The organism is Pantoea sp. MQR6 (genome assembly GCF_022761075.1).
Classification (GTDB): domain Bacteria; phylum Pseudomonadota; class Gammaproteobacteria; order Enterobacterales; family Enterobacteriaceae; genus Pantoea; species Pantoea phytostimulans.
Genome location: NZ_JAKYXB010000003.1, coordinates 169270 through 399955, shown reverse-complemented (window position 1 = coordinate 399955; position 230686 = coordinate 169270). Strand labels below are relative to the sequence as shown.

The following is a 230686-nucleotide window of genomic DNA, read 5'->3' as shown; positions in this document are numbered from 1 at the left end:
GTGAATCTGACATGGGGAAAGAGAATGCAACGGCTTATTGCCTTAATGGTATTTGGCTTAACTGGCTGCTCGGTCGGTCATTATGAGTACAGTAAGGAAGCAGCGAAACGCGTCGATATGACCATAACCGGCATTCCAACCGTGTTGGGCTTAGGCACACTCGGCACCACCATTCCGCTGACGGCAGATTACAGCCTGACCGCTGCGCATGTGGCTAAGTTTTCGCTTTACCGGGTGAAAGCCTGGCATCCCGAATGTGATCTGGCGGTGGTTTACCACAAAAACAGCGAAGCCAATCTTCCGCCCATTTTCCGTAACAGCCACATTGGCGATCGCGTCAATCTTTACGGCTACAGCTTTATCTCGGCGCTGCCGGTCAGCTCTAGCGGACAGAACCTGATTAATACCACCTTAGCTAACACCTGGAATAAAGCCGCTTGCGTTGTCGTGGCCGCGAATGCGGGCGTGGTGAAAGGCATGTCAGGCGGCGCGGTGTATAACGCCTCCGACGATACGCTCGCGGGGGTGATTGTCGGCTACAGCGACCGCATCAATGACAACCAGAGCGGCAAGGCGTTATACAAAAATGTGGCGCTGTATGTGCCCTATGCACGTTTTGAAACCTGGCTGAAACAGGCGGTAAAATCCTGATTATTGCTTGTCAGGCAAACCGTTATGATCGCCCATATTCTGTTCCGGCGGATTTAGCCAGTGATCTTCACGCGTGGCTTCATAGACGGGATTAAGGGGATAGCTGATCTGGTTGTCCGGTTTGTTTACTTCACCCACCACTAAAAAGTGGGCTTCAGCTTCGCTGTTGTTGATAAAGGTATGGCAGATGCCGGTGCCTGCCGGAAAGGCCACCGCGTCACCGGGCGTGAGTGGATAGAGTTCACCATTGATCCAGACATCCGGCGATCCCTGAATAACGTACACGAACTCTTCTTCGAGACGTTCGGCATGGGGATAGGACATTCTGCGGCCTGGCAGCAGCCGTTCATGATGGATACCAAGACGAGTCAGCCCCAACTGGCGCGCCAGCGGTGCGCCAATCGACATTAACTCTTCGCTATCGGGATAGTGCTCATTGTCTTCGCCTTCCAGCTCACGCCAGTGGCGAATAAAGTCGGGACGCTGCTTGCTCATGTTTATCGGCTCCAGAGTTGAAGTGTTCAGCCTGGCAGATGATGGGATGTTGCTCAAGATAGGGAGAGATTGTGCGGGTGGCAATTGCGATGCGGTTCTGTGCAGTCCAGCAATTCATAGCGACGTGCATCGCCCGCTGCCATAAAGGTATCGTGCACGCCCGGCGAAGTATCGGCCAGTCGCTGTTCATGCAGCGAAAGCTGATCCCAATGTTGTCGAATACGGCCTTCTAACGATGCCGGTTTTGCGCTCATTACAAATCCCTGAAAAACAAAAGTCTCATCCTGCACAGAGCGCGCCGGAATGTCATCAGGAATTTAGTTTGATGTGTCCCCCACCTCAATCCTCCGCCATAAAGGGGAAAGGATGCTGCCACAGGTGAGTAATGACACTGTATGGAGCAGCGTCTCCTGCCCCGGCAGATGGAGAACAGCGCTCAGAGCAGCAAAACGCACGCATAAAAAAGGCCGGGAAGCGTCCCGGCCTTCATCAACAGCGGTTCAGCAAAAATTACTTGCCGGTTGGGCGCAGCGCTGGGAACAGAATCACGTCGCGGATGGTGTGGCTGTTGGTAAACAGCATCACCATACGGTCGATACCAATGCCTAAACCGGCAGTTGGTGGTAAACCGTGTTCCAGCGCAGTAACGTAATCTTCGTCATAGAACATCGCTTCGTCGTCACCGGCATCTTTTGCATTAACCTGTTGCAGGAAACGTTCAGCCTGATCTTCCGCATCGTTCAACTCCGAGAAGCCGTTACCGATTTCACGACCACCGATGAAGAACTCAAAGCGGTCAGTGATTTCTGGGTTGTCGTCATTGCGACGCGCCAGTGGTGACACTTCAGCCGGATATTCGGTGATGAAAGTCGGCTGGATTAGATGCGCTTCTGCGGTCTCTTCAAAGATCTCAGTCACTACGCGGCCTAAGCCCCAGCTTTTCTCAACTTTAATGCCGATTGACTGCGCAATCGCGACCGCTTTGTCAAAATCTTCCAGGTCGGTCAAATCGGTTTCCGGGCGGTATTTTTTGATCGCTTCGCGCATGGTCAGCTTTTCAAACGGCTTACCAAAGTCGAACTCTTGTTCGCCGTAAGGCACTACAGTGGTGCCCAGCACATCTTGTGCCAGCGTGCGGAACAAACTTTCCGTCAGTTCGATCAAATCTTTATAATCCGCATACGCCATATAGAGTTCCATCATGGTGAACTCAGGGTTATGACGCGGCGAAATACCTTCGTTACGGAAGTTACGGTTGATCTCAAACACGCGATCAAAACCGCCAACCACCAAACGCTTCAGATAAAGCTCCGGCGCAATACGCAGATACATATCGATATCCAGCGCATTGTGATGGGTGATAAAAGGACGCGCAGAAGCACCGCCTGGGATCACCTGCATCATTGGGGTTTCCACTTCCATAAAGTCACGGCCAACCATGAACTGGCGAATACCTGCCATGATTTGCGAACGAATTTTGAACGTGTTACGTGATTCATCGTTAGCGATGAGATCAAGGTAGCGCTGGCGATAACGCGTTTCCTGATCGGCAAGGCCATGGAATTTGTCTGGCAGCGGACGCAGTGCTTTGGTCAGCAGGCGCAGTTCAGAACAGTGAATCGACAGCTCGCCGGTTTTGGTTTTGAACAGCTTGCCGCGGGCACCGAGGATATCGCCAAGGTCCCATTTTTTGAACTGCTCGTTGTAGATGCCTTCGGCCAAATCGTCACGCGATACATAGAGTTGGATACGGCCACCCACATCTTGCAGGGTAACGAACGAGGCTTTACCCATGATGCGGCGAGTCATCATACGACCCGCGACACTGATCTCGATGCCGAGATCCTCCAGCTCTTCGTTGCTCTTCTCATCGTAGCTGGCGTGCAGCAGATCAGAAGTGGTGTCACGACGGAAATCGTTAGGAAACGCCACGCCGGTTTCACGCAGCGCGCCAAGCTTCTCGCGACGTGCTTTCAGTTCATTATTTAACTCAAGTGCGACGTCAGCGCTCTGCGGTTGTTGTTCAGACATGTCGGTTCCTTATAACCCTGCTTTTAAACTTGCTTCAATGAATCGATCCAGATCGCCGTCCAGCACCGCTTGGGTGTTGCGGGTTTCAACGCCGGTACGCAAATCTTTGATACGTGAATCATCGAGAACGTAAGAACGGATCTGGCTACCCCAACCGATGTCGGATTTGTTGTCTTCCAACGCCTGCTTCTCGGCATTTTTCTTTTGCATCTCAAGCTCATACAGCTTCGCCTTCATCTGCTTCATCGCTTGATCTTTGTTTTTATGCTGAGAACGGTCGTTCTGACATTGCGTCACGGTATTGGTTGGAAGGTGGGTAATACGCACCGCGGATTCAGTACGGTTAACATGCTGACCACCCGCACCCGATGCGCGGTAAACGTCGATACGCAGATCGGCTGGGTTGATTTCGATATCAATATCGTCATCCACTTCCGGGTAAATAAAGGCCGAGCTGAATGAGGTATGACGACGACCACCCGAATCGAACGGACTTTTACGCACCAGGCGATGCACGCCCGTTTCAGTACGCAACCAGCCAAACGCATAATCACCTGAAACACGAATCGTGACCGATTTAATTCCGGCTACGTCACCTTCAGATTCTTCAATAATTTCAGTTTTGAAGCCTTTGGCTTCAGCCCAACGCAGATACATACGCGCCAGCATGCTGGCCCAGTCCTGCGCTTCGGTGCCACCAGAACCGGCTTGCAAATCGATATAGCAGTCAGCGCTGTCATATTCGCCAGAGAACATGCGGCGGAATTCTAATTCGCCCAGCTTGCCTTCCAGCACATCCAGTTCGGTAACGGCTTCGTTAAACGTTTCTTCGTCGTCCGCTTCTACCGCCAATTCCAGCAAGCCCTGTACATCTTCCAGGCCTTGAGTCATTTGGTCGAGGGTTTCAACGATAGCTTCCAGTGAGGAGCGCTCTTTTCCCAGCGCCTGTGCGCGATCTGGCGTGTTCCAGACATCTGGCTGCTCCAGCTCGGCGTTTACTTCTTCGAGGCGTTCTTTCTTAGCATCGTAGTCAAAGATACCCCCGAAGAACGTCGCTGCGCTCGGTGAGGTCTTGAATACGGTTTTTAACCGGGTTGATTTCAAACATGGCTTTAGCGTCTTTTTAACGTTCGATGGGTGAGAAATTAACGCATAAGTTTACCCGAAATCGACGCCAGTTTGTAGCGCTGAGACCGTCTGCGACGGGAAGGCATTTCGCCAACCTGAACAACAGGAAAAAATTCGCGCTTAATTATTGGAAACATCAGAGATGTTGCTTTACAGATAATTAAGGAAAAACCTGTTTCACAGACCGCGTTATGCTAAAAGCCACAAGAAAAGCCTGCATTTTTTACGGTTAAAAGGACACCCACCTAAAAAAAGTAGCTGAAAAATAAATAAAAAATGAATGTCGGGTTTTCAAATTACGTTTTATCGATGAAAAACCCATAACACCCAGCAAGATCCAATAAAACATCCACACGCGTCAAAAACGGTTTTCTTATCTTCTGTTTTCAATCGTCAATTCAACATGTAAGCAACGGATGCCGCCCTCAACACGGAACGACTTTTTAGCCAATACCACGTGGACGGATGAAACACTTCATTCGAAGTGATGAAGTGTGTATATCTCTGTTCTTTAGTACCCTGCCACTCGGAGCACGTCGAATTTCATCTGTCTTGTTTCTTTTTGGCGTGCGGGCGCGCTCTTTTTTAGCCCAGCGGCCACAGATGATCAATAATCAGCTGAACCGTCCGGTTGCCGCGATACTCATTGATATCGAGTTTGAACGCCAACTCGACATGACGCACGCTGCTGTCCGGCCACAAGGTGGTATCAACGTTAAACGCGATGCCATCAATCAGCGGCCCTCCATCCAGCGGCTCAACCATCACTTTCAAATGGCGCTCGCCAACCAAACGCTGTTGCAGTAGCTTGAATTTTCCGTCAAAGGCGGGTTCAGGGAAAGCTTGTCCCCAAGGCCCCGCTTCACGCAGCATTTCTGCGGTTTGCAGCGAAAAATCCGAAGGATGCAGCGCACCATCCGACCAGATAATGCCCTGCAAAGCTTCCCCCTTCAGCCACTCACCTACCAGCTCGGCAAAGCGCTGCTGAAACTCGTCGTAACGCGCCTCTTCCAGCGACAATCCTGCTGCCATGGCGTGGCCACCAAACTTCAACATCATGCCAGGATAAAGCGTGTCCAGCCGCTCCAGCGCATCACGCAGATGCAAACCGGCAATCGAGCGGCCCGAGCCTTTCAAGGTGCCGTCTCCGGCAGGGGCAAACGCAATGACCGGACGATGAAAGCGCTCTTTTAACCGCGAGGCCAAAATCCCCACCACGCCCTGATGCCATTCAGGATGATAAAAAGCCAACCCCAGCGGCAAATCGGTTTGTTCGCGCTCTAATTTCTGACACAGCGCCAACGCCTCGCTTTGCATCCCCTGCTCAATCTCTTTCCGCGTTTGATTAAGCGCATCGAGTTCGCTGGCCAGCATGCGTGCCTGGCTGAGATCGTCGGTGAGCAATAACGCCACGCCAACTGACATATCATCCAGCCTTCCTGCGGCATTCAGGCGCGGGCCGAGCGCGAAGCCCAAATCGCTGGCCACCAACTGGCGTGCCTCACGATTAGCAATTTCCAGCAGTGCGCGAATGCCAGGACGGCATTTCCCCGCGCGGATGCGGCTTAAACCTTGCCACACCAAAATACGGTTATTCACATCAAGCGGCACGACATCGGCCACCGTGCCGAGCGCGACTAAATCCAGCAAACCGGCCAGGTTTGGCTCCGCTCGCGCCTCGCCGAACCAGTTAAGTGACCGTAAATGCGCACGCAGCGCCATCATTAGATAAAATGCTACGCCAACGCCCGCCAGCGAACGCGACGGGAATGCACAATCATTCAGGTTGGGATTAACGATGGCATCAGCGTCCGGCAGCGTTTCACCAGGCAAGTGGTGGTCGGTAACCAGCACAGGAATGCCATGCTGATGGGCATATTCCACACCCGCATGTGACGAGATGCCGTTATCAACCGTCAGGATCATTTCAGCGCCACGCGTACGCGCCTGTTCGACCACTTCAGGGCTGAGTCCATAACCATCTTCAAAACGGTTTGGCACCAGATACTGCACGTTGCCGCCGCCCATGCTGCGTAATGCCAATACGGTTAGCGCGGTGCTGGTTGCGCCATCGGCGTCAAAGTCACCCACTACCATAATACGGCGACCATCCAGCAAAGCTTGATGCAGCAGCGCAACCGCTTTATCGATGCCGGTTAATGCCTGAAAGGGCAGCAAATTTTTTGCGCCGCGTTCCAGATCGACCGGATCGCACACGCCGCGCTGCAGATAAAGACGCTTTAAGAGCGGCGGAAGATCCGCCGGTAAATTGTCCGCGATCTGCACCTCGCGGCGACGCAATTCAACTTCTTTATTCAACACCGGTTAACCACCACGTTTTTGACTATCCAGTACTTGCTTCAGCTCTTTCGGGCCTTGATAACCAGGGATCATCATGCCGCTGTCGGTAAGAATCGCAGGGGTTCCCTGAATTCCGAACAGAATGCCCAGCTTGTAGTGCTGCTCGATATCGATATTACAGGAGTCGGGTGCAGACATTTTTGGTGAATCGCCCTTCATGGCTTCATCAAAGGCTTTATTGCGATCGGCGCTGCACCAAATCGCTTTCATGGCGGTTTCAACCTGCCCTTGCACACCTTCACGCGGGAACGCCAGATAACGTACGGTGATGCCCAGCGCGTTGTAATCCGCCATTTGCTCATGCAGCTTGCGGCAATATCCGCAGGTAATGTCGGTAAAAATCGTCACGACGTGCTGCTCTTTCGGCGCTTTATAAATGATCATTTGTGGAACCAGCGCTTCCACTTTTTTATCCAGCAGCTTGTTGGTTACGTTAACAGGCTGCGCTCCGCTCACGTCATACAGCGGACCCTGGACCATATGTTTGCCATCGTCGGTCACATACAACACGCCGCTTTCGGTGAGCACCGTTTTAAACCCTGCCACAGGCGCGGGTTGAATTTCAGCTTGCTGGATGCCTATCTTTTTTAACGATTGCTGTATGGCGGCGTCGTCAGCCTGAGCCAGACCGGAAAAGGTGCCAGCCAACAGGGCCAGCATGGCAAAATGCTTGTTCATCGTCTTCCTTATTTCCGCCGGTTATGCACGCGGATGATGTTGTTGGTGTAACAGACGCAGGCGCTCAGTCGCGACATGCGTATAAATTTGAGTGGTCGAGAGATCGCTGTGACCCAGCAACATTTGTACGACACGCAAATCGGCCCCGTGGTTCAGCAAATGGGTCGCAAATGCATGGCGCAGCACGTGTGGGGAGAGCTTTTCGCTGTCAATGCCCGCTAGCGTGGCATAGTGCTTGATGCGATGCCAGAAGGTTTGCCGCGTCATTTGCTGCGCACGATTGCTAGGAAACATCACATCCAGCGTCTGCCCATTCAGTAGCCACGGCCGACCGTGATCCAGATAGTGCTCGATCCAGTAAACCGCTTCTTCACCTAAAGGCACAAGTCGCTCTTTATTCCCTTTACCGATCACGCGTACCACGCCCTGACGCAGGCTGATATCGCTCATGGTCAAGCCAACCAGTTCGGTAACACGCAGGCCGGTGGCGTAAAGCAGCTCCAGCATCGCTTTGTCGCGTAGTTCCAGCGGCACATCAATGTTGGGTGCCTGTAACAGGCGTTCAATCTGCGCTTCACTGAGATCTTTTGGCAGCCGCTGCGGTAATTTGGGCGCAGAAAGCATGGCGCTGGGATCATCCGTACGCAGCTTCTCACGGTAGAGATATTGAAACATGCGCCGCATGCAGCTCAGCAGACGTGCTGAACTGGTGGCTTTGTAGCCGCCTTCAACGCGCTCAGAGAGAAACTGCTGGAGATCGAGTGCGCTGACGTTGAGCAGCGTGAGCTTATGATGCCCAAGCCAGCTGGTCAGCGTTTGCAAATCCTGACGGTAAGATGACAAGGTATTTTGCGCCAGATTACGCTCTATCCAGAGCGCATCAAGAAACTGTTCTGTCAGTTCGCTGTCTTGCACGTTATCCCCGCCATTCGATGTGAAATCGTGCTCATTATGCCTGATTCAAATCCACTTCTGATACAATTGCGCCAAAGTCAGCCTAAACAGAGCATTAACTGCATGAAGATCGGTCTTTTTTACGGTTCCAGTACCTGTTACACCGAAATCGTAGCGGAGAAAATGCGTGATTTTATTGGTGAAGAGTTGGTCACGCTGCACAACGTAAGGGACGACGATCCCAGCCTAATGGAGCAGTATGATCTGCTTATTCTGGGCATTCCGACCTGGGATTTCGGCGAGTTGCAGGAAGACTGGGAAGCGATTTGGCCGCAATTACCCGGGCTTAACCTGCAAAACAAAATTGTCGCGCTGTACGGCATGGGCGATCAGATTGGCTACAGCGAATGGTTTCTTGATGCGCTAGGCATGTTGCATGATCTATTGCAGCCAATGGGCGTGCGCTTCGTGGGTTACTGGCCGCTAGAGGGTTATGAATTTACCAGCCCGAAACCGCTTACGGCTGACGGTAAACAGTTCGTGGGTTTGGCGCTCGACGATGTGAATCAGTTTGAAGTGACCGACGAGCGAGTCGAACAGTGGTGCGAGCAGGTGTTAACCGAAACTGCCGAGCTATTTTAACGGAGCCGTTGCAGCCGGTTCGCTGAGACAGCAGGCGCGTAAGACGCGCCATTCAGCGGGCTGCATGTTGTCTTGCATCAGCCACATCCGCAGCTGTTTTCCCTGCTCACTCTTTCCCACCAGCAGCACCGCGTTGGGTAACCAGCGCAGCGGCTGTTGCAGCTGCCAGCGGATGCCTTGCCAGCACCAGCAATGCGCGCTTTCCCGTTGCAGCCAGCCCTCTCTTTGACGTAAGCGACGATCATTGCGCCACCCTTCCCAAAGCATTAATGCTAACAACGCCATCTTGAAGAGCACCCCGTTTTCAGCCGCAGGCATAAGCGCAACAAATATCATCGCGCCGCTTAACAGCACCCACTGTATATGGCGTGCGCGGCGCGAAGGGTGCAGCTTACATTGCCACTGGGCCACGTTCACGATTACGCTGCTGGATAAGATTTACCATCCGCTTCAGTTCAGGATCGCTGGGTTCACCGTGATTCATCATCCAGTTAAACAGATCGGGATCGTCACTTTTTAATAACGCGATAAAGACCTGCTTGTCGATGTCCGACAGCGAGTCAAATTCGTACTTGAAGAACGGCATAATAGCGATATCCAACTCCAGCATGCCACGACGGCAAGCCCAGTGAATGCGCGATTTTTCATGAATATCCATGCGTCAATTTCCACAGTTCAAACAATGACGGCTAGTGTAACCTGGATTCCGTTGGGCTGCAGGCGCTCCACACAGTGCTGTGCAGCAGGCCGCAATTTATGACTATGATTTTCAGGGTTATCACGCGATTTGTGCGGCGTTTTCGGTAAACAGGTTGCAATGCCTCCCGGCTCTTTTAACATTGAAGACATTACAGTGAAAAACACCGTTTCGGATGAACCTTTCAACTCAGGATATCCCCATGCCTACTTATACCTTACCGCCGCGCCAACCTGCCGCGTCGTCACGTCTGCCTTTAACGCTGATTTCGCTCGAGGCTTGGGCATTGGTTTCTGTTTATGGCGCTGACAGCACCAGTTATCTACAAGGTCAGCTAACGCTGGATGTCGCTGGACTGGACGCCGCGCATCACTCGTTGGCGGCGCACTGCGATGCCAAGGGCAAAATGTGGAGCAACCTGCGTCTGTTTCATCGCGGCGAAGGTTACGCTTATCTGGTTCGACGCGAGTTGCGCGACACCCAGTTGCCAGAGCTGAAAAAGTACGCGGTGTTCTCCAAAGTGACGCTAACCGCTGATGATGACGCCGTGCTGCTGGGCGTCGCGGGTTTTCAGGCGCGCGCCGCCTTAGCCAATCTGTTTGACACGCTGCCAGACAGTGAAACGCCGGTGGTACAGCAGGGCGAAACCACGCTGCTGTGGTTTGCGCATCCGGCGGAGCGTTTCTTAGTAGTGACTTCGCTGGAACAGGCCGAAGTGCTGAAACAGAAACTGGCAGATGATGCGCAGTTAAATGACAGCACCCAATGGCTGGCGCTGGATATTGAAGCCGGTATTCCGGTGATTGACGCCGTGACCAGCGCGCAATTAATTCCGCAGGCGACAAATCTGCAGGCGTTGGATGCCATCAGCTTTAAGAAAGGCTGTTACACCGGGCAGGAAATGGTGGCGCGCGCCAAATATCGCGGCGCTAACAAGCGTGCACTTTACTGGCTGGCAGGCCAGGCAAGCCATATCCCGGCGGCGAGTGATTCACTGGAACTGCAAATGGGCGAGCGCTGGCGCCGTACCGGCACCGTGCTTAGCGCTGTGCAGTTGGATGATGGCGAATGTTGGATGCAGGTGGTGATGAACAACGATCTTGAGCCAGACAGCGTGTTGCGGGTTGAAGGTGATGAAGGTGGCAAGCTGACTATTCAGCCGCTGCCTTATTCATTAGCCGAGGGTTAACGCTGCCTGGTTGCGAATCAAGCTGCATGTGGCAGCGTCTCCTTCCCCTATTTATGCGGGAAGGTCGGGATGGAAAACAGCCAGCACAACCCAATAAAGTCAGTCGTCGCTTGTCCCCCACCTCTGTCCTCCCCCACATGTGGGGGAGGAAGATGCTGCCAGATGCGAGTAGTGAAGCTGCATGTGGCAGCATCTCCTTCCCCCATTCATGGGGGAAGGCCGGGATGGGGGACAGCCAGCACAACCTAATAAAGTCAGGCGTCGTTTGTCCCCCACCTCTGTCCTCCCCCACATGTGGGGGAGGAAGATGTTGCCAGATGCGAGTAGTGAAGCTGTATGTTGCAGCGTCCCCTTCCCCCATTCATGGGGGAAGGCCGGGATGGGGGACAGCCAGCACAACCCAATAAAGACAGGCGTCGTTTGTCCCCCACCTCACTCCTCCCCCACATGTGGGGGAGGAAGACGCTGCCAGATGCGAGTAGTGAAGCTGTATGTTGCAGCGGCTCCTTCCTCCCTTTATAAGGGAGGAAGAGGCTGCCACATGCGAGTAGTGAAGCTGCATGTTGCAGCGTCTCCTTCCCCCATTCATGGGGGAAGGCCGGGATGGGGGATAACGCGCAGAGGACTACTGCGTCATATTCAAAATGGTGCGGATATTCTGCGCGGTAGTAGCAATAATATCGATCGCACCCGTACGCAAAGCACCAAGAATCGCCAAGGCTTTGGTGTTCTCTGAAGCAATTGCAATCACGCAGGGGATCTTGCGTAACTCATCAATGCTCAAGCCAATAACCCGGTCATTCATCACCGTGTCAACGTGCTGACCCTGCGAATTGAAAAAGTCGTAGCCCGCGATATCACCGGTCACGCCCTGGTTCAGGCTGGCATCAATGATTTCGTGCGGACTAAACCAGCCCAATTTGACCATATAACTGTTTTCATTCATGTCACCGATACCGACCAGCGCGATATCCGCTTTACGCGCGCGATCCAGCGTCTCTTTAATGGTGCCGTTCTGCATAAAAGCTTCTTTCAACGCACGGTTTTCCACATACGCCGGGGCATACAGCGTTTCGCTAATACCACCAAATTTTTTCGCCAATCGACGGCTGATATGGTCGGCATTGATCGCATCGCCGGGCCGATGTGTACCGCCAATGCCGCTGATAAAGTGGCAATTACGCGTTGGCACCTGGCCAGGATGATCGGCAATCGCCGCCACGTTGCGCCCTTGACCTACCGCAACCACTGAATTTTCTTTCAATGATTGCTCAAGATGGGTCGATACCAGCGCAGCCAGTTGGCGACGTTGCTCATCGCTGTCCTGTAAATCCAGCGCAATCAGCGCACGTTGTAACTGGGGAAAACGATCAAGAAGTTGTTGCTCGAGGCGGGTACTGAACACCGGATGGTAACGCACATTAATTTCAACAATGCCCTCTTCCCGGGCGCGTTTCAGCAATCTTCCGACTTTGATGCGTGAAATGCCAAACTTACGCGCTATCTCTTCCTGGGTAGTTTCGTCCTGATAATAGGCGACCGCGATTTCCGTCAGCAGTTCTGAATCCTGAGAAAGCGTGTGTTTTTCCATGCGTTATCTGTCTCGCAGTGAGTTACCTGACTAAGCACAGGCGTTTCAGGAGGGGATTTATATCACTGATGCGGCTCAAATCGCCAGGCATAGGCAATATGAGCCGCGACAACTTCACAGATTAACGACGAATAGCATCGATTTTCAGCATGCGGGCAATCACGATATCGAGTTCTTTCTGATCGAAGATCTGTTTCCAGTCTGGCTTAACGATTTTCTCGCGGCCATATTCCATGGCGATCATGCAGGCATCGGAGAACGGGTTGGTAGCGCGGAATGCAACAGCCAAGGCAATCTGAATATGGCCATACAGCATCGCTTTAGCTGCTTCTTCCGGCACGCCGCTGTGCTTAACGGTTTCATCCAGCGCTTCTTTCATGAAGGCACCCACCATGCAGGCCACGGTTTCAACCAGCGTAGGCTCAAGGTAAGCCAATTGGGTAACGGTAACCCAATGTACCTGCTCAACCGGGCCATACATCACGCTGATGACGTTGCTCAGTTCCGCTTTCTGCTCGTCGCTGCCTGCTTCATAAGAGGCCGCAACGTGCTGAATAGCCGCAATGCCACCAAAGGCGTCGGCGTGCTCCTCTTTGGTATAACGCTCCAGGAACACGGAGGGATGACAGGGATGCGCCACGGCGTAATCAATGTCATCGCGGTGTGCAATCAGGTTGGCATAGGCCGCTGCGGGATCAAGGGTTAACAGCACCGCATCTTTCTTCATCTGCGGTACAACGCCTTCCGACACTTTACCCAAGACAATATCCGGCACCGCCAGAATCACAACATCACTCAAGGGGACAACGGAAGCTGCATCGGAAAGCTCACGGCCCTGCGCGGTAACTTGCTCCTGCGCCTTGGGTGAGTTCTCGCAATAAAAGACCTGGTAATCACTTTTCTGGAAGTTGGCAGAAATGCGCATGCCCATTTTGCCGCCTGCGCCAATCACGGTGATGGTTTTTAATTGGTTCATTATTATGACTCCTGAGCTTGTTTACTACGTAAGAATTCCACGGTGCGAAGTGTCCACTCGGCTTCACGCTGACAGGTGATCGCTGCATCTTCCTGCCACGGTAGCCAGTGTTCGACGATTTGATTGATGCCTTTTTCTGCCGGGCGCACGCTGGCAATCATCCGGTCATAGTCGAGTAAGCCGTCCCCCATCAGACAACCGGCGTAGGTGAATCCCACCCAACCGTCACGACGGGAAAATGCAAAATCTTTGATGTGCAGATTACCGACGCGTGCAGCGGTGTTGGCGATAACCTGTTCCGGTAGCTCCAACCCAGCGACGCAGTTGGCGGGATCAAGGCAAACGCCAAGCCAAGGTGACGGAAATTGATTGATCACCGACATCATGTCGGCGGTCTTGACCTGCTCGTAAGTTTCCAAACACAGCATCACCTGCTGGCGCTCATAGTCCGGCAGAATGACGCCGATCAACTGCGCGGCCTCTTCCAATGACGGACGATGGCTGGCGGTATAGAACATGGAGCGAACAACGTGGGCATCCAGAATATTGGCCATATGCAGATAACGTTGCAGATGGGCCGTACCCAGACCGCGAGTGCCCAGTTCCAGTGTGATGCCCAGCGCATCGGCCTGCTGACGCAACGCCTGTAGCTGTGCATCGGGCCAACTCTCGATCGCCGGATAATCACAAATTTGAAAGACAGAAACATCAAGCGCGGCCGTTTGCTCCAGCATCTGCGCCAACGTTAACGGCTCCGGCACTTGCGATGACATGCGCCAGAAAAAAGCATACGTGCTGAGTCCGATACGGCTCATTAACGGATCTCCTTAAGCAGCGCGCTGGCTTCATCAACGATTTGCGCCAGCGCTTTGGGATCGTGGGCGAAACGCCCGAGAAACAGTCCATCGACATCACCCGCCAGGCGCTGAATCAGGCCGGGGCCGGCGCTGCCGCCGTAAATCACCTGCAAATCGATGCCATCGGGTGTTTGCAGGTCACGCAAACCGGCACACACCGCGCGAATGTAGCTGTCCGGCGCGGGTTGCGGAGCGCCAATCGCCCATTGCGGTTCGTAAGCGAAGAACACGCTGCCCTGCAAACCTTGCTGCCCGGCATTGGCCAGGGCCTCAGCAAGCTGCTGCTGGCACAGCGCAATCGCCTGCGCCGGTTCGCCTTCTTGCTCTTCACCGATGCACAACACCGGCGTTAAACCGTGGCGTAAAGACATCGCCACTTTGGCCGCGATCTGTGTTTTGTCTTCATGGAAATGACGACGGCGCTCAGCATGACCAATCTCAGCCAGCGAACAGCCCAACTCCTGCAACATGCTGGCGCTGACTTCACCGGTCCAGGCGCCATTTTCTGCCTGGCAGACATCCTGGCCGCCAAAGCGAACAGGCGTATCGGCAAAAATCTCGGCAACCGCCGGAATAGCCGGATAAGCCGGTAACACAAACAGCCCAACCTCACCTTGCTGGATGGCTGGATGACGACGCGCCAGCTCGGCGACGTCACGGCACCATGTCAGCGTTTGCTGATAGCTGAAGTACATTTTCAGGCTGACGCCCAGCCAGATGGCAGGTTGAGACATGCTTAAACTCCTTGATCTGCGGTCGCGTTATCGTTGAGCAGGTTTCCCACGGTGTTGACGATCATCGCTAGCGAAATGGCGCCAGCATCGGGTGTTCCTAAACTTTTTTCTGCCAGCGGACGGGCACGGCCCATCTTTGGCAATAACTGGGCGGTCGCTTGTGCGGCGTTATCCGCCACCTGCGCCGCTGTTAACCAGGCATCGGTTAATGAGGCGCCTTGCGCCACAGCGTCGTTCAGGCTGTCGGCAAACGGCACCAGCACATCGACCATGGTTTTGTCGCCCACTTTGGCTTTACCAAAGTGCATAATGCCTTCTTGCGCGTGACGTACCCCGCTGGCAACACGCTGCGCATCAGGCTGATGTTGATCGCCCAATGCCGTGCCCAGCGCGGTCAGCGCAACGCCCCATAATGCTCCCGAGGTGCCGCCCGCTTTATCTGCCCAGGCATCGGCCGCACGACACAGCAGCGTTCCCGCGCCTGCGCCACGCGCCGCCACTTCACGGGCTTTTTCTACCGCGCCTAATACGCCGCGCTCCATACCAATACCGTGATCGCCATCGCCAGCCACTGCATCAATATCACCCAATTTCTCGGCGTTGGCTTGCAGCATCTGCGCCACGGCTTCCAGCAGTTGCAGCACGCGCTGTGCGCTCTCCTGCGATTCTGCGCTCGCCTGCGGTAACGTTTCCTCTGTCTGCTCTACGCATTCCGCTGGACTTAGCGCTTCAGCAACGATCACGCTGCCTTTGCGATAGGCTGGAGCATTAGCGGGTGCGCACCAGAAGGTTTCCAGCTCCTGGTCAAGCCACATCAGAGTTAATGATGCGCCTGCCATATTGAAACTGGTAACGAACTCGCCGACATCAGGCTCAACGACGTGTAACTTCGCGGCATCCAGCAACTGCGCGACGCGACGGTAAACCACAAACAGCTCTTCGTATTTCACCGTACCTAGCCCATTGAGGATCACCGCGACCCGCTGACCTTCTACCGTATTGATGCCTTGCGGCAGCTCGCTCAGCAAGCGATCAACGAAAATCTCAGCCAGCTCGTCGGCGGTCGGCACGTCGGTTTCTTTGATGCCCGGCTCGCCGTGAATGCCAAGTCCTAACGCCATGCGCCCTTTTTCCACTTCAAACAGTGGATGAGACGCGCCAGGTAAGGTACAGCCTGAAAACGCGACGCCAAAAGAACGCGTGCGGTCATTGGCGTGGCGTGAAACGTTGAGCACGCGGGCTAAATCGTAGCCCGCTTCCGCGGCGGCGCAGGCCACTTTAAACACGGTGAGATCGCCCGCTACGCCACGACGTTTTTCAATTTCATCAACGCTGGCGCTGGAGATATCATCAGTTACCGCCAGCACTTCGCAGGGAATGCCTTCGCTGCGTAGACGCTCGCAAGCCTGACCAAAATGCAGCACATCGCCCGCATAGTTACCAAACATCAGCAGCACGCCGCCACCGTTATCTGCGGCGCGCGCTACGTTGTAGATTTGCTGCGCGGAAGGCGAGGCAAACAGATTGCCCATCGCCGCACCGTGCGCCAGACCTTGTCCGACTAATCCGGCGAAGGCGGGATAATGACCTGAACCACCACCGACAATCACCGCGACGCTGCCCGCCTGGCTGCGTGTACTGCGTACGACGCCGCCAGGTACCTGCCGCACTTTGTCTGCATTCGCGGCGACAAATCCTTCGATAAGTTCGGAAGCAAAGGCTGAAGGTTGGTTAAACAGGTAGGTCATTGTTCGTGCTCCTGGCTAAAGGGGTCGGCTGAATCTGGCGGCGGCGGTTCAACAACAGCATCAGCACGGCTGACAGCAGCATGAATCCACCCACCACAAACATCGGGATGGTGTAACTGTTGGTCGCATCGTGTAGCGCACCGGTGATGTAACCTGCCGAGAATCCCGCCACGTTGCCCAGCGTGTTGATCAAGGCAATCGCCGCGGCGGCAGAGGCGCCGGTCAGAAACTGCGTCGGCAAAGTCCAGAAGTTAGGTAAGGCAGCGAAAATCGAGCTGGCGGTAATCGCAATCACCAAAATGGTGGTGAACGGTGAATCCATATAAAGCGCCAGCGGCACGCTAATTGCGCCGGTTAACGCCGGGATAGCGATGTGCCAGGTTTTGCAACCACGACGCGAAGCATCTCGTGACCAGAAGAACATCACCACCGCAGCAACCAGATAAGGCACGCCAGTAATCATTCCTTTTTGCATCACGTTAAAAGTGGTGCCGAACTGCTGCTGGAAGCCGCCGATGATGGTTGGCAAGAAGAACGCCAGCGCATACAAACCGTAAATGAAGCCGAAGTAGATCAGGCACAGCATCCATACGCGACCGTTGCCCATCACCGTGCGCACACTCTGATGACTTTTCTGCTGTTTCGCGTTGTTTTCCGCTTCCAATTCTTTGGTCAGCCAGGTTTTCTCTTCACTGGTCAACCATTTCGCCTGACGCGGTGAATCCACTAGCCAGAACAGCGCCACGAAACCAATCAGAATGGCCGGGATGGAGACGCCCAGGAACATCACACGCCAGCCTTCCAGTCCAAACAAACCATGTTGCTCAATAAAGGCTGCCGCCAGCGGCGCACCGAACACCACGGTCAACGGTTGGGCGAGATAGAACAGCGACAGAATTTTGCTGCGATGGCGTGCTGGAACCCACATGCTCAGGTAAAGAATCGCACCCGGGAAGAAGCCCGCTTCAGCGATACCCAGCAGCAAACGCAGGCCGTACAACCCTTGCACACTGCTCACCCAGGTAAACAGCAGCGAGACGATACCCCAGCTGATCATAATGCGCGCCAGCCAGCGGCGTGCGCCAAAGCGATGTAGCGCCAAATTACTCGGCACTTCTAACAGGATGTAGCCAATAAAGAACACGCCTGAAGCCAAACCAAACTGCACCGCAGTCAGGCCGAGATCCTGGGTCATGCCGTTCGGGCCGGCGAAGGAGATTGCGGTACGGTCCAGGAAGTTAATAAAGAACATCAAGGCGACAAACGGAACCAGTCGCCAGGAGATTTTACGAATGGCGGATTGTTCAATCGCCGTCATGGTTGTCTGGGTCATGACGCACCTCCGATACGGGCGCGATAAGAGAAAGTTGGTGTTGGCAATACGCAGTACGCATTGTCGATGCAGGTGCATTGAGTAGGGTTTGGGTAACGCATGTTCGAGTCCTCGATGGGTCTTCTTGTACATTGGTAACACTGCGCGAACAAATGAACACTACACGTATAATTGCTCATCACTCAAGCGCACTTCCCAAAACTGTGAACCCGTTCAAATGATTTGAAATAGGTCAATTTTCAGATTCACGTCACCATTTCAGCCGCAGGGCAGGCGTAGCATGGCGTGGAGTAAAGGGGGTGATCAGAAAAATCGGCCAAAAACAAATGAACGCATATTGAACATATGAACAAGTTTGTGGCAGGCTAGTGATGAACATCTTTTAGCCTGCATCTGATGCAGGTTGAACCGCGTAACCTGCTGGAGAAAACGATGAAAACAATCGCTATTGGCGCTGATGATGCGGCCATTGAACTGAAGAATTTGATCAAACGTCATTTAGAAGAGAAGCAGTACGACGTGCTGGATTACAGCAACGATGCGCAAAACGATCGCCCAATGTACCCGGATGTCGCTTTTGCGTTGGCTAATGCCGTTAAAGAGGGCAAACACGATCGTGGGATCCTGCTGTGCGGAACCGGTATCGGCGTGGCTATCGTTGCGAACAAAGTGCCGGGCGTGCGTGCTGCGCAATGCCATGACACTTTCTCTGCTGAACGTGCACGTAAAAGTAACAATGCACAGATCATGACCATGGGTGCGCGCGTTATTGGTTCAGAGCTGGCGAAAAATATCGTCAACGCCTGGATGGCGTCAGAGTTTGAAGGTGGCGGTTCAACCGCTAAAGTCGAAAAAATCGAGTATTACGAACAGGCGTGCCAGAGCAAATAAGCACCCTTTTCTCACCCGGCGAAACCCGATATTTACCTGCGGTTTCGCCTGATTCAGGCGTCTTCAGCTCTCGCTCATTCCATTGCGACATCGCTTTCGCAGGGATAAGTGCGCGCGTCTTTCTGTGGCCGCCCTGTTCTCTCGTTACGGAGTAAAATGATGAACCAGCTAGAGGCGTTAAAACAGTACACCACCGTGGTCGCGGACAGCGGCGATATCGAGTCGATTCGGCATTATCATCCGCAGGATGCCACCACGAATCCGTCGTTGATCCTTAAAGCCGCCAGCCTTGAAGGCTATAAGCACCTAATTGACGACGCAATTGATTACGCCAAAACCCAAGGCGGCAGCAAGCAAACGCAAATTATCAATGCCAGCGATCGCGTAGCGGTGAATCTGGGACTGGAAATTTTGAAAAGCGTACCGGGCCGCGTCTCGACGGAAGTGGATGCTCGTCTCTCCTTTGATCGCGGCATGTGCGTGACCAAGGCTGAAAAGTTGGTGCGCATGTATGAAGATCAGGGTATTAGTCGCGCGCGAATTTTGATCAAACTGGCCGCAACCTGGGAAGGCATTCGCGCCGCCGAAGAGCTGGAACGCAACGGTATTCAGTGTAATTTAACGCTGCTGTTTTCCTTTGCTCAGGCACGCGCCTGCGCCGAAGCGGGCGTTTTTCTGATTTCGCCTTTTGTTGGCCGCATCTACGACTTCTATCAGAGCCGCGAGCCGCAAAGCGTTTATGACGCTGAAAACGATCCTGGCGTGGTATCCGTGCGTAACATTTATCAGTATTACAAATCCCATCGCTACAATACGGTTATCATGGGCGCCAGCTTCCGTAAAATCGAACAGATTCTGGCGCTGGCGGGCTGCGATCGCCTGACGCTGTCGCCTAATTTACTGCAAGAACTTGAAGCCAGTGATGCGCCACTTGAACGTAAACTTACGCCATCAACTGCGGTACTGAATCCACCTTCGCCGCTAACAGAGGCGGCTTTTCGCTGGGAACATAATCAGGATGCAATGGCGGTAGAAAAGCTGGCAGAAGGGATCCGTCAGTTCGCAGTGGATCAACAGAAGCTGGAAGATCTGCTGGCCGCGAAGCTTTGATCTGCATTTACGGGCTTTAGGTTTTAATCGATCTGTTTGATGCTCAGATAAGAGGCGGGAGTGGCTCCCGCCTTTCTTGTTGGCTAAAAAGTTACATTACGTAGAAGTAGATTGCGCAGAAATGACACACGCTGCCGCCCAACACAAAGCCGTGCCAGATGGCGTGGTTATAAGGAATGCGGCGCGACACGTAAAAAATCACGCCCAGCGAATAAATAATGCCACCTGCGGCCAGTAGCCAAATCCCGCCGGACGAGAGTTTCATCGCCAGTTGATAAATCACAACCAGCGACAGCCAACCCATACTCATGTAAGTCACTAGCGACAGCACCTTGAAGCGATGCGCGATGGTCAGTTTAAAAATAATGCCGGCCAGCGCCAGGCCCCAAATCACGACCATCAATCCATGCGCCAGCGGCGATTTCAAACCCACCAACAGGAATGGCGTGTAGGTTCCAGCGATCAGCAGGTAAATGGCGCAGTGATCGAGCTTTTTTAGCCAAGGCTTGGCACGTTTATGGGGAATTGCGTGATAAAGCGTTGAGGCGAGAAACAGCAAAATCATGCTGCCGCCATACAAGCTGTAGCTGGTGATTGCGGTGGCATCTGCGCCCATATCAATCGCCTGATTGAGCAGTAACACCAGCCCTACAATACCGAACAAGCAGCCCAAACCATGACTGATGCTGTTGGCAATTTCCTCTGCCAATGAATAACCCGGTAGCAATACGCGGTTTTCGGTCATAAAAAAGGGAGCCCTCAAAGGTATATACCCTCATTAATTCGCGTTGCAGGCAGTCGGCAAGGGAGCCAGTCCCGAGAACTTATTGGGGTAAGTGACCGGGCCGAGCAAGCGTAGCCAACGCATCTGCAGCTGGAAGTATGACAGGTAGAGTGATTGCAAATATCTGCGCACCAGAGTAACCGGGAACGATTTCAGTGTACACTTGTACGCTAAAATTAATCTGTGAACCGTTGTAACCATCCACACGCTGACTGAATCTGATAAACTGCCTGCCGGTTCACTGCACAATGAGCACTTTCTGATGTTCTCGCACCGCGATCTAGCCAGTCTCAATGACCTCGAAATGCAGGTTTACCAATTCATCATCAAACACCGTGAAAGCGTCAGCTATATGACGATTCGCGAGCTGGCGGAACAGGCCGAGGTGTCTACCACCACTGTTTTACGTTTTTGCCGCAAGATGCATTGTGACGGCTGGTCAGAATTTCGCATTCGCCTGCGTCTGGCAGATGAAAAAACTCAGCCACTGATGAACACCTCCGGCGTGAATGAGATGCTGAGCTTTTTCAAAAGTATTAATAACGCAGAGTTTGAGCAGTTAATTAGTCAGGCCGCGCAGATGATTAATCAGGCTGAGCATATATTTTTTATTGGCGTAGGAACCTCCGGGAGCTTAGCTAAATATGCTGCGCGTTTTTTCTCTAACGTCGGGAAATTCAGCCACGCCATCGACGATCCTTATTATCCGGTTAGCCCAAGTCTGAATGAAAATGCGGTGGCGATTATTTTGTCGGTATCAGGCGAAACGGAAGAGATCCTGCGACTGGCCAGCCAGTTCAGCCAGCATCAGTGCAAAACGCTCTCTATTACCAATAATGAAAGCTGTTCGCTGGCAAAAATCAGCGACTTTAATCTCTCTTATCACGTGCCTCTTATTCGCATGGCAGATAATTTTGATATCACCACTCAAGTGCCGGTTATCTATATTCTGGAAGCGATTGGTCGGCAGCTTAATAAATAAAACATCCTGTTTTTTAGCTGTAACAGATTACCATTCTAACACGTTGTTATATCGTGACTTTAAAGAGTGCTTTGCTACACTCAGGCCAATTTATTTTATCTCTGTCTGATATTGAGGGCTAAACATGAGTGAAGCATTACAGTTACCAAAAGGATTTCTTTGGGGCGGCGCGGTCGCGGCACATCAGGTTGAAGGCGGCTGGGATCAGGATGGCAAAGGCGTCAGTATTTGTGACGTACTGACCGGCGGCTCACACGGCGTGAATCGCGTGATCACCGACGGCGTGCAGCCCGGCAATTTTTACCCCAATCATCAGGCAGTCGATTTTTATTCTCACTACAAACAGGACATCGCGCTGTTTGCTGAAATGGGCTTCAAATGCTTCCGCACCTCCATTGCCTGGACCCGCATCTTCCCGAATGGCGATGAACAGCAACCCAACGAAGCGGGCCTGCAATTTTATGACGACCTTTTCGATGAACTGCTGAAATATGGCATCGAACCGGTGATTACCCTTTCCCACTTCGAAATGCCCTATCATTTGGTGAAAGAGTATGGCGGCTGGCACAACCGCAAAGTGGTCGACTTTTTTGTACGCTTCAGTGAAGTGGTATTAGAGCGATACAAAAATAAAGTGAAGTACTGGATGACTTTCAACGAGATCAATAACCAGCGTAACTGGCAATATCCCCTGTTTGGTTACTGCTGCTCAGGCGTGATCTTTACTGACCATGAGAAGCCGGAACAGGCGATGTATCAAGTGATGCACCACCAGTTTGTTGCCAGCGCGAAAGTAGTGAAGTTAGGCCATGACATCAACCCAGACTTCCAGATTGGCTGCATGATTGCGATGGTGCCGGTTTATCCTTTCTCCTGTCATCCTGATGATGTGGTAATGGCGCAGGAAGCAATGCATCAACGTTATGTCTTCAGCGATGTGCAGATGCGCGGTTATTATCCCGCCTATGCGCTGAAAGAGTGGGCACGCAAAGGCTACGAGATTCAAATGGAAGCCGACGATGCTGAAACTCTGCGTAACGGCTGTGCTGACTACGTTGGCTTCAGCTATTACATGAGCAACGCGGTGAAAACCGACGCCCGCGGCGTTGATGACCCGATTACCGGTTTTGAAGGCGTGGTGAAAAACCCACACGTTAAAGCGTCCGATTGGGGCTGGCAGATTGATCCAGTGGGTTTGCGTTACGCGTTAAACGAACTCTACGAGCGCTATCAGAAGCCGCTGTTTATCGTGGAAAATGGCTTTGGCGCCATTGATAAACCAAACGCGCAAGGCGTGATCGAAGATGACTACCGCATCGACTATTTGCGCGCGCACATCGAAGAGATGAAAAAAGCGGTGACGCACGACGGCGTTGATTTAATGGGCTATACGCCGTGGGGCTGCCTGGATTGCGTCTCTTTCACCACCGGCCAGTATGATAAGCGTTACGGCTTTATTCACGTGAATAAAAACGACGATGGCAGCGGTGATTTTTCACGCTCGAAGAAGAAAAGCTTTAACTGGTATCAACAAGTGATTACCAGCAACGGTGAAGTTCTTTAACGCAGAAAATTAGAACGATTGCTTAAAGCGAAAACGCCGCAGCTTATCTCTGCGGCGTTGTTGTCTTAGCGACCGCCTGCAGCATCAATAAAGCTTCCGGTGATGTAGGAAGCGGCATCGCTGGCTAACCAGACTATCGCTTCAGCAATCTCTTCCGCCTGACCGCCGCGCCCGATTGGAAGTGCACTGCCTAGCCGATCAACTCGGCCCGGTTCACCCCCATCAGCATGCATTTCAGTGTAAATCAGTCCTGGCCGAACCGCGTTTACCCGAATGCCCTGCTGCGCAACTTCCAGCGATAGCCCTTTTGTTAGCGTGTCCATTGCGCCTTTTGAGGCTGCGTAATCGACATATTCATTCGGCGCCCCCAACCGTGATGCCGCAGAAGAGACATTGACGATGGCTCCTCCTTTTCCGCCATGATGGGTTCCCATACGTTTTACCGCTTCACGACAGCAGAGAAAGGTGCCTGTGACATTGGTAGCAAACACCTGTTGAATACGTGCCGCATCGAGTTGTTCCACGCGACACTGCTTGAACAGAATACCGGCATTGTTAACCAACACGGTTAACGGCGCGTCTTGTTCATCCAGCCGTTCAAACATCGCCATCAACTGATCTTCATTGCCGATATCAGCTTGTACCGCAAAAGCGTCGCCGCCCTGCTGCTGAATTTCTTCCACCACACGTAACGCTTCCGCTTCACGCTGACGATAATTGACCGCCACCCGATAGCCTTTTGCTGCCAGCATTAACGCTGTCGCGCGACCAATACCTCGACTGGCACCTGTGACTAATGCAAGTTCCATTATTGCCTCCATAAAAAAGGACCGAAGATTCGGTCCTTAAATTAAAGGAAATCACGCCTTTTACCCTAAATAATTCATAGCCAGTACATCTGCTGCACTAAGAATGGCGAGTAAATCTTGTTCATTAACACAATATTTACCCTAAATAATTCGCGTTGCAGGAAGGCGGCAAGTGAATTCATCCCCGGGAGCTTACATAAGTAAGTGACCGGGGTGAGCTAACGCAGCCAACGCATCTGCAGCGTCATGTATGACGGGCTTACCCTAAATAATTCGCGTTGCAGGAAGGCGGCAAGTGAGTTCATCCCCGGGAGCTTACATAAGTAAGTGACCGGGGTGAGCTAACGCAGCTAACGCATCTGCAGCGTTATGTATGACGGGCTTACCCTAAATAATTCGCGTTGCAGGAAGGCGGCAAGTGAGTTCATCCCCGGGAGCTTACATAAGTAAGTGACCGGGGTGAGCTAACGCAGCCAACGCATCTGCAGCGCGAAGTATGACGGGTAGGACGGGTAAATTATTGGTACTCGCTCATCGGTACACAGGAACAGAACAAATTACGATCCCCAAACACATCATCCAGACGTTTTACCGTCGGCCAGTATTTGTTGTGATTACCTGCCGGGAATACCGCCAGTTCGCGGCTGTACGGATGCGCCCATTCGCCAACAATTTCCATCTGGGTGTGCGGCGCGTTGACCAACGGGTTATCTTCCGCAGGCCATTCGCCGTCGGCTACGCGATCAATTTCCATGCGAATTGACAGCATCGCGTCGATAAAGCGATCCAACTCCACTTTGCCTTCAGACTCGGTTGGCTCAACCATCAGCGTACCGGCAACCGGGAAGGACATAGTTGGAGCATGGAAGCCGTAGTCGATTAGACGCTTAGCGATGTCCAGCTCGCTGATGCCGGTTTGCTCTTTCAGCGGACGAATGTCGAGAATACATTCATGCGCCACGCGACCATCACGGCCGGTGTAGAGAATCGGATAAGCGGATTGCAAACGGCTGGCGATGTAGTTGGCATTCAGAATCGCGACAGAACTCGCCTGCTTCAGACCTTCAGCGCCCATCATGCGGATATACATCCAGCTGATTGGCAGAATTGAAGCGCTACCAAACGGGGCAGCGGATACTGCGCCCTGCTGTGTCAGTACGCCGTCAATTTGTACTACGCTGTGGCCCGGCACAAACGGTGCTAAATGCGCTTTCACGCCGATCGGTCCCATGCCTGGGCCGCCGCCGCCGTGTGGAATGCAGAAGGTTTTGTGCAGGTTCAGGTGCGAAACATCCGCGCCGATGTAACCTGGCGTGGTGATGCCGACCTGAGCGTTCATGTTTGCGCCATCAAGGTAAACCTGACCGCCGTACTGATGAACGATCTGGCACACTTCACGAATGGTTTCTTCATACACACCGTGCGTTGACGGATAAGTCACCATGATGCAGGAAAGTTTATCGCCAGCCTGCGCGGCTTTCTCGCGCAAATCGCCCAGATCAATGTTGCCCTGCTTATCACACGCCACCACCACCACGTCCATGCCTGCCATCTGCGCAGAAGCGGGGTTAGTACCGTGTGCTGAACTTGGGATTAGGCAAAGGTGGCGATCGCCTTCGTTGCGACTTTCGTGATAACGGCGAATTGCCAATAAACCCGCGTATTCGCCCTGGGCGCCAGAGTTCGGCTGCATGCACAGTGCGTCGTAACCGGTAAGTTGCACCAACCACTGCGACAGTTGACCAATCATCTGCAGATAACCGGTTGCCTGCTCAGCCGGGCAGAATGGATGAAGTTCAGCAAACTCAGGCCAGGTAATAGGGATCATTTCCGCTGCGGCGTTGAGTTTCATGGTGCAGGAACCTAGTGGAATCATCGCCTGGTTCAGCGCCAGATCCTTTTTCTCCAGGCTGTGCATGTAACGCATCATCTCAGTTTCGCTGTGATGACGGTTGAAGACCTGATGGGTCAGGATTTCACTTTGACGTTGCAGACCTGCCGGGATTGACTGGCTGTCTGCGGCGACTTCACCGTCGAGCTTATCGATATCTTGATTGTGCGTATCACCTAACAGAATGGCGAACAGCGCGCTGATGTCTTCACGACAGGTGGTTTCATCCAATGTGATGCCAACAGCATTATGAATGTCGCTGCGCAGGTTAACGCCAAAGCTGACAGCACGACTCAGCACCGCTGCTTTGTCCGCGACTTCAACGGTTAACGTGTCAAACCAGTGATGATGACGCAGCTTCAAGCCACCATTTTGCAGGCCCGCAGCCAGAATATTGGTGAAACGGTGAATACGCGAAGCGATGCGCTTCAAGCCGACCGGACCATGGAACACCGCATAAAGGCCCGCGATATTGGCCAGCAGCACCTGCGAAGTACAGATGTTGGAGTTAGCTTTCTCACGGCGAATATGTTGCTCGCGGGTTTGCATCGCCATACGCAGCGCAGTATTGCCTGCAGCATCACGAGAAACCCCGATAATGCGGCCTGGCATAGAACGCTTGTGCTCATCACGGCTGGCGAAGAAAGCGGCGTGTGGCCCGCCGTAGCCCATCGGAACACCGAAACGCTGCGCAGAACCGAAAACGATATCTGCACCCTGCTTGCCTGGCGCTTCTAACATCACCAGTGACATAAAGTCGGCGGCGACACTGACAATTACTTTGTGCGCTTTCAGCTCGGTAATCAGTTTGCTGTAGTCATGCGCTTCGCCAGTTGTGCCCACGTGTTGGAGCAATACACCAAACAGATCGTCGTGATCCAACGCTTTATCGGCGCGATCGATGATCAATTCGAAACCAAAGGTTTCTGCACGGGTACGTACGACATCCAGAGTTTGCGGATGAATATCATCGGCAATAAAGAATTTGTTCGCGGTTTTCAGCTTACTGATGCGCTTTGCCATCGCCATGGCTTCGGCAGCAGCGGTGGCTTCATCGAGTAATGATGCAGAGGCGATATCCATACCGGTCAGATCGATCGTTACCTGCTGAAAGTTCAGCAACGCTTCAAGGCGACCTTGTGAAACTTCAGGCTGATAAGGCGTGTATGCCGTGTACCAGCCTGGATTTTCCAGCATGTTACGCAAAATAACGGGCGGTGTGATGACCGCGCTGTATCCCATGCCGATCCAGGATTTGTAACGCAGATTCTGGCTGGCAATAGCTTTCAGCTCCGCCAGCGCCTGCTGCTCAGTAGCGGCTTCACCTACAGCTGGTGGCCCCGGGAGTTGGATATCCGCAGGAACGATGGAGCCGATTAACGCCTCCAGCGAACTGGCGCCGATAGCGTCAAGCATCACCGCTTGTTGCTCAGGTGAAGGACCGATATGGCGCTCAATGAATGCACCGTTATGTTCAAGCTGGCTGAGAGTCTGGGTCATTAGCAGTAAATCCTGAATCGGGCTGGGGAACTGAAAGTGCAAAAATAATGGCGGCCTCTGCATGAGGCCGCTCAACGATTACTCGTCGATGGACGCTTTATAAGCATCAGCATCCAGCATCGAGTCGAGCTCTGACTCATCGCTGGCTTTGATTTGGAACAGCCAACCACCTTCATAAGGATCGCTGTTAACCGTTTCAGGCGAATCGCCCAAGGCTTCGTTGACGGCAACAATTTCACCGCTGATTGGCGCGTAGATATCGGAAGCGGCTTTAACAGATTCCGCTACCGCGCACTCTTCACCTGCGCTAAACGTTGCGCCAACTTCTGGCAAATCAACGAAAACCATGTCGCCAAGTAACTCTTGTGCGTGCTCTGTAATGCCAACGGTATAAGAACCATCAGCGTTTTTACGCACCCACTCGTGGCTATCACGGTACTTCAACTCACTTGGCACATTGCTCATCGCCATTTCTCCTGAATAAAATTTATTGTGCGACCGGTTTACCGGCGCGGACAAAAATGGGTTTGGTTACCTTTACCGGCATTTCGCGGTTACGAATTTCTACCACTGCGCTGTCGCCTACGCCAGCCGGAACGCGGGCAAGGGCGACGCTGTAACCCAAAGTGGGAGAAAAGGAACCACTGGTAATAATGCCTTGTTGTGGCTGACCTTGTTCATCAGTAAAGCGAACGGTTAAGCCGTTACGCAGCACCCCTTTTTCAGTCATGACCAGACCCACCAGTTTTTCAGTGCCCTGCTTACGCTGCGACTCCAGCGCTTCGCGACCGATGAACTGACGATCGCTGGGTTCCCAACTCACCGTCCAACCCATGTTGGCCGCCAGCGGAGAGACACCTTCGTCCATTTCCTGACCGTAGAGATTCATCCCCGCTTCCAGACGCAGCGTATCGCGCGCGCCCAAACCAGCAGGTTTAACGCCAGCGGCGACTAAACGCTGCCAGAAATCTGCTGCTTCGCCTGCAGGCAGTGCAATTTCATAGCCCGCTTCGCCGGTATAACCGGTCGTCGCGATAAATAAGTCGCCCGCCTGCACACCGAAGAATGGCTTCATGCCTTCTACCGCTTGACGCTGCTCGGCGCTGAACAGCGTCTGCGCTTTTTGCTGCGCCTGTGGCCCCTGAACAGCAATCAGCGCTAAATCGTCACGCTCGGTCAGCGAAATTCCGTAGCCCTCCGCATGTTCAGCGATCCAGGCGAGATCTTTCTCACGCGTCGCGGAGTTCACCACTAAACGGAAAAACTCTTCGGTCATAAAGTAAACAATTAAATCGTCAATAACGCCACCCGATGCGTTCAGCATCCCGGTGTAAAGCGCTTTGCCAGGTTGGGTCAGTTTCGCGACATCATTGGCCAACAGATAGCGGAGGAATTCACGCGTGCGTGGGCCTTTAAGGTCGACAATAGTCATATGGGAGACATCAAACATGCCCGCATCATTACGCACGGCATGATGTTCATCCATCTGAGAGCCGTAATGCAGCGGCATCATCCAGCCATGAAAATCCACCATGCGGGCACCGCAGGTTTGATGCTGTTCAAACAAAGGGGTTTGCTGAGTCATAACCATCCTGTGCAAAAGCGAGTGAGGTTCAACGTGCGTCAAATTTAGCGCCGACGCAAACGTTCTCTTTGGGTTGACGTTACCACCGAATGTGGCGTTTAACCATAAGCAGAACGAGGTCGAAACGAGGCACCTAGCGTAGCGAACTTTTTATTGTGTCAGGATAAAAAACCACAATTTTGTGATTTATCACGCATTAAATGCAGTTGTGGAGTTTATATGCAGTAAATTTATGCGTAATGACTCGCAGGATGTTAAAAAATCACTTTGGCGAAAAAGCTTTTGGATAAATAAAAGTAATGCGAACAAGCGCGCAAAATTAGAATAAATCAAACGAGGCACAATCGCGGTGCGGGCCTGCCTTTTTATGGTGCAATGCCTTTTTAGGCATAAAAAAAGCCAGCAAAATGCTGGCTTCATAAACAATGGGATAAGGAATTAACGTAGCCAGTCCGGCATATCGTTCAGGCCCATCGCCTGCTTTAACATCATTGGTTTCACACCTGGTAACGTGTCTGCCAGTTTCAGGCCAACGTCACGTAGCAGCTTTTTCGCTGGGTTATTACCCGCGAACAGTTCACGAAAGCCCTGCATGCTCGCCAGCATCAGCGCCGCGCTGTGTTTGCGACTGCGCTCGTAACGGCGCAAATAGAGGTGCTGGCCGATATCTTTACCTTCCTGATGAAGGCGACGAATTTCGCCAATCAACTCTGCCGCATCCATAAAACCGAGATTTACCCCTTGGCCTGCCAACGGATGAATGGTGTGCGCGGCATCGCCGACTAACGCCAGACGGTGTGCTGCAAAGTTACGTGCATAGCGCGCCGTAAGCGGGAATGATTTGCGCTCACTTTCCAAATGACACAAGCCAAGACGCATATCGAATGCCACCGCCAGTTGCTGATTAAACAGCGCTTCAGGCATGGTTTCAAGACGGCTTGATTCTTGCGGTGACAGCGACCAGACAATGGAACAAAGATGCGGATCTTGCATAGGCAGAAACGCCAGAATGCCGTCGCTATGAAACACCTGCCGCGCGATGCCATCATGCGGCAAGTCGGTGCGAATATTGGCAACCAAAGCGTGATGATCATAATCCCAGAAGGTGACGGGGATATCGACTTTGTTGCGCAGCCACGAATTAGCACCGTCAGCGGCAATCAGCAAACGCGCGCTTACCATGCTGCCATCTTGCAGGGTGATAAAGGCTTCATTGTCACCAAAAGCGACCTGTTGCAGCTGTGAAGGTGCTATTAACGTGACATCACTGCAGACAGTGGCGCGTTGCCACAAGGCGCTGTGGATCGCCGGATTTTCAATAATATGGCCAAGATGTGACAACCCTTGGTGTTCATCGTCAAATGAGATGGAGCCAAAGCTATCCTTATCCCAGACTTCCATGCCGTGATAAGCGCTGGCGCGCAGCGACAAAATCGTCGGCCAGACATCCAGCTTTTGCAGCAAGCGTTCGCTCGCGGCGTTGATAGCCGACACGCGAATCGAAGGCAAGGCTTTGGCAGTAAATTGCGGTTCAGCCGCCTTCTCTAGCACGGCAACGCGCAGTCCACTGCCCTGCAAACCACAGGCAACGGCCAGACCTACCATGCCGCCACCGGCGATCACCACATCAAAAGTTTGCATCGCTGCCCCTTAAATTAACGCTTAACCCAGCCAAGCGTGCGCTCAGCCAGTTGATTTCGCAGCCACGGCAGATGATCCATCGCCAGTAAGCCCAGATTTCTGCCAACAATCAGCGGCGCGTGGCTATTGGCGAACAGGCGCACTAATCCATCCGTGATACCAATTGTGGTGTCGCGATCGTGCTGACGACGCTGCTGATAATGGTGTAATACCGCGTAACTGCCAGTATCCTGCTGGTGACGATGCGCCGCCGCCACAGTTTCCGCCAGTGACATCACATCACGCAGTCCAAGGTTAAAGCCCTGTCCTGCAATTGGATGCAGCGTTTGTGCTGCATTGCCCACCACCGCGACGCGATGCGTAACCTGCTGCGTCGCCTGCTGTAAGGCCAGCGGATAACATTCGCGCTGACCCGTTTGAATAAATTTACCTAAACGCCAACCGAATGCGCGCTGTAGCTGAAAAAGAAATTCGCTGTCGCTCCAGCTTTCAATCTGGCTGCGCGCAGCAAGCGGATGGCACCACACCAGTGATAGCCGATTGTTTGACATCGGTAATAACGCTAAAGGACCGTGTTCCGTAAAACGCTCGAAAGCGCGGCCCTGATGTGGAAGCTGCGTAGTGACGTTGGCAATCAACGCCAACTGATGATAATCCTCGGTTTGCCACTGAATGCCGCATGATGCAGCAAGCGCAGAACGTGAACCGTCTGCCGCCACTAATAAAGCGCTTTCCAGCTGTTCACCGTTATCCAGCGTCACCTGCACCTTATCTTGCGTGCGCGTCGCCTGCATAACGCGGGCCGGGCAACGCAAGGTCACACCAGGCGCCTTTTTCAACGCGGCAAATAAACGTTGCCCAACATCAAACAGTTCTACCACCTGCCCCAGCGCCGGAATAGCCTGCTCTTCTGCGGTCATGGAAACAAAGCCGAGATGGCCCCGATCCGAAACGTGAATGCGCGTAATCGGCGTTGCGCAGCTTTCAAGGCTGCGCCAGATATTGATATCCGCTAACTGCTGGCATGTTCCTGCGGCAAGCGCAATTGCACGTCCATCATAACCGGGATGGGCGCGACTGGCGGGTTCGATACTTTCAATCAACGTCACCGGCAGCGTGCCTTGCGTGAGATGTGAAATCGCCAGCGCCAGCGTTGCGCCGGTCATACCGCCACCCGCAATGATAATACTCATGCGCGCTGTGCCGCCGCCATCAGGGCTTCAATCGCTTCCGGGTCTTTCACTACGCTGTCGGTGAGATTTTCGTTACCGGTTTCAGTGATCACAATGTCATCTTCGATACGGATACCAATGCCGCGGTATTCGGCTGGCACGTCTGCGTCTGGCGCGATGTAGAGACCCGGTTCGATGGTTAACACCATGCCAGGTTCAAGGATACGATCGCGACTTGGGGTGCCGTAATGCCCCACGTCGTGGACATCCAATCCCATCCAATGACTCAAACCGTGCATGTAGAATTGACGATGTGCATCTTCAGCGATCAAGGCATCAACATCACCTTGCAGTACGCCCAACTCGACCAAGCCGGTGATCATGATACGCACCACTTCATCATTCACTTCGCGAATGCTGATCCCGGGACGGAACAGCGACAATGCGGTGTAGAGCGAAGCGAGTACGATGTCGTAGATTTCGCGCTGTGGCTGGCTGAATTTACCGTTTATCGGGAAGGTGCGAGTGATATCACCTGCATAACCGTGGAATTCACAGCCGGCGTCAATCAGCACTAAATCGCCGTCACGCAATTCAGATTCATTTTCGGTGTAATGCAGAATGCAGCCATTCTCGCCTGAGCCGACGATGGTGTTATAGGAAGGGAAACGTGCACCGTGGCGACTAAATTCATGAAGAATTTCGCCTTCCAGCTGATATTCAAACATCCCAGGACGGCATTTTTCCATGGCGCGGGTATGCGCCAGCGCACTGATTTTTCCTGCCCGGCGTAGGATCTCAATCTCATCCGGGCTTTTGAACAAGCGCATTTCATGCACCCAAGGACGCCAATCGGTGACCGTTGCGGGCGCACTCAAGTTCTGGCGAAAACCACGACGCAATTTTTCGAGAGCGTTAAACACCAAAGTGTCGCTTTCGGCATACTCGCCTTGTGCGTGATAAACCACGTCCAGGCCATTCAACAGCAAATGCAGCTGATCGCCGATATCGTCCCAGGGTAGCGCACGATCCACGGCCAGTTTAGCGGGGGCAGCGTCTTGCCCCAGACGGCGTCCAAACCAGACTTCAGCAGTGAGATCGCGGACACGGTTGAATAACACGCTGTGATTATGCGTTTCATTGCTTTTAATCAGCACCAACAACGCCTGCGGCTCGTTGAAACCGGTGAAATACCAAAAGTCGCTGTTCTGACGAAACGGGTATTCGGTGTCATTGCTACGCGTCACTTCCGGCGCGGCAAAAATCAATGCTGCGCTGCCGGGTGCCATCTTAGCTAACAGCGCCTGACGACGCTGCTGAAAAGTTTCCAGTGAAATCATGTCTGCACTCCCTGTTTATAAGAACGCTGTTGATAAGAACGCGGTTTACAAGCACGCTGTTAAAGAAGACGCTGTTGATATGCGCTCGTCGGCGTCCTGAAATACCTGGCTTAGTGTAGCGTTGGTTTCTGCATTTCAGGCGCAGTCGGTTGCGGTCGGGTAAAGGTGTCATGACATAGCAGTGCCGCTACACGCACATACTCAACCACCTCTTCCAGCGACTGCTCTAGCTCTTCCTGATCTTCATCTTCGTCATAACCAAGCTGCGCAATGGTGCGTAAATCATCAATCGCTTCGCCGGTTTCGCCTGTGACTTTATCAAGCTTAGGCTGCGTCACACCAAGGCCAAGCAGGAAATGATTTACCCAGCCAGCCAGCGCGTCGGCGCGGTCAAAGACCGTGATGTCATCTTCATCTGGCAACATCAGTTGAAAGAGAAAACCGTCATCTTCCAAGGCAGTGGCAATATTTTCATGCAGCGATTCCAGCGGCAGCGACAGGCTTTGCGAAAAAGCCATGCCTTCGTTGGCCAGATCGTGGACCAGCGCTTTCCAGCTCGTGTCCTGATTTCCGCCACACAGGATGCCGCTAATCAGTCCGTGCATTTCTGCCGGTGTCATGCCAACACCCTGCTGAGAGAGCGCCGCCGCTAGTGCGTTGTAATCAGGAGTTGCGTTCTGTAAGGACATAAGTTTTCATCGTCGTTGGCGGAATAAGTTCGTGTTATGCTACCACTAGCTGCCTCAAGGTTTCCAGAAAAGGGGTTGTAACTTATTTCGCGGGTCTATATAGTTGCCCGCCTCCCAAGCCATTGACTGCTAAGGGAGTTGCGGGCTAAGTAATCAGTCAGGAAGGGTGGCATGTCTGCACAACCGGTAGATTTACAAATTTTTGGTCGTTCGTTGAGAGTGAATTGTCCGCCTGAACAGCAAGATGCGCTGAATACTGCGGCTGAAGATCTCAATCAACGGTTGCAAGATTTAAAAGTTCGCACTAGAGTCACCAATACAGAACAACTGGTGTTCATCGCCGCGTTAAACGTCTGCCACGAGTTGGCACAAGAAAAAGGCAAGACGCGCGATTATGCTGCTAATATGGAACAACGTATTAGAATGTTGCAGCAGACGATTGAACAGGCATTAGTTGAGCAAGGTCGCATTACTGATCGCGAAGATGCGAAGTTCGAATAAAACTTCATGGTTGCTATGATAGAGTAACGGTGAGGTAAATTTTCTCTGAGATGTTTGCATGTGGGCCAGTCCCCTGAGCCGATATTTCAAAAAAACAGAATGTGACGCTCCGTAACCTGTGAGCATGCTCGGTCCGTCCGAGAAGCCTGATGGTTGCGACGGCATATTCACCTTGAACCAAGGGTTCAAGGGTTACAGCCTACGGCGGCATCTCGGAGATCTCTTCTTTGTAGTCCTGGTTTTCTTCCCCACGTTGCATGATTGCAATGCATGATATAGTTTGCTTCTTCAGCGGCTTATCCTGTGGGGAAACCATGTCAGAACCCTCTTTTTTACTGCGTCAGGATATTCGTCAACATGTGCGTCATTTGCGCCGTGCCTTAACCGACGATCAGCAAGAAAATGCTGCTGACCTTCTTGCCGAACATGCCATCAATCTCGCCCCCATCACTGAAGCACAAAACGTCGCCCTGTTTTTATCGGTAGATGGTGAACTCAACACGCGCCCGCTGATTGCTAAACTCTGGCAACAAAGAAAACAGGTTTGCCTGCCGGTGCTGCATCCCTTTTCACCCGGAAATCTGCTGTTTTTGCGCTACACGCCAGAGACCTCACTCACGCTCAACAAGCTGCGCATTCCTGAGCCACCACTCGATATCCGTCATCTGATTACGCTTGATCAAATTGATGTGATGATGGTGCCTCTGGTGGCGTTTGATCGTCAGGGACAACGGTTGGGCATGGGCGGCGGTTTTTATGACCGCACGTTGCAGAATTGGAAACAGCATGGTTTTTTACCGGTTGGTTTGGCGCATGATTGTCAACTGGTCGATGCGCTGCCGGTTGCGGAATGGGATGTACCGCTGCCTGCGGTGTTAACACCGTCAAAGCTCTGGCAATGGGAATAAAAAAAGAGGCGCTAAACAGCGCCTCTTACCGTATGTATATCCGCTTCTATACCCTAAATAATGGGCGTTGCAGGAAGGCGACACGTTAGCTCATTCCCAGGAGCTTACACAAGTAAGTGACCCGGGTGAGCTAACATAGCCAACGCATCTGCGGCTTGAGCTATGACGGAGATAATGATCAGTAAAGCAAACGAGCGCGTATCGTGCCCGGAATGGCTTTCATCAGGTTCAGTGCTTTATCAGCCAGCTCTTTCTCAGCATCAATATCAATCACCACATAACCCATATATGGCGACGTTTGTAGATACTGCGCAGCGATGTTAATGCCCTGCTCAGCAAATATTTGGTTGATTGCCGTCAGCACGCCCGGACGGTTTTCGTGGATGTGCAGCAAACGGCTGGCGCTGACACCATGCATTGGTAGCGACACTTCTGGGAAATTCACCGCAGAAAGCGTAGAACCGTTGTCGGAATATTTCGCCAGTTTACCGGCTACTTCGATCCCGATATTCTCCTGCGCTTCTTCGGTAGAACCACCAATGTGTGGCGTAAGAATCACGTTATCAAACTCGCTAAGCGGGGAGATAAATGGATCGCTGTTGGTTGCTGGCTCCACCGGGAATACGTCGATTGCAGCACCACCGACATGCTTACTCGCCAATGCATTACACAGGGCTGGAATATCAACAACCGTGCCACGTGAAGCGTTAATCAGCAGCGCGCCTGGCTTCATCTGCGCCAGCTGATCTGCACCGATCATATCTTGCGTCGACAGTGTTTCAGGCACATGCAGCGTGACGACATCGCTCAGGTTCAGCAGTTCATTAAGACCACGCACCTGTGTTGCGTTGCCCAACGGCAGTTTATTTTCGATGTCATAAAAGTAAACATGCATGCCCAGGCTTTCAGCCAGCACGCCTAACTGCATACCGATATGGCCATATCCAATGATGCCAAGCTTCTTGCCGCGAGCCTCAAACGAGCCTTTCGCGTTTTTGTTCCAGATACCGCGATGCGCTTTGGCATTGGCTTCTGGAATACCGCGCAGCATTAACAGCATTTCACCAATTACCAGTTCGGCTACCGAACGGGTATTTGAGAATGGCGCATTAAAGACCGGAATACCGCGTTTGGCAGCAGCATCCAGATCGACCTGGTTGGTCCCAATGCAAAAGCAGCCAACAGCGACCAGTTTTTCAGCTGCTGCAAAGATCTCTTCAGTCAGTTGGGAGCGGGAACGGATACCGATAAAATGCGCATCGCGGATGGATGCTTTTAACGCCTCCGAATCCAATGCACCTTTGTGGAATTCAATATTGGTGTAACCTGCTGCACGCAGATTATCCAGCGCGCTCTGATGGACACCTTCCACCAGCAGGAACTTAATTTTGTCTTTTTCCAGTGATACCTTTGCCATTTCCCGACCCTATTCAGTATTCAACGAGGGCTACCATAAGCCAGCCTTCTGTCAAAATATCAAAATTTACGCGTCCGGCAATACAAACGATTGCCTGGCTACCAGCACGGCAACGTCCAGCAGCAGCACATTGCCGTACAAAATCGGGATCTGAGCAATTAAGGGAGAACGAACCCGCTGTCAATGCCGCTTATGTGACATAAGTCACCAAATTTCATCCCTGTAAGAAAAGATGTTTCACGAGAAGAAATTAGTGGCATACCGACAGTGCCGGGCAGATCATTTTTTGATGGTTCTAACGCCATCTGGGCCGCCGATCAGTGCAATATCCGCGGAGCGTGCAGCAAAAAGTCCAACGGTCACGACGCCAGGCAAAGCATTAATCGCTTTTTCTAAAGCAATAGGGTCAAGGATGCGGAGATTATGCACATCAAGAATAATGTTGCCGTTGTCGGTAACCACTTTCTGACGGTATTCAGGCAGGCCGCCCAGCTTAACCAGCTCACGCGCCACGAAGCTACGCGCCATAGGAATGACTTCAACCGGCAGCGGGAAATGGCCGAGTACATCCACCTCTTTAGAGGTGTCGGCGATACAGATAAAGGTGTCCGCTACCGCAGCCACAATCTTCTCACGCGTAAGTGCCGCACCGCCGCCTTTGATCATTTGCATCTGTGGATTGATTTCATCGGCCCCATCAACGTAGATCGATAAGCTATCGATTTCGTTCAGGTCAAATACCTGAATGCCAAGGCTTTTCAGTTTCTGGGTAGAGGCTTCCGAACTCGATACAGCGCCTTCAATTTGATGCTTCATCGTAGCAAGCGCATCAATAAAGTGTGCAGCGGTCGAACCGGTGCCAACGCCAACCACTGTTCCTGGCTGCACATAATCGAGTGCAGCCCAACCTACGGCTTTTTTCAGTTCATCCTGGGTCATGATATGTTTAAAACCTGTGCGACAACGGGGTGCGCGTAGTATAAAGCAAGGCTTGTTAAAAATGCTCGGGTGAGTGTGCTGGATTAATCGCTTTGGAAGCCAGCCCACAAAAAAGTTAGACATCCGTCACATGTGGCACTTTTATGGCATAGTAACGTCCATCCTGAAGGAGAGAGAACAAGAATGAAACGCCCCGATTACCGAACGCTTCAGGCGCTGGATGCTGTGATACGTGAACGCGGCTTTGAGCGCGCCGCACAAAAATTATGTATCACCCAATCTGCGGTCTCACAGCGTATCAAACAGCTGGAAAACCTGTTTGGTCAGCCACTGTTAGTGCGTACCGTACCGCCCCGCCCAACCGAACAAGGGCAAAAATTACTCGCGTTGTTGCATCAAGTAGAGTTGCTGGAAGAAGAATGGCTCGGTGGCGATGATAACAGCGGTACTGCGCCGCTGCTGCTGTCGCTGGCAGTTAACGCCGACAGTCTGGCAACCTGGCTGTTACCCGCACTGAAAGATGTACTGGCTGATTCGCCGGTGCGGCTCAATTTACAGGTCGAAGATGAAACCCGCACGCAGGAACGTCTGCGCCGCGGCGAAGTGGTGGGTGCAGTGAGTATTCAACCTCAGCCGCTACCCAGCTGTCTGGTTGATCAGCTTGGCGCTTTAGATTATCTGTTTGTCGCCTCACCCGATTTCGCCGATCGCTTCTTTCCAAATGGCGTGACGCGTTCAGCGCTGCTAAAGGCGCCTGCGGTGGCATTTGATCATCTTGATGATATGCATCAGGCATTTTTGCAGCAGAATTTCGACTTATCACCGGGCAGCGTGCCCTGTCATATTGTGAACTCATCGGAAGCGTTTGTGCAGATGGCCCGTCAGGGTTCAACCTGCTGTATGATTCCGCACCTGCAAATTGAGCGTGAACTGGCTAGCGGCGAGCTGATCGACTTGACGCCGGGCCTGCAGCAACGTCGTATGCTTTACTGGCATCGCTTTGCGCCAGAGAGTCGTTTGATGCGTCGGGTAACTGATGCGCTGATTGCGCATGGACATCGCGTTTTGCGACAGGATGATGTTGCAGCGTAAGATGAAGAAACGGGGCGAAATGCCCCGTTTTGCTTTATGGCGTATTGGGTTTGATTTCAAACACCACATCAACCTGATCATCAAAGTTGATACTTTGCTGATCATAGGTTTCCTGTGCAGAGGTATCCGCAGGTGCCGCCGCCGCTTTGTACATGCGGGCCATTGGCATCGGTTGATAATTTGAAACCTGATAACGAATGCTGTAAATCGAGCCCAGCTTGGCATTAAATCCTTCTGCAAGTTCTGAGGCTTGCTGAGTTGCATTTTTAATCGCGGCTTTACGCGCTTGCTGTTTATAGTCGTTTGGATTGGCTACGCCCAACTCAACACTGCGAATCTCATTCAGACCCGACTTCAGTGCCCCATCCAGCAAATCATTAAGCTTATCGAGATGACGTAACGTCACCTGCACTTCACGCACAGCACGATAGCCTTTCAGAACCGATTTACCCTCTTTGGTATAGTCGTATTCTGGCTGTGTGCTCAGATTTGCGGCATCAATATCTTTTTTCTCAATGCTGTTTTTCTGCAGAAAATCAAAATATTGCTGAACGCGCCCATCTGCTTGTTTTTTGGCATCAGCGGCGTCTTTTGACGACACGTTCACCACAATTGATAAGGTCGCAATATCCGGGCGGGCATCAACCGTTGCCTTGCCTGAAGTGACGACATGCGGTCCATTAGGTAATTCATCAGCTTGTGCGCTTAAAGGTAATCCAGCGCTCATCATTGCGGCCAAAGCCAATGCTTTCAGTTTCATGAAAGTCCTCCTTGAAGATGTCAATTCAATAGCTTCCAACGTGGCGAAGCCCAAAACGCATAGCGATGCGCCATGCTTTGAGTGGTGATTATGGCAAAAGTTCTGCTCAACGCCGCTTAAACGTCAGAACTATCGCAGTGACGTGTGCACATAACGCTAATTCAGTGACGTCATGTTTCGGACAATGTCCTTATTAGCTGAAGGCTGGCTTTTTGCGGGCTTTAATTTTTAAAACGTAGCAAGCGCAGGCGATTTGCCTGCGCTTGAGAAACAGCAGTTCAATTAGAGGCTCGTAATGCTCTGACTTGCCAATTGAAAGGCGATGAACCACATGATCGTGCCCACCAGCAGGTTGATAATGCGCTGAGCGCGTGCGGTGCGCAGCAGCGGAGAAAGCCAGGCCGCTAACAACGCCAATCCAAAGAACCACAAAATAGAGGCGCTAATGGTGCCGAACGCGAACCATTGTCGTGCTGATTCTGATGCAAACTGGCTGCCTAAACTGCCCAATACCACAAAGGTGTCCAGATAAACATGCGGATTAAGCCATGTAACCGCCAGCACGGTGGCAATGATGCGCCAGCGGCTCTGCTTGATGGCTGTCTCCTCTGACAACGTCACATCGCCGCTAAAGGCCGTACGTAACGCTCCCCAGCCATACCATAGCAAAAACGCGACGCCAGCCCAGGTAATCATCATGAGCAGCAGTGGCGATTGGCTCAGTAATGCGTTTCCGCCGAAAATCCCGGCACAAATGAGCGCGATATCGCTCAACGTGCAAAGGGCTGCTGTCATAAAGTGATATTGACGCTTAACACCCTGATTCATGACGAAAGCATTTTGGGGGCCAAGCGGCAGAATAAGTGCTGCGCCAAGCGCAAGCCCTTGAAAAAATACAGATAACACAGGGAGATATCCTTACATCGGTGCGATGCAAAGGATTATAGTGACGCGAGATGATTAGTGGAAATTGAAAAATTTAATGTTTGATTAGATAAATTAATGGGCGGCATCGCACCGCCCATTGTGTCATTAAATTTTCGTTTGCACGGGTTGTTCCGCTTTGACGGGTTCAGCCGATTCTGCTGCGTCAGCTTGCTTGGTGTGATGGAAATGCACATCCATCTGCGGGTACGGAATACCGATACCTTTTGCATCCAGTGCGCGTTTAAAGTTCTTCAGCAGGTCCCAGTAAACATCCTGCAGATCACCGCTGTTGCTCCAGCAGCGCACCACAAAGTTAAGTGATGATGCAGCAAGCTCATTCAAGCCAATCTGGATGCCCTTGTCTTTCAAGACGCGATCGTCAGCTTCAACCACTTCCTTTAATAGCGCGATCACTTCATCCACATCCGCGTCGTACGCTACGCCAATGATGAACTCATTCCGACGAACCGGTTCACGTGAAAAGTTAACAATGTTGCCACTGATAATTTTGCCGTTTGGCACCACAACCATCTTGCCATCAGCACTTCTCAGCGTAGTAGAGAAGATCTGCACATTCAGTACGGTACCCATTACGCCGCCGAGATCGACAAACTCGCCAGTACGGAACGGACGGAAGGTCACCAGCAGCACGCCAGCCGCGAGATTCGAAAGCGACCCCTGCAATGCCAAACCTACGGCTAAACCGGCAGCACCCAGTACGGCAATGACGGAGGCGGTTTGCACCCCAACGCGCCCCAGCGCAGCAATCACGGTAAAAGCGATTACGCCATAGCGCACCAGCGCAGAAAGAAAGTCCGCTACGGTTGCATCAATGTGACGTGCCAGCAGCAGGCGATTCACCCCATTAGATATAATGCGGGCGATGATCATCCCGACGATAATAATGGCAATTGCCGCCACAATATTGACTGCATAGCTCAGAAGCAGCGCCTGGTTACGTACCAGCCAGCTACCCGCAGTGTTGATACCATTGACGACGTTTAAGTCTTCCATTAGTAAGCCCTGTTGTTAATTCCCGTCGGGAAAGCACAAAAACTGCCAGATGTAATCCGACACCCGTGATCAAGGGTAATCAATTATCCAGCGAAGCGCCAAACAGCAGAGGAATTAAGTGAAATTTCCAGAATAACGGGCATAAAAAAAGGCCCTTTCGGGCCTTTTTTGTACTGTAACGTAGAATTAATTACAGTACGTCAACTGCGTTGAGCTCTTTGAATGCTTGCTCAAGACGCACCACCATGGATGCCTGAGCAGAGCGCAGCCATACGCGTGGGTCGTAGTATTTCTTGTTCGGCTTGTCAGCACCTTCTGGATTACCCAGCTGCGCTTGCAGATAGCCTTCGTTCTTTTTGTAGTACTGCAGGATGCCGTCCCAGGTTGCCCATTGGGTGTCGGTATCGATGTTCATCTTGATCACGCCGTAGCCGATAGACTCTTCGATTTCTGCAGCAGATGAACCTGAACCACCGTGGAAAACGAAGTCCAGTGCGTTATGCGCCAGGCCATGTTTCTTGGTCACGAATTCCTGAGAATCACGCAGGATGGTTGGCGTCAGCTTCACGTTACCTGGCTTATAAACGCCGTGAACGTTACCGAATGACGCAGCGATAGTGAAACGTGGGCTGATGGCATTCAGTTTTTCGTAAGCGTAGTTAACGTCTTCTGGCTGGGTGTAGAGTGCAGATGCGTCCATATGGCTGTTGTCGACGCCATCTTCTTCACCGCCGGTGCAGCCCAGTTCGATCTCCAGCGTCATATCCAGTTTGGCCATACGCTCAAGATATTTGCTGCAAATTTCGATGTTTTCTTCCAGTGATTCTTCAGACAGGTCGATCATGTGTGAAGAGAACAGCGGTTTACCGGTTTTCTTGAAGTGCTCTTCGCCAGCGTCCAGCAGGCCGTCGATCCACGGCAGCAGTTTCTTCGCACAGTGGTCGGTATGCAGAATAACAGGCACGCCATACTGCTCAGCCATCAGGTGAACATGATAGGCACCGGCGATAGCGCCGAAAATTGCCGCGCCCTGTGGCTTGTCGGTTTTGAAACCTTTACCGGCGATAAATGCAGCACCGCCGTTAGAGAACTGAACGATAACGGGCGCTTTCGCTTTCGCTGCCGCTTCCAGAACCGCGTTGATAGAATCGGTGCCGACGCAGTTTACCGCTGGCAGGGCGAATTTATTCTCTTTCGCCACTTTGAAGATCTTCTGTACGTCGTCACCAGTGACTACGCCGGGTTTAACGAAATCAAAAATTTTAGACATGATTGTGTCCTGTTTCGTGATCGTGCTTCCCCTTAAATGGGGTACGATTTAAACGCCCAATCGGGCAAGTCTTCAGGCGACGCCATCTGGCATCGCCCCCAAAGGATTACTGCTTCGCACGCTCTTCCAACATGGCAACCGCTGGCAATTTTTTGCCTTCGACGAATTCCAGGAACGCGCCGCCGCCGGTTGAGATGTAGGAAATTTTGTCTTCAATGCCGAACAGGTCGATTGCCGCTAAGGTATCGCCGCCGCCTGCAACAGAGAAAGCTTCGCTGTCTGCAATGGCGTTGGCAACGATTTCGGTGCCTTTACGGAAGTTCGGGAATTCGAACACACCCACCGGGCCGTTCCACAGGATGGTTTTCGCATCTTTCAGAATGGCAGCCATCGCCTGTGCAGTTTCGTCGCCGAAGTCCATAATCTCTTCGTTATCCGCCACTTCGGAAACCTTTTTCACGGTAGACGGGGCAGTTTCAGAGAATTCTGTGCCAACGCGAGAATCAGTTGGAACCGGAATACCGTACTGATCGCGCAGCTCTTTTGCTGCGGCTACAAAGTCTGGCTCGTACAGCGATTTACCGACGTTGTTGTCGATTGCGACGAAGGTGTTAGCGATACCGCCGCCGACGATAACCTTGTCAGCGATTTTAACCAGTGACTGCAACACGTCGAATTTGGTCGATACTTTTGACCCACCCACGACTGCGACCAGCGGACGCTGCGGGTTGTTCATCACTTTACCCAAGGCTTCCAGCTCGGCAGAAAGCAGCGGGCCTGCACATGCGATAGGCGCGAATTTACCTACGCCGTGGGTTGAAGCTTGTGCACGGTGCGCAGTACCGAAAGCGTCCATCACGAATACGTCGCACAGTGCAGCGTATTTTTTAGACAGTGCTTCGTCATCTTTCTTTTCGCCTTTGTTAAAGCGAACGTTTTCCAGAACCACCAGCTCACCTGCGCCGACTTCAACGCCTTCAAGATATTCTTTAGCCAGGGTAACGTTGGTGCCGCTCAGCTTATCTTTCAGATAGTTAACGACCGGCAGCAGAGAGAACTCTTCGTTGTATTCACCTTCGGTCGGACGACCCAGGTGAGAGGTAACCATCACTTTCGCGCCCTGTTTCAACGCCGCTTCGATGGTAGGCAGAGAAGCACGGATACGTGCATCAGACGTCACTTTCCCTTCTTTCACTGGTACGTTGAGATCGGCACGGATCAGAACGCGTTTGCCAGCAAGATCCAGATCGGTCATCTTAATTACAGACATGGTGAATCCTCTCGTTGATTCTCGTAAGTTTTGCCAGACGCAGACCGCGTCTTACCTGAAACCGCTTGCGGCCATTGCTAACGTCGTGTCGAGCATTCGGTTAGCAAAGCCCCATTCGTTGTCACACCAAACCAAGGTCTTGATCAGGTGCTGACCGCTGACCCGCGTTTGCGTACCGTCCACAATGGCACTGTGCGGATCATGGTTAAAATCGACTGAGACTAACGGTAATTCTGTATAGTCAACTATACCACGAAATGCACCCTCTGCCGCGCTTTGCAACAAAGCGTTAACTTCACACGCCTTTACGCCCTGACGCACAGAAACACTGAGATCAATGGCTGTCACGTTGATGGTCGGCACACGCACCGCTATCGCTTCAAAGCGGTCGTTAAATTTCGGAAAAATACGGGTAATGCCAGCCGCTAAACGCGTATCCACCGGAATGATTGACTGACTTGCTGCACGCGTGCGGCGCAGGTCGCTGTGATAAGCATCAATCACCTGTTGATCGTGCATCGCCGAGTGAATTGTCGTTACTGTGCCAGATTCGATGCCAAAGGCGTCGTCCAGCAGCTTGATCACTGGGATAATGCAGTTCGTGGTACAGGATGCATTGGACACGATGCGGTCAGATTGTTTAAGAGCCTGTTCGTTAACACCGAACACCACTGTTGCGTCGAGGTCGTTGCCACCCGGATGGGAGAACAAGACTTTTTTCGCACCCGCTTGCAGATGTGCTTCACCATCCGCACGCGATCCGTAAACGCCGGTACAATCCAGCACCACATCCACGTTCAGCTCGCGCCACGGCAACCCTTTCAGTTCAGCCTGATGCAAGATGCGAATGGTGTCATCACCCACCCACAACAGATCGCGCTCCTGACGCACATCAAACGCGAAACGACCGTGGCTGGTGTCGTACTTTAGCAAATGCGCCATGCCGACAGCTTCTGCCAGCTCGTTGATCGCCACCACGGTGATTTCAGCACGTCGCCCTGTTTCATACAGGGCGCGCAATACGTTGCGTCCAATACGGCCAAAACCATTTATAGCTACCCGGACGGTCATCTTTCTCCTGCCAAATCTGACTGAAAAAACGTGCCGTTAGCCTGAGCGTTATCCTGCGTTTTGTACAGGAGATTATTACCCGGCATCGTCCGAAACTGGATTATCTGGAGCAATAACTGAAACGGTTCAGCGAGGATAAGGGAAGGAAGGAATAACAGGAATGATTGTGATCAATTACGCTGCTTATATTTGGATCTGCGTCACAAATATGCATAAAAAACGATTATTACTGTAGGAATAAAGCGTCAAAAAAGGGACGAATGTGCTCGTCCCTTATAAACAGGCTAAACAGCGCGGCTGCGCTGCTTTAGTATCCCGTTACGCTAACAGCGCTTTGGCTTTTGCCACGACGTTGTCGACGGTAAAACCAAACAGTTCAAACAGCTGGTCAGCCGGAGCGGATTCGCCGAAGCTGGTCATACCGATGATTGCGCCGTTCAGACCGGTGTATTTAAACCAGTAATCTGCAATGCCCGCTTCGATTGCTACGCGTGCGCTGACGGCTTTTGGCAGCACAGACTCACGGTATTCATCGCTCTGCTTGTCGAATGCATCGGTAGATGGCATAGACACGACGCGCACTTTACGACCTTCGCTGGTCAGCTTGTCGTAAGCAGCTACGGCCAGCTCAACTTCTGAACCGGTGGCGATCAGGATCAACTCAGGCGTGCCTGCAGAATCCTTGAGCACGTAACCACCACGCGCTACGTTTGCCAGCTGCTCAGCGGTACGTTCCTGCTGTGCAAGGTTCTGACGCGAGAAGATCAGCGCGCTTGGGCCGTCTTTACGCTCAATGGCATATTTCCATGCCACTGCAGATTCAACCTGGTCACATGGACGCCACAAGCTCATGTTTGGCGTGGTACGCAGGCTCGCCATTTGCTCAACCGGCTGGTGCGTTGGGCCATCTTCGCCCAGACCGATAGAGTCATGGGTATAAACCATGATCTGACGGATCTTCATTAGTGCCGCCATACGCGCCGCGTTACGCGCATATTCAACGAACATCAGGAAGGTTGCGGTGTAAGGCAGGAAACCACCGTGCAGCGCCAGACCGTTAGCAATTGCGGTCATACCAAATTCGCGCACGCCGTAGTGAATGTAGTTACCGGCTGCATCTTCATTGATTGGCTTGGATCCAGACCAAATAGTCAGGTTACTTGGCGCCAGGTCAGCGGAACCGCCTAAATATTCTGGCAGAATCTTACCGAAAGCTTCGATAGCATTCTGTGACGCTTTGCGGCTGGCGATTTTGGCTGGATTAGCCTGCAGCTGCTCAACAAATTTCTGCGACTCTTCCTGCCAGTTAGCAGGCAGTTCGTTGCTTACGCGACGCTTGAATTCAGCCGCCAGCTCTGGGTTTTCTTTAGCATAGGCCGCAAACTTCTCGTTCCAGGTTGCTTCTTTCGCCTGGCCAACTTCTTTCGCATCCCATTCAGCATAGATTTCTGAAGGAATAACGAACGGCGCATGTTCCCAGCCCAGCTGTTTGCGGGTCAGTGCGATTTCGTCGTCGCCCAGCGGTGCGCCGTGTGAATCGTGCGTACCGGCTTTGTTTGGAGAACCGAAACCGATCACGGTTTTGCACATCAGCAGTGAAGGCTTGTCGCTAACCGCTTTCGCTTCTTCGATGGCTTGAGCAATTGCATCTGCGTTATGACCATCAACGCCGCGCACCACATGCCAGCCATACGCTTCGAAGCGCTTAGCGGTGTCGTCGGTGAACCAGCCATCAATGTGACCATCGATAGAAATGCCGTTGTCATCATAGAAGGCAACCAGCTTGCCTAACTTCAGCGTACCCGCCAGCGAGCAGACTTCGTGTGAGATGCCTTCCATCATGCAACCATCGCCCATGAATACGTAGGTATTGTGATCTACGATGTCATGGCCTGGACGGTTGAACTGCGCTGCCAGCGTACGCTCGGCAATGGCGAAGCCTACTGCGTTAGCGATGCCCTGGCCCAGCGGACCGGTGGTGGTTTCAACGCCAACGGTGTAGCCGTATTCCGGGTGACCTGGAGTTTTAGAATGCAGCTGACGGAAGTTTTCCAGCTCGCTCATCGGCAGATCATAGCCGGAAAGGTGCAGCAAGCTGTAAATCAGCATGGAGCCATGACCGTTAGAGAGGACAAAACGGTCGCGATCGGCCCACAGTGGGTTAGTTGGGTTGTGATTCAGGTAGCCACGCCACAGTACTTCGGCGATATCCGCCATGCCCATTGGGGCACCCGGATGTCCCGATTTAGCTTTCTGTACTGCATCCATACTTAATGCGCGAATGGCGTTGGCGAGCTCTTTACGAGAGGGCATTTTCTACTCCAGGTCGGATTAATGCTTAGCGTCTTAACTTATTGTAATTAATCAGTTATCAAGCGAAGCAAGGAAAAAGTTGCACATCAATGTACATGAAACTAAGGGCAAAAGTACATGCTGCAAATGGCTAAATGTCTCCGCTTCGTCTGGCTTTCTCAGCGTAGTCTGCTAGCAAAGCGTGAGACACCGCGTTATAAAAAACACCTTTAAATACCTGCCTATGTTTCAGGTGTTTGTTTTTCTTACCTTGTTACCAAAAGGACGATGGAATGAAAATCCAAAAAACGGCTGTAGCTCTTGGAATTGCAGTGCTGCTGAGTAGCTGCGCCGGGTTTGACAATAATGCGCTACTGCAATCTGGTGCGCAGGCGTATCAGGCTTACACGCTGAGCGATGATCAGGTGAAACAGCTGAGCAATCAATCTTGTGAACAGATGGATAAAGAGAACCAGATTGCGCCCGCCAACAGTGAATATCAGCAGCGTTTAAATAAGATTGCCGCCGCACTCGGTGACAACATCAATGGCGTTCCTGCCAATTACAAGGTTTATCAAACCAAAGACGTTAACGCATGGGCAATGGCCAACGGCTGTATCCGTGTTTACAGCGGCTTGATGGATATGATGACCGATAATGAAGTAGAAGGTGTACTCGGCCACGAAATGGGTCACGTTGCCTTGGGCCATACGCGCAAAGCGATGCAGGTTGCTTACGGCACTACCGCTGCGCGCACTGCAGCCGCGTCGGTGGGTGGCGTAATCGGTTCGCTTTCGCAATCTCAGTTAGGCGAGTTGGGTGAGAAACTGGTTAACGCGCAATTCTCGCAGACGCAAGAATCGCAGGCTGATGATTACTCCTATGACTTGATGAAGAAACGCAACATCAATCCAAATGGATTGGTCACCAGTTTTGAGAAATTAGCGAAGCTAGAGGAAGGACGCCAAAGCACAATGTTTGATTCGCATCCTGCCTCTGAAGAGCGTGCGGAGCATATTCGCGATCGTATCGCGGCAGACAGTAAGTAGTTTCTGTTTGAAATAGTGCCTGCTGTCCTCTATCCCGGCCTTCCCCTGCCAAGCGGAGCAAGGAGACGCTGCCAAAAACAGCTTCAATGCTTACATAAAGCAGCGTCTTCCTCCTCCATTTATGGGGGAGGACCGAAGCGGGGAAAAGTCAGCACAATGCCGTTTCGAAAGGAGATGCTGCCAAAAACAGCTTAAACGCTTACATAAAGCAGCGTTTTCCTCTTCCATTTATGGGGGAGGACCGAGGTGGGGGAAAGCCAGCACAATGCCGTTTCGAAAGGAGACGCTGCCAAAAACAGCTTAAACGCTTACATAAAGCAGCGTCTTCCTCCTCCATTTATGGGAGAGGAGCGAGGTGGGGGAAAGCCAGCACAATTTCATTAAAGCCCGCTTTTGACTAACGTTTAAACAGTTGATCAACCATCGTTCCTAAATCCAGTTGCTTATCATGCAATGTCTGTTCATCCATCTGCCCTTGCGGCGACATCTTATCGATCAACTGCGGCAGCAGCGCGGCTAACGTGCCGGATGCACCTTGCACATCAGTGCCCAGCTTATCTGCCAGCGACTGCAATTCACCCTGTCCAAACGCAGACTGGATATCGTTCCCACCCACTGGCTGATTATTCCCAGTACCGATCCATGAACCCAGCACTTCACCCAAACCACCTTGCTGAAATTTATGCAGCAGCACTTCTATACCGCCCTGCTCCTGTACCCAATTCCAGATCGCCTGCAACTGCCCAAGCTTGTTGCCCTGCCCTTGTCCGTTCCCCAGCGATCCAACCAATTCGTCAAGAAAACTCATAACTGCCTCCAGAGATTAATCTTCCGTCAGTAAGTCTAGTTGCTGATCACCTGTCACGCTGCTGACATCCATCCCCGAGCAGTTATTTAAGTTTCGCTTAAATTGAGTCGATGAAGTAACTGCAGTAGCCCACACTCGGAACGCAAATGAAAACGGTCATCACTTTTGGTACTTTCGATGTATTACATATTGGGCATATCAATATATTACAACGTGCTAAATCGCAGGGTGACAGGCTAATTGTTGGCATTTCATCGGATGCTTTAAATTTCGCGAAGAAAAATCGTTATCCGGTTTATCCAGAACAGGAAAGAAAAGCGATCATCGCATCGATAGGTTGTGTGGATGAGGTGTTTATAGAAGAATCTCTCGAGCTTAAAGCGGAATACATTAAGAAGTACGCGGCGCATACCCTTGTCATGGGCAATGATTGGGAAGGGAAATTCGACAACTATAAAACTATATGCGAAGTGGTTTACCTGCCGAGAACGGAAAATATATCTACCACGCAAATCATTACGCAAATTAGAAAATACGCTTAATTCACCCTTTCTATTCTTAGATTAATGTCATTATTCTCACAACGCATTATTGGCTGAATAAAACTAAATTCCTCTCTTAAAGCTGCCAGCCATTGTTACCGGATATATGAATATCTGATAGAGGCTTATTAATAACCCTATCAACCCTTGCCGGGGTCAACACCGCCGGCAAGGGACTTTACGCCAAATCAGCCTTTGTTCGCTGCTTGAACATGCAGCATATCCAGCGCCAGGGTAGCCGCAGCCAGCGCAGTCAAATCAGCGTGATCGTAACCCGGCGCGACTTCAACCAAATCCATCCCGACGATATTCATACCTTGCAGGCCGCGAATCAGCTTGGTCGCTTTATCAGTGGTTAATCCACCAATTACCGGCGTGCCGGTGCCAGGCGCATGCGCCGGATCCAGACAGTCGATATCAAAGGTGAGATAAACCGGCAGATCGCCAACAGTGCGTTTCACTTCCGCCAGGATGTCGTCCACGCTGCGATCGTTAACCTGCGCCGCATCCAACACGTTAAAGCCCAGGCTCTTATCAAATTCGGTACGAATGCCGATTTGCACCGAGTGCTGCGGATCGATCAAACCTTCTTTCGGCGCGGTGAAAAACATTGTGCCGTGATCAAAAGTTGGGCCGTTGGAATAGGTATCGGTGTGTGCATCAAAATGCACCAATGCCATCTTGCCGAAATGCTTCGCATGGGCACGCAGCAGCGGCAGCGTGACGTAATGGTCGCCACCAAAAGTCATCATGCGCTTGCCGTTTGCCAGCAGTTTTTCGGCGTGTGCCTGCAGCTTGTCTGAGAGATCCTGTGAATCACCAAATGCGTAAACCAGATCGCCGCAATCCACGACATTTAAACGCTGACGCAGATCGAAATCCCACGGCCAGCGGCAGCCTTCCCACGCCAGGTTGGTTGAGATCTGACGAATCGCGCCCGGTCCAAGACGGCTTCCCGGACGGCCCGACGTTGCGGCATCAAAAGGAACGCCAGTGATGACCCATTCAGCATCGCTTTCGTAGGGTTGAAAGTTGATCGGGAAACGCATGAAACCGAAGGCGTTAGAGACCAGGGAGTTATCGTACTGATTGCCCAGGGTGTTATACATAAATCGTCCTCTATATATCCGTGAGTCGGGCCAAGCCCGCATGCAGCTTAAGGTATAGATGAAAAAAATCCCCTCCGCGTCGTTAAACCCGACGAGGAAGGGATAGGTATTTAATCTCGTGATTATCGCGGAGAACGTGATGTGCTGCAACGGCATAACCGTGACGATAATTTAAAAATTACACTATGCGTGAAGCTTGAGAAGAGCTGGCAAATGTAAACGCCACTCATCATTAATCCCTGTAGGAAACCCGTCCCCCATTACGTCTTCAAGCACCAATCTTTTACTTATCAATCAGTTAAAAAGATAGATGTAAAATTCCCTTTCTGATAGGCGTTACAAATTATTAATGAAGTATTAATAGACGAAAACGGTTAGGAATTATCTTAGTCGGCCTGTAACTTACCGCACTTAATAATAAGACCTTTCTTACAGACATTATTAAATAGAAGACTGCGGCGGAAGTAATTAATAACGCTAAGTAACGAGTTATTTGACTTAAATAAGCTGCATTTCCCTGCGTAATCATCAGATTGATAAATCTGTTTCTGCTTTATTTTGCTGCTAAATACAGCGTTCTTCCTTTGTCTGAAGATCGAAAACTCACCTGCATAACATTCTTTTTTGTCTCTAGCGCATTGGTTGCTGTAAAGCCAAGGGCGGTAGCGTGTACAAATCCCACCTTCGACAGAGTTAAAAAAATAATGGCCAGAAGTGGTTTGGAAGTTCAACAGGCAGCCATTAAGGCCTTGTTTTTACGTGAAATTAAAACCCGATTCGGCAAGTTCCGTCTCGGCTATTTCTGGGCAATCCTCGAACCTTCAGCACATTTACTGGTTCTGTTAGCGATATTCGGTTTCATTATGCATCGCACCATGCCAGATATTTCATTTCCGGTATTCCTGCTCAACGGCATCATCCCATACTTCATTTTTAGTAATATCAGTAATCGTTCAGTGGGTGCGATTGAAGCGAACCAAGGATTGTTCAATTATCGTCCGGTTAAACCCATCGATACTATTATTGCCCGCGCAATATTGGAGACGTTGATATATGTCGCCGTCTATATCGTGCTGATGATAGTGGTCTGGATATCTGGCGAATATTTCGCCATTACCAATCTACTGCAACTGGTCTGCTCCTGGAGTTTGCTGGTGCTGTTTTCTTGCGGTGTGGGTCTGATATTTATGGTGATAGGCAAATCCCTTCCTGAGACCCAGAAGTTTTTGCCGATTCTCTTGAAGCCGCTCTACTTCATCTCTTGCATCATGTTTTCGCTGCATACCATTCCAAAAGATTATTGGCCCTATCTGTTATGGAACCCCATCGTTCACGCCGTTGAACTCAGCCGTGAAGCGGTGATGCCCGGCTATATCAGTGAAGGTGTCAGTTTGCAGTATCTGGCGTTTTGCACACTCGCCACGCTGTTTGTCGGCCTGGCGTTGTATCGCACCCGTGAAGAGGCGATGTTAACCTCATGATTAAAATTGAAAACCTCACTAAGTCTTACCGCACGCCAGCGGGACGCCATTACGTTTTTAAAGATCTCAACATTGAGCTACCTAGCGGCAAGAGCGTGGCCTTGGTGGGCCGCAACGGCGCAGGGAAATCAACTTTACTGCGAATGATTGGCGGCATTGACCGCCCGGACAGCGGAAACATCATTACTGATAAAACTATTTCCTGGCCGGTTGGACTCTCTGGCGGTTTTCAAGGCAGCCTGACCGGACGCGAGAACGTGAAATTCGTGGCGCGTCTTTATGCCAAAAAAGATGAGTTAAAAGATAAAGTCGCGTTCGTCGAAGATTTTGCCGAATTGGGTAAGTACTTCGATATGCCAATCAAAACCTATTCCTCCGGTATGAAATCACGCCTCGGCTTTGGCCTAAGCATGGCGTTTAAGTTTGATTATTATTTGGTAGATGAGGTTACTGCGGTAGGTGATGCGCGGTTTAAGCAGAAGTGTGCTGACTTGTTTAAAGAGCGGCATGCAGAAGCGAGCTTTTTGATGGTTTCACACAGTTTGAACTCGTTGAAAGAGTTTTGTGATAATGCAATATTCATTGGAAAAAACAATCATGTTGAGTTTATTGAAAATATAGATATTGCAATTGAAAAATATAAAGAAGACGAAAAAATCTAATTGAAAACCTTGATATCAATAAAGGAATATCATGCTAACGATAATCACACCAATCTTTTGCCAATCAAAAAATGACTATATTTATAATAGGTCTTTATTTTTTATAAACAATTCATACACTAGCGATAAAATAAAAAGAATAGTAGTTGATTTTGGAAGCATTGATAACGTAAGCGAAGAGTTAGAATTTTTATGTAATAAAAACAACATTTCTTATTACAATATGAAACGTAACGGAAATCCATTTTCTGCTGGAGAATGTAGAAATTTCGGCGTATCAAAATCTACTACAGATTACATTACCTTCCAAGATATTGATTTATACGCTCCAAAATCTACATATAATAGCTTGATTGAAAGAATAGCTAGCACTAAATTTTATAATGAAGTTGAATGCATCCCCTGCTTATATTTAAATGAAGAGCTTTCTGAGGATTACATTAAAGAACCTTCATGGGAAGAAAGCCATAAAATCGCTTACAATCTCTACAAAGAAAAAAACTCAGCCATAAAAATGTATGCTCCAGTAACATCCATGATAATTATTCGTAGAAATTACTACCTTGAAAACGGTGGAAATAATACAGAATTCCATGGGCATGGCTATGAAGACTTTGAATTACTTAACCGCTTGGCAAATAGATCAAATAAGTTTGTTCGCTCAAGGGATTATTATAACCACGATTTTAAATACGACTCACCTCATTACTCAGGATATCGAACATTCTTCAGTTTATTTGGCAGAGAAGCAATGAACGACAAATTGTTTTTTGTACATCTTTGGCACCCAGAAAACATAAATAAAAACTACTCTTCACGTAACAGAATAAATAGAGAGATTTTCGAAAAACTCATTAGGAAATTTGACAATGAAAATTATCTACCGGCACCCCTGAGTGGAAACAGCAAATACTTTGAAGGTAATACCTTAATTTTATCACCTTTTAATGGTAAAACATCAAATACGATTCGAACAGCAATTCCTTTTTTATCATCATGCTTTTACATTAAAGATGATGAAATTATGTCTAACGGAGATTTTTTTAATTACATCAAAAAAAATAATATAAAAAGGGTGCTATTTTTCAACGCATATGCAAATGAGCATCGTTTAAGTTTATATAGATATTGTATCGAAAACGATATAAAAACAATAAATTATGATCGAGGAGGATTACCAGACACATGGTTCTTTGACCCTCATGGTTTTAATAGTTCGAGTAAGTCTTATTCTGATGAAAACTGGGATCATGAAATAACGACTGGTGAGCACACAAAAGTAAAAGAATACATTCTCAAAACACTTTGCTCTGAAAATGCTTTGGAGAAAAACGGCAACCGCATAGGTGCACATAACCTCAAGAATAAATATAATATAAGAGACAACAAAATCCTTTTCGTTCCGTTACAAAGACCTAACGATTCAGTCATAAAACACTTTTCTGATCGTATAGGTAGTGTTGAAAACTTCTTTTCAGAATTAATATCTCTAGCTAAAAGTGAAGAATTAAAAGACTGGAAAATCATCATTAAAAACCATCCACTTGAGCCAAACGATATTTTTAACAGTAAACAGTTCCCTAGCAACATAATTTTACTATCAAATAAAGATCATTTTTGCGACGCAGTCTTAGCATCAGACGCGGTAATGTTAATTAATTCTGGGGTGGGTCTTTACTCATTGATGGCAGGAAAACCTACTTTTAACGTTGGAAATGCATACTATTCACATCCTCACATGTCAGTAAAAATAGACTCACCATTATCTTTCATTGATTATATATATAAGTTAACGCCTCCCAGTAATGTAAAGGTAGAAAGGTTCATCCATTTCCTTATTAATAAATTTTATTCTTTTGGCACTACAACTTACATTGAAAATGTAGATACTAAATCTAAAAAACGCACAAATGTCGCATTATATACTGACTTCATAACATTAAGACTTCCTTTAGATAATGGAGAAACTAAAACATTTACCTTAGAACGCCGCACAAATCCTTATAAAATAAATAGCTCATATTATGATTTTTATCGATCCGGAATTTTATTGAGAGAAAAAATAAAACCAATAGTTTCAGTTAATACCACAACATCTACTACATTAATCAAAAAAGAAAAAAACCCAACCACACCAAATATTATTGAACTCAAAAAAACAACAATTACCCCACTCCCCCTACCAGCAGCCAAAAAAAGGTTGAATAAGAAACTTATAAAACTAGTAAAAAGACCAAGATTGTTTTTTAAAGATGCTTTAAATAACTCTAAAAATAGAAAAGCTTCTGCGTGAGAAAAATATGATTGAATTTTCAGTATTTGCTAAAAGTTCGCACTTGGTTCCAACAGCAATAATTGAACACCCTATCCATTGCGCACCTAACTCACAAATTCATGGTGAGTGCATCATTGGGAGCTATTTATTTTTAAATATAGGGAGTGTAATTTACCCGCATGTTACTATGGGAAGGTATTGTTCAATTGCAAGAGGTTGTGAAATAGGAGTGGCAAATCATCCCATTAACTATTTATCCACTCACAGTTTCCAATATCATAGCGCTCAATTTCCCAATCACCCCTTTTATAAAAATGAAATAAAAAGAGTACAATGGCGCGAACATCCTAAAACAGAAATTGGGAGCGATGTTTGGGTTGGTGCCCAATCAGTTATAAAAGCTGGGGTTAAAATTGGACACGGAGCAGTAATAGCAGCTAACTCTGTTGTAACTAAAGATATTCCTCCGTATTCAATCGTTGGAGGAAGTCCAGCGAAGGAAATAAAAAAAAGATTTACACAGGTTCAGATTGAGCAACTTCTCAATTTGAAATGGTGGGGTTTGGAAATAAAGGAAATAAGCTCACTTCCTTTTGACAACATCGATGAATGTATTAAATTGCTTAAAGAAATACGCAATCAAAAATAGAAATATTTTTATTACCATATTCTTTAATATGCTGAGGGGGACTTGACGCAATGAGTATCAACATTATCTTTAATTCCCCTTTTGATTACGCCACACTTCGAAATTGAGTAATAAACCGCATTTACCTGCGTATTCTCCAACAAATACGATCTAAACTTTTTAAACAGCTTCATATCCGGCTTAAAATCCGCCTGCCAGAATTGATGCAAATGCCCTTGATACGTCAACCCTTTGATGTCGTAAAGGGCATTGCCCATCACCTTCAGCGGTTTGTTATGAATCAGCGCTGAAATCCCCGCCGTACTATTAATCGTCACCACCGCTTTTGCATGGGTCAACAACTCAGGCATGGGCAGGTCATGCACGTAAATCACCCTGCGACTCACCCCTAAATTTTTACCCAGCGTCTTAATCAACGGGCCATACAAACGATGACCGCGATCCATCGGATGATGCTTGATCACCAGGAACGCGTCTTTCGGCGCCTTGCGTGAAAAGGAGTAAATCACATCATTGATGTAATCACGCACATCATCATACGGGCTGTGATTACGGATCTGGCTGTCGTTATACACTTGCAGAATCGCCAGGTAATAACGCTGATCGAGGCTGCTTTGCAGATGCTGTAAAACATTACGTTGCGTGAAGCCATACCACTTTTTGCGCCAGTAAGCGCGAACCCAGCATTGCGCTTCATACCACGGTGAAAAGGATTTGTGATGACGGTAATGATGAAACTCATGACGATGACGCCATCCCACCAAGTAATACCAGGTTGCGTGGCCAATACGTTTCATTGAGGAAGGTTTCAAACTTTCCACCTGCATCGGTGGCGTTTCGGGTAAACGACGATAGAACTCAGGATTGCGTGGCAGCGATGAAAAGGCGTTCACACCGCCCTCTTCCACCGTGATGAAATGTGGTCGTAAATAGCCTTCTTCAAATGCCAGGAATCGCACGCCTTTTGCTTGGGCCCAGCGCTTAGCCGCCTGATGCATAGGCCGACAATCACCAAAACAGAGAATGGTATCGAAATCATATTCTTTATGGGTTTCGCGCAACCAACTGGGGAATTCTTTTGGCGTTTTGAGATAAGGCAGATATTTACGCTGGCGACAGTAAAAACGATCGCCACCGTTAAATATTACATTAACAGCTTCACGTTCTAATGATTCCAGCCATTCAGCGACATCATTAAAAAAAGGCCCCATCGGTCCCTGTAATAATAAATACTTCTTCCCAGACAACAGCATATTCAAGGCGTTACTGTGCATAACCAACCTTCAGGATTGTTATTGTAATGACCCGACTTAATTAGCCGAATTTGACTTTAAAAAACATCATCAACTTGCGGTAATAACGCACAAGGCGTCCCGCTTTTTTCTTATTAATAAACATCTTTCCACGCGGTGCGTGGATCAGTAACTCTGCGGCTTCTTCTGCGCTAATGGCTTCAAGCCGCAGCGGATGGATATACGTCGGATAAGCAATCAGCGCCTGATACACCAAATCGGTGAGATGAAGCTTGCGGTTACGTCGCTCACACTGATGTTCATCCTGCGTCAGGCCCCAACCTGCATAAAACGGTAAGCCATAACAAAACACGTTTTTACCATGCAGCAACGCTTCAAAACCCGAAAGCGATGTCATGGTGTGCAGTTCATCAGCGAGTTGAATGCACTGAATAACATCCGCATCCAGCGCCTGGTAATTAGCCAGCGCCTGTACATGTTCTATTGAAATATGGCCTTTGCGATTACCCACTAATACATCGGGATGCGGCTTATAAATAATAAATGCATCCGGGTTGCGCTCGCGTACGGTACGCAACAACGCCAGGTTGGTATTAATGGTGCGCGTGCCGGTTTCAATCGAGGCATCATCTTCTACCTGCCCTGGAACCAGTAATATACGTTTGCCTTGTGAATCCGCCGGTAAGCTGAAATCGGCGCCAAGGTTATATTTGCTGATCTTACTTTCAACTAATCGCTTCTGGAGTTTCTCGGCGCGTAATTGCTGCGCCAGCGTTAACTGACTGTGATTCAGCATTACCTCTAGATCGCTCGAACGCGTTGCATCGTAATAGATGCCGCGTTTATCCAATACCAGCGAAAGCGGTGGCAATAAATCGGACCCCAAACCTGACGATCGTATAAAACCATCTTCCATACGCCACATCGGTAACTGCTGTGAACTGACTTTTTCTTGCCAGCGCTTTTCACCGCGCACGCCCCATACGACACAAGCCGTGGCTTCTCGGCAACGGCGAGAAAAACTCAATCGGTTGCCGTTGGTGCGCAAGAAAGGTTTCAGGATAGTGGATTTCCACAACGTTAAGCCTGGCGCCCAAAGATGCCCGCTGCGCTGCTGTTGATAGCGGCGCTGCAACTGCATCCAGTTCAAAACCTCAAACAGCGTCGCCGGCGCGCCCGTTTGGGGATCGATATAGCGGCTGTAACGTAAATAGGCAGCGGCAAACAGCGCATTCAGCGTGGCGGAGCCGCGACGCTGCGAAAGCTGTTCAGCCTGAGGATGGCGATCGTCAGTTAATCCCCAACCGGCGTACCAAGGCTGGCCAAAACAGGTCACTGGCTTGCCCGCCATCAGGGCTTCGAAACCGTATTGCGACGTCATAACGTAGACGCGGGAAACGTGGCGCAACAGCGATTGCGGGCTGACATTATCAGCCATCAGATGCACGCGGTGCGTTGATGTTAGTTGGTGGAAATAACCCGCTTTTTTCCCTTCCAACACATCAGGATGCACTTTCACCCAAATGGAGGCAGACGGATTCTCATCTATCGCGGCGTTAAGCATGGCGGCAAAATCATCTGGGCCGGCATTACCAAAGGTCACTGACATATCGCCAAAGGTTTGATCCACCACCAGCACCAAATTTGTCGTCAGGCTTTCACCGGCTACAAACGCAGGCGCCTGATTATATTTCGACAGATCTTCAGTGACGATGGTGTGCATCGCTTCCTGGGCTTGAATCGCTAACGCCTGATTTGCTGCCGTGTCCTTGATCAGACGCTCCAGCGTACTGGGTTGGTTGGCATCGTAATAAATGCCCTCTTCATCCAGCACCATCGAAAGCGGCGGCGCACCGTTAACGCCTAAATCCAGTGAACGGATAAACCCATCTTCAAGGCGAAGAATCGGTTTTCCTGCGGCGCGAGCGATCTCCACCGGTTTACGGGCGCTGGGGCGATGTCCCCACACCGCCACAGTATCAATCTCTTCCGGCAACGGGCGCAGCGCTGAGATCTTCTGGCACGGCTGTGCCAGAAAGTTTTCCAGATGCGGTATACGCCAGATACCTGAAGAAAAAATACCAATCACGTCGCTGTGTCCTTAAATCGACAGAATGACTTTTGCACCCACCGCCAGCTGGTAGAGGATGGTGGAGATACCGCGCGTCACTTCGATGTTCTTCGACTCATACTTCGGCAGCACCATCAACTCGTCGCCTGGATTTAAAGAATCCACGTCGTCGGCGTTTTCGGCTGCGCCGTTCTGGCGAATCACAATGACTTTGGCGTTACCCGATTTCTGCGTCAGACCACCACACTTGGCGATGTAATCTTCCGGGCTGAGGTTTTTCTCCCAACTCACCGCATTCGGGAACAGCACCTCGCCATGCACCATCACCAACGAGCTCTTCTCTGGAATATTGATGATGTCGCCATCTTCCAGCAGCACGGAATCGAGATTCTGTTCGTTAAGGATTACTTCGCCTTTCGGCACCACAGAGCGGGCTTTCGCTACAAAACGGCTAATCAGCTGCGCTTCCTGCATACGCAGGCTGGCCTCTTCTTTAGTGGAGGATTGCGCCGACAGCGAAGCCTCTTCCAATTTTTGCAGCGACAAATCCAGCATCTCTTTCTGGCGCAGCGCAACAGACTGTCGATAAAGCTGGATCGCTTTAAGCTGCGTCATGCTGTTAGAACGAATCTGCGTTAACACCGAACGCATGGTTGAACCATAAGGCAGAACGATCGCATGCTCACCAGAATGTGCGCCTTCAATACGAACCTGAATAGTGCCTGCATAGCGGTCGGAGCTGATAATCAACGTGTCGCCATCTTGCAACATGCGGCCCGGTGCAGAGCTGATCGGATAATATTCGCTGCGTTTCATTGCACCCTGCTGACGCATGATGGTCATATGCGTAGCGCCGGGTTTGGGGCGTGCCCAGCTCAGCGCTTCCGTCACCGGAATGCTGCTGTTGCGGAACTCAAAGTCATAGCTGTTAAAGACATCGCCCTGCACGCTGAACGTGTGCTGTCGCGGCCCGACCACGATGGTGTCGCCATCGGAAAACTGTGAAAGGCCGAGCTTGCCATTTAACAGGAAGTCATACAGATCAACGGATGAGCGTACGCGATTGCCGCGCTTTATCACGATATCTACGTAGCTGCCGCGATCGGGATCGACGCCGCCCGCTTTGATCAGATAGTTGAGCAGCGAATCGGTTGTAACACCGCCATACAAACCGGGGTTACGCACAAAACCGGTCACATACACTTTTACCGGCTGCGCCTGCAACAGCGAGGCATAAACGTTAACGTTAGCCTGGTAAACTTCTTTGACTCGCGTTGTCACCATGTTATTCAGCTGGCTGTTACTGACGCCCGCCACCTTCAACGGCCCGACGTTTGGCAGGAAAATATTGCCTTTTGGATCAACCGTCAGCGCGCCATCAAAAGTAAATGCCCCCCACAAACGAACTTGAATGGTGTCGCCAAGGCTAATGGTGTAGCTCGGATTGAAACCCACGGTGGCCCCGTTATCGGCGCTGTTGCCGTTAAAAAGTTGCGCACCAAACATACGGCTCATCACCATCGGCGCGGTGGGGCGTGGTGTATTGTCAAAGCCATCGCTGCTTTGCACCGCATTCTGCTGCCCGGTAATAAAGGAGGGCAAAGGCGCGGCACCGGTCAGATTAGGATCGGCATTTAAATCCACTGCGCTGGCCTGCGTAGCCTGCCACAGGGCGATGAATAACAGAGACTTCAGTAATTTCATGGCGAACTCATTCAATGTCTGGGCGACGAATTAATCTTTGTGATCTTCAATAACAGCCAGCAGCAGTTTTAAGGTGCCGAACAGCAAGCTGCACACCAGTAACCAGCAGGCGATCAAATAAGGAACATTCGGGAACGTAGATTCCTGCGGCTGTTGCGGTGAGCTAATGACCGACAGCACCTTCAGCTTGCGAGCGGCTTCGACACGCGTCTTCTCAATAGAAGTAAGCGCCAACTTATAAATGTCAGTATCAAAGGAGACTTTCGCTTTTATCTCTTCGAAATCCACTGCCATGCGGTTGAGCTTGTGCCCTTCCGGTGCCGTAATTTTGCCTTTTTCGTCATCAATCTGAGATTGCAGTGACGCAATGGCGTTTTTCGCGCTAATCACCTGCGGCGCATCGTCACGCAAATAGGTCAGCAAATTACGCAGGTCTGCTTCCATCTGGATTTTCTGACCATTAAGCGTGTTCACTAAAGTGCTGGCGGCTAACGCTTGCGCTTCTGGATCCAGCACATTGTTGTGGTTCTGATAAGCCAGTAGTTCGCCTTTGCTTTCATCCAGCCTGGCGCGTGCTTTCTGCATTTCGTTTTCGGCGAAAGTGAGCTGATCACGAGCAATGCGATGGGAAAGTTCGTTGATAAAGCGTTCGGACTCTTTCAGCACAGCTTGGTTAAATTGCTTAGCGAACTCTGGGGTGAAGCCTTGGGTTTGAATATCCAACAAACCCGTTTTATCGTCATACGCCACGCTGATACGGCTGCGGTAGTATTCAAGAAAACGCTCAACGGTTTCATCGTTCGAGAGATGATTCAGAAAATCCAGACCGCTGTGGCTGAACGCTTCATGGAAATTAAGCTGCTTATCCAGCACCGCCATCATATCGGGTGAGTTGATGTACTCTTTTAGGTAGAGCGCATCTTCTGCAGAGCTGGGATTGGAAGCGCCGAGCAACAAACCGACGTTCAGGCTGCTGCCGTTGATATCATCGGCGCGTTTAATGGCTACTTTGGATTCGCTCATGAAGCGCGGTTGACTGAAGATCACCAAATAGATGAGCAGCAACGCCATCGGCAGCAAAATAATAATTTTAGCGAGGTGGTTTTGCAGATTTGCCAGTGAAAGCACGGACAACTTTGTGCGCACTCCCGATGCTCTGAACTTCACTTTCTCAATTAACATGCAGCTATCATCATTTATTGTGTGCTCTCGCACGTCTTTGTTAAGGCCGGTGACATATTTCCGTTGCCACACGCTCAGTAGAACCTGGAAACAGCTGGGTGACTTTATTCTCTTTATTGATGGCCAATAGCGCGGAAACAGGGTGTTTTTGCATCTTTTCTTACTCTTCGATGCTTATTCTCTTGTATCGCTGCGAGTAAATAGCCTTTTCTGGCAGAGAGTTATCTACAAAACCGGGCAACGTTACTTGTGTACATTTACTCGACCGTTCCGGATTTAGCCGTTTTTTCACTTAATAGGACGACCTTCGCGTGTTCACTTATTAACCAGTTGACGATGGTTAAACAAAAATGAACACTAAATCTCTACGCTGACGTTTTTCTGCACAATAAAAACCCCCTTCCCCTCCAGAATTTAAGACAAAGGGATAGCGTCCAGCAGGTGACTGGCGAAATTTTTAATTGTCATTTAGTGCAGGCAGCCGCCCTTTTAAATAAAAGGCCGCAGGGAAATTTTAACGAAACCTATGTAACATAGCGTAAGAAATGGCACAACTTTTTTAAGAAGATTCTTAGTGTTTAACTGGTCGCTTTTTAATCAACCAAATAGTTTGGATAGCGGAAAAAGAGCAACCAAAAGCAAATAAACACTAAATTTCAATGAATTAAAATCAATTCGGGAGCCACCTATTTAAAATAACACCCTACTGTTTCATGGTATAAATAACAGACGACAACCAAGATAATTGGTAACTGATAAAGTCACTACAGGTTATATTTTAATAAGGTTAATATTTATATGGAGACACATTAATGGCGGTGGTGAGCGGAAGATAATAGCAAGCAGAGTTCAGAAAAATTCATGGATTACTAAAAGTACTTTCATCTTTCCGAGATAACTTACTCTTATGTTTATTGTGCACTTATTATACCGTTTTACAGTGATATCCGGTTCTAATAAGGGTTTGTTTCTATTCAATCTGATCTCTACAGCTTAAAGATATATATAAAAAACAGCCAGGAACCGTGATTTGTTTGAAGTGGGTAGAAACAGAGGTTTGGGATGCGGATGACGGGATCAACAAGAAGAGAGAAATGACGCACGCATGAGGCATTTAATAGTCGTTATCAATATCCTCTGCGGCCGAACGCATCACGCTGATGGCGATGAGCAGTCCTATCAAGGCTACAACGGCAATGCCTGTCAGTAAAAATTCCACACAACCACCTATGATATTGGGCTCTTTGAGAGTGAATTTGAGCAGTGGCATCAGTATGGCAGCTCATTACTCATCATATAACCTGGCTATGTTTCAGTTTGTTTACGATGTAAATCAGGTTTAGCTCTTCCAACTATATAAATGCAGTTATGTCGCTGAAATAGCAGATGTTATGACAAAGCGATCGCTTTAATCCGGAACTTAAATGCAGGTGCTAAGAAAAGTCTAATTTATTTGTACGTCTGCGTTATTGGAGAAAAGCGGGATTTGTGAGGACGGTGGCAAGCGCAATGTGAAGGTTGTGAGCGACTGAACAAAGAAGAGAGACTGAGCACCTGAAGTGCTCAGCCCTAATCATTACTCGTCTTCTAAATAGGTATAGCCGTAAAGGCCGCTTTCGAACTCTTGCAGGAATTGTTCGCGCAGCTCCTCATCCAGTTCAGTTTCAGTAACCTGATTACGGAACAGCGTCATCAGCTCGTTGGGATCAAGCTGAACGTAGCGCAACATATCCGCAACGGTATCGCCTTCGTCAGAAAGCTGCACTTCAACGTCGCCATTTGGACGCGCATAGACATCAACCGCTTCGGTATCACCAAACAGGTTGTGCATGTTGCCCAAAATTTCCTGATAAGCACCCACCATAAAGAAGCCCAGCATTGGCGGATTATCAACGTCGTATTCCGGCATCGGCATGGTGGTAGCAATGCCGTCGCCATCAACGTAGTGATCGATAGTGCCGTCGGAATCACAGGTAATGTCGAGCAGCACCGCACGGCGCTCCGGCTTCTTGTTCAGCCCTTCCAGCGGAAGCACCGGGAATAGCTGATCGATACCCCATGCATCCGGCATCGACTGGAACAGCGAGAAGTTGACGTACATTTTGTCCGCCATGCGCTCTTGCAGTTCGTCGATAATCGGACGGTGCGCGCGATTACTTGGGTCAAGATGCTGCTGAATGTAATGACAAATGCTGAGATAAAGCTGTTCAGCCCATGAACGCTGTTTAAGATCGTAAGTGCCGGATGAGTAACCGGTGTGGATATCAAACAGATCCATCTGGCTGTCATGCAGCCATTCACGTAGCGAGCGACGCGTGCTCGGCTCGTGCATCTCTTGCCAGGTTTCCCACATGCTCAGAATCGGGCGCGGCGCATCTACTGCTGGCGTTTCAGGCTCGCTGAACTCGTTGCGTTCGACACCGATGATATTCGACACCAGTACCGTATGATGCGCAGTGACGGCACGACCCGATTCGGTGATCACCGTTGGATGTTCCAAACCGTGTTCGTCGCACGCATCGCCAATCGCCCAAATCACGTTGTTGGCGTATTCGTTCAGGCCATAGTTCACTGAACAATCTGACTGCGAACGCGTGCCTTCATAATCGACGCCCAAACCACCGCCGACGTCAAAGCACTTAATGTTGACGCCCAACTTCGCCAGCTCAACATAGAAACGCGCTGATTCACGCACGCCGGTCGCGATATCGCGAATATTCGACATCTGTGAACCGAGATGGAAATGCAGCAGCTGCAGGCTGTCGATACGACCTGCGTTACGCATGATCTCAACCAGTTTCAGCACCTGGGTTGCCGACAGACCAAACTTCGATTTTTCACCGCCGCTCGACTGCCATTTACCGGAACCCTGAGACGCCAGTCGTGCGCGGATGCCCAGACGCGGCACCACGTTTAGACGCTCCGCTTCCTCCAGCACCAGACGCACTTCGGTCATTTTCTCGAGCACCAGATAAACTTTGTGCCCCATCTTTTCGCCAATCAGTGCCAGACGAATATATTCACGATCTTTATAGCCGTTACAGACGATCACGGAACGGGTTTGACCCGCATGTGCCAGCACCGCCATCAGCTCCGCTTTGGATCCCGCTTCCAGTCCCAGCGGTTCGCCGGAGTGGATCAGCGACTCAATGACGCGTTTGTGCTGGTTAACTTTGATCGGATAAACCAGAAAGTAATCGCCCTTGTAACCGTAAGATTCACGCGCGCGTTTAAAGGCGGCGTTAATTGAACGCAGGCGATGCTGCAGAATCTGCGGGAAACAGAACAGCGCGGGCAGGCGTTGGCCTTGCGCTTCGCGCTCTTTCACCAGGTTGGCTAAATCGACGCGTACGTCCGGCAGATCCGGATCCGGGCACACACTGATATGGCCCAGTTCGTTGACGTCGTAATAGTTATTGCCCCACCAGGCGATGTTATAAGTACGCAGCATTTTGCTGGCATCTTGATCGTTCATTGCTACCTCCTGCATTGAGCGGAGTGCACCTTGTTCGCCAGCTGACGAACCCTTGATATTCTTCATGTCGTCAGACATCACGAACCTCAATTTTCCGTTGAAAGATGAAACTGTTAATCGGCTTAACTGCCGCTAAGTTAGAAATTCGTTGCCACATGTGACGCAATGTCCTGTTCACCTGACGTTGCCGTCAGCGCGATTAACGCATGAAAGTAAGTGTAAAACACCTTGGCCTGTCCGTTTAAATAGAAAACGTTTAAAAGAGAAACGTATAAAAAGGACCACGGATAACGTGCGTCGTTCATCTGCATAAGCACAGAGAAGGAACAAAAACGTAAGGATAGCAGTACAGATTAACGGGTACTCGTGTCGGTAGAATGACCGCTACGAACACAATGTCGGCAGGACACTGAAAATGATGGGAAACAGGAGAAAGCCAGCGCAGCGCAACAGCGCGGAGAACCGAAAGGAAAGAAAGCGTGGTTCATTACTTGAATCACCTCCACATATGCCAAAGACACATGGAAAACAACCTGGGTGAACGCCAGAAGCCTCACTGTTCTGACGGGCGCGACGCGTGGTGACGTCATCCTTTTTGCTGCCTAAAAGCAGCGGCGTTTTATACAGTTTGTGGTCAAAAATAGCAAAAAGATTATTTGGTTATTGCGTGTACTGTCAGGAAAATCTTCCAGTTTTGCCGTTGCGTAAAATGCTGAAACAGAAAAAGGGCTGGTAATTCGCGCATTCTGTAACCTAAAATAGACGTCCAGATGGTTTTCCATCTAAACAGGTTAAACTCCAGGCGATGTTAGCCTGATGTGCTGATACTTCCTAAACTGCTCGCGGCTTTGCCTGAAGGGGCGTTAAGTCAGGTTCAGCCTCACTTACGCTATGCAGTCGAATTCAAACCATTTGTAAGGTAAAGAACAGAATGGCTAAACACCTTTTTACGTCCGAGTCTGTATCAGAAGGACATCCTGATAAAATCGCTGACCAAATTTCTGATGCCGTACTTGATGCGATCCTCGAGCAGGATCCTAAAGCGCGCGTGGCCTGCGAAACTTACGTTAAAACCGGTATGGTTCTGGTTGGGGGTGAAATCACTACCAGCGCCTGGGTTGATATCGAAGAGATCACCCGTAACACCGTTCGTGAAATCGGCTATGTTCATTCCGATATGGGCTTTGATGCCAACTCTTGCGCCGTTTTAAGCGCGATTGGCAAGCAATCACCTGATATCAACCAAGGCGTTGACCGCACCGATCCGCTGGAACAAGGCGCGGGCGATCAGGGCTTGATGTTTGGCTACGCAACCAACGAAACTGACGTGCTGATGCCTGCGCCAGTGACTTATGCACACCGTTTGGTGCAGCGTCAGGCTGAAGTCCGTAAAAATGGTTCACTGCCGTGGTTGCGTCCAGATGCGAAAAGCCAGGTCACTTTCCAGTACGATGACGGCAAAATCGTCGGTATCGATGCTGTTGTCCTGTCAACTCAGCACGCTGAAGATGTTAGCCAGCAAGATCTGAAAGAAGCGGTAATGGAAGAGATCATCAAACCGGTTCTGCCAGCAGAATGGCTGAATGCTTCAACCAAATATCACATCAACCCAACGGGTCGTTTCGTTATCGGTGGCCCAATGGGCGACTGTGGCCTGACGGGTCGTAAAATCATCGTTGATACCTACGGCGGCATGGCACGTCATGGCGGCGGTGCGTTCTCAGGTAAAGATCCATCAAAAGTTGACCGTTCAGCGGCTTATGCTGCGCGCTATGTGGCTAAAAACATCGTGGCTGCGGGTTTGGCGGATCGTTGTGAAATCCAGGTTTCTTACGCGATTGGCGTCGCTGAACCGACCTCCATCATGGTTGAAACGTTTGGTACCGAGAAAATCTCTACCGAACAGCTGACTTTGCTGGTGCGTGAGTTCTTCGACCTGCGTCCATACGGTTTGATTCAGATGCTGGATCTGCTGCACCCGATCTACAAAGAGACCGCAGCTTATGGTCACTTTGGTCGTGAGCACTTCCCATGGGAAAAAACAGACAAAGCTGCTCAACTGCGCGACGCTGCGGGCCTGTAATTTTTCTCTCGGGCCCCATCCGAAAACCCTGTTGATGAAGCAGGGTTTTTTATTGCCTGTTTTTTGCTAACCGATCGCCCTCTCATCCCTAACGCTACAAAGTTACGAGTCAAAAAAACGGCTTACGCTGCTTTCAAATCTCTTCAGACAGCTTTTTTCGTTATCTCAACTACACTTCTTTCGCCAATCCTGACAACAAAATGTTAACGATTACAATTTGAAACGCTTTAGTTATCTGCAATTTAGGAATTAAACGGCGTAGTTATTGTAATAAAAATGCGTTATTTTCAGCGTCATCTGATTGCCGATAATAAGAGCATTGTCAGAAACTTAAAGAGTGCTATACCTCTCTGGTTACTTGACCTTTCCGGGTTATAAATGCTGAATTTCAGGGTTTCAGCGTGTGTAAGCGATTACACTGATGTGATCGTCCTCACTTTTTTCCGGCAAAAGGTTTTTTAACATTGATAAAAACAACGATGGATAAACTTGGAGGCAACAATGCCTGGCAATACACAAAAAAGCAGAACTTCAAATAAGGCGATGACCTTATTTGTCTGCTTTCTGGCGGCTCTCGCTGGCCTGCTGTTCGGTCTGGATATCGGCGTTATTGCCGGTGCACTGCCGTTTATCGCTAAAGACTTTAACGTTACGGCACACCAACAAGAGTGGATCGTCAGTTCCATGATGTTCGGTGCGGCTGTGGGTGCTATTGGTAGCGGCTGGATGTCTTCGCGTCTGGGCCGTAAGAAAAGCCTGATGGCGGGTGCGATTCTGTTCGTTATCGGTTCTTTGTGGTCGGCAATGTCGCCGAACCCTGAAATGCTGATTTGGGCGCGCGTGCTGCTGGGCCTGGCGGTGGGCATCGCTTCTTACACTGCCCCGCTTTATCTTTCCGAAATTGCGCCAGAAAAGATTCGCGGCAGTATGATCTCGCTGTACCAGCTGATGATTACCATTGGTATTCTTGGCGCGTATTTGTCTGATACCGCATTCAGCTTTACCGGCAACTGGCGTTGGATGCTGGGTGTAATCACCATTCCAGCCCTGCTGCTGCTGATCGGCGTTTTCTTCCTGCCAAACAGCCCGCGCTGGCTGGCGGCTAAAGGTAACTTCCGCGATGCGCAGCGTGTACTGGATCGTCTGCGTGACACCAGCGAGCAAGCAAAGCGTGAACTGGATGAAATCCGTGAAAGCCTGAAAATCAAGCAATCTGGCTGGGGTCTGTTTAAAGAAAACAGCAACTTCCGTCGTGCGGTGTTCCTCGGCATTCTGTTACAGGTGATGCAACAGTTCACCGGTATGAACGTCATCATGTATTACGCACCGAAAATCTTTGAGATTGCGGGTTTCTCTAACACCACTGAGCAGATGTGGGGCACAGTGATTGTGGGTCTGGTCAATGTGCTGGCGACCTTCATCGCGATTGGTCTGGTGGATCGTTGGGGCCGTAAGCCAACGCTGATTCTGGGCTTTATGGTGATGGCGGCAGGCATGGGCATTTTGGGTACGATGCTGCATATTGGCATTGATTCTCAGGGCGCGCAGTACTTCGCCATTGGCATGCTGCTGATGTTTATCGTTGGTTTTGCAATGTCTGCCGGTCCGCTGATCTGGGTACTGTGTTCTGAAATTCAACCGCTGAAAGGCCGCGATTTCGGTATCACCGTGTCCACCACCACCAACTGGATTGCGAACATGATTGTGGGCGCTACCTTCCTCACGATGCTGAACACCTTGGGCAACGCGTCGACCTTCTGGGTCTATGCCCTGCTGAACCTGTTCTTCATCCTGCTGACGGTAATGCTGATTCCGGAGACCAAGAACATCTCGCTGGAACACATCGAACGCAACCTGATGAAAGGCAAAAAGCTGCGTGATATTGGTTCTCAGAACTAATTAGCAAGCAACAACGGCGGGAAAGTCCCGCCGTTTTCTTTTCCAATATTGAGTTCCCGCCCGCGCCCGCTTATTCTTGGCCCCATGAAAACACCTCGTCTTCCCATCGCGCTACAGCAAGCCGTGATGCGCTCGCTGCGCCACTCGCTTGAGTTGGCTAATCAAAAATTAGCGCGCAGCTATCCCGAACCCAAACTGATTTATCAACAGCGTGGCACCGCAGCTGGCACCGCCTGGCTAGAAAAGTGGGAAATCCGTCTCAATCCCGTTTTGCTGTTAGAGAATCAACAAGCCTTTATTGATGAAGTGGTGCCGCATGAGCTGGCTCATCTGCTGGTGTGGAAACATTTTGGTCGCGTTGCGCCCCATGGCAAAGAGTGGAAATGGATGATGGAAAGCGTGCTTGGCGTGCCTGCCCAGCGTACTCACCGCTTTGAGGTGGAATCGGTGCGCAGTCGCACCTTCAACTACCGATGTCAGTGCCAGCAGCATCATCTCACTGTGCGTCGTCATAATCGCGTCGTGCGTGGAGAAAGCGAATATCGCTGCGTGAGCTGCGGCAGTCTGTTAAAGCCAGGCGACTATTTGCCATCCTGACCAGGATTCTCATTCCTCGTGATTCCTCATTCTGTTACCCTGCCGCCCTTTTTTGGCTCTACGTAGATTGTTGGAATATGTCTCGCAAAATTATTGTTGCTGTTTCGCTGTTATTTGCCCCGTTTGTTGCCAGCGCCCTAAGCCTGAATAACTATCATCAAAACAATTTCCAGCAGGCCAAAGCCTATGCGGCGCAAATCAATGCTGATGCGCCAGGAACGTTTTACTGTGGCTGTAAAATCAACTGGCAGGGGAAAAAAGGCGTCCCCGATCTCAACAGCTGTGGCTACAAGGTTCGTAAAAATGCGAATCGCGCCAAGCGGATTGAATGGGAACACGTCATGCCAGCGTGGGAGTTTGGTCATCAGCGCCAGTGTTGGCAAAACGGTGGACGCAAGAATTGCAGTAAAGATGCTGAATATCGCCGAATCGAAACCGATCTGCATAACCTGCAACCTGCGGTGGGTGAAGTAAATGGTGATCGCGGGAATCTGGCATACAGCCAATGGAACGGCGGTGAGCAGCCTTATGGACAATGCGGTATGAAAGTCGATTTCAAAAATAAGATTGCCGAGCCGCCAGCGCGCGCGCGGGGAGCTATTGCGCGGACCTATTTCTATATGCGCGATCAATATCATCTGCGCCTTTCTCGTCAGCAAACCCAGCTGTTTACCGTATGGAACAAGCTTTATCCCGTTACGCCATGGGAGTGTGAACGTGACAAACGCATCGCTCGCATACAGGGTAATCACAATCCTTATGTGCAGCAGGCTTGCCAGCGCTAAAATCCCTGCCCTAAACTAGTTGTTTCTTCTATTCCGCCGCGTAATACAGCGCGGCGTTCAGTTCTCAGGAACCTTATGCGCATACCTCGCATTTATCAGGCCGAACCGCTTAGTGTAGGCAGTGAAATTACGCTGGATGAAGACGCATCCAATCATGTAGGCCGCGTGCTGCGCATGACCAGCGGTCAACGCCTTGAACTGTTTGATGGCACTAATCTGACTTTTGCAGCAGAGATCACGCATGTTGATAAAAAGCGTGTAAAAGTAACTGTTTTAGAGAGCCAATCCGATGATCGTGAATCACCGCTGTTTATGCATTTGGGCCAAGTGATGTCACGCGGTGAAAAGATGGAATTCACCATTCAGAAATCGATTGAGCTCGGCGTTAATGTCATTACGCCCTTGTTTTCCGAACGCTGCGGCGTAAAGCTGGATGCTGAAAGGCTGGCGAAGAAGATTCAGCAGTGGCAGAAAATTGCGATTGCGGCTTGCGAGCAGTGTGGCCGCAACCGCGTGCCGGAAATTCGCGAAGCCATGACGCTGGAAGCCTGGTGTGCAGAAGCAGACGAAGGATTGAAACTTAACCTTCATCCACGCGCCAGCCACAGCATCAACACGTTGCCGCAACCGGTTAAGCGAGTACGCTTGTTGATTGGCCCAGAAGGCGGCCTTTCCGCAGAAGAGATCGCAATGACAGCGCAACACGATTTTACTGACATTCTGCTTGGCCCACGGGTGTTACGCACCGAAACAACCGCGCTGACGGCCATTACGGCACTTCAGGTGAGGTTTGGTGACCTGGGTTAAGCGATAATTTCTAAGACGCACGCAGCACACACGGCGTCCTGACTGTTCAGCCCAACGCTGACGCATGGAACGAGACGGTAAATGCCGCCTCATTGAGGAGATAATAATGATTAAGCTTGGCATCGTGATGGACCCCATCTCGTCCATCAACATTAAAAAAGACACCAGCTTCGCCATGTTGCTGGAAGCACAGCGTCGTGGTTATGAAATTCACTACATGGAGATGGGCGATCTCTCGCTGCGTGGCGGCGTCTCCTATGCTCGCACGCGTCTGCTGAGCGTCGACCAAAACTATGACAAGTGGTATGAGTTCGGCAGCGAGCAAGAGATTGAACTCTCTGAGCTGAATGTTGTACTGATGCGTAAAGATCCGCCGTTTGATACGGAATTCATTTACGCGACCTATATTCTGGAGCGCGCAGAAGAGTTGGGTACGCTGATCGTGAACAAGCCGCAAAGCCTGCGTGACTGTAACGAAAAGCTGTATACCGCATGGTTTGCGGAGTTCACGCCAGATACGCTGGTAACTCGCAATAAAGAGAAGCTGCGCGCGTTCTGGCAAGAGCACGGTGACATCATCATGAAGCCGCTGGATGGCATGGGTGGCGCGTCAATTTTCCGTGTGAAAAAAGATGATCCTAACTTTTCAGTGATTGTTGAAGCCCTGACTAACCACGGAAGTTACTTCTGCATGGCACAAAACTTTATCCCGGCGATTAAAGAAGGCGACAAACGCGTTCTGGTCATCGACGGTGAGCCTGTGCCTTATTGCCTGGCGCGCATCCCACAAGGGGGTGAAACCCGCGGTAATCTCGCCGCTGGCGGACGTGGCGAAGCGCGTCCGTTAAGCGAAAGCGATTGGGAAATTGCCCGTCGCGTGGGTCCAACGCTGAAAGCAAAAGGGCTGATTTTTGTAGGCTTGGACATCATCGGTGATAAACTGACTGAAGTGAACGTGACCAGCCCAACATGCGTGCGTGAAATTGAAGCAGCATTCCCGATCTCCATCACCGGCATGTTGATGGATGCTATCGAGAAGCGTCTGGGCTGAGCATGACGTCGGAGCTCTGCTCCGTGATCAACCCAACACCGGCGCGGCAACTGCGCGCCGGTTATTTTTGGTACATCGAGTGAGAATGAATTTACAGCATCATTTTTTGATTGCCATGCCTTCGCTGCAAGACCCTTTCTTTAAACGTTCTGTGGTTTACGTGTGTGAACACAATGAAGAAGGGGCGATGGGACTGATCGTCAACAAGCCCATGGAAAACCTGACGGTGGAAGGCATTCTTAAAAAGCTCAAGATCTCTTCTGAAGATCGCGATCCTGCTATCAAGCTGGACAAACCGGTGTTTACCGGCGGTCCGTTAGCGGAAGATCGCGGCTTTATCCTGCACTCTGCACAACGCATTTTTACCTCCAGTATTCGCATCTCTGATACCACCATCATCACCACCTCGCGTGATGTGCTGGAAGCGATTGGTACACAATCACAGCCAGAAAACGTGTTGGTAGCACTGGGTTACTGTGCCTGGGAAAAAGACCAATTGGAGAACGAACTCATGGAGAATGCCTGGCTGACCACGCCCGCCAACAGCAATATTTTGTTTAAAACGCCCATTTCTGAGCGATGGCGTGAAGCAGCGCGCAGTATTGGCGTTGATATTCACAACATGGCCAGCGACGCCGGACACGCCTGATGTCAAATCAAACACTGTTAGGTTTTGATTTCGGCACCAAGAGCATTGGCGTGGCGATAGGTCAGCAACTCACCGGTAGCGCCCGCCCGCTCGCAGCGCTTAAAGCGCAGGATGGCACGCCAGACTGGCTACAAATCGAAAAGCTGTTGAAAGAGTGGCAGCCCGATTTTGTGGTTGTCGGATTGCCGCTGAATATGGACGGCACCGAGCAAGAGTTAACCGCGCGAGCACGTAAGTTTGCTAATCGGCTGCATGGCCGCTTTGGCGTTCGTGTTGAGCTGCAAGATGAACGTCTGAGTACGGTAGAAGCACGTGCTGGCTTGTTTGAACGCGGCGGTTATCGTGCGCTAAACAAAGGTTCAGTCGATTCGCAATCAGCGGCGATCATTCTGCAAGACTGGTTTGAAACGCACTACTAAGCACGTTATTCATCATCACCTAACTTATCCATGACCCGCACCCCGCGCTTACTAAGCAATGAAGCGCGGCACGTCACGGTGTGTCCTTAATGAGCCCTTCCGCCTTTCGTGCCAGTAAACTCTGCTCAAAGGTCTGCATACCCGCTTGCGCGCCGGTTTGGAGAACACCAGGAATTTGATGCATCTTGCCTTCCCTGATTAAATTCGCCACTGCGGGCGTTGCTATCAGGACCTCAAACAAGCCAATGCGTTGACCTTCGAGTGAGGGCACTAATCGCTGAGCGATCACCGCTTTAAGACTGCCCGCCAGTTGCGTACGCACCAGATTTTTCTCCTCAGCGGAAAAGAGATCGACCAACCGATCAACCGCCTGAGCAGCGCCGCGCGTATGCAACGTTGCCAGCACCAGATGCCCAGTCTCTGCTGCTGTCAGCGCCTGTCGAATCGTGTCGCTGTCGCGCAGTTCGCCCAATAAAATCACATCAGGATCTTCGCGTAGTGCCGCTTTAATCCCCTGGTTAAAAGCAGTGCAATGCACACCAATTTCTCGCTGCTGGATCAGTGATTGCTGGCTGTTATGAATAAACTCAATGGGATCTTCTAGCGTGATGATGTGCCGCGCCTGCTGTCTGTTGAGCGCATCGACCATCGCTGCCAGCGTAGTGGATTTGCCGCTGCCGGTCGCGCCAGTGATCAAAATCAGTCCCTCCTCTTTTTCCAACAGCAAGGGCACAATAGCGGGTAAGCGCAAGCTCGCCAGCGTTGGACACTGGTTGGCAATAGTGCGTAATGCCAAAGACAAGCCTTGCCGCTGGCGGAAGAGATTGGCACGCAGTCGCTGTCCACCCGGCAAACTCAAGGCGAAATCAAGCTGACCTTCGGCTTCAAGCTGCCGCCGCTGCGGATCGTCCAGCCATTGCTCAATAAACGTATCCATCCACGCCGCGCTGACTTTCGGCCAGTCGGGTATCGCTTCCAACCTGCCCTGCCGTCGCCAGTAAGGCAAATGTCCGCTGCAAAGGTGCAGATCGGCGGCGTTATGCTTTACACTAAGGCCCACCATTTCATCCAGATCCATAATTTCTCCTGACTATGACCTCAATCCAGCACAACCTACAGCAAGTGCGGCAGCGTATCGCTGCCGCTGCCGCGCGTTGCGGCAGAGCGCCAGAAGAAATCACCTTACTTGCAGTAAGCAAAACTAAACCTGCGAGCGCCGTCGAAGAAGCCGCCGCAGCCGGACAAATTCCCTTTGGGGAAAATTACGTGCAGGAAGGGGTTGAAAAGGTTCAGGCACTGGCCGCACATCCTCATTTGGAATGGCACTTCATTGGTCCGTTGCAGTCCAATAAAAGTCGTTTGGTGGCGGAAAACTTTGCCTGGTGTCATACCGTTGATCGCCAGCGTATTGCGCAGCGCCTGAATGACCAGCGTCCGTTAACGTTGCCGCCGCTTAATGTGTTAATTCAGGTAAATATCAGTGACGAGAACAGCAAATCTGGCATCATGCTGGAGGCCCTTTCCGAGCTGGCGCAGCAAATAGCAGAATTGCCGCAGCTGCGATTGCGTGGATTAATGGCCATTCCCGCACCAGAAAGTGATTACGATCGGCAGTTGGCGGTATGCCAGCAGATGGCCGACGCGTTCCAGCAGTTGAAACAGCATTATGCCGATGTCGACACACTCTCTTTGGGGATGAGTGATGATATGGAAGCCGCTATTGCCGCAGGCAGCACCATGGTGCGCATCGGCACTGCAATCTTTGGCGCGCGAGATTACGCGAGCAAACCACAACAATAATTGAGGAACTTCATGTTAACAATGACGTTTTTAGTCAAAACGCTGATCGATCTCTACGTCATGGTGCTGCTGCTGCGCATCTGGATGCAGTGGTCCCGCTGTGATTTTTACAACCCGCTGGCGCAGTTTGTCGTCAAGATTACTCAGCCTATTATCAAGCCGTTACGCCGTATCATTCCTGCGTTAGGGCCGATTGATACCGCTTCGCTGCTGCTGGCTTTTGTGCTGACTACACTCAAATATCCGATCCTGCTATTGATTCAAGTGGGCGTATTCTCGCTTGATCCTACCAACCTGCTGGTTGGCCTGCTGTCGCTGGTGAAATCTGCCGGTTATCTGGTGTTCTGGGTCATTATCATTCGCTCTCTCATGAGCTGGATTAGCCAAGGCCGCGGCCCTGTCGATCAGGTGCTGATTCAACTGACCGAACCCTTGATGGCGCCCATTCGCCGTATTCTGCCTGCTATGGGCGGCATCGACTTCTCAGCGATGATCGTGATTCTGGTGTTGTATGCCCTGAACTTCCTCGGCATGGACCTGTTCCCAGGTCTCTGGTATTTGCTGTAATCGAATTAACTGGAACTGTTATGCAAAAAGTTGTGCTCGCTACCGGTAATCCCGGCAAAGTACGTGAACTGGCGGACCTGCTGTCCGCCTTTGGCCTGGATATCGTGGCGCAAACCGAGCTTGGCGTGGAATCCGCTGAAGAAACCGGTCTGACCTTTATCGAAAACGCCATTCTCAAAGCGCGTCATGCGGCGCAAATTACTGGTTTACCCGCCATTGCCGATGACTCGGGTTTGGCGGTAGATGCGCTTGGCGGCGCGCCGGGCATCTATTCGGCCCGCTACGCTGGCGAAGAGGCCAGCGATCAGCAGAACCTTGAGAAGCTGCTCGCAGCGATGGAAAATGTTCCCGACGATCAGCGTCAGGCGCAATTCCATTGCGTGCTGGTTTATCTACGCCATGCTGAAGATCCTACACCGCTGGTGTTTCACGGCAGTTGGGAAGGTGAAATCACGCGTGCTTCAGCGGGTGTCGGTGGCTTCGGGTACGATCCCATTTTCGCCGTTCCGGCTTTAGGTAAAACCGCCGCTGAGCTGAGCAAAGCGGAAAAAGGCGCGGTTTCTCATCGGGGTAAAGCATTGACGCTGTTGCTGGAAGCGATGCGTAATGCCTAATTTGCCGCCACTCAGTCTCTATATCCACATTCCATGGTGCGTACAGAAATGTCCCTACTGTGATTTCAATTCCCATGCGTTGAAAGATGAGATGCCGCACGTTGAGTATGTGCAGCATTTACTCAACGATCTGGATAACGATCTGCCGCTGATAAATGGACGAGAAGTCCGTACCATTTTTATCGGTGGCGGCACGCCAAGCTTGTTAAGCAGCAACGCGATGCAGATGCTGATGGATGGCGTACGTGAGCGTCTGACGCTGGCGGCTGGCGCTGAAATCACCATGGAAGCGAATCCTGGCACGGTAGAAGCCGATCGTTTCAGTGCTTACCAGCGCGCCGGTATCAACCGCATTTCCATCGGGGTGCAGAGCTTTAGCCCGCAGAAGCTTCAACGTCTGGGGCGCATTCACGGTCCAGAAGAGGCGAAGCGCGCCGCTCATCTCGCTGAAGGGCTGGGGCTGCGCAGCTTCAATCTTGATTTAATGCACGGCTTGCCTGACCAAACGCTTGAGGAAGCGCTCGACGATCTGCGTCAGGCAATTGCGCTGAATCCGCCGCATCTGTCGTGGTATCAGTTGACCATCGAGCCAAACACACTGTTTAGTTCGCGCCCGCCGGTGCTGCCCGATGACGATGCGCTGTGGGATATCTTCGAGCAGGGAGATCAACTCCTGACCGCAGCCGGTTATCAGCAATATGAAACCTCGGCTTACGCCAAACCGGGTTATCGCTGTGAACACAATCTCAATTATTGGCGTTTTGGTGATTACCTCGGTATCGGGTGCGGTGCACACGGCAAGTTAACCCAACCCGATGGCCGCATTGTGCGCACGGTGAAAACCAAGCATCCACGCGGTTTCATGAAAGGCACTTATCTGGATAAGCAGTACGAGGTTGCCGATGCCGAAAAGCCGTTCGAATTTTTCATGAATCGTTTCCGTTTGCTGGAAGCGGCACCACGCCATGAATTTTCGCTTTATACCGGCTTAGCGGAAGAGGTCATTCGTCCACAGATAGACGCAGCCATTGCGGCAGGCTATGTGATTGAGACTGAAGAGCACTGGCAGATCAGTGAGAAAGGAAAATTGTTTCTGAATTCGCTATTAGAACTGTTTTTAGCCGAAGAATAGCGGCGAAAAGAAATAATGAAGCCTCAGTCCGAACTTTCAGGCTGAGGCTTTTATTTATTTTTTCAGACCGCTAACCAAGCCCTTACGCTGATCCTCTAGCGTAATAACGCGATTACATACTTCATGGCCGAAGTTCTTGAAATCCTGCTCCTGATTGCTCCACTCAGCCTGAATTGACTGCTGAAGCCCGCCAAGATTTCCCATAATCGCCTGCAACGGATTGCTGCCGTTGACGGCCTGCTTACTGCCCATCTCGTTCAGACTGTCCTGCATCACGCCGCCTAACGTGGTTTGCACCAGTTGTTCGCCGTCTGCACGTACTTGATCAATCGCCTGATGATGGAAGGTTAAACCATCGGCACGATGTTCAATAATGCGGTTCATCTGCTGCTTCAGCTGACTATTGAGCGTAGTCAGGCGATTACGCACGTTGCTGTTCGCACCCAGTTTCTCAACAATGACGCGATCCAACGCCACGCGGCTCTTTTCAAGTCGTGACGTTGCGCCACTATCGATCCAAGGCAGATCACGGCGTAAACCATTCTGGTAATCAATTGCTTTCTGGCGGCTGGCATTATCCACTGTCACTGGCTGACCATTGAATGTTATGTCACCCTGCGGCGTGATTTCCAGATTGCCGTTAGTCCCCACCACCTGCACGCTCTGCGGCTTAATGACGACATCATCTTGAGGTTTCACGCTGCACTCATAGGCAGCCTGAGCCTGTGTTGCCGCCAGCAGCAGCGCAGCAAGAACCGTTTTACGAACCATAAACTCTCCCGATCTCACTGAAACCATAACGACAGGTCTGCCGTGCGTCGCAGCGAATTGGGTGCCGGCCAGCGCAGCGCATTCGGCGCGTACATAAATACGTGAGAATGCGAGCCCTGCACGATGCTCAAGTCGCCAGTAAGCCAGGCAGATATAGAACTTAGTCCCACCAGATATCGAAGAGTTCAGTCACTTGCACATCGTGCAGGTTGCGATCCTGTAACCATTTGCGCACCAGTTCACGGTGCTCATCGGTGCATTTACCGTCTTTCTGCAGGCAAACCAGCCCTTCCCACGCCAGATAACCACTGCCGTCAAACGCCAGACCATTTGGATCAATCGCTTCATTAATAAACTGATTCAGCGTTTCATCGATTTCAGTTTCAGACGTACCTTCGGCAAAGCGCCAGGCAACAGAAAAACCGAGTTCCTGAAATTCATCGATATGCATTTTTTTACGTAAACGGCGGCTGCGTTGTGTGGCCATTATTTCACCCTCTCAAACATTAAATCCCATACGCCATGGCCTAAACGCTGCCCGCGTTGCTCAAATTTAGTCAATGGACGCGTCTCAGGACGCGGCACGTAATCCTGACTTTCGGACTGATTCTTATAACCGTCGATGCTGTTCATGATTTCCAGCATATGAACCGCGTAGGCTTCCCAGTCAGTCGCCATGTGGAACACGCCGCCCAGCTTCAGCTTACGCATAACCAGCTCGGCAAACGGCACTTGTACAATGCGACGCTTGTTGTGGCGCGCTTTGTGCCATGGATCGGGGAAAAAAAGTTGCACCATACGCAGCGAATTATCTGGGATCATTTTCTCCAGCACTTCCACCGCGTCATGGCACATCACGCGCAGATTCTCTACGCCCGCCTCTTTTGCTGCACCCAGACATGCGCCTACGCCCGGCGCATGAACTTCTATACCCAGGAAGTTCTGATGTGGTGTGTTTTGCGCCATAGTCACCAGAGAAGCGCCCATGCCAAAACCAATTTCCAGGGTAATCGGTGCTTCACGACCAAAGAGTTGCAGCAGATCGATGGGCTCCGGCTGGTATTCCACGCCCATCTCCGGCCAGTAATTATCGAGCGCCATCTGCTGGCCTTTGGTCAGGCGGCCCTGGCGGCGTACAAAACTGCGAATGCGGCGCAATGGGCGTCCATTCTCATCAAATTCTGGGGTGATGACGTCATTAATCATGTCGAAGCCTGCTGGTTAGCCTGTTCTGGGAAACGGGCATTATGCAAAGTTCATAAGCAGAAGCAAGCCTTTGCCATCTTCCGGTTTACACTCAGATGCGCATGTGCTGGAATTCCTGCCTGAGTGTAGAGTAACCACGGAAAATTTCCTTCTTATGATGCAAGCGCCGCAGTTCGCGCAACAGGTGCTGGATTGGTATCAGCGCTTTGGCCGCAAAACCCTGCCGTGGCAGCTGGAGAAAACACCTTATAAGGTGTGGCTGTCCGAAGTGATGTTACAGCAAACCCAGGTTGCTACTGTTATTCCCTATTTCGAACGCTTTATGGCACGTTTTCCTACGGTCAGCGATTTAGCCGCTGCGCCGTTAGATGAAGTGCTGCATCTGTGGACCGGTTTAGGCTACTACGCGCGTGCGCGCAACCTGCACAAAGCGGCGAAACAGATTGTTGATGTGCACAAAGGCGTATTTCCACGCAATTTTGATGATGTCGCGGCGCTGCCTGGCGTAGGCCGTTCAACGGCAGGCGCGGTGTTGTCGTTGTCGCTTGGGCAACATTTCCCCATCCTCGATGGCAACGTGAAGCGTGTGCTGGCACGGTGCTACGCGGTGGCGGGATGGCCGGGCAAAAAAGAGGTCGAAAAGCGCTTATGGCAGATCAGCGAAACCGTTACGCCTGCTGAAGGCGTCAGTGAGTTCAATCAGGCGATGATGGATCTCGGCGCCATCGTTTGCACCCGCTCAAAACCGAAATGCGAAATTTGTCCGCTTAACAGTGGTTGTATGGCTTATGCCGACAGCAGCTGGTCGAGCTATCCCGGTAAAAAGCCGAAACAAACCCTGCCAGAGCGCAGCGGCTGGTTCCTGATGATCCAGCATGGCGATGACGTCTGGCTGGAGCAGCGTCCGCCAGTGGGATTATGGGGCGGCCTGTTTTGCTTCCCGCAATTCACCACCGAAGAGGCGCTGATTGACTGGTTAATCGCACGGGGCATTCACGCAAAACCGCAGCAGCTGACCGCGTTTCGCCATACCTTTAGCCACTTCCATTTGGACATCGTGCCAATGTGGCTGGCATGGCCTTCTGTCGGGTCGGCGATGGATGAAGCGGACGGTCTCTGGTATAACTTAGCGCAGCCACCGGCAGTGGGATTAGCCGCACCTGTCGAGCGACTTTTGCATGAGTTGCGCCATCCCCAGCAACTGGCTTTGCACAGTTGTGAGATCAATGAGGAAGAATAATGAGCCGCACTATTTTTTGTACCTTTTTACAACGCGACGCTGAAGGCCAAGACTTTCAGCTCTACCCTGGCGATCTGGGTAAACGCATTTACAACGAGATTTCCAAAGAAGCCTGGCAGAAATGGATGGCCAAGCAGACCATGCTAATCAACGAGAAAAAGCTCAGCATGATGAACCCAGAAGACCGCAAAGTGCTGGAAAAGGAGATGGTTAATTTCCTGTTTGAAGGCAAAGACGTGCACATTGAAGGCTACACGCCGCCAGAAGCGTAAACATTTTTGGCCTCCTCGTTGAGGCCGTTATCCAGGTCAGGCATATATTTCCAATGAATAAAAGATTGATAGCCCTGCTGGTGATTGCACCACTTTTGGCTTCCTGCTCCGGAAAAAAACAGCAGTCTCACGAAGAATGGGTTAAAGACACCAACGGGTTTGACATTTTGATGGGGCAATTCGCCCATAACATCGAAAACATTTGGGGTATTAATGAGGTTCTGATCGCCGGACCGAAAGATTACGTCAAGTACAGCGACAACTATTACACCCGCAGTCACATCAACTTTGAAAGCGGTAGCATCACGATTGAAACCATTGCAGGCACCGATCCCATGGCCAGTTTGCGCCAGGCGATCGTTACCACGCTGTTGATTGGTGAAGATCCTGGCAACGTTGACCTCTATTCAGATGCCAACGATATCGTGATCAGCAAAGAGCCGCTGCTGTATGGTCAGGTGCTGGATAACACGGGACAGGCCATTCGCTGGCAAGGTCGCGCTGAAAACTTTGCTGACTATTTGATCCAAAATAAGCTGAAGCGCCGCACTTCGGGCCTGCATGTGATTTACTCGATCACCATTCCGATGGTGCCGAACCACCTCGACAAACGTGCGCATAAATATTTGCCGATGGTGCGCAAATCTGCTGAAGAGTATGGCGTGGATGCCTCACTGATTTTAGCGATCATGCAAACTGAATCGAGTTTTAACCCCTATGCGGTTAGCCACTCTGATGCGCTGGGTTTGATGCAGGTTGTGCAGCATACCGCCGGCGTTGATGTGTTCCGCATGAAGGGCAAATGGGGCAAACCAAGCCGCAGCTATTTGCTTGATCCCGAGAACAACATTGATGCGGGAACGGCTTATATCTCGATTCTGCAGAAGAGTTATTTAGGCGGAATTCAGGATCCGTTGTCACGTCGCTATGCGGTTATTACCGCCTATAACGGCGGTGCAGGCAGCGTATTACGGGTCTTCTCCAGTGATAAGGATCGTGCGTTCAATATTATCAATGGTATGTCGCCGAACGAGGTTTATCAGACGCTGACCAAGCAGCACCCCAGCTCTGAATCGCGTCGTTATCTGACCAAGGTGAGCACTGCGCAACGCAGCTACCGGCAGTTTTAATCACTCTTGGGCTCGAGCCCGAGAGACAACAGACGTTTCGTTCGTCAGGCCGTGGGAAAAATGAAACTGCCTAATTGCCGGGCGAACGAAACGAGCTCACCCGGTTACGGCAATAATAAAAGGCTGGCGGGCCACAACCCGCCGCAGCCCAGGCTCGTCCTAGCGGCCAGCCACCATCATATTTGCGACTAAGTATTTGTTTCCCCTGCTATCTTCTTCAGTGTAAACCCCCTGCAATTCAGGTGAGAAGCCTGGTAACAAATTCACGCCCTCTTCCAGAGCCAGGAAATAACGCTGTACCGCTCCGCCCCATACTTCACCCGGCACAACGCACAGCACGCCCGGCGGATACGGCAACGCACCTTCAGCAGCAATTCGCCCTTCGGCTTTGGCAATCGGCACCAGTTCAACGTCACCGCGAATGTACGCCTGATGCGCATCCTGCGGATTCACTTTCACCGCTGGCAGACCCTCCTCACGGAACATCATGCGCTGCAAACCTTTCACATCATGACTGACATAGAGATCATGCATCTCCTGACACAAGCGGCGTAGCGTGTATCCAGCATAACGTTTAGCATTCTTGCGATAGATAGTTGGCAGCACTTCAGCCAGTGGCACATCCTCTTTCACATGCTGCTCGAATTGTGCCAGCATCGTCACCAAATGCGCCATTTTCTCTGGGCTTTCCGCAGGCGTCAGCAGGAACAGAATTGAGTTAAGATCGCACTTTTCTGGCACGATACCATTCTCGCGCAGGTAGTTAGCCAGAATGGTTGCGGGTATGCCGAACGCTGCATATTCGCCGCTCGCTGCATCAATACCTGGCGTGGTCAGCAGTAATTTGCAGGGATCAACACGGTATTGATCGCGATCGTAACCGGCAAAACCGTGCCATTTCGCGCCAGGTTCGAAGCTAAAATAGTGCAGATCGCGAGCGATCTCTTCTGTAGGCGCATCTTGCCAGGCTTTACCTTTTACGGTTTCCGGTACGAACGGCAGAATCATTTCACAGCGCTCAAAGATCGCTTTACGCGCCTCAATACCGATCATCACGCACTCATCCCACATGCGACGACCTGCATCGCCCTGATGCATTCTGGCGTTGATATCCAGTGCGGCGAACAGCGGATAAAACGGGCTGGTCGAGGCGTGCAGCATGAACGCGTTGTTCAGGCGTTTGTGCGGACAAAAACGCTTTTGCCCACGAATATGGTTATCTTTTTTGTGAATCTGCGAGGTCTGCGAAAAGCCCGCCAGCTGCTTATGCACTGACTGCGTGACAAAAATGCCGGGATCGTTTTCGTTCAATTCCAGCGTCAGCGGTGAACACCCTTCCATTAGCGGAATAAACTGTTCGTAGCCCAGCCACGCTGAATCAAACAGGATGTAGTCGCAGAGATGGCCGATGCGATCCACCACCTGACGCGCGTTATAAACCGTACCGTCGTAAGTACCGAGCTGAATAATGGCAAGTCTAAACGGACGTGCATCGCTGGCACGCTGCGGGGCAACTTTCTGGATTTGCTGACGCAGATAATCCTCATCAAAACAGTGCGCATCAATGCCGCCGATAAAGCCAAACGGATTGCGGGCTGCCTCCAGATAAACCGGTGTAGCACCCGCCTGAATCAGCGCACCATGATGATTAGATTTGTGATTATTACGATCAAACAGCACCAAATCACCCCGCGTCAGCAGCGCGTTGGTCACCACTTTGTTGGCACTTGACGTGCCGTTCAGTACGAAATAGGTTTTATCCGCGTTAAAGACTTTGGCCGCATACTTCTGCGCGTCTTTCGCTGAGCCTTCATGAATCAGCAGGTCGCCCAGTTTTACATCGGCGTTGCACATGTCTGAACGAAATACGTTTTCGCCATAGAAATCATAAAACTGCCGTCCTGCCGGATGCTTTTTAAAGAACGCCCCGCCCTGATGTCCCGGACAGGCAAAAGTACTGTTTTGCATGTCGACATATTTGGTCAGGGTTTCAAAAAATGGCGGCAGCAGCTCAGATTCATAGGCCTGCGCAGCGGCTTCCAGCGCAGCCCACTCTTCGGGCTCGCCGTTTAATTCGCCAGTGACGCCAGGCAAATGCAGCACTTCTTCTTCAAAGGCATTGGTCACGAAGACCGGCAAATTGAAACCGGTGTGGCGTAACAGTGCCAGCACGCCACTGCGCGTATCAGCCAAAGAGACGACGACAGCCGCCACGTCGGTAAAATCAGTGTTGTCCAGCGTCACCACGTCGCGCGCGGTGTTGAGAGTCAAGTTAGGCGCCACAGCGGCGCTGGCAGCAATTTTTAGTGGTGTCATAGCACAAATCCCTAGCGTCAAGGATGAGTGGGTGCCAAAGGCACAGCAATGGGGATGATTCCCCGGCGAATAACGTCAGACGGATTAAACCGATAGACATCAGTAAAGTCAGATGAGCTCTGCCCTTACGCATGTCCAACAGCGTGCGTCAGGCTGGCCTCACCGCATGGTGAGCGAGGAGTGTGTCACTGAAATGATCGAGGGAAACAGCGCGCGCTTTCGCAGTAGCGAACGGGAACAAGTGCAAATGCGCATTGTACCGGCCATGGCGGCGTCCTCTGTAAAGATAAAAATGGGTGTCAAAAATTGGCGGTCATGATGTCACTTTTTTTAAACAGCGACAACCCGCCAGCGATAATTAATCAGTCAAAATGATAAATACACAAGCCGTTGATAAATAATATTTTATTAAAATAACTTGAGAGTAAAGCGCTTAAATATCTGCACCTTATGCAAATTTATGCATCCGCGCATAAGGTGCAGTTACGTGCTACAACCAGTGTTGCGCCCGAATCCGTTCACCGTCACTAAAGCGTGATAAGCGGAAAGGATGAGGATCTACCGAGGGCGTGCTGCCTAATACGAGATCAGCCATGAGCTGCCCAGCGCCTGGCGCAATACCAAAGCCGTGACCAGAAAATCCGGTAGCGACGTAAAGTCCTTTCACTTCCTCTACCGCAGAGATCACGGGGATCGCATCAGGCAGAGTATCGATCAAACCGCCCCAACTTTGTGCTACCGGCAAATTGGCCAGCGGCGGCAACACCTTGCCGAGAGCCTCCCGCATCCGCTGAACAATAGCTGGATCGATTTGCGGCTCCAGCACGCGAACCGCCTCATACACCGATCGCTTATCTTCCACGCCAGGCCGCCAGTTAACTAATTCATCGACAAAGCGTTTGCCTAAACGCAGCTTCAGCGCCTGGCGCTCAACCCAGTACGCCGGCATAAACAGTGGGCTGAAACGCAGCGAATCGGTCGTGATATCAGCGGTATTGGTGGCAGAACTGGCAACGGTTAACCCCCCGTCTAGCCGTTTGCGTAACGCTACGCTACCAAAACTGGCGCAAACGCCTGGATCGAAATCCACTGGCCGGGTGCGCAACACGGTAGATAAAACCTTAAGCTGCGGAAGCGTGACATCCAGCCCTTGCAGCAGCAATCGCGTCCAGGCACCACCCGCCGTGACCACTTGCTGACAGCGTATCGCGCCATGTTCAGTGATCACCGCATTGACGCGTCCATTGGTGCGTTCGATGGTGCGTACTGCACAATGTTGTTGCAGATTCAGGCCATGCTCCATTGCTTTCAACACCATCGCCGGTGCCGCTTTTTGCGGTTCTGCGCGACCATCTAGCGCGGTAAACAATCCGCCAATGAACTCGCCTTGTAACTGCGGCAGATGCTCGCGTAATTGTGATGATGAGAGTAATTCACTGTGAATATCGTGCTGTTTAGCTTCGGCAATCCAGCGTTGATGGCGCGCATATTGCGCTTCGGTACGCGTCCCATAAACGATGCCGTTACGGCGAAAGCCAGTTTCACGCCCCAGCGTGGCGTTCATGTTTTCCCATAACTGCATACTGAGATTGATCAGCGGCAATTCACGCAGATCACGGCCTGTGCGACGACACCAACCCCAGTTACGACTTGATTGTTCTGCCGCTACGGTGCCTTTTTCCAGCAGCACCACACGAGTGCCGCGCTGAACCAGCGACAGCGCCGTAGCAACGCCAATGATCCCACCTCCGACGATGACGACATCGGTTTCCGTTGGAAAGTTATCTGATGAAGCCACCGCATCAACGCCTGGACCCATGATTGACCTCGTCAGTTAGTAGCTATCTTCTACCGTCCAGTTAACGGGAATTTCGGCGATGCTGGTGGTGCTCGGCAGCTCAAGCACAGTACGCACCAGATGCGCGATATCTTCCGGCTGCGTCATTTTTTCGGCTGAGATTTCAGTGAGTGCTGTTCCCATATCGGTGGCGACAAAACCGGGACAAATCGCCGTGCAGCGGATGCTATCGACATCGCCAATTTTGCGTAATCCGTGGGCCAGCGCTAAGGCGGCAAATTTGCTCATTGAGTAGAGGCTGGAGCGCTCTGCTTTAACGCGTTTGCCCGACAGCGACACTAACATCACGATGCGTCCGGCGCCGCTGGCTTGCAGATGCGGCCAGACCAGGCGACTCAAGCGCATAGGCGATTTAACGTTGACGTCAAAAGTACGGTCAAACTCATCATCACTGGCTTCAAGGATTGAAACGGGCAACATCATACCGGCGTTGTGAACCACGGCATCGATGCGGCCAAATTTCTCGATAGTCGCGCTGACCCAGGCTTTTTCGCTGTCGGGATTAAAGGCGTCAAAAGCGCAGATCAGCTGACTTTCTGCGTCGGTAATCGGTACATCGTTTGGCGAGCGGCACCCCAAACTCACCGCCCAGCCGTTGGCCAGTAAGTTAGCGGCAATCGCTGCCCCAATACCGCGGCTGGCACCGCTGATGAGTGCGACTTTCTTGCCAGAAATAGACATGTTTTAGCTCCTGATGTTTGTTATGAGGAAGACGCTGCCTTGGGCTCGCTCTGAACGTGCATATGGCAGCATCGCCTTCCCCCGCTTCACGGGAAAAGGCCGGGATGGGGAAAAGCCAGCACAATCCTCTGAGAAAGATCATGCAAAATCCTCGCCTACATCGACGCACGTAACCGCGTATCGAGTGGACTTAGCAGCGGCTCAATTTCTGCCACTTCCTGTTTAAGCAGCGCTACATAGCGCTGACAAACGTCATCATTAAGCCGTGGGGACAAAAAAGTCAGGCCGAGCGAACCGACTACGCCCGCCCCTGCCACGCGGATTGGCACTGCGATACCGGCAATACCCGGTATCAGTTCGCCTGTATCCAACGCGTAACCCTGTTCTGCTGTCTCCGCAATCCAACGCGCTAAACGTGGCGGTGTCAGCATTGGCCAGCTCTCGAGCCGCGCCTGATTTCGCTGCAACATCTCCTGCTGCTGTTCAGTGTCGAGAAACGATAAAATCGCCAGGCTTCCCGGCCCTAATCCCAGCGGCACCGAACCGCCCACCGAGCCGGTCAGCGTTTGCATTTGATATTCACTGTCGTAGCGATCAATACAGACAGAATCATCACGATCGCGTGCCATTAACATGGCCGTTTCGCCGGTCTGCTTGCGCAATCGCTCCAGCGCTGGCTGAAACTGACGGCGCAATCCCGGGCCACGCGCAGCCTTCGCCCCGAAAATGAGTAATTTGGTGCCCAGCCGATAGCACTTGTCACCCTGAATTTTGTGCAGCAACTGATGCTCTACCAGCGAATTCAAAATGCGATGGCAAGTCACTTTATTCAGTCCCGATAATTCGCATAACGATTTCAGCGTTAAGCCTTCACTGCCCGCATCTGCGACAAAATCGAGCAGCGTGACTGCCCGATCAAGTAACTGCACGCCATTTTTTCCTGCGCTATCGCTCATCCTATCCGCCCCAATAAGTTCCATAATGTGAAACTTTTAATTATAAGATTTCAATATATGGTTTTTTGTTGACTAAATATCTATCAGATTTCATATTCGATTGACAAGTGAGTCGCACTTTTTGCCCATCTGCGAACCCTAAATTGTCTTTAAGACAACAGTGACGCAGTGCAAAAACGACGCGTATCCCTATAAAAAACATCATAAAACCTGCAAACCATCACTACCGAAGGATAAGAAAATGACAAAACATCGTATGCGTTTTCTGGCCACGTCACTGTTGCTGCTGGCTGCTCCCGCCATTACCTATGCCGACACGCTTTCTGATATCAAAAGTCGGGGTGTGCTTACCGTCGGCGTGAAAAATGATTATCCCCCTTACGGCTACATGGATAACGACGGCAAAACCGTGGGCTTTGAAATCAGCCTGGCGCGCTATATCGCCAACGAATTGTTGGGTTCACCGGACAAAGTCAAATTGGTGCCGGTCAACGCGTCGAACCGCATCCAGTTTTTAAACGCGGGTCAGATCGACATGATCATGGCCACGCTGGGCGTGACGCCTGAGCGTGCCAAAGAGATCGACTTCAGTGAAGAGTATGTCTCCGCCGCGGGCCCTTCTATCCTGGCGCGTAAAACTGCGAAATTCACCCAGTGGGAACAGCTGAAAGGCCAGAAAATCTGCGGCATTCAAGGCTCTTACTTCAATAAAACCGTGACCCAGAAGTATGGTCTGCAACTGGTGAACTTTACCGCACTGCCAGAAGCCTATCGTGCATTGCAGGACAACCGTTGCATTGCGATGGTGTTTGACGACATGACGCTGCAAAACAAAACCCATGAGGCGGGCTGGTCTGATTACAAAATTGCCGTAAAGCCCTATGAGTTCACCCCAATGGCGGGTGGCGTGCGCAAAAATGACACCGCTTTCCTGGCCGCAGTGAACAAAGCGATCGTGAAAGCCGAAGGCGAAAACAAGCTCATCGAATGGGAAAAAGCGTTCGACATGCCGAAATCGCCGTACCTTGAAAAACGTGCAGAAGCGGCTCGCACAGCGGCGAACTAAGGCCTGACTATGTTTGGACTCGACTATTCCTGGCTGCTGGATCCGGTGTATCAGCAGTGGCTATTTCAGGGGGTGATACAAACGCTGGAGCTGGCAGCGCTTTGCTCACTGCTGGCGATCCTCATTGGTCTGGCAGGCACGCTGGCGCTGACGTTAAAGCTGCCGTGGCTGGATGCCGCCATTGAGCTGTTTGTTGAGCTGTTCCGCAATACGCCGCCGCTGCTGCAAATGCTGTTCTTTTATTTCACGCTGACGCAGATCGGTTTTACGCAGGAGGATCCGCTAACCGGCTTGCAGGTGCCGCTGGTCAGCGCCTTTATGTCAGCTGCCCTTTCACTCAGCCTGTTTGGTGGCGCGTTGTGCATAGAAGCCTTTCGATCAGGATTCGATGCTATTCCTAAAGCCACGCTGGAAGCGGCGCGTTCACTCGGCTACTCGCGCTGGGGCCTGTTTCGTCATGTACAGGTTCCCATTGCATCACGCATCTGCCTGCCGCCGCTGACCAATGTGTTAACCAATCTGTTTAAAACCACCTCGCAAGCGTCGGTGATTACCGTACCGGAACTGATGTACGCCGCCGGACAGATTTATAACGACACCTTCCGCACGCTGGAAGTGATGCTGTTGGTACTGGTGATTTACGTGGTGCTGGTGAGTGCGCTGGTGTGGCTGATTGGCTGGGTTGAACGCCGCCTCGCCTACCCAGGATATGGAGGCTAAACATGGACATGCTTTACCAAAAACGCAAAACCCAGACCAAGCAGGCCTTTTTCATCCTGACGCTGCTGGGTTTGCTGTTTAGCATCTTCAACGATCCCGGCGGCGAATGGCATCAGGTTTGGCAGAAACTGCCGCTGCTGCTGACCGGATCGATGCAGGGCTGGCCGCTGAGCGGCGGCTTCGTGCTTAACATCTTTATCAGCATCGTCAGCATGGCGTTCGCCACCGTGCTCGGTCTGTTTCTTGGGCTGGCGATGATGGCGAAACGGCGCTGGTTAAGCCTGCCCGCGCGTGCGGTGATGAACTTTCTGCGTAACGCGCCGTGGTTGGTGCTGCTGTTTTCAATGCTTTATCTGCTGCCTTATCGCGTGGAATTGCTGGGTATTCACTTCACTTTTTCTCCGCTGTTCAAAGCCATTATTGGCTTGAGTTTGCCTACTGCCGCTAACTTCGCCGAAGTGATCCGTGGTGCGGTGAACTCGGTGCACAGCGGACAATGGGAGTCTGCACGCTCGTTTGGTTATAGCCAGTGGCAGATTTATCGCATCGTGATTTTACCGCAGGCGCTGCGCCGCATCATTCCCGGATGGATGAACCTGTATGCGCTGCTGGCCATTTCCACTGCGCTGGCTACCGTCACTGGCGTGCAAGAGGTCGTTACGCTGCTGCGCACCACGCTGGCAACCGAAAGCGAAAGCACGCTGGTTTATTTCTACGTCACCGTGCTGCTGATGTTCTTCTGCTATTGCTACCCGATCGCCCTGCTGGCGCGTCGACTGGAAAACAACACCAAAGGGGATGCCCTATGATCGATCGCGTTTCGTCCCTGATTGAACTGGACACCATTTATAAATCTTTCGGCAAAACCGAGGTGTTGAAAGGCATTTCGCTGGAGGTCGCCAAAGGCGAAGCGGTCTGCATTATCGGGCCGTCCGGCTCGGGTAAATCCACCATTCTGCGCTGCATAAATGGTTTGCTGCCGATTGATGAAGGCTTTGTGCGCGTGGGTGAACATCGCGTTCATGAGATCAACAGCGAAAAAGCGATGCGCCCGCTGCGTCATCAAGTGGCGATGGTGTTTCAGCAGTACAACCTTTTTCCGCATCGCACGGTACTCGACAACGTGATGATGGCACCGATGCAAGTATTGAAACATGAGCGTGAAGCGGTGCGCGAGCGCGCGATTCGTCTGCTTGAAAAAGTGCGGCTAAGCGGTAAAGAGAGCCGCTATCCCGGGGAGCTTTCAGGCGGACAGCAACAACGCGTCGCGATTGCGCGTGCGCTGGCGATGCAGCCGGAAATCATTCTGTTCGATGAAGTGACAGCCGCACTCGATCCAGAAACCGTGAAAGAGGTGCTGAATACTATTCGCGAACTGGTGGATGAAGGGCTGACCTGCCTGCTGGTGACGCACGAAATGCGTTTCGCCCGCGAAGTCTCGCATCGGGTTTGCTTTACCGATGCCGGCAAAATTGTGGAGATGGCGCCACCGGCGCAGCTCTTTGACGACCCGCAGGATGCACGCACCCGCGAGTTCCTCGGTCAGGTGTTGTAACAGTGAAGAGAGAGATCATGTCCGATCAGGCCATTTTTACTGAAGATTTCAAAACCACGCCCTATTGGTGGGACGCTGCGCCACCGGAAACCTGTCTGGATGCGCTGCCTGCCCGCGCAGACGTCGTTATAGTTGGCTCCGGCTTCGCCGGTTTAAATGCAGCCGTTGAGCTGGCGCGTCACGGAAAAAACGTGGTGCTGCTGGAGGCTAATGAACTCGGCAGCGGCGGCAGCACGCGCACCGGCGGCATGATCAGCAGCGGGCAAAAATTGGTGGTTGGCGGCGCGATAAAAGGCATTCCACCCGACCTGTTTCAGCACATGATTGCCGACTCCATCGCGTCGTTCGCGTTTATTCAGACGTTAGTGCGCAGTGAGCAGCTGGATGCTGACCTGTTTATCGGCGGACGCTACTTCGGCGCGCATACGCAGAAGCAGCTTGCCAGCCTGTATGAAATGGGCGATATCCTGCACCGCGTGACGGGCGTGACGGTACACAAAGTGGATCAGGAAAATCAGGCGGCGATCATCGGCTCACGCTTTTATCACGGCGGCATTCTGGTGGATGAATATGGCGGCGTGCATCCTGGCAAGTACAATCGGGCGCTGCGGGCGCTGGCGCGTCAGCACGGCGCGCAGCTGTTTTCACATGCGCGAGTAAAAAGTGTGAAAACAGAAGGCGGCGGCAAAGTGGTGTATACCGAACGCGGCACCGTTCAGGCCGAATCGGTGATTTTCCTGACCAACGGCTATACCGAAAAGGACGCCACGCCAAATCTGGCGAAACGCATTGTGCCGGTGAAGAGTTATCAAATTGCTACTGAGCCTTTGCCGCGAGAGTTACTGGAAAGATTGATTCCCAGCGGCAGAATGATCACCGACAGTCGCCGCGATCTCATTTATACGCGCCCTTCCCCGGACGGCACGCGCCTGCTGTTTGGGTCGCGCCCCGGCATAATGGATTGCGATGAGAAAACGGCGGCGATTCGCATTCGCCAACGCATGCTGGCGATCTGGCCAGAACTCGCACCCTATCGTATCAGCCACGCGTGGAGCGGGTTTGTAGGAATGACGCGTGATAAAACGGCTTACGCCGGTGAAATGGACAATGCGCGCTTCGCCGTGGGTTGTAACGGCAATGGCGTGGCGCTGATGAGCTGGCTGGGCTTTCGCGCCGCACAGAAACTGCTTGGCACCGAACCGCGGCCCTTATCGTTTGAACGCAGCAACTTCCGGCCTATTCCACTTTATAACGGTAAGCCATGGTTTGTTCCGCTGGTCAGCGGATGGTATCGACTGCGCGATGCAATTGATAAGGTACGAGATTAGGTTAGTTGGCGAGTTGGTGCTGGCTGTCCCCCACCTCGGTCCTCCCCCACACGTGGGGGAGGAAGATGCTGCTATATGTTAGTGAGGAAGCGGCATGTGGCAGCGTCTCCTTCCCCCGTCAAAACGGGGGAAGGTTGGGATGGGGGACAGACGACGCCTCACGTTAAAGGCGCGACGCTGAGATTAACGACGCCAATCCCTACCGAAATCCGCCATGGAAGCGTAAACTCGTTGATCTCTTTCCAAACCTGCCGGAGGCTGCATGTTTAAGGCACTGGTCATTGAAAATGACGAACAAGGTTACCGTTCACTGCTGAAAGATCTCCCCGAATCACAACTGCCCGATCAAGACGTCACACTCGACGTTAGCTACTCCACTCTGAACTACAAAGACGCCTTAGCTATCTGCAATAAAGGCCCTATCGTGCGTCAATTCCCGATGGTACCCGGCATCGATTTTGTTGGTCGTGTAACCTCAAGCCGCCATCCCGACTGGCAACACGATGACGTTGCGTTACTCACCGGTTGGGGCGTTGGAGAAAAATATTGGGGCGGGCTGGCGCAAAAAGCCAGCGTATCCGGCGACTGGTTAGTGCCGCTGCCGAGCACGCTAAGCCCTTTGCAAACCATGGCTATTGGCACCGCAGGTTTTACCGCAATGCTGTGCGTGCTGGCGCTGGAGAAACAGGGCGTTAAACCCGATCATGGCCCGGTATTGGTGACAGGTGCCAGCGGCGGCGTGGGCAGTTTCAGCGTCAACTTGCTGGCTCGACTCGGTTTTAACGTCATCGCGTCCAGCGGTCGCGCCAGCGACGAAGAGTATTTGATCACTACACTCGGCGCATCGTCGGTTATCGATCGCGCTGAACTGGCAGAGCCCGGCAAACCGCTGGCTAAAGAGCGCTGGGCGGCGGCGATTGATAGCGTCGGCAGCCATACCTTAAGCAATGTGCTAGCCGCAACTCAGCGCGACGGCGTGGTTGCCGCTTGCGGCATGGCGCAAGGTCTGGATCTGCCCACCAGCGTGGCGCCGTTTATCTTGCGCGGCGTCACCTTAGCGGGCGTTGACAGCGTAATGTGCCCTAAAGCGCTGCGCCAGCAGGCGTGGCAACGCCTTGGCGAAATCCTCGACACCACGCAGCTCAGCAAATTTACCCACGTCATTCCGTTGAGTGAAGCGCGGCAAGGCGCGCACGATCTGCTGGAAGGTAAAGTGCGCGGTCGGTTGATTGTCGATTGCCGCTGAGGCTTTGCGGTTGCCCACATATTGCTGTTAACCCTTCATAGCAATAATGGTTTCGTAAAAATGCGCCTGAATGTGGCGCATTTTTCTGGCTTCAGCGGGAAGGTTGAAGGCGTTTGATTAAACCGTTGATAGCAAACAGCGCGCCCTGCTCCATCACCTCTTTTGGTTCGCCGTCAAATTGCTGACATTCCGCGTAGATGTCGCCGTTCGCCAGTTTCCAACCGACCCAAATGGTGCCTGCGGGCGTGCCATCTTCGCCCCCGTCAGGTCCTGCATAGCCGCTGATGGCCAAACTAACGGGCTCTTTGGACCGATCGCAGGCCCCCTGCGCCATCTCGCGCACGGTTTGTTCACTCACCGCGGTGTATTGTTCAAGCACCCTTTCGCTCACGCCCAGCAAACGCACTTTTGCGCTCTCGCTATAGGTGACAAAACCGCTGGTATAAAAGTTGCCGCTGTTCTCAACCGCCGCCAGCGTCATGCTGATGAGACCGGCAGTACAAGATTCTGCGGTGGCAAGATGCAGACCAGAAGATAATAAAATTTTACCTAGCTCTTCAGCGGCCTCATTTAGCGTATTCGCCATCGTTTTCTCCCTGTTTATTGACTGTTTAGAGAAAAGTATGGCTGAAAAAAAACAGTTGGCAGCTAAGACAAGGTAATGTTTTATAAGCGAAACGGCCTAAACCCGCAGCTGAATATGTGGTCGCCCACTTTCAGCATGTGGCGTTACCTGCAATTCAGCCTGATACCAGCGCATCAGGGTTGCTTCCGTCATCACCTGCTGCGGTGTGCCCTGCGCCACTAATTTGCCCTGATGCAGCAGCAAAATACGATCGGCCCACAGCGAAGCCAGATTGAGATCGTGCAGCACGGCGCAGACGCTAAAGTCACTTTTGCGCGTGAGTTTATGCAGCAAGCGCAGCGTCTGCTGCTGCCAGAACAGATCCAAGGCCGAAGTCGGTTCATCGAGAAACAGCCAGCCTCGCGGCGCGCCATCCTGCCACAGCTGCGCCAGCACGCGCGCCAACTGCACGCGCTGCTGCTCCCCGCCGGAAAGCTGACGATAATCGCGCTGCGCCAGCGCATCACACCCGGTCAACATCATCACCTCTGCAACAATCGCAGCCGACTGCGTTGATGGCCAGGGCGCGCGACCCATTGCCACCACTGACGCCGCCGATTGCGAAAAGGTCATGGTGTTTTGCTGACGCATTACCGCGCGTCGTCGTGCCAGCTGCTCACGCGGCCACTGATCTAACGGGCGATCGTCAAGGCGGCATTCCCCACGATCTGGGGGCAGGAAACCGGTTAACAGGCGTAACAACGTTGATTTCCCCGCGCCATTGGGGCCGATCAGCGCCACCATTTCACCGGCGTTAAGCGTGACATCCAGATTATCGATCAGCATCCGTGTGCCGCGCGCAAAATGCAGTCCACTAGCCTGAAGCTGCTTCATCATTCCATTCCTCGCTGCTGACGCAGGATCAACCAGAGAAACCAGGGCCCACCAATTAGGCTGGTCAGTAATCCCACCGGCATTTCGGCGGGGATCACCACCGTGCGCGCCAGCGTATCCGCCAGCAGCAACAGAATACCGCCTGCCAGCGCCGAGCCCGGCAACATCCAGCGGTGATCGTTGCCCAGGCAAAAACGCATCACATGTGGCACCACTAAGCCAACAAAACCGATAATCCCGCTGACCGATACGGCGGTGCCAACCAGTAACGCGCTGAGCACCAGCAGTTGGCGCTGGGTGCGTTTGACATCAATACCCATGTAATGCGCATCTTCTTCACCCAGTTGCAGCAAGTTGAGGCGACGCGCACGCGTCTGCAGCAGCAGCAGCGCTGGCACAATCAACAGCGCACAAACCAACAACGAAGGCCACTGCGCCTGACTTAAACTTCCCATGCCCCATAGCGAAAGCTGACGCAGTTGCTGATCGTTGCTCAGCCATGAAAGCACGCCGACCGCTGCACCACACAGGGCATTAATGGCAATGCCGACCAGCAGCAACCGCGACAAATTGCCGCGCGCCAGACGACTAAAGCTGAAGATCAGCAGCGTCACCAACAGGCTGCCAAGAAACGCAGCGACTGTCGGGAGCCACATCGCTAACATTGCTGGCAGCGCCAGCGGGATGACGATGGCTAGCGCCACCGCTAAACCCGCGCCGCTGCTGATGCCAAGCAATCCGGGATCGGCCAACGGATTGCGAAACAGCCCTTGCATCACTGCGCCCGATACCGCCAACGCCATACCCAACAGCACCGCCAGCAACACGCGCGGCAAACGAATGTTCAGCCAGATTTGCCAGCTGATATCGTTGAGCGGCGCTTGCCACAGCGCACGCAGCGACAGCGACATGGCACCGAGATTCGCCGCAATCACCATCGCCACCAACATGCTGATCAGCATCAAGAGCAGCCAGCGCAGATTAATCATGCCGGATGGCTTCTGCCGCACGGCGCAATTTGACAATAGCCTGCGGCGTATCCAGACCAAAACCCAGCAGCGCCATGGTATCGATCACCAGCAGGTTGTGGTGCTGCCCGGCGGGCGTTAGTGCCAGCCCCGGCAGCTGCCACAGTTTCTCTTCGTTGCCGAACGCTTTCAGGCCATCATCCCCAATTACCACTAAATCGGGCGCAGCAGCGACCACGCCTTCCTGTGACAGCGCCTGATAATGCGGTACTGAAGCCATGGCGTTCACCAAGCCTGCACTGCGAATGGCACTATCTGCAGCAGTTTGATTACCCGCCGCCAGTGATTTCATGCCGCTGTTCGCCATGATAAACAACACTTTGACCGGTAATGTCTGTTGCGGAAGTTGCGCCAGCTGCTTCTCAACCTGCGCTTCCAGGGTTTGTGCCTGAGCGTCACGATTCAGCGCTTTGCCAATGGCAGCAATCTTCTTCGGAATAGCTTGCACGCTGTTTTCGCCGGTTATCTCCACCACTTTCACACCCGCTTGCTCTACTTGCTGCAACACCAGCGAAGGCTTAGCCAGCTCACTGCTTAACACCAACGTCGGTTTCAGCGCCAGAATGCCCTCGGCGTTGAGCTGGCGCATATAGCCGATGTTGGGCAATCTATTCGCCTGCGCCGGTTGCTGGCTGGTGCTGTCGCGGGCGATCAGATTTTGCTGAGCATCCAGCGCATAAACGATTTGTGTGACGTCACCGCCAATCGACACCACCCGCTCCGTCGCAAACGAGGGAAGCGCCACCAGCACCATCAATAACAGCGATTTCATGCGCCGTCTCCTGCCGCACGCAGCGAGTTGACTTGCTCACGCCAGCGCGCCTGCTCCGGCGTGCCTTCGCTGCGCTGACCATACAGCTGCGCAATTTGCGTGCCGTCGGCGGCGAACAGTTCCAGACTTGTGACAAAACCATCGCCGCTGGGTTTGCGTGTTACCCAGCTTTCGCTAATGTGGTTTTCCATCAGGTGCAGCGTAAATTGTGGATTGAAGATGTTGATCCAGTTTTCCATTGGCATCAGTTTTTCTACAACGCCGGTAAAGATCTGAGTGCAGCCGCGATTGCCGACAAAAATCATGATTTCATTGGCATCCTGCAACGTCAGATTCAGCACTTTCGCCAGCGCATCATTGCTGACTTGCCAGGCGAGATCGTCACCCGCAGCGCGGAATGCCTGCTGGCGCGAGACGTTGTGACGCTTCAACAGGCCAAAGAATTGATGCACGTCAGTCATCGCGCGCCATTCGTTGTCGATAGCTGCTGCATCAACGTTGCGATTGCGTTCCGCAGCCGTAAACGGCTGAACACTAATCGGTGCGCTATTTTCTTGAGCAAAATTCGCGATCAATGCCTGCCACGCGGCTTTGTCGCTGTTGTCTGTCATATAGACTTTCAACACGGCATCGCCGTGGCGATCAAAGATTTGAATGCTTTGGCGTTCGCCATGCGCAGTTTGCTCACGCAATGCGAACGCGCTCTGCCACTGCGACGGAAACAGGCGCAAATCCAACGCGCGTGGATTAAGAACCAAACCACCGTGACCGCCTAAATGCAGATTTTTATATTCTCCGAGATGCTCATGTACCGCATATTCATTGCGGGTGATGCTTTTGGTTTCACCGACCGCTTCCAGCGCAGCCAGCAGCGCCGGGAAATCACTTTTTATCGCCTGCGCGTCGTGCCCGATACGCGCTTCGCAGAGCTGTGCTTCGCTGATGCCCATCAGCGCTGCCAGATCGCGGGCATACTTCTTCGGCTGTTCACCCTTCAGGGCTAAATAGTGTTGGTAAGTCTGGTTCATTGCGCGTTGTTCCCATGAATGTGCCCTGCTTTATCGCAGGGCTAAATTATTATCAGAAGTCGACGTTAACACCCAGTTGGAAGGTGCGGCCTGGCATCACCGCCAGCGATTGATCGTTGCGATCCTGTTGTGAATCACTGGTCAACTCACGGCTGCTGAGGTAATCCCAATATTTACGATCGGTGAGGTTATAGAGGCCGCCGCTCAACTTAACGTTTTTAGTGACGTTCCAGTACGCGGTCATATCCACCATGCCATAACCCGGCACACGCATATAATCAGTGCTGGAATCCGTTATGGCGTTACCCGTATTGGTGAAGCTTTCCCGGTTCGTCGCTGTCGCTTTCTTGCCTTTCACGAAAGTAGCGGTGACTGCCGCACCATAACCGCGATCAACGTCATCCCACGCCAGGCCAACGATGGCTTTCATCGGCGCTACGCTCTCCAGATCGACATAACGGTCGCCAAGGTAGCTCGACTTCGCTGCGCCTTGGGTGTAACCGAAGGCCAGATTGGCGCTCAGACCATCGACCTGCTGGAACCAGGTGCCGAAGTTAATTTTGCTACTGATTTCTGCACCGTAAATGTATGCCTTATCGCGGTTCTCAGCTTCATAAGTGGTGTAGATGTTGCTCGGTACATTAACGAATTTATCGGGATTGCCTGAACGGGTGTAACGGGTAAAGGCAATGAAGTTTTTATAGTCGTTATAGAAGGCAGCCGCGTTGATGCTGACGCCTTCGGTCAACAGACCTTTCACGCCCCATTCGTAGTTATTGCTGGTTTCGGTTTTAAGATCGGGATTACCTATCAACGCATATTGCGCTGTGCCGGCATAGCTGGAACCCAGGTTCCACGAACCATACAGCTGGGTGTCATTCGGGAACTGCGCGCCACGGCTATATTGCAGATAGGTCATTAGCGTTGGTGTCAGATCATATTGGAAAGCAATTGACGGCAGAACCTGTGTATCGGTGTTCGCAGATCCGTACAGCGCTGACACGTCTGAGGAGTCGAGCGCGCTGCTGTTGGTGGTCAAGGTGGAGACATCTCGCGGCTTGGTGTTCTGGTACATCACACGTACGCCCGGAATCACCGCGAAATTATGACTGTCGAAGTTAACGTTGATCTTATCCTGTACGTAACCGCCCACCGTGTAGCTACGGCTGTTGGCCTGCGGCTGCATGATCACACTATAAACACTTGGCGTAGGCGATTGGCGGAACGGACGTTCGGTGTCGATCAGACGTGCGTTAAGGCCGCCGCTCAGTTCATGACGACCTATACTCTTCGCCAGCCGCGTGTCAAAGCCGTAAGTATCGCTGTTGTAATCGGAGTAAACCGTTTGATAGGCGCTGGCGCTCGACGGCATGTAGGTGTTGTCATGCGCTTCAGTTTTCTGCCAGTAAACGCGCGTGATCAGGCTGTCGATAACATTGTTATACGGCGTGTATTCATCACTCAGGCTCGCGCCGAAACGGCGCGTGTCACTTTGCTGCTGCGCAGTGCCCCAAACGGTATTACCGGATGTATCCCAACTGTCGTAATGCGAATGATTGGTTTTGTGGTAGTAATCCAGCGTCGCGCTGAGTTTGTGCTCATCATTGGGTTGCCAGATGCCGGAAGTCATAAAGGCATCGGAGTGCCAGTTCGCTGGGTAAGCGTCAAGCTCGCCGCTGTTGTTTTCGGTTTCCTGCCCGTCGCGACGGCTGTAAACGAAAATACCGCGCAGCTCATCATCGCCCGCCGCAGCGGTAATGCCGTTGTGCCAGCTACGGTTCGAAGAGTCATAATCGCTTTGGTAACCGAAGTAGGTTTCCTTACCCGGACGCAGGTAATCATCCGCTGTTTTGTTGCGGAAAGAGACATTGCCGCCGATTGAGGTGTTGGGTTGATCGACCGCCGTTGCGCCCTTTTCAATGTCGATGCGGCCAAACATGTAGGGATCAATGTAATCACGACCGATGCCAAAGCTGTCAAGGCCGGCGCGTCCAACATAGCTGCGTCCGGTGGCTTGCGGCAGCGGAATGCCATCTACGTCCAGACCTACACGGTTACTTTCCAGCCCACGAATGTTGTAACCCGTATAACCCGCGCGGTCGAAACCACTTTTTCCAGCAGACGAACCGCCGCTGGAGCCGGTTGCGCTGATCAGCGGTTCGTAACGCATGATAGAACCAAAGTCGTTTGCGCCACGCTGACGCAGCTCTGCCGCAGAGAGCGAGGTTTTGCTGCCCGCCCGTTTTTCGTCTTGGGGTGCGTTAACGGTCATTACCGGTTCGCTGCTGCTGCTTTTGCTGGCTGAAAGTGCAAGAACCGAAGGATCCGAGCTGGCGGCGTAGCCGCAGGCTGTATGAATTGCAGAGGCGATCAGCGCCGTTTTAAACAGCCGCTGTGGCGTAATTCCCTGAAAAATTAGTGACATGAGCGCGAAAGTCCTGATTAATTGTTAGTATTCGCTCACACGCTTGCAGACAGTATCAAAAGATGGCTTCGCACAATAAAGCCATAAAAAAATTGAACTTATTTTTAGGTATGAATTATTTGCCGAGAATCTAATGCAAGTGGTAATCATTATCAATAGCATTTACATTAAGAGGGTTCTTACAGCGCACATTTTGTTAATCTGCACTTCTAAGTGAATAATCAACATCTTATTGAGGTAATCCCCATGACGCCGAAACCGACCATCGAAATACATTACTGCACGCAATGTAACTGGCTAATGCGTTCAGCATGGATGGCGCAAGAGCTGCTGCACACGTTTGCCGACGATCTCGCGTCGGTGACGCTGAAACCAGGCACTGGCGGGATATTTGAAATTAAGGTCGATACTTTTTTGTTGTGGGAGCGCAAGCGCGATGGTGGCTTCCCCGATGCTTCAATGCTGAAACAGCGGGTGCGCGATTACTGTTTTCCAGAGCGCTCGCTGGGGCACGTTGACAGGAAAAAGCCTGACGCCAACGCATAACATTGAGGTGAATGAGAAGATTTACTTAGTGCAGCGCTAAAAACAGAGAGATCACAACCAGACGTGTTAATCAGCTGGTTGTGATTTTTTTTGCCGCTTCGTTGAGGGTTGAAATGATGCTCTGCAACGTCTCTTCTGAAATATCTTCCTGCGAAAGACGACTATTTAACGCCGCTTTCATCTGATGGATCGCCTGATCAACATCAGGAATAGAACGATTATTCACCAAAATCGCCAGCGACGTTAAGCGTTCAATCAGACTAGCGATATGCTCGCGGTTCTCTTCCAGCAATGCACGTCCGGCCGCCTTTAACGCATAAGCTTTACGTGATGCCTGCGCATCAACCACGCGAATGGCGTCCATCTCTTCCAGCAGCGTCAGATTCGGATAAATAATGCCGGGACTGGGGGAATATTCGCCTTTGGACAGTTCCTCAACTGATTTAATCAGTTCGTAGCCGTGCGCGGCATTCTGCCCAAGAAAGTGCAGCATCAACAGGCGAATATCACTGGCATCCAGCATTTTTTCCCGACGTTTACGACGCCCGCCACAGCTTCCTGAACGCGGTGCGCTGTCGCGATGACATGAGAATGCTGAGTCCTGTTTCATTGCCTGCCTGGAGATGGGGAAAAGGAGGTTGATAGTAGTCTGCCGCCTGGCAAAATTCAACACAGGCGGCGGGGAGCGCTACTTCTGGTGCCAATAGGCAACGGCACGTACGTAAGCGGGATCGATACCGCGATCTACAGTGAAATAGTCGCTGAGCGTTTTGACGAAATTGCCTTCACCGGTCAGCCAGATGAAAGACTCATCCTGCGGAATAGCGATGTTGTCCAGCGCGGCGATCAGCGTGCCCAGGTTTTCACTTTGCATGGTGCCGTTACCGAGCCAGCTGACATTCACCTCGGCCAGATCCGGCAGATAACCGCGCCCGGTTTGCTCGTCGGTGTAAGCGAAAAGATGCAGCGCTTCAGCCTGCAGATCTTTTTTACGACGCTTAAAAGCCGGTAAACCGGTTTCGTCACAGACATAAAGCTGGAAAGCGTAATCCGTTGGAACCACCAGCGAACCACGCGGGCCGCCCATGATTAGCGTGTCGCCAATGTTTGCTCGCGTTGCCCAATCGCTGGCGACACCGCTTTCATGAATATAAAAATCGATGGTGAGGGAAGATTCACCATCAAACTCCAGCGGCGTATAATCACGCGCCGGAGGACGCACGCCCTCTTTCCATACGATGCCTTCATCAGTCATCTGCGGCAGCGCTAACTCGCCGCTACCCGCTTCAGGGAAAAAGATTTTGATGTGATCATCAAAACCGGGCGAGTTAAAGCCAGCCAGATCGCTACCCTTAAAAACGATGCGCCAGAAATGATTGGCGACCTTGGTTTTACTCGTCACGGTGATGTGGCGAAAACGTAATTCGTTGCGCACGCGCTGTGGCGCACGGCCTGGAATCTCTTTCTTGTTATCTCGCAAAAGTCAGCTCCTGTCACGATGCAGATTGTCAGCACCACAGCGCATTACACCGCTAGCCACCGCAACCCATTTTCCGGTTATGAAATCAAAATCATTCTCATCTAACGCCAGTAAGATAGCTATGATATATCTTAACCACAATGACGAAAAATGCGATCGGCACGCCTAAAACATATTTTATGAATTGGGAGAAGCGCAATAAAAGGTGTGAAGTGACGCAGGAAGAGGCGGCTTAAAGAGAGGAGGAGAAGCGCGTCGAAGTACAGAAAAAAAGTACAGAAAAGCGGGTCAGAAAGCCTGATTTACGGCTCGCTAATAACAGATGAACGCGTAACAGGACTCAGGTAAAAGCCGTTCATGCGTATGTGCCTGAAGCGAAGCTTAAAGCACATATCACGTTTGTACGCGCGCGTTTTCTGTCAGATTAAAACGTATCGGCAAAACCTGCTGTAGCGGGATTACCCTGACTGTGTTGCGGCAACTGACCATCACCCAGAATTTCATGCTGAGTACCCTGCGAATGCGGGTGCAGCCCAGCAGGCGGATTAAAAGGTTCAGCCATCTGCGCCATAGCAAGAGCTGGGATGGCAGAAAGCGCCGTAACAAGGAACAACATTGAGAGTCGCATAGTTGAGGTCTTTATCATTTTTAGCCGGAAGCGGCCTGAATTGCAGATGAATATTCCAGCCCTGAAGGATGGTTGCCCGATGAATGCGCAACGTCAGGGTTTCAAGAGAGAATTTTACGCCAGAATCGGCGATTTTTTTATAAAATCGTGCGGTTAGTCACAGATTACCGCACGAATTATGCATTTAGTCTTTTGTTACCGGAATGGCGAACACGCCGATCAGCCAATCTGGCTGGGAGGCTTTAAGATCTAAACGCAGCAAATCTTTACCCGGACGGCGCGCCACACCCAGTGCTGGCAGGTGCAGGTAATAAATATCGGAGATAAAACGCGTGAGCTGTTCCGGTGTACCACTCCAGCGGATCATCGCATACAGGCCGCGATTCGCCGTCCAGTTCACGACTTGCGAACTCAGCTTTTCAGCATGCTGACTTTCCAGGGCTTGAAACAGACTGATATGTTGCTGTTCAGCGGAAGAATTGCCCGGGCTGTATTGAAAACCGAGCCAACCGCGTTCGACATATTGCCCAGCGAAACGGACAAAATGCCGCGCCTGCTCGGCAACACGCTGCTCGCTGTCGTGAATGTAATCGCCAAACTTACATTCCCATTCCACCACTTCACCACACAATTGCAGATCGTCTTCACGCATCACCAATTCAGCCTGCTCAATGGGTGAACGCACCGGAATGCGACCGTGGAAATGCTTCACCGGCAGATCGGGAATACGGCGAAATGCACCTGGCGTGACGGAGAAATGGTTCTTGAATACGCGAGTGAAATTCTGCTGATTATCAAAACCAAAGCGCACCGCAATGTCGATCAGCGGCATCCGGGTTAAACGCAGCGCCATTGCAGACAGGGTTAAACGGCGCTTGCGCGTATAAGCCGCCAGCGTTTGTCCGGTCATCTCTTTGAACATGCGCTGCATGTGCCATTTAGAGTAACCAGATTTCAGGGTAATCAGATCGATGTTGAGATCGTCGGTCAGATTCGCCTCTATCCAGTCCACCAAATCGTTGATGTACTGTTTCTTAAGGGTCAGGCTGAGCATGGTGGTTTACGTCGAAGTGAGTTGTACTGCGAGATTCGTCACAAAAGAATAACAAAAACGTATAAAGAATGTAAGGAAGGGTAAAGAAACCGTAGGCTTCTCAAGCATAAATCGCATTAATTGCTTAGGGTACTAATTAAAAAAGGCTGGCAGAGCCAGCCTTTACAGCAGAGTTCGTTTAATGACTTCGCATACCTGCCGCTGTCATCATCATACGAAACAGTGATGCCACCACACCAAGTGCCAGCACGCTTGCGCCGTAGATGATCACCAGCCACATTATACGTTTCCACCATGGGGCTTTCGTCTCATTGTGGGTTTTCGTGCTGCTGACCTCGGTTTGCATATCAATGGTATCCTTCGTCTGCTTTGATTTTCCCGCGGAACACGTAGTAGCTCCAGAAGGTGTAACCCAGGATCATTGGAATGATCAGCAGGCTACCCACCAGCATAAATGCCTGGCTTTGCGGCGGTGATGCTGCCGCCCAGATGGAGACCGACGGCGGAATAATGTTTGGCCAGATGCTGATGCCTAAACCGGAGAAGCCCAGGAAAACCAGCGCCAGCGTTAACAGGAACGGCGAATAGTGCGCTTCACGCTTGATAGCCCGCATGATGCCCCATGAACAAAGCAGCACCAGTACTGGAACGGGCAGGAACCAGAACAGATTCGGACGGCTGAACCAGCGATGCGCGATATCGGCATGCGAGAATGGCGTCCACAAGCTGATAATGCCCACTATCACTAACAGCGTAATCACCAGCGGTGTCGCCAGTGCTGACATCTTACGATGCAGCTCGTTCTCGGTTTTCATGATCAACCACGTGCAGCCCAGCAGCGCATACGCCACCACTAAGCCCACACCGCAGAACAGCGGGAATGGCGCGAACCAATCCATTGCTGAACCGGCGAAAGCGCGGCCTTCAACCGGAATGCCGTTCAGCATCGCACCGACTGCTACGCCCTGACTAAAGGTGGCTAACAGCGAACCGGCGATAAAAGATTTATCCCAGAATGCGCGGTGCTCTTCAGTTGCCTTGAAGCGGAATTCAAACGCCACGCCCCGGAAAATCAGGCCAATCAACATGGCCGTCAATGGAATCGACAACGCATCGGCAATCACCGAATACGCCAGCGGAAACGCGCCATACAGGCCCGCGCCGCCCAACACTAGCCAGGTTTCGTTACCATCCCAAACCGGTGCAACGGTGTTCACCATCATGTCACGCTCAACCGGATCTTTGTTGAACGGGAACAGAATGCCGATACCGAGATCGAAGCCATCCATCACGATGTACATCAGCGTGGCGAAGACGATAATCGTGAACCAGATAATAGAGAAATCGATCATCTTAGTGGTCTCCTTCCTTATGCGTTGCTGCAGACAGCGGACGCGCAGGGGTTTTCTTCTGACCCGGACCACCGTGTTCAACCACGTGACCTTCGCCAGTAATCGGACCCTGTTTAATCAGACGCATCATGTAGTGATAGCCGACACCAAATACCGAGCAGTAGACCACGATGAACGCCAGCAGGCTGATACTCATATGCAGGTCGCCATGCGCGGAGACCGCATCAATGGTGCGCTGCACGCCGTAAACTACCCAAGGTTGACGACCAATTTCTGTGGTGAACCAACCGGCTAAAATAGCCAACAGACCACTCGGCCCCATGAACAGGGCGAACCACAGGAAGGGACGCGACTCATACAAGCGACCTTTAAAACGCAACCACAGGCTGACCACACCAAGCGTAATCATCAGCAGCCCCATCGCGACCATCACGCGGAACGACCAGAAAATCACGGTGGAGTTCGGACGATCCTCTTTCGGGAAAGTCTTCAGCGCCGGAACCTGCTTGTCCAGGCTGTGCGTCAGGATCAGGCTGCCAAGATAAGGCACTTCCAGCGCATATTTGGTGCGCTCTTCTTCCATATCCGGGATGCCAAACAGGATCAGCGGCGTGGCTTCGCCTGGCGGGTTTTCCCAATGGCCTTCAATGGCAGCGATTTTTGCCGGTTGATGCTCCAGCGTATTCAAGCCGTGCGCGTCACCGATCATCGCCTGAATTGGCGACACAATCAGCGCCATCCACAGCGCCATCGAGAACATTTTACGAATGGCTGGATTATCATTTCCTTTCAGCAAATGCCACGCAGCCGAAGAGCCAACAAAGAAGGCGCTGGCAAGGAATGCCGCTGTAGACATGTGCAACAATCGATACGGGAACGATGGGTTAAAGACAATCTTGAACCAGTCTTGCGGGATCACAATACCGTTTTCGATGATGTAACCCTGCGGCGTGTGCATCCAGCTATTAGACGCCAATATCCAGAAAGTGGAGATAATGGTGCCGAGTGCAACCATGCAGGTGGCAAAGAAGTGCAGGCCCGGACCCACGCGGTTCCAACCAAACAGCATCACTCCAAGGAAGCCCGCTTCAAGGAAGAATGCGGTTAATACTTCATAGGTCAGTAACGGACCGGTGATACTGCCCGCGAACTGCGAGAAGCCGCTCCAGTTAGTCCCGAACTGATACGCCATCACCAAACCGGATACCACGCCCATACCGAAGTTCACGGCAAAGACTTTGGACCAGAAATGATAGAGATCGCGATAAGTTTGATTACGGGATTTCAGCCACATACCTTCGAGCACTGCCAGAAAACTGGCCAGGCCGATGGTGATGGCGGGAAAGATAATATGGAAGGAAACAGTAAATGCGAACTGTATCCTGGCCAGATGAAAGGCATCTAATCCAAACATTGCTTACCTCTTTGCCACATAGAACACCATATATTTACTTATAATTAACAAGTTAAGCACAATGTAAATATTTCACATTACGCTTAATTAAATTTCCGCCGCGAAATGTAGAACACTTCGCCTAAGAGAAACAGAAACAATCGGGAGAGCAAAAACTATAACAGTCTTTTTTGATTTTGGTCATTGTTTTTCGCGGCAATTATCTATTTAAAAACAAGGTGCAAAAGTTAATTCAAACACCTTTATGTGACATAAATGTTATATCAAATAGCAGCAAAAACGCTGCTTTCGCAAAGAAAAGCTTAGGAATAAAAATCATGACAACATCCTGTTTTTACGGTTTATTCTGGTATAAACCTTGTCAAAAACAGGGGCTTAATCGTAGAGCTTGTTATGCAAAAATCCTATTTTTTAATGCGTTAGACAGATTTCCACTTCAACCAGCGCCTTAGCCTTTTTTTAGGTGCTTAAGGTTAATTTGCCACGATTATAAAGGGGTGCGGAATGAGCCAATTCATACGCTTTCAGCAAACGGCTAATGTTAATAAATTGAGTTTATTTCCTTTACTAAATTAACAGATTAGTTTGTAAAGAAGCTTATTGGCGCGTAGCAGATAAATCCACCTGGAAATAGCCAATAAAAAAATTTGCGTGAGCGATCACGTTATTTTCACCTACCGTTACGTTAATTACATTTAACCCGATGAGTCATCCCGGTTGCCTCAGCTGACAAGCTGTGCTTTGTTAAAGCGGCATCGCCTCCTGTTAATCTGGGTTAAGGAATTGTTATGACACGTCTAACAGCACAAGATTTCCCTCAGGAATTACTCGAACTCTACGATTACTACGCACACGGCAGAATCAGTAAACGCGAATTCATTTCTATGGCAGGCAAGCTGGCGATTGGCGGCATGACTGGCGCTACGCTGCTCGGCATGATGAGTCCTAACTATGCGCTGGCCAGTCAGGTTGAATTCACCGATCCCGACATCAAACCGGAATACATTCACTACCCTTCGCCGCAAGGTCATGGCGAGGTGCGCGGCTATCTCGTGAAACCGGCCAATGCCAAAGGCAAAGTGCCTGCGGTGGTTGTGGTGCATGAGAATCGGGGATTGAATCCCTATATAGAAGACGTGGCGCGCCGTGTGGCGAAAGCGGGCTATATTGCGCTGGCACCGGATGGATTGAGTTCGCTAGGCGGCTATCCAGGCAATGACGATGAAGGCCGAGAAATGCAGGCCAAAGTGGATCCCACCAAATTGATGAACGATTTTTTCGCCGCGATCGATTTTCTCATGCACCACCAGGAAGCGACCGGGAAAGTCGGCATCACCGGATTTTGCTACGGCGGCGGTGTGTCAAATGCGGCAGCGGTGGCCTTCCCGGATTTAGCCTGTGCCGTACCGTTTTATGGTCGTCAGCCCAAGGCTGAAGATGTGCCACGGATCAAAGCGCCGCTGCTGCTGCATTACGCTGAGCTGGATAAGAATATCAATGCTGGCTGGCCTGCGTATGAAGCCGCTTTAAAGCAGAATGACAAAGTCTATGAAGCGTATATTTATCCCGGCGTGAATCACGGTTTCCATAATGATTCAACGCCACGCTATGACAAAGCCGCAGCGGAGTTAGCCTGGAGCCGAACGCTGGCGTGGTTTGAAAAGTATCTGCACTAAATCTCATGCTTGATTTCACGCATGCGCGCTGTGGAAGCAGCGCGCATTTATCGATTCTCACCACTGCCCTGCTCTTCACATTGCATCCGCTTATCGGTCAATTAATTCTCGCGCTGCGCCAGAATGCGACTGAGATTCTCCTCCAGCCAATCGGCAAGTCCGGTGACTTGCGCTTCGACTTCACGCCCCAGCGGCGTAAGGCGATATTCCACGTGCGGCGGCACCACTTCGTAAGCAATACGCTCAACAAAGCCATCCTCTTCCATATGACGCAGCGTCTGCGACAACATGCGTTCACTGACGCCACCCACGGTGCGCCGCAGTTCGCTAAACCGCAGCGTTTCCTTTTTCAGTGCCAGCAAAATCAGCACGCTCCAGCGACTGGTAATGCGCTTTAACACCTCACGGGAAGGGCAATTTACGTTTAACAGCGCACCACGGTTAAATTTTTCACTTAGTTTTTCAGACATTTAATCTGTTCTCTTGATACTAACAATTATGTAAGTACTTACTAAAAGTTAGCTTATCTCGTAGGCTGTTTTTCACCAACAGCAAAATTAAAGGGAATACCAAAATGATTGCAATAACAGGCGCGACTGGCCAATTAGGCCGTTTAGTGATTGAAGCATTAGTGAAGAAGATTCCTGCCGGGCAGCTGATTGCCGCCGTACGCTCACCGGAAAAAGCCGCTGACCTCGCCAGGCAAGGTGTGCAGGTGCGCGCAGCCGATTACAATAAGCCAGAGACGCTGGTTGCCGCGTTTGCGGGCGTTGAAAAACTGCTGCTCATCTCTGGCAGCGAAGTCGGCCAGCGTGAAGCTCAGCATAAAGCGGTGATCGATGCGGCCAAAACCGCAGGCGTAAAATTCATTGCCTACACCAGCCTGCTGCATGCCGATAAATCGCCCCTGGGATTAGGTATTGAGCACCGCGCTACCGAAGCCTTATTACAGGCTTCAGGCGTGCCGTTCGCGCTGCTGCGTAACGGTTGGTACAGCGAGAATTACGCCGCAAGTATTGCTCCGGCGCTGGCACACCATGCGTTTATCGGCGCAGCAGATAGAGGCCGCATCGCGTCGGCATCACGTCAGGATTATGCCGAGGCCGCCGCAGAAGTCATGCTACGCGACGATCAGGCCGGTAAGGTTTATGAACTGGCTGGCGATGATCATTATACGCTGGCACAGTTCACCGCAGAGATTGCGGCACAAAGCGGCGAGAAAGTGGATTACATCAATCTGCCACAAGCGGAGTTTGCTGACGCACTCAAAAACGCAGGCTTGCCAGAAGGGCTGGCTGATATGCTGGCGGATTCTGACGCTGGCGCAGCGCAAGGCGGTTTGTTCGATGATTCTCATACGCTGAGTAAACTGATTGGTCGCGCAACCACCCCTTATCAAGATGTGATTCGGGCAGCGATGAAAAAATGAGTCAGTGCGATGTTCCCTTTCGTGGGAACATCGTGCTTAATAGCGTTATTCCTCTTCAGCTTTCCCCATGCTGAACAATTGGCCTCATTACACACTGATAAATGACATCGCCTAAGCACTTAATTTATTGCATTCGTCGCTTCGTATGCCACGTTATGCACCCTTTTTTAGGCTGTAAAACTTGTCTAAATGTTAATAAATACCCATTTTTGTCAGACTAAACTGATTTCTTTAGTTACCTAAGAGATTCATCTGAAATGCATTTTTTGTGAACCACCGCATATTTAGTTGATATGGCTATAATTTATGCAAAAAAACCGATTAATAGACAATTTTTATTACGTTCATAGGCAATCTGCATTGTTGTTTGGCAGGTTGAGAGGTCTATAATTTTCTCTTTATGCAAACCGGACTGCTCTGGAGGCCGCTATTAATACTAATCGCCAGCAACTCAATGCATTCGAAGAAGTTCGTGCAGGTGCGGACGTTGAGTATCTATACGATCCCCATGAACTGAAATTGGACGGCATGCAAGATTCTGAACCAGAGCCCGAGCTGATCGAAGGCTTACCGGCTCCAGACGCGCTGACGCCAGCAGATCGCTACCTTGAACTGTTTGAAAATGTTCAAATGTCGCGCATTTTTGAAGATAGCAAAACCTTTCCTGACTGTTCGCCAAAGTATGATCCGCTCGACGTGCTGATGCGCTATCGCCGTCAAAAACGCAGCAGCGACTTTGACCTGTCGCGTTTCGTGGCCGATCACTTCTATTTGCCAGGCGTTAACGAGAGCTTTTATGTCTCGAACCCTGACAAAACGCTTAACGAGCACATTGATGATTTATGGCCGGTGCTGACCAAAATGCCGCAGCAACACATGCCGCATTCCTCACTGCTGCCGCTGCCAAAACCTTATGTCGTGCCAGGCGGACGCTTCGGTGAAACTTACTATTGGGATTCCTATTTCACCATGCTGGGCCTGGCGGAATCGGGTCGTGACGATTTACTGCGTCACATGGCGGATAACTTTGCCTGGTTGATCGACAATTACGGCCATATTCCCAACGGCAACCGCACCTATTATCTCAGCCGTTCTCAGCCGCCGGTGTTTGCGCTCATGGTTGAGCTGTTTGAAGAAGATGGTGTGCGAGGCGCAAAGCGCTATCTTGAGCAGCTGATGAAGGAATACCACTTCTGGATGGATGGCGCGGGTGAGCTGATGCCAAACCAGGCTTATCGTCATGTGGTGCGCATGCCAAACGGTTCATTGTTGAATCGTTACTGGGATGACCGCGACACGCCGCGTGATGAGTCGTGGATTGAAGACGTGGAAACCGCGCGTCAGTCAAAACGTCCGGCAAGTGAGGTTTATCGTGACCTGCGTGCTGGTGCCGCATCCGGCTGGGATTACTCTTCGCGCTGGCTGCGTAATCCAAAACGTCTGTCAAGCATTCGCACCACGCAATTTATTCCCATTGACCTCAATGCGTTTCTTTACAAGCTTGAGTTGATGATTGCTACGTTATCGCACGCCAAAGGTGAAGAGTTAACTGCACTCGCCTGGCAGAAGAAAGCTGAGGCGCGTAAACGTGCGATTACCCGCTACTTGTGGGACAGCACCGCAGGCGTGTTCCGCGATTATGACTGGCGACGTGCGCGCTTCGGTGCATTTACCGCGGCTTCTGTGGTGCCGCTGTTTGTTGGCCTTGCTACGCCGCATCAGGCGCATCTGCAATCTATCGCCCTGCGCCAGCTGCTACTGAGTAATGGTGGATTACTAACGTCCATGGTCGACAGCGGTGAGCAGTGGGATGCACCCAATGGTTGGGCTCCCATGCAGTGGATGGCGGTGGTTGGCTTAAATAACTACGGCGAAGAGACCCTTGCCAGCGAAATAGCGGTGAACTGGCTAAACACCGTCAATAATTTCTATCAGCTACACCATAAGCTGGTTGAGAAATATGATATCAGCGGCGATCGTGCACGTCCTGGTGGCGGCGGTGAATATCCTTTGCAAGATGGGTTTGGCTGGACCAACGGCGTTACCCGCCGCTTGATGGTGATGTACGGCCACTTAATGGCGGATTAATCGTTGCGCAGCGAGTTATCTGCTGCGCGGCAAAGCTTATGAGAAAACGGCGTTTAGTGGATAGAGGGCCCTCCCCTATTATCGCCTGAGGCTTAGTAACTCATAAGGATGCATCATGACCCGCCTTAACGCTCTTGGCGGCGCCCTGTTGGTCGCCGCCTTGTTTTCCTTTCCACTCCACGCCGCAGAACAAACCCTACGTATCGGTTATCAAAAATCATCTACCTTGCTGACGCTGATTAAACAGCGTGGCGAGCTGGATAAATCTCTTGCCAGCCAAGGGGTAAAAGTCAGCTGGCATGAATTCTCTAGCGGCTTACCGCTACTCGAAGCGCTCAATCTGAATAATGTTGATTTATCTGCTGATGTCGCCGATACCGTACCGGTTTTTGCGCAGGCGGCAGGCGCTAATCTGACGTATTACGCCCGCGAAACACCCTCACCAGATGCGCAGGCGATTTTGGTTCCGGCGGATTCATCGATTAAAACACTGCAGGATTTGAAAGGGAAAAAGATTGCTGTCACCAAGGCGGCAGGCAGCCACTATTTGCTGATCGCTGCGCTGAAGAAAGCGGGTTTGAAATTCAGCGATGTTTCCCCCGCTTGGTTAACGCCTGCTGATGGGCGGGCTGCAATGGAAAATGGCAGCGTCGCAGCTTGGGTAACCTGGGAACCTTATGTGACCAGCGCGAAGGCTGAACAGCATGTGCGGGTATTGACGAGCGGCAGAGGTTTGGCGAGTTATCAACGCTATTATCTGGCATCGACAGAGTATGCTAAAGCGCATCCTGCCGTGTTAAATACTGTCTATAACGCGTTGGAAACCCAGGCTGAATGGCTGAAAGCGCATCCTGCTGAGGCAGCGAAACTGCTGTCACCGCTGTGGGGAAAATTACCGATATCAACCGTAGTACAAGCCAATGCGCAGCGTAGTTATCACATCGAGCCAGTAAAATCAGCCGATCTGGCAGAACAGCAAAAAATTGCTGACGCTTTTTATCAGGCGAAGCTGCTGCCAAAACCGATTGACACGCAAGCGGTTAATACCTGGCAGCCCGCCTCGCCTTAATCTATTTGCCGGGGATGCTGATTAAACGCATCTCCAGCCTTTCAAACTTATTTCTTCGCTTCTACGCCCGACTGTGACGAGCGCAGTAAAAACTGCTGCGTCACATCAGGCAGATGCGTATAAAGCCATTCCGCCATCGCGATTTCCTGCTCACGAATCTGCGTCAGGATAGTCACGCCTTCCGCATCACCGACATGCTCTGCAGCGGCAATCAGGCTGGTGTAGCTAGCGATTTCGAAATTCTCAAACACATAGCCACTGATACCGCCTTTAACCACTTCATCTGGCGTGGTCATGCCGCCCACGGCTTGGCCAAATGCAGCCATTTTGCCCATGGCATCTTTAAGGGTGGAGTTGTGGATATCATGGCGATCCAGCAGCTGCTTGAGCAGGCTCTGCTGTTGTTTGGTTTCCTCAATGTGTTGGACAATACGCTGCCTCAACTCAGGATAATGCTCAAGGCGATCGGCCATTTTATTGAGCATGCTTTCCGCTTGCTCTTCCATGGCATGCGCATCGCGTAGCCAGTCATGATAGTGCTCTTCTGGGGATGTAGACATGGTCTCTCTCCTTATCAGGAAGCCACAGTGATGGACTCAGCGACATCAGTCAGCTTTTGATCCGTTTGTTTCTCTTCATTCAACGTCTCTGCCAGCAGCTCGGCAGCTTTGGTATAACCTAGTTTAGTCGCTAACGCATAAAGCGTACCGTAGGTGGCAATTTCGTAGTGCTCAACTTTCTGTGCTGCACCGATCAATCCTTGATCCCGCACTTCACCTTTTTCCACAGAATCAATAATTTCCTGCGCTTCTTCGACTAAGCCTTCCAGCGCATGACATTTCATCCGTCTAATTTTAAGTTCTGGCGTTACTTCAACGATTTCATCCAGCCGCTCTATTTGGCCTCGTGTCTCTTCGAGGTGCTGATTAAACGCGGCGATAAGTTTTTCATCAGTGGCTGCACGCGCCATTTTAGGTAAGGCGCGGGTAATTTGTTTTTCAGCGCTGTAAATATCAGAGAGGTCATGGATAAAGAGATCGTTCAATGTCTTAACTGTCATCACTCTTGCCTCATATTTTGTTTCGATAGGGTAATTGTTAACGCCGCTTGATGGTCATCAAGGGAACTCAATAAAACTCTAGCGTATTAACGCCATCTTGCGAGTCGCTGCTGCTGGAATTGTGAACAAAACTGGCATATAAAATGCATTTTTCTTTTTACACCATAGAGTTAGTGGCATTAAATAGTTAACTTTGTTGAATCAGTAACCCTCGACTTTATCGGCTAAAGTTGTACAGACTTTTGTTAGACCGTATACATATAACGCCTAAATAAATAGTTTCCGACGTTATTTTATTTTTATAAAATGTGTACGCAATTACTTTTTCCTGTACAGATTATTTTTTGAAAAACAAAAAAACCGGAATAGAGTTCTATTCCGGTTCAAATAAGTTATGACTGAAGGCAATAAGCCGCTCAGCCATATTGGATTAGCTGGCTTTTATCAGAAAGGGAAGGAAAATATAAAAATTGTCACCTTGATATTTACATAACTTCTTGTAATAAAAGAGTTATATAGAATCAACTACGACGGCTGATCTTACCTCCTTTTCGACCTGCTTCAATAGCGCGCTCAGGATCGTTCTTAAAGTTACCGCCGCTCTTCTGGCCACCCTTGCGGCCAGCTTCGGCTGCGCGCTCTTTGTCTGCAGCAAAGTTTCCTGCCCCACCACGATATTGAGTCATCCTGTATTCCTCATGAGGTTTAATAATATAGCAATCACAGACAATACTTCGTCAGGCTGGTAATACAAAGTAAATGTAGCCATAAAATTTACATGATCAAGCGGATTAGCTTACTCAGCCATGCAAAATTTTGGTTAATTTACGGCCCTAACATAATGATCAATGATTTAGCCATGAAATCATTTTGTCATGACATCACAAAAAAGAATCGGGGAAATTTACATTCAATTTCCGATCATTTCCGTTTCGTATTAATCGATCATTTCGTCAAAAAGTCCACTACAAACTCCTATAAACGAAGCGGCATGCTTCGCTTATTCCGCATAAAATTTGATTAATTTGATCAACAAATGATCTTTTTAGCTAAAAGAAGCAATAAATTAGTAATTAAAGCGCTGATCAAGAGGATAATTATAAGCGAAGCGGTAAACGTGCTATCGAATGTTCAAAAAAATGCAATCTGATCAATAAATGATCAATTATTTCTCGGAATGAATTAAATAAGCGAATAGTGAAAAGAAAAGATCGACCAAAGATCGATTTGAATAAGCGAAGCGGCAAGTATAAATAAACAAAACGCCCAGATGGGTGCTTTTAGGAATAGTTCTTAGAAGGGTATTTCTGTAAGAAGGCTAACAGAGCCTTATTCAGCTGATCTGGATGCGTAGCAGCGAATCCGGGCGGACCATTCTCATAAACTTTAAGATCTAAACCAGCCATCATTTCGTGTACACGTTTTCCTGTGGCTTTGAACGGAACGAGTGGGTGTTTGCTGCCGTGAATCACCCACGTCGGCCTGCCCATTTTGACGATGTCGCTAAGGAAATATTTTGGTAAAAGCGGTGACGTAATCCGTGTTGCTCTTCAGCCAGGCAAGCAGGGCAAATTCAATGTCTGCGTCAGCATCAGTGAGCCTCGTGCCGATGCCGAGCTACAACGTGACGTATTGCAATATCATCAGGGCGAGGATGCGCCGAAAGCGAATCATTTAATCCTGTTGCGCACTGCACTCCTCTTTACGGAGCGCAGTGCATATTTTTTATGGCGCACTATAAATGTCGCGTAATCTCGGTAGCGTCTGCAATTTCTCGCGCCACCAGCGGGCCGCATTGCCGCTGGCATTCTCATTCCATGCCAGATACGCCATATCACGGCGGCATTCGCTATCTAACTGACGCGCCACGAGTCTGCCATCCGCCAAATAGGGTTCAGCTAAATAGCACGGTAGAAAGCCACATCCCAGCCCCGCCAGCTGCGCCTGCAGCTTTGTAGAGAAATCATGGACGCTGAGCGTCTTTTGCTCATCCAGTACCCGTAAATCAATACCAGCGCTGTGACGTGATGAATCATGCACCGTTACCGCGCGATACTGCCGGATCTGCTCACGCAGCAGCGGTTCCGGTGCCTGCGCCAGGGGATGTTCAGGTGCAACGGCGAAGACATAATCCAGCCAACCCAGCGCCACGCAACCAATATCTTTGCGCGTCGCCGGCTCTTGTACTGCGCCAAAGACGATATCCGCTTCGCCATAGCTTAACGCTTCCCAGCAGCCCGCCAGCACGTCGTGGCGAAATTGCAGCTGCGTATGCGGATGTTGCTGATAAAACTCATCAACTAGCGGTGTGAGCAGCGAAAACGGCACCGACGCATCAACGCTGATCACTAAATTGCTCTCCCAGCCGCTCTCGACATAGCGCGCCTGCTGCTCCAGCTCATTAACTGCACGCAACAATGCTCGCCCTTTATCTAGCATTAAGCGGCCTGTCGGCGTAAAAGTCGCACGATGCCCGGAACGATCGAGCAACGTAATTTTCAGATCACTCTCCATTTTTTGTACGGTATAACTCAGCGCAGACGCAGTTTTAAACAGCCGTGCCGCGGCAGCAGCAAAGGTGCCGTGGCGATCCAGCGCATCTAAAATCAGCAGCGCCTCAAGGTTTAACCGCATGTTTCCTTTCCTCAAAAATTGTTGAACAACAACCCAAAAACATTCCGCTAACAATAAGCGGTGTTATCTCGTATTTTTTATTCAACGGCAGACCCTCTGCAAACCTTTTTCACTGATGTCGCGCATTCAGGAGAATGACATGATCAATCCACAACAGGCTAATCACGTCACGCTGGTTATCACTCACAGCCTGCAGCCCGGTAAACAGTCCGATTATGAAGCCTGGCTAGAACTGATCATGCCGCAGGCGGCGCAGTTTCCAGGGCATTTAGGGGTTAACGTATTGCGTCCGGTGCATGGCGAAAACACTTACACGGTATTGATTCGCTTTGACAACCTCGACAACCTGTTTAAATGGACGCAATCCGCTGAGCGTAAAACGTTGATCGCCACACTGCCCGCCATGCTGGCCGCGCCTGAACATACTGAAGTGCGTCCCGGTGCAGCGTTTTGGTTTACGCCTGTAGACAAAGCGAAACCCGGCCCTGCCAGATGGAAGCAATTCCTGCTGACATTGGCCGTTATCTTTCCTTCTACCTTGCTGATTCCTCAGCTTGTAGATGCGCTGCTGCCGATGAGTCGCGGCACGTTGTGGGGACATTTTTTAGATGATGCGTGTGTGGTGGCTTTAGTGGTGTGGCTTTGGATGCCGCTGCTGACGCGGTTATTAAGAAACTGGCTGCTCCCACGCCGCTAAGAGAGGTTTCTGGACGCGGCTTTCTGCTTCTGGCACTTTATCCTGCCATTCAAAAAAACAGCGTATCAGTCGTCGGTGCCGGTGTCCGACCACAAGATATTCGGCGTCGTGCCAGGTTGTTCCAGCTTCGCTTGCTGATAATGCCGCAGCGTAGTCACACTCCCCAGCGCGACGCCGCGTTTGCCATTCTTTTTAATGCGATACATCGCTTCATCGGCGCGCGCTAACGCTTCATCAAAGCTCTCTTTTGCGTCAACTTGTGCAACACCAACCGAAGCACCGATATTGGCGCTGCCGTTGGCCATGTCGAATGGCGTTAGCGCGGCATCCAGGCAGGCGTACGCCATTTGATGTATCAAGGGATTATCCAGCGCATAAGGCATGAGCAGAACAAACTCATCACCGCCTAATCGGCCAATCACCACTTCAGAAGGGCACGCTTCAAGCAAGCGCTGACTCAGTTGAATCAATACTTCATCGCCGCTGCGATGTCCTAAGGTATCGTTGACGTGTTTGAAATTGTCTAAATCGATAAAAGCCACGCACAATTGACCTTGCGCTTTCAGTTCGCGAAAGTGAGTTTGCAGCGCATGACGGTTGGTTAATAACGTGAGGGGATCGTGCAGCGCCAACGTTGAGAGTTGCTCTTCATATTGCTTCTCTTTCGTCATGTCGATATGCGTGCCGGTAACTCTGACAGGTCTTCCTGCGTCATCCCATTCGCTGATGCGGCCGCGATCCAATACCCAACTGATTTTTCCGTTTTTACCGATCATCCGGTGCAACGCCTCGTAGTAAGGCGCAATGCCTTCAATATGATCGTAAAAGGCTTTTAACACCTCAGCGGCGTCATCAGGGTGAAGGCTCTCTTTCCACGATTCAAAGTTGGCATCGGTCTCTTTAGGCTGAAAACCAAGCATTGCGCCCCAGCGACGATTAAAAATCACTAACTTTCCACTGGGAATATCGAGTTGCCACAGATATAAACCGGTGCCATCTAGCGCTGCGCTTAATTTGTTGCGTGCGTCATGCGCTATACGCTTGAGCCGCGCATTGTGCTTTTTCAGATTCTGTATCTGTTGGTGCAGCGCTTCGTCAGACATGGCTATTAGGCTGAATATTTAAAAGGGTATTTTGCCTGCCCGTTTATTTCTGTAAAGAGAGCGCATTAAAACACGATTAGCAGCGGATAATTGCAGACCGAACAGGATATTAGCCGGTTAGCCACAGGCAAATCAGCACAGAGCAATACCCAATGTTGCGTTTATCCGCGGTTCTGGTTAATAAATCCTGACTATGACAAATTCCTTTATTCATTCATTTATTAAATTGCTGGGCGTGTTGTCACCAAGAAGGGTCCGTAAGAATTGATGTGTAGGGCGCTGGCGGCTTCGTTTAAAAAGTACCTTTATCCTTATTGTGAGCCTGCAACGCAGGTGCAGCCAAAACGCATTTGATAAATAACCCTAATAACTAATGGCTTTAAAATTCCATCATCGACATGATAACCCATGATTACTATATGGATATTGGATGAGCTATGGCTTTGAATGGAACACTGATTCTGAACGGCGCAGATTACGTGCCTTTTAACCTATACGGCGTTGGCGTTTTCATGGCGTTCTCCGGCAAAGGCGTATACATGAATAACGCTGCGTGTGGAGCAATCCCTGATGAGGGACCCATACCACCGGGTAAATACTGGATTGTAGAGCGCGGTGGTGGAGGGATCTTCTCGCGGTTAAAAGCGCAGTCACAAGATCTCTATAACAGGATTTATAACGGCGCTGAGTTTGGTCGTGACGAATGGTTTGCTTTGTTCAGGGATGACTGGACTATTGACGACCACTCATGGATTGAGGGAGTCAAACGCGGATTGTTCAGGTTGCACCCCGGGCGTATATCGGAGGGATGTATCACCTTAGTCCATAACGCCGATTACGCGCTGATTCGTGACGCACTAATGCAGACTACACCTATGCCGGTTCCCTGCATGAAATCATTGATGGCGCGCGGATGGATTGAGGTAATTGCCAGTGGCAATAACAACACTTGTCCGTAGAGCATCAAAAGTTATTCTCTATTTCGCTATCTCTTTAATCGTCGGACGAATGCTGGGCAGCCCTGAATTATGGTTTGACCAAGATTTAGCCACTCGCATTGCGAAATTCCTTTATGGCGACGGTGAAATAGGGGCTGACAACTTTTACGACCTGTATTTTTATATCTCAATAATCTCTATGTTTTCTATAACCCTAATTATTTACATTTTAACAATGAAGTTAATACGAAAAATAAGGAGCAGTTAAATGCCAATCCCTCCGTATATGTGGCTTAAAGACGATGGGTTCGACCCGCAAAAACGCAAAAACCCGCCAGAGGCGGGTTCTTTAAATATGGTGCCCGAACCCGGACAAAAATGCCGGGAGCATTTTTGCTCAGCGCGCCTGCGCGATGACCCGCAGGGCGAGCCACAGGGATGTGGCGAGATCATCGAACGTTCGATGAACGGGTTCGACCCGCAAAAACGCAAAAACCCGCCAGAGGCGGGTTCTTTAAATATGGTGCCCGAACCCGGAATCGAACCAGGGACACGGGGATTTTCAATCCCCTGCTCTACCGACTGAGCTATTCGGGCAACGGGGCGCATTAAACCCTAACTGACTTTTAGCGTCAAACGCTTTTAACAAAATTGAAATCGACTGACGCCTTTTCCATCAACCCTAAGAATCATGGGTGAAATTTTGTGTAAACAAGTCGACATCCGCTGAATTTTTAAACGCAACCGCCGATAAAATGTAATGAAGACTAACACTAATAAAAAGGTTCAACCATGTTCTCCACCATTACATCAGGAGTCGTTTCACGCCTTGCCTGGCAAAAGCGTGCGCACTCATCGGCAACAATGCATTCATTAAAAGATTCGATTGCTATGATCGAATTCTCACCAGAAGGCACCATTCTCACCGCCAACACGCTGTTTCTTGAGCGTATGGGTTATACGCTGGATGAAATCAAAGGCCAGCATCACAGCATGTTTTGTACGTCTGATCTGCTTCAATCCAGAGCGTATCGCGATTTCTGGCAGCGGTTGAATCGCGGCGAAAGTTTCAGCGATAAGTTTCTGCGCGTAGCCAAAAACAGTCTACCGGTGTGGCTCGAAGCCAACTATGTGCCGGTACAAGATCGCAGCGGCCGCGTGTTTAAAATTGTCAAACTCGCCAACGATATCACCGAACATATTATTGATGCGCAAGAGCAGCGTTCAATGACCACCGCTATCGAGCGATCAATGGCGGTGATTGCTTTTAACCTGAAAGGCGAAGTGCTCAAAGCCAACGATAACTTTCTTAAAACCATGGGTTATCGCATCGATGAAATCAAGGGAGTGCATCACAGCATATTTTGCTCGGCAGAGATGCGTACAAGCGCCGAATACAAAGCACTTTGGCAACAGTTGAACCGGGGTGAATTTGTCTCTGGTCAGTTTCCACGCGTTGATAAGCAAGGCCGTACCCTGTGGTTGCGAGCAACCTACAATCCGGTTTTCAACGAAAACGGTGAGCTGTATAAAGTGGTGAAATTTGCCACTGATGTCACCGCACAGGTTGAGAAAAACCAGCAAGAGCGTAAAGCTGCACAGCAGGCTTATCAAACTGCGCTGCAAACCAGTGAAAGCACCAAACTGGGCGCTGACGTTATTGCTAACAGCGTGCAAACCATGAACGAACTGGCAGGCGAGTTACACGGTATTTCGGGGGATATCTCAGGTCTGAGCGATTCATCCGATCGCATTGGCTTTATCGTTGAGAGCATTCGCCGTATTGCTGATCAAACCAATCTGCTGGCACTTAATGCTGCAGTTGAAGCTGCACGTGCCGGAACGCATGGACGTAGCTTTGCCGTTGTCGCTAATGAAGTACGCACTCTGGCTGCTAATATTAACCGTGCCACCACGGAAATTGAGAACAGGGTGCAGCAGAACCATCTACTGGCGAATAAGGCGTTAAAAGGAATTGAATCCAACCTTAAACGCGCCGATCAAGGTGTGATCCTCGCACAGGAAGCGGGCGGCATGATTGCCGATATCCGCAACAGTTCTACCGAAGTGGTTCGTGCCATTAGCCACGTCACTGAAGCGCTTAAAAAATAGGGTAAACAGCCGGTAGCCAACCGGCTGTTTTTATCTTTATCCCACCTCTATTTTTGCTACGCCCCGCAGCACGGGTAATGAGATCGTTACGTCTGGTCTTCATGCCTTGACCTGAGTAAGAGCCTGGAAACTTTCGACATACAATCGCTCTTACTAATGCGCCTGATACCTGAATTAGAAGCTCAACGTGTGACGTTGCTTATTGATTAGGCGAAGCTTTCAAGACCTTATACTTCAAATATATTTAATTCTTTTTTCTGCCAGTCATTTAAACTGGCGCTGTATAAAAAATCATCAATTCAATGAAATTTATTAAACCCACATCGCCCATAATTTAAGTAAAAAAATGAGAACGGACATAGTTTAATTAAAAAAGGGGCTAAGCCCCTTTTTTATGGCTTCTGCTGCGCCATTTGCACCGGCGGTGGCGTGGTCGGCGGAATGAAAATGTGATCAAGAATCTGCCGCATGACGGGTGCGGCCGTTACGCCTTCGCCGCCGCCATTCTCCAGAATCAAGGCAACTGCCACTTTGGGATCGTTGAATGGCGCAAACGCGGTGTAGAAAATATGGTCACGTAAGCGAACCGGAATCATTTTGGCATTATAGGTTTGATTCTGTTTCAAGCTAAACACCTGCGAGGTGCCGCTTTTGGCTGCAATGCCATACGGCGCAGTGTGAAAGTATTTATAACCGGTGCCGTTTGGCGCATTCGCCATGCCAAACATCGCGTGGCGCACCAGCGACCAGTAAGGTGAATTAGCCTCACCAACCTGGGCTTGCGGCAGCTTCGGTTGATACATCTCAACCAGCTTACCACGCTGCGTTTTCTCCAGCAGATGCGGTGCGATTACGTGACCATTGTTAATCAGCGTGACCATCGCTTTAACCATCTGAATCGGCGTCGCTATCCAATAGCCTTGCCCAATGCCTACCGACACCGTATCGCCTTGATACCACCCTTTTTTATGGACCTTCAGCTTCCATTCACGGCTCGGTAACAGGCCATTATACTCTTCGTTCAAATCGATGCCGGTGGGTTTGCCGTAACCAAACTGGCTGAGCATGGTGTGAATACGGTCGATGCCCATCATAAACGCCACCTGATAGAAGAAGGTGTCGGCAGATTCCTCAATCGCTTTAGTGACATCCAACATGCCGTGACCGCTCTTTTTCCAGTCACGATAACGCCGATCGGTGCCGGGCAACGTCCAGGTTGGTGCGCCAAAGAAACTGGTTTGCGGCGTAATCACTTTTGTCAGCAGCGCCGACATCGCCATATAAGGTTTAACCGTCGAGGCCGGAGGATAAAGACCTTGAGTAACGCGGTTGATCAGCGGCAGGTTTTTATCCTGTAGCAGCGTTTCATAGGCTTTATAGCTGATGCCTTTGACGAAAGGATTCGGATCGTAGCTGGGGCTGGAAACCATCGCCAGCACCGATCCATCATGGGGATCTTCAATCAATAGCGCCGCACGCTGACCCGCAAGCAGGCTTTCAACATACTGTTGCAGGTGCAGATCCAGCGTCAGCGTAATGTTTTTACCCGCAAGCGGTGGCACTTCTTTTAGCACTCGCACAATGCGTCCGTGGTTATCCACTTCCACTTCCTGATAACCCGTTTTACCGTGCAGCACCGACTCGTAATACCCTTCAATTCCCTGCTTGCCGATGTTGTGATCGGCTGCGTAGTTTTCCGCTATGCCCTGCGCATTCAGCCGTTTGTAGTCGTTATCATTGATTTTAGAGACATAACCGAGCACATGCGCTAAATCAGCGCCATAAGGATATTGGCGGTCCTGATAAGTATCGATACTAACGCCGGTGAAGTTGAACTGATTTACTGAGAAACGGGCAACCTGTTCGTCGGTGAGCTCGGATTTCAAGATCACGGGCTTGTAACGGCTGCTCTGTTTCAGCGTGCGTTGGAAGCTTTCCAGGTCGTCGGGTGTGAGATCAACCAGTGGCGTCAGCGCTTTCAGCGTGGCTTGCATGTCGTTGATTTTATAGGGTGTCAGCGTGATGTCATACCAGGAAACATTGCGCACCAAAGGAATGCCGTTGCGATCGTAAATCAACCCGCGCGTTGGGGCGATTGGGATCATTTTGATATCGTTTTGATTTGATCGCGTCTGGTAATAGCTGTGATCGCGCACCTGCAAACGATACAGGTTGATACCCAGAACAGTAAAACAGATAACGACCAGCGCAAAGGCCGCCGCCGCGCGACGGACAAACAGCTTTTCTTCAGCTTCGAAATTACGAAAATTCATCAGGAGGCATTATTTAGCGGTGTGTTTATTATTCGTTGTCGCGCTAATGATAAAGCGCTCTCCTCACAGCGCCAGCGCGAAGATGCACAAGCCTGGGCAAAAGTGTGTCATTTAATGAAGATGTTACGAGAGGGAAGGTGCGCGCTGTCCCCCATCCCGGCCTTCCCCCGCAAAGCGGGGGAAGGAGACGCTGCCATATTTAGCTTCAATACTCGCATGTTGCAGCGTCTTCCTCCCCCACGCGTGGGGGAGGACTGAGGTGGGGGGCAAACGACCTCGCACTTAACGCGCGATTAATCGCCCAGCAAGACAGACTCTAATGCGATCTTAATCATGTCGTTAAAGGTGGTCTGACGCTCAGCCGCAGTGGTCTGCTCGTGCGTGCGAATATGGTCAGAAACGGTACAAATAGTCAGCGCTTTAGCGCCAAATTCCGCTGCTACGCCGTAAATGCCCGCCGCTTCCATTTCCACGCCGAGGATGCCGTACTTCTCCATCACGTCGAACATTTGTGGATCTGGGGTATAGAAAAGATCCGCAGAAAAGATGTTACCTACGCGCGCATCAACGCCCAGGTTTTTAGCCGCGTCAACCGCGTTGCGCACCATGTCAAAGTCAGCAATCGCTGCAAAGTCATGATCTTTAAAACGCATACGGTTCACTTTCGAATCGGTACATGCACCCATACCAATCACGATATCACGCAGTTTCACATCTGCACGTACCGCGCCGCAGGAACCCACACGAATAATCTTTTTCACGCCGAAATCGGTGATCAGCTCTTTGGTGTAGATCGAGCAAGACGGAATGCCCATGCCGTGACCCATCACCGAAATTTTGCGACCTTTGTACGTGCCGGTGTAACCCAACATGCCGCGCACATTGTTCACTTCAACCGGGTTCTCCAGAAAGGTTTCTGCAATGTGCTTGGCGCGCAGCGGATCGCCAGGCATCAGTACGACGTCCGCGAAATCACCCATTTCTGCATTAATGTGAGGAGTTGCCATTGTTCGTTATCCTTTTTAAATAGCTGCTTTACAGCATGTTCTTGCCGTAGTCCATGCTGGACAGGCCAAAATAGTGTGCAATTGTCTGGCCGATATCCGCGAAGGTATCGCGGTAGCCAAGCGAGCCAGGCTCTACTTTAGGGCCGTAGATCAGAATGGGAATGTGCTCGCGCGTATGTTCAGTGCCTTCCCAGGTAGGATCGCAGCCGTGATCGGCGGTCAGGATCAAAATGTCATCTTCTTCCACCAATGCCATCAGCTCCGGCAGACGACGATCAAACAGCTCCAGCCCCCCTGCGTAACCGGCAACATCACGACGATGTCCCCACGTTGAGTCAAAATCAACGAAGTTAGTAAACACAATGGATTGATCAGGCGCTTGCTTCATCTCTTTGATCGTGGCATCAAACAGCGCATCAAGTCCGGTGGCTTTAACCTTTTTGGTAATGCCTTGCTCGGCGTAAATATCCGCAATTTTACCCACGGAAATCACGTGACCGCCCTTCTCATCTACCAGTTTTTTCAGCATGGTCGCCGATGGCGGTTCCACAGCTAAATCGTGGCGATTGCCGGTACGCTCAAAATGCCCCGCTTTATCGCCCACAAACGGACGAGCAATCACACGGCCGATGTTGTAGCCCCCTTCGGTCAACTCTTCGCGCGCGATTTCACACAGCGCATAGAGGCGATCCAGGCCAAACGTCTCTTCGTGACAAGCGATTTGGAACACGGAATCCGCAGAGGTGTAGAAAATCGGCTTGCCCGATTTCATGTGCTCTTCGCCCAGTTGGTCGAGGATCACCGTACCCGATGAGTGGCAGTTGCCGAGATAGCCCGGTAACTCTGCGCGCTCAACCAGTTTATCCAGCAATTCCTGCGGGAAACTGTTTTCTTTGTCGCTGAAGTAACCCCAGTCGAACAAAACCGGCACACCGGCAATTTCCCAGTGGCCAGATGGCGTATCTTTACCGGAAGAGAGTTCGCTGGCGAAAGCATAAGCGCCAGTGATTTTTGCCTCTGGATCGAGGCCAGCCGGGAAGCGTCCGGTAGATAATTCTGCGGCTTTACCCAAACCTAATGCGGTCAGATTCGGCAGATGCAACGGACCTTTGCGTCCTTTGTCCGCTTCACCTTTTAAACAGGCTTCAGCGATATGGCCTAAAGTGTCTGAACCTGCGTCACCGAATTTTTCAGCGTCTTTGCTGGAGCCGATTCCAAAGGAGTCGAGAACCATTATAAAAGCACGTTTCATGCAAGTCTCCTGCGCCTGTGCGCGTGACAAGTCAAAAAAAAGCGATCAGATCAGTATACCCGAATGCTTTGCGGCTGGCACCGATTGTATTATTTAACCGGCTTCAGTCACGCGGCGATAGACCACCGGCGTGGCGGCGGGCGCCCTGTCGCTGAGTTTAATGGCGGCTTTAAGGGCTTTTGCCGCTTGCTGCCAGTTAGCTTCGCTGCTGGCATGAATCACCGCCAGCGGTCGCTCGGTATCGGCACGCTCGCCGAGCATGATCATGTCGCTCAGGCCAACGCTATAATCGATGCTGTCGCTGGCCCGTTGACGCCCGCCGCCCATGCCCACCACGGCCATGCCAAGCGCACGCGTATCCATGCTGCTAACAATACCGGGCTGATCGGCGTAAACCGCTTTACTCAGCGTGGGTGCCGGCAGATAAGCATCGTAACGCTCAACAAAGTCGACTGGCCCTTTCTGCGCGGCCACCATGCGACCAAAAATCTCCGCAGCAGCGCCGTTGTCCAGCACCTGCATCAGTTTTTGACGCGCTTCGGCGTCATCTGCCGCCAGTTTGCCCGAGATCAGCATCTCGCTGCACAGCGCCAGCGTCACTTCCAGCAGGCGTGGATTACGCTGCTGGCCGGTGAGGAAACGCACCGCTTCACGCACTTCCAGCGCATTCCCGGCGGTAGACGCCAGCACTTGATTCATATCGGTAAGCAGCGCGGTGGTTTTACAACCCGCGCCATTGGCCACACCAACAATCGCCTGCGCCAGGTTTTCCGAGGCTTCGTAAGTGGGCATGAAAGCACCGGAACCGACTTTCACATCCATCACCAGCGCATCTAAACCTTCGGCGAGCTTTTTCGCCAGAATCGACGCAGTGATCAGCGGAATAGAGTCAACGGTGGCGGTGATATCGCGCGTGGCGTAAAAGCGTTTGTCAGCCGGTGCCAGTGAATTAGTCTGACCGATAATTGCGACGCCGACTTCCTTGATGATCTGGCGGAAGCGATCGTCGCTCGGGAAGATGTCAAAACCGGGAATTGCTTCCAGTTTATCCAGTGTGCCGCCCGTATGCCCAAGGCCGCGTCCGGAGATCATCGGAATGTAACCGCCGCAGGCAGCCACCATGGGGCCAAGCATCAGTGACGTAACATCACCTACGCCGCCGGTTGAGTGCTTGTCGACCAGCGGACCATTTAAATTCAGTGATTTCCAGTTCAATACCGTACCGGAATCACGCATTGCCATGGTTAACGCCACACGTTCAGGCAGCGTCATATCGTGAAAATAGATGGTCATCGCCAGCGCGGCAATCTGACCTTCGGAAACGCTATTATCGCGCACACCGTTGATGAAAAAGCGAATCTCTTCTTCACTCAGCGCGTGGCCGTCACGTTTTTTGCGGATGATTTCTTGAGCCAGGAACAAGGTAGCCCCCTTACAAAGGGAAGGTCGGTGTTAGAAAGGCGGCCAATGACCGCCTAAAGAATTAATAACCGGATTTGCTGGTTTCGCTGTTATGGCCCAGCGTATTCAGCAGGTTAGCCAGCAGGCTGGAAGCACCAAAGCGGAAATGGCGCGCATCGGCCCAGTCGGCGCCCAGCGTCTCTTCCGCTATCTGAAGATAGATCGCAGCATCTTCCGCCGTACGCACGCCGCCAGCGGGCTTGAAGCCAACTTGCTGCTTCACGCCTTTATCGCGAATGACACTCATCATGATCTGCGCCACTTCCGGCGTCGCGTTAACCGGTACTTTACCGGTTGAGGTTTTGATGAAGTCTGCACCCGCATCAATGGCAATTTCAGAAGCCTGACGAATCAAGGCTTCTTCTTTAAGTTCGCCCGTTTCGATAATCACTTTCAGCAGCACATCCGCTGCGGCACAAGCTTCTTTACAGGCTTTCACCAGATCGAAACCGATCTGCGTATTGCCGGCGATCAGCGCACGGTAAGGAAATACCACATCGACTTCATCAGCACCGTAAGCAATGGCGGCGCGGGTTTCAGCCAGCGCGATATCGATATCATCATTGCCGTGTGGAAAATTGGTCACGGTCGCAATGCGAATCTCTGGCGTACCCTGCTCGCGCAGCGTTTTGCGTGCAACAGGAATAAAGCGCGGATAGATACAAATCGCGGCCGTGTTGCCAGCCGGTGACTTCGCCTGATGGCACAGCGCAATGACTTTTGCGTCGGTGTCATCTTCATTCAGCGTGGTTAAATCCATCAGTTTCAGCGCGCGCAGTGCTTGCGCTTTAATATCGGTCATGATGCTCTCCAACAGGTTCGGTCGCGGCCAGCAAGCGGGCCGAGTGAATGTGATAATACTAACAAATGCAGCCGATAGTTTATGTGGTGAGAGTCACATCAAGGTAAGATCAGACTGCAAATTCGGTACTGATAGAGTGATATATATCACAAATAACAGCTTGCCAGCGTAACAATACGCCAACAGCGACAATGTTATTATTATCACATTTGCCGAATAATCGTGCCAGTATTTGTATTCAGCTTAGTCAATCACACGGCCGAATGTGGGAAAGAAGGATTATAGCTGTATGCCGCACAGCAGAAGATGAATTGCCTGAGCAAGATTCAGTGATTTCAATGATTTAGGATTTAGCGGGGGAACCGAAATACCGTTTGGCTGTTTAGCCACAGTGCATCGGCAATCTGCTGCGGGGATTCATTGCGCAGGCTACACAGCGTTTCCCACACCAGACGTGCCCGTTCGGGACGATTGGGTTGGCCCTGAAAGCCGTTTAACGGCATATCCGGTGCATCGGTTTCCAGTAACAGCGATTCCAGCGGTAACTGGGCAATGGTCTGGCGAGTTTTACTGGCGCGTTCATACGTAATGGTGCCGCCCACGCCAATAGCGTAACCAAGTTTGATAAACGCCTGCGCCTGCTGCAGGCTGCCAGCAAATCCATGCACCACGCCGCGCCGGGGCAAGTCGTGGCGGCGCAGATGCAGTGCGAGCTTGTCGTGCGTGCGACGTGAATGCAAAATGACCGGCAGATCGTAGTTTTTTGCCAGCCTGAGCTGTTCATCTAGCAAACGCTCTTGCTTGTCGAATTGCGGATCCTCGCGATAGAGATCCAATCCGATCTCACCAATCGCCACCAGCTTTTCGGGTGGCTGCTTGAGGTAGGCTTCCAATTTATCCAGATGCACATCCTGGTGCGACTCAATTACAATCGGATGCAGACCCAACGCGGCATAGAGCGCCGGATGATCGGCAGCCAGCTGGCACACCACGGCGAAACGGCTGACATCCACCGCAGGCACAATGATTTTTTCTACGCCCGCTTCGGCGGCGCGGGCGATGCTCTGTTCCGCATCATCAACGAAGGGCGGAAAATCGAAGTGACAATGGGTGTCGATAAATCTCATGCCAGCGATCCTTTATCGTAATCGGCGTCGTTACCCGCCAACGGCGGCGTGATGATGGCACGCGTGTCCGGCGCGTTCGCTACCGGCGCAGGCGGCGTAATTGCCGCATGCTGCATAAACGGCTCGGCATCACTCAACCATTGTCCCAGCGTGGCGAGAAAGTAGCGACCACAACGACGTCCCAAATGGTAATCCTGATTCAGCGACGATATGCGGCTACCTAACGCATTGCTGGCCAGCGCACGCGGCGGAAAGATCTCAATAATACGTAAGTTATCGGGCGGCTGTTCGATGAATTGCTGAATTTCCCGATAACTCTGCTCATGATGATTAAGCACATGGATCATCGGCTTCAGCGCGCTTTCACCTAACCAACGCTCCATCCGTTTGAACCACTTAGGCGTATAAGACATTTGCGACGGCACAGTGCGTATCACCACAATGGTATCTGCGCCGCGCTTCGCCGCTTCCCGCACCGGAATGGCGTCGCTGATACCGCCATCCAGATAACTGATGCCTTCAAGATCAACCCCAAGCCGGTAAAAGCCAGGGATCGCGCTTGACGCTTTAATGATGTTTAGCCAGTTGTCGCGGGTAGGCGCAAAGTAGCCCGGTGAATAGTCGTCGCTGCGGCACGCACACATATAAAACTCGCGGCCGCTGCTGAACAGGTTTTGCGCAGTGGCCATTTCAAGCGGGAATTCACTGCGGGTGGTTTCAATGAGCCAATCAAGATCGATCAGATTGCCGCCACGCACAAAACGCAGGGGATCAAAAAAGAGTTTACTGGTGGTGTAACGCGTAATAACGCGGCGAGCGTAGCCTGGTTGCGCGCAGACAAATGCTGACAAGTTTTGCGCACCCGCGGAGGTGCCAAGCATTAAGTGAAAGGGATTGAAGTTAGCGCGTTGAAATTCATCTAGTACACCGGCAGTAAAGATGCCGCGTTGTCCGCCACCTTCACACACCAACGCCATTTTTTTTGCTTTGAACGGTGTAAGCGCAAGGGGTTCGATCGCCCCAAGTGTGACAGGTATGCGTATGCCCAATGTCTGAACCTCGAAAGGGGTTCTCGGTCAGAATGGCTGAGGGATTTTTTCCGTTGTTGTTCGCAGCATTCCGGAGAACCAGTCATGATTTCCTTAACCGGGCAGGCGGCTTAATGCCGCCTGCCCATTGTAGCGTGATGAGGATTTCCGTTCCTCACACCTTTCGCTACAGATGACTGGTCTCCGCTTTATGCGTACTTGGTTCGCATTAAACTGCAAGACTCATCGGCTAAAGTTTTTTACGGCCAGTGAACAGGCTGATGAGGAACAGGATAATACCAACAACGAAGACAACTTTAGCCGCCCATGCTGCTGTGCCGGCTAAACCACCAAAACCTAACGCTGCGGCAATCAGCGCGATTACCAGAAAAATAATGCCCCAACGAAACATAAGCCTCTCCTTACCAATAGTGAAAATCGAACTGCTTATTTGAGCCCAGGATGGGTTTTCTTATTCGTGCGGCATTCGAAAATGCCGCACGTTCACCATTAAGATTTAACCGTCAGGTCATTCTTAACGCTTTTCACGCCTTCGATAGCTTTTGCGATACCTTCAGCACGATCTGATTGAGCTTTGTTCTCAACGGTACCTGAGAGCTGAACAACGCCATCGGTTGTTTCAACTTTCACCTTGCGCGACGGAACAATGTCATCCGCTAATAGCTTAGCTTTAATTTCGCTGGTTGTTGCAGCATCGCCTGCATAACCTTTCATTGACTGAGATTTGCTGTCTCTAACGTGTAGTTTATCGCTGACGGATTTAACACCTTCAACCTTCTGCACCAGGGCCACCGCTTTTTCAGCCTGATCCTGTGAAGTGACAAAACCGCTTAACGTCACAACGCCTTGATGCGTTTCAACTGAGATATCCGTACTTTTAATGGCTTCGTCATCTACCAGAGCGGCTTTAGCTTTGGCAGTTACGCCGCTGTCGTCCATAAAACCATCGACTTTTTTCATAGAACTATCGATTTTCGAACCCGTGCTGTCTGCAGTCTGCTGTGCTTTTTGCGACATTGAATCTTCAGCCAGCGCGCTGCCGCTCAGTAAAGCAGAACCTACCATCGCGGCAATCAGGGTTTTAGCAATCTTAGTATTCTTCATCGATATATTCCTTCTATCAGTTAACTCACCCACAACCGTAGGCGCGACAGTAGCAAACGGCGCTACTGCAATACTGGACGCAAGGAGAAGAAACGTCTCTTTCGCCGTCCGATAGAACAATGATAGTCGGTATTTTGGAGTTTGCCGGAGTAACTGGTTGATAGCTGGTCGAAATAGGCGAAACGGTGTGTTTTTAGGAAGAGTCTGTAACAGGGGAAAACAGAGCCACTCTTAAGTATACCCATCCACCTTCAAGCGGCAGAGGCGTTAACGGCTGTTTCTCACCCGAATCACCTACAACGGTAAGATCATCGGGCTTTACGCGTTTGCCGCCTTGCTGCAACTCGAATTATTTAGCGTATAGAATGGCTACTGTGAAACGATTAATGCTCGCGTGTTTTGCGGAATTTCACTTCAGGATAACGTTCCTGAGTGATGTTCAAATTCACCATGGTGGGCGCGATATAAGTCAGATTATCGCCGCCATCCAACGCGAGGTTAACCTCATTTTTACGTTGGAATTCTTCGAACTTCTTCGCATCGCTGCATTCAACCCAACGCGCGGTCGACACGTTGATCGCTTCATAAATCGCTTCAACGTTGTATTCACTCTTCAGGCGCGCGACGACCACGTCGAACTGCAACACACCAACCGCACCCACAATCAGATCGTTGTTATGTACAGGACGGAACACTTGTACCGCGCCCTCTTCAGAGAGCTGAACCAAGCCTTTCAGCAGCTGTTTCTGCTTGAGCGGATCGCGCAGACGAATGCGGCGGAACAGCTCTGGCGCGAAGTTCGGAATGCCGGTGAACTTCATGTTTTCACCTTGGGTAAAGGTGTCGCCAATCTGAATGGTACCGTGGTTGTGCAGCCCGATGATATCGCCCGGATACGCTTCTTCAACGTGAGAACGGTCGCCTGCCATGAACGTTAGCGCATCGGCAATGACCACGTCTTTTCCGGTCCGAACCTGACGCAGTTTCATGCCTTTTTCATATTTACCGGAGACCACACGCATGAACGCTACACGGTCGCGATGTTTTGGATCCATATTGGCCTGGATCTTAAACACGAAGCCGGTGAACTTCTCTTCTTTAGCTTCGACTACGCGGGTGTCGGTTTTGCGCGGCATTGGCGTAGGTGCCCAGGCAACTAAACCATCCAGCATATGATCCACACCGAAGTTACCTAACGCGGTGCCGAAGAACACCGGCGACAGCTTGCCTGCAAGAAAAGCTTCGCGCTCGAACTCGTGCGAAGCGCCCTGCACCAGCTCCAGCTCTTCACGCAGCTGAGCAGCCAGCTCTTCACCGATCGCTGCATCAAGATCGGGGTTATCCAGTCCTTTTACAACGCGCACTTCCTGAATGGTGTGACCTTTACCGGTCTGGTAGAGATAGGTTTCATCGTTATAAAGGTGATAAACACCTTTAAACAATTTGCCGCAGCCAATTGGCCAGGTAATGGGCGCGCAGGCAATTTTCAGCTCGCTCTCAACTTCATCCAGCACTTCCATCGGATCGCGGATGTCACGGTCAAGTTTGTTCATGAAAGTCAGGATCGGCGTATCGCGCAGACGTGTTACTTCCATCAACTTACGGGTACGATCCTCGACGCCTTTCGCGGCATCAATCACCATCAAACAGCAGTCAACGGCGGTTAGCGTGCGGTAAGTATCTTCCGAGAAGTCTTCGTGTCCTGGGGTATCCAGCAGGTTAACCAGGCTATCACGATACGGGAACTGCATCACTGAGGTGGTGATGGAGATGCCGCGCTGTTTCTCCATTTCCATCCAGTCAGATTTGGCGTGCTGGTTGGAGCCACGGCCTTTTACTGTACCGGCGGTTTGGATTGCTTGTCCGAACAGCAAGACTTTTTCGGTAATAGTGGTTTTACCGGCATCGGGGTGCGAGATGATCGCGAAGGTGCGGCGGCGTGCCACCTCTTCTAAAATGGGATTAGACATGAGTGAATTCTTCTCAACGGGGCAGCGCGGCGGCATAGTGTATTGCCAGGCGCTGCTGATAAATCACGATGGCCGGTAGAACCTTACCGGCAGGTAATCGGTGCCGAATGCGATTATTTTTCGTCGGCATTTAAGCGCGAAGTTACATTGGCGGCAATCCCGGTTACCCAGTCAGCATTAAGGCGGCATAGCATACAATATTTTGTTGGCGCGGCCTACAGGCTGTTGCGGTGAGGTAGAGTGAATGTGTGAGGTGTGCGCTATCCCCGTGAGGTGCGCGCTACCCCCTATCCCGGCCTTCCCCCGCGAAGCGGAGGAAGGAGACGCTGCCGCATGCGAGTTACGAGCTAACATAAAGCAGCGTCTTCCTCCCCATTTATGGGGGAGGATTGAGGTGAGGGCAAACGACCTCGCCCCCAAAAAAGCACCATCCCGCTTATCCCAGCACTTTACCCACGCATGATTTAAAAATCTTAACGCCAATCTCCAGCGAGCTCAGGTCAAAATGCATATCAGGATGATGCAGCCCCGGCACCAAATTCGTCCCTAATCCCCAGAAACCGGCTTTCACGCCCGGACGCTTCACGGGGTAATAGAAAAAGTCTTCACTGCCAGGCGTGGTTTTAGTGTCCAGTAAGCCATCTTCACCCAACACATCAACAATTGCGTCACGAATAATCGCTGTCGCCTCGTCATGAATTTCTGCGGCAGGCATCTCTTTCAACACGACTACGTCAGCCTGAGCGCCCAGCGCAGCCACGCTATTAATAATGGCTTGCGTCACCTTCTCTTTCAGCAACACCATTGGCCCATTCTCTTGTGAACGCAGATCCCAGACTACGCGCGCTTCATCGGGCACTGAGTTGGTGACGCCAGCATCGCACAGAAAACGCGTTGCTTTTACACTCCAGTTTAAACCAGGCGACAGATGAATAGTGTTCACTGCCTGCACCGCCTGAACCGCGGCATCCAGCGCGTTAACGCCCAAATGTGGACGCGCCGCATGAGCAGGCTGACCTTTAATCGTCGCTTCTAGCGTGCTGCAAGCGGAATAGAGCACCGCGGGTACCGCCTGCCCTACAACACACTCTTCAAGCGGACGAACGTGGAAACCAAAAATTATATCCACATCGTCAATCGCGCCGCCTTCAACCATGGCCAGCGCACCGGCGCCCAGCTCTTCCGCAGGTTGAAACAGAATTTTTAGCCGCCCACGTTTTACCGCACCCTCTTTTAATAATTCCTGCGCGGCGGTAAGCACCACGGAAGAGTGACCATCATGTCCGCAGGTATGTCGCGCACACGGCACGCCGTCAATGATATGGCCAAGCGCGTCCATATCGGCACGCAGCGCCAGCACCGGGCCAGGCACGCCGCTGTCAATTTCCGCCACAATGCCGGTGGTGTTATTGATGCCGCGCGTGACTTTTAAACCCGCTTTTTCCAGCTGGTCGGCGATATACGCTGAGGTTTTGATCTCTTCAAATCCCAGCTCCGGGATTTCGTGCAGATAATGGTAATGCTCTAAAACGTTAGACACGGCTTCTCTCCTAGACAAACAGGCGCATAACAAACATGGCAATCAGCGCGTTGACGATGCTCACCAGCATCAGCAGCGGCCAGTATTTTTTGGGTACATCCGCAACGCCCAGCAGGCGTCCCATATATTGCAGCTGCGAACCCATCAGGAAAATGGCGGGCGCTAAAATGGTGATATCCGCACCCGTCAGCAAGCCTTTAGTCAACAGGCTAACCGCAACGCCGGTTCCGGCAGACGAGGAAAGCCACGCGGTAAGCAGCACGGTTATCGCTTCACCTGGCAGGCCAAACAGCCCCATCAACGGTTCAAATACGTGCCCCAGAAACTGCATGATGCCAAGCAGATTCAGCACTTCCGCCAACACATATGCCATCACCACATTCGGCATCAGGTTGTGAATGGCAATATGAAAGCCCTTGCGTGCACCCGTGACGAAAACATCGAAAGGATTTTGACTGACTTTGACGGCGTTATTATTTTCCATCGATGAAATCCTTCTTATAAACACTGTTTAACACGAAGCGGGTTATTGCCGCACCGACAAATTTCAGGACAAACATCAGCGCTAGCGGAATAATGATCGGCAGCGTCATGGAGGCAAACAGGGCTGAACCGATCGCAAAATAATTATTAATTAATCCGGCCCCGGAATATTGCCAGGCGCTCATCACCACAATGTCTTTTTTCGTCACCTGTTTTTGGTCATACATCTCTTTGGTTAATGCTGCGCCCGCGTCGGTGCTTTGCAGATCCGTGATCAGTGCCAGGCCACAGCGTCCCGGTAATCCCATCAGCGGTTTTAATAAGGGGGTCAGCAGCTTGTGCGCCGCACGAATCGCGCCGTAATGGGTAAAGATTTCCAGCACGCCCAGCGCCAGCATCACCGTAGGTGTCAGAGAGAGCGCGAACAGGAATCCCGCTTTTGCACTCAGACCGCCCGCGCCGAGAAAGGTATTGCTGGCGGGATCTTTCATCGTACCGAAACTGCCGCCCAGCGTGGTGAAGTCAAAAGCGCCAAGCCATGACAGGCCATCAACTTTGTATAAGAGACCTGAAAAAAACAGAATGGCAAAGATCAGTGCCAGATAACTGCCTTTGCTAGCCGTAACCTTTTCTGACGTGGTTAATATATTTTCATCTGACATAACATCTCCTGCATTTTCAGCTTTGCCGTTATCTATCCAGCGACAAGTTGCAATATATGGAACTAAGTTCTAAGCAGGATTTATGCCAGAGACTGTTATTTACTGAGTTATGAAATTAATGTTTTCCCGTGCTGATAATTTTGGATAAATAACACCCAGCTTTAGCGGATTATTATTTATCTTTTTACTTTACCGTCATCGGTATTATTTCTGGATGAAATCATTTTGAAGAAAAATAAAACAGCTTTTCGCCAGACGCACTATTATTGAACAGTCGTGATGCACTAATAAGGTGCGGAGAAAGATAAGAGGCGACAAAGGCTAAAAACGGACAACAATGATAATCGCTCGCATTCAAAACGTGGAATAATTCTTTTTAAATCAATATGATAATGTAGCCGTTTTTAAGGAAAAGGCTTCACTTTCTTAACCGATTTGATGCATAATCCACCGCATCTCACCTGTTTAATTAACCTATTCTAAAAGGACGCGATCATGCTAACCGCCGAAATGACCGGGCGTTTGAACGACCAGTTAAATCTGGAATTTTTCTCCGCCAATCTTTATCTGCAGATGAGCGCCTGGTGCAGCGACAAAGGTTTTGAAGGTGCCGCCTCCTTCCTGAAAATGCACTCTCGTGAAGAGATGGAACACATGCAGCGCCTGTTTGATTACCTGAGTGATACGGGTGCCATGCCGGTTCTTGGCACTATCGCAGCACCGCCGGTTGCTTTCACCTCACTGAACGAAATTTTAGAGCAAGCGCTGGCACATGAGCAGCTTATCACCAGTAAAATCAATGAACTGGCGCATTTTTCGATGACCACGCAAGATTACTCCACCTTTAACTTCCTGCAATGGTATGTGTCTGAGCAGCACGAAGAAGAGAAGCTGTTCAAAACCGTGCTGGATAAACTGGCGCTGGTCAGCAACAGCGGTAACGGTTTGTTCCTGGTCGACAAAGATCTGGCACGCATGAGCACCGAAAACCACACCGCGTAATGCGAATCGGCCCACTGAAAAGTGGGCCGATCTGTTTATACCGCCTTGCGTTGACTTAACGCATACCTAAACACCACGACAAAACAGAGCAGCGGCAAGCTGTAAGCCGATGCTGTGCCGAAATGGTCGGCCATTGAGCCCATAAACCACGGCATAATCGCCCCGCCTACAATTGACATGATCATGAATGAGCTGGCACGTTTAGTCTGCGCGCCCATATTTTTGACGCCCATCGCAAACAGCGTGGGAAACATGATCGACATAAAGAAGAACACCGCAATCAGCGCCACCACCGCCACGCGCTCAATACCTGAAACTACCAACGCGCACAGCGACACGTTGATGATGGCGTACACAGCCAACAGCGTGGCTGGACGAATACGCCCCATCAGCCAGGTTGAGAAGAAGCGGCCAACCATAAACGCGATCATCGCCACCGACAGCAAATAAGCGGCTGTAGCGTTGCTGATATCTGCCCAATGCTCAGTAACGTAGTTAATGAAGAATGCGCCAACGCCAACCTGGGCCGCTATATAGAAAAACTGGGCAATCACCGCGCCGGTAAAGTGTTTGTGCTGCCACAAACTGCGGGTCGCACCTTGCTGCAGATCTTTTTGATCTTGTGCCTCACGGACATCCGGCATCGTCGTGCGGCTAAACAGAAACGCAATCAGTAACACCAGCACCGCAATCGCGACATAGGTGAATTTCACGCTCTCCTGCGCCTCGCTGGCGGGTTGCTGAGAGGAGAAGAACATCGCGCCGCCAATTAACGGCCCCATAAATTGACCTAATCCATTAAACGATTGCGCCAGATTAAGCCTTCGCTCAGCCCCGTTGGGATCGCCTAAAACCGTAGCGAATGGATTCGCAGCCGTTTCCAGACAACCTAATCCGCAGGCAATGACAAACAGGGCAAACAGAAACAGCGCGAAGCTATTGGCGCTGGCCGCCGGGATAAACAGCAGCGCGCCCGCCGCGTAAAACAGTAATCCCAGGATAATACCTGCGCGATAGCCGCGACGATCCATGAAATAACCCGCAGGCAGCGCAACGATGAAATACGCGCCAAAATAGGCCGCCTGCAACAAACCCGACTGTGCTTTACTGACATTAAGCGTTAACTGAAAGTGTTTGTTTAAAACATCGAGCAGCCCATACGACAATCCCCACATGAAAAACAGGCTGGTTACGAGCATGAACGCCCAACGCGTGCTGACGCTTGCGCTGCTGGCCCGACGACCGCGTAGCGACTCTTTTTGTGCAAACATAGAATTTCCTCACCAAAGTGTTTTATTCCGACTGCGTGCTGAGGGCAAAGATGCGTGGCATCAGCGCCCATTTTTCGCCCGCTGCGCTCCATGGCGTAGGCTGCTGAAATTTCCACATCAGCGTTTCCCAGCGTTGGATCACCGGATCCTGTTGGCAATGCGTTGCATACTGCTGCCCGTTAAACGTGTCGTTTACCTCCACCACCATAAACAGGCGGTTGCCGAGGCAATAAATCTCCATCTCCTCAATGCCATGCTGCCGCATCGCCGCAGCCACTTCTGGCCAGATGCGCTGATGCAGCTGTTGGTACTCCGCGATAAGTGCCGGATCGTCGATCAAATCCAGCGCCTGACAGAAACGGCGACTCATCCGCCTAATGCTCGATCAAGGTGAACGTAGCCGCCATCAACAAACAGCCATTGCCCGGTGGTATGCGATGCGCGTGCGGAAAGCAAAAACACCACGCTGTTGGCGATCTCCTGCGGTGTGGTCATGCGCTGGCCGAACGGAATACGGCGAGTGATCTCTGCCAACTTGTCATCAGGCTGGTCAAAGGTGGCAATCCAGCGTTCATAAAGTGGCGTCATCACTTCAGCCGGGATCACCGCATTGACGCGAATGCCATCCTGCAACAGCGAGGCGGCCCATTCACGCGTCAACGCCAGCACCGCCCCTTTTGACGCGCAATAACCGCTGGTATCACCTTGCCCAGTCAGGGCAGTTTTGGAGCCAATGTTGACGATGGCACCTTGCGATTGACGCAGCGCAGGCAAGCAGTCGTGCGCCATTTGATAGAAATGGATGAGGTTCTTTTCCAGCGAGGCGACAAACGCGCTGCGCCCCGCTTCAAGACTGACGCCATCATTCACTCCCGCGTTATTTACCAAGCCATCGATACGATCAAAACGTGCCCGCGTCTGTTCTACTGCAGCGCGGCATTGCGTTTCATCACTCAGTTCGGCAGCGATAAACAGCGCCTGCGGTTGTTGCTGTTGCAGTTGTTCAAACCAGGCGTCAGCGGGCGGTTGATTGGCGACAATCACCGGAATCGCGCCCTCCTCCGCCAGTTGCTGGCTAATGGCGGCACCGATGCCCGAACCGCCGCCGGTCACGATCACCACTTTGTTGGTCAGAAACAGATTCATGCTGTATTCCCCTTGAGATAAACACGCTGAGCGGTTCCGCCCCAAATCGCCTGCTGCTCAGGCTGCGACAGCGTTTGTGTCAACTGCTGGCACAGATCACACACCTGTTGATAGCGGGCTTCGCCCTGCGAAACTGGCCAATCGGAGCCAAACATCAAGCGTGATGGCCCGAACAGCGCCAGCGCAGCATCAAAAAATGGCAGTAGCTGCGCGCCTTGCCAGCCCGCGCCCGCTTCCGTGACTAAACCTGACAATTTGCACACCACGTGAGGCAACGCCGCCAGCGGGGCGATCTGCTGCTTCCACTGTTCAGCTCCCGCCGCAATATCGGGTTTACCGAGGTGATCAAGTACTATCCAGTGCGCATCGTGGCGTTGAGCAAAAACAGCGGCCTGCTGCAGATGGTGATGAGTGACCAACAGATCCCAACTGAACTGCTGCTGTTGCAACTGACGCATGCCACGCGCTACTACGTCAGAAGCCAGCCACGCCACAGGATCGGCTTCGTCCTGCACCGGATGACGAAAGCCGCAGCAGCGCGGATCCAAGGCGACCGGATCGGGCTGCTGCAGATCGATCCACCCCACTACGCCGAGGATCTCGTCATGGCGCGCCGCCAGGTCGCATAAGAATTGATTTTCCGCTTCACAGGGCCGTGCCTGCACCGCAATGCAGCCGTCGATCTGCGCCGCGCTCAGTTCGGGCCGTAATTGCGCGGGCAAGAAATCCTGCTTTAGCGCCGAATTGTCGATCCAGCTAAACGCCTCCGGCTGGTAATGCCAGAAGTGTTGATGTGCATCGATGCGCAGCATTAAACATTTCCCCGAAAGCGATATTCGGCGATGGATTCGGGATACATCTCAATGGAATAGCCCGGTTCACGCGGCGGCATGTAGGCGGCGCCACGGATTTCACACGGCGTTTTGAAGTGCTGATGCAGATGGTCAACATACTCTATGACGCGTCCTTCGTGGGTTCCGGCGATAGCAACATAGTCAATCATCGACAGATGCTGAACGTATTCACACAGCCCAACGCCGCCCGCGTGTGGGCAGACCGGCAGATTGTATTTCGCCGCCATTAGCATCACCGCCAGCACTTCATTGACGCCACCAAGCCGACAAGCATCAATCTGCACCACGTCAATCGCACCGCGCATCATCAGCTGTTTAAAGATGATGCGGTTCTGGCACATTTCGCCGGTCGCGACTTTCACCGGCAGCACCCCTTCGCGGATTTTACGGTGACCTTCAATGTCGTCCGGGCTGGTGGGTTCTTCGATAAACCACGGGCGCGCAAAGGAGAGCGCTTTTACCCAGCGAATCGCCTCATCCACTTCCCACACCTGATTTGCGTCGATCATCAGTTGGCGATTCTCGCCCAGCACCTCGCGAGCAATGCGCACGCGGCGAATATCATCCTCAAGATCCTGCCCGACTTTGAGCTTCACAAAGTTAAATCCGGCATCGACTGCCTGCTGGCAAAGGCCGCGCAGCTTTTCATCGCTGTAACCCAACCAGCCAGCCGACGTGGTGTAACAGGGATAACCGTTCTGTTCGAGGCTGGCGATGCGTTGCGCCTTACCCGATTCCTGTCGTTGCAGGATTTGCAGCGCTTCCTGCGGCGTAATCGCGTCGCTTAAATAGCGGAAATCGATACAGCGCACCAATTCTTGCGGTGTCATGTCAGCCACCAATCGCCACAACGGTTTTTGCTCGGCACGCGCCCACAGATCCCAGACAGCATTCACCACCGCACCCGTTGCCAGGTGGATCGCGCCTTTGTCAGGTCCGATCCAGCGTAGCTGGCTGTCGCTCGTTATATCGCGCCAGAACTGCCCCATATTGTCGCGGATACTTTCCAGCGTGCGTCCAACCACCAGATGTTGCAGGCTGCGAATCGCCGCGCAGCAAATTTCATTGCCGCGCCCAATGGTGAACGTCAGCCCATAACCGGATAACGCCGGATCGTCTGTTTCTAGCGTCACGTAGGCCGCGCTGTAATCAGGATCGGGATTCATGGCATCCGAGCCGTCGAGCTGCGCGGAGGTCGGAAAACGAACGTCGTCGACGCGAAGAGCGGTGATGGTTGTCATGATTACCTCATAAAGTACTCGCTAAAATCCGGTGTATTTAGAGAAGTAAAAGGCCCAATGGTCAGGCCATTAAAGCCCATTAAAATGGCCTGAGTGATTGAACCTAAGGCTCAAAGGTCAGGCCAATAAACGCGTTTCTCCACCCACGTAATCAGGTATGCTGATCTGCACACCGCGCTTAAGATGTAACCAGCGCGTTTCAGTAATGACACATGTTTCTAACATGCGACAATTCAGCGATCTGCAAAATGCGCGCTGAATCGCATAAAATTTTGCGAAGGACGTTGCCCATGCCGATCACCCGACTCGAAAATCCGCGCATCTATCGCCAGATAGCCGATCAGCTACGTGGCCTGATCGAGCGTGGTGAATTTCCGCCCGGCAGCCGTTTACCGGCAGAACGGGAACTGGCTAAACAGCTGCAGGTAAGCCGTGCATCAGTACGGGAAGCGTTGATCGCGCTGGAAGTGGTGGGTTTGGTGGATGTGAAAGTCGGAAACGGCGTGGTGGTGAAAGCGCTGCCGAAGACCACAATGCCGAGCCGCACGCCACGTCAACCGTGGCAGGAAATGGACAGCGAACTCAATATTGATATCGATTTTAATGCTGAATTAGCGCCTTTTTCGGTGCTTCAGGCCCGGCGTTTGATAGAACCCGAAACTGCAGCGCTGGCTGCGCGCAATGCCAGCAGCGAACAACTGCTGCAAATCCGTGCCGCCTTTGAACAGAACTGCAAAGATAACCGCGCCAATTCGCAAACCCATCCCGGTGACCGTCTGTTTCATATTCGGATTGCCCAAGCGAGCGGCAATCAGACCTACGGCTTTATCATTGGCCAACTGCTGGGACATCGCTATGGCACCATGTTTCGTACTCTGCAACAGCGCTTTACGCCAGAAGATATGCCGCACCGCTCTGAGCAGGAACATTTGCAGATTCTTGAGGCGCTGGAAGCGCGCGACAGTCGCCGCGCGCGTCAGGCCATGAAGGCGCATCTTGATCAGGTAATTGCGATTTTCTCCCGCGCCTAAACCAAGCGATAACGCGCGGTTTTTTCTCCATTCACCCACAACTCACGCGTTTCTCCTGGCGGCAACAGAATCGTCATTTCATGCCATGCCGGTTGGTAGTCACCGCGTTTTTCCAGCGTCAGATCCAGCCGTGTTGCGCTGCCTTTTAACGACCAGCTCAGCCACAGCGCATTACCTTCACGCCAGCCATGGCTTTCACCATCATCATCAAATAGCTCGCCTTGAGTAGTCACTTCACCAGGCGCAGGCCACAATTGCAGTTCACGTATATTATCCAGTTGCGCATTGGTGGTGCTTTCACAACTTCCGAGTGGGATTGCCGCGCCAGCACGCACCAACAGCGGCAAGCGATCAATCGGCGCGTCCAGCGTCACCTGCTGCCCACCCGCAAACCAGTTTCCGCTGTGCCAGTCATACCAACCGTGTGCGTTATGCGGTAGATAAACTTCACGCTCACGTGCACCCTGCTCCACCACACTCGCCACCAGCACATCGCGGCCCAGCAAGAAGTCGTCGCACTCCTGGTAAGTCTTCTCGTCCTCTTCATGATCGAGAAACGTTGGGCGCAGCATCGGCTCGTCTTGCGCGCTGGCCTGCCACGCCAACGTATACAAATAAGGCATCAGCCGATAACGCAGGCGAATCGCCTCGCGGATCATCGACGTGACTTCGGGGTACATCCACGGCTCATTTACGGTGTGATCGTCATTCCACGAATGGATGGTAAAACGGGGGTGCATGACGCCATTTTGCACCCAACGCACAAACAGTTCAGCATCGGGTTTATCGCCCGAAAAGCCGCCGACATCATGCCCAACGTTGAACAACCCAGACAAACTCATGCCCAGTCCCATACGAATGTTGTAACGCAGCGTCTGCCAGTTGGTGCGGTTATCGCCGCTCCAGGTTTGCACGTAGCGCTGCATACCGGCACAGCCAGAACGTGAAATCAAATAAGGCCGTTTCTCCGGTGCAAAACGCTGCTGCGCTTCCATTGAGGCACGCATCATGAGCAGCGGCATCACCGGGCGAATATGCTTAATGGCAATTTCAGTGCCAAAGCCGTGGCAGCGCGCTTCGCCATCCCACACTTCATACTCGTTGTTATCATTCCAGGTGGAATCAATGCCTTTTGCCAGCAGCTGCTCCGTCACATTGTCCTGCCACCAGCGCACCGCTTGCGGATGGGTAAAGTCGAGGTGCGAGCCTTCGTCATCCCAAAAAACGGAGCGTTCAGGGCGATCCCGCTCCGAGTCACGAATGAACAGCCCTTGCGACGCCACTTCCTGATAGCGTGGATGATCCTGCAACAGACAAGGTTTGATATTCGCCGCCAGCTTCATACCGGCGCGGTGAAACGCCTCGCTCATCGCATTCGGGTTAGGTACTTTGTCGTAGTTCCAGTTGAACACGTAACGCTTGTTGTTGATTGAGGTATAACCGGAAGAGAGCTGGAAAGAGTCGCAGGGAATTTCGTGCTCGCGACACAAGCGAATAAACGACTGCAGCTGCTGCTGCGCATCGGGCGCATCGGTGTAATGCATGGTTGAGCCGCTGTAACCCAGGCTCCATTTTGGCTGAAACAGCGTGCGCCCGGTCAGCCGCACAAAGGCTTTGGTCACATCCAGCAGTTTTGGACCGAGCATGAAGTAATAGTCGAGATCGCCCGCTTCAGCGCGATAACGGCGATAGGGCAGATGATAATTATCCAGCTCATTGCCCAAATCAAGCCAGCTGCTGCTGAGGTTGTCGTAAAACAGACCAAAGCTCACCCCATCACGCTGCGTCAGGGTAAACGGAATATGTTTGTAGAGCGGATCGGTACTCTGCGCGTTGTAACCCATCGCATCCAGATTACGCATTTCATAGCGACGATTGACCCGATTGAGATCGCCACTTTTCTCCCCTAACCCATACACGCGATCCTGTGGCTGGCGACGCTGATAATGTTCAACGCCATCGCCATGCGCGTTAAGAAGATAGGCGCCGGTGTGGCGATCGGCGGCCAGCGGCTGCCAGGTGGTGCCATCAAAATGTTCCCAACTCAAACAGAGCGGCTGATGCACCGTGACGCGCAATCTATCGCTGCTGACGCGCAGCTGCTGCGCATCGTGCTCAACCTTGAAATCAGGCAGCGAAAATCCCGCCAGTGATTCACGATCGCGTCCTTCCCACGGCACATCTTCTTCCGGCGCAATGCTCCAGGTACGATTCAGCGCCAGTTCGCCATTACGTTTTAACAGCACGCGCATCAGTCCCGATTCCAGCACATACAGGCGCAGAAGGTGGCGATCTTCTACATTCAGTTCAACGAAGTGATCAGCCTGTTGCTGCAGCGTCCAGTTTTTCAGGGTTTTCATCGTGCTTTCCTTATTGATTCGCAGTGCGTTGGCGACGTTCGGCGATAAACATCACCAGGAAAATCGCGCCAATTAAGTCAAAGAAGCCCATGGCAATAAACAGCGGATTGAAGCCAAGGGTGTCGGCGGTGACGCCGATGATCAGGGAGAAGATAAAGCTGGCGATCCAGGCGCAAGAGCCACGCATACCGTTGACGGTGGCCATCTGACGGCGGTCAAAACGCTCAACCACCAAGGCGCTGAGCATGCAGGAGATCACCTGATGTCCGAAACCGCCGACGGAGATCAGCGCGATAGCTAAATAGGGATCGTCGACCAGCGTCATCAAGCCCAGCGATACCATCAACACCGCTCCTGTCACAGAGCTGGCAACAATGGAATTCACGCGCGTCAGGCCAAACCAGCGTACATAAAGTTTGGTCAGATAACCGCTGGCCACGCTGCCGAGATCGGCGGCGAGAAACGGCAGCCAGGCAAACATCACAATCTGCTTTAGATCCATGCCGCGCTCATTGGCGAGATAGAGCGGCACCCAGAAACTCAGCACCGCCCACGCCGGTTCGGCGAGAAAAGCCGGGATCGCAATGCCGTAAAATTTTTTCTCTTTGCCGATGACTTTGAGCGCGGTGAAGAACGGCAGCTTTTCGCCGATCTCCTCATTGTCCTGATTAATAAAGGCGCGCTCCTCATCGGAAAGGCGCGTATGTTTTTCTGGTGATTGATAACCCCACCACCACAATACGACCCACAGCAAACCCAGGCCGCCAGTCAGCAAAAATGCGCCCTGCCAGCCAAACGAGATATGCGCAATGTAGATGATCGGCGGTGCCAGCATCGCGCCAACAGAGAAACCAACGCCTGCCCAACCTGCTGCAACCGGGCGCTCTTTTTTCGGGAACCAGTCGCCAATCGCTTTGGCGTTAGCCGGCGTGGCCGCAGCTTCCGAAGCGCCCATGACAAAGCGCAGCAGCGCCAGATGGAGCCAGCTTCCTGCGCCAGCGTGCAGTAAGCAGGTCACAGACCAAATCACCGCACAGATGAGAAAGCCCATCTTCAAACCGATCACATCAATCAGCCAGCCGCAGATCGGTTGAAAAAGGGTGTAAGCCAGCTGAAACGTCGCCACCACCCAGGAATATTGCTCGGTGCTCATGTTGAGGCTGGTTTTCAGTTCGGGTGCCAGAATGCCGAGCGAGTTACGGGTGATGTAATTGACGGTCACACCCAGCAGAAACATGCCCAGCATCCACCAGCGCAGATTTTTTATCGTTCGCACCGTGCGCGAGGCGCTGATGGGCTTAGTTGTTGAGTCGAGGCTCATGATGCAACTCCTGTGAAAGCCGAGATGGCCGTGAATTCTTCACACCGTCGTCCGACGTACCGCGTGACCTGCATCGAACATAGAAAAGTGCAAAACGTGGGTACAGCCACTTTTTTGCAAGCTTTTTCATGGCAGGCTATTTCGCCACGTTAAATCCGCAGTAAATTGCGATATGACCCGATTCAGCAGCGTATGAAAAATTTTTCATTTAGAGATTTGAAGGCGATCACAGAATGAAACAAAGGCTTAAAGTCAGCGAAATTGCGGCGCTCAGCGGCGTGTCGATCAGCACGGTTTCGCGGGTGCTGGCGGGAAAATCCAATACCCGGCCCAGCACCCGCGACAAAGTGTTGGCGATCGCGCAGCAGCAAGGCGTGCTGGATAATCTGCACAGCGGACGTTTGCTGCTGAATAATCTGATGGTATTTGCGCCCCCGCGCGCCTTTGATGTGCGCAGCGATATCTTCTATTACAAGGTGATTCAGGGCATTAGCCAGGCGGTTGAACCGCATGAAGTACGGCTGCGTTACTGTCCACTTGAAGAAGTGGAAAGCGACGCGGCCTTGTTTATTGAAAAAATGCAGCAGACCGAAGCCGCATTACTGGTGGGGATAGATGATGAGCACATTCATCAGCTAGCGGCCGAAATGAACAAGCCGTGCGTACTGATTAACGCCCTGGATCGCCGCATGCGTTTGCCTTCTGTGGCGCCGCATCATCAGTTAATTGGCGAGTTCTCGGCCCGTTATCTGTTTGAGCAAGGTCATCGCCAGATCCTGTCGCTGCACTGTCTGCGGCGTTACACCATGGAGCAGCGATTGCAGGGCGTGCGCGATGCCTGGCATGCGATGAATCTGCGCTTCGGCAGCCGCCAGCATCTGTTAACCCTCAACAGTTTTAGCAGCAATGAAGCCGCAGAGCGTTTAACGGAATATTTGCGGCATTGTCCGCAGGCACAAAGGCCGACAGCGATTCTGGCCAGCGGCGATTACATTGCCGCTGGCGCGGTGACGGCGCTGCAACAGGCTGGACTACGCGTGCCACAGGACATTTCGGTGATGAGTATGGATGGCTTTAACCTTGCCGCGATACACGATATTCCACTGACGTCGGTGCAGGTGCCCCGCGATGAGTTGGGTGAAGCGGCGGTACGCATGCTGCAACAGCTGCGGCTGCATCCCGGCGCTCCGCCCGGTACCTTGCTGCTCAATGGCAAGCTGGTGGTGCGCGAATCGGTGCGCCGGATACGCGATAACCTCAGCCATGCGCCCGTTCAGCAGTATGGCTTATACGATTAGCTGAGCGCTTTTAGGCGCAATTCCGAAGGCTGTGGACGACCAAACAGATACCCCTGGAACAGGGTACAGCCCTCTTCGCGCAGTTTGGCAAACTGCTCGCTGCTTTCGACGCCCTCAGCCGTGATCTGAATATCCAGACTGCGGCTCATCCCCGTAATGGCGCGAATAATTGCCAGCGCTTCGCGACTGTCGCCCATGTCATTAATGAATGACTTATCGATTTTAATTTTGTCGAACGGGAACGAGCGCAAATAGCTCAGCGATGAATAGCCGGTGCCGAAGTCATCCAGCGCAATCTGTACGCCCAACGCTTTAAGGCTTTCAAGCGTCCGGATGTTGCCCAGCGAATCATCCAGTAACACCGATTCGGTAATCTCCACTTCCAGTCGGCTTGGATTCAGCCCAGATTCTTGCAGCGCACCTTCAACCACCGACACCAGCGAGCTGTTTTTGAACTGCAGCGGCGACAGATTCACCGACACCGATTGTTCCCCCTCCCAACTGGCGGCTTCACGACAGGCGTCATACAACGCAAAAGCGCCCAACATGTGAATCAGCCCGGTTTCTTCCGCTATTGGGATAAAATCATTCGGCATGATCAGCCCCTTAATCGGGTGATGCCAGCGCATCAGCGCTTCATAACCGATAATGGTTTTGTTATCGCCGTTGGTGATTGGCTGGTAATAGAGTTTGAGCTGGCGGCCACTGATGGCTTCGCGCAGATCATTTTCAATTACGCGACGGCTGCGTGCTACATCATCCATCGCCAGCGTAAAGTGTTCGTGTCGGTTGCGGCCGTTGCGTTTAGCCTCGTACAACGCCATGTCAGCACAGCGCAGCAGCTGCTCCGGCGTGTTGGTAATGCTGGCGCTTAGTGCAATGCCGACGCTTAACCCAACCGATAAGTTATGCCCTTCGATATTAACCGGCGGACGAATCGCTTCGATCAGACGCTGCGCCACAATGCTGGCTTCATCTGCATTGCTAACCGACGGCAGCACGACAGCAAATTCGTCACCGCCAATGCGCGCCAGCGTATCGTGGTCGCGTAAGGTATTACGCAGGCGTTTCGCCACCACGCGCAGCAGGTCATCACCAATTTGGTGGCCGAGTGCATCGTTGACGTTTTTGAAGTTATCAAGGTCGAGGCACAGCGCGGCAGTCTGCTTTTGATTATGTCCATCCTGCCGCAGCGCTTCGCTCAGACGCTGGCGGAACAGGATGCGGTTTGGCAAGCTGGTGAGGTTATCGTGGTGCGCCATATGATGAATGCGTGCGTCGGCGGCACGCTGATCGGTGACATCTTCCACAATCAGCATTAGATAATTTTGGCGCGCATCCTGACCGCTAATTGCCGTGGCGCGGGTGTGCAAAATGCGCTCGCCGCTAGCGGTGATCATCAGCTGCTCACGCTCATGAATACCTTCGCTGCGCAGCGCCATATCGGCCAGGCTGTTGAAATAATCACTCAACTCTGGCGACATGCACTCATGCGGCCGCTTGTTTACAATCAGCGATTTGGAGAGGCCAAACAGCTTTTGCGACTGGTCGTTGACCAGCAAGATTTCGCGGGTAATCGCGTCTTCCACAATCACGCAGGAAGGAATATGGGTAATGATGTTATCGAGGAACTTCGACAGTGCGGTTTTTTGCGCGCTTTGCGCCTCAGCCTGATCTTTGGCGCGTAGTAACAGCTGCTCCTGCTCGCGACGATCGGTGTTGTCGCGGGTAATTTTAGCGAAGCCAAGCAGCTTGCCCTCTTCGTCATGAATCGCGTCGATGACCACATGCGCCCAAAACGCGCTGCCATCTTTGCGATAGCGCCAGCCTTCATCCTCAAAGCGCCCGGTTTTTATCGCAATACCCAGGTTGGCTTCTGGTAAATTCATCGCGCGGTCTTGCGAGCTGTAAAACAGGGAGAAGTGCTGTCCGACGATCTCCTCAGCAACATAGCCTTTGGCGCGCTGCGCGCCAGCGTTCCAGTTCACCACGTGGCCTTTAACGTCGAGCATATAAATGGCGTAATCGGTAACGCCTTCGACTAACAGACGGAAGCGTTCTGCCTGTTCGTGCTGCTCGCGGCGGATACGTTGCTGCTCGGTACAGTCGCGGGTGATTTTAGCGTAACCGATAAGTTTGCCAGCCTCGTCGCGTATGGCATCGATGACCACATGCGCCCAAAACGCGCTGCCATCTTTGCGATAGCGCCAGCCTTCATCTTCGAAACGTCCGGTCTTAAACGCGGTTTGGAGGTTCTTGTTGGGGATGTGCTCCAGCCGATCCTGTACGCTGTAAAAGCGCGAGAAGTGTTTGCCAACAATTTCTTCTGCTACGTAGCCTTTGGCGCGCTGCGCCCCGGCATTCCAGTTCACTACGTTGCCGTCGTGATCCAGCATATAGATCGCGTAATCGGTCACGCCCTCGACCAATAAACGAAAACGGGCTTCGTCTTCGCGCGCTTTACGCTGCTGCTCTTGCTGCTGTGTGCAGTCGCGGGTGATTTTGGCAAAACCCAGTAGCTGGCCGTAATCGTCGCGAATAGCATCAATGATGACATGCGCCCAAAACGCGCTGCCATCTTTACGGTAGCGCCAGCCTTCGGTTTCAAAACGTCCAGTGATAGACGCTGTTTCCAGACTGCGCTGCGGCATGCCTTTTAGACGGTCTGCCTCGCTGTAAAATAGCGCAAAGTTTTTTCCGACGATCTCTTCTGGTGTATAACCTTTGGCCCGCTGCGCCCCTGTATTCCAGTTCGCCACGGTTCCGTCCGGCTTCAACATGTAAATAGCGTAATCGATCACGCTTTGAACCAGCATTCGATACATGACATCAGAATTATTATCCATTTTTATTTGCCTGCTGCTGCTAAGCCCTGGTGTGGCTTAAGAATGTTCTTAATTTGACATCGAACTTAAGACCAAATGCGGACTAATAACAAGCTCAATGAGTCAAATGACAAAAGTTAGTAGGCTGTTTATCGGCAATGGCGAGAAAACGTTCAATTGTCATGCAGTGGGTCATGTTTTGGAGAGGTCAGACAATACCTTTCCGGCAAGAGGAGAGCGAAAAATACGCTGCAACACAGTGGCACAGTGCAGCTTGCCAGCTGACCATTGCCCCTTTTTTATCTCAGCAAGAACGCTTAGCATCCAAATCAGTGCACGCCGTTTTTAGCAGACATCACCCTGACCCTGTCATAAATTAACAACAAAGTAAGCCAATGGCCTTTTAATGCGTAATCAATCGGGCAGCGAATAGACTGCACACCTTTTACTTGGGTTTATGCCGTGGGCGTCAAAAGAGGTAAATACGATACTATGATTATTTCATGTCATTAATTGCGATACTGTTCAAATTTAAGACAGAGCTTAACGCACTTATTCCATCAGGCTGGTAATAAACAGGTCAGACCATCATTCCTGTTTTATTATTTTTACCGCAGTTCATTTTGTGCGGTGTAGACTCTGGAAAAGTGCAATGACTAATACGATTTATATTGTTGATGATCACCCATTGATCTGCGATAGCATCCAACTTTATGCTCAGGCTAATAATTATCGGGTGGTCGGTACTGCGAATAAAAGTGATTCTTTATTTCTGGATATTTTCCATCTTAAGCCCGATGTTTTAATCCTGGATCTCAATTTACCTGGCCATTCAGGCATTGCGTTAGTTAAAGACCTAAAACAAGTCTTATCTAAGCAAAAAATCATCATTTTCACTGCTTCAGAAAGCCTGTTTTATCAGCGCTGCTGTTTACAGCTAGGTGTCGAAGGCTACCTACGTAAGCGCGGCGAGCCAGAGGAGTTGCTCAATGCCTTAAACGATGTGATACAGGGTAAGCGCTGTTATCCGATGTCTTCATTCGATTCGCTGCTCCGGGCCCATTATGAAGATGATAAATTAATGAGCCTGACACGGCGTGAATTAATGGTTTTAGTCAAGCTCGCTGCGGGTTATTCCAATAAAGAGATCGCTGCGCTGCTTCATCTCAGCAATAAGACAATTAGCACGTATAAAATCGCTATTCAGCAAAAACTGGAAATTAAAGGGATCCGGGAAATTATTGCTATCGCTGAACGTAATGACCTTATTTAACAAACAATCAATGCCGTAACTGGGCGTTGCCGCCGTCAATAATCCGGCGGCAACAAGATTAAAGCTGTAGCGGCGGTAATTGAGAAAATACGCTCAGTAACCCTTTACTCCACAGTTGCCGGATTTGGGAGAAATAAGGATGCTGATCGGTGATGTGATACTGCTCGCTGTCGCTAAAACTGTCGCTGCGATACACCATCGCATCCAGCGGTAATCCCACCGAAATATTACTCGCCAGTGTTGAATCCATTGAAATCAGGGCACACTGCATCGCCTGGCTGAGCGGTGTTTCAAAACGCAATACGCGATCAATAATCGGTTTACCGTATTTGCTCTCACCAATTTGGAAGTATGGCGTATCCACGCTGGCTTCAATGAAGTTGCCCTGCGGATAGATTTGAAACAAGCGCGGTTCTTCACCCCGAATCTGCCCGCCTAACAGCAGCGATCCGCCGAACTCTTCACCGTCACGCCGGATCACTTCTCGCAAGGTATCACCCACCAGCAGCGCCACGTCATACAGAGATTTACCGTTGAGCAAATTGGGCTGATTATCATCTTCACAGTTTCGCCGCAGTAAGCTCATAACGCTTTGCGTGGTCGCTAAATTGCCCGCGCTTTGCAGCACCAGCGTGCGTTCATCGTTGACCTGAAAAACGTGCAGTTTACGGAAAGATGAGATGTGATCCACGCCTGCATTGGTGCGTGAGTCAGAGACGAAAATCATTCCAGACGATAAACGCATTGCCACACAATAAGTCATCATTACGCTCGTAAAGGTTTATTGCTGCGGAATTATTTTTTGCACCGCAGCGATTGCCAGCATATCTTCACCGCCGCCGCCTAAACGCATTCCGCGTACCGGGCAGGCATCCAGATAATCCACGCCAACCGCCAACCGTAAATGCTGGCGCGTGCTGCGGGTATTATTGGTGATATCAAAGCTGTGCCAATTGCCATCCAGCCAGGCTTCAACCCAAGCGTGAGTAGCGACGTGTTCAACATTGTCAGTATAAAGGTAGCCGCTGACATAGCGAGCGGGGATGCCCAGCGTACGGCAACAGGCGAGAAACACATGACTGTGGTCCTGGCATACGCCTGAACCGGCAGCAAAAACTTTTGCTGCTGCATCCGTAACCTGCGTACTGCCTGGCCGATAGGGCATTTTCAACAGTAATGCATCCATCAACTTTTCCAGGCTGGCGATCGGCGCTTCGGGCCGCCAGTAGCGCAAGGCAAAGTCCATGATGGCACCGTCTGGCTGAGTCAGTGGCGTGGCACGCAGAAAAATCAGCGGTGATAAAGCGCAATCGGGATCGGCTGCCATTTCGCCGCCGTCAAGAATCTCCACTTCACCCCGCGCGGCAATCTCCAGCTTTTGATGGGGCGTATCCAGCGTTAAAACGTGCATCACGTTACCGTAGGCATCTCGCGTGCGCGTTGCCTCGCAGGGCAAGATCAATTCCCATGAGATGATCTGTTGATGCACAGAGTCTTGCGGCGTCAGGCGCAGATACTGGGTGCTGAGTTTTACCTGTTGCTCGTAGGCATACCAGGTTTTGTGCTCAATGTTCAGTCTCATTTCGCCTCCAGATAGGTTTGATTGATGCTTTCAGCCAGTTCGTTGCAGCTGTCCAGAAAGGTGTTCAGCCAGTTTTGCAGGCCATTTCGCGTCAGGCTTTCCCAGGTACTGAAGCGCAGCTGCGCCAGCAGCACGGTAATCAAATAGCGTGGACGATCTTCCCCACTGCTGCCGATCATTTCCAGTTGGTTAGCGATCTCTTCAATACAAGAGTGCAGCGATCGTGGACTTTCACTGCGCAGGATCAGCATCTCATTGACGTTGTCTGGAAACAGCTGCTCTTTAAAGATCGCGTTGTAGGCTTCACGCGCAGACACCGCACGCAATAGATTGTCGAGACAATAGTATTCGCGCACCGAATCAGGATCTTGTTCCAGCAGTTGCTGATTCACACTCAATAACCTTGCCGTACCTTCACTGCGCTCTAGCAAAGTGCCGATGCGGATAAAGCACATGGCATCACCGCGCAATAAAGTGCCGAACATCGCACCACGAAACAGATGTGAGCGCTCTTTTACCCAATCAAAAAAAGTGTCTGCGCCTGCGCTGGTTAATCCGCGCTGACGGATTTTACGCATCTCTATCCACGTCGAGTTTATGCTTTCCCATACTTCTGAAGAGAGGCTCCCGCGCACGGCATGTGCATTGTTCCACGCCGACTGCCAACAGTTGAAGATGCTGCTGGGATTGCGATCGTCAAGCGCAAAGAAGTGAAACAGCTGCGCCATGGTGAAGTGTCCGTTCAGCGTTTCGAACAGCTGATTGGTCCCGGTAAAATTTAGCGGCAGCATGAGCTCGTTGTCGTGACTGCCGCGCACGGGCATCAGCGACAGCCGGTTGGTGACATCTAATACGCGGGCGAGTTGTTCTGCGCGTTCCAGGTAGCGCGCCATCCAATAGAGACCGCTGGCTGTACGACTTAGCATGATGCGTCATCCTCCAGAACCCAGGTATCTTTGGTGCCGCCGCCCTGAGACGAGTTCACCACCAACGAGCCTTCCGTCAACGCAACGCGCGTTAAGCCGCCTGGCACCAAGCGGATCTCAGCCCCGCACAAGGCAAAAGGACGGAGATCGATATGGCGTGGAGCCAGACCGTTTTCGATAAATGTGGGACACGTCGAAAGCGCCAGCGTGTTCTGCGCGATGTAGTTATCGGGCCGCGCCTGTAATCGCGCCCGAAAATCGCTGAGCGCTTGCTGGCTGGCAACCGGGCCGATCAACATGCCGTAGCCGCCGGCGCCATGCACCTCTTTCACCACCATTTCATGCAGATTCGCCAGCACATAGGAGAGATCTTTCGGCTTGCGGCATTGCCATGTCGGCACGTTATTCAGGATCGGATCTTCATCAAGATAGAAGCGGATCATGTCTGGCACGTAAGGGTAGATCGATTTATCGTCGGCCACGCCGGTACCAATGGCATTCGCCAGCACCACGTTGCCAGCACGATAGACCGATAACAAGCCCGGCACACCAAGCATTGAGTCGGGGCGGAAGGCCAGCGGATCGAGGTATGCATCATCAACCCGCCGATAAATCACATCCACTTTGCAGGGTCCGGCGGTGGTTCGCATCATTACTGCGCCATCTTTAACAAACAAGTCAGCGCTTTCCACCAGTTCAACACCCATCTGTTGGGCAAGGAAGCTGTGTTCAAAATAGGCGCTGTTAAAGCGGCCCGGCGTCAATACCACCACCACCGGATCGTTGACTGGCGAGCTTTCACGCAGGGTTTGCAGCAGATGTGAAGGATAACGTTCGACCGGCGCGATGTGCTGCTCGGCAAACAGTTCCGGGTAGAGCCGCATCATCATCTTGCGGTTTTCCAGCATATAGGAAACGCCGGAAGGCGTGCGCAGGTTATCTTCCAGTACGTAATATTCGCCATCGCTGTTACGCACCATGTCTACGCCAACAATGTGTGCATAGATATCACGATGCAGATCGACGCCATGCATGCAGGGCTGATATTGATCGTTCACCATCACCTGCTCCGCCGGGATGATGCCGGCTTTCAGGATGTGCTGCTGATGATAGATGTCATGAAGGAAAGCGTTGAGCGCCTGAACACGCTGGCGAATACCGCGATCCAGCATCGCCCATTCCTGAGCAGGAATAATGCGCGGTACGCTGTCGAAAGGAATTAAACGTTCCGCTCCGCCATCGTCGCCATAGACGTTAAAGGTAATCCCCACCCGATGAAACAAAAGTTCCGCTTCCTGGCGCTTGCGTGCAATCGCCTCTTTGTCCGCGTTTTGTAACCACTTCCAGTAAGTTTGATAATGCGCGCGGTACTGACCATCGCCCATTAACATCTCATCATAGAAATGTGGTGCTATCTGGTAGCTATCTTTCATGAATTACCCGGCGCTTGTCAGAGAAGATAAAACAGAGATTGCACAAAGTGTGCCAGGGCTTGGGCAGGTGTTTTTAGCGTGTGACCGTGTTCACCTCTCTGGCTGTTTCGCTCACGCCTGGCAGAGAAAGAGACCGACATCAGCAACGTTGGCGTTGTTATGCGGCAGCGTCCTCATTCTCTGCTTAGCCTGTGAGCACCGGGCTAGGGGAAATCAGGCTCAAAATGCACTTTATTGGTGCGATGTCAGATTGGCTACAGGTGCCCAAATCTCTGTCATTGCGCCCGCTTTACCCGTAAAAGGATCGCGGGTTGGCATGGGTACCTGTTTTATCTGTACCAGTGAATGTTGGAGTTTGTCCGGCTCGTCACGCAGCGTTTCGGGTGACATTCCTTCAGGATAGGCGCCGACGGCGATAAAATCGTCGCTGGCATGAATTTGTTTATGCCCAACACCTGCCGGAATTAATACCGCATCCCCAGCCCGCAGCGTCACCATGCGGCCGCTGTCACCGCCAAACAACACTTCTGCCCAGCCTTCCGCTACGCCAAGAAGCTCATGCGTGTTCGGGTGATAATGGGTATAGGGAAAAATAGGATAGCGCCACGCTGGTGGCCAACCATGCTGTGCAAAGGTTTTTTCAAACCACGCAGCTTTGTCTTCCTGGTCATCCGGCACCACGCGCGGCCAGATAATCAGCGGCAAGGGATTGTTCGGCACACCGCCCGATGGCGTCGATAACATCAGATGCTGAGGATTATCAGACGCGCCAGCTGAGAACGTACCCGCAGCGAAGGACATCAGTAACATCAGACTGGAAATTTTAGCAGTCATACAGGTTCTCCTTTTTTGTTTAAGTGTGGCAAATTCCGGGGGTAACGCAATGTGCTCTGCCCGACAGAATTAACATAATTACCTGAATTAACTAACTAAACCCAAATTTGTTGTTAACAGTTTTGTGACTTCTTAGTGAATGCGTTTATGACCGCTGTGATCACTGCTTCTGGTTGCTTTAGTACGTCATGATTCCAGAAGCGCAGCACGTGCCAGCCGAGATAGCTGAGGTAATGTGTGCGTTGTGTGTCGTAACGATGCGCGTCGGCATGCTGCGAACCGTCGAGCTCGATCACCAAATGTTGTTCAAGGCAGGCGAAGTCCACAATGTAAGGGCCGATGAGATGTTGTCGCCTAAAACGCTGGCCGAGACACTGTTTATGGCGCAAATAACGCCAGAGTAAACGTTCGGCATCGGTTGCGTTTCGTCGTAATTCACGGCTGCGTTCAATTCCATGGCGCATAGGGGTTCCTCTTTTTGCGCAGCATGAGTGAGAATAGTATTGGATGAAAGTGAGGTGAGTAGAATTCCGGAGCCGGCTCGAGGATTTTGATGAGTGTGAGGTCGTTTGTCCCCCACCTCGGTCCTCCCATATGCGAAGTCGTTTGTCCCCCTCCTCAGTCCTCCCCCATAAATGGGGGAGGAAGATGCTGCAACCTGCGAATTCGGTGACGGCATGCGGCAGCGTCTCCTTCCCCCGTCAAAACGGGGGAAGGCCGGGATGGGGGGCAGCGCGCAGAGGAAGTCGTTTGTCCCCCACCTCAGTCCTCCCCCATAAATGGGGGAGGAAGATGCTGCAACCTGCGAATTCGATGACAGCATGCGGCAGCGTCTCCTTCCCCCGTCAAAACGGGGGAAGGCCGGGATGGGGGGCAGCGCGCAGAGGAGGTGGTTTGTCCCCCACCTCGGTCCTCCCCCATACATGGGGGAGGAAGATGCTGCAACATGCGAATTCGGTGACGGCATGCGGCTGCGCGCACCTCACCCGTCTCACCAAACTGTTATATAAAAACCGTACAAATCTGTGTCTGCTTACCTTGACTGTTATCTGTTTAAATCATCAACAGATGAAAGTGAGGTGAACGATGGAAAACATTAAACAAATCCTGATCGACGAGATTGCCACGCTTAACCGCGAAGAACGCCGCGACAATTTGCCGCGCTTTAGCTTGTCATTTTTGAGAAAGCATCCCGGCCTTTGGGCGGTGATGTATTTGTGCTACGGCTTGTGCGTGGCGTTAATCTTCACCACTGATATGCTCGGCTGGCCCGCGTTTTGGTTCGCAACCGCATTCGTGCTGGTGATGAGCTTTCTGATGTTAATGGACATCAATCCCAAGTACCGCTTTGAAGATATCGATGCGCTGGATCTGCGTGTTTGCTACAACGGCGAATGGTATTACGTACAACCCGTACGCGAGCAAGCGGTGTCGCGCATCTTGTCACTGCCGGAAACACCGGAGCGCGTAAAAATGGGTATTCAGCGTTTGCTGAACCAGAAAGGTGAAGTGGATTTTTACGATATTTACTATCTGACATGGGGCCATCAGGAAGCGGCGCGCGTTTAGCTTTGCGCCATTTCTGCCATTATCCTGCCTAACGTTTCCATTGCCGCCTCGGCCCGCGTATCCCACGGCCAGGCGGTATTCAGCCTGAAACAGTGATTAAATTGATCGCCCGTCGCAAAGAGCTGGCCCGGCGCAATGCTGATACCTGCAGCCAAAGCTTGCTGATAAAGCGCTATGGTATTAATGGTTTCTGGTAGCGTCACCCAGAGAAAATAGCCGCCTGACGCTTCAGTCACCGTTGATCTGGCCGGTAACACTTTCAATAAACTTTGGCGCGCCATCTGCTGTCGCTTCGCCAAAATCTGCCGTAAGCGCTTTAAATGCACGTCATAACGACGCGTGGCCAGGAAATCTGCCAGCGCCAGCTGCATCGGCGCACTGGTAGAGAGAGTGCTCATTAACTGTAAACGCTGAATGCGTTGCGCATGCTTTCCTGCCGCTACCCACCCCACACGAAAACCCGCCACCAGCGATTTTGAAAATGAGCCGCAGTGCAAAACATTTCCCTGACGATCCCACGCTTTAGCGGGTAACGGCGGCGTGTTGCCGTTCCAAAGCTCTGAATAGACATCATCTTCAATCATGGGAACCTGATGCTGCGCCAGCAGCTCAACCAGCTGTTGTTTGCGCTCCGGCGTTAAGGTCACGCCAAGCGGATTTTGCAACGTGGTCATTAACCAGCACGCTTTTACCGGCCAGCGCTGAAGCGTCTCTTCAAGCTGAACTAAATCAATACCGTGGGTGGGATCGCTGGGGATCGCCAACGCTTTGAGTTTCAGCCGCTCAATCGCCTGTAGCGCCCCATAAAAACTGGGTTGCTCAATCACGACATAATCACCGGGTTCTGTCAGTGATTGCAGGCTGAGATTCAGCGCTTCCAGCGCGCCGCTGGTAATGACGATTTCATCCGGCGACAACATAATGCCCTGACGCGCATAGCGTTGCGCCAGCAGCTGACGCAAGGTGGCATTGCCGGGAGGTAAATTGTGCAGCGCATCGGAGGCGGTGAGTTGGTGCGAAACATTTGCCAGCGAGCGCATTAACTGACGTTGGGGGAACAGCGCCGGATCGGGAAAAGCGGAACCAAACGGCACAATGCTGGGATCACGCGTGGCCTGCAATACATCAAACACAAAGTCGTTGATATCGACCTTTTCACTGATCGCCACGCTTAACGGTTTTACGGCTAACGCGCGTGGTGCTACGTAGTAACCCGATTGCGGCCGTGAAACAATCCAGCCCTGACTCTCCAGCAATTCATAAGCATGCAGCACCGTCATTAAACTCAATCCTTGCTGCGCGACCTGCTGGCGCAAGGAGGGTAATTTCGTGCCTGGCGGCCAGATTCCCGCCTCGATCTGCTGCTGAACGTCATCCATTAATCGTTGGTATTTTGCCACGCGGTTTTACTCCTTTTTCACGCCGTGACTTTAGCATGTACAAGAGATAATCACCGAAAACAGCCCTTCATTTTTTGTAGATTTAATGCGATTAACTCTTTATAAGCATTCACTATTCAAAGCTGACGTTCATTTTTCTATTCCGCTACTGCTTATTCACCGTGATTATCCAGCGTTGCTGCCTGATAAACAAAAAGGCCACATTCTCATGTGGCCTTTTTCACGTTGCTTGCTCAGGTAAGAGATGAGTTAACTGTATGCAGTTCTGCCTTTAATTCATTCTCTTGTGTGCCAACAAAATTATCCAGTTCACTGATCCGTTCAGGTGGAATAGGTTTGCCCAGCAAATAACCTTGCAACGTGTTGCAGCCCAGGCCGGTAAGGAAAGCCTGCTGTTCGGCGGTTTCCACCCCTTCGGCGACAACTTTCAGTTGCAACGACTGCGCCAGCGCCACAATCGCCGAGACGATGGTGGCGTCTTCAGAGTGATGCTGTAACTCATTCACAAACGCGCGATCAATTTTGAGTTCGCTTGCCGGTAAACGTTTCAGGTACAGCAAGCTGGAATAGCCAGTACCAAAGTCATCAATAGAAGCCTTCACACCCAGCTTGGTCAGCTCAGTGAGGATACGCACGCTTTCATCGGGATCGCGCATGGCCGTGGTTTCCGTCACTTCTAGCGTCAACAGCTCTGGCGGAATCTCATGCTTCGCCAGCGCCTCCGTCACCGTTTCCACCAAATTACTCTGCTCGAATTGCAGCGACGATAAATTTACCGCAACTGACCAATGGGGATGTCCTTGCAGATGCCATTGGCGCAGCTGACGGCAGGCTTCGTTAATCACCCAATTACCGATGCTCACGATCATGCCGGTCTTTTCCGCCATCGGCAGAAAATGGTCTGGCGTCAGTAATCCGCGCGCTGGATGTTCCCAGCGCAGCAGCGCTTCGAAGCCAAGAATCGGGCCGCGCGGCGCGCAATATTTTGGTTGATAAAACAGGCGCAGTTCGTTGTTATCCAGCGCGTGCCACAGATCGTTGTTCAGCTGGAGTTGACTCTGCGCCAGCATATTCATCGATGGCTGGAAGAAGGTGTAACCGTTGCGGCCATTATTTTTCGTGTGATACATCGCGGCGTCAGCGTTGAACATCAGCTCGCGCTCATCAACGCCATCACCCGGATAAACGGCGATACCGATACTCAGCGACACCACCAGCTCATAGCGTGAAATGTCGAACGGACGATCCACCGCTTTAACCAGATTGTCTGCAACCGCCGCGGCATCGTTGGGATCGTTGATCTCAATCAGCAATACAAACTCATCGCCGCCGAGCCGCGCCAGGGTGTAATAGCCTTCCATCTGCTGGCTCATACGCTCGGTCACACCAATCAATAAATTATCACCGATATGGTGGCCAAAAGCGTCGTTCACCGCTTTGAAGCCATCCAGATCCATGAACATCAGCGCGAAATGGGTACGTTCGCGGTTAGCCTTGTTGATCGCCTGCTCCAGACGATCTTCCAGCAGAATGCGGTTGGGTAAACGCGTCAGGTTATCGTGCAATGCCAACTGTGCCAGCTCGCGGTTCGCCTCCGCCAGTGAACTGGCGAGGATTGAAGTGCGTGCCTGCATACGTGCATCCAGCATTGATACCAGCAACGTGATACCGAGGATGGCTATCGTGACCACCGTGACCAGAATCGCCAGCCAATTGCTGTTAACCCCCTCCTGCGTCGGGTGTCCATGCAGGGGAAATTTGGCTGCCATCATCCCGGTATAATGCATTCCCGCGATGGCAAATCCCATTACCACCGAGGCGCCCAATCGTAATACCGTCACGCGGTTGGATGTGCCTTCGCGCAGGTTAAACGCCAGCCACAGCGCAGCGCCTGAAGCGACCAGCGCAATCACTATCGAAACGGCCACCCAGCCCCAGTTCCAGACAATGCCGGGTGAAAACATCAATGCTGCCATGCCGGTGTAATGCATTGCTGCCACGCCAGTGCCCATAATCAGCGCGCCGCCTATCAAACGCTGCATCGGCAACTCACCCTGGCAAACCAACCAGAGCGCAAAAATTGATGCGCAGACGGCAATCGCCGCTGAAATCGCGGTGAAGGTTGGGCTGTAGCTCATCACCATGTCCATGCTCATCGAAAGCATACCAATGAAGTGCATCGCCCAAATACCGATACCCATGGAAAAACCCCCGCCAAGCAGCCAAATAATCGCTGCTTTGCCGGTTGAAGTTGCCACGCGCCCCGCCATGTCTAATGCGGTGAACGAGGCGAGCATCGCCACCAAAATTGAAACAATGACGATAAAAGAGTCGTATGAAGTCACTAACATACTGAGTTCCCGGAGAAAGCCGTGCGAGCAGCTGTGGTGTTAATTATGAGAAACGGATCGCGCACTGTTTTGTTGTACAAGTTATCGGCAATGCTAAACACTTAATTAGCTTTCCACGATGAAAGGTTCCGATGCCTGTGAAAGTTAAAATCAATCGTCAGGCATCGGTTAACGGCATTAAGCGCTCGGTGCGCAACGCGGAAAAAGAGGCGATCGTCATAAATTCACTCACATATTCAGCGGGTGTCGGTTTACCCAGTAAATAACCTTGCAGCGCATCAAAGCCCAAACCGGTCAGTAAACGCTGCTGTTCTTCTGTCTCCACGCCTTCAGCCACCATGCTTAAGTTCAGACTCTGCGCCAGCGTTAACATTGCGCTGACCACTGTCGCATCTTCGCTGTCTGCACGTAGACAGTTGATAAAGCTGCGGTCAATTTTAAGTTCACTGGCCTCAAGATGTTTGAGATGCAGCAGATTGGCGTAGCCGATACCGAAATTATCGATGGCAATTTTGACCCCCAACTGCTGTAACTCACGGATGCGCAGCTGGCTAAACAGCGGATCGCGCATGGCAATGGTTTCGGTAATTTCCAGCATCAATGCACCGCTGGGTAACTGATGATGCGACAAGGCCTGCGCCAGGGTGTTGAGCAAATCGCGCTGATGAAATTGCAGTGCTGACAGGTTAACTGATACGGTCCAACGGCTGTTGCCTTCTTTATGCCACTGCTTGAGTTGACGGCAGGCTTCGTTGATTACCCAATTACCCAACGCTACGATTTGCCCGGTTTTCTCGGCTCGCGGTAGGAAAAGATCGGGCATCAGCAAGCCTCGTGTGGGATGTTGCCAGCGCAGAAGCGCCTCAAAACCGATCAGCTCGCTGCCGCTGGAACGGAACTTTGGCTGATAAAATAGCCGCATCTCTTGGCGATCAATGGCTTGCCATAAATCGTTCGCCAGCTCCAGTTGATGTTGCGCAGAGGTACTCATCGCCGCTTCAAACAGGCTCCAGCCATTACGCCCATTGTGTTTGGTGTGGTACATCGCGGAATCAGCGTTGAACATCAGCTCTTGCTTGTTGCGCCCGTGCAGCGGGAAAAGCGCGATGCCCAGGCTCAGCGAGACATGCAGCGAGTAGCGATCTAACTCAAACGGTGCCTCAATCATTTTTACCAGCTTCTGCGCCAGCGCGATGGCACGCTTTTCATCGCCATCGTCAAACATCAATACGAATTCGTCGCCACCTAATCGAGCCAACAGCATCTGGTCGGTCAATGCATCCTGCAAACGAGCAGCAACCGCAATCAGTAAGCGATCGCCAACGTGATGTCCCCATGTGTCATTGATCGCTTTGAAGCCATCGAGATCCATGTACATCACCGTAAATCCGCTGTCATCCAGCGTCGCCTTTTTGATCGCGTTCTGCAGTCGCTGCTCAAGCATGACGCGGTTGGGCAGTGCCGTGAGATTGTCATGCATCGCCAGTTGGCGAAGTTCGAGATTGGCACGGTTGAGTTTGGCGGTAAGACGCGCGGCGTGCAGTTGCGCATCCAACATGGAACTCAACAACGTTATGCCAAGGATGGTAAGCGTAATCATAGTTACCCACACCGCTAAACCTTGATCGCTAGCGCCATGGCTGTGCATGCTGCTGGCCTGATCAAATTCTGCCGCCGCCATACCAACATAGTGCATCCCCGCAATGGCTATACCCATCACCAACGAGGCGAGTCCGCGCATTAATAACAGGTTTTTCTCGCCTTGACGCAAATGAAAAGCCAGCCACAGCGCGACGCCTGACGCCACAAAAGCAATCAAAACTGAGAGCGCAACCAGCGCAAGTTTCCAGTGCGGTGTAGGTGCGATCAACAACGCATTCATGCCAAGGTAGTGCATCACCACTACGCCTGCGCCAAGAATTAGGCTGCCATATAACAGACGGCGGCGCGTCAAGTGATGCTCGTTGACAGTTTGGTTAAAAGCCCATATTGATGCGGCGATCGCTACTGCCAGCGATATTGCGGTCAGTCGCACGTCATAGCGCATGGTCATCGGCATCATCATCGCTAACATGCCAATGAAGTGCATCGCCCAGATACCAATGCCCATCGCGGTGCCGCTGATCACCAGCCATAAGCGCGCCAGCCAGCCACGAGAAACCGCTACGCGTCCCGCCGTATCCAGAGCAGTAAAAGAGGCAATAAAAGCGACGATCAGCGAAACGCAGATCAAAACGCCATCCCAGGTGACCAGCAGCATGTGCAACTCCTCACCACCTGCGATAAGCAGGTGCTGTGTGTGTCTTAAACAGTCAATCTAAAAACACCGTAAAGGTGAAAGTAACGTGGCCCGATGCATTTAAACGCATTAAGGCCAGATTTTGCTGTCCTTCGATTTTTAGGACTTTTTATCTCAATCTCGTAACATCTTTCTTAAAAGCGTAATCAGGTCTGATTGATGTATGAACATATCACTGAAGCTAACAGGACGGTAGAGGGCTAAATGGTATTGAGTTTAGTTTTATTCGCTGTCCGCAATCCCTTGTGATTATTGGGTTATCGGCGAACAGAACGAATAGATTAATGAAAAAATGGCGCGAAGTTTCCCTGTTACAGTTTTGCTGATCTATAGTAAGTAAAACTGATATAAATCATTTAGCTCATGTCTAAGGCTTTTCTTAGCCTGACGGCACATAAAAGAATAATTAGTGTCGATTTTGCGTTACTTTTTGGATGAATAATTAATTAAAACCAGGCGAAAAAGCACTGACCTTGGATAATCAGTAAGGAATGATTATGAAACTCAAGCTTTTTCTCTTCGCTGCTGCGGCAATGACCACGGCAATTCCGTCGTTAACATTTGCTGCCACCACCACAGGGACCATCAACGCGACGCTGACCTTAACCGCCGGTTGTTTAGTGAATGGTCAGTCGGCCACCACGGGCGTTAACTTTGGTACGTTAGATTTCGGTAGTAGCGCAGCAACCTTTGAAACGCTGAATGCCACGCTGGTCGGTTCAGCGGGTAACGGTATTTTTGTGCGCTGTACTGTAGACCAACCCTTTAATGTTCAGGTGACCAGCAGCAATGCCGCGCCAGGAACGGTATATGGAACGGTTTCAGCTGCACCGCGCTATCTGCTGCTTGGCACCGATAATACCCAAGGTATCGCTTACACCCTGTACAGCGACGCCGCCTTCAGTACCGCCATCGCTAACAACACCGACATTACGCCCAGCGGCACTACCGATCCGACACTCGGCACTAACTTTGCCATTTATGGACGGGTGGTTGGCGGTGGCTTTAATCCGGTTATTCCCGCAGGTACTTACACCGATACAATTAATGTGGCTGTGAATTACTGAGCCGTGTTTTGAGTATTTTCAGGTGGAAGTAAAGCGGTCATTCATTGCGATCGCATGGAGTTTGCTGCTATTGCTGTGGAGTACAGGTGCGTGGAGTATCACCACTAGTTCAACGACCTTTCAGGTCTCCGCTTCAATAGTGGCAGGCTGCGTCATTTCCGGTACCAATACCGGTGTATTCGGCACGCTTAATTTTGGTACGCAATCTGGCGTAGCGACTAATAGCGTGAGCGCCAGCTATGTTCAAAGCTCCACTATCAACCTCGCCTGCACGCCGGGTACAACGCTAAGCATGACCCTCAACGGCGGCAGTCATTACACCTCCACCCGCAACCTGAAACTCGCCAGCAATACAAATACTGTGCCCTATTACCTCTACACCAATGCCGCGCATACCAATGCTATTCCGGTAGGGCAAGCTGTGCCGCTGAGCTATAGCAATGCCAATAACATAACGTTACCGATTTACGGCTTGCTGCAATTACCCGGCCCGACGCGCGCCGGGGTTTATACCGACACCCTCACCGTCACGTTGACCTGGTGAGGCAAAGTACTAAGGAGCTTTATCATGAGATTACTGCGCGCCCTATTTTTTCTCCTCACACTGGTGCTGCTCCCTCACGCACAGGCGGCCAACTCAGTGATGATTTGGCCGATCGATCCAGCGATTAATCCCGAGGATAAAGCCAGCGAACTGTGGCTGGAAAATCGCGGTAATACCACCACGCTGATGCAGGTTCGTATCTTTGCCTGGCAACAAACCGATAATAAGGAACAGTATCAAACCCAGCAGCAGGTGGCTGCCAGCCCACCGCTGGTGCGCATTGAACCTGGTCAGAAACAGCTGGTACGTTTGATAAAACAGATACCGCCTGCAGCGGGCAAAGAAATGGCGTACCGCGTGGTATTAGATGAAATTCCGACGCCGCATTCCGCTGGAGATAATCAGGCAGGATTGAATTTTCAAATGCGCTATTCAGTGCCGCTGTTTGTTTATGGCGATGGCGTGAACCGCGACAACACACATCCAGACCTAAGCTGGCAAGTGGTGAACAGCGGAGGCGAGCGCTACCTGCAATTAACCAATCGCGGCAACGGTCATGCACGGCTCAGCAATCTCAACATCGGTGGACGTAAATTAGGTAACGGCTTGTTTGGTTATGTGCTGGCGAACAGCAGCAATCGCTGGCCGCTTAAAAGTGCCGTCAGCGGCGTACTGACTGCAGAAATGAATAAGGGTCAGTGGCGCAGCACTGAAAGCCGTTAAGTGCGCAACCATGCATTTTAAGCCGCATCCTCTTACGCTGGCTATGGCTGGCCTGTTCTGCCTGACACCCGGTTTGCTCCGGGCGGAGACGTTTTCGTCGCTGCCGCCGCCGCCGACCTTAAACACCAGCGCCAGCAGTCAGCAATATATGCTCGAGCTGGTTGTGAATCAGCGAGAACGTGGCGACATCGTGCCCGTGGAACAGCGTGACGGCCATTTCTATGTGCGTGCAGGTGATTTACAGCGTGCGGGGCTGCCTGCCGAAAAGTTTCAGGGGCAGCAGCAGGTAGACGTGAATCAGCTGGCGGAAGTGAAAGTAGAATATGACGATCGCCGCCAACGCCTGCTACTCAGCGTTCCGCCCGCCTGGCTTCCCGGCCAGACGATTGGCGAAGCGCGTAATGGCCCGCGCTATCCTGGTCAGGCCAGTAGCGGTGCGCTGCTGAATTACGATCTCTATGCAACACGTACCGACACAACCGGCACCCGCCTCTCCGCCTGGAATGAGCTGCGATTCTTTGGTAGCGCCGGGCAATTCTCCAGTAATGGCGTCTGGCAACAGCAGATCGAGGGCAGCAACAGCTATCAGGATGATGGCTATATCCGCTACGACACCTGGTGGAGCAATGAAAATGAAAACGCCATCGTGAGTTGGCGGGCGGGTGATTTAGTCACAGATGCGCTGGCGTGGAGCAGCAGTGTGCGGCTTGGCGGGGTGCAGATTGGCCGCGATTTCAGTGTACGTCCAGACCTGATCACCTATCCGCTGCCCGCTTTTTCTGGGCAGGCTGCAGTGCCGTCCACCGTTGATCTGTTTGTGAATGGTTCTCGCTCTAGCCAGGCTAACGTACAGCCTGGCCCGTGGTCATTGACCAACGTGCCGTTTGTGAATGGTGCAGGTGATGCGGTGATCACCACCACCGATGCGGTAGGTCGTCAGGTGATCACCACCCTGCCGTTTTATGTCTCCAGCAACCTCTTGAAATCCGGCTTGTCGGATTACTCCTTTTCGGCGGGTGCGGTGCGTGAAAACTACGGTATCAGTAATTTCGATTACGGCGCAGCGGCGGCAAGTGGATCGTATCGTTACGGATTAACTGACTGGTTGACGCTGGAAAGCCACGCAGAAGGCAGCGATAACCTGGCGATGGGCGGCGCAGGTGCACAGTTCAAGGTGCGCAGTTGGGGTGTAGTAAACGGGGCGGTGGCGCAAAGTCAGTTTCAGGGCAAACCCGGCACGCAGTACAGTTGGGGTTATCAATACAACAACAGCTGGTTTAGCCTCGGCACGCAGCACACGATACGTAATGCCGACTTTGGTAATTTGGCACTGCTGAGCAACCAAAGTAACACCACCAATCAAATCAGTTACAGCCTGGCGCGTCGGACGTCGCAGTACAACGCCAGTCTTTCGCTAAACCGCTATGGAAGCCTCGGCGCGGCTTATATTGACATCGCCAGCGGTGACAATGAACGCACGCGCTTATGGAACCTTTCGTGGAGCAAAACGCTGTGGGGCAACTCAAGCCTTTACGTTTCTGCCAGCCGCGATCAGGAACAAGGTGAATGGAGCGGCGCGGTGTCGCTAATTATTCCGTTCGGTGAACATGGTAGCGCCTCAGTGAGCATGGAGCGCGATCAGCAAGGGCAGAATAATCAGCGCGTTTATCTGTCACGCGCCATGCCCAGCGACGGCGGCATGTCGTGGGATGCGTCCTGGGCGAACCAGGGCGGTAACAGCGGTGATTATCGCCAGGGAAGTCTGCGCTATCGCAATAACAAAATTGATACCTCAGCCGGTTTTTATGGCGACGATGACAACACCACGCAATGGGCTGATTTAAGCGGTTCGCTGGTGTTAATGGACAACCAAATGTTTGCCGCCAATACCATTAATGATGCGTTTGTGGTGGTGAAAACCAACATCCCCGACGTCAACGTGCGTTACGAGAATCAATCAATGGGCCGCACCGATAAAAAAGGCTATCTGCTGGTGCCGTCGATCAGCAGTTATTATCCGGCCAAATATGATATCGACACCCTGGATTTGCCTGCCGACATGACCACGCCAAAGGTTGAACAGCGCTTTGCCGTGAAACGTCAGAGCGGTTTTCTGCTCGATTTCCCCGTTGAGCGATTACGTGCCGCCAGCGTGATTCTGCATGACAGTGACGGAAATCCGCTGCCCGTTTCCAGCCAGGTTTTACGCCCAGGTCAGGCCACCGGTTATGTCGGTTTTGACGGCATCGCCTGGATAGATGAATTAACCAGCACCAATAAAATTCGTGTCGAAACCCCGGATGGCCGCAGTTGCCAAACCGAACTCTTGATTCCCGAAGGGCAGCCGCAAGCGCTGAAAACCTATGGCCCGCTAACCTGCCGATTACCTCCCGCGCCGGCTGGCACGCCGGTGGCCAACCCTGAAAATGCGACCTCAGGAATTATTCCATGAAAAAAATAGTGTTACTGCTGGGATTGCTGCTGATGCTGCCTTCGCTGGCGCGGGCTGCGTGCGGCCTTCCCGCCTCAAACGCCAGCTTTGGTACCGTCACCACCTTTGCCGCCAATACCACGGTCAGTTCAACCTCAACCAACGCCAATGTTAACTGTGGCGCAGGCGCAGGCTTGTCGCTGCTCGGCGGAAATCAGATCACGTTTCAATTAACCGGGGCAACCAATGTGAACGGCACGCGCGGCACGCTGAAGCGCAGTGGTGATACCGGTACAGATAATATTCCGGTGCGGTTGTGTACCGACAGCGCCTGTGCCAATGAGCTGGTTATTGGTGGCGCGGCTTACGTTTATAACTCCACAACGTTGCTGAATCTGGCTGGATTGCTCGGTAGCCTGAACTTTGCGATCCCGGTTTATCTGCGCTCGGTTGCCGGACAAACGGTGGCAGCCGGAACTTATACGGTGACATTGAATATGGCAGTGACCTATAACGTCTGCACCAGCGTCAGCCTGCTGGGAATTTGCCTGACGCCGCAAACCGGCAGCGGCGTCATTCCCATCACTGTCACCGTTATTCTCACCAACGACTGTACTGCGATTACCGCGCCCAATGTCAGCTTTGGCAGCGCGCCGCTGGTCGGCAGCTTTTCTGCCGTATCGCAGACCATTAATGTGCTCTGCAGCAAAGGCAGCACTTACACAGTTGGATTGAGTAATGGCAGCTACGCAGCGGGAAGCGTGAGGAATATGGCCAACGGCACCAATCGTCTGAGCTACGAGATTTATAAAGGCACCACCAGCAACCGCTGGGGGCCGAGCGGCACGGAGCGCTGGAGCAGCAGCACTTCAACCAGCGTAACCGCTGATGGATTAACGCGCGGCTTTAACTATACCGCGCGCGTCTTAACCAGCCAGAACACGCCGCCAGCAGGAAATTATACTGACAGCGTGGTCGTCGATCTTACTTTCTAAGCGTTGACGGGCGCGCCGCTATGGCGCGCCTGATACTGTTTTACCATCCGGCCGATCAGCAACGTACCAACCAAGCCGCATATTGCCGCAAAGGTGAGCCAGATGCCCGGCATCGCTTTGTCGCCAGTGGCATGAATCAAATAGCTGGAGATTGCTGGCGTAAAGCCACCAAACAGCGCTGTTGCCAGACTGTAGGCCAGTGAAAAGCCCGCAGCACGGACTTCAGCAGGCATGATTTCAGCCAGATAAACCACCATCGCACCGTTATAGCTGGCGTACAGGAACGAGAGCCACAATTCCGCTTCTAACAAATGGGCGAAGCTGGCCGATCCCACCAGCCAGTGCAGCACCGGCCAGGTGGTAACGATCATCAGCAGGGTAAAAATAATCATCAGCGGACGACGGCCCACACGATCCGACAGCGCGCCCATCAGCGGCAGCCAAATCAGGTTGGAAATCCCGACGAACAGCGTCACCAGAAAGCTCTGCTTATCGCTCATCATCAACACGGTTTTGCCAAAAGTGGGGGTGAAGGCGGTAATCATGTAGAACATCACAGTGGTGGTCACTACCATCAACATACCGGCTAACACCAGCGCCCAATTACTGGCGACCGAACGCATGATTTCCTTCATGCTCGGATGGTGTTTACGCTGGCTAAAGGCTTCGGTTTCTTCCAGCGTGCGACGAATATAAAACAGAAACGGCACAATCAAACAGCCAACCACGAAGGGAATGCGCCAGCCCCATTCGGTGACCGCCTCTTTTGCTAACAGATGATTAAGCAGTAAACCCAGCAGCGCTGCAAAAATCACCGCGACCTGTTGGCTACCCGATTGCCAACTGACAAAAAAGCCTTTACGCCCTTTTGGCGCAACTTCAGCCAGATAAACCGATACACCGCCTAACTCAACGCCCGCCGAGAAGCCCTGCAACAGCCGCCCCAGCAAGATCAGAATCGGCGCCGCCGCGCCTAATGTGGCGTAGCCGGGCACCAGCGCAATGGTCAGCGTACCGATCGCCATTAGACCCAACGTCAGCAGCAGTCCTTTACGCCGTCCATGATGGTCGATGTAAGCACCTAAAATGATCGCGCCCAGCGGACGCATCAGGAATCCCGCGCCGAAGGTCATTAGCGTCAGCATCAATGAGGCAAAAGGGTTGTCGCCGGGAAAAAAGGTTTTGGCAATGGCGCTGGCGTAATAGCCAAACACCATGAAATCGTACATTTCGAGAAAGTTACCGCTGGTAACGCTAAAGATAGTTTTGGCTGTGCCTCGCGACGATTTTTGTAAAGATTGACTGCGGCTCATAACGGCTTCCTGAGGTTTTTTTTCAGTTTTACCCCGCGAACCGCGCGAATGATGTGAGCAGTCTCACCATTTCACTTTACAAAACTATGTGCAAAAGTAACAAATAATCAACATATCAGCACCAAGAGGATAACCACCTTCACAGGCGCTGATTTTTTATTGTTTATGCTGTAATCCTTTTACCTGAAACAAAAAAGGCAGCTGAATCTGCATTCAGCTGCCTTTCTGTTTAAAAAGCGTCGTTGAGAGGAACGTTACTTCTGTACCGTTTCCATCCCCATCAAACCAATCTTGAGATAACCTGCGGTTCGCAATTTATCCATCACGCCCATCAGGGTTTCGTAATCGACCGATTTATCCGCCTGGAAGAAAATCGTGGTTTCTTTATTGCCTTCCGTTTGGTTATTCAACACGTTGACCAGCGTCTCGGCATTGACCTGCTCGTTACCGATATATAACTGCTTATCGGCCTTGATTGAGAGGTAAACCGGTTTCTCAGGACGTGGCTGCGGCGTACTGGTGGAAGCAGGCAGATTAACGCGTACATCTACGGTCGCCAGCGGCGCTGCCACCATAAAGATGATGAGCAGAACTAACATCACGTCGATAAACGGCGTTACGTTGATTTCATGCATTTCGCCATCAGTGTCGAGGTCGTCGTTTAATCGCATTGCCATGAGAACTTATCCTAAACGCAGTTTTTGCGCTGTCGCAGGACGCGCTGCTTCAGGTTGAGAAGCGACGTTACCCAGATCGATGTCACGGCTTTGCAGCAGCAAAACCTGCGCAGCAACGTCGCCCAGCGACGCTTTGTAGCTGGCGATCATGCGAGCGAAAACGTTGTAGATCACCACCGCAGGAATCGCTGCGATCAGGCCAATTGCCGTTGCCAGTAACGCTTCTGCGATGCCCGGCGCAACCACAGCCAGGTTAGTGGTCTGGGTTTTAGCGATGCCGATAAAGCTGTTCATGATGCCCCAAACAGTGCCGAACAACCCGATAAAAGGCGAGACCGAACCGATGGTGGCCAGAAAACCATTACCGCGACCGGCGTGACGGCTAAAGGCCGCAACACGGCGCTCAAGGCGGAAGCTGGTACGATCTTTAATGCCGTTGGTGTCTTCAGCACCGGCAGAAAGCTCAAGCTCGTTACGCGCATCGTTCAGCAGTACAGCGCTGTGGCTGTTGTCGGTGAACTGCTGGGCAGCACGTGTGGCGTCATTGAGGTTGCGGGCTTCGCCCAGCGCTAATTGTTCGCGTTTCAGGCGTCGTTTGGCCGATGTCAGTTCAGCAAATTTGCCGAAAAAGAGGGCCCACGTCACGACTGAAGCCAACAACAGGCCAATCATCACCACTTTTACCACGATATCGGCATGTTGATACATGCCCCAAACGGAGAGGTCCGTTTGCATCAAATCACTGGCTACCACGCTGCTTCTCCAACTCATGTGCACGGATGCGGAACAAGCGCGAATAATAGCAAAAAACCAGCGAATTGATAGTAGTTCTCATTACTATTTACAAACCAAAGATGCGTTTTTTAAACGCAATCTGATTGGATCCTCGACAATTTATAAGGATGTTTTGAAATTGTGACGGTGCATATAAATTTATTAAAACATCGTTTCAAAATGTGATCTTATTCATCCAATCGTTATTGCTTTGTTTCGCCGTACCACATTTTCATGAATGCTGATGCCAAGCGGCCACCCTGCTGGCTAATACCTATGCGCCGTTCCTTTACTGCCCTTCCCATGCTGGAGAAAAAGAATGACAACGATGAAAACACGCCTTGCTGTGCCCCTTTCTGCCGCAGCGATATTATTCAGCGCTGCGGCTTCTGCACAGGTATTGAAGGTGGCGGAAGTTCAACCCGCCGGTTATCCAACGGTAGTGGCGCTGCAAAGCATGGGCGAGAAGCTCAAAACAGCAACCAACGGCCGGCTGGAGATGAAAATCTATGCGGGCGGCGTTCTCGGCGATGAAGATCAAGCGCTGCAGCAGGTTCAACTGGGTGCGATCGATATGATCCGCGTGTCGCTGGCACCCGTGACCACCATCGCACCAGAAACCAGCGTGTTAACGCTGCCCTATATTTTCCGCGATGTCGATCATATGCACAAAGTACTGGATGGCGATGTGGGCAAAGAGATCGTCGAGAAGTTCGATCAGGATCCCAATACCCGCATGGTGTTTCTCGGCTGGACCGATGCCGGTGAGCGCAACATGATCACTAAAAAGCCGCTGGCGAAACCAGAAGACCTAAAAGGCATGAAGATCCGTGTGCAAAATAGTGCGATTTCGCTCGCAACGTTGAAAGCGATGGGCGCAAATCCGGTGGCAATGGGCGTGAGTGAAGTCTTTAGTGCGATGCAAACCGGTGTGGTTGATGGCACGGAGAACAACCCACCGACGTTTGTCGCCCACAACTACATGCCGGTCGCTAAGTACTACACGCTGAGTGGACACTTTATTCAACCCGAGATGATCCTGTTTTCAAAACGCGCCTGGGATCGCATGAAGCCTGAAGATCAGGTGCTGCTGAAGAAGCTCGGTAAAGAGGCGCAGGATGAAGAGCGCCAACTTTGGGCCACCTACACCGACCAGTCGATCGCCAAGATGAAAGCGGGCGGTGTGACCTTCCAGCAAACCAATCGGGACTATTTTGTTAAAGCGACTCAACCGGTACGCGATCAGTTTGGCGGCAAATACCAGAGTCTGATGACGCAGATCGCCGACGTGAAATAACCCTTCCCGCGCCACATTGCCATGTGGCGTGCTCAATCAGGTATCAATTATGACTGCATATTCTCGTCTGATGGATGGGGTTTATCTGCTGTGCATGCTGATCGCCGCGGTCGCGCTATTGATTATGGTGACGGTGATTCCGATCGGGATTTTCGCCCGCTACGTGATGAACGGCGCTCTAGCCTGGCCGGAACCGGTGGCCATCATCTGTATGATCATTTTTACCTTTATCGGCGCGCCGGTTGGACTGCGAGCGGGTACACATATTTGCGTGTCGATGGTCACCGATCGCCTGTCACCAAATATGCAACGCCTGATGCTGCGCGTCTGTGATCTGTTGATGATTATCACCTGTCTGGTGATCTTCCAGGCCAGCTACAACCTGTGTGAAGCGATGTGGATTCAGCCGCTCGCCTCGCTGCCGCTGGTGACCTACGGCGAGATGTATTTACCGATACCGATTGGCGCCATCTTTACCCTGCTGTTTGTTGTTGAGCGGTTGTTGAATGGCGACCAAAGTCAGCGACCCATAGTTACTTTGGGCGGCACCCACTAACAGGAGCAGAAAAATGGACGCACTGATTTTGATTGGCAGTTTGCTGGTGCTGCTGATGCTGGGTTTTCCGGTGGCGTTTGCTGTCGGCCTGAGCGCCTTTATTGGCGCCTGGTGGATTGATCTGCCGCTAGAAGCGGTGGTGATTCAAATTACCAACGGCATCAACAAGTTTTCCCTGCTGACTATTCCGTTCTTCATTCTGGCCGGCGCGATCATGGCTGAAGGCGGCATTGCGCGACGGCTGGTGAATTTTGCCTATATCTTCGTCGGCTTCATTCGCGGCGGCTTGTCGCTGGTGAATATTGTCGCCTCAACTTTCTTTGGTGCAATTTCAGGTTCCTCGGTGGCGGATACGGCCTCGATTGGTTCAGTGATGATTCCGCAGATGGAAGAGAAAGGCTATCCGCGTGATTTCGCCGCCGCCGTGACCGCCAGCGGTTCGGTGCAGGCGGTGTTAACACCGCCGAGCCACAACTCGGTGATTTATTCGCTGGCGACGGGCGGCATGGTCACCATTTCATCTTTGTTTGTGGCGGGTATTTTACCAGGATTGATGCTGGGCGGCTGTTTGATGGTGATGTGCCTCGGCTTTGCGCGGAAACGTGGTTATCCAAAAGGTGAGCGAATTCCGTTTCGTCAGGCGCTGAAGATTTTCTTCGATGCATTTTGGGGCTTGTTTACCGTCATCATCATTATGGGCGGGATTCTCTCTGGCATATTCACCGCCTCTGAATCAGCAGCCATTGCTTGTGTCTGGGCGTTCTTCGTCACCATGTTCATCTATCGCGATTTTAAATGGAATCAGCTGCATATTCTGCTGTTTCGCACCATCAAAACCGTGACCATTGTCATGGTGCTGATCGCGTTTGCCGCTGGGTTTGGTGCGATAATGACCTTTATGCAGTTGCCAACCCTCATCACCGAAGCCTTTACCAGTTTTTCCAGTAATAAGTACGTGATCCTGATGTGCATCAACGTGCTGCTGTTAGTGGTTGGCACACTGATGGATATGGCACCGCTGATTCTTATTCTGACACCGGTGCTACTGCCAGTGGCAACCGCGTTAGGCATCGATCCGGTGCATTTTGGTATGATCATGCTAACCAACCTTGGCATTGGTTTGATTACGCCGCCGGTAGGGACGGTTTTATTCGTTGCCAGCGCGGTGAGTAAACAGAAGATTGAGCAAGTTGTCGGGGCGATGCTGCCGTTCTACGGCATGCTGTTTATTGTCTTGATGCTGATAACCTATATTCCGGCCATTTCGCTCTGGTTACCCCGAATAATGGGTGTGATGTAGCAGGCAAAAAAACGGGCTGAACAGGCCCGTTTTTTACTGCGCCGTGCTCTGATAATCATTATTCAGAGTCAACCCTGCCACCGGTTTCATGTTAACGTGAAGCCTTTGTTGGAAGCGGCAAGGTAGAGAAAAATGACCACCAAAAAGATTGATACCACGCTCGTTAGCGCAGGACGCAGCAAGCGTTATACCCAAGGCTCGGTAAACAGCGTCATTCAACGTGCTTCTTCATTAGTTTTTGACACCGTAGCGGAAAAAAAACAGGCCACCGCAGGGCGCGCCAAAGGCGAACTTTTTTATGGTCGTCGCGGCACGCTGACGCATTTCGCGCTGCAAGACGCGATGACAGAACTGGAAGGCGGCGCAGGCTGCGTGCTTTATCCTTGTGGTGCAGCAGCCGTGTCGAACGCGATTTTGGCGTTTGTTGAAGCTGGCGATCATATTTTGATGAGCGGCGCGGTGTATGAGCCGACCCAAGACTTCTGCGACAAAATTCTAAGCAAACTTCAGGTTTCCACCACCTATTTTGATCACTGCATTGGCAGCGAAATCGGCGCGTTAGTGCAGCCGAATACCCGCGTAGTGTTTCTTGAATCTCCCGCCTCAATCACTTTAGAAGTGCAGGATGTACCCGCCATCGTGGCGGCAGTACGCGCTAAAGCCCCTGACGCGATTATCATGATTGATAACACCTGGGCCGCAGGCATCTTGTTTAACGCACTGGCGCACGGCGTAGATATTTCTATTCAGGCAGGCACCAAATATTTAATTGGTCACAGCGACGCGATGATCGGCACCGCAGTGGCTAACGCGCGCTGCTGGGATCAACTGCGTGAAAATTCCTATTTGATGGGCCAGATGGTCGATGCCGACACCGCTTATATGGCGAGCCGGGGTTTACGCACGCTGGGCACTCGTCTGCGTCAGCATGAAGAGAGCGGCATGCAGGTTGCTGAATGGTTGGCGGCGCGCCCTGAAGTGGCACGCGTTAATCATCCGGCGTTGCCACAGTGTAAAGGCCATGAATTTTGGCAACGTGACTTCACCGGCAGCAGCGGGCTGTTTTCGTTCGTGCTGAAAGAAAAATTAAGCCACGAGCAGCTGGCGCACTATCTCGATCATTTTCATCACTTCAGCATGGCGTACTCGTGGGGCGGCTATGAATCGCTGATTCTGGCGAACCAGCCAGAAGAGCTGGCCGCTATTCGCCCGGCGGGTGGCGTTGATTTCGACGGCACGCTGGTGCGTCTGCATATTGGTTTAGAACATGTCGATGATTTGCTTGCCGACCTTGCGGCGGGCTTTGCGCGTCTGGCGCGCTAACGAATATCAACCAAACGTAAACCGTGCGACGGCAACCCGCAGAGATCAACAGGTCGCTGCTGGCTAACTGTTAAAATATATCCTGAATAGTTTGAGCGCAGTAGAGCGGCAAGGTTGTTAGCCACAGGAATTGACTCAGCTGCGAGTCAGCATGGTCAACGCGCCGCCGCTTAAAATATGACGGGTATAGAATCCTTGTGACTTGATGGGAAAGCTAATGGGTGTATTACACGAGATTGTCCACGCGCTCTGGCATCAGGACTTTGCGGCGCTGGCTAATCCAGACGTGGTGTGGGTAGTTTACGGCGTGATGTTTTTGACGCTGTTTTTAGAAAATGGTCTGTTACCCGCTTCGTTTCTTCCCGGCGACAGCTTGCTGCTGCTGGCGGGTGCGATGGTCGCTAAAGGCGTGATGGATTTTATTCCCACCATGGTGATTTTGACCACCGCCGCCAGCCTCGGCTGTTGGCTCAGTTATTTGCAGGGGCGTTGGCTAGGCAATACCAAAATAGTGAAAGGCTGGCTGATGCATTTACCGGCACAGTATCACCAGCGCGCCTGGAATATGTTTAATCGTCACGGTTTGATGGCGCTGCTGGTAGGCCGCTTTCTCGCCTTTGTGCGTACCATTTTACCCACCATGGCGGGCATTTCAGGCTTGCAGAATGGCCGTTTCCAGCTGTTTAACTGGCTGAGCGGCGCGCTGTGGGTGGGCATTGTGGTGGCTTTTGGTTATGGCATCAGTCAGGTGCCTTTCATCAAACGCCATGAAGATCAGGTGATGGCGATTTTAATGGTGCTGCCGATGGTGTTGCTGTTTCTTGGACTGGCTGGCAGCATCGCGATTATTTGGAAAAAACGTCGGCAAAGCAAAGCCTGACCAGACCACGTGCGTCAGGCAGATGGCTCTGCCACCGTCTGACGCACGCGATTCACCTCTTCTCCCGGCGTCACGCCAAAATAGCGTTTAAACTCCCGCGAAAATTGCGATGGGCTTTCGTAGCCAACTCGTACCGCCGCCACGCTCGCTTTCATCCCTTCATGCAACATTAATAATCGCGCCTGATGCAGTCGATAGCGCTTGAGGTATTGCAGCGGTGAGGTTTGCGTCACGGCTTTAAAGTTGTGATGAAACGCTGACACGCTCATGTTAACTTCCGCCGCGAGCGTATCCACGCTGAGATTATCAGCAAAATGATTTTCAATGCGGCGCAGCGCACGGGCTATCTGGCTGAACTGAGTTTGGCGGCTCACCAGTGACAGCAGCGCACCGCCGATCGGCCCCGTCAGCACGTAATAGATAATCTCACGCACGATTTGCGGCCCAAGCACGCGGGCGTCACGCGGCTGGAGCATGACATCCAACAGACGTTCTGCGGCGCACAGCATCGGCTCTGTCAGCCAGGCTGAATGAATACCCGACGTTTGTGGTTGTGGCTGAAAGGCTTCGTCATCACCAATCTCAATCAGCAGATCCTGCAGGCTGGCGGTATCCACGTTCAGACACAGGCCCGCGATAGGCTGCTCAGGTGAAGCCCAGGTTTCACACTCCACCGGTAACGGCACGGTCAGCATCAAATATTTTGTCGCGTCATATTGGAAGACCGTGCTGCCGAGATAGCCGGTTTTGCTGCCCTGAAACAGAATGACGATACCTGGCTGATACATCATCGGCGTACGCGGACGATATTGATTGGCATAGATCAGCGAGACATTTTCAACCGGACACAAGCGGGCGTGGTCGTGGGTCATTAACGCCACCACCTGCTGCGCCAGGCGATGACAAAGAGCGTCGTGCGCCATAAACACTCCTGGATATATAAAACGATCAGTCTGCCGTGCGCGTGCCTGAATCGCCAGCAAAATGGAGAATCAGGCAAGAAGCTAACAGGATCAGGCAGTGCAAAAGCGCCGTTTGCCTACCATGCTGAAAAGCAGCCTCAAAATTGTTGGCTAGACTTAAACACATTGAAAGTCACAGGTTAACTGCAACATAAAGGAGCAAGTATGGCAGACCAACCCATTATCAAACTGCACGATGGCAACATGATGCCGCAACTGGGACTTGGCGTGTGGCAGGCGAGCATTGAAGATGCGCGCAAAGCGGTGCTGAAAGCGCTGGACGTCGGCTATCGTTCCATCGATACCGCCGCGGCTTACAAAAATGAGGAAGCGATCGGGCAGGCCTTGCAGGAAACTGACGTGGCGCGCGAAGATATTTTTGTTACGACCAAACTGTGGAATGACGATCAACAGAACGTGCAACAAGCCCTGGAAACCAGTCTGGAAAAACTCAAACTAGACAAGGTTGATCTCTATTTGATGCACTGGCCGTGCCCAGAAAAAGATCATTATGTTGATGCCTGGAAAAAGATGATCGAACTACAGCAACAAGGCCTGGCCAAAAGCATCGGCGTCTGTAATTTCCATGAAGCACATTTAAAACGTCTATTGGATGAAACCGGTGTGACGCCAGTGGTGAATCAGATTGAGCTGCATCCTATGCTGCAACAGCGCACGCTGCATGCCTGGAATGCAATGCATCAGATTCAGACTGAATCCTGGAGTCCGCTGGCGCAGGGCGGTGAAGGCGTATTTGATCAGGCGATTATTAAAGAGCTGGCGAAAAAGTACGGTAAAACAGCCGCCCAGATTGTGATTCGCTGGCATCTCGACAGCGGTTTGGTGGTGATTCCGAAATCCGTCACACCAGAGCGCATTGAGGAAAACTTCAAGGTGTTTGATTTCCGTCTGGATAAACATGAAGTGAGTGAGATTGCCAAACTGGACAGCGGCAACCGTTTGGGGCCGAATCCTGAGACCTTTAACGGCTGATTGAGTGCGAGGTCGTTTGCCCCCCACCTCAATCCTCTTAAGTGCGGGGTCGTTTGTCCCCCACCTCGGTCCTCCCCCATACATGGGGGAGGAAGATGCTGCCCTATGCGAGTATTGAAGCTGCATGTGGCAGCGTCTCCTTCCCCCGCTTCACGGGGGAAGGCCGGGATGGGGGACAGCGCGCAGATGAGGTTGTTTGTCCCCCACCTCGGTCCTCCCCCATACATGGGGGAGGAAGATGCTGCCCTATGCGAGTATTGAAGCTGCATGTGGCAGCGTCTCCTTCTCCCGCTTCGCGGGGGAAGGCCGGGATGGGGGACAGCGCGCTCAGAACTCAGCGCGTACCTTCACCATCAATTCGTTGGGTTCACCACCAACTGCCCCGCTGTACCGCGATCGGCTAACTCCAGCGTTTGGCTGTAGTAAACAAAAGGGAAATGATCGGACGAACTTTGCGGGAAACTCACTAACAACTCCACATCACCATCCACCCAAACCGTATCTTTCCAGCCGCGATCCTCGCCCATCGGTTGCGCACCGTTCACACTTTTAATCAGGAACATCACACCCTGAATATGCAGTGCCTGTGGACGATCGGCTCGCACGATCCAGCGCTCAAACGAGCCTTGCTGTGTCGTGGTGTCAATGCGATTCATATCCCACATAGCGCCATTAATACCCGGCATGCTGTCGCCGAGGCGGAATTCACGCGTACGTGATGCAACGCCATCAAGGATCTGATCCGGCAGTAACCGCATCGGTAACGTGTCTGTCACCAGCGGCAGTAAGCCGGTTGGACGCAGCGTCAAAATCAGCGTTGAGGTCAAAATGGATGAAGGCTCAAAGAAGCCGCGCAGACGATCCATGATGCTTGCTGCTGTACCGGCGGTAATGGAGACTTCATCGCCCTGCGACATATCCACCAGCACTTCTCGGCGTTCGCCTGGTGCCAGGGTTAGCCGCTGCACGGCAACCGGCGCGGGCAAAAAACCTTGATCGCTAGCGATCACGGTAAAGGGACGATTGTCGCTCAGGCTCATTTCATAGCGACGGGCATTCGAGGCGTTCAGCAAGCGTAAACGCACCCAGCCGCGTGACACTTCAACAAACGGATTGCGCACACCATTAACCAACAGCGTATCGCCAAGAAAACCGCCATCTTGCGGCGGGTCATACACCGGCGTAGCAAAGTTATCGAGCCGCTTGTCTTGAATGATGATAGGGAAATCGTCGACACCATAATGGTTTGGTAACGGTAACTGCTTGCTGACGTCATCTTCAATCAACCACATTCCCGCCAGGCCGTTATAGATGTGCGGTGCCATACGGTTTGGCGTATTGGCGTGATACCAGCACGTTGATGCGCCCTGACGAATCGGCAATACCGGTGCCCAGTCAGCACCCGCCGACATCATGCGCGGTGCGCCGCCCATCAGCGCCCCCGGCAAGAGCAAGCCGCTAACGGTCATTGAAACCGGTTCATTAAGACGGTTGCTGTAGATGAGTTTGACATCATCACCGCTGTAGACGCGCACTGTCGGCCCAAGATACATGCCGTTCAGGCCCCACACCGGGACTTTATTATTGTCGCCGCTAAATGACCAATGGCTGCGCTGTAAAGTCAGAAACAGCGGTTGGCCGCGACGTGATTCAATCAACGGCGGAATCGGAAGCGGCGTTTCACCACTGGGATTTGAGGCGGCACGAGCCGCATGAGGTATGGCACTGGCGCTAAGCGCCACTCCAGCAGAAAGCTGGATGAACTGACGTCTGCTGAAAGACATAAAACTTCTGACCTTTTACGCGTGGCGTTCAAACGCCAACCCTGTTTTTATTGCTGTATTTGCTGTGCTGCGTTTACGGCAGCGACAAAAGAGTCCGCTGCCGTAGGCATCCCTGCAGGATAGTCGGCGATGAACTCGCCGGTCAGATTTTACCGTTTTTTTCGCGTTCTTCGACTTCGGCGTTAAGCTCTTCCAGCTTCGCCGCCATCAATTCACGACAATGCGTAGCCAGTTTACGTACCGATGTGGCCTCAAACTGCTTTATATCCACCGGCTCCAGCATTTCAACGATCACTAAACCGTTTTTCAGGCGGTTTAGGTTAATCTTTCCATGCGTGTTAGACACCACAATCGGGATGATTGGCACACCCGCTGCAACGGCGGCATGAAATGCGCCCGTTTTAAACGGCAGCAGGCCGCGTCCACGGCTGCGGGTTCCTTCCGGGAACATCCAGAACGAGATACGCTTTTTGTTGAACTGATCCACTAGCTCACCGATGGTGCCATGCGCTTTAGAGCGATTATCACGATCGATCAGCAAGTTACCGGCCAACCAGTAGAGCAGTCCAAAAAACGGCACCCACAACAGCGTCTTTTTACCGACCGTCACCGTGGTAGGCTGCACGATTTTAGCGGCAGTGATCATGTCGTAGTTGTTCTGGTGGTTCGCGATGTAAATCGCATTACCGTACTTATCCGCGCCCGGCGGCCTTCTTAACTCTACCTTAACGCCAAACACTGTCGACAATTTGCCGAACAGATGACCAAAAGTGGCGACATGGCGTGGATTGCGCGGTGAAAACAGACACCAGATACAGCCAAACACGCACACCAGGATTGAATAAATCACCACGATAATCGTACGCAGTATTAGTAACATAGCTTCCTCATTGTCCCGAGGCTGACGCGAATGTCAGCCCGGTTGCTTACTCTTCGCTATCCGTATTTCCTGGACGCGCTGGGGCATCCAGCTCCACACGATCAATTTTTTGCAGGCCGCGTGGCAGTAAGGTGCCGCGACGACCGCGATCGGCGCGGAATTTTTGTAACTCTTCACTGCGCAGCAATAACTTACGTTTACCTACGTGCAGCGTGATATTGCTACCTGGCGGCAGAATCATCAGCCACGCCAGCTTGTCTGTACCCGCTGCCGCTTCTGCAGACGGAATAGAGATAATCTTGTTGCCCTTGCCTTTCGACATTTGCGGCAGCTCACCGACCGGGAACATCAGCATCCGTCCAGCTTGGGTGATCGCCAGCAGCATGTCATCTTCATGATGAACCGCCATGGGTGTCATGACGCGCGCATTGTCCGGCAGCGTCAGCAACGCTTTACCGGCGCGGTTACGCGACACCAGATCGTTAAACGTACAAATGAAACCGTAGCCCGCATCTGACGCCATCAACAGCCGTTGGTCGTCAGGCTCCATCAACACTTGTTCAACTACCGCGCCCGGCGGCGGCGTCAGCTTGCCCGTTAACGGCTCGCCCTGCCCGCGTGCGGAAGGTAATGAAGTGGGATCCAGCGTATAGCTGCGCCCCGTGGAATCGATGAATGCCACCGGCTGATTACTCTTGCCGCGTGCCGCAGCCAGATAACTGTCGCCAGCTTTGTAGCTCAAACCGCTGGGATCAATATCATGACCTTTGGCGCTGCGCACCCAGCCCATTTGCGACAACACAATAGTGACCGGTTCTGACGGAACCAGTTCCGTTTCACTCAGGGCTTTCGCTTCTTCACGTTCACGCAGCGGAGAACGGCGATCATCGCCGTAGCTGGCGCTGTCGGCCTGCAACTCTTTCTTCAGCAGCGTGTTCATTTTGCGTTCGGAAGCCAAAATCGCCTGCAGCTGATCACGCTCTTTTTCCAGTTCGCTCTGCTCGCCACGAATCTTCATCTCTTCCAACTTCGCCAAATGGCGCAGTTTCAGTTCGAGGATCGCTTCAGACTGGGTTTCGCTGATATCAAAGCGCGACATCAATATCTGTTTTGGTTCGTCCTCGGTACGGATGATATGAATCACTTCATCAATATTGAGAAACGCCACCAGCAAGCCATCAAGGATATGCAAACGACGCAGCACGCGCTCTAACCGGTAATTCAGGCGACGACGCACGGTATCGCGACGGTACACCAGCCATTCGGACAGGATCTCCAGCAGGTTTTTCACCGCTGGACGGTTATCCAGGCCGATCATATTCAGGTTTACGCGATAGCTTTTTTCCAGATCGGTGGTGGCGAACAGATGGTTCATTACCTGATCGAGATCGACGCGATTGGATCGCGGCACGATCACTAAGCGCGTTGGGTTCTCATGGTTGGATTCATCACGTAAATCCTCCACCATCGGCAGCTTTTTATTGCGCATCTGGTTAGCAATCTGCTCCAGCACGCGCGCACCCGAAACCTGATGCGGTAAAGCGCTGATCACCACTTCGCCATCTTCTTTCTTATAGACAGCGCGCTGACGAATAGAGCCACGACCATTCTGGTAGATTTTACGGATCTCGTCGCGCGGCGTAATGATTTCCGCTTCATTCGGGAAATCAGGTCCCTGAACGATATCCAGCAGATCATCCAGCGTGGTTTTAGGATTATCGATCAGCGCGATCACCGCCTGTGCCACTTCACGTAAGTTGTGCGGTGGAATGTCGGTCGCCATCCCCACGGCAATACCGGTGGTGCCGTTTAGCAGGATATTGGGCAGACGCGCCGGCAACATTTTCGGCTCTTGCATCGTGCCGTCAAAGTTGGGGATGTAATCAACCGTGCCCTGGCCTAATTCGCCCAACAGCACTTCGGCATATTTTGACAGGCGAGATTCGGTGTAACGCATTGCTGCGAACGATTTCGGATCGTCCGGTGCGCCCCAGTTTCCCTGACCATCAACCAGCGGATAGCGGTAGGAAAACGGCTGCGCCATTAACACCATCGCTTCATAACAGGCGCTGTCGCCGTGCGGATGGTATTTACCCAATACATCACCCACGGTACGGGCAGATTTTTTAAATTTTGCGCTGTTGTTTAGCCCCAGTTCCGACATGGCGTAAACAATGCGGCGCTGAACCGGCTTCAAACCGTCGCCAATATAAGGCAAGGCGCGGTCCATGATCACGTACATGGAATAGTTTAAGTACGCATTCTCAGTAAATGTGTGCAAGGCAAGACGCTCTGCACCATCCTGCGTCAATTCACTCATTATGCTTTCATCCTCACATCGTGGCCCACAACAGCGGGACACCCGACGGTTGTTTGGCGAGGATAGTACCTTATTCGCCTGATTTAGTCACAGGGGAAGCGTGGCACGGCAGGCTGAGAATTAATCCTTTTTTTTATGTGACCCAGCGCGTAAATAAAAAACAGAATGAGATAACGCTCACAAAATAATAGTGATAATTAATTGTGATCGCGTTCGCAATTAAAAAATCACCAAGCCTTATCGTATTAACGCTGTCCCGTAACTGGACAAGATTTAGTATTGTCGTTATTTCCGACCCCACCTAAATTTATCTCCATGCCTTACGACCTGATTTTTATTGCACGCTTGTCTCTTGATTTAATTAACTCCGCTAAAGCAGCGAAAAGAAATATACGCAGCTTTAAAGATAAGGTGACTCATGCAAAATTTGACGTCAAGACAACATCGCCTGCTGAAATTACTGCTGCAAAACAGCGCCCCGCTTACTTTGCCGCTGCTGGCGCAGCAGTTAGAAGTCTCAGAGAAAAGTATCTACCGTGACTTACAAAGTATTGAGCTATGGCTGGTCGACTGGCACATCGCAATAGAAAAATTGCCGGGCCGTGGATTGCGTTTACAGATTGGTGACATGCAGCAAAGAGCACAGCTGGAACAGCATTTGACCAGCGAAGAACATTGGTCAGAAGGGTTTAGTCATAATGCACGTCGCGTGAAGATTGCTTCACAACTGCTGAGTGAATCACCGCGAGAAACCTCAATCAGCAAGCTTTCAGAGCGCTACTTCATTAGCCATGCGTCAATAGTGAATGATTTAAGAGTGATTGAAGAGTGGCTGCAACCGCTGGGATTGCTGCTGGTGCGCAGCCAGAGCGGCACACACGTTGAGGGCAGCGAGCAGGCGCTGCGTCAGGCGATCGTTTCGCTGATCAATGACGTTATGCAGCATCATACGGCCAGCAACTCAATGGAACCACGCCTCGATCCGGGCAGCTATCAGGCGCTGATTCACTATTTCGGTGAACAGGATGTCGCCTTCGTGCAGGCTTTGCTGCAGCAGATGGAGCAGCAGTTGAGTTATCCGCTCAGCGATGCCTACTACATTAATCTCTGCACCCATATTTTGATCATGATGCATCGTATGGCGCAGGGAAACGCGTTGTCGCTGCCGTCGGCACTCAGTTCACCGGAACTGGATAGTCGCATTTTACTTATTGCTCGCCAGATGGTGACGCGCATTGAGCAACGTATTCAAGCACCCTTGCCCGTCGATGAAGTCGGTTTTATTTATCAGTATATCGTTTCGTCTGGCATTGTCATGGAAGAGCGTGGCAATGAAATGGCCGCGCAATATCAATTCGCCAGTGAAGAGTCGTTAAAAATAACCCATGAATTAATCCGCTGCTTCTCAGAATTAATTCAACGTGACGTGTCCCAGGACCGCTTATTATTTGAAGGGTTACTTATTCATATTAAGCCACTCATCAATCGACTTAAATATCACATTAATATCCGTAACCCTTTACTCGATGACATTAAAAATGAGTTAAGCGAGATATTTTCGTTGACGCAACTCGCCATGCGTCTGACGGCAAAGCACTTCCAGCTCTCAACCGTGGCGGATGATGAAGTGGGTTATCTCTGCGTACATTTCCAGGCCGCACTGGAGCGGCAAATTGCCCATAAACGCATTTTGGTGGTCTGCTCCAGCGGCGTAGGCACTTCGCATCTGTTGAAAAGCCGCATTCTGCGCGCTTTCCCGGATTGGATCATCGTCGGCGTGGTCTCTGCCAACAATCTGAGCCGCTTTTGCCAGCAGGAAACGGTGGATTTAGTGATCACCACGATTCATCTCGATAGCACTGATTTACCGATGGTTTACGTTACCGCCTTTTTTAATGACGACGACATTCGGCGCGTGACGGAAGCGATGATTGGCAGCCAGCTGCCGCACACGGCGCATTGCGCTATGGCAATTAATTGAATGAGGTTTGACTGATGGATATTTCCCGCATTCTTAACCCGCGCCGCGTAAACCTGGCACTGCACGCTACCAGCAAGGAAGAGGTAATAAATGAATTAACCGAACTGCTTTATCAGGACGGCGCCATCAGCGACAAACAGGCATTTATAGAGGATGTCTGGCTACGCGAGGCGGAAGGCTCTACCGGCTTTGAAAATCATGTTGCTATTCCGCACGGGAAATCCTCTGCGGTGCTGCAAACCACGCTGGCGATTGGCCGTACGCAACATGACATTCCGTGGGAAACGCTGGATGACAGTGCGGTGCGCTGCATCATTCTGTTTGCGGTACGGCTCGAAGATCAGAACACCACCCATATTCGCCTGTTGTCACAAGTGGCCAGCGCGCTGGCCGATGATGAGGTGATTGCCCAACTGCTGGCAGAAAACGATCCCAGCAAAATCATCCGGCTGTTTAGTCAGTACGCCGAAACCGATCTCTGTTAATCCTACAATCCCGAGGTAAAACATGAATATCGTCTGTGTTGCCGCCTGCACGGCGGGCATCGCGCATACCTATATTGCGCGTGAAAAACTGATTAAAGGCGCACACGCGCTGGGTCATACCATCCAGGTTGAAACGCAAGGCACCATCGGTACTGAAAATGCCTTGAGCCATGAAGCTATTGCGGCGGCGGATGTAGTGATTCTGGCGGTTGATGTGAAAATCAGCGGTGAAGATCGCTTTCGCGGCAAACCGATCGTGAGAGTGAAAACCGAAGTGGTGATTAAGTCGCCGGTTAAATTCCTCGAGAAAGTGGCGGATTCACTGGCGCGTGCGTGAGGAGATCCAGCATGAACACTATCAAACGGCAATATGGTCAAGAGATCAAAGGGCATCTTCTCACTGGGATTTCATGGATGATCCCGCTGATCGTCGCTGCCGGGATCTGTATCGCGCTAGGTCAGGTGATCGGGGGGCCCGACGTCGGTAAACAGACCGGCAGTATCGCCTGGATGCTTAACCAGATCGGCGGATGGGGAATGGGATTGATCGTGCCGTTGATCAGCGCGGCGATCGCGTATTCGATTGCTGATCGACCCGGTTTTGCACCCGGCCTGATCGTCGGTTTCATCTGCGGGCAGATCGGCACCGGTTTTATCGGCGGCATTCTCGGCGGTTTTCTGGTGGGCTACACCGTGCTGCTACTGCGCCGCAGCATCAAACTGCCGCAGTCGATGCAGGGATTGATGCCCGTCATGATATTGCCGGTGCTCAGCACGGTTATCGCTGGACTGCTGATGATGACGTTTGTGGGCCAGCCGATTGTCTGGCTACAAAAGACCTTGATTGCGCTGCTGGAGTCGATGCAGGGCGGCTCGAAGTTTGTGATGGGTGCCATCCTGGGCGCAATGGCGACCTTTGACTTCGGCGGGCCAATCAACAAAACCATGTCATTGTTCGCCGATGGCATGTTAGTTGACGGTATTTATGGCCCTGAAGCGGTGAAATTTGTCGGTTCGATTATTCCCCCGTTTGGCATCACCCTCTCTTACTTGCTAACGCGTCACAAATATACACAGGCAGAAAAAGAGGCGCTAAAAGCAGCCTTTCCGATGGGTATCTGCATGATCACCGAAGGTGTGATTCCGATTGCTGCCCGCGACTTGTTCCGTGTGGTTGGTAGTTGCGTGGTGGCCTCTTCCATTGCTGGCGGATTGATCATGGTTTGGGGCGTGGAAGCGCCAGTGCCGCACGGTGGCATGTTCGTGGTGCCGCTGTTTACCAAACCTTGGCTGTTTTGTCTGGCGCTCGGTATCGGCACGGCAATATGCGGCGTGATGCTTTCTCTGCTGAAAAAAACGGTTACCCAAGCGGATGAAGAGTTTGACGACGTAGAAGACCACAGTGTTCGCGACGATGACATCAAATTCACGCTGGAATAAGGAGCCATTTATGTATGCAGCAATGAACGACCTGATTGCTCAGGCAGCACGCGGCAAGTATGCGGTGCTGGCTATCAACTGCTTCAATCTGGAAACCGCCCGCGCAGCTATTCAGGCTGCCGAGCAGCAGCGTGCGCCGCTGATCCTCAACGTTTATCAGGGGCACAGCGCACACTTTCCGCCCGCCATTGCCGTGCCGCTGGTGCGAGCGCTGGCTGAAGCGGCCAACGTCCCGATTGCGCTGGCACTCGATCATGGCAAAGCTTTTGCGTTGATTGGGCAAGCCTTTCGCGCAGGTTTTACCGGCCTGATGATTGATGCTTCATCAGAGCCGCTAACGGAGAATATTCGGCAGACCGCGCAAGTGGTGAACATGGCGCATACCGCAGGCGTGTGCGTTGAAGGCGAGCTGGGGCATATCGCCGATGCGCCTACCTATGAACGGGCGGATGCGGCGGTGAAAATGACGCAGGTGAAAGATGTGCTGCCCTTTATTGAGCAGACCCAGATCGATCTGCTGGCAGTTTCGGTGGGCACAGCGCACGGCCTTTATCCGGCTGGCGTTAAACCGCAAATCGACTTTCAGCGCTTGAGCGAGATACACGCGGCTTCATCCGTTCCACTCGCGCTACATGGCGGCAGCGGTACGCCCGCCGGTGATATTCGCCGCGTCAGTCAGCATGGCGTGGTCAAAATCAATGTCGGTGCTGCGGTGTTTGATGCCGGAAAACAGGCATTGCAGCAAGCGCTGAAACAACATCCCGATGCTGAACTGACGGATTTACAAGGATTAATGGAATCCGCCTGCCGTGAAGTGGTTATTGAATATTTGAGCTGGTCAGGCGCTGCTAACCAAGCCTGATAATCCTTTTTAGATCACCGCAAAAAAGTCTGTGACCACACAGGCGCGGGAACCCTTTGTCGTAAAACAAGCTGAGGAATAGTTAACATGTTGATTTCAATGAAAGAGATGTTAAGCCCTACTCGCCAACACCGTTTCGCCATTGGCGCGTTTAACGTGGCGGATAGCTGTTTTATTCGTGCAGTGGTAGAAGAAGCAGAAGCAACGCAAACCCCGGCCATTATTTCGATCCATCCCAGCGAACTGGAGTTTGTCACCGATGCGTTCTTTGGCTACGTCCGCGAGCGTACGCTGAAAAGCAAAGTGCCATTTACTCTGCACCTTGATCATGGCGCTTCGGTAGCGCAGGTGTTGCGTGCAATTCAGTGCGGCTTCACCTCGGTAATGATCGATGGTTCGCTGCTGCCTTATGAAGAGAACGTGGCATTGACCAAAGAAGTCGTGAAACTGGCGCATGCAGTAGGCGTTTCAGTAGAGGGCGAGTTGGGCACCATCGGCGATACGGGAACCTCGGTTGAAGGCGGCGTCAGTAAAGTCATCTACACCGATCCCGCTCAGGCCGAAGATTATGTTCAGCGTACCGGCGTTGATACTTTAGCGGTGGCGATTGGCACCGCACACGGCATCTATCCAAAAGATATGAAGCCAGAATTGCAGATGCATATTTTGCGAGAGATCTCACAGCGCGTCGATATTCCGCTGGTGCTGCATGGCGGATCAGCTAATCCCGATGCCGAAGTAGCGGAGGCTGTGACGTTAGGTGTCGGAAAAATCAATATTTCCAGCGATATGAAGTTCGCTTACTTCCAGAAAGTCCGTGAAGTGTTAACGCGTGAAACCTGGTGGGACCCGAATGTTATCTATCCAGAAGCGATTGATGCAGCCAAAGCGGTCATTCGCTACAAGATGAACCTGTTTGGTGGTTTGGGTAAAGCCAACCTTTATTAAAGGCAATAAAAGGCCGGGACGATCCCGGCCTGTTCCGTTAACACGTTTTTACTGACTAACACCCATCCATTGTTCTGCAACGCGCGCATATTCACCGGTTGCCGTACTCAGATGCAGCCATTGATCGACATACTGCTTCCAGCTGATGTCATCACGCGGAATCATGTAAGCCTTCTCGCCATATTGCAGCGGTTTATCCGCATTCAACGCACAAAGTTGCGGAAAGCGCTTCTGTTGATAAAGCGCTTCTGAGGCATCGGTGATCATCACATCCGCTTTGTTATCCACCAACTGCTGGAAAATGGTGACGTTATCGTGGAACAACGTCAGCGAAGCCTGTGGTAAATGACTATGGACAAAGGCTTCGTTTGTGCCGCCCGCCGGTTCAATCAAACGGACGCTGGGCTTATTTAGCTGCTCAACGGTTTGATATTTTTCTTTATCCGTACAGCGCACCAGCGGAATTTTTCCGTCTACTCCCAGCGGCTGAGCGAACCACGCCGTTTGCTGACGTTTTAATGTCACCGACACGCCACCGAGCGCGATGTCGCAGTGCTTCGCGAGGAAATCCTGCATCAGGGTTTTCCATGTGGTGGGCACCCATTCGACTTTTGCGCCAAGTGAAGCCGCCAGCGACTGCGCCATGCTGATGTCCAGCCCTTCATAATTGCCATCTGAACGCAGATAGCTGTAAGGCTTGTAATCGCCAGTGGTGCAGACTTTCAACGTTTTACTGCTGAGAATGTTATCGAGATGGGATTGTGCCTGCGCGGCACCAGAGGCCAGCAGCAGTACAAATAGAAAGCTTTTTTTCATGGGTTATGCGTCTTATTTGATGTTGATTCGCGCGCTGATGGTGACATAAATGCAGGGATTATTGCTGTACAGGCAAAAGTGTTGTGATCCAAATCCCATTTTTCCCGTGCCGCTTCGCGCGTAAGCTGTGGCCCATAGTCAAATAATGGAGCACACAGTTAATGAGCAAGATTTTAATTATTGATGGTGGCAAAACGTTTGCCCATTCCAAAGGCGAACTGAATCACACCCTGACCGACGTGGCTGCCAGCCAGCTGCGCGACTTAGGACATGAAGTTTCGGTCACCGTTGCGGACAGCGATTATGTGGTTGCCGACGAAGTGCAAAAATATGTAGAGAGCGACGTAGTGATTTATCAAATGCCAGGCTGGTGGATGGGCGAGCCGTGGACGGTAAAACGCTACATTGATGAAATCTTTACTGAAGGTCACGGTTCACTGTATGCCAGTGATGGTCGTTCTCGTTCAGATGCTGAAAAGAAATACGGTTCTGGCGGTCTGCTTCAGGGCAAAAAATATATGCTTTCTCTGACGTGGAATGCCCCGCTGGATGCCTTCACCGATCCAGATCAGTTCTTTGAAGGCGTGGGTGTTGATGGTCTTTATTTACACTTCCATAAAGCCAACCAGTTCCTGGGGATGGAAGCATTGCCAACCTTTATTTGTAACGACGTGATCAAACAACCGGATGTTCCGCGTGATATTGAACGTTATCGGACTCATCTCAGTCACGTTTTTGCGTAAGATAGCGTGAGGTGAAATTCACTGCAAAAGAGGAAGCGCGCATGTTAACTGTGGTTGCTGAAATTTGTATTAAGCCCGGTCGTCGACAGAGGGTGCTGGATATCATCAACAAACTGATTCCCACAGTGTTAGATGAAGAAGGTTGTCATCAATACGATGCCTTAGTGGATCATCAGGCGCAGGTGCCGTGGAAACAAAATTCCCCGGACTCCATTTTTATGCTGGAGCAGTGGGAATCGTTACGCCATCTGGAGCAGCATCAGCAAATGCCACATATGGAAACACATCGTGAGCAGATCAAAGATGATGTCATTGATGTGAAGATTTTAGTGCTGGAGCCGACGGCCTGATTTATTGGCTTTCGCTGCAAACAAAAAAGCCCTTGTCATATGACAAGGGCTTTTTTAACGTTGAAACTCAACCGTTATACATTTATTGCTGATTAGTGACTTCCTGCTGAATCAGCCGTTGTGCATCGCCGATCCCGTTTTCGAATACATCCTCTTCAACGCCCGCCACGGTAACGCTGCCTTCCGCTTGCTACCCGCCCTTTCCTTCCGGCATCCAGCGTCAGCGCTTTATCCTTTTCTACGCTATCCCTTATCGGGGTTAGTGATGTTACGTACTGAACGCACGCCATGAAGTTAGCGACCGAAAAGAGGATCTCAATAAATCTTATTGAATGGAGAGGGTTATTTTATGGCACGTTTAAAGCAGTTTTTTTGTTTCAATCTGCTCACGCAGAAAGTCTAAAAAGCAGGTAATACGCGAGAAAAGCATATTATTACGGTAATAAACGGCGTGAATGGGGAGACGTAATTCATGCGTTTCGTCTTGCAGAACTTGCACTAGCCGACCCGCCTCGCGGTCCTCCCGACTCACAAAGTCAGATAATCGCGCGATGCCTTGGCCTGCTAATGCCAAATGACGAATGGTTTCGCCGCTTGAGGCAGTGATATTGGGTTTAATGCGAAGGTATTCGCCGTCACGTTGCAATACTGGCCAGACGTTATGTGTCTCTACCTGGCTAAATCCAATTAGCTGATGCGAATCCAGATCTGTTACGTTGGCTGGCGTACCGTATTTCTGAAGGTAAGCTGGGCTAGCAACCAGCAGAATTGCGCTGCTACCCAACTTGCGAGCATGCATGGTGGAGTCGCGCAGCTCTCCAATGCGAATGGCAATATCGGTTTGCTGTTCAAGCAGATCAATCACAATATCGTTGGTATTGAGTTCCAGATTAATTAAGGGATAACGTTTACTGAACGCTTCCACTAACGGCACAATCAGGTGCAACATAAATGGCGCGGCAGCATTTATTCGAAGACGACCGGAAGGCATCCCGCTGCGATGTGCGATCTGTTCTTCCGCCTGCTCCACAGATGTCAGTATTTGTCGGGCATGCTCAAGAAAGATCTGTCCCTCTTCTGTCAGCGCCAGCCGGCGTGTTGTACGATTTAACAGCGTTGTTCGCAACTTACTCTCAAGACGGCTCAGAGCACGACTAATCCCGGAGCTGGTTTGCCCCAATTGTTCAGCCGCAGCCGTTATTGAACCGGTATCGACCACTGAAACCCAAGCGCGCAATTCTTCCAGCGTGATTTTCACTCTCTCTTCCTGTCTTTCGTGAACCACATAGGGTTTATCTTGATATTTATCCCAATACATCAGGCCAGGATTAATCGATACCTCGTTATATCGAACAATTCACTGTAGCAACGGTGGATCCGAATCGTTAATGAATATCAGACAATAATATCGTAAACGGAAAAACAGGCTGAACGTTTTATTATGCCAGGGAACAGCGCTCATCATCATCGTTTAAGTTTGATTTCTGACACGATTTAATAAAGTTTAAAATAACTGACAGGGAAGCCGAAATAGGAACTGAGTAACACTTTAAGGGTCAAGTCTGAAGACGTTACTTTGATTTTTGTTAAATGAAAAATTCACTTCACCTGTCAATAATAATGTCTGAAACTTAGCGTAGTCGGAAACAAATAATAAATCGGGACGCCGCTGCGTCCCGATTTTTACACTTCGATGTCGACCATGTCGCCTTTTTCCTGCAACCAGTTGCGCCGGTCTTCGGAACGTTTTTTAGCAAGCAGCATGTCCATAACGCGTAACGTCTGCTCAACATTATCGTCATCGATAGTTAATTGCACCAGACGGCGCGTGTTTGGATCAAGCGTGGTTTCTCGCAACTGAAGCGGATTCATCTCGCCCAAACCTTTGAAGCGCTGAACGTTGGGTTTTCCCTTTTTGCGCTTCAACTGCTCTAATACGCCCTCTTTTTCATCTTCATCCAGCGCGTAATAAACTTCTTTGCCAAGATCGATGCGATAAAGCGGCGGCATGGCGACATAAACGTGACCACCTCTTACCAGCGAGCGGAAGTGTTTAACGAACAGCGCACAGAGCAGCGTGGCGATGTGCAAGCCATCTGAATCGGCGTCGGCGAGAATACACACTTTGCCGTAACGCAGTTGGCTTAGATCTTCACTATCTGGATCAATACCAATCGCGACTGAAATGTCATGAACTTCCTGAGAAGCCAACACTTCGTCGGAAGAGACTTCCCAGGTATTCAGGATTTTACCTTTAAGCGGCATGATCGCTTGATACTCACGATCGCGTGCCTGCTTGGCCGATCCACCTGCGGAATCCCCCTCCACCAAAAACAGTTCGGTTTTATTGAGATCCTGCGCAGAGCAATCTGCCAGTTTGCCAGGCAGCGCCGGGCCGCTGGTAAGTTTTTTACGCACCACTTTTTTTGCTGCGCGCATACGACGTTGCGCACTGCTAATCGCCAGTTCAGCAAGCTGTTCTGCTGCCTGCACGTTCTGGTTGAGCCACAGGCTGAACGCATCTTTAACCACCCCTGAAACAAAGGCGGCACATTGACGCGACGACAAGCGCTCTTTGGTCTGTCCAGCAAATTGCGGATCCTGCATCTTCACCGACAAGACATAGGCGCAGCGATCCCAAATATCTTCCGCAGAAAGCTTCACGCCGCGCGGCAGAATGTTGCGGTATTCACAAAATTCACGCATTGCATCCAGCAAACCCTGGCGAAGACCGTTCACGTGCGTGCCGCCTTGCATGGTGGGGATTAAGTTGACATAGCTTTCAGTCAGCAGTTCGCCACCTTCCGGTAACCAGAGCAGCGCCCAATCAACCGCTTCAACATCACCCGCAAATGCGCCAACAAACGGCTTTTCTGGCAGCGTTGGCAAGCCATTCACAGCCTCAAGCAGATAATCGGTCAGGCCATCTTCGTAGCACCAGCGTTGTTCCGTATTGTTCAGCTTGTCTTTGAAGACAATCTCCACGCCGGGACACAACACCGCTTTAGCTTTCAACAGATGCGACAGGCGAGAAACGGAAAAGCGTGGGCTGTCAAAGAAGCTTTCATCAGGCCAGAAATGCACGCGCGTGCCGGTGTTGCGCTTACCAACGGTGCCAGAAACAGTGAGATCCTGCACCTTGTCGCCGTTCTCAAACGCCATGTCATAGATTTCACCATTACGACGAACGGTAACTTCAACGCGTTTAGATAAGGCGTTAACCACGGAAATCCCTACGCCATGTAAGCCGCCAGAGAATTGGTAGTTTTTGTTGGAGAATTTGCCGCCTGCGTGCAGACGACAAAAGATCAGCTCAACCGCAGGAATGCCTTCTTCGGGATGGATATCCACTGGCATACCGCGTCCGTCATCAATCACTTCCAGTGATTGATCGGCGTGCAGAATCACTTCAACCCGCTTGGCGTGACCTGCCAGCGCTTCATCGACGCTGTTATCAATCACTTCCTGACCCAAATGGTTAGGTCGCGTCGTGTCGGTATACATACCCGGGCGACGGCGAACAGGCTCAAGGCCAGTCAGGACCTCAATAGCATCCGCGTTATAGTTTGATTGACTCATGGTAAATGTCTGATTAGAAGGGTGAAATAGTTGCGATTTCCGCATCACTTAAGGGTGATTCAAGCCTAGAAAATCCAGAATCTGCGGGAAATGGCGTTCGAATCCGATAAAAGCATGATTACCGCCCTCTTCTACCTGATGTCGGCACGCGCTGTAATAGTCGAGCGCCTGACGGTAGTCGAGTACTTCATCGCCGGTTTGTTGTAGCAACCACAGTAAATCCGGCGCTTCCAGCGGGTCAATCTGCATGACTTTCAGATCGTAAATGTGCCGAGACTCTAACACATATTGTTGGCCGGTGTAGGGATTCTGATTGTCACCAAGGAAATCCACCAGCAGCTCAAAAGGACGCACTGCGGGGTTCACCACTACCGCTGGCAACATAAAACATTGCGACAGCCAGGTTGCGTAATAACCGCCTAATGAAGAACCCACCAGGCCGAGCGTTTCTCCGCTACGACTCAACACGATATCTTCCAGCATGGCAGCCGCCTCAGCAGGGAATGTCGGCAGTTGCGGAATGATCATGTCGATTTCAGGATGATGTGTATTAAGCCATTGTTGAAACTGGGTCGCTTTCGCCGATTGCGGTGAACTGTTGAAGCCATGGAGATAAAGCAGCGCAGCCATCCGTTAATATCCTTCTGAATCAAGATCGGGGCAAAACGCATCAGTTTGCAAACGTTCGACTTCGGTTTCTGCTTTGCCTTGTGGATGGAGCGTAAACCAGCGCCAGCCGGGTGCGACAGTATCAATGGTAAAACTGGTGCAATGCGGTTTGAATTGAACGCAGGTAGAGGGCGTAGCCAATACGCGGCGTCCGCGCCAGTCCATATCCAGTTCCTGATGAATGTGCCCACAGACCAGGGTTTGGGCCAGCGGATAGTTTTGCAATACCGCATCCAGCTGATGCGAATTGCGTAAGCTGTGTTGATCAAGCCAGGTACAACCTGAGGCCAGCGGATGATGATGCAGCAAAATCAACGTGTGACGTTCTGGATGGCGCGCCAGCGTTTTTTCAAGCCATTCCAGCTGGTAATCACTTAGCATGCCGTGTGGAACGCCGAAGACTTGACTGTCTAACAACACAAGTTGCCAATGTTCGCCCAGCAAGACATGCTTCTCGGCGTTGATCTTTGCCTCTGCCAGGGTATCAACCATGGCGGGTTGGAAGTCATGATTTCCGGGCAGCCAGACGCAGGGCTTTGGCAAACGAGCAATGCCCTCAGCGAAATGCTGATAGGCTTGAACAGAGTGATCCTGAGCGAGATCGCCGGTCGCGATAACAAGGTCATAGTCGCGTTGCTGAGCAATGATCGCATCCAATACTGCGTCAAAGCTCGCCCAAGTATTAACCCCAAGCAGCGATTCATGTTTTCCCGCGAAAAGATGGGTATCCGTGATTTGTAAAATCCTGATTTCGGACCCTTTTGCCGCAGGAAGAGTTAGCAGGCTATCCAAAGCGTTTCCTTCATCTCCACGCCATTTGATGCATTATACGCATTCAGCAAACAGGCACTGCCATTGCACCATGTGCCAGGCAATAGCGCAACCAGTCCGCGAGAAACTGATTTATCTGGTGTTTCTCATCACGCTGATGCAATTTTTTATTAGGATAATCATAACGTGCTTTAAAACGATAGATCTGCTGAGTGGAACACACTTCAGCGACCATCGCATCATGGTACAACCTTACGGACATGGAAGGCAGACTCCAGTAACTCACAGATGGCGCGACTTGGCGAATTTCAACCAAGGTGGTATAGCGCGTCGACTCTTCTATTGTCAGCTGATAACGGGCGCCACTCACCTGATAAACCACCGATGCGCCCGCCTCATCACTGCGCGGCAGCAAACGGCGCAACTGAGCGAAATTGGTTTCGCACAGCCGCATCATTTCCGGAAAGTCAGGGGTATAGCGCTGTTTCATTTTTGTGCCCACTCTTCTCTTAATTTCTCATGGTGCAACGCCAGCCATTGCAGTGCGATGACAGACGCAGCGTTATCAATTATCCCCTGTTCCACCCAGCGGTAAGCCTGTTCGCGGCTGACCACATGCACAAGAATATCCTCATTCTCTTCCTCCAGACCATGGCATCCTTGAGCCTGGCTGGCATCCACTTCTCCGACCAAAATCGACAATCTTTCGCTGGTGCCACCGGGACTGGCGAGGTAATTGAGCATCGGTTTGACTCGCCCAACCTGTAATCCCGCCTCTTCGACCGCTTCACGGCGTACCACTTGTTCAACGCTTTCACCTGGATCGATGATCCCCGCCACCATTTCCAGCAGCCAGGGCGTGGAACCCGCATCATAAGCAGGGATGCGGATCTGTTCGATCAGCACCACTTCATCACGTAAGGGATCATAAGGTAGCAGTACGGCGGCATGTCCGCGCTCAAAAACTTCACGCTGCACTTCCGCACTCATTTCGCCATTAAAACGACGATGCCGGAAGCGATAGCGCACAATCGAAAAAAAACCGTCGTAGACTGTTTCGCGTGCAATAATTTCTACATCGTTTTTTGTAAAAGTCACAGGGGATTTTTTTTCTTCCGACATCTTCTTATTCCTTATCCAGATTGGGATGGAGCGAATAAAAGCCAACCTTTATGCTTTATCCGAGTGGTTGTTTCTGAATTATTTACGTAAATTAGGCGTAGAAGGCACGTTCAGCCAACTTATCACACAGTTGCACTCTGCTAGAATCGGCGATAATTTTTTGGCTTATTCGGCAGCGCTACCACTGCAATTTGCTGCAACAAAAGGAATGCAAATGAAAAAACTGCTCCCATTTTTTATTGGGCTGAGCCTGGGCGGTTTCAGCTTCGCCAGTCAGGCAGAAGACCTGCTTCAGGTTTATCAACAAGCGCGACTGAGTAACCCAGATCTGCGCAGTGCTGCGGCAGATCGTGATTCAGCATTTGAGAAAATCAACGAAGCGCGAAGCCCTTTATTACCCCAACTCGGTTTGGGTGCAGATTACACCTACAATAACGGTTATCGCGACAGCAGCGGACTTCACTCCAATACCACTAGCGGAACCTTACAATTAACGCAAACCATCTTTGACATGTCAAAATGGCGTGCGCTGACGCTGCAAGAGAAAGCTGCGGGCATCCAGGATGTCACTTACCAGGTTGCACAACAGGATCTGATCCTGAACACGGCGACCGCCTACTTCAACGTGTTGAAAGCGATTGATACCCTTTCCTACACTGAAGCGCAGAAACAGTCGATTTATCGTGAATTAGATCAAACTACACAGCGTTTTAATGTGGGATTGGTTGCCATTACTGACGTGCAGAACGCCCGTGCGCAATATGACAGCGTCTTAGCGGACGAAGTGACTGCACGCAACAACCTTGATAATACCGTTGAGTCGTTGCGTCAGATTACCGGTATGGATTATTTGTCGTTAGCATCACTGAATATTGATCGCTTCAAAACCAGCAAGCCAGATGCAGTGAACGCACTGCTGAAGCAAGCGGAAAGCCGTAACCTGACCTTGTTGTCCGCACGCCTGAACCAGGATTTAGCGCGTGAGCAAATTCGTTCTGCTGAAACGGGCCACATGCCAACGCTGGATTTGACTGCTTCAACGGGTATGTCTAACAGCAAATACGGTGGCAGCCGTGCGAATCAATCAACCAGTTCAGCTGACTCGATTACAGGCTCGAATCAGGTTGGTCTGAGCTTCTCATTACCGCTGTACAGTGGTGGCTCGGTCACGTCGCAGGTTAAACAAGCGCAGTACAACTTTGTCAGTGCCAGCGAGCAGTTAGAAAGCGCGCACCGTTCTGCCGTGCAAACCGTGCGCTCTTCTTACAACAACGTTAATGCTTCAGTAAGTAGCATTGATGCCTACAAACAGGCGGTTGTTTCTGCTCAGAGCTCACTGGATGCTTCAGAAGCGGGTTATCAGGTCGGTACGCGTACTATCGTTGATGTGTTGGATGCGACCACGACGTTATACAACGCCAAACAGCAACTTTCTGATGCTCGTTATAGCTATCTGATTAACCAGCTTAACATCAGCTATGCGCTGGGTACGCTCAATGAGCAAAACCTGCAGACGCTGAACAGCCAACTGGGTAAAGAGATCGCGACTTCACCAGAAACTGTTGCGCCTGAAAATGCTCAGCAAACAGCTCGCGTTGATAATGGCCCTGCTGCTAATGCATCGGCATCAGCTGCACGTCCTGCTGCAGCCAGAAATACCGGAAACCCATTCGGTAATTAATCCTGATGCGGGTCGCTTTGCGGCCCGCTTCTCTTTCAAACGTATAGCTACGTAAAGATCCTTTCCCCTTCCCGGCTTCAGCTTCAATTTCCCCCCTCCATCCCCTATCCTAAGTGCTACCTTTGGGCAAAGGATCATGATAATGAAACGGACAAAATCTATTCGCTATGCTGCTTTTCGCAAAAGCTGGCAAGCCAGACATTTAACGCCAGTCGCTATCGCCGTCTCGGCGGTATTTATGCTGGCTGGCTGCGAAAAAAACGATGAAACCGTGTCGCTCTACCAGAATGCGGATGAATGTGCGAAAGCCAATCCAAGTCAGAGCGCGCAATGCACCACGGCTTACAACAACGCGTTAAAGGAAGCGGAACGTACTGCACCAAAATATGCAACGCGTGAAGATTGTGTGGCTGAATTTGGTGAAAACCAATGCCAGCAAACACCTGCTCAAGCAGGCGTCGGCACGAATAATGCTGAAAACCAACAGAGTGGCAGCTTCTGGATGCCATTAATGGCTGGCTATATGATGGGCCGCATGATGGGCGGCGGCGCGGGATTCGCGCAGCAACCACTGTTCTCACCGAAAGCCGCAAACAGCCCAGCACGAGGCCAGTTTGTTGATGCTTCAGGCCGTAACTATGGTTCTGCCACTTCAGGCCGCACTATGAATGTGCCAAAAACCGCATTAGCCCCTAAACCCGCAACAACGTCAACCGTAACGCGGGGTGGCTTCGGTGAAACCGTCGCCAAGCAAAATGCCATGCAACGCAGCAGCGCCACCGGAACATCCAACCGCTCGCTGGGAGGCTAAAACCGCCATATGCAACGCATTGCTATTTCTGAGCGCCCAGGCTGGCGAGAAAAAGCCACTGAATTTGGTTTTCGTTTTCATACCATGCATGGCGAGCCTTACTGGTGTGAAGACGCTTATTATCAGTTCACGCTGGCACAAATTGACCAGCTAGAGGAGACCACTGCTGAATTACACCAGATGTGTTTGCAGGTAGTGGAGAAAGTGGTGAGCAGCGAGGCGTTGCTGACTAAATTCCGTATTCCCAAACATACGTGGGATTTTGTCCGCGATTCATGGCAACAGCGTCAACCCTCTCTTTATTCGCGTCTCGATCTCGCCTGGGACGGTAAAGGTGATGCAAAGCTGCTGGAAAATAATGCCGATACCCCAACCTCACTGTATGAAGCGGCTTTTTTTCAATGGCTTTGGCTGGAAGATCAGCTTAATGCAGGCCAATTGCCGGCCGGCAGCGATCAATTCAACAGCCTGCAAGAAAAGCTGATTGAGCGCTTCGCTAACCTACATCAGCAGCATGGCTTCCAGTGGTTGCATTTTGCCTGCTGTCGGGACACTGATGAAGATCGCGGCACCGTGCAATATCTGCAAGATTGCGCGACCGAAGCGGGTTTACCGAGCGAATTTCTTTTCATTGATGAAATTGGTTTGGGTGAAAAAGGCGAGTTTACTGATGCTCACGATCAGGTAATCAGTAATCTCTTCAAGCTCTATCCTTGGGAATTCATGCTGCGCGAGATGTTTTCAACCAAGTTGGCAGATGCTGGCGTACGCTGGTTAGAGCCTGCCTGGAAAAGCATTTTGTCGAACAAAGCCTTGTTGCCCATGTTGTGGCAGATGTTCCCAAATCACCCGAATTTGTTGCCTGCCTATTTCGCGGAAGATGATGTTCCACCTATGACGAAGTATGTGGTCAAGCCGCTATTTTCACGCGAAGGCGCCAATATTCGTATTGTTGAGAATGGTACTGAAATTGCTCGCGTTGACGGGCCGTACGGTGAAGAAGGCATGATTGTGCAGGAATTTTATCCGCTGCCAAAATTTGGCGACAGCTATACGCTGATCGGCAGTTGGCTAATAGACGATCAACCCGCCGGGATTGGCTTACGTGAAGATCGTGACTTGATCACCCAAGATCTTTCTCGCTTTTATCCGCACGCCTTTATTGAATAAAAATGAACAGGCCAGATAAATGGCCTGTTTAGTATTTTTACCCAACCTGTACTGACAACATACTGATTGCACCTAATTCCATACCATCAATGGGAATGGTCACGGGTTCATCCGGCTGACGTGCGCCCAAAACATACAGAAGTGGCAGATAATGTTCCGGCGTAGGATTCGAAAGGCTGGCCCCTTCATGCTGCATAAAATTCACCAATGGATGCGTTTCAGCCTCACTTTGTGATGCCAGATTTTCACGCACAAATTGATTAAAGCGACTTGCCCACGGATAGATGTCATCCCCGCCGCCCCAGCGCACCATTCGCAGGTTATGTACCACATTGCCGCTTGCCACAATCATCACGCCCTGATCACGCAGCGTTGCTAATTTACGCCCCATTTCAAAATGCCAGGCTGCAGGTTTAGTCGCGTCAATACTCAACTGCACCACAGGAATATCGGCTTCAGGATACATTTTAATCAATACGCCCCAGGAACCGTGATCGAATCCCCATTCCTGATCAAGCTGAACCGGAACAGGCGACAGCAATTTAGCAATCTCTTCCGCCAAATCAGGTGAGCCCGGCGCAGGATAACGTGTGTCAAACAGTGCTTGAGGAAAACCGCCAAAGTCATGAATGGTGCGTGGGTTTTCCATCGCCGTTATTGCGGTGCCTCGCGTGTACCAGTGCGCAGAAATAGCAAGAATGGCGCGTGGGCGCGGTAGCGTTTCACCTGCTTCCCGCTAGGCTTCGGTATAACGGTTTTCTTCTAACACGTTCATAGGGCTGCCATGTCCCAAAAACAGCGCCGGCATACGTAACTGACTCATAAATCTTTCCTAAAAAGTGCCGCCTTGATAGCCGTTACGATACGCCGTTTGTGCCGCTAATCACGCGGATAAGCATGATGATGATCATCAGAGAATTTGAATGATGTTTTTTCGACATTTCTTTACGTAACAAAACTCGATCTTTTGTAAGGTTAAAGGTACTTTAACTGGGAATCATTATCATTAAGGAGAGTGCAATGTCAGTACCTTTACTGCTTACCGTGCTGGCAGGTGCCGCGACTTTTATCGGCGCGCTATTGGGTGTGATAGGACAAAAACCTTCTAATCGAGTGCTCGCATTTGCTCTCGGTTTTGCTGCTGGCATCATGCTGCTGATCTCGCTTATGGAGATGCTGCCTGCTGCATTACATGCGGAAGGTATGTCGCCAATCTTGGGTTATGGCATGTTTATGCTGGGCCTGCTGGGATACTTCGCTTTAGATCGCATGCTGCCGCATCAGCATCCACAAGATATGGTCGCGGTTAAACGCCGTCCGACTAATTTGCGTCGTACCGCTATCTTGTTGACGTTGGGCATTAGTTTGCACAACTTCCCGGAAGGCGTTGCAACCTATGTTACCGCCAGCAGTGATATGGAACTTGGTATGGGGATCGCGCTTGCGGTGGCCATACATAACATTCCGGAAGGATTAGCGGTCGCTGGGCCGATGTATGCTGCCACGGGTTCAAAAATGAAAGCGATCTTTTGGGCCTGCGTATCGGGAATGGCAGAAATTTTAGGCGGCGTTATCGCTTTTATGCTGCTGGGACCCATGGTTTCACCAGTGATTATTGCTGCCGTTATGGCGGCCGTTGCAGGAATTATGGTGGCTTTATCAGTGGATGAACTGATGCCATTAGCGCGCGAAATTGACCCGCATAACAATCCTAGTTACGGCGTATTATGTGGCATGACCGTCATGGGTTTAAGCCTGACGCTCTTACAAACCACCGGTATCGGCTGAGCAAGAATCGTCGCAAATAACTGATAAAAAAAGCATTACTGAATGATTTATACTCAATAAACCTCTAACCGAGACGGGTCTTGTACGGTCGACCACCTTCACTAATTACACTCCGTTGCACGTCAATAAACCAACGGAGCGTTATGTTAGTCCAAGGTGCCATATTATGCCTGGCGCTGAACATTTATCACGAAGCGCGTGGTGAACCGTTAATGGGACAAATTGCCGTCGGTACGGTAACCATGAACAGGGCAAAATGGGATGTGAAAGAAATCTGTCCGGTGGTGTATGCACCGAAACAGTTTTCCTGGACATCTCTAAAAAAAAATCCGCATTCACATCCCCCAGCACATGACAAAAGCTGGCAGCGAGCGCAAGAGCTTGCGAACAGAATTATTAATGGGGAAGTGGAAGATGTGACGAAAGGAGCAACTTATTTTCATGCTCATCGGGTTAAGCCCGGCTGGCGTCACGCATTTGAACGTACCGTTGTGATCGGTAATCACATTTTTTATGCCAGTAGATAAAAGACAAAACAGGCCGGAAATCCGGCCTGTTTCATTTCATTTATAACGCAGGTTAATCAGCTCGCCTGGCGCGTTTCACGATCGCGACGAAAAGCCACTAAATCTTCAATAGTCACTACCGGCATCTCATGCTGTTTCGCAAACGCGATAGCTTCAGGTGCATGCGCCATCGAACCGTCATCATTCGTAAGCTCACACAATACGCCTGCGGGTTTAAAACCAGCCAGCGTAACCAAATCAATGGTTGCTTCAGTATGGCCACCGCGCGTTAACACGCCGCCATCGCGAGCGCGTAAAGGGAATACGTGGCCAGGACGATTCAAATCGCTCGGTTTGGCATTGTCAGCAACAGCTGCACGGATCGTTGTGATGCGGTCTTTGGCCGAAACGCCGGTGGTAACGCCTTCAGCAGCTTCAATAGTGACGGTAAAACCGGTGCCGTATGAGCTGGTGTTATTTTCCACCATCATCGGTAAATCGAGCTGTTGACGACGTTCTTCAGTCAGGCATAGACAAACAATGCCGCTGCCGTGACGAATGGTGAGCGCCATTTGCTCAACGGTCATCGTTTCAGCGGCAAAGATCATATCACCTTCGTTTTCACGATTTTCATCGTCAAGCACCATCACACCGCGTCCATTACGCAGTGCGGCGATGGCACGTTCTACACGCTGTTCCGGCGTGCCAAATTCAGAAAGTAGCGTCTGATTCATGGTAATAAAAACCTTTTAAATGTATTGGGTTACCAGAATCAGGGCGAGCTTAGGAGTGACGTCAACAGACGTGGCAATAACGTGGCGTGGACAAAAAGCCCAGCAGATGTCTTTACCCTCTCCCATCCGGACTTTAACCGTCGGCTCCGGAATTACACCGGATCTGCTGACCTTCACGATCACTTGTGAAGCGCTCGCGGGCTTTCAGCTGACGCTGATTTACCGCCGGTGGGGAGTTTCGCCCCGCCCTGAGAATAAGCAAAATTACTATAGCGCCGATCAACTGGAGCGGCAATCAACAAAACTGCAAATGCTTTGGCATTTCCTGCGTTACCGATTTCAGGTTTAACCTTTTCATTTCTGGCATTACACTTAGCAGATATCGAGTGCGCACAACTGCTGCCATCAGCAACCCGTAACCAGGAAATAATCATGATCGACACGAAAAAAATTGAACAAATTGCACGCCAGGTCCATGAAGCGATGCCGAAGGGAATTCGTGAGTTTGGTGACGATGTCGAAAAGAAAATTCGTCAGGTTCTTCAGGCGCAACTGACGCGTATGGATTTGGTCAACCGCGAAGAGTTTGATGTGCAGACGCAGGTATTACTGCGTACACGCGAGAAACTGTCTGCGTTGGAGCAACGTTTGGCGCAGTTAGAGAGCCAAAACGCACCCGCACCGGCACCCGCAGTGATCACGCCACAGGAAGCGGCAGTGATCAAACCGGAAAATACCCCGGAATAAAATGACAAAGCGGGAGAGCCTTCTCCCGCTTATTACATTATTTACTGGCCACGAATGGTTTTAATAATGTTGGTCGTTGAAATACCGTCTTCAAAGTTCAGCACACGTACATCACCGCCGTTGGCCCAAACCTCTTTGCTTCCCGCAATATCTTCAGGTTTGTAATCGCCGCCTTTTACCAGCAAATCAGGCAATATACCGGCGATCAAACGCTGCGGCGTATCTTCTTCAAACACCACAACCCAATCTACCGCTTCCAACGCGCCCAGTACGATCATGCGGTTTTCTTGTGGATTAACCGGACGACTCTCACCTTTCAACCGCTTGGTAGAAGCGTCGCTGTTAACCGCAACAATCAAACGATCACCCAGCTTACGTGCATTAGCGAGATAAGAAACGTGACCGGCGTGAAGGATGTCGAATACACCGTTGGTCATCACCACTTTTTCGCCGCGCTTGCGTGCCATTTCAACGGCCACTTTTAATTGCGCTTCGCTCATGATGCCAAAACCCTGTTCAGGGCGGGCGTGGATTGCGTTTTCCAGCTCAACGGTGCTAACCGTTGATGTGCCTAATTTTCCGACGACAACACCCGCTGCCGCATTGGCAAGGAAACAGGCTTCTTCCAGTGAGTTTCCGGCGGCCAAGGCTGCGGCTAATACGCCAATTACCGTGTCGCCCGCTCCCGTAACGTCGTAAACTTCTTGCGCCTGGGTCGGTAAATGCAGCGGCGTTTTACCCGGCTGAAGCAATGTCATGCCATTTTCAGAACGAGTTACCAACAATGCCGACAGGTCATAGTCTGCAATCAGCTGCATGCCACGCGTGACAATTTCGTCTTCGCTCTTACACTTGCCAACCACTGCTTCAAACTCTGAAAAGTTAGGGGTAAGTAAGGTCGCACCGCGATAGCGTTCGAAATCAGTACCTTTAGGATCGATTAATACCGGTACTTTCGCTTCGCGCGCCAACTTAATCATTGCCTGCACGCTGCTCAGGGCGCCTTTAGCGTAATCAGAAAGCACCAGCGCACCGGTAGAGGCTAACGACTGACGCATACGCTGATGAATAGGCTCTGGATCGACCTGCTCAAACCCTTCTTCAAAATCAAGGCGGATAAGCTGTTGATTACGAGAAAGTACGCGCAGTTTAGTGATGGTAGGATGACTTTTTATTGCCACGAAATCACAGTTAACATTGACGTCTTTCAGCGTGCTACTCAGTACTCGTGCCGCATCGTCCTCGCCCGTCAAACCGATCAAACGTGATGCTGCGCCAAGTGCAGCAATGTTCATTGCTACGTTCGCCGCGCCGCCAGGACGCTCTTCAACCGTGTCCACTTTCACTACCGGTACCGGCGCTTCAGGTGAAATACGGCTGGTTGGGCCATACCAGTAACGATCTAACATCACATCGCCGACGACCAGCACCGAGGCTTGACCAAACGCGGGCAGAGTCACTTTCATTCCAGACACTCCAGACTGCTGTAAAAATAGTGCGCGGATAATATCACAGTTGCGAAATGTGCTATTAGCCGGCGCTTAGAGAGAAACCGGTGAAACCAGCCAACGCTGCCAGCTCTCTTTCACCGTTTGCCGTTCGACTTCAAATGCTTCTGGCTCAACATGGCCAGGAAGCTCCTGTAAGGCAAGATGATGCAATGCATCACGCAACGCGACGTAAGCCTGCGTCAACGCGAGCGCCTCATCTTCCTGCATGATGTGGTGCTTCGCCATCAGCTCGAAAATTCGCACATTATCTGACCAGCGCGTCAGCACTGGTTGTTGTGTGGCGTAGCGTAGGACAAGATATTGCGCGATGAATTCAATGTCGGTGATGCCGCCTTCGTCGGCTTTGATGTCCCAACGACCTTTATGCTTGTTACTGAGATGGGTACGCATTTTCTCACGCATCTCCCGCACTTCAGTTTGCAGGCCACCCGCCTCACGCGACAAACATAAAATACCGCGACGAATTTCGCTAAAACGCTCCCCTAATGCGGGTTCTCCAAACACTACGCGAGCCCGCACCAGCGCCTGATGTTCCCATGTCCAGGCTTCTTGATGCTGATACTCAGCAAAGGCGTCGAAAGTACTGACTAACATGCCTGCTGCACCTGAAGGCCGCAGGCGGGCATCAACCTCATAGAGAATGCCGGAAGAGGTACGGGTGCTAAACAAATGCATCACCCGCTGCGCCAGCCGCAGGTAAAACTGGCGGCCATCAATACTGCGTTCACCCTCAGTGACTGCATTCAGCGGGCAATCGTGCAGGAACACTAAATCAAGATCAGAGCTGTAACCCAGTTCCCAACCGCCTAATTTGCCGTAGCCTAATACCGCAAAACCACGCTCATTTTCATCTTTAAGGTGTGAAGGTCGGCCATAGCGGTGCAGCATCATGTTCCACGCTTGCTGCACCACGGATTCTATAATCGCTTCTGCCAGCCAGGTTAAGTGATCGCTGACTTTCATTACCGGCAAGGTTTCAGCAATATCCGCTGCTGCAATACGCAAAAGCTGGGCCTGCTTAAATTGGCGTAGCGCTTCAAGCTGTTGCTCTTCGTCATCGGTAGGAATACGCATCAGGTATTGGCGTAATTCATCACGATACGCATCGGTGGCAGTCGGTTGATACAGCGTAGCGGGATCAAGCAACTCATCCAGCAGTAAAGGATGGCGCGCCAGTTGGCTGGCGACCATCGGTGAAGCGGCACAGAGCCGAATGAGATGACGCAGCGCACCGTGGTATTCGGTTAGCAACTCAAGGTAGGTACTGCGCGTAATGACGCCGAGTAATAAAGGTGTCAAACGGCTAAACGTCACCGCAGCATCTGTTCGCAGGCAGATTTCACTGAGCAAGCGCGGCATGAGCTGATCAAGCGCCTGGCGCCCACGCGGCCCAATAGTGCGCCGATTAATATCCTGACGGAACGCCTCCAGCGTTTGATGCAGCGAACGACGCTGCTCTTCATTGAGTTGCGGCATTAACGGCACCAGATCATCCTCGTCCAGCTTGTCCTGCCACAGCCCGATGAATTCAGCCAGTTCGCGCTGGTCGTCAATGTCGGGCGTATCTTCACCGATCAACTCATCGAAAATAGCGCGCACAGATGACATGTGCGTTTCCATCTGCGCCATTAATGCCAGCCAGCCATCGGTATTCATCGCCCATGCTAGTCGCGCGCGATTAAGTTCATCGTCAGGTAAGGTTTGGGTTTGTTGATCGCCCAGACTTTGCAGTAGGTTTTCCAGCCGACGTAGAAACAGATAAGCATGACGCAATGCGTCAATTTGCTCAGCGGGTAACAGCGCCAGCTCGCCAATCGCCGCCAACGTTGGCATGAGGGCACGCAGTTGAAGTGAACGCTCACGTCCACCACGAATCAGCTGAAAGACCTGAACAATAAATTCGGTTTCACGAATGCCACCCGCACCCAGCTTGATATTGTTTTTCAGGCCGCGTCGACGTACTTCACGCGCGATCATGCTTTTCATATTACGCAGCGACTGGATCACGCTAAAGTCGATGTAACGACGATAGACAAAAGGTCGCAGCATTTGTTGCAGTTCCTGGCTCCAGCGATCCTGTTCATCGCCCATCAGGCGCGCCTTGACCATGGCGTAACGCTCCCAGTCTCGGCCTTGCTCCTGATAATAATCTTCCAGTGCGGCAAAACTGAGCACCAGCGGGCCGCTATCACCAAACGGGCGCAAACGCATATCAACCCGATAAACGAAGCCATCAATCGTGGGCTGATCCAATACTTTAATCAGTCTCTGCCCCATGCGCGTGAAAAACTGCGCGTTATCAAGCTCCCGCCGTCCTCCACGCGTCACGCCATTTTCTGGCCAGGCAAAGATTAAATCAATGTCAGAGGAGAAGTTGAGTTCTCCTCCACCAAGCTTACCCATGCCGAGAATCAGCATCGGCTGGGCATCGCCTTCTGCGTTGCAGGGCGTGCCAAAATCCTGGCAGCAATCCTGATACACCCAATCACGGGCGCGGCAAATAAGGACTTCGGCTAAAACGCTCAGCTGTTGCAGGCTTTGTTCGGTACTCGCGTGAGACAAGCACTGCATCCATGCAATGCGAACCAGCATTCGACGACGAAACAGCCGCAGCACACGCATCAATGTTGCTTCGCTGTCGACTGTCTGCATTTCCAACGCCAGCCAGTTAGCGTAATGTCGCCACTCATCCGCTTGCGGCGACTCTCGCTGGATCTCTTGCCACCAGTCGGGATGTTGTTGCAGATTTTCCACCACGAAATCGCTAAACGCCAGGCCCGCGACCTGCTCTGCGCTTAACGAGGCAAAAGGCGCGCCCAATCGCACTGCGGCACTTTCAGCTTGTGATCGTAATAATGCAGGTAATTCTGGCAACATATTCCCTCCCTGATGATGTGTTCGGACTTAACGCGCTGGACCGCTGCTTTTCCAGAAAGCAGGTTGCTTGATGGCCTGCCCAGCCAGCCACGGCAATCCATTTTCCTCATGCGCCTCAATAGCCAGTTGCAGCTGTTGCCATGGCGCCAGCCAAATCGCCACGGCTTCCTGCACATATGCGCCTGCCAGCAAATGAACGGCGAGCAGCTGACGAGCAAGGCGTGTCGCTTTGTCATGGTACTCATTGGGCTGCTTGACCGCGCTAAACGTCTCTTTAAGATCGGCATTGATGCGGGCTAACATAATATCGCTGAAACGTTTGAAGGAAGCCTGAAGCTTGGTCTTTCCTTTTTCATCAATCCATTGTTGCCAGTGCGATTCAACCAACCAGCGAGTGAGTGCTAACTGTGTTTCAACAGAGAGTGGAGAGAAGCAAAAATCCTGCGCGTTGACCTCTTCATTCGCTAAGATCTCTTCTAACGTTGTCAGCTTTTGGCGCAGCTCGCTGCTGGCTTTACGTGGTACTAAAGCGCCGAATAAAGCAAACGCCTGACGTAAAACTTCCAGCGCTTCGCGCACGGCATCTTGCGCAGAGCCATTACCCCGTAACCAAACTTCTTCATGGTATTGCCAATGGTTTAGTCCCGCTGACAGCGCGGCAATCATGCCCTCTTCAACCGTGACTTTTGCATCGGTTTTCAACACGGGGAAAGCACGAACGGGACGAGGCAGGTTGCCCTGCGCCAGTTGATAGCCACGCGCAGCTTTACTCAGGCTGCCCAATCGAAGCCCGCTGACTGCGATCAGCTGTTGAGCGAAAGCCAGCATGTCGCTACGCTCGCCCTGTTTGAGTTCCAGCTCGACTTCAAACAGCGGCTCGCTGAAAGACTCTGTGGCAACCTCACCCCGATCAAATGCGACTTCGATTTCACTGCCGCCGAAGGTCACCAACCAAATTTCGCGTTGGAAATGCGTAGTAAACAGTGGCTGCAAACGCTGCTGCAAGTCAGCTATGTCGGTTTCTTTCGGCCAGATTTCAACAGGTAATTGAGTGATATCGAGTTTCGGCTCAACCAGATCTACGTTATATTCCTGGCGCTGGTGTAAACCACCCAGCGTTTTGCCGCCGCCTTTTAGCGTCATTTCATAGCGTTGATCGACACCACGAATGCGCAAACCCATATCCCAACGACGCAACTGATTGTCGTCGGTTTCAAAATAGATATTGGTTAACTCACGCGCAGCCTGATACTGATGCGGCCACGCCACGAGTGCGTCTGCCAATTTCTCGGCAGCCTGTGATGTCGCAATGAACTTTAGTTCGATTTCAATGGTCATAATTTTTTATTCAATACGCCGCTGGCACTTAAGAGGTTTTCCCTCGCATATTCCAGGCCGCAATCAGCGAATTAATGCAGTTGCAGCTTGAAAGCTAAAGGGGTTATCAGGCGAAGATTAATGCACAGAAGCCGGGCTGTCTCTGCTTTCTTTGTGCTTTCGCAGCCCTTTTCGCAGGTAATTGAGACCAGGATAGTTCTCATTCAGATTTATGCGAAGCCTCTCCAGACTGTGCCGGTAAATTTTTAGTCATCAAGCAAATACGAAATCTAATGAAAAAAATCACACTCGCTGGAATTACTTTGCTGGCTCTCAGCACTCTCGCACCTGCCCACGCCGAAGAAAAACGTTACGTTTCTGATGAATTGTCTACCTGGGTTCGCAGCGGACCAGGCGATCAGTTTCGCCTGCTTGGTAAGCTGAACGCAGGTGAAGAAGTGCAGTTGGTGCAAACCAACAACGACACGAATTACGGCCAGATCCGTGATTCAGAAGGCCGCACTACGTGGATTCCGTTGTCACAGTTGAGCGCCAGTCCAAGCCTGCGTACACGCGTGCCGCAGCTAGAGCAGCAGGTTAAAGATCTTACCGCCAAGCTGGATAACATCGATAACAGCTGGAATCAACGCACCTCTGAAATGCAGAACAAAGTCGCTAACAGCGACAGCGTCATTACCGGTCTGCAAAATGATAATCAAAAGCTGAAAAACGAGCTGATTGTCGCCCAGAAGAAAGTCAGCGCCGCTAATGTGCAGTTGGATGACAAACAGCGCACCATCATTATGCAGTGGTTTATGTATGGTGGCGGCGTACTCGGTGTTGGTCTGCTGTTGGGCTTGTTATTGCCACACATGATCCCAAGCCGAAAGAAAAAAGATCGCTGGATGAACTAACGCGTATCTGTTTGTTTATAAAAGGGGATCGCCAGATGCCCTTTTTCGCATGCCTGCAATCTGGCAAATGTGTGCAACAATAAAACAACATGCACACCTGAATTCAGGAGCAGGAAGCCGCAGGTGCGTAAGTCACTTTTTTATCTCTGGAGTTGTTGAGTGAAGACGTTTCTTGTAGGTGGCGCAGTACGTGATGCGCTCTTGAATCTGCCGGTTAAAGACAAAGATTGGGTCGTTGTTGGTGCCACGCCAGAAGCCATGCTTGAGCAAGGCTATCAACAAGTTGGGCGCGACTTCCCGGTTTTCCTCCATCCTAAAAGCCGGGAAGAGTATGCGTTAGCACGTACCGAGCGCAAAAACGGCACAGGCTATACCGGGTTTGTAACGTGGTCGGCACCGGACGTAACGCTGGAGCAAGATCTGCAGCGTCGCGATCTGACCATTAACGCCATTGCCCGCGACGAAGAAGGTCGCCTGTTCGATCCCTATCATGGCCAACGCGACATTGCTGAGCGCCTGCTGCGCCACGTTTCCATGGCTTTTAATGAAGACCCGCTGCGCGTGTTGCGTGTTGCGCGATTCGCAGCCCGCTTCGCACACCTTAATTTCCGCATTGCCGATGAAACCCAAGCGCTAATGCGGGCGATGGTGGAAAGCGGAGAACTTGCTGATCTCACCGCTGAGCGTGTCTGGAAAGAGACTGAGAAAGCCCTGACGACGCGTAATCCTCAGGTTTACTTTCAGGTCTTACGTGATTGCGGTGCACTCAAGGTGTTGTTCCCCGAGATCGATAATCTTTTTGGTATTCCGGCTCCGGCAAAATGGCATCCAGAAATTGATACTGGCGTTCACACCTTGATGACACTGGCTATGGCAGCGGCTTTATCTGATTCATTGGACGTGCGTTTTGCCACGCTGTTTCATGATATTGGCAAGGCCCTGACGGCGCCCGAAAAGTGGCCAAGCCATCATGGACATGGCCCGGCAGGCGTTCCCTTGGTTGAAGTATTGTGTCAGCGCCTGCGCGTACCAAACGCCATTCGAGATTTAGCCTTGGTCGTCACTGAATTTCATGACGTGGTGCATACTATTGAGCGCCAATCTGCAGAGTCGTTAGTGGCGTTGTTTGATCGCATTGATGCCTGGCGTAAACCCCAACGTGTTGAACAGATGGCGCTGACCAGTGAAGCGGATGCGCGTGGACGTGCAGGTTTAGAAAGCATGCCTTATCCGCAAGGCGACTATTTACGCCGCGCTTTTGCAGTGGCACAAGCTGTGCCTACCAAGGCAGTGGTTGAGGCTGGATTTAAAGGAATTGAAGTGCGGGAGGAGCTCACGCGACGACGTATTGCTGCCGTCGCTGAGGGTATTACGACTTCGCGGCCAGCATGACTGGCCGCGAAACGGTTTACATAAAGATGGTGTAAACCACCGCTGCAAGGATGAAGCGGTAGATAGCAAACGAAACGAAAGAGATTCGCTTGATGAGCTCAAGGAAGACTTTGATGGCGATCATCGCGACGACAAACGCAGTAATGAAACCCACCGCAAACATCGGGAAATCTTCCATGGTCAGGAAACCGATGCTCTTGTAGAGGTCTAATCCCGTTGCGCCAATCATCATCGGCACCGCCAGGATGAATGAAAATTCTGATGCCGCATAGCGGCTCACACCCATGAGCATGCCGCCAGAAATAGTCGCACCTGAACGCGAGAAGCCCGGCCACAGCGCCAGACACTGGAAGCAACCGATCATAAACGCCTGGCGATAAGTGATATCGTCAATACCAACCGCTTTAGGCTGCTTAGGTTTGAAAAACTCCGCCGCCAGCAACAGCACACCCCCTACCACTAACGCATACATCACGTTTATCGGGTTAAACAGCGTTTTGATTTGATCATGAAATGCCAGCCCAACCACCACGGCTGGCACCATGCCCAGCAGAATGTGGATCAGCGTTAAATGTCCGCTGCCGATGCCCTCATGTTTCACTTCACCGAAGCGAATACCAATTAAACCAAACAGGCGGCGCCAGAACATCACCACTACCGCCAGAATCGAACCCAGCTGAATCACAACTTCAAACGTTTCAGCCTTTTGCCCTTCAAAGCCCAGCAGGTGGCCAACTATAATCATGTGCCCTGTTGAAGAGACCGGTAAAAACTCGGTTAACCCTTCGACAATGCCCAGGATTGCAGCTACCCAAAGCTGATGAATATCTGCCATCAAATTTTCCCTCTATCCGTGTTAAAACCATTAAAAAGGCGGTAGCGCGAGGGCTATCGCCTGAAATTCTGCCTGCATTCGCCTGAATAAAACCTTACGTTTTTGGGCTAATTCGCGTTAAGCAACGAAACGGCACTTGCTATGACAAACAGTAATTTGGTTTGGTTTCATTGTGATGGCAATCACATCGAGTTTATTTAGGAATAGTCCCGCGCTCAATTCGAACGCCAACCTGCGCTGCCTGGGCTACAGCCCCCGGTTTTGCTACCTTTATGCGTACTCCCGGCGAATTGAAACGGTTCATCAACAGATCCGCGATTTCTTCAGCTACGCGCTCAACAAGCGCAAAACGGCTGCCGTTTAAGTGGGTCAGGATGGCTTCGGAGACGTCAGCGTAGCTCAGGCAATCCTTCACATCGTCGCTGCTCGCGGCTAAACGGTTATCCCATGCCATTTCGACATCGAGCACCAGCTTCTGTTGAATACCTTGCTCCCAGTCGTAAACGCCAATGGTGGTGAACACCGTGAGTTGTTCTATAAATACGATATCCATGATGTCAGTCTCTGTTTTTGGCTAAGCCGGATACCACTTCCGGCGGATTATGCGTATTATCCATGGTTAAAGAGAACAAAACGACCCTAAAGGAAACGGTACTGTGTTATGAGTGCTATCGCGCTTGGTATGATTATTTTCGCGTATCTTTGCGGTTCGATTTCCAGTGCGATCCTGGTTTGCAAACTCGCTGGCCTGCCCGATCCTCGCGCTCACGGCTCAGGAAACCCTGGTGCGACTAATGTGTTACGCGTGGGCGGCAAAGCGGCAGCGATCTGCGTTCTGATTTTCGACGTATTGAAAGGCATGGTCCCCGTCTGGCTCGCTTATGTGTTGCACGTATCGCCGCTCTATCTTGGCTTAACGGCAATTGCTGCTTGTCTGGGTCACATCTATCCGGTGTTTTTCCGTTTTCGCGGCGGTAAAGGCGTAGCAACAGCATTAGGTGCGATTGCGCCGATTGGCTGGGATCTGACGGGATTAATGACGGGAACCTGGTTGCTGACCGTATTATTAAGCGGCTACTCATCGTTGGGTGCGATAATCAGTGCACTGATTGCGCCATTTTACGTATGGTGGTTTAAACCGCAGTTTACGTTCCCGGTTTCGATGCTTTCTTGTCTTATTCTGTTGCGCCATCACGACAACATCCAGCGCCTGTGGCGCGGACAAGAAACAAAAATCTGGAAGCGCAAGAAAAAGCGCGAAGAATAAAAAAGCCGGCTAGCCGGCTTTTTTTACGTCAAATGGCGGGTAATTCCGCTAGCGGCCAGCGAGGACGAACACTTACGCCTAGCTCACCGCGGGTTCCGCCTTTTAAGCGCACCATGCCCGCGTAGGCAATCATTGCGCCGTTGTCGGTGCAGAATTCAGGGCGAGCGTAAAAAACCTCTCCACCGCGCGCCTGCATCATTTTAGCCATCTGCTCACGCAACGTGCTGTTCGCACTGACGCCACCTGCAATGACCAAACGCTTAAAGCCGGTTTGATCTAACGCGCGCTTGCACTTGATCGAGAGCGTATCCACCACCGCATCTTCAAACGCGCGTGCGATATCGGCTCGCGTTTGATCATCGTCATCGTTACCGCGAATCGTATTCGCTGCAAAGGTTTTCAAGCCAGAGAAACTAAAATCCAGCCCCGGGCGATCGGTCATCGGACGGGGAAATTTAAAGCGGCCTGCCGTACCTTGCTGCGCCATTTTTGACAGCATTGGTCCGCCCGGATAATCGAGTCCTAACAGCTTAGCGGTTTTATCAAACGCTTCACCGGCAGCATCATCAATCGATTCACCCAACAGTTCATACTCACCGATGCCGGTTACGCTGATCAGTTGTGTATGCCCACCAGAAACCAATAACGCGACAAACGGAAAGGAGGGAGGATTATCCTCTAACATCGGCGCCAGCAAATGCCCTTCCATATGGTGAACAGGCACAGCCGGCACTTTCCAGGCGAAGGCCAACGCACGGCCAATGGTTGCCCCTACAAGCAGCGCGCCGACCAAACCTGGACCCGCCGTATACGCTACCGCATCAATCTGCTGCGGCTGTAAATTTGCCTGTTTCAACGCGGCTTGAATCAGTGGAATGGTTTTGCGCACGTGATCGCGTGACGCCAGTTCAGGCACGACGCCGCCGTAATCGGCGTGCAGTTTTACCTGACTATAAAGTTGATTAGCCAGCAGACCGGCCTGATCATCGTAGATTGCGATGCCGGTTTCATCGCATGACGTTTCAATACCCAAAATTCGCATTGCATCACCTCTTTCTTGCGGCGCGCAGTTTAGCACAGCAAATGTGCAGACAGAGGTGCCAAACCCTGCAAAAAGTGATTTTCTGCCGCCTAAAGAGTGCGCTATACTTCCGCCCCTGAAAAAAAACCGGCAGCCGCACAGGTAATCGCTCCTGTTGGTTTCAAATTATACATGGCGCTTTACAAACCAACTTGAGTTGGAGTAAAATGCTGCACCATTTTGAAATGTGCTGGCGCCGCAGTCAGCAGCAAAACCGAATATTATTGAGGTAAGAGGTTACATGCCGGTAATTAAAGTACGTGAAAACGAGCCGTTCGACGTAGCACTGCGTCGCTTTAAACGTTCTTGCGAGAAAGCAGGCGTTCTGGCTGAAGTTCGTCGTCGTGAGTTCTATGAAAAACCGACTACCGAACGTAAGCGCGCTAAAGCGTCTGCAGTTAAGCGTCACGCCAAGAAACTGGCTCGCGAAAACGCACGCCGCACTCGTCTGTACTAAGTTCTTCTGGAGGTTCGCCTCCATCGCGTAATATACGCAGACAGAGTCAAGTAAAAGGCCGTGCTTTCCGAAAGGAAGCGCGGCTTGTTGCCGTTTATGAGCTAAAAATTTGGGGCGTATGGCTGGACGAATTCCACGCGTATTTATTAATGATTTGCTTGCCCGCACGGACATCGTGGATCTTATCGATGCCCGCGTTAAGCTGAAAAAGCAGGGTAAGAATTTCCACGCATGCTGTCCTTTCCATAACGAGAAAACGCCCTCTTTTACCGTAAACGGTGAGAAACAGTTTTATCACTGTTTTGGCTGTGGTGCCCACGGCAACGCTATCGATTTTTTAATGAACTATGATCGTCTTGAGTTCGTTGAAAGTATTGAAGAGTTAGCCACTTCCCACGGTTTAGAAGTGCCTTATGAAGCAGGCAGCGGGCCAACGCCGATGGAACGTCATCAGCGACAAAGCCTTTATCAGTTGATGGATAATCTGAATGGTTTCTATCAGCAAAGCCTGCAGCAATCCAATGCCCAGCCCGCACGCGACTATCTTGACCGCCGCGGCCTGAGCGCCGACATCATTAATCATTTCGCGATTGGTTATGCTCCCGCCGGTTGGGACAATGTTCTCAAACGTTTTGGTAAGCAGCCGGACGATCGTGAATCATTAATGGAAGCCGGCATGTTAGTGACCAATGATAAGGGCCGCACCTATGACCGCTTTCGCGAGCGCGTCATGTTTCCAATTCGCGACAAGCGAGGCCGTGTCATTGGTTTTGGTGGACGCGTATTGGGTAACGACACGCCCAAATATTTAAATTCGCCAGAAACACCCATTTTTCATAAAGGCCGTCAGCTTTATGGCCTGTATGAAGCACTAAAAAATCATCCTGAACCAAAACGACTTTTAGTGGTTGAAGGTTACATGGATGTGGTCGCGCTTGCGCAGTTTGGCGTTGATTACGCTGTAGCGTCGCTCGGTACGTCAACCACAGCCGAACATATTCAATTGCTGTTTCGCAGCACTGATAATGTCATCTGTTGTTATGACGGCGATCGCGCGGGTCGCGAAGCCGCATGGCGTGCCCTCGAGACCGCATTACCTTACATGAATGATGGTCGTCAGCTACGCTTTATGTTTTTGCCGGATGGCGAAGATCCAGACACGCTGATACGCAAAGAAGGGAAAGAGGCGTTCGAAGCGCGTATGGAGCAGGCAATGCCGCTCTCCTCTTTCTTATTTGATTCTTTGCTGCCGCAGGTCGATCTCAGTTCACGTGATGGCAAAACGCGCTTGAGCACGTTAGCACTACCTTTGATTTCACAAATCCCAGGTGAAACCTTGCGTATTTATATGCGTCAGGAACTGGGAAATAAGCTCGGCATTTTGGATGACAATCAGCTTGAAAAGTTGATGCCCAAGCTGGCTACAAGCGGAGCGGCGCCGATTGCGCCGCCGCTTAAGCGAACGACCATGCGCGTGTTGGTTGCCTTATTGATACAGAATCCGCAACTGGCCACGATGGTGCCGTCGCTTGACGGGCTTGCTGAATCGAAAATGGCCGGTTTGCCGCTGTTTGTCGACTTAATCAACCGTTGTAACGAGAATCCTGGCTTGACCACTGGCCAGCTACTAGAGTTATATCGCGGAACAAATTTTAGTCAGACTCTTGAAACCCTGGCAATCTGGAACCACATGATAGTGGATGAGGAAGCTGAAGAGGTGTTTCAGGACTCGCTGGCCAGTGTTTACGACTCCGCGCTTGAACAGCGGCTTGAAGCGCTCATCGCACGCGATCGTACACAGGGATTAAGCGCTGAAGAACGCCGTGAGTTCTGGGCTTTGAGCCAGGCTCTTGCAAAGAAATAACAGTTTCATTGGGCCTGAAGTTGAAGACGCCAGAAATGGCAGTAAAGCAGGCTAATCAGTTTTAAAGGCGCGTCTCGTCAATTTGAAGACGTCGGCATAAAAGCCAAGCCTAATTAACATTGTTCCAGAGAGATCATTACTGCCGCCCGTTTGCCGCGTTGCAAAGGGTTATGAAGGCCATCTCGGACAGCAAGATTTGCGGCTTAAGTGCCGATTACTGATGGGCGTAGCCCACGCCGCGACGAGGGTAGCGGCAAGAATATAATGCCTTCACTGCTATTGTTGGCTCGCTGCCGACCGACACCAATCTAATTAACAGAAGTGTGGATACCGTCTTATGGAGCAAAACCCGCAGTCACAGCTCAAGCTTCTTGTCACCCGTGGTAAGGAGCAAGGCTATCTGACCTATGCTGAGGTCAATGACCATCTGCCGGAAGATATCGTCGACTCCGATCAGATCGAAGACATCATCCAGATGATTAACGACATGGGCATTCAGGTGGTTGAAGAAGCCCCGGATGCTGACGATCTGATGCTGAACGAAAACAGCTCCGATACTGATGAAGATGCTGCAGAAGCGGCCGCTCAGGTATTATCCAGCGTTGAATCTGAAATTGGCCGCACCACTGACCCGGTTCGCATGTATATGCGTGAAATGGGTACCGTTGAACTTCTGACGCGTGAAGGCGAAATCGACATCGCTAAGCGTATTGAAGACGGTATTAACCAGGTTCAATGCTCTGTTGCTGAATACCCGGAAGCGATTACTTATCTGCTGGATCAGTACGATAAAGTTGAAGCAGGCGAATCACGCTTGTCTGATCTGATCACCGGTTTCGTCGATCCGAATGCTGAAGAAGATATCGCACCGACTGCAACGCATGTCGGTTCTGAACTTTCTGAAGCAGATCGTAACGATGAAGAAGAAGATGACGAAGAAGATGACGACAGTGCTGATGACGATAACTCAATCGATCCAGAGCTGGCACGTGAGAAGTTTTCTGACCTGCGTACGCAGTATGAAACCACGCGTACCGTTATCAAAAGCAAGGGCCGCAGCCACGCTGATGCCGTTGCTGAAATTCAGAATCTCTCTGACGTATTTAAACAGTTCCGCCTGGTGCCGAAGCAGTTCGATTACCTGGTAAACAGCATGCGCGTAATGATGGAACGTGTCCGTACTCAGGAACGTTTGATCATGAAGCTGTGTATTGAACTGTGCAAAATGCCGAAGAAAAACTTCATCACGCTGTTCACCGGCAACGAAACCAATGAAAGCTGGTTCAAAGCTGCGCTGGCAATGAACAAGCCGTGGTCTGAAAAGCTGCTTGAAGTGCAGGATGACGTTATGCGTTCCCTGCAAAAACTGGCTCAGATTGAAGAAGAGACCGGCCTGACCATTGAGCAAGTGAAAGATATCAACCGTCGCATGTCGATTGGTGAAGCCAAAGCGCGTCGCGCGAAGAAAGAAATGGTGGAAGCCAACTTGCGTCTGGTGATCTCAATCGCCAAAAAATACACCAACCGCGGTCTGCAGTTCCTTGATTTGATTCAGGAAGGTAACATCGGCCTGATGAAAGCGGTTGATAAGTTTGAATATCGCCGTGGTTATAAGTTCTCTACTTACGCCACATGGTGGATTCGTCAGGCAATTACCCGTTCTATCGCTGACCAGGCGCGTACCATCCGTATTCCGGTGCATATGATTGAGACAATCAACAAGCTCAACCGTATTTCGCGTCAGATGCTGCAAGAGATGGGCCGCGAGCCGACGCCAGAAGAACTGGCTGAACGCATGCTGATGCCAGAAGATAAAATTCGCAAAGTGTTGAAAATCGCTAAAGAGCCGATCTCAATGGAGACGCCGATTGGTGATGATGAAGATTCACATTTGGGCGATTTTATCGAAGACACCACGTTAGAGCTGCCGCTGGATTCTGCTACCTCAGAAAGCCTGCGTAATGCTACTCACGATGTGTTGGCTGGCCTGACTGCACGTGAAGCCAAAGTTCTGCGTATGCGTTTCGGTATTGATATGAACACTGACCATACGTTGGAAGAAGTGGGCAAACAGTTCGACGTTACGCGTGAGCGTATTCGTCAGATTGAAGCAAAAGCCTTGCGTAAATTGCGCCATCCGAGCCGCTCGGAAGTGCTGCGTAGCTTCCTCGACGACTAAGTCAGCTAAACCCCGGTTCGCCGGGGTTTTTTATTTCAGCGTACCTTCTCCGCCGTTTTTACTCTGCTATTTCACTCCTGATCCCTTCCCTGCCGATACATCGCTGATGATCAGTCGCGTTGTGCTTTGCTCAGTTACTCTTCATCCGTTTTGCCTCTAACGCATGATGAAGCTGTTGATATGCTTCAACCATTTCTTCCAGTGACGCACGATTTAACCCGCTTGGATTAGGCAGCACCCACACTTGGGTTTTTCCCATAAATATCGGCTGCGCGCCCCACTCAACTTTGTTTTTTCCAAACGCGCGCTTAAACGCATCTTTCCCCAAAATAGCCAAAGCGGCGGGCTGATATTGCAAAACTTTTGCCATCAAACGCTCACCACCCTCTTGTAGCTCATTAACTGCTAGTTCGCTTGCCTGTACAGTCGGGCGCTCAACTAACATTGTGATACCACATCCTGTATCAAGTAAGCGCTGCTCTTCCTCAGGCTTGAGCTGTTGCTGCGTGAAGCCCGCCAGATAGATAACCTTCCAAAATCGATTCCCCGGATGCGCAAAATGGAACCCTTTATGCGCAGTGGAATAGCCTGGATTAATGCCGCAGAAGAGTACGTTTAAGTCAGGCGCAATAATATCGGTGATGGTGTGCTCGCTCATTAAGACTCCAGCCCAGCACGGGTCATTAAGGCGTAACGACTGCGCGCCAGCATTTCATCGGCGAGCAGATCATCGGGACAGGCTCGCGCTAATGCCAGTGCACCGACCATCTCCGCTAACATGCTGGATGCCAATGCTTCGGGCTGATCATGCCCCATTTCCCGCAACGGCTTCGCCAGTCGCTCATGAACAGAATACATTCCCTGGGAAAATATTTGCCGTGCTTCCTCTGGAAGATGCGCCACTTCACTCACCAAAGCGGGCAATGGACACCCTTCTGCGGGCGCATTACGGTGAACAACCGAAAGGTAATAATTGATAAAAGCCACCAAGCGCTGTGCAGGCGGTGCATCTTGCGCCGCAGGCTCAACCCGTTGCGCGGAATCCGCAAACATTTGCTTCATCACTTCCTGAACTAAATCATCTCGCGAGCTGAAGTGCGCGTAAAAACCGCCATGCGTTAATCCCACACGTTTCATTAACGACGCGACGCCAATGCTCTCCGTTCCCTTCTCGCGCATTACACGAGCGGCCTCTTCAAGAATGCGCTGGCGCGTGCGCGCTTTGTGCGTTTGTTTCTCCATATCATCATTCTCAATTTTGCTGTGCATACTTTATGACAATCATAGTAATTATTATGATCATCATATTCCAGCTTGACGCCATATATGATGACCGTCATATTAAATGAAATTATGACAACCATCATACGAGGAATACATTATGTCGAACGCATCTCCTTTAGGTTTTGCTTTGATCACGGGCGCATCAAGCGGTATCGGCGCGACTTACGCGAAACGTCTGGCAGCACGCGGATATGATCTCATTTTGGTTGCACGTGATAAGGCACGCATGGATACGCTGGCTTCTTCATTGACTCAGCAGCACGGCGTTCAGGTCAAAATCTTAACAGCCGATTTAACGCTCTCTGAGGATCTGGCTCGGGTAGAACATGAACTTACAACCCATTCGCACATTACCTTGCTTTTGAATAATGCTGGCATGAGCGTTGATGGCGAGTTCATCAACGCCGATGTCGAGCGTATTGATACCATGCTTACGCTGAATATTATTGCTCTGACACGACTTGCTCATGCTGCGGCACAATCGTTTAAAGCGCGTGGGAATGGGACAATCATTAACATTGCCTCCGTGTTGTCGCTGGTACATGAAAATTTCAATGGCGCGTATAACGCTTCGAAATCTTATGTCCTGACATTAACGCGAGCGATGCAGCATGAACTGGCTGAAAGTGGCGTTCAGGTGCAAGCCGTTTTACCTGGCGCAACGCGTACCGAAATTTTTGATCGTTCAGGTAAGTCTATTAGCGAGATCCCAGCAGAGATGCTGATGGATGTAGATGAGATGGTTGATGCAGCGCTCGCGGGCCTCGACAGCGGGGAAGCGGTGACTATTCCTGCTTTGGAAGAGTTGGCTTTGTGGCACGAATATGACCGTGCTCGCGGTGCGATGCTGCCTTTCCTCTCGCGTGATCAGTCAGCATCGCGTTATCGTCAACGCTAAGTTGAAAACGAATTTTATGGCGAAAGCCGGTTATTAAATAAAACGCGTGTGACAGGCCAGATGCAGTCCGCGCGTCAAAAAATTATGAATGTTATGTACAGCAAAGCCGCAAGAGCAGATCAATATCGAAGTAAAAGAGTGAACCCTTTATCCAGATTCGAGACTTTTCTGTAATTATTCAAATTATTTCCTATAAAAATCAACCAGTCATCAAATGCTGATTATTTCAGCAACCAACCGTTCAATGCTGGATCGCCCCGAGCAGATACTTTATAATCCCCGCTCCGCTGGCCCCTTAGCTCAGTGGTTAGAGCAGGCGACTCATAATCGCTTGGTCGCTGGTTCAAACCCAGCAGGGGCCACCAAATTTTAGTAGTAAAATCATATAATTAATCCACCTCTTAGGGTGGATTTTTTGTTGGAAGCAAACCCCATTGGCAGCAAAATGGCAGCAGTTTTTTTTCTCTGCCAATAAAAAACCCGCCGTAGCGGGTTGGTCTTTTGCAGAAATCACATCCACAGCGAGCCTTGCAATGTACGATCGGGATGGGGCGGAACAGGCTTTACCTTACCCGGACTCATAATAATTTCAGACACTGTTTCATGAGATTTGAATGTGCAGCTGCAATTGATGTTCTGACACTGGTTATAACGTTCTTTAGTCGTCTTTGATACTTGGAAGCTGCTGCGCGTATGTGCGGCATTACCGCACAAAGGACAGTTCATCATAATAAGCCCTCAATCCCATTTGGGATGGATAATACATAAAATAACCATATTGGGATAGTTCTCATTCCATTTCGAGCGAGTCAATTTTCACTTCCAGCTCAATGCTGGTTGTAAACCCGCTGTCGGCGCTCAGCGCGTGCGTCAGCGTCGTGATGATCCATTCACCGCCGTCTATCTGCTGTTTGAATCCGCTCACCCTTACCGGCATTTCCGTGTAAAGCTCCGCACGACCCTTTGCCAGCTGAATGGAAAACGTCGCCGCTCCGCGCTGTAGCTTTTCCCACTGCATTTTTGCCGCCCGCTCTGCGTTGGCCCGGTTCGCATAGGTCCGGCTCAGTACCAGCACGTTTTCATCCGTGCCGATCAGGTAGTCGCCCTGTTTCGCCTCCGGCTCCTTTGCCTTTGTGGTTTTGCGCTTACGCTTTACCTTTGTCGCTTCCTTTTTCGCCGGTTCGCGCGTGTGCAGCCAGCTGGCAATCACCCCGGTGTAGGCGTCACGGTCGGCCAGGGTAAACCGGTGGCCGTCGCCCGCCGAACGGGTCAGGGTGATAACCGGCAGCACTTTGCCGCTGGCCGTCTTTCCCTGACCCTGCCGGATGAACAGCAGGCTGCCGTTTTTAACGCAGGCAATCGCGCCGCACTGGCGGGCCAGCCGCATCAGAAAGCTGGCGTCTGATTCGTTGGTCTGGTCAATGTGGTCTATGGCCAGCTTTGCCATTTCGTCGCTGATGGCCATTTCCAGTTTATTGCGGCCCGCAATCTCTTTCACGATGTTGCCCGTCGTTGTCTGATGCCACGACTTTTCCCGGCGCGTGTTCAGCGTTGCCCTGAAATCGGCGCTGCGTGCGCGCAGGGTGAGACGGTCTGGCGCGCCGCCGTGCTCGATTTCGTCCACGGTGTAGGTGCCTTTCGGGGTAAGGGGCTGGCCCTTCCAGCCCAGCGCCAGCGACAGCATCCCGCCCCGGCGCGGCAGCATCAGCTTGCCGTCCGCGTCGTCCAGCTCAATCTCCAGCTGGTCCGCCTCAAAGCCCCGGTTATCGGTGAGCGTCAGGCTGATGAGGCGCTTTTCAATCTTCTGCGTGATGTCCGCGCCTTCCATCGTCAGGCGAAAGGCCGGGGCGGTGGCGCTGCCTGTTACCCAGTCTGATGCGTTCACGAAAGCAGCCCTCCCACGGTGCTGGTAAGTTTACTGGCCGCCTGCGTTGCGCTGTCTTTCAGCGAGGTAAGCTGCTCATTCAGGCTGCCGAACATTTCACCCAGCGACTCATCAACGCGTTTGAGCGTGACTGAAAATTCTATGCGCCTGCACGCCCCGTTGCTGAAAAACTCTGTTTTAGTCTGGCTCAGGCTTTCCACCACAAACATCCCGTAAATGGTGCCGCTGCCCTCAATCAGCGGCCACGACTTGCCCAGCTCTGCCATCTGCTCGAGCGCGAACAGCGACAGCCGCCCGCCGGTAATCTCCGGCAGCAGGACGCCCGAAAGCGTCACCGTGTCGTTATCCGGGCCGAGAAACTGCGAGGACGGACGGTAGCCCACCCGGCTGTTAGTGGCGTGTCGCCAGCTGCGCTGATACTGCAGCTCCTGATACGGGACCGTGCGCAGCATGAACACGAACAGCCCCAGCGTCATCATCATCCTTCAAACCCTCCTCTGTCACTGTAGGTACTGCGGGCGCGGGCCTCTGCCTGCCGCTGTTTTGCCTCAAGCCTGCGCATCACTTCGTCTGCCACGTCCTGCGCGCTCTGTCCCGGCTGCTGCACAATGGTAATCGGCGCGTGAATGCTGACCGGCGCAGCGGACTGCACTGTCTGCTGACGTGCCGGGGCCTCCTGCCGGTACGACTGCGCGGGCAGGCTCAGCGGATGCAGCGGCGCGGCCTCAGCCGGTGCGGCAGCAGTGCCGAGCGTGAGCGCCGCCATTGCCGCCAGCTGCGCGGTGCGCCTGCGGCTTGTCACATTCACCGGCCCGTTCACAATCTCCGGGCCGTTTTCGCCTACCACGCCAAACTGACCCGCCGGGATGTTGCCGCCGGTGTCATACATGCCCGCATAGCCCATCCCCGGAAACCCGCCCGGCGGCAGCACGACTTTGCCGTCGGTGTTAACGGCGGCGGGCTGCTGGCGCGTGACGTGCTCCGGCAGCTTCGCGTTTGCCGCCTCTTTCGTGACGATGCCGAGTTTTTCAAGCAGCCATGAAACCCCGGTTTTCAGCGATTCCAGCGGGTGCATCACCATGTTCAGCCCGTCGGCCAGCGCCTGCCCGAACGCTTTCCCTTTGGCGGCGGCGCTGTCCAGCTCTGCGCCAGTGGATTGCACCGGGGACAGCAGATCCCTGAACCACCCAAACAGCGCCTGCACCTTATCGCCTATCCACTGGAAAACGGGTTGCAGGGGTGAAAACGCCTCGCTGATGGGTCCGGCAGCGGCCCGGAAGCCGTCCACGACGCCGCCTAAAAATGCCTTTATCGGCTCCCAGTATTTCCACACGACCAGCGCCACACCGGCCAGCGCCGCCACGACAAGCCCGACAGGACTCAGCAGAAAGCCGAGCACGCTGACAACACCCATAACGGCGGTGCGCAGCAGGGCAAACGGTGACAGCGCAATCCATTTCAGCACGCTGCCGGTGCCGCGAACGGAGGCCATAAGCGGCGCAAAGGCGGTGACGGCCAGCCCGCGAACGTGCCCGCCCAGATTACGCACCGCCTGCACCGGGTTGCGAAAGGACGACGCCACAACCTCACCGGCCTGCTGCGCCTGCTCCTTGATTTTCTCCAGTGCCCCCTCGCGGAAAGCGTCCAGAATCCCGCCTTCTTCGTCATCGCCCTGACCGACAGACCCCAGCGCATCACGGATTTTTTCCAGCCAGCTGACGGAGTTTTCAGCCTCACCGCCGGAGAACAGGCTGAACAGCTTTTTAATCCCGCCGCCGGACAGCGACAGCCCCGGCGCAAGCGAGGAAAACGCCTTGCCCAGCCCGCCCAGCAGCGGACTGAGTTTTGCCAGGCCTTTCGTGGTCAGCATTCCCGCACCGAACCGCAGCAGGGCAATCGGCCCCAGCACGGCGGCCAGACCCACGGCGAGCGTGCCCAGCGCCAGCGTGACCGTTGCCACCACGGCGGCGATTTTCATCAGCCTGCCCGCCAGCTCCGGGTTTTCTTCCACCCAGCGGCGCATCGTGCCGGTGACTTTCTTCACCGCGCCCATAATTTCCATCAGCGGGGCGCGCAGCGTTTCGCCCAGGCTGCTCAGCGTGTTGGCCGCGCCGGTTTTGACCAGCTGCCACTGCGCCGACAGCGAATCCTTATTGATGTCAGATTCTTTCTGCATCGACCCGCCGGACGCATTCCCGGCGGTCAGCTGCAGCTGGCGCTTAAGCTCCGGCATGTTGTTGGCAAGCTTCGCCGCATCCTTGCCGAACTCCTTGCCGAAAACCATCGTCATGGCCGTCAGGCGTTTGTCTTCCGGCAGGCTGTTGACCTTTTCCAGCACGCGCTGAATGGTGCCCATCGCGTCCTTTGTCATCTGCTTTTCGATGGCTTTCGGGTCCAGCTTCAGCAGGTCCATACCCGCCATAAACGACTTGCCCTGCATGGTGGCAACTGACAGCTCGCGCATCATGGCGTTGGCCGCACTGGCCGCCGTTTCAGACGTTGCGCCGAGGCTCAGGAAGGTAGAGCCGAGCGCCGCCGCCTTGCGGTAGTCCAGCCGGTCCGCCACGCCGCCCATGCGCTGCAGCACGTCAATAATGTCCGACCCCTTGGACATGGCGTTGTCGTCCAGGTAGTTCAGCGCGTCGCCCAGCTGCTCGATGTTGCGTGTCGGAATTTTGTACAGCTGCGCAATCTTGCCCAGCCCTTCGGCCAGCTCACCGGCGGGCAGCTCGAACGCCGTGGACGCCTTCGCAGCCGTGGACGCAAACGCCAACAGGTCGCGCTTCTGGTCCTCATAAGAATCATCGGGGTTTGTCACCCCCATGCGCGCGCCGCCCTCGACCAGCGACGCGTAATCAATCGCGCCGTTTTCCATCGGCAGCTGCTCACTGGCGGCCTTGATGGCGGCCTGCATGTCGTAAAACTGTTTCGTGCGGTTGCCGTCGTTGTCGCGCAGGCCGTTAACCTGCTTCGCCACGCCCTTCATGGCGTCTTCCATGTCGGCGTAGCTTTTCACCGCGCCCAGCACCGGCGCACCCATGCCCAGCCCGGCGGCGGTCATTGACACCCCGGCACCGGCCACGCGGTCCCGCGTCTCAAGCGAGCGGGAATAGCGTTCGCGCACGGCGTTCAGCTTTGCCTGCTGTTCGCCGAGGCGTTTCAGCGACTGCTGCTGACGGTCCAGCGCGGCGCGCGCCTCGTCCGCCTGCGCTTTCAGTTCACGCTGTGCCTGGCTGAGTTTCTTTGTATCGATCCCCGCGCTGCCGAGCGCCTCACGCTGGCGCTGCACTGACAGGCGCAGCCCGTTGTATTTCTGCTGCAGCTCACCGGCGCGGTTCTTTGCCTGCTCCAGCAGCCGGGCCTGCTGCGCCGTGGGGCGGTTGGTGTTCGCAAGCTCCACGGCCAGCCGCTGCGCTTCGGCCTTTGCCGCCTTGAGGCTGTTGGCGGTGATGCCCAGCTGCGTGTTGGTTTTGCGGAATCCGTCAATGCGGGCGGCCTGCGCGTTCAGCTCTTTAAGCTGTGAACGGCTGGCCTGAACGGCGGCGGCCAGCTCCTTTGTGCTGGCCCGCGCGCTTTTGAAGGGGCGGGTGAGTTTATCAACCGCGTTTAAGACAACCTGCAGGCGCAGGTTTGTATCACTCATCGTCACCGGCTCCGCTTCTGAGAAGTGCCCGGTGGCGCCACTCAAGAACCTCCGTCAGCGGCATGTCATAGAACACCGGCGGCGGCCATG

207 protein-coding genes, 2 tRNA genes, 1 other RNA gene, 2 pseudogenes and 1 riboswitch (1 of these 213 cut by a window edge) are annotated in these 230686 nt (G+C 51.7%); of the genes and pseudogenes, 84 read left to right on the top strand and 128 right to left on the bottom strand.

All coding sequences use genetic code 11. From position 1 onward, the window contains the following. The first annotated feature begins 24 nt into the window (after positions 1-24). Positions 25-651 carry a serine protease gene (locus MUG06_RS14680; RefSeq protein WP_243079040.1) on the top strand — a complete coding sequence of 209 codons (627 nt, stop codon included), beginning with the start codon at positions 25-27 and terminating at the stop codon, positions 649-651. Here MUG06_RS14680 and MUG06_RS14675 read toward each other — a convergent pair whose 3' ends face one another. The 7 genes and pseudogenes from MUG06_RS14675 to xerD all read right to left on the bottom strand — a co-directional run bounded on the left by MUG06_RS14675 (position 652) and on the right by xerD (position 8259). Next, the gene (locus tag MUG06_RS14675; protein ID WP_243079039.1) at positions 652-1146 is read right to left on the bottom strand and encodes a cupin domain-containing protein; all 495 of its coding nucleotides are present in this window, start codon (positions 1144-1146) and stop codon (positions 652-654) included. It abuts the gene before it with no gap. A 71-nt stretch (positions 1147-1217) separates the two neighbouring features. Then, a pseudogene (locus tag MUG06_RS14670) lies at positions 1218-1325 on the bottom strand (aminomethyltransferase); the annotation flags it as partial. A gap of 331 nt (positions 1326-1656) precedes the next feature. Next, entirely contained in the window at positions 1657-3177 is a 1521-nt protein-coding gene (lysS, locus tag MUG06_RS14665) for a lysine--tRNA ligase (RefSeq protein ID WP_215845699.1), read from the bottom strand. A 9-nt stretch (positions 3178-3186) separates the two neighbouring features. Beyond that, positions 3187-4285, bottom strand: a protein-coding gene (gene prfB, locus MUG06_RS14660; protein ID WP_243079038.1) for a peptide chain release factor 2 whose coding sequence is annotated in 2 segments (ribosomal slippage) — positions 3187-4209 and positions 4211-4285 — 1098 coding nt in all. Because the reading frame shifts where the segments join, the coding sequence is not laid out codon by codon here. A gap of 605 nt (positions 4286-4890) precedes the next feature. After that, positions 4891-6627: a single-stranded-DNA-specific exonuclease RecJ gene (gene recJ / locus MUG06_RS14655; protein ID WP_243079037.1), complete on the bottom strand. Its 1737-nt coding sequence runs from the start codon at positions 6625-6627 to the stop codon at positions 4891-4893. Positions 6628-6630: 3 nt separating this feature from the next. Beyond that, positions 6631-7344, bottom strand: a complete 714-nt coding sequence (dsbC, locus tag MUG06_RS14650) for a bifunctional protein-disulfide isomerase/oxidoreductase DsbC (protein ID WP_215845698.1) — start codon at positions 7342-7344, stop codon at positions 6631-6633. A 21-nt stretch (positions 7345-7365) separates the two neighbouring features. Beyond that, positions 7366-8259, bottom strand: coding sequence for a site-specific tyrosine recombinase XerD (gene xerD / locus MUG06_RS14645; RefSeq protein ID WP_243079036.1), 894 nt, complete (start codon positions 8257-8259; stop codon positions 7366-7368). A 102-nt stretch (positions 8260-8361) separates the two neighbouring features. Between xerD and fldB the strand changes: the two genes are divergently transcribed. Further along, positions 8362-8880: a flavodoxin FldB gene (gene fldB, locus MUG06_RS14640; protein WP_215845696.1), complete on the top strand. Its 519-nt coding sequence runs from the start codon at positions 8362-8364 to the stop codon at positions 8878-8880. Here the strand turns inward: fldB and MUG06_RS14635 are convergent. Continuing rightward, complete coding sequence (locus tag MUG06_RS14635; protein WP_215845695.1) at positions 8872-9297, bottom strand: protein YgfX; 426 nt, start codon at positions 9295-9297, stop codon at positions 8872-8874. The two genes, fldB and MUG06_RS14635, sit on opposite strands and share 9 nt — an antisense overlap. Then, positions 9272-9538, bottom strand: a complete 267-nt coding sequence (gene sdhE / locus MUG06_RS14630; RefSeq protein ID WP_215845694.1) for an FAD assembly factor SdhE — start codon at positions 9536-9538, stop codon at positions 9272-9274. Before sdhE ends, MUG06_RS14635 begins: the two co-directional genes overlap by 26 nt. Positions 9539-9779: 241 nt before the next feature. Here sdhE and ygfZ point away from each other — a divergent pair, with 241 nt between their 5' ends. Next, positions 9780-10766: a tRNA-modifying protein YgfZ gene (gene ygfZ, locus MUG06_RS14625; protein WP_243079035.1), complete on the top strand. Its 987-nt coding sequence runs from the start codon at positions 9780-9782 to the stop codon at positions 10764-10766. A 625-nt stretch (positions 10767-11391) separates the two neighbouring features. On the opposite strand, the gene MUG06_RS14620 is transcribed toward ygfZ, so the two are convergent. The 6 genes from MUG06_RS14620 to MUG06_RS14595 all read right to left on the bottom strand — a co-directional run bounded on the left by MUG06_RS14620 (position 11392) and on the right by MUG06_RS14595 (position 18005). Continuing rightward, positions 11392-12357 (bottom strand): sugar-binding transcriptional regulator, encoded by a 966-nt coding sequence (locus MUG06_RS14620; protein ID WP_243079034.1) that lies wholly within the window; start codon positions 12355-12357, stop codon positions 11392-11394. A 121-nt stretch (positions 12358-12478) separates the two neighbouring features. Next, positions 12479-13336, bottom strand: coding sequence for a phosphogluconate dehydrogenase C-terminal domain-containing protein (locus MUG06_RS14615; protein ID WP_243079101.1), 858 nt, complete (start codon positions 13334-13336; stop codon positions 12479-12481). Beyond that, a complete protein-coding gene (locus MUG06_RS14610) occupies positions 13336-14148 on the bottom strand; it encodes a TIM barrel protein (RefSeq protein ID WP_243079033.1) in 813 nt (270 codons plus the stop codon). Before MUG06_RS14610 ends, MUG06_RS14615 begins: the two co-directional genes overlap by 1 nt. Next, a complete protein-coding gene (locus MUG06_RS14605; RefSeq protein ID WP_243079032.1) occupies positions 14148-14924 on the bottom strand; it encodes a triose-phosphate isomerase family protein in 777 nt (258 codons plus the stop codon). The genes MUG06_RS14610 and MUG06_RS14605 overlap by 1 nt, the downstream gene beginning before the upstream one ends. Positions 14925-14926: 2 nt before the next feature. Next, positions 14927-16672 (bottom strand): dihydroxyacetone kinase family protein, encoded by a 1746-nt coding sequence (locus MUG06_RS14600; RefSeq protein ID WP_243079031.1) that lies wholly within the window; start codon positions 16670-16672, stop codon positions 14927-14929. Then, the gene (locus MUG06_RS14595; RefSeq protein ID WP_243079030.1) at positions 16656-18005 is read right to left on the bottom strand and encodes an MFS transporter; all 1350 of its coding nucleotides are present in this window, start codon (positions 18003-18005) and stop codon (positions 16656-16658) included. The genes MUG06_RS14600 and MUG06_RS14595 overlap by 17 nt, the downstream gene beginning before the upstream one ends. A 432-nt stretch (positions 18006-18437) precedes the next feature. Between MUG06_RS14595 and rpiB the strand changes: the two genes are divergently transcribed. Continuing rightward, positions 18438-18896 (top strand): ribose 5-phosphate isomerase B, encoded by a 459-nt coding sequence (rpiB, locus tag MUG06_RS14590; protein ID WP_215845689.1) that lies wholly within the window; start codon positions 18438-18440, stop codon positions 18894-18896. 159 nt (positions 18897-19055) lie between these two features. Next, a complete protein-coding gene (gene tal, locus MUG06_RS14585) occupies positions 19056-20006 on the top strand; it encodes a transaldolase (RefSeq protein WP_243079100.1) in 951 nt (316 codons plus the stop codon). A gap of 91 nt (positions 20007-20097) precedes the next feature. On the opposite strand, the gene MUG06_RS14580 is transcribed toward tal, so the two are convergent. Then, positions 20098-20751 (bottom strand): hemolysin III family protein, encoded by a 654-nt coding sequence (locus MUG06_RS14580; RefSeq protein ID WP_215845688.1) that lies wholly within the window; start codon positions 20749-20751, stop codon positions 20098-20100. A 301-nt stretch (positions 20752-21052) separates the two neighbouring features. Between MUG06_RS14580 and MUG06_RS14575 the strand changes: the two genes are divergently transcribed. Both MUG06_RS14575 and MUG06_RS14570 read left to right on the top strand, forming a co-directional pair. Further along, entirely contained in the window at positions 21053-21772 is a 720-nt protein-coding gene (locus MUG06_RS14575) for a MurR/RpiR family transcriptional regulator (RefSeq protein WP_215845687.1), read from the top strand. A 124-nt stretch (positions 21773-21896) separates the two neighbouring features. Next, a complete protein-coding gene (locus tag MUG06_RS14570; protein WP_243079029.1) occupies positions 21897-23336 on the top strand; it encodes a 6-phospho-beta-glucosidase in 1440 nt (479 codons plus the stop codon). 65 nt (positions 23337-23401) lie between these two features. On the opposite strand, the gene MUG06_RS14565 is transcribed toward MUG06_RS14570, so the two are convergent. The 8 genes from MUG06_RS14565 to MUG06_RS14530 form a co-directional block, all read right to left on the bottom strand. Beyond that, entirely contained in the window at positions 23402-24145 is a 744-nt protein-coding gene (locus MUG06_RS14565) for an SDR family oxidoreductase (protein WP_243079028.1), read from the bottom strand. Positions 24146-24662: 517 nt separating this feature from the next. Then, a complete protein-coding gene (gene gcvP, locus MUG06_RS14560) occupies positions 24663-27536 on the bottom strand; it encodes an aminomethyl-transferring glycine dehydrogenase (protein WP_215845684.1) in 2874 nt (957 codons plus the stop codon). Between the two features lie 78 nt (positions 27537-27614). Beyond that, complete coding sequence (gene gcvH, locus MUG06_RS14555; protein WP_215845683.1) at positions 27615-28001, bottom strand: glycine cleavage system protein GcvH; 387 nt, start codon at positions 27999-28001, stop codon at positions 27615-27617. Positions 28002-28023: 22 nt separating this feature from the next. After that, positions 28024-29121, bottom strand: a complete 1098-nt coding sequence (gene gcvT, locus MUG06_RS14550; protein WP_243079027.1) for a glycine cleavage system aminomethyltransferase GcvT — start codon at positions 29119-29121, stop codon at positions 28024-28026. A gap of 438 nt (positions 29122-29559) precedes the next feature. Beyond that, positions 29560-30762 carry an FAD-dependent 2-octaprenylphenol hydroxylase gene (gene ubiI, locus MUG06_RS14545; RefSeq protein WP_243079026.1) on the bottom strand — a complete coding sequence of 401 codons (1203 nt, stop codon included), beginning with the start codon at positions 30760-30762 and terminating at the stop codon, positions 29560-29562. Between the two features lie 14 nt (positions 30763-30776). Next, positions 30777-31955, bottom strand: coding sequence for a 2-octaprenyl-6-methoxyphenyl hydroxylase (ubiH, locus tag MUG06_RS14540; RefSeq protein WP_243079025.1), 1179 nt, complete (start codon positions 31953-31955; stop codon positions 30777-30779). After that, the gene (gene pepP / locus MUG06_RS14535) at positions 31952-33274 is read right to left on the bottom strand and encodes a Xaa-Pro aminopeptidase (RefSeq protein WP_243079024.1); all 1323 of its coding nucleotides are present in this window, start codon (positions 33272-33274) and stop codon (positions 31952-31954) included. Before pepP ends, ubiH begins: the two co-directional genes overlap by 4 nt. Before the next feature lie 110 nt (positions 33275-33384). Beyond that, complete coding sequence (locus tag MUG06_RS14530) at positions 33385-33963, bottom strand: YecA family protein (RefSeq protein WP_215845679.1); 579 nt, start codon at positions 33961-33963, stop codon at positions 33385-33387. A 171-nt stretch (positions 33964-34134) separates the two neighbouring features. Here MUG06_RS14530 and zapA point away from each other — a divergent pair, with 171 nt between their 5' ends. The 3 genes from zapA (at position 34135) to MUG06_RS14515 (ending at position 35372) form a co-directional block, all read left to right on the top strand. Then, on the top strand, positions 34135-34464 hold the full coding sequence (gene zapA, locus MUG06_RS14525; protein WP_215845678.1) for a cell division protein ZapA: 330 nt from the start codon (positions 34135-34137) through the stop codon (positions 34462-34464). 39 nt (positions 34465-34503) lie between these two features. Further along, positions 34504-34687, top strand: a non-coding RNA gene (gene ssrS, locus MUG06_RS14520) — 6S RNA. A gap of 91 nt (positions 34688-34778) precedes the next feature. Beyond that, complete coding sequence (locus MUG06_RS14515) at positions 34779-35372, top strand: 5-formyltetrahydrofolate cyclo-ligase (protein WP_243079023.1); 594 nt, start codon at positions 34779-34781, stop codon at positions 35370-35372. Between the two features lie 178 nt (positions 35373-35550). Here MUG06_RS14515 and serA read toward each other — a convergent pair whose 3' ends face one another. Together serA and rpiA are read right to left on the bottom strand one after the other, a co-directional pair. Continuing rightward, a complete protein-coding gene (serA, locus tag MUG06_RS14510) occupies positions 35551-36789 on the bottom strand; it encodes a phosphoglycerate dehydrogenase (RefSeq protein ID WP_215845676.1) in 1239 nt (412 codons plus the stop codon). A 279-nt stretch (positions 36790-37068) separates the two neighbouring features. Further along, on the bottom strand, positions 37069-37728 hold the full coding sequence (rpiA, locus tag MUG06_RS14505) for a ribose-5-phosphate isomerase RpiA (protein ID WP_215845675.1): 660 nt from the start codon (positions 37726-37728) through the stop codon (positions 37069-37071). A 183-nt stretch (positions 37729-37911) separates the two neighbouring features. On the opposite strand from rpiA, the gene MUG06_RS14500 reads away from it, so the two are divergent. Beyond that, positions 37912-38820 (top strand): LysR family transcriptional regulator ArgP, encoded by a 909-nt coding sequence (locus MUG06_RS14500; RefSeq protein WP_215845674.1) that lies wholly within the window; start codon positions 37912-37914, stop codon positions 38818-38820. Positions 38821-38854: 34 nt separating this feature from the next. Here MUG06_RS14500 and MUG06_RS14495 read toward each other — a convergent pair whose 3' ends face one another. The 7 genes from MUG06_RS14495 to tkt form a co-directional block, all read right to left on the bottom strand. Next, positions 38855-39580, bottom strand: a complete 726-nt coding sequence (locus tag MUG06_RS14495) for an oxidative stress defense protein (protein WP_215845673.1) — start codon at positions 39578-39580, stop codon at positions 38855-38857. A 282-nt stretch (positions 39581-39862) separates the two neighbouring features. Further along, positions 39863-40486: an arginine exporter ArgO gene (argO, locus tag MUG06_RS14490; protein ID WP_243079022.1), complete on the bottom strand. Its 624-nt coding sequence runs from the start codon at positions 40484-40486 to the stop codon at positions 39863-39865. A gap of 126 nt (positions 40487-40612) precedes the next feature. Next, positions 40613-41521, bottom strand: coding sequence for a small-conductance mechanosensitive channel MscS (mscS, locus tag MUG06_RS14485; RefSeq protein ID WP_215845671.1), 909 nt, complete (start codon positions 41519-41521; stop codon positions 40613-40615). A 190-nt stretch (positions 41522-41711) separates the two neighbouring features. After that, a complete protein-coding gene (gene fbaA / locus MUG06_RS14480; RefSeq protein ID WP_243079021.1) occupies positions 41712-42791 on the bottom strand; it encodes a class II fructose-bisphosphate aldolase in 1080 nt (359 codons plus the stop codon). 106 nt (positions 42792-42897) lie between these two features. After that, the gene (gene pgk, locus MUG06_RS14475) at positions 42898-44061 is read right to left on the bottom strand and encodes a phosphoglycerate kinase (protein WP_215845669.1); all 1164 of its coding nucleotides are present in this window, start codon (positions 44059-44061) and stop codon (positions 42898-42900) included. 51 nt (positions 44062-44112) lie between these two features. Further along, positions 44113-45132: an erythrose-4-phosphate dehydrogenase gene (gene epd, locus MUG06_RS14470; RefSeq protein ID WP_215845668.1), complete on the bottom strand. Its 1020-nt coding sequence runs from the start codon at positions 45130-45132 to the stop codon at positions 44113-44115. Between the two features lie 318 nt (positions 45133-45450). Continuing rightward, positions 45451-47445, bottom strand: a complete 1995-nt coding sequence (tkt, locus tag MUG06_RS14465) for a transketolase (protein WP_215845667.1) — start codon at positions 47443-47445, stop codon at positions 45451-45453. Between the two features lie 272 nt (positions 47446-47717). Between tkt and MUG06_RS14460 the strand changes: the two genes are divergently transcribed. After that, entirely contained in the window at positions 47718-48473 is a 756-nt protein-coding gene (locus tag MUG06_RS14460) for a M48 family metallopeptidase (RefSeq protein WP_243079020.1), read from the top strand. A 397-nt stretch (positions 48474-48870) separates the two neighbouring features. On the opposite strand, the gene MUG06_RS14455 is transcribed toward MUG06_RS14460, so the two are convergent. Next, the gene (locus MUG06_RS14455; RefSeq protein WP_215845665.1) at positions 48871-49281 is read right to left on the bottom strand and encodes a YidB family protein; all 411 of its coding nucleotides are present in this window, start codon (positions 49279-49281) and stop codon (positions 48871-48873) included. A 146-nt stretch (positions 49282-49427) separates the two neighbouring features. Between MUG06_RS14455 and MUG06_RS14450 the strand changes: the two genes are divergently transcribed. Beyond that, positions 49428-49823 (top strand): pantoate--beta-alanine ligase, encoded by a 396-nt coding sequence (locus MUG06_RS14450; protein ID WP_243079019.1) that lies wholly within the window; start codon positions 49428-49430, stop codon positions 49821-49823. A gap of 188 nt (positions 49824-50011) precedes the next feature. On the opposite strand, the gene speB is transcribed toward MUG06_RS14450, so the two are convergent. After that, positions 50012-50932 carry an agmatinase gene (gene speB, locus MUG06_RS14445; RefSeq protein ID WP_243079018.1) on the bottom strand — a complete coding sequence of 307 codons (921 nt, stop codon included), beginning with the start codon at positions 50930-50932 and terminating at the stop codon, positions 50012-50014. A 704-nt stretch (positions 50933-51636) separates the two neighbouring features. On the opposite strand from speB, the gene MUG06_RS14440 reads away from it, so the two are divergent. Genes MUG06_RS14440 through MUG06_RS14425 form a run of 4 tightly spaced genes read left to right on the top strand, consistent with a single transcriptional unit; the run spans position 51637 to position 55999 of the window. After that, the gene (locus MUG06_RS14440) at positions 51637-52413 is read left to right on the top strand and encodes an ABC transporter permease (protein WP_243079017.1); all 777 of its coding nucleotides are present in this window, start codon (positions 51637-51639) and stop codon (positions 52411-52413) included. Continuing rightward, positions 52410-53075: an ABC transporter ATP-binding protein gene (locus MUG06_RS14435; RefSeq protein ID WP_243079016.1), complete on the top strand. Its 666-nt coding sequence runs from the start codon at positions 52410-52412 to the stop codon at positions 53073-53075. The genes MUG06_RS14440 and MUG06_RS14435 overlap by 4 nt, the downstream gene beginning before the upstream one ends. Positions 53076-53106: 31 nt before the next feature. Continuing rightward, positions 53107-55368 (top strand): glycosyltransferase, encoded by a 2262-nt coding sequence (locus MUG06_RS14430; RefSeq protein WP_243079015.1) that lies wholly within the window; start codon positions 53107-53109, stop codon positions 55366-55368. 7 nt (positions 55369-55375) lie between these two features. Beyond that, positions 55376-55999 (top strand): CatB-related O-acetyltransferase, encoded by a 624-nt coding sequence (locus MUG06_RS14425; protein WP_243079014.1) that lies wholly within the window; start codon positions 55376-55378, stop codon positions 55997-55999. A gap of 23 nt (positions 56000-56022) precedes the next feature. Here the strand turns inward: MUG06_RS14425 and MUG06_RS14420 are convergent, their stop codons facing one another. The 6 genes from MUG06_RS14420 to speA form a co-directional block, all read right to left on the bottom strand. Beyond that, positions 56023-57273, bottom strand: coding sequence for a capsular biosynthesis protein (locus tag MUG06_RS14420; RefSeq protein ID WP_243079013.1), 1251 nt, complete (start codon positions 57271-57273; stop codon positions 56023-56025). Between the two features lie 40 nt (positions 57274-57313). Continuing rightward, a complete protein-coding gene (locus MUG06_RS14415; RefSeq protein WP_243079012.1) occupies positions 57314-59341 on the bottom strand; it encodes a capsular polysaccharide biosynthesis protein in 2028 nt (675 codons plus the stop codon). Between the two features lie 12 nt (positions 59342-59353). After that, entirely contained in the window at positions 59354-61027 is a 1674-nt protein-coding gene (locus MUG06_RS14410) for a polysaccharide biosynthesis/export family protein (RefSeq protein WP_243079011.1), read from the bottom strand. Positions 61028-61057: 30 nt separating this feature from the next. After that, positions 61058-62209 carry a capsule biosynthesis protein gene (locus tag MUG06_RS14405; RefSeq protein ID WP_243079010.1) on the bottom strand — a complete coding sequence of 384 codons (1152 nt, stop codon included), beginning with the start codon at positions 62207-62209 and terminating at the stop codon, positions 61058-61060. 1114 nt (positions 62210-63323) lie between these two features. Beyond that, positions 63324-63479: a hypothetical protein gene (locus tag MUG06_RS14400; RefSeq protein ID WP_243079009.1), complete on the bottom strand. Its 156-nt coding sequence runs from the start codon at positions 63477-63479 to the stop codon at positions 63324-63326. Between the two features lie 306 nt (positions 63480-63785). Beyond that, complete coding sequence (speA, locus tag MUG06_RS14395) at positions 63786-65762, bottom strand: biosynthetic arginine decarboxylase (RefSeq protein ID WP_243079008.1); 1977 nt, start codon at positions 65760-65762, stop codon at positions 63786-63788. 853 nt (positions 65763-66615) lie between these two features. Between speA and metK the strand changes: the two genes are divergently transcribed. The 8 genes from metK to ruvX all read left to right on the top strand — a co-directional run bounded on the left by metK (position 66616) and on the right by ruvX (position 73974). Continuing rightward, entirely contained in the window at positions 66616-67767 is a 1152-nt protein-coding gene (gene metK, locus MUG06_RS14390) for a methionine adenosyltransferase (protein WP_215845661.1), read from the top strand. A 501-nt stretch (positions 67768-68268) separates the two neighbouring features. Then, positions 68269-69666 (top strand): sugar porter family MFS transporter, encoded by a 1398-nt coding sequence (locus MUG06_RS14385; RefSeq protein WP_243079007.1) that lies wholly within the window; start codon positions 68269-68271, stop codon positions 69664-69666. An 84-nt stretch (positions 69667-69750) separates the two neighbouring features. Continuing rightward, entirely contained in the window at positions 69751-70263 is a 513-nt protein-coding gene (locus tag MUG06_RS14380) for a SprT family zinc-dependent metalloprotease (protein WP_215845659.1), read from the top strand. Between the two features lie 77 nt (positions 70264-70340). Continuing rightward, positions 70341-71048: a deoxyribonuclease I gene (gene endA, locus MUG06_RS14375; RefSeq protein ID WP_243079006.1), complete on the top strand. Its 708-nt coding sequence runs from the start codon at positions 70341-70343 to the stop codon at positions 71046-71048. A gap of 75 nt (positions 71049-71123) precedes the next feature. Beyond that, positions 71124-71855: a 16S rRNA (uracil(1498)-N(3))-methyltransferase gene (gene rsmE, locus MUG06_RS14370; RefSeq protein WP_243079005.1), complete on the top strand. Its 732-nt coding sequence runs from the start codon at positions 71124-71126 to the stop codon at positions 71853-71855. A gap of 106 nt (positions 71856-71961) precedes the next feature. Next, complete coding sequence (gene gshB / locus MUG06_RS14365) at positions 71962-72906, top strand: glutathione synthase (protein ID WP_243079004.1); 945 nt, start codon at positions 71962-71964, stop codon at positions 72904-72906. Positions 72907-72991: 85 nt separating this feature from the next. Continuing rightward, positions 72992-73555 carry a YqgE/AlgH family protein gene (locus MUG06_RS14360; RefSeq protein ID WP_215845657.1) on the top strand — a complete coding sequence of 188 codons (564 nt, stop codon included), beginning with the start codon at positions 72992-72994 and terminating at the stop codon, positions 73553-73555. Then, entirely contained in the window at positions 73555-73974 is a 420-nt protein-coding gene (ruvX, locus tag MUG06_RS14355) for a Holliday junction resolvase RuvX (protein WP_215845656.1), read from the top strand. Before MUG06_RS14360 ends, ruvX begins: the two co-directional genes overlap by 1 nt. A 73-nt stretch (positions 73975-74047) precedes the next feature. On the opposite strand, the gene MUG06_RS14350 is transcribed toward ruvX, so the two are convergent. Beyond that, complete coding sequence (locus MUG06_RS14350; protein WP_243079003.1) at positions 74048-75052, bottom strand: type IV pilus twitching motility protein PilT; 1005 nt, start codon at positions 75050-75052, stop codon at positions 74048-74050. Between the two features lie 14 nt (positions 75053-75066). On the opposite strand from MUG06_RS14350, the gene MUG06_RS14345 reads away from it, so the two are divergent. Genes MUG06_RS14345 through hemW form a run of 4 tightly spaced genes read left to right on the top strand, consistent with a single transcriptional unit; the run spans position 75067 to position 78087 of the window. Then, a complete protein-coding gene (locus tag MUG06_RS14345) occupies positions 75067-75774 on the top strand; it encodes a YggS family pyridoxal phosphate-dependent enzyme (protein ID WP_243079002.1) in 708 nt (235 codons plus the stop codon). Between the two features lie 12 nt (positions 75775-75786). After that, on the top strand, positions 75787-76341 hold the full coding sequence (locus MUG06_RS14340; protein ID WP_215845654.1) for a YggT family protein: 555 nt from the start codon (positions 75787-75789) through the stop codon (positions 76339-76341). 20 nt (positions 76342-76361) lie between these two features. Continuing rightward, complete coding sequence (locus tag MUG06_RS14335; protein ID WP_215845653.1) at positions 76362-76955, top strand: XTP/dITP diphosphatase; 594 nt, start codon at positions 76362-76364, stop codon at positions 76953-76955. Continuing rightward, a complete protein-coding gene (gene hemW, locus MUG06_RS14330) occupies positions 76948-78087 on the top strand; it encodes a radical SAM family heme chaperone HemW (RefSeq protein ID WP_215845652.1) in 1140 nt (379 codons plus the stop codon). The genes MUG06_RS14335 and hemW overlap by 8 nt, the downstream gene beginning before the upstream one ends. Before the next feature lie 54 nt (positions 78088-78141). Here the strand turns inward: hemW and MUG06_RS14325 are convergent, their stop codons facing one another. The 3 genes from MUG06_RS14325 to trmB form a co-directional block, all read right to left on the bottom strand. Further along, entirely contained in the window at positions 78142-78858 is a 717-nt protein-coding gene (locus tag MUG06_RS14325; RefSeq protein WP_215845651.1) for a DUF2884 domain-containing protein, read from the bottom strand. A gap of 160 nt (positions 78859-79018) precedes the next feature. After that, complete coding sequence (locus MUG06_RS14320; protein ID WP_215845650.1) at positions 79019-79345, bottom strand: YggL family protein; 327 nt, start codon at positions 79343-79345, stop codon at positions 79019-79021. Further along, the gene (trmB, locus tag MUG06_RS14315) at positions 79345-80064 is read right to left on the bottom strand and encodes a tRNA (guanosine(46)-N7)-methyltransferase TrmB (RefSeq protein WP_243079001.1); all 720 of its coding nucleotides are present in this window, start codon (positions 80062-80064) and stop codon (positions 79345-79347) included. Before trmB ends, MUG06_RS14320 begins: the two co-directional genes overlap by 1 nt. A gap of 154 nt (positions 80065-80218) precedes the next feature. On the opposite strand from trmB, the gene mutY reads away from it, so the two are divergent. The 3 genes from mutY to mltC are packed head-to-tail and all read left to right on the top strand — an operon-like array spanning position 80219 to position 82706. After that, positions 80219-81304, top strand: coding sequence for an A/G-specific adenine glycosylase (mutY, locus tag MUG06_RS14310; protein ID WP_243079000.1), 1086 nt, complete (start codon positions 80219-80221; stop codon positions 81302-81304). Beyond that, positions 81304-81576 (top strand): oxidative damage protection protein, encoded by a 273-nt coding sequence (locus tag MUG06_RS14305; protein ID WP_243078999.1) that lies wholly within the window; start codon positions 81304-81306, stop codon positions 81574-81576. The genes mutY and MUG06_RS14305 overlap by 1 nt, the downstream gene beginning before the upstream one ends. Before the next feature lie 53 nt (positions 81577-81629). Further along, positions 81630-82706 (top strand): membrane-bound lytic murein transglycosylase MltC, encoded by a 1077-nt coding sequence (gene mltC / locus MUG06_RS14300; RefSeq protein ID WP_243078998.1) that lies wholly within the window; start codon positions 81630-81632, stop codon positions 82704-82706. A gap of 159 nt (positions 82707-82865) precedes the next feature. Here the strand turns inward: mltC and MUG06_RS14295 are convergent, their stop codons facing one another. The 4 genes from MUG06_RS14295 to MUG06_RS14280 form a co-directional block, all read right to left on the bottom strand. Then, positions 82866-85022, bottom strand: a complete 2157-nt coding sequence (locus tag MUG06_RS14295) for an ornithine decarboxylase (RefSeq protein WP_243078997.1) — start codon at positions 85020-85022, stop codon at positions 82866-82868. Positions 85023-85512: 490 nt separating this feature from the next. Continuing rightward, complete coding sequence (locus MUG06_RS14290) at positions 85513-86841, bottom strand: FAD-binding oxidoreductase (RefSeq protein WP_243078996.1); 1329 nt, start codon at positions 86839-86841, stop codon at positions 85513-85515. A 15-nt stretch (positions 86842-86856) separates the two neighbouring features. Then, complete coding sequence (locus MUG06_RS14285) at positions 86857-87561, bottom strand: SDR family NAD(P)-dependent oxidoreductase (protein ID WP_243078995.1); 705 nt, start codon at positions 87559-87561, stop codon at positions 86857-86859. Positions 87562-87716: 155 nt separating this feature from the next. Next, complete coding sequence (locus tag MUG06_RS14280) at positions 87717-88517, bottom strand: IclR family transcriptional regulator (protein ID WP_243078994.1); 801 nt, start codon at positions 88515-88517, stop codon at positions 87717-87719. 241 nt (positions 88518-88758) lie between these two features. Here MUG06_RS14280 and MUG06_RS14275 point away from each other — a divergent pair, with 241 nt between their 5' ends. The 6 genes from MUG06_RS14275 (at position 88759) to MUG06_RS14250 (ending at position 94432) form a co-directional block, all read left to right on the top strand. Further along, positions 88759-89583: a transporter substrate-binding domain-containing protein gene (locus tag MUG06_RS14275; protein WP_243078993.1), complete on the top strand. Its 825-nt coding sequence runs from the start codon at positions 88759-88761 to the stop codon at positions 89581-89583. Between the two features lie 9 nt (positions 89584-89592). Further along, positions 89593-90303 (top strand): amino acid ABC transporter permease, encoded by a 711-nt coding sequence (locus MUG06_RS14270; protein ID WP_243078992.1) that lies wholly within the window; start codon positions 89593-89595, stop codon positions 90301-90303. A 2-nt stretch (positions 90304-90305) separates the two neighbouring features. Beyond that, positions 90306-91112, top strand: coding sequence for an amino acid ABC transporter permease (locus tag MUG06_RS14265; protein ID WP_243078991.1), 807 nt, complete (start codon positions 90306-90308; stop codon positions 91110-91112). Further along, positions 91109-91858: an amino acid ABC transporter ATP-binding protein gene (locus tag MUG06_RS14260; protein WP_243078990.1), complete on the top strand. Its 750-nt coding sequence runs from the start codon at positions 91109-91111 to the stop codon at positions 91856-91858. Before MUG06_RS14265 ends, MUG06_RS14260 begins: the two co-directional genes overlap by 4 nt. Before the next feature lie 17 nt (positions 91859-91875). Then, positions 91876-93186: an FAD-binding oxidoreductase gene (locus MUG06_RS14255; protein WP_243078989.1), complete on the top strand. Its 1311-nt coding sequence runs from the start codon at positions 91876-91878 to the stop codon at positions 93184-93186. 262 nt (positions 93187-93448) lie between these two features. After that, a complete protein-coding gene (locus MUG06_RS14250; protein WP_215845642.1) occupies positions 93449-94432 on the top strand; it encodes an MDR family oxidoreductase in 984 nt (327 codons plus the stop codon). A gap of 91 nt (positions 94433-94523) precedes the next feature. Here the strand turns inward: MUG06_RS14250 and MUG06_RS14245 are convergent, their stop codons facing one another. The 6 genes from MUG06_RS14245 to MUG06_RS14220 form a co-directional block, all read right to left on the bottom strand. Continuing rightward, positions 94524-95018, bottom strand: coding sequence for a CinA family protein (locus MUG06_RS14245; protein ID WP_243078988.1), 495 nt, complete (start codon positions 95016-95018; stop codon positions 94524-94526). A 96-nt stretch (positions 95019-95114) separates the two neighbouring features. Continuing rightward, on the bottom strand, positions 95115-95894 hold the full coding sequence (locus MUG06_RS14240) for a heme ABC transporter ATP-binding protein (protein ID WP_243078987.1): 780 nt from the start codon (positions 95892-95894) through the stop codon (positions 95115-95117). Beyond that, on the bottom strand, positions 95891-96880 hold the full coding sequence (locus MUG06_RS14235) for an iron ABC transporter permease (protein WP_215845640.1): 990 nt from the start codon (positions 96878-96880) through the stop codon (positions 95891-95893). Before MUG06_RS14235 ends, MUG06_RS14240 begins: the two co-directional genes overlap by 4 nt. Further along, positions 96873-97691, bottom strand: a complete 819-nt coding sequence (locus MUG06_RS14230) for an ABC transporter substrate-binding protein (RefSeq protein WP_243078986.1) — start codon at positions 97689-97691, stop codon at positions 96873-96875. The genes MUG06_RS14235 and MUG06_RS14230 overlap by 8 nt, the downstream gene beginning before the upstream one ends. After that, a complete protein-coding gene (locus MUG06_RS14225; protein ID WP_243078985.1) occupies positions 97688-98719 on the bottom strand; it encodes a ChuX/HutX family heme-like substrate-binding protein in 1032 nt (343 codons plus the stop codon). Before MUG06_RS14225 ends, MUG06_RS14230 begins: the two co-directional genes overlap by 4 nt. A 52-nt stretch (positions 98720-98771) precedes the next feature. Continuing rightward, positions 98772-101144: a TonB-dependent receptor gene (locus tag MUG06_RS14220; RefSeq protein WP_243078984.1), complete on the bottom strand. Its 2373-nt coding sequence runs from the start codon at positions 101142-101144 to the stop codon at positions 98772-98774. 246 nt (positions 101145-101390) lie between these two features. On the opposite strand from MUG06_RS14220, the gene MUG06_RS14215 reads away from it, so the two are divergent. Beyond that, complete coding sequence (locus MUG06_RS14215) at positions 101391-101690, top strand: SelT/SelW/SelH family protein (RefSeq protein ID WP_215845636.1); 300 nt, start codon at positions 101391-101393, stop codon at positions 101688-101690. A 70-nt stretch (positions 101691-101760) separates the two neighbouring features. Here the strand turns inward: MUG06_RS14215 and MUG06_RS14210 are convergent, their stop codons facing one another. The 7 genes from MUG06_RS14210 to MUG06_RS14180 form a co-directional block, all read right to left on the bottom strand. After that, positions 101761-102300, bottom strand: a complete 540-nt coding sequence (locus tag MUG06_RS14210; RefSeq protein ID WP_243078983.1) for a PadR family transcriptional regulator — start codon at positions 102298-102300, stop codon at positions 101761-101763. 78 nt (positions 102301-102378) lie between these two features. Then, entirely contained in the window at positions 102379-103170 is a 792-nt protein-coding gene (locus tag MUG06_RS14205) for a siderophore-interacting protein (RefSeq protein WP_243078982.1), read from the bottom strand. 424 nt (positions 103171-103594) lie between these two features. Next, entirely contained in the window at positions 103595-103798 is a 204-nt protein-coding gene (locus MUG06_RS14200) for a hypothetical protein (protein WP_215845634.1), read from the bottom strand. A gap of 184 nt (positions 103799-103982) precedes the next feature. Next, the gene (locus MUG06_RS14195; RefSeq protein ID WP_243078981.1) at positions 103983-104852 is read right to left on the bottom strand and encodes a helix-turn-helix domain-containing protein; all 870 of its coding nucleotides are present in this window, start codon (positions 104850-104852) and stop codon (positions 103983-103985) included. A gap of 178 nt (positions 104853-105030) precedes the next feature. Next, entirely contained in the window at positions 105031-105198 is a 168-nt protein-coding gene (locus MUG06_RS14190) for a DUF2474 domain-containing protein (protein ID WP_243078980.1), read from the bottom strand. A 1-nt stretch (position 105199) separates the two neighbouring features. Beyond that, positions 105200-106204 (bottom strand): cytochrome d ubiquinol oxidase subunit II, encoded by a 1005-nt coding sequence (gene cydB / locus MUG06_RS14185; protein ID WP_243078979.1) that lies wholly within the window; start codon positions 106202-106204, stop codon positions 105200-105202. Position 106205: 1 nt separating this feature from the next. After that, entirely contained in the window at positions 106206-107618 is a 1413-nt protein-coding gene (locus MUG06_RS14180; protein ID WP_243078978.1) for a cytochrome ubiquinol oxidase subunit I, read from the bottom strand. Between the two features lie 788 nt (positions 107619-108406). Between MUG06_RS14180 and yghX the strand changes: the two genes are divergently transcribed. Then, positions 108407-109294 (top strand): YghX family hydrolase, encoded by an 888-nt coding sequence (gene yghX, locus MUG06_RS14175; RefSeq protein ID WP_215845629.1) that lies wholly within the window; start codon positions 108407-108409, stop codon positions 109292-109294. Between the two features lie 101 nt (positions 109295-109395). Here the strand turns inward: yghX and MUG06_RS14170 are convergent, their stop codons facing one another. Next, a complete protein-coding gene (locus tag MUG06_RS14170) occupies positions 109396-109764 on the bottom strand; it encodes a helix-turn-helix domain-containing protein (protein ID WP_215845628.1) in 369 nt (122 codons plus the stop codon). 104 nt (positions 109765-109868) lie between these two features. Here MUG06_RS14170 and MUG06_RS14165 point away from each other — a divergent pair, with 104 nt between their 5' ends. The 3 genes from MUG06_RS14165 to MUG06_RS14155 all read left to right on the top strand — a co-directional run bounded on the left by MUG06_RS14165 (position 109869) and on the right by MUG06_RS14155 (position 113880). Beyond that, on the top strand, positions 109869-110723 hold the full coding sequence (locus MUG06_RS14165; protein WP_243078977.1) for an SDR family oxidoreductase: 855 nt from the start codon (positions 109869-109871) through the stop codon (positions 110721-110723). Positions 110724-111152: 429 nt separating this feature from the next. Continuing rightward, positions 111153-112811, top strand: coding sequence for an alpha,alpha-trehalase (locus MUG06_RS14160; protein WP_215848219.1), 1659 nt, complete (start codon positions 111153-111155; stop codon positions 112809-112811). A 115-nt stretch (positions 112812-112926) separates the two neighbouring features. After that, entirely contained in the window at positions 112927-113880 is a 954-nt protein-coding gene (locus tag MUG06_RS14155) for an aliphatic sulfonate ABC transporter substrate-binding protein (protein ID WP_243078976.1), read from the top strand. A 47-nt stretch (positions 113881-113927) separates the two neighbouring features. Here MUG06_RS14155 and MUG06_RS14150 read toward each other — a convergent pair whose 3' ends face one another. From MUG06_RS14150 to MUG06_RS14135, 4 genes are all read right to left on the bottom strand, one after another. After that, positions 113928-114440: a DUF892 family protein gene (locus MUG06_RS14150; protein WP_215845626.1), complete on the bottom strand. Its 513-nt coding sequence runs from the start codon at positions 114438-114440 to the stop codon at positions 113928-113930. A gap of 14 nt (positions 114441-114454) precedes the next feature. Further along, on the bottom strand, positions 114455-114940 hold the full coding sequence (locus MUG06_RS14145; RefSeq protein WP_243078975.1) for a ferritin-like domain-containing protein: 486 nt from the start codon (positions 114938-114940) through the stop codon (positions 114455-114457). A 521-nt stretch (positions 114941-115461) separates the two neighbouring features. After that, positions 115462-115626: a general stress protein gene (locus tag MUG06_RS14140; RefSeq protein WP_215845624.1), complete on the bottom strand. Its 165-nt coding sequence runs from the start codon at positions 115624-115626 to the stop codon at positions 115462-115464. 1039 nt (positions 115627-116665) lie between these two features. Then, entirely contained in the window at positions 116666-117574 is a 909-nt protein-coding gene (locus MUG06_RS14135; RefSeq protein WP_243078974.1) for a LysR substrate-binding domain-containing protein, read from the bottom strand. 139 nt (positions 117575-117713) lie between these two features. Here MUG06_RS14135 and MUG06_RS14130 point away from each other — a divergent pair, with 139 nt between their 5' ends. Then, positions 117714-118271: an antibiotic biosynthesis monooxygenase gene (locus MUG06_RS14130; RefSeq protein WP_243078973.1), complete on the top strand. Its 558-nt coding sequence runs from the start codon at positions 117714-117716 to the stop codon at positions 118269-118271. Between the two features lie 65 nt (positions 118272-118336). On the opposite strand, the gene MUG06_RS14125 is transcribed toward MUG06_RS14130, so the two are convergent. Beyond that, entirely contained in the window at positions 118337-119374 is a 1038-nt protein-coding gene (locus MUG06_RS14125) for a sensor domain-containing diguanylate cyclase (protein ID WP_243078972.1), read from the bottom strand. 437 nt (positions 119375-119811) lie between these two features. On the opposite strand from MUG06_RS14125, the gene MUG06_RS14120 reads away from it, so the two are divergent. Continuing rightward, positions 119812-120333, top strand: coding sequence for a DUF2778 domain-containing protein (locus MUG06_RS14120; protein WP_243078971.1), 522 nt, complete (start codon positions 119812-119814; stop codon positions 120331-120333). Positions 120334-120833: 500 nt separating this feature from the next. Here the strand turns inward: MUG06_RS14120 and MUG06_RS14115 are convergent. Then, positions 120834-120909 (bottom strand) — tRNA-Phe (locus MUG06_RS14115). 195 nt (positions 120910-121104) lie between these two features. Between MUG06_RS14115 and MUG06_RS22810 the strand changes: the two genes are divergently transcribed. Further along, positions 121105-122424, top strand: a complete 1320-nt coding sequence (locus MUG06_RS22810; protein WP_279234005.1) for a PAS domain-containing methyl-accepting chemotaxis protein — start codon at positions 121105-121107, stop codon at positions 122422-122424. A 392-nt stretch (positions 122425-122816) separates the two neighbouring features. Here MUG06_RS22810 and mrdA read toward each other — a convergent pair whose 3' ends face one another. The 13 genes from mrdA to MUG06_RS14040 form a co-directional block, all read right to left on the bottom strand. Continuing rightward, positions 122817-124697: a penicillin-binding protein 2 gene (gene mrdA, locus MUG06_RS14100; protein WP_215845616.1), complete on the bottom strand. Its 1881-nt coding sequence runs from the start codon at positions 124695-124697 to the stop codon at positions 122817-122819. 293 nt (positions 124698-124990) lie between these two features. Then, positions 124991-125704 carry a purine-nucleoside phosphorylase gene (gene deoD, locus MUG06_RS14095; RefSeq protein ID WP_215845615.1) on the bottom strand — a complete coding sequence of 238 codons (714 nt, stop codon included), beginning with the start codon at positions 125702-125704 and terminating at the stop codon, positions 124991-124993. A 28-nt stretch (positions 125705-125732) separates the two neighbouring features. Further along, complete coding sequence (deoB, locus tag MUG06_RS14090; RefSeq protein WP_243078970.1) at positions 125733-126956, bottom strand: phosphopentomutase; 1224 nt, start codon at positions 126954-126956, stop codon at positions 125733-125735. A 93-nt stretch (positions 126957-127049) separates the two neighbouring features. After that, complete coding sequence (deoA, locus tag MUG06_RS14085) at positions 127050-128378, bottom strand: thymidine phosphorylase (RefSeq protein WP_243078969.1); 1329 nt, start codon at positions 128376-128378, stop codon at positions 127050-127052. 61 nt (positions 128379-128439) lie between these two features. Further along, a complete protein-coding gene (deoC, locus tag MUG06_RS14080) occupies positions 128440-129219 on the bottom strand; it encodes a deoxyribose-phosphate aldolase (protein ID WP_243078968.1) in 780 nt (259 codons plus the stop codon). A gap of 350 nt (positions 129220-129569) precedes the next feature. Then, a complete protein-coding gene (locus tag MUG06_RS14075; RefSeq protein WP_243078967.1) occupies positions 129570-130346 on the bottom strand; it encodes a TatD family hydrolase in 777 nt (258 codons plus the stop codon). Then, positions 130343-131395, bottom strand: coding sequence for a patatin family protein (locus MUG06_RS14070; RefSeq protein WP_243078966.1), 1053 nt, complete (start codon positions 131393-131395; stop codon positions 130343-130345). The genes MUG06_RS14075 and MUG06_RS14070 overlap by 4 nt, the downstream gene beginning before the upstream one ends. 229 nt (positions 131396-131624) lie before the next feature. Continuing rightward, complete coding sequence (locus tag MUG06_RS14065) at positions 131625-131786, bottom strand: DUF1328 domain-containing protein (protein WP_003848537.1); 162 nt, start codon at positions 131784-131786, stop codon at positions 131625-131627. Positions 131787-131884: 98 nt separating this feature from the next. Beyond that, positions 131885-132499, bottom strand: coding sequence for a molecular chaperone OsmY (gene osmY / locus MUG06_RS14060; RefSeq protein ID WP_215848218.1), 615 nt, complete (start codon positions 132497-132499; stop codon positions 131885-131887). A 383-nt stretch (positions 132500-132882) separates the two neighbouring features. Beyond that, positions 132883-134505, bottom strand: coding sequence for a peptide chain release factor 3 (prfC, locus tag MUG06_RS14055; RefSeq protein ID WP_215845611.1), 1623 nt, complete (start codon positions 134503-134505; stop codon positions 132883-132885). Between the two features lie 400 nt (positions 134506-134905). Further along, the gene (locus MUG06_RS14050) at positions 134906-136009 is read right to left on the bottom strand and encodes a M20 peptidase aminoacylase family protein (protein ID WP_243078965.1); all 1104 of its coding nucleotides are present in this window, start codon (positions 136007-136009) and stop codon (positions 134906-134908) included. Between the two features lie 10 nt (positions 136010-136019). Next, complete coding sequence (locus tag MUG06_RS14045) at positions 136020-136493, bottom strand: YjiG family protein (protein ID WP_243078964.1); 474 nt, start codon at positions 136491-136493, stop codon at positions 136020-136022. Beyond that, on the bottom strand, positions 136483-137154 hold the full coding sequence (locus tag MUG06_RS14040; protein ID WP_243078963.1) for a nucleoside recognition domain-containing protein: 672 nt from the start codon (positions 137152-137154) through the stop codon (positions 136483-136485). The genes MUG06_RS14045 and MUG06_RS14040 overlap by 11 nt, the downstream gene beginning before the upstream one ends. A 495-nt stretch (positions 137155-137649) precedes the next feature. Here MUG06_RS14040 and ftnA point away from each other — a divergent pair, with 495 nt between their 5' ends. After that, complete coding sequence (gene ftnA / locus MUG06_RS14035; protein WP_215845609.1) at positions 137650-138156, top strand: non-heme ferritin; 507 nt, start codon at positions 137650-137652, stop codon at positions 138154-138156. A gap of 35 nt (positions 138157-138191) precedes the next feature. Here ftnA and fucP read toward each other — a convergent pair whose 3' ends face one another. From fucP to MUG06_RS14010, 5 genes are read right to left on the bottom strand one after another with little or no spacing between them, the layout of a single operon-like run. Continuing rightward, positions 138192-139427, bottom strand: a complete 1236-nt coding sequence (fucP, locus tag MUG06_RS14030) for an L-fucose:H+ symporter permease (RefSeq protein WP_243078962.1) — start codon at positions 139425-139427, stop codon at positions 138192-138194. 22 nt (positions 139428-139449) lie between these two features. Further along, the gene (locus MUG06_RS14025; protein ID WP_215845607.1) at positions 139450-139797 is read right to left on the bottom strand and encodes an L-rhamnose mutarotase; all 348 of its coding nucleotides are present in this window, start codon (positions 139795-139797) and stop codon (positions 139450-139452) included. Beyond that, entirely contained in the window at positions 139794-140573 is a 780-nt protein-coding gene (locus MUG06_RS14020) for an SDR family oxidoreductase (RefSeq protein WP_215845606.1), read from the bottom strand. The genes MUG06_RS14025 and MUG06_RS14020 overlap by 4 nt, the downstream gene beginning before the upstream one ends. Further along, positions 140570-141385: an amidohydrolase family protein gene (locus MUG06_RS14015; protein WP_243078961.1), complete on the bottom strand. Its 816-nt coding sequence runs from the start codon at positions 141383-141385 to the stop codon at positions 140570-140572. The genes MUG06_RS14020 and MUG06_RS14015 overlap by 4 nt, the downstream gene beginning before the upstream one ends. Further along, the gene (locus MUG06_RS14010) at positions 141385-142668 is read right to left on the bottom strand and encodes an L-fuconate dehydratase (protein ID WP_243078960.1); all 1284 of its coding nucleotides are present in this window, start codon (positions 142666-142668) and stop codon (positions 141385-141387) included. The genes MUG06_RS14015 and MUG06_RS14010 overlap by 1 nt, the downstream gene beginning before the upstream one ends. 290 nt (positions 142669-142958) lie before the next feature. Between MUG06_RS14010 and MUG06_RS14005 the strand changes: the two genes are divergently transcribed. Further along, positions 142959-143699: a FadR/GntR family transcriptional regulator gene (locus MUG06_RS14005; protein WP_243078959.1), complete on the top strand. Its 741-nt coding sequence runs from the start codon at positions 142959-142961 to the stop codon at positions 143697-143699. Here the strand turns inward: MUG06_RS14005 and MUG06_RS14000 are convergent. Together MUG06_RS14000 and MUG06_RS13995 are read right to left on the bottom strand one after the other, a co-directional pair. After that, positions 143696-146059, bottom strand: a complete 2364-nt coding sequence (locus MUG06_RS14000; RefSeq protein ID WP_243078958.1) for a glycoside hydrolase family 31 protein — start codon at positions 146057-146059, stop codon at positions 143696-143698. The two genes, MUG06_RS14005 and MUG06_RS14000, sit on opposite strands and share 4 nt — an antisense overlap. Before the next feature lie 10 nt (positions 146060-146069). Then, positions 146070-147380 carry an MFS transporter gene (locus MUG06_RS13995; protein WP_243078957.1) on the bottom strand — a complete coding sequence of 437 codons (1311 nt, stop codon included), beginning with the start codon at positions 147378-147380 and terminating at the stop codon, positions 146070-146072. A gap of 233 nt (positions 147381-147613) precedes the next feature. Between MUG06_RS13995 and MUG06_RS13990 the strand changes: the two genes are divergently transcribed. After that, positions 147614-148678, top strand: a complete 1065-nt coding sequence (locus tag MUG06_RS13990) for a LacI family DNA-binding transcriptional regulator (RefSeq protein ID WP_243078956.1) — start codon at positions 147614-147616, stop codon at positions 148676-148678. On the opposite strand, the gene MUG06_RS13985 is transcribed toward MUG06_RS13990, so the two are convergent. Then, positions 148675-151524 (bottom strand): bifunctional diguanylate cyclase/phosphodiesterase, encoded by a 2850-nt coding sequence (locus MUG06_RS13985; RefSeq protein WP_243078955.1) that lies wholly within the window; start codon positions 151522-151524, stop codon positions 148675-148677. The two genes, MUG06_RS13990 and MUG06_RS13985, sit on opposite strands and share 4 nt — an antisense overlap. A 631-nt stretch (positions 151525-152155) precedes the next feature. Here MUG06_RS13985 and MUG06_RS13980 point away from each other — a divergent pair. Further along, a complete protein-coding gene (locus MUG06_RS13980; protein ID WP_243078954.1) occupies positions 152156-152776 on the top strand; it encodes a response regulator transcription factor in 621 nt (206 codons plus the stop codon). Positions 152777-152834: 58 nt separating this feature from the next. On the opposite strand, the gene MUG06_RS13975 is transcribed toward MUG06_RS13980, so the two are convergent. The 6 genes from MUG06_RS13975 to MUG06_RS13950 form a co-directional block, all read right to left on the bottom strand. After that, positions 152835-153539 (bottom strand): proteasome-type protease, encoded by a 705-nt coding sequence (locus tag MUG06_RS13975; RefSeq protein ID WP_215848217.1) that lies wholly within the window; start codon positions 153537-153539, stop codon positions 152835-152837. A gap of 18 nt (positions 153540-153557) precedes the next feature. After that, positions 153558-154358 (bottom strand): transglutaminase family protein, encoded by an 801-nt coding sequence (locus MUG06_RS13970; protein ID WP_215845599.1) that lies wholly within the window; start codon positions 154356-154358, stop codon positions 153558-153560. Further along, positions 154355-155284 carry an alpha-E domain-containing protein gene (locus tag MUG06_RS13965; RefSeq protein ID WP_243078953.1) on the bottom strand — a complete coding sequence of 310 codons (930 nt, stop codon included), beginning with the start codon at positions 155282-155284 and terminating at the stop codon, positions 154355-154357. Before MUG06_RS13965 ends, MUG06_RS13970 begins: the two co-directional genes overlap by 4 nt. Next, positions 155278-156717: a circularly permuted type 2 ATP-grasp protein gene (locus MUG06_RS13960; RefSeq protein WP_215845598.1), complete on the bottom strand. Its 1440-nt coding sequence runs from the start codon at positions 156715-156717 to the stop codon at positions 155278-155280. The genes MUG06_RS13965 and MUG06_RS13960 overlap by 7 nt, the downstream gene beginning before the upstream one ends. A gap of 231 nt (positions 156718-156948) precedes the next feature. Then, a complete protein-coding gene (locus MUG06_RS13955) occupies positions 156949-157551 on the bottom strand; it encodes a cupin domain-containing protein (protein ID WP_215845597.1) in 603 nt (200 codons plus the stop codon). Positions 157552-157664: 113 nt separating this feature from the next. After that, a complete protein-coding gene (locus tag MUG06_RS13950; RefSeq protein WP_243078952.1) occupies positions 157665-158015 on the bottom strand; it encodes an endonuclease domain-containing protein in 351 nt (116 codons plus the stop codon). 622 nt (positions 158016-158637) lie between these two features. Here MUG06_RS13950 and MUG06_RS13945 point away from each other — a divergent pair. Beyond that, on the top strand, positions 158638-159120 hold the full coding sequence (locus MUG06_RS13945) for a YlaC family protein (RefSeq protein ID WP_215845595.1): 483 nt from the start codon (positions 158638-158640) through the stop codon (positions 159118-159120). On the opposite strand, the gene MUG06_RS13940 is transcribed toward MUG06_RS13945, so the two are convergent. From MUG06_RS13940 to MUG06_RS13930, 3 genes are all read right to left on the bottom strand, one after another. Continuing rightward, positions 159117-160520, bottom strand: a complete 1404-nt coding sequence (locus MUG06_RS13940; protein ID WP_215845594.1) for a PLP-dependent aminotransferase family protein — start codon at positions 160518-160520, stop codon at positions 159117-159119. The genes MUG06_RS13945 and MUG06_RS13940 overlap by 4 nt on opposite strands. 233 nt (positions 160521-160753) lie before the next feature. Next, positions 160754-162871: a bifunctional diguanylate cyclase/phosphodiesterase gene (locus tag MUG06_RS13935; RefSeq protein ID WP_243078951.1), complete on the bottom strand. Its 2118-nt coding sequence runs from the start codon at positions 162869-162871 to the stop codon at positions 160754-160756. Positions 162872-163028: 157 nt separating this feature from the next. Further along, positions 163029-165131, bottom strand: a complete 2103-nt coding sequence (locus tag MUG06_RS13930; protein WP_215845592.1) for a bifunctional diguanylate cyclase/phosphodiesterase — start codon at positions 165129-165131, stop codon at positions 163029-163031. Positions 165132-165667: 536 nt separating this feature from the next. On the opposite strand from MUG06_RS13930, the gene MUG06_RS13925 reads away from it, so the two are divergent. From MUG06_RS13925 to MUG06_RS13905, 5 genes are read left to right on the top strand one after another with little or no spacing between them, the layout of a single operon-like run. Next, positions 165668-166237, top strand: a complete 570-nt coding sequence (locus MUG06_RS13925) for a spore coat protein U domain-containing protein (RefSeq protein WP_215845591.1) — start codon at positions 165668-165670, stop codon at positions 166235-166237. A 22-nt stretch (positions 166238-166259) separates the two neighbouring features. Then, a complete protein-coding gene (locus MUG06_RS13920) occupies positions 166260-166781 on the top strand; it encodes a spore coat U domain-containing protein (protein WP_215845590.1) in 522 nt (173 codons plus the stop codon). 24 nt (positions 166782-166805) lie between these two features. Next, a complete protein-coding gene (locus MUG06_RS13915) occupies positions 166806-167504 on the top strand; it encodes a molecular chaperone (RefSeq protein WP_215845589.1) in 699 nt (232 codons plus the stop codon). A 10-nt stretch (positions 167505-167514) separates the two neighbouring features. Continuing rightward, positions 167515-169956, top strand: a complete 2442-nt coding sequence (locus MUG06_RS13910; protein WP_243078950.1) for a fimbria/pilus outer membrane usher protein — start codon at positions 167515-167517, stop codon at positions 169954-169956. After that, positions 169953-170930 carry a spore coat U domain-containing protein gene (locus MUG06_RS13905; RefSeq protein WP_243078949.1) on the top strand — a complete coding sequence of 326 codons (978 nt, stop codon included), beginning with the start codon at positions 169953-169955 and terminating at the stop codon, positions 170928-170930. The genes MUG06_RS13910 and MUG06_RS13905 overlap by 4 nt, the downstream gene beginning before the upstream one ends. Here the strand turns inward: MUG06_RS13905 and MUG06_RS13900 are convergent. The 3 genes from MUG06_RS13900 to exbB all read right to left on the bottom strand — a co-directional run bounded on the left by MUG06_RS13900 (position 170927) and on the right by exbB (position 173655). After that, on the bottom strand, positions 170927-172243 hold the full coding sequence (locus tag MUG06_RS13900) for an MFS transporter (protein ID WP_243078948.1): 1317 nt from the start codon (positions 172241-172243) through the stop codon (positions 170927-170929). The genes MUG06_RS13905 and MUG06_RS13900 overlap by 4 nt on opposite strands. A 254-nt stretch (positions 172244-172497) precedes the next feature. Then, on the bottom strand, positions 172498-172920 hold the full coding sequence (gene exbD / locus MUG06_RS13895; RefSeq protein WP_215845585.1) for a TonB system transport protein ExbD: 423 nt from the start codon (positions 172918-172920) through the stop codon (positions 172498-172500). 6 nt (positions 172921-172926) lie between these two features. Beyond that, positions 172927-173655: a tol-pal system-associated acyl-CoA thioesterase gene (exbB, locus tag MUG06_RS13890; protein ID WP_215848216.1), complete on the bottom strand. Its 729-nt coding sequence runs from the start codon at positions 173653-173655 to the stop codon at positions 172927-172929. Positions 173656-174013: 358 nt separating this feature from the next. Between exbB and MUG06_RS13885 the strand changes: the two genes are divergently transcribed. The 5 genes from MUG06_RS13885 (at position 174014) to MUG06_RS13865 (ending at position 179050) form a co-directional block, all read left to right on the top strand. Further along, a complete protein-coding gene (locus MUG06_RS13885; protein ID WP_215845584.1) occupies positions 174014-174991 on the top strand; it encodes a TRAP transporter substrate-binding protein in 978 nt (325 codons plus the stop codon). Positions 174992-175040: 49 nt separating this feature from the next. Continuing rightward, the gene (locus tag MUG06_RS13880; protein ID WP_243078947.1) at positions 175041-175547 is read left to right on the top strand and encodes a TRAP transporter small permease; all 507 of its coding nucleotides are present in this window, start codon (positions 175041-175043) and stop codon (positions 175545-175547) included. Between the two features lie 13 nt (positions 175548-175560). After that, positions 175561-176847, top strand: a complete 1287-nt coding sequence (locus MUG06_RS13875) for a TRAP transporter large permease (protein WP_215845582.1) — start codon at positions 175561-175563, stop codon at positions 176845-176847. A gap of 132 nt (positions 176848-176979) precedes the next feature. Beyond that, positions 176980-178170, top strand: coding sequence for a cystathionine beta-lyase (metC, locus tag MUG06_RS13870; protein WP_243078946.1), 1191 nt, complete (start codon positions 176980-176982; stop codon positions 178168-178170). 217 nt (positions 178171-178387) lie between these two features. After that, positions 178388-179050, top strand: a complete 663-nt coding sequence (locus tag MUG06_RS13865) for a DedA family protein (protein WP_215845581.1) — start codon at positions 178388-178390, stop codon at positions 179048-179050. A gap of 14 nt (positions 179051-179064) precedes the next feature. Here MUG06_RS13865 and MUG06_RS13860 read toward each other — a convergent pair whose 3' ends face one another. Continuing rightward, positions 179065-179973, bottom strand: a complete 909-nt coding sequence (locus MUG06_RS13860) for an AraC family transcriptional regulator (protein ID WP_215845580.1) — start codon at positions 179971-179973, stop codon at positions 179065-179067. Between the two features lie 204 nt (positions 179974-180177). Here MUG06_RS13860 and dkgA point away from each other — a divergent pair, with 204 nt between their 5' ends. Next, entirely contained in the window at positions 180178-181005 is an 828-nt protein-coding gene (gene dkgA / locus MUG06_RS13855) for a 2,5-didehydrogluconate reductase DkgA (RefSeq protein WP_215845579.1), read from the top strand. A gap of 353 nt (positions 181006-181358) precedes the next feature. Here the strand turns inward: dkgA and ftsP are convergent, their stop codons facing one another. From ftsP to parC, 3 genes are all read right to left on the bottom strand, one after another. After that, the gene (gene ftsP, locus MUG06_RS13850; protein ID WP_243078945.1) at positions 181359-182789 is read right to left on the bottom strand and encodes a cell division protein FtsP; all 1431 of its coding nucleotides are present in this window, start codon (positions 182787-182789) and stop codon (positions 181359-181361) included. 142 nt (positions 182790-182931) lie between these two features. Further along, positions 182932-183669, bottom strand: coding sequence for a 1-acylglycerol-3-phosphate O-acyltransferase (locus tag MUG06_RS13845; RefSeq protein WP_215845577.1), 738 nt, complete (start codon positions 183667-183669; stop codon positions 182932-182934). 46 nt (positions 183670-183715) lie between these two features. Next, positions 183716-185989, bottom strand: coding sequence for a DNA topoisomerase IV subunit A (gene parC / locus MUG06_RS13840; protein ID WP_243078944.1), 2274 nt, complete (start codon positions 185987-185989; stop codon positions 183716-183718). 418 nt (positions 185990-186407) lie between these two features. On the opposite strand from parC, the gene MUG06_RS13835 reads away from it, so the two are divergent. The 6 genes from MUG06_RS13835 to MUG06_RS13810 all read left to right on the top strand — a co-directional run bounded on the left by MUG06_RS13835 (position 186408) and on the right by MUG06_RS13810 (position 191705). Next, the gene (locus tag MUG06_RS13835) at positions 186408-187970 is read left to right on the top strand and encodes a PRD domain-containing protein (RefSeq protein WP_243078943.1); all 1563 of its coding nucleotides are present in this window, start codon (positions 186408-186410) and stop codon (positions 187968-187970) included. Between the two features lie 14 nt (positions 187971-187984). Continuing rightward, entirely contained in the window at positions 187985-188455 is a 471-nt protein-coding gene (locus tag MUG06_RS13830) for a fructose PTS transporter subunit IIA (RefSeq protein ID WP_215845575.1), read from the top strand. Between the two features lie 22 nt (positions 188456-188477). Continuing rightward, the gene (locus tag MUG06_RS13825; protein ID WP_215845574.1) at positions 188478-188792 is read left to right on the top strand and encodes a fructose PTS transporter subunit IIB; all 315 of its coding nucleotides are present in this window, start codon (positions 188478-188480) and stop codon (positions 188790-188792) included. Between the two features lie 11 nt (positions 188793-188803). Further along, entirely contained in the window at positions 188804-189895 is a 1092-nt protein-coding gene (locus MUG06_RS13820) for a PTS fructose transporter subunit IIC (protein WP_243078942.1), read from the top strand. Positions 189896-189905: 10 nt separating this feature from the next. Next, positions 189906-190757 (top strand): class II fructose-bisphosphate aldolase, encoded by an 852-nt coding sequence (locus MUG06_RS13815; RefSeq protein WP_243078941.1) that lies wholly within the window; start codon positions 189906-189908, stop codon positions 190755-190757. 87 nt (positions 190758-190844) lie between these two features. Then, positions 190845-191705, top strand: coding sequence for a ketose-bisphosphate aldolase (locus MUG06_RS13810; protein WP_215845572.1), 861 nt, complete (start codon positions 190845-190847; stop codon positions 191703-191705). 48 nt (positions 191706-191753) lie between these two features. Here MUG06_RS13810 and MUG06_RS13805 read toward each other — a convergent pair whose 3' ends face one another. Continuing rightward, the gene (locus MUG06_RS13805) at positions 191754-192521 is read right to left on the bottom strand and encodes a transporter substrate-binding domain-containing protein (protein WP_215845571.1); all 768 of its coding nucleotides are present in this window, start codon (positions 192519-192521) and stop codon (positions 191754-191756) included. Positions 192522-192682: 161 nt separating this feature from the next. Between MUG06_RS13805 and MUG06_RS13800 the strand changes: the two genes are divergently transcribed. Then, positions 192683-193264 carry an NAD(P)H-dependent oxidoreductase gene (locus tag MUG06_RS13800; protein ID WP_215845570.1) on the top strand — a complete coding sequence of 194 codons (582 nt, stop codon included), beginning with the start codon at positions 192683-192685 and terminating at the stop codon, positions 193262-193264. Positions 193265-193305: 41 nt separating this feature from the next. After that, entirely contained in the window at positions 193306-193614 is a 309-nt protein-coding gene (locus MUG06_RS13795; protein ID WP_215845569.1) for a putative quinol monooxygenase, read from the top strand. 358 nt (positions 193615-193972) lie between these two features. On the opposite strand, the gene MUG06_RS13790 is transcribed toward MUG06_RS13795, so the two are convergent. From MUG06_RS13790 to nudF, 6 genes are all read right to left on the bottom strand, one after another. Continuing rightward, a complete protein-coding gene (locus tag MUG06_RS13790) occupies positions 193973-194872 on the bottom strand; it encodes a LysR substrate-binding domain-containing protein (protein WP_243078940.1) in 900 nt (299 codons plus the stop codon). A 425-nt stretch (positions 194873-195297) separates the two neighbouring features. Next, entirely contained in the window at positions 195298-197193 is a 1896-nt protein-coding gene (parE, locus tag MUG06_RS13785) for a DNA topoisomerase IV subunit B (RefSeq protein ID WP_243078939.1), read from the bottom strand. A gap of 48 nt (positions 197194-197241) precedes the next feature. After that, positions 197242-197823 carry an esterase YqiA gene (yqiA, locus tag MUG06_RS13780; RefSeq protein ID WP_215845567.1) on the bottom strand — a complete coding sequence of 194 codons (582 nt, stop codon included), beginning with the start codon at positions 197821-197823 and terminating at the stop codon, positions 197242-197244. 3 nt (positions 197824-197826) lie between these two features. Beyond that, the gene (gene cpdA, locus MUG06_RS13775) at positions 197827-198654 is read right to left on the bottom strand and encodes a 3',5'-cyclic-AMP phosphodiesterase (protein ID WP_215845566.1); all 828 of its coding nucleotides are present in this window, start codon (positions 198652-198654) and stop codon (positions 197827-197829) included. A 43-nt stretch (positions 198655-198697) separates the two neighbouring features. Next, positions 198698-199123, bottom strand: a complete 426-nt coding sequence (locus tag MUG06_RS13770) for a DUF1249 family protein (protein ID WP_215845565.1) — start codon at positions 199121-199123, stop codon at positions 198698-198700. Next, complete coding sequence (nudF, locus tag MUG06_RS13765; protein WP_243078938.1) at positions 199120-199755, bottom strand: ADP-ribose diphosphatase; 636 nt, start codon at positions 199753-199755, stop codon at positions 199120-199122. The genes MUG06_RS13770 and nudF overlap by 4 nt, the downstream gene beginning before the upstream one ends. Before the next feature lie 214 nt (positions 199756-199969). Between nudF and tolC the strand changes: the two genes are divergently transcribed. The 3 genes from tolC to MUG06_RS13750 all read left to right on the top strand — a co-directional run bounded on the left by tolC (position 199970) and on the right by MUG06_RS13750 (position 203417). Beyond that, a complete protein-coding gene (gene tolC, locus MUG06_RS13760) occupies positions 199970-201436 on the top strand; it encodes an outer membrane channel protein TolC (protein WP_243078937.1) in 1467 nt (488 codons plus the stop codon). A gap of 142 nt (positions 201437-201578) precedes the next feature. Beyond that, positions 201579-202247, top strand: a complete 669-nt coding sequence (locus tag MUG06_RS13755) for a DUF1190 family protein (protein WP_243078936.1) — start codon at positions 201579-201581, stop codon at positions 202245-202247. A 9-nt stretch (positions 202248-202256) separates the two neighbouring features. Then, positions 202257-203417: a glutathionylspermidine synthase family protein gene (locus tag MUG06_RS13750; protein WP_243078935.1), complete on the top strand. Its 1161-nt coding sequence runs from the start codon at positions 202257-202259 to the stop codon at positions 203415-203417. A 37-nt stretch (positions 203418-203454) separates the two neighbouring features. Here MUG06_RS13750 and ygiD read toward each other — a convergent pair. After that, positions 203455-204240 (bottom strand): annotated as a pseudogene (gene ygiD / locus MUG06_RS13745) (4,5-DOPA dioxygenase extradiol). A 197-nt stretch (positions 204241-204437) separates the two neighbouring features. Between ygiD and zupT the strand changes: the two are divergent. Together zupT and MUG06_RS13735 are read left to right on the top strand one after the other, a co-directional pair. Continuing rightward, entirely contained in the window at positions 204438-205205 is a 768-nt protein-coding gene (gene zupT, locus MUG06_RS13740; RefSeq protein ID WP_243078934.1) for a zinc transporter ZupT, read from the top strand. Positions 205206-205348: 143 nt separating this feature from the next. After that, positions 205349-205732, top strand: coding sequence for a cell wall hydrolase (locus tag MUG06_RS13735; RefSeq protein WP_243078933.1), 384 nt, complete (start codon positions 205349-205351; stop codon positions 205730-205732). Positions 205733-205788: 56 nt separating this feature from the next. Here MUG06_RS13735 and ribB read toward each other — a convergent pair whose 3' ends face one another. Then, on the bottom strand, positions 205789-206445 hold the full coding sequence (gene ribB / locus MUG06_RS13730) for a 3,4-dihydroxy-2-butanone-4-phosphate synthase (protein ID WP_243078932.1): 657 nt from the start codon (positions 206443-206445) through the stop codon (positions 205789-205791). A gap of 110 nt (positions 206446-206555) precedes the next feature. After that, positions 206556-206705, bottom strand: a riboswitch (FMN riboswitch). A 172-nt stretch (positions 206706-206877) separates the two neighbouring features. Here ribB and MUG06_RS13725 point away from each other — a divergent pair. Next, a complete protein-coding gene (locus tag MUG06_RS13725; protein ID WP_243078931.1) occupies positions 206878-207192 on the top strand; it encodes an accessory factor UbiK family protein in 315 nt (104 codons plus the stop codon). A 41-nt stretch (positions 207193-207233) separates the two neighbouring features. Here the strand turns inward: MUG06_RS13725 and hldE are convergent, their stop codons facing one another. The 3 genes from hldE to MUG06_RS13710 all read right to left on the bottom strand — a co-directional run bounded on the left by hldE (position 207234) and on the right by MUG06_RS13710 (position 212918). Continuing rightward, on the bottom strand, positions 207234-208658 hold the full coding sequence (gene hldE / locus MUG06_RS13720; protein WP_243078930.1) for a bifunctional D-glycero-beta-D-manno-heptose-7-phosphate kinase/D-glycero-beta-D-manno-heptose 1-phosphate adenylyltransferase HldE: 1425 nt from the start codon (positions 208656-208658) through the stop codon (positions 207234-207236). 75 nt (positions 208659-208733) lie between these two features. Beyond that, positions 208734-211580 (bottom strand): bifunctional [glutamate--ammonia ligase]-adenylyl-L-tyrosine phosphorylase/[glutamate--ammonia-ligase] adenylyltransferase, encoded by a 2847-nt coding sequence (glnE, locus tag MUG06_RS13715; RefSeq protein ID WP_243078929.1) that lies wholly within the window; start codon positions 211578-211580, stop codon positions 208734-208736. 27 nt (positions 211581-211607) lie between these two features. Beyond that, positions 211608-212918, bottom strand: a complete 1311-nt coding sequence (locus MUG06_RS13710) for an inorganic triphosphatase (protein ID WP_243078928.1) — start codon at positions 212916-212918, stop codon at positions 211608-211610. Between the two features lie 272 nt (positions 212919-213190). Here MUG06_RS13710 and MUG06_RS13705 point away from each other — a divergent pair, with 272 nt between their 5' ends. Together MUG06_RS13705 and MUG06_RS13700 are read left to right on the top strand one after the other, a co-directional pair. Next, positions 213191-213811 (top strand): TIGR04211 family SH3 domain-containing protein, encoded by a 621-nt coding sequence (locus tag MUG06_RS13705; protein WP_243078927.1) that lies wholly within the window; start codon positions 213191-213193, stop codon positions 213809-213811. Between the two features lie 159 nt (positions 213812-213970). Then, the gene (locus MUG06_RS13700) at positions 213971-215203 is read left to right on the top strand and encodes a multifunctional CCA addition/repair protein (RefSeq protein ID WP_243078926.1); all 1233 of its coding nucleotides are present in this window, start codon (positions 213971-213973) and stop codon (positions 215201-215203) included. Between the two features lie 16 nt (positions 215204-215219). Here MUG06_RS13700 and bacA read toward each other — a convergent pair whose 3' ends face one another. Then, positions 215220-216038, bottom strand: a complete 819-nt coding sequence (bacA, locus tag MUG06_RS13695) for an undecaprenyl-diphosphate phosphatase (RefSeq protein ID WP_215845555.1) — start codon at positions 216036-216038, stop codon at positions 215220-215222. Between the two features lie 193 nt (positions 216039-216231). Further along, positions 216232-216591, bottom strand: a complete 360-nt coding sequence (gene folB, locus MUG06_RS13690; protein ID WP_243078925.1) for a bifunctional dihydroneopterin aldolase/7,8-dihydroneopterin epimerase — start codon at positions 216589-216591, stop codon at positions 216232-216234. A 108-nt stretch (positions 216592-216699) separates the two neighbouring features. Here folB and plsY point away from each other — a divergent pair, with 108 nt between their 5' ends. Beyond that, the gene (plsY, locus tag MUG06_RS13685) at positions 216700-217305 is read left to right on the top strand and encodes a glycerol-3-phosphate 1-O-acyltransferase PlsY (protein ID WP_215845554.1); all 606 of its coding nucleotides are present in this window, start codon (positions 216700-216702) and stop codon (positions 217303-217305) included. A gap of 28 nt (positions 217306-217333) precedes the next feature. On the opposite strand, the gene tsaD is transcribed toward plsY, so the two are convergent. Continuing rightward, the gene (tsaD, locus tag MUG06_RS13680; protein ID WP_243078924.1) at positions 217334-218347 is read right to left on the bottom strand and encodes a tRNA (adenosine(37)-N6)-threonylcarbamoyltransferase complex transferase subunit TsaD; all 1014 of its coding nucleotides are present in this window, start codon (positions 218345-218347) and stop codon (positions 217334-217336) included. A 280-nt stretch (positions 218348-218627) separates the two neighbouring features. On the opposite strand from tsaD, the gene rpsU reads away from it, so the two are divergent. From rpsU to rpoD, 3 genes are all read left to right on the top strand, one after another. Then, positions 218628-218843, top strand: coding sequence for a 30S ribosomal protein S21 (gene rpsU / locus MUG06_RS13675; RefSeq protein ID WP_001144069.1), 216 nt, complete (start codon positions 218628-218630; stop codon positions 218841-218843). 118 nt (positions 218844-218961) lie between these two features. After that, on the top strand, positions 218962-220707 hold the full coding sequence (gene dnaG, locus MUG06_RS13670; protein WP_243078923.1) for a DNA primase: 1746 nt from the start codon (positions 218962-218964) through the stop codon (positions 220705-220707). 337 nt (positions 220708-221044) lie between these two features. Beyond that, positions 221045-222886 (top strand): RNA polymerase sigma factor RpoD, encoded by a 1842-nt coding sequence (gene rpoD, locus MUG06_RS13665; protein ID WP_215845552.1) that lies wholly within the window; start codon positions 221045-221047, stop codon positions 222884-222886. Between the two features lie 130 nt (positions 222887-223016). On the opposite strand, the gene mug is transcribed toward rpoD, so the two are convergent. Further along, entirely contained in the window at positions 223017-223544 is a 528-nt protein-coding gene (mug, locus tag MUG06_RS13660; RefSeq protein ID WP_243078922.1) for a G/U mismatch-specific DNA glycosylase, read from the bottom strand. Further along, entirely contained in the window at positions 223544-224128 is a 585-nt protein-coding gene (locus MUG06_RS13655; protein WP_243078921.1) for a TetR/AcrR family transcriptional regulator, read from the bottom strand. Before MUG06_RS13655 ends, mug begins: the two co-directional genes overlap by 1 nt. 139 nt (positions 224129-224267) lie before the next feature. Here MUG06_RS13655 and MUG06_RS13650 point away from each other — a divergent pair, with 139 nt between their 5' ends. Both MUG06_RS13650 and MUG06_RS13645 read left to right on the top strand, forming a co-directional pair. Further along, positions 224268-225068 (top strand): SDR family oxidoreductase, encoded by an 801-nt coding sequence (locus tag MUG06_RS13650; RefSeq protein WP_243078920.1) that lies wholly within the window; start codon positions 224268-224270, stop codon positions 225066-225068. Between the two features lie 289 nt (positions 225069-225357). Then, positions 225358-225433, top strand: a tRNA-Ile gene (locus MUG06_RS13645). A gap of 145 nt (positions 225434-225578) precedes the next feature. On the opposite strand, the gene MUG06_RS13640 is transcribed toward MUG06_RS13645, so the two are convergent. The 5 genes from MUG06_RS13640 to MUG06_RS13620 form a co-directional block, all read right to left on the bottom strand. Beyond that, complete coding sequence (locus MUG06_RS13640; protein WP_071822196.1) at positions 225579-225797, bottom strand: ogr/Delta-like zinc finger family protein; 219 nt, start codon at positions 225795-225797, stop codon at positions 225579-225581. 61 nt (positions 225798-225858) lie between these two features. Beyond that, a complete protein-coding gene (locus MUG06_RS13635) occupies positions 225859-226953 on the bottom strand; it encodes a phage late control D family protein (protein WP_243078919.1) in 1095 nt (364 codons plus the stop codon). Further along, positions 226950-227435, bottom strand: a complete 486-nt coding sequence (locus MUG06_RS13630) for a phage tail protein (RefSeq protein WP_243078918.1) — start codon at positions 227433-227435, stop codon at positions 226950-226952. Before MUG06_RS13630 ends, MUG06_RS13635 begins: the two co-directional genes overlap by 4 nt. After that, positions 227432-230596: a phage tail tape measure protein gene (locus MUG06_RS13625; protein WP_243078917.1), complete on the bottom strand. Its 3165-nt coding sequence runs from the start codon at positions 230594-230596 to the stop codon at positions 227432-227434. Before MUG06_RS13625 ends, MUG06_RS13630 begins: the two co-directional genes overlap by 4 nt. After that, positions 230589-230686, bottom strand: partial view of a GpE family phage tail protein gene (locus tag MUG06_RS13620; protein ID WP_243079098.1) — the 3' portion only. Its footprint extends 25 nt past the window's final position; only the last 98 of its 123 coding nucleotides appear in the window; the start codon falls outside the window, past its right edge; its stop codon occupies positions 230589-230591. The genes MUG06_RS13625 and MUG06_RS13620 overlap by 8 nt, the downstream gene beginning before the upstream one ends.

Bases quoted from the DNA above. Each gene is read 5' to 3' on its own strand.
- MUG06_RS14680 (WP_243079040.1), top strand. From the start codon at position 25: ATGCAACGGCTTATTGCCTTAATGGTATTTGGCTTAACTGGCTGCTCG.
- MUG06_RS14675 (WP_243079039.1), bottom strand. From the start codon at position 1,146: ATGAGCAAGCAGCGTCCCGACTTTATTCGCCACTGGCGTGAGCTGGAA.
- lysS (WP_215845699.1), bottom strand. From the start codon at position 3,177: ATGTCTGAACAACAACCGCAGAGCGCTGACGTCGCACTTGAGTTAAAT.
- dsbC (WP_215845698.1), bottom strand. From the start codon at position 7,344: ATGAACAAGCATTTTGCCATGCTGGCCCTGTTGGCTGGCACCTTTTCC.
- fldB (WP_215845696.1), top strand. From the start codon at position 8,362: ATGAAGATCGGTCTTTTTTACGGTTCCAGTACCTGTTACACCGAAATC.
- sdhE (WP_215845694.1), bottom strand. From the start codon at position 9,538: ATGGATATTCATGAAAAATCGCGCATTCACTGGGCTTGCCGTCGTGGC.
- ygfZ (WP_243079035.1), top strand. From the start codon at position 9,780: ATGCCTACTTATACCTTACCGCCGCGCCAACCTGCCGCGTCGTCACGT.
- MUG06_RS14620 (WP_243079034.1), bottom strand. From the start codon at position 12,357: ATGGAAAAACACACGCTTTCTCAGGATTCAGAACTGCTGACGGAAATC.
- MUG06_RS14610 (WP_243079033.1), bottom strand. From the start codon at position 14,148: ATGAGCCGTATCGGACTCAGCACGTATGCTTTTTTCTGGCGCATGTCA.
- MUG06_RS14605 (WP_243079032.1), bottom strand. From the start codon at position 14,924: ATGTCTCAACCTGCCATCTGGCTGGGCGTCAGCCTGAAAATGTACTTC.
- MUG06_RS14600 (WP_243079031.1), bottom strand. From the start codon at position 16,672: ATGACCTACCTGTTTAACCAACCTTCAGCCTTTGCTTCCGAACTTATC.
- MUG06_RS14595 (WP_243079030.1), bottom strand. From the start codon at position 18,005: ATGACCCAGACAACCATGACGGCGATTGAACAATCCGCCATTCGTAAA.
- rpiB (WP_215845689.1), top strand. From the start codon at position 18,438: ATGAAAACAATCGCTATTGGCGCTGATGATGCGGCCATTGAACTGAAG.
- tal (WP_243079100.1), top strand. From the start codon at position 19,056: ATGAACCAGCTAGAGGCGTTAAAACAGTACACCACCGTGGTCGCGGAC.
- MUG06_RS14580 (WP_215845688.1), bottom strand. From the start codon at position 20,751: ATGACCGAAAACCGCGTATTGCTACCGGGTTATTCATTGGCAGAGGAA.
- MUG06_RS14575 (WP_215845687.1), top strand. From the start codon at position 21,053: ATGTTCTCGCACCGCGATCTAGCCAGTCTCAATGACCTCGAAATGCAG.
- MUG06_RS14570 (WP_243079029.1), top strand. From the start codon at position 21,897: ATGAGTGAAGCATTACAGTTACCAAAAGGATTTCTTTGGGGCGGCGCG.
- MUG06_RS14565 (WP_243079028.1), bottom strand. From the start codon at position 24,145: ATGGAACTTGCATTAGTCACAGGTGCCAGTCGAGGTATTGGTCGCGCG.
- gcvP (WP_215845684.1), bottom strand. From the start codon at position 27,536: ATGACCCAGACTCTCAGCCAGCTTGAACATAACGGTGCATTCATTGAG.
- gcvH (WP_215845683.1), bottom strand. From the start codon at position 28,001: ATGAGCAATGTGCCAAGTGAGTTGAAGTACCGTGATAGCCACGAGTGG.
- gcvT (WP_243079027.1), bottom strand. From the start codon at position 29,121: ATGACTCAGCAAACCCCTTTGTTTGAACAGCATCAAACCTGCGGTGCC.
- ubiI (WP_243079026.1), bottom strand. From the start codon at position 30,762: ATGCAAACTTTTGATGTGGTGATCGCCGGTGGCGGCATGGTAGGTCTG.
- ubiH (WP_243079025.1), bottom strand. From the start codon at position 31,955: ATGAGTATTATCATTGCGGGTGGCGGTATGACCGGCGCAACGCTGGCG.
- pepP (WP_243079024.1), bottom strand. From the start codon at position 33,274: ATGATTTCACTGGAAACTTTTCAGCAGCGTCGTCAGGCGCTGTTAGCT.
- MUG06_RS14530 (WP_215845679.1), bottom strand. From the start codon at position 33,963: ATGTCCTTACAGAACGCAACTCCTGATTACAACGCACTAGCGGCGGCG.
- zapA (WP_215845678.1), top strand. From the start codon at position 34,135: ATGTCTGCACAACCGGTAGATTTACAAATTTTTGGTCGTTCGTTGAGA.
- MUG06_RS14515 (WP_243079023.1), top strand. From the start codon at position 34,779: ATGTCAGAACCCTCTTTTTTACTGCGTCAGGATATTCGTCAACATGTG.
- serA (WP_215845676.1), bottom strand. From the start codon at position 36,789: ATGGCAAAGGTATCACTGGAAAAAGACAAAATTAAGTTCCTGCTGGTG.
- rpiA (WP_215845675.1), bottom strand. From the start codon at position 37,728: ATGACCCAGGATGAACTGAAAAAAGCCGTAGGTTGGGCTGCACTCGAT.
- MUG06_RS14500 (WP_215845674.1), top strand. From the start codon at position 37,912: ATGAAACGCCCCGATTACCGAACGCTTCAGGCGCTGGATGCTGTGATA.
- MUG06_RS14495 (WP_215845673.1), bottom strand. From the start codon at position 39,580: ATGAAACTGAAAGCATTGGCTTTGGCCGCAATGATGAGCGCTGGATTA.
- mscS (WP_215845671.1), bottom strand. From the start codon at position 41,521: ATGGAAGACTTAAACGTCGTCAATGGTATCAACACTGCGGGTAGCTGG.
- fbaA (WP_243079021.1), bottom strand. From the start codon at position 42,791: ATGTCTAAAATTTTTGATTTCGTTAAACCCGGCGTAGTCACTGGTGAC.
- pgk (WP_215845669.1), bottom strand. From the start codon at position 44,061: ATGTCTGTAATTAAGATGACCGATCTGGATCTTGCTGGCAAACGCGTT.
- epd (WP_215845668.1), bottom strand. From the start codon at position 45,132: ATGACCGTCCGGGTAGCTATAAATGGTTTTGGCCGTATTGGACGCAAC.
- tkt (WP_215845667.1), bottom strand. From the start codon at position 47,445: ATGCCCTCTCGTAAAGAGCTCGCCAACGCCATTCGCGCATTAAGTATG.
- MUG06_RS14460 (WP_243079020.1), top strand. From the start codon at position 47,718: ATGAAAATCCAAAAAACGGCTGTAGCTCTTGGAATTGCAGTGCTGCTG.
- MUG06_RS14455 (WP_215845665.1), bottom strand. From the start codon at position 49,281: ATGAGTTTTCTTGACGAATTGGTTGGATCGCTGGGGAACGGACAAGGG.
- MUG06_RS14450 (WP_243079019.1), top strand. From the start codon at position 49,428: ATGAAAACGGTCATCACTTTTGGTACTTTCGATGTATTACATATTGGG.
- speB (WP_243079018.1), bottom strand. From the start codon at position 50,932: ATGTATAACACCCTGGGCAATCAGTACGATAACTCCCTGGTCTCTAAC.
- MUG06_RS14440 (WP_243079017.1), top strand. From the start codon at position 51,637: ATGGCCAGAAGTGGTTTGGAAGTTCAACAGGCAGCCATTAAGGCCTTG.
- MUG06_RS14435 (WP_243079016.1), top strand. From the start codon at position 52,410: ATGATTAAAATTGAAAACCTCACTAAGTCTTACCGCACGCCAGCGGGA.
- MUG06_RS14430 (WP_243079015.1), top strand. From the start codon at position 53,107: ATGCTAACGATAATCACACCAATCTTTTGCCAATCAAAAAATGACTAT.
- MUG06_RS14425 (WP_243079014.1), top strand. From the start codon at position 55,376: ATGATTGAATTTTCAGTATTTGCTAAAAGTTCGCACTTGGTTCCAACA.
- MUG06_RS14420 (WP_243079013.1), bottom strand. From the start codon at position 57,273: ATGCACAGTAACGCCTTGAATATGCTGTTGTCTGGGAAGAAGTATTTA.
- MUG06_RS14410 (WP_243079011.1), bottom strand. From the start codon at position 61,027: ATGAAATTACTGAAGTCTCTGTTATTCATCGCCCTGTGGCAGGCTACG.
- MUG06_RS14405 (WP_243079010.1), bottom strand. From the start codon at position 62,209: ATGTTAATTGAGAAAGTGAAGTTCAGAGCATCGGGAGTGCGCACAAAG.
- MUG06_RS14400 (WP_243079009.1), bottom strand. From the start codon at position 63,479: ATGCCACTGCTCAAATTCACTCTCAAAGAGCCCAATATCATAGGTGGT.
- speA (WP_243079008.1), bottom strand. From the start codon at position 65,762: ATGTCTGACGACATGAAGAATATCAAGGGTTCGTCAGCTGGCGAACAA.
- metK (WP_215845661.1), top strand. From the start codon at position 66,616: ATGGCTAAACACCTTTTTACGTCCGAGTCTGTATCAGAAGGACATCCT.
- MUG06_RS14385 (WP_243079007.1), top strand. From the start codon at position 68,269: ATGCCTGGCAATACACAAAAAAGCAGAACTTCAAATAAGGCGATGACC.
- MUG06_RS14380 (WP_215845659.1), top strand. From the start codon at position 69,751: ATGAAAACACCTCGTCTTCCCATCGCGCTACAGCAAGCCGTGATGCGC.
- endA (WP_243079006.1), top strand. From the start codon at position 70,341: ATGTCTCGCAAAATTATTGTTGCTGTTTCGCTGTTATTTGCCCCGTTT.
- rsmE (WP_243079005.1), top strand. From the start codon at position 71,124: ATGCGCATACCTCGCATTTATCAGGCCGAACCGCTTAGTGTAGGCAGT.
- gshB (WP_243079004.1), top strand. From the start codon at position 71,962: ATGATTAAGCTTGGCATCGTGATGGACCCCATCTCGTCCATCAACATT.
- MUG06_RS14360 (WP_215845657.1), top strand. From the start codon at position 72,992: ATGAATTTACAGCATCATTTTTTGATTGCCATGCCTTCGCTGCAAGAC.
- ruvX (WP_215845656.1), top strand. From the start codon at position 73,555: ATGTCAAATCAAACACTGTTAGGTTTTGATTTCGGCACCAAGAGCATT.
- MUG06_RS14350 (WP_243079003.1), bottom strand. From the start codon at position 75,052: ATGGATCTGGATGAAATGGTGGGCCTTAGTGTAAAGCATAACGCCGCC.
- MUG06_RS14345 (WP_243079002.1), top strand. From the start codon at position 75,067: ATGACCTCAATCCAGCACAACCTACAGCAAGTGCGGCAGCGTATCGCT.
- MUG06_RS14340 (WP_215845654.1), top strand. From the start codon at position 75,787: ATGTTAACAATGACGTTTTTAGTCAAAACGCTGATCGATCTCTACGTC.
- MUG06_RS14335 (WP_215845653.1), top strand. From the start codon at position 76,362: ATGCAAAAAGTTGTGCTCGCTACCGGTAATCCCGGCAAAGTACGTGAA.
- hemW (WP_215845652.1), top strand. From the start codon at position 76,948: ATGCCTAATTTGCCGCCACTCAGTCTCTATATCCACATTCCATGGTGC.
- MUG06_RS14325 (WP_215845651.1), bottom strand. From the start codon at position 78,858: ATGGTTCGTAAAACGGTTCTTGCTGCGCTGCTGCTGGCGGCAACACAG.
- MUG06_RS14320 (WP_215845650.1), bottom strand. From the start codon at position 79,345: ATGGCCACACAACGCAGCCGCCGTTTACGTAAAAAAATGCATATCGAT.
- trmB (WP_243079001.1), bottom strand. From the start codon at position 80,064: ATGATTAATGACGTCATCACCCCAGAATTTGATGAGAATGGACGCCCA.
- mutY (WP_243079000.1), top strand. From the start codon at position 80,219: ATGATGCAAGCGCCGCAGTTCGCGCAACAGGTGCTGGATTGGTATCAG.
- MUG06_RS14305 (WP_243078999.1), top strand. From the start codon at position 81,304: ATGAGCCGCACTATTTTTTGTACCTTTTTACAACGCGACGCTGAAGGC.
- mltC (WP_243078998.1), top strand. From the start codon at position 81,630: ATGAATAAAAGATTGATAGCCCTGCTGGTGATTGCACCACTTTTGGCT.
- MUG06_RS14295 (WP_243078997.1), bottom strand. From the start codon at position 85,022: ATGACACCACTAAAAATTGCTGCCAGCGCCGCTGTGGCGCCTAACTTG.
- MUG06_RS14290 (WP_243078996.1), bottom strand. From the start codon at position 86,841: ATGGGTCCAGGCGTTGATGCGGTGGCTTCATCAGATAACTTTCCAACG.
- MUG06_RS14285 (WP_243078995.1), bottom strand. From the start codon at position 87,561: ATGTCTATTTCTGGCAAGAAAGTCGCACTCATCAGCGGTGCCAGCCGC.
- MUG06_RS14280 (WP_243078994.1), bottom strand. From the start codon at position 88,517: ATGAGCGATAGCGCAGGAAAAAATGGCGTGCAGTTACTTGATCGGGCA.
- MUG06_RS14275 (WP_243078993.1), top strand. From the start codon at position 88,759: ATGACAAAACATCGTATGCGTTTTCTGGCCACGTCACTGTTGCTGCTG.
- MUG06_RS14270 (WP_243078992.1), top strand. From the start codon at position 89,593: ATGTTTGGACTCGACTATTCCTGGCTGCTGGATCCGGTGTATCAGCAG.
- MUG06_RS14265 (WP_243078991.1), top strand. From the start codon at position 90,306: ATGGACATGCTTTACCAAAAACGCAAAACCCAGACCAAGCAGGCCTTT.
- MUG06_RS14260 (WP_243078990.1), top strand. From the start codon at position 91,109: ATGATCGATCGCGTTTCGTCCCTGATTGAACTGGACACCATTTATAAA.
- MUG06_RS14255 (WP_243078989.1), top strand. From the start codon at position 91,876: ATGTCCGATCAGGCCATTTTTACTGAAGATTTCAAAACCACGCCCTAT.
- MUG06_RS14250 (WP_215845642.1), top strand. From the start codon at position 93,449: ATGTTTAAGGCACTGGTCATTGAAAATGACGAACAAGGTTACCGTTCA.
- MUG06_RS14245 (WP_243078988.1), bottom strand. From the start codon at position 95,018: ATGGCGAATACGCTAAATGAGGCCGCTGAAGAGCTAGGTAAAATTTTA.
- MUG06_RS14240 (WP_243078987.1), bottom strand. From the start codon at position 95,894: ATGATGAAGCAGCTTCAGGCTAGTGGACTGCATTTTGCGCGCGGCACA.
- MUG06_RS14235 (WP_215845640.1), bottom strand. From the start codon at position 96,880: ATGATTAATCTGCGCTGGCTGCTCTTGATGCTGATCAGCATGTTGGTG.
- MUG06_RS14230 (WP_243078986.1), bottom strand. From the start codon at position 97,691: ATGAAATCGCTGTTATTGATGGTGCTGGTGGCGCTTCCCTCGTTTGCG.
- MUG06_RS14225 (WP_243078985.1), bottom strand. From the start codon at position 98,719: ATGAACCAGACTTACCAACACTATTTAGCCCTGAAGGGTGAACAGCCG.
- MUG06_RS14220 (WP_243078984.1), bottom strand. From the start codon at position 101,144: ATGTCACTAATTTTTCAGGGAATTACGCCACAGCGGCTGTTTAAAACG.
- MUG06_RS14215 (WP_215845636.1), top strand. From the start codon at position 101,391: ATGACGCCGAAACCGACCATCGAAATACATTACTGCACGCAATGTAAC.
- MUG06_RS14210 (WP_243078983.1), bottom strand. From the start codon at position 102,300: ATGAAACAGGACTCAGCATTCTCATGTCATCGCGACAGCGCACCGCGT.
- MUG06_RS14200 (WP_215845634.1), bottom strand. From the start codon at position 103,798: ATGCGACTCTCAATGTTGTTCCTTGTTACGGCGCTTTCTGCCATCCCA.
- MUG06_RS14195 (WP_243078981.1), bottom strand. From the start codon at position 104,852: ATGCTCAGCCTGACCCTTAAGAAACAGTACATCAACGATTTGGTGGAC.
- MUG06_RS14190 (WP_243078980.1), bottom strand. From the start codon at position 105,198: ATGCAAACCGAGGTCAGCAGCACGAAAACCCACAATGAGACGAAAGCC.
- cydB (WP_243078979.1), bottom strand. From the start codon at position 106,204: ATGATCGATTTCTCTATTATCTGGTTCACGATTATCGTCTTCGCCACG.
- MUG06_RS14180 (WP_243078978.1), bottom strand. From the start codon at position 107,618: ATGTTTGGATTAGATGCCTTTCATCTGGCCAGGATACAGTTCGCATTT.
- yghX (WP_215845629.1), top strand. From the start codon at position 108,407: ATGACACGTCTAACAGCACAAGATTTCCCTCAGGAATTACTCGAACTC.
- MUG06_RS14170 (WP_215845628.1), bottom strand. From the start codon at position 109,764: ATGTCTGAAAAACTAAGTGAAAAATTTAACCGTGGTGCGCTGTTAAAC.
- MUG06_RS14165 (WP_243078977.1), top strand. From the start codon at position 109,869: ATGATTGCAATAACAGGCGCGACTGGCCAATTAGGCCGTTTAGTGATT.
- MUG06_RS14155 (WP_243078976.1), top strand. From the start codon at position 112,927: ATGACCCGCCTTAACGCTCTTGGCGGCGCCCTGTTGGTCGCCGCCTTG.
- MUG06_RS14150 (WP_215845626.1), bottom strand. From the start codon at position 114,440: ATGTCTACATCCCCAGAAGAGCACTATCATGACTGGCTACGCGATGCG.
- MUG06_RS14145 (WP_243078975.1), bottom strand. From the start codon at position 114,940: ATGACAGTTAAGACATTGAACGATCTCTTTATCCATGACCTCTCTGAT.
- MUG06_RS14140 (WP_215845624.1), bottom strand. From the start codon at position 115,626: ATGACTCAATATCGTGGTGGGGCAGGAAACTTTGCTGCAGACAAAGAG.
- MUG06_RS14135 (WP_243078974.1), bottom strand. From the start codon at position 117,574: ATGCGGTTAAACCTTGAGGCGCTGCTGATTTTAGATGCGCTGGATCGC.
- MUG06_RS14130 (WP_243078973.1), top strand. From the start codon at position 117,714: ATGATCAATCCACAACAGGCTAATCACGTCACGCTGGTTATCACTCAC.
- MUG06_RS14125 (WP_243078972.1), bottom strand. From the start codon at position 119,374: ATGTCTGACGAAGCGCTGCACCAACAGATACAGAATCTGAAAAAGCAC.
- MUG06_RS14120 (WP_243078971.1), top strand. From the start codon at position 119,812: ATGGCTTTGAATGGAACACTGATTCTGAACGGCGCAGATTACGTGCCT.
- MUG06_RS22810 (WP_279234005.1), top strand. From the start codon at position 121,105: ATGTTCTCCACCATTACATCAGGAGTCGTTTCACGCCTTGCCTGGCAA.
- mrdA (WP_215845616.1), bottom strand. From the start codon at position 124,697: ATGAATTTTCGTAATTTCGAAGCTGAAGAAAAGCTGTTTGTCCGTCGC.
- deoD (WP_215845615.1), bottom strand. From the start codon at position 125,704: ATGGCAACTCCTCACATTAATGCAGAAATGGGTGATTTCGCGGACGTC.
- deoB (WP_243078970.1), bottom strand. From the start codon at position 126,956: ATGAAACGTGCTTTTATAATGGTTCTCGACTCCTTTGGAATCGGCTCC.
- deoC (WP_243078968.1), bottom strand. From the start codon at position 129,219: ATGACCGATATTAAAGCGCAAGCACTGCGCGCGCTGAAACTGATGGAT.
- MUG06_RS14075 (WP_243078967.1), bottom strand. From the start codon at position 130,346: ATGAGATTTATCGACACCCATTGTCACTTCGATTTTCCGCCCTTCGTT.
- MUG06_RS14065 (WP_003848537.1), bottom strand. From the start codon at position 131,786: ATGTTTCGTTGGGGCATTATTTTTCTGGTAATCGCGCTGATTGCCGCA.
- osmY (WP_215848218.1), bottom strand. From the start codon at position 132,499: ATGAAGAATACTAAGATTGCTAAAACCCTGATTGCCGCGATGGTAGGT.
- prfC (WP_215845611.1), bottom strand. From the start codon at position 134,505: ATGCCGCCGCGCTGCCCCGTTGAGAAGAATTCACTCATGTCTAATCCC.
- MUG06_RS14045 (WP_243078964.1), bottom strand. From the start codon at position 136,493: ATGGAAAATAATAACGCCGTCAAAGTCAGTCAAAATCCTTTCGATGTT.
- MUG06_RS14040 (WP_243078963.1), bottom strand. From the start codon at position 137,154: ATGTCAGATGAAAATATATTAACCACGTCAGAAAAGGTTACGGCTAGC.
- ftnA (WP_215845609.1), top strand. From the start codon at position 137,650: ATGCTAACCGCCGAAATGACCGGGCGTTTGAACGACCAGTTAAATCTG.
- fucP (WP_243078962.1), bottom strand. From the start codon at position 139,427: ATGTTTGCACAAAAAGAGTCGCTACGCGGTCGTCGGGCCAGCAGCGCA.
- MUG06_RS14025 (WP_215845607.1), bottom strand. From the start codon at position 139,797: ATGAGTCGCCGTTTCTGTCAGGCGCTGGATTTGATCGACGATCCGGCA.
- MUG06_RS14020 (WP_215845606.1), bottom strand. From the start codon at position 140,573: ATGAATCTGTTTCTGACCAACAAAGTGGTGATCGTGACCGGCGGCGGT.
- MUG06_RS14015 (WP_243078961.1), bottom strand. From the start codon at position 141,385: ATGCTGCGCATCGATGCACATCAACACTTCTGGCATTACCAGCCGGAG.
- MUG06_RS14010 (WP_243078960.1), bottom strand. From the start codon at position 142,668: ATGACAACCATCACCGCTCTTCGCGTCGACGACGTTCGTTTTCCGACC.
- MUG06_RS14005 (WP_243078959.1), top strand. From the start codon at position 142,959: ATGCCGATCACCCGACTCGAAAATCCGCGCATCTATCGCCAGATAGCC.
- MUG06_RS14000 (WP_243078958.1), bottom strand. From the start codon at position 146,059: ATGAAAACCCTGAAAAACTGGACGCTGCAGCAACAGGCTGATCACTTC.
- MUG06_RS13995 (WP_243078957.1), bottom strand. From the start codon at position 147,380: ATGAGCCTCGACTCAACAACTAAGCCCATCAGCGCCTCGCGCACGGTG.
- MUG06_RS13990 (WP_243078956.1), top strand. From the start codon at position 147,614: ATGAAACAAAGGCTTAAAGTCAGCGAAATTGCGGCGCTCAGCGGCGTG.
- MUG06_RS13985 (WP_243078955.1), bottom strand. From the start codon at position 151,524: ATGGATAATAATTCTGATGTCATGTATCGAATGCTGGTTCAAAGCGTG.
- MUG06_RS13980 (WP_243078954.1), top strand. From the start codon at position 152,156: ATGACTAATACGATTTATATTGTTGATGATCACCCATTGATCTGCGAT.
- MUG06_RS13975 (WP_215848217.1), bottom strand. From the start codon at position 153,539: ATGACTTATTGTGTGGCAATGCGTTTATCGTCTGGAATGATTTTCGTC.
- MUG06_RS13970 (WP_215845599.1), bottom strand. From the start codon at position 154,358: ATGAGACTGAACATTGAGCACAAAACCTGGTATGCCTACGAGCAACAG.
- MUG06_RS13965 (WP_243078953.1), bottom strand. From the start codon at position 155,284: ATGCTAAGTCGTACAGCCAGCGGTCTCTATTGGATGGCGCGCTACCTG.
- MUG06_RS13960 (WP_215845598.1), bottom strand. From the start codon at position 156,717: ATGAAAGATAGCTACCAGATAGCACCACATTTCTATGATGAGATGTTA.
- MUG06_RS13955 (WP_215845597.1), bottom strand. From the start codon at position 157,551: ATGACTGCTAAAATTTCCAGTCTGATGTTACTGATGTCCTTCGCTGCG.
- MUG06_RS13950 (WP_243078952.1), bottom strand. From the start codon at position 158,015: ATGCGCCATGGAATTGAACGCAGCCGTGAATTACGACGAAACGCAACC.
- MUG06_RS13945 (WP_215845595.1), top strand. From the start codon at position 158,638: ATGGAAAACATTAAACAAATCCTGATCGACGAGATTGCCACGCTTAAC.
- MUG06_RS13935 (WP_243078951.1), bottom strand. From the start codon at position 162,871: ATGTTAGTGACTTCATACGACTCTTTTATCGTCATTGTTTCAATTTTG.
- MUG06_RS13930 (WP_215845592.1), bottom strand. From the start codon at position 165,131: ATGCTGCTGGTCACCTGGGATGGCGTTTTGATCTGCGTTTCGCTGATC.
- MUG06_RS13925 (WP_215845591.1), top strand. From the start codon at position 165,668: ATGAAACTCAAGCTTTTTCTCTTCGCTGCTGCGGCAATGACCACGGCA.
- MUG06_RS13915 (WP_215845589.1), top strand. From the start codon at position 166,806: ATGAGATTACTGCGCGCCCTATTTTTTCTCCTCACACTGGTGCTGCTC.
- MUG06_RS13910 (WP_243078950.1), top strand. From the start codon at position 167,515: ATGCATTTTAAGCCGCATCCTCTTACGCTGGCTATGGCTGGCCTGTTC.
- MUG06_RS13905 (WP_243078949.1), top strand. From the start codon at position 169,953: ATGAAAAAAATAGTGTTACTGCTGGGATTGCTGCTGATGCTGCCTTCG.
- MUG06_RS13900 (WP_243078948.1), bottom strand. From the start codon at position 172,243: ATGAGCCGCAGTCAATCTTTACAAAAATCGTCGCGAGGCACAGCCAAA.
- exbD (WP_215845585.1), bottom strand. From the start codon at position 172,920: ATGGCAATGCGATTAAACGACGACCTCGACACTGATGGCGAAATGCAT.
- exbB (WP_215848216.1), bottom strand. From the start codon at position 173,655: ATGCAAACGGACCTCTCCGTTTGGGGCATGTATCAACATGCCGATATC.
- MUG06_RS13885 (WP_215845584.1), top strand. From the start codon at position 174,014: ATGACAACGATGAAAACACGCCTTGCTGTGCCCCTTTCTGCCGCAGCG.
- MUG06_RS13880 (WP_243078947.1), top strand. From the start codon at position 175,041: ATGACTGCATATTCTCGTCTGATGGATGGGGTTTATCTGCTGTGCATG.
- MUG06_RS13875 (WP_215845582.1), top strand. From the start codon at position 175,561: ATGGACGCACTGATTTTGATTGGCAGTTTGCTGGTGCTGCTGATGCTG.
- metC (WP_243078946.1), top strand. From the start codon at position 176,980: ATGACCACCAAAAAGATTGATACCACGCTCGTTAGCGCAGGACGCAGC.
- MUG06_RS13865 (WP_215845581.1), top strand. From the start codon at position 178,388: ATGGGTGTATTACACGAGATTGTCCACGCGCTCTGGCATCAGGACTTT.
- MUG06_RS13860 (WP_215845580.1), bottom strand. From the start codon at position 179,973: ATGGCGCACGACGCTCTTTGTCATCGCCTGGCGCAGCAGGTGGTGGCG.
- dkgA (WP_215845579.1), top strand. From the start codon at position 180,178: ATGGCAGACCAACCCATTATCAAACTGCACGATGGCAACATGATGCCG.
- ftsP (WP_243078945.1), bottom strand. From the start codon at position 182,789: ATGTCTTTCAGCAGACGTCAGTTCATCCAGCTTTCTGCTGGAGTGGCG.
- MUG06_RS13845 (WP_215845577.1), bottom strand. From the start codon at position 183,669: ATGTTACTAATACTGCGTACGATTATCGTGGTGATTTATTCAATCCTG.
- parC (WP_243078944.1), bottom strand. From the start codon at position 185,989: ATGAGTGAATTGACGCAGGATGGTGCAGAGCGTCTTGCCTTGCACACA.
- MUG06_RS13835 (WP_243078943.1), top strand. From the start codon at position 186,408: ATGCAAAATTTGACGTCAAGACAACATCGCCTGCTGAAATTACTGCTG.
- MUG06_RS13830 (WP_215845575.1), top strand. From the start codon at position 187,985: ATGGATATTTCCCGCATTCTTAACCCGCGCCGCGTAAACCTGGCACTG.
- MUG06_RS13825 (WP_215845574.1), top strand. From the start codon at position 188,478: ATGAATATCGTCTGTGTTGCCGCCTGCACGGCGGGCATCGCGCATACC.
- MUG06_RS13820 (WP_243078942.1), top strand. From the start codon at position 188,804: ATGAACACTATCAAACGGCAATATGGTCAAGAGATCAAAGGGCATCTT.
- MUG06_RS13815 (WP_243078941.1), top strand. From the start codon at position 189,906: ATGTATGCAGCAATGAACGACCTGATTGCTCAGGCAGCACGCGGCAAG.
- MUG06_RS13810 (WP_215845572.1), top strand. From the start codon at position 190,845: ATGTTGATTTCAATGAAAGAGATGTTAAGCCCTACTCGCCAACACCGT.
- MUG06_RS13805 (WP_215845571.1), bottom strand. From the start codon at position 192,521: ATGAAAAAAAGCTTTCTATTTGTACTGCTGCTGGCCTCTGGTGCCGCG.
- MUG06_RS13800 (WP_215845570.1), top strand. From the start codon at position 192,683: ATGAGCAAGATTTTAATTATTGATGGTGGCAAAACGTTTGCCCATTCC.
- MUG06_RS13795 (WP_215845569.1), top strand. From the start codon at position 193,306: ATGTTAACTGTGGTTGCTGAAATTTGTATTAAGCCCGGTCGTCGACAG.
- parE (WP_243078939.1), bottom strand. From the start codon at position 197,193: ATGAGTCAATCAAACTATAACGCGGATGCTATTGAGGTCCTGACTGGC.
- yqiA (WP_215845567.1), bottom strand. From the start codon at position 197,823: ATGGCTGCGCTGCTTTATCTCCATGGCTTCAACAGTTCACCGCAATCG.
- MUG06_RS13770 (WP_215845565.1), bottom strand. From the start codon at position 199,123: ATGAAACAGCGCTATACCCCTGACTTTCCGGAAATGATGCGGCTGTGC.
- nudF (WP_243078938.1), bottom strand. From the start codon at position 199,755: ATGTCGGAAGAAAAAAAATCCCCTGTGACTTTTACAAAAAACGATGTA.
- tolC (WP_243078937.1), top strand. From the start codon at position 199,970: ATGAAAAAACTGCTCCCATTTTTTATTGGGCTGAGCCTGGGCGGTTTC.
- MUG06_RS13755 (WP_243078936.1), top strand. From the start codon at position 201,579: ATGAAACGGACAAAATCTATTCGCTATGCTGCTTTTCGCAAAAGCTGG.
- MUG06_RS13750 (WP_243078935.1), top strand. From the start codon at position 202,257: ATGCAACGCATTGCTATTTCTGAGCGCCCAGGCTGGCGAGAAAAAGCC.
- zupT (WP_243078934.1), top strand. From the start codon at position 204,438: ATGTCAGTACCTTTACTGCTTACCGTGCTGGCAGGTGCCGCGACTTTT.
- MUG06_RS13735 (WP_243078933.1), top strand. From the start codon at position 205,349: ATGTTAGTCCAAGGTGCCATATTATGCCTGGCGCTGAACATTTATCAC.
- ribB (WP_243078932.1), bottom strand. From the start codon at position 206,445: ATGAATCAGACGCTACTTTCTGAATTTGGCACGCCGGAACAGCGTGTA.
- MUG06_RS13725 (WP_243078931.1), top strand. From the start codon at position 206,878: ATGATCGACACGAAAAAAATTGAACAAATTGCACGCCAGGTCCATGAA.
- hldE (WP_243078930.1), bottom strand. From the start codon at position 208,658: ATGAAAGTGACTCTGCCCGCGTTTGGTCAAGCCTCGGTGCTGGTCGTC.
- glnE (WP_243078929.1), bottom strand. From the start codon at position 211,580: ATGTTGCCAGAATTACCTGCATTATTACGATCACAAGCTGAAAGTGCC.
- MUG06_RS13710 (WP_243078928.1), bottom strand. From the start codon at position 212,918: ATGACCATTGAAATCGAACTAAAGTTCATTGCGACATCACAGGCTGCC.
- MUG06_RS13705 (WP_243078927.1), top strand. From the start codon at position 213,191: ATGAAAAAAATCACACTCGCTGGAATTACTTTGCTGGCTCTCAGCACT.
- bacA (WP_215845555.1), bottom strand. From the start codon at position 216,038: ATGGCAGATATTCATCAGCTTTGGGTAGCTGCAATCCTGGGCATTGTC.
- folB (WP_243078925.1), bottom strand. From the start codon at position 216,591: ATGGATATCGTATTTATAGAACAACTCACGGTGTTCACCACCATTGGC.
- plsY (WP_215845554.1), top strand. From the start codon at position 216,700: ATGAGTGCTATCGCGCTTGGTATGATTATTTTCGCGTATCTTTGCGGT.
- tsaD (WP_243078924.1), bottom strand. From the start codon at position 218,347: ATGCGAATTTTGGGTATTGAAACGTCATGCGATGAAACCGGCATCGCA.
- rpsU (WP_001144069.1), top strand. From the start codon at position 218,628: ATGCCGGTAATTAAAGTACGTGAAAACGAGCCGTTCGACGTAGCACTG.
- dnaG (WP_243078923.1), top strand. From the start codon at position 218,962: ATGGCTGGACGAATTCCACGCGTATTTATTAATGATTTGCTTGCCCGC.
- rpoD (WP_215845552.1), top strand. From the start codon at position 221,045: ATGGAGCAAAACCCGCAGTCACAGCTCAAGCTTCTTGTCACCCGTGGT.
- mug (WP_243078922.1), bottom strand. From the start codon at position 223,544: ATGAGCGAGCACACCATCACCGATATTATTGCGCCTGACTTAAACGTA.
- MUG06_RS13655 (WP_243078921.1), bottom strand. From the start codon at position 224,128: ATGGAGAAACAAACGCACAAAGCGCGCACGCGCCAGCGCATTCTTGAA.
- MUG06_RS13650 (WP_243078920.1), top strand. From the start codon at position 224,268: ATGTCGAACGCATCTCCTTTAGGTTTTGCTTTGATCACGGGCGCATCA.
- MUG06_RS13640 (WP_071822196.1), bottom strand. From the start codon at position 225,797: ATGATGAACTGTCCTTTGTGCGGTAATGCCGCACATACGCGCAGCAGC.
- MUG06_RS13630 (WP_243078918.1), bottom strand. From the start codon at position 227,435: ATGATGATGACGCTGGGGCTGTTCGTGTTCATGCTGCGCACGGTCCCG.
- MUG06_RS13625 (WP_243078917.1), bottom strand. From the start codon at position 230,596: ATGAGTGATACAAACCTGCGCCTGCAGGTTGTCTTAAACGCGGTTGAT.